General features: G+C 37.3%; 172 protein-coding genes and 1 tRNA gene (1 of these 173 cut by a window edge). 99 read left to right on the forward strand and 74 right to left on the reverse strand.

Features of this window, described 5'->3' with window-relative positions; genetic code table 11:
* The 3 genes from FLEMA_RS0104995 to FLEMA_RS0105005 form a co-directional block, all read right to left on the reverse strand.
* Positions 1-536, reverse strand: partial view of a SusC/RagA family TonB-linked outer membrane protein gene (locus tag FLEMA_RS0104995; RefSeq protein ID WP_144080043.1) — the 5' end (the start) only. It extends 2,578 nt beyond the left edge of the window; 536 of the gene's 3,114 nt are visible here — the first part of the coding sequence; its start codon is at positions 534-536; its stop codon lies beyond the left edge, outside the window.
* A gap of 379 nt (positions 537-915) precedes the next feature.
* Positions 916-2,205 carry a RagB/SusD family nutrient uptake outer membrane protein gene (locus FLEMA_RS0105000; protein ID WP_026994510.1) on the reverse strand — a complete coding sequence of 430 codons (1,290 nt, stop codon included), beginning with the start codon at positions 2,203-2,205 and terminating at the stop codon, positions 916-918.
* An 82-nt stretch (positions 2,206-2,287) separates the two neighbouring features.
* Complete coding sequence (locus tag FLEMA_RS0105005) at positions 2,288-5,416, reverse strand: SusC/RagA family TonB-linked outer membrane protein (RefSeq protein ID WP_044170823.1); 3,129 nt, start codon at positions 5,414-5,416, stop codon at positions 2,288-2,290.
* 264 nt (positions 5,417-5,680) lie between these two features.
* On the opposite strand from FLEMA_RS0105005, the gene FLEMA_RS0105010 reads away from it, so the two are divergent.
* Together FLEMA_RS0105010 and aroB are read left to right on the forward strand one after the other, a co-directional pair.
* Positions 5,681-6,424 carry a DeoR/GlpR family DNA-binding transcription regulator gene (locus FLEMA_RS0105010; RefSeq protein WP_026994512.1) on the forward strand — a complete coding sequence of 248 codons (744 nt, stop codon included), beginning with the start codon at positions 5,681-5,683 and terminating at the stop codon, positions 6,422-6,424.
* A gap of 57 nt (positions 6,425-6,481) precedes the next feature.
* The gene (aroB, locus tag FLEMA_RS0105015) at positions 6,482-7,507 is read left to right on the forward strand and encodes a 3-dehydroquinate synthase (RefSeq protein ID WP_026994513.1); all 1,026 of its coding nucleotides are present in this window, start codon (positions 6,482-6,484) and stop codon (positions 7,505-7,507) included.
* A 64-nt stretch (positions 7,508-7,571) separates the two neighbouring features.
* On the opposite strand, the gene gatC is transcribed toward aroB, so the two are convergent.
* From gatC to FLEMA_RS0105035, 4 genes are all read right to left on the reverse strand, one after another.
* Entirely contained in the window at positions 7,572-7,859 is a 288-nt protein-coding gene (gene gatC / locus FLEMA_RS76730; protein WP_026994514.1) for an Asp-tRNA(Asn)/Glu-tRNA(Gln) amidotransferase subunit GatC, read from the reverse strand.
* A gap of 1 nt (position 7,860) precedes the next feature.
* Positions 7,861-8,049 carry a hypothetical protein gene (locus tag FLEMA_RS76735; RefSeq protein WP_026994515.1) on the reverse strand — a complete coding sequence of 63 codons (189 nt, stop codon included), beginning with the start codon at positions 8,047-8,049 and terminating at the stop codon, positions 7,861-7,863.
* A 62-nt stretch (positions 8,050-8,111) separates the two neighbouring features.
* Positions 8,112-9,611, reverse strand: a complete 1,500-nt coding sequence (gltX, locus tag FLEMA_RS0105030) for a glutamate--tRNA ligase (protein ID WP_026994516.1) — start codon at positions 9,609-9,611, stop codon at positions 8,112-8,114.
* Positions 9,612-9,765: 154 nt separating this feature from the next.
* Positions 9,766-10,137 carry a Rid family detoxifying hydrolase gene (locus tag FLEMA_RS0105035; protein WP_026994517.1) on the reverse strand — a complete coding sequence of 124 codons (372 nt, stop codon included), beginning with the start codon at positions 10,135-10,137 and terminating at the stop codon, positions 9,766-9,768.
* A 107-nt stretch (positions 10,138-10,244) separates the two neighbouring features.
* Between FLEMA_RS0105035 and gloA2 the strand changes: the two genes are divergently transcribed.
* From gloA2 to FLEMA_RS0105095, 12 genes are all read left to right on the forward strand, one after another.
* A complete protein-coding gene (gene gloA2 / locus FLEMA_RS0105040) occupies positions 10,245-10,634 on the forward strand; it encodes an SMU1112c/YaeR family gloxylase I-like metalloprotein (RefSeq protein ID WP_026994518.1) in 390 nt (129 codons plus the stop codon).
* Positions 10,624-11,535 carry a DMT family transporter gene (locus tag FLEMA_RS67565; protein WP_052353961.1) on the forward strand — a complete coding sequence of 304 codons (912 nt, stop codon included), beginning with the start codon at positions 10,624-10,626 and terminating at the stop codon, positions 11,533-11,535. The genes gloA2 and FLEMA_RS67565 overlap by 11 nt, the downstream gene beginning before the upstream one ends.
* Before the next feature lie 38 nt (positions 11,536-11,573).
* Positions 11,574-12,386, forward strand: coding sequence for an RsiV family protein (locus tag FLEMA_RS75910; RefSeq protein ID WP_052353962.1), 813 nt, complete (start codon positions 11,574-11,576; stop codon positions 12,384-12,386).
* A 382-nt stretch (positions 12,387-12,768) separates the two neighbouring features.
* Complete coding sequence (locus tag FLEMA_RS0105055; protein ID WP_026994519.1) at positions 12,769-13,101, forward strand: tRNA-binding protein; 333 nt, start codon at positions 12,769-12,771, stop codon at positions 13,099-13,101.
* Positions 13,102-13,212: 111 nt separating this feature from the next.
* Complete coding sequence (locus FLEMA_RS0105060) at positions 13,213-13,596, forward strand: hypothetical protein (protein ID WP_026994520.1); 384 nt, start codon at positions 13,213-13,215, stop codon at positions 13,594-13,596.
* A gap of 3 nt (positions 13,597-13,599) precedes the next feature.
* Entirely contained in the window at positions 13,600-14,037 is a 438-nt protein-coding gene (locus FLEMA_RS0105065; RefSeq protein ID WP_144080044.1) for an HYC_CC_PP family protein, read from the forward strand.
* Between the two features lie 80 nt (positions 14,038-14,117).
* Positions 14,118-16,376 (forward strand): TonB-dependent receptor plug domain-containing protein, encoded by a 2,259-nt coding sequence (locus FLEMA_RS0105070; protein ID WP_026994522.1) that lies wholly within the window; start codon positions 14,118-14,120, stop codon positions 16,374-16,376.
* A gap of 133 nt (positions 16,377-16,509) precedes the next feature.
* Entirely contained in the window at positions 16,510-16,743 is a 234-nt protein-coding gene (locus tag FLEMA_RS0105075; protein ID WP_026994523.1) for a heavy metal-binding domain-containing protein, read from the forward strand.
* A 37-nt stretch (positions 16,744-16,780) separates the two neighbouring features.
* Complete coding sequence (locus FLEMA_RS0105080) at positions 16,781-17,122, forward strand: heavy-metal-associated domain-containing protein (protein WP_026994524.1); 342 nt, start codon at positions 16,781-16,783, stop codon at positions 17,120-17,122.
* Positions 17,123-17,213: 91 nt separating this feature from the next.
* Positions 17,214-17,687, forward strand: coding sequence for a Dps family protein (locus FLEMA_RS0105085; RefSeq protein ID WP_026994525.1), 474 nt, complete (start codon positions 17,214-17,216; stop codon positions 17,685-17,687).
* A gap of 238 nt (positions 17,688-17,925) precedes the next feature.
* Positions 17,926-18,363: an SRPBCC family protein gene (locus tag FLEMA_RS0105090; protein ID WP_026994526.1), complete on the forward strand. Its 438-nt coding sequence runs from the start codon at positions 17,926-17,928 to the stop codon at positions 18,361-18,363.
* 129 nt (positions 18,364-18,492) lie between these two features.
* The gene (locus FLEMA_RS0105095; protein WP_026994527.1) at positions 18,493-19,722 is read left to right on the forward strand and encodes a dicarboxylate/amino acid:cation symporter; all 1,230 of its coding nucleotides are present in this window, start codon (positions 18,493-18,495) and stop codon (positions 19,720-19,722) included.
* Positions 19,723-20,056: 334 nt separating this feature from the next.
* Here FLEMA_RS0105095 and FLEMA_RS0105100 read toward each other — a convergent pair whose 3' ends face one another.
* Together FLEMA_RS0105100 and rbfA are read right to left on the reverse strand one after the other, a co-directional pair.
* Positions 20,057-21,271: an ABC transporter permease gene (locus FLEMA_RS0105100; RefSeq protein ID WP_026994528.1), complete on the reverse strand. Its 1,215-nt coding sequence runs from the start codon at positions 21,269-21,271 to the stop codon at positions 20,057-20,059.
* Between the two features lie 255 nt (positions 21,272-21,526).
* Positions 21,527-21,907 carry a 30S ribosome-binding factor RbfA gene (gene rbfA, locus FLEMA_RS0105105; protein ID WP_026994529.1) on the reverse strand — a complete coding sequence of 127 codons (381 nt, stop codon included), beginning with the start codon at positions 21,905-21,907 and terminating at the stop codon, positions 21,527-21,529.
* Between the two features lie 337 nt (positions 21,908-22,244).
* Between rbfA and FLEMA_RS0105110 the strand changes: the two genes are divergently transcribed.
* Positions 22,245-23,558, forward strand: coding sequence for a DUF6427 family protein (locus tag FLEMA_RS0105110; RefSeq protein ID WP_310587202.1), 1,314 nt, complete (start codon positions 22,245-22,247; stop codon positions 23,556-23,558).
* A 44-nt stretch (positions 23,559-23,602) separates the two neighbouring features.
* Here the strand turns inward: FLEMA_RS0105110 and rpiB are convergent, their stop codons facing one another.
* Positions 23,603-24,037, reverse strand: a complete 435-nt coding sequence (gene rpiB / locus FLEMA_RS0105115) for a ribose 5-phosphate isomerase B (RefSeq protein WP_026994531.1) — start codon at positions 24,035-24,037, stop codon at positions 23,603-23,605.
* A gap of 134 nt (positions 24,038-24,171) precedes the next feature.
* Between rpiB and FLEMA_RS0105120 the strand changes: the two genes are divergently transcribed.
* A complete protein-coding gene (locus FLEMA_RS0105120) occupies positions 24,172-24,903 on the forward strand; it encodes an LOG family protein (protein ID WP_026994532.1) in 732 nt (243 codons plus the stop codon).
* 66 nt (positions 24,904-24,969) lie between these two features.
* Here the strand turns inward: FLEMA_RS0105120 and FLEMA_RS0105125 are convergent, their stop codons facing one another.
* Positions 24,970-26,655, reverse strand: a complete 1,686-nt coding sequence (locus FLEMA_RS0105125; protein WP_026994533.1) for a DNA polymerase/3'-5' exonuclease PolX — start codon at positions 26,653-26,655, stop codon at positions 24,970-24,972.
* 296 nt (positions 26,656-26,951) lie between these two features.
* The gene (locus tag FLEMA_RS0105130; protein ID WP_026994534.1) at positions 26,952-28,100 is read right to left on the reverse strand and encodes an FAD-dependent oxidoreductase; all 1,149 of its coding nucleotides are present in this window, start codon (positions 28,098-28,100) and stop codon (positions 26,952-26,954) included.
* Between the two features lie 225 nt (positions 28,101-28,325).
* Here FLEMA_RS0105130 and FLEMA_RS0105135 point away from each other — a divergent pair, with 225 nt between their 5' ends.
* On the forward strand, positions 28,326-28,835 hold the full coding sequence (locus FLEMA_RS0105135) for a RidA family protein (protein ID WP_026994535.1): 510 nt from the start codon (positions 28,326-28,328) through the stop codon (positions 28,833-28,835).
* Here FLEMA_RS0105135 and FLEMA_RS0105140 read toward each other — a convergent pair.
* Together FLEMA_RS0105140 and FLEMA_RS0105145 are read right to left on the reverse strand one after the other, a co-directional pair.
* Positions 28,832-29,287: a hypothetical protein gene (locus tag FLEMA_RS0105140; protein WP_026994536.1), complete on the reverse strand. Its 456-nt coding sequence runs from the start codon at positions 29,285-29,287 to the stop codon at positions 28,832-28,834. The two genes, FLEMA_RS0105135 and FLEMA_RS0105140, sit on opposite strands and share 4 nt — an antisense overlap.
* 106 nt (positions 29,288-29,393) lie before the next feature.
* Positions 29,394-29,894 carry a DUF4494 domain-containing protein gene (locus FLEMA_RS0105145; protein WP_026994537.1) on the reverse strand — a complete coding sequence of 167 codons (501 nt, stop codon included), beginning with the start codon at positions 29,892-29,894 and terminating at the stop codon, positions 29,394-29,396.
* Positions 29,895-30,130: 236 nt separating this feature from the next.
* Here FLEMA_RS0105145 and FLEMA_RS0105150 point away from each other — a divergent pair, with 236 nt between their 5' ends.
* Entirely contained in the window at positions 30,131-31,357 is a 1,227-nt protein-coding gene (locus tag FLEMA_RS0105150) for a serine hydrolase domain-containing protein (protein WP_026994538.1), read from the forward strand.
* Positions 31,358-31,455: 98 nt separating this feature from the next.
* On the opposite strand, the gene FLEMA_RS0105155 is transcribed toward FLEMA_RS0105150, so the two are convergent.
* On the reverse strand, positions 31,456-31,971 hold the full coding sequence (locus FLEMA_RS0105155; protein WP_044170835.1) for a methylated-DNA--[protein]-cysteine S-methyltransferase: 516 nt from the start codon (positions 31,969-31,971) through the stop codon (positions 31,456-31,458).
* 314 nt (positions 31,972-32,285) lie between these two features.
* On the opposite strand from FLEMA_RS0105155, the gene FLEMA_RS0105160 reads away from it, so the two are divergent.
* Positions 32,286-33,716: a circularly permuted type 2 ATP-grasp protein gene (locus FLEMA_RS0105160; RefSeq protein WP_026994540.1), complete on the forward strand. Its 1,431-nt coding sequence runs from the start codon at positions 32,286-32,288 to the stop codon at positions 33,714-33,716.
* A 139-nt stretch (positions 33,717-33,855) separates the two neighbouring features.
* Here the strand turns inward: FLEMA_RS0105160 and FLEMA_RS0105165 are convergent, their stop codons facing one another.
* The 3 genes from FLEMA_RS0105165 to asnS all read right to left on the reverse strand — a co-directional run bounded on the left by FLEMA_RS0105165 (position 33,856) and on the right by asnS (position 36,880).
* Positions 33,856-34,227, reverse strand: a complete 372-nt coding sequence (locus FLEMA_RS0105165; protein WP_044170838.1) for a diacylglycerol kinase family protein — start codon at positions 34,225-34,227, stop codon at positions 33,856-33,858.
* A 529-nt stretch (positions 34,228-34,756) separates the two neighbouring features.
* Positions 34,757-35,227, reverse strand: a complete 471-nt coding sequence (locus tag FLEMA_RS0105175) for a nuclear transport factor 2 family protein (RefSeq protein ID WP_026994542.1) — start codon at positions 35,225-35,227, stop codon at positions 34,757-34,759.
* A 222-nt stretch (positions 35,228-35,449) separates the two neighbouring features.
* Positions 35,450-36,880, reverse strand: coding sequence for an asparagine--tRNA ligase (gene asnS / locus FLEMA_RS0105180; RefSeq protein ID WP_026994543.1), 1,431 nt, complete (start codon positions 36,878-36,880; stop codon positions 35,450-35,452).
* 372 nt (positions 36,881-37,252) lie between these two features.
* Between asnS and rpoN the strand changes: the two genes are divergently transcribed.
* From rpoN to FLEMA_RS0105195, 3 genes are all read left to right on the forward strand, one after another.
* Complete coding sequence (gene rpoN / locus FLEMA_RS0105185) at positions 37,253-38,722, forward strand: RNA polymerase factor sigma-54 (protein ID WP_026994544.1); 1,470 nt, start codon at positions 37,253-37,255, stop codon at positions 38,720-38,722.
* Between the two features lie 174 nt (positions 38,723-38,896).
* Positions 38,897-39,496: a hypothetical protein gene (locus tag FLEMA_RS67575; protein ID WP_044170841.1), complete on the forward strand. Its 600-nt coding sequence runs from the start codon at positions 38,897-38,899 to the stop codon at positions 39,494-39,496.
* Positions 39,497-39,731: 235 nt separating this feature from the next.
* Positions 39,732-40,511 (forward strand): enoyl-CoA hydratase/isomerase family protein, encoded by a 780-nt coding sequence (locus tag FLEMA_RS0105195; RefSeq protein ID WP_026994545.1) that lies wholly within the window; start codon positions 39,732-39,734, stop codon positions 40,509-40,511.
* A gap of 520 nt (positions 40,512-41,031) precedes the next feature.
* Here FLEMA_RS0105195 and FLEMA_RS0105200 read toward each other — a convergent pair.
* On the reverse strand, positions 41,032-42,414 hold the full coding sequence (locus tag FLEMA_RS0105200) for a Gfo/Idh/MocA family protein (protein WP_026994546.1): 1,383 nt from the start codon (positions 42,412-42,414) through the stop codon (positions 41,032-41,034).
* A 218-nt stretch (positions 42,415-42,632) separates the two neighbouring features.
* Here FLEMA_RS0105200 and FLEMA_RS0105205 point away from each other — a divergent pair, with 218 nt between their 5' ends.
* The 3 genes from FLEMA_RS0105205 (at position 42,633) to cdaA (ending at position 45,311) form a co-directional block, all read left to right on the forward strand.
* Positions 42,633-43,655 carry an SPASM domain-containing protein gene (locus FLEMA_RS0105205; protein ID WP_026994547.1) on the forward strand — a complete coding sequence of 341 codons (1,023 nt, stop codon included), beginning with the start codon at positions 42,633-42,635 and terminating at the stop codon, positions 43,653-43,655.
* 136 nt (positions 43,656-43,791) lie between these two features.
* Positions 43,792-44,466, forward strand: coding sequence for a peptidoglycan DD-metalloendopeptidase family protein (locus tag FLEMA_RS0105210; protein ID WP_044170844.1), 675 nt, complete (start codon positions 43,792-43,794; stop codon positions 44,464-44,466).
* 62 nt (positions 44,467-44,528) lie between these two features.
* Positions 44,529-45,311, forward strand: coding sequence for a diadenylate cyclase CdaA (cdaA, locus tag FLEMA_RS0105215; protein ID WP_026994549.1), 783 nt, complete (start codon positions 44,529-44,531; stop codon positions 45,309-45,311).
* A 99-nt stretch (positions 45,312-45,410) separates the two neighbouring features.
* Here cdaA and FLEMA_RS0105220 read toward each other — a convergent pair whose 3' ends face one another.
* Positions 45,411-46,334, reverse strand: coding sequence for a polysaccharide deacetylase family protein (locus FLEMA_RS0105220; protein WP_026994550.1), 924 nt, complete (start codon positions 46,332-46,334; stop codon positions 45,411-45,413).
* 1 nt (position 46,335) lies between these two features.
* Entirely contained in the window at positions 46,336-46,728 is a 393-nt protein-coding gene (locus FLEMA_RS0105225; RefSeq protein ID WP_026994551.1) for a MauE/DoxX family redox-associated membrane protein, read from the reverse strand.
* 94 nt (positions 46,729-46,822) lie between these two features.
* Between FLEMA_RS0105225 and FLEMA_RS0105230 the strand changes: the two genes are divergently transcribed.
* The gene (locus FLEMA_RS0105230) at positions 46,823-47,656 is read left to right on the forward strand and encodes a helix-turn-helix domain-containing protein (protein ID WP_026994552.1); all 834 of its coding nucleotides are present in this window, start codon (positions 46,823-46,825) and stop codon (positions 47,654-47,656) included.
* A 53-nt stretch (positions 47,657-47,709) separates the two neighbouring features.
* Here the strand turns inward: FLEMA_RS0105230 and FLEMA_RS0105235 are convergent, their stop codons facing one another.
* The 7 genes from FLEMA_RS0105235 to queA all read right to left on the reverse strand — a co-directional run bounded on the left by FLEMA_RS0105235 (position 47,710) and on the right by queA (position 55,005).
* Entirely contained in the window at positions 47,710-49,335 is a 1,626-nt protein-coding gene (locus tag FLEMA_RS0105235; RefSeq protein WP_026994553.1) for an NADP-dependent glyceraldehyde-3-phosphate dehydrogenase, read from the reverse strand.
* A gap of 338 nt (positions 49,336-49,673) precedes the next feature.
* The gene (locus tag FLEMA_RS0105240; RefSeq protein WP_026994554.1) at positions 49,674-50,081 is read right to left on the reverse strand and encodes a DUF4332 domain-containing protein; all 408 of its coding nucleotides are present in this window, start codon (positions 50,079-50,081) and stop codon (positions 49,674-49,676) included.
* 194 nt (positions 50,082-50,275) lie between these two features.
* On the reverse strand, positions 50,276-50,461 hold the full coding sequence (locus tag FLEMA_RS0105245) for a hypothetical protein (RefSeq protein WP_026994555.1): 186 nt from the start codon (positions 50,459-50,461) through the stop codon (positions 50,276-50,278).
* 110 nt (positions 50,462-50,571) lie between these two features.
* Entirely contained in the window at positions 50,572-51,753 is a 1,182-nt protein-coding gene (locus FLEMA_RS0105250) for an MFS transporter (RefSeq protein WP_026994556.1), read from the reverse strand.
* A 156-nt stretch (positions 51,754-51,909) separates the two neighbouring features.
* Positions 51,910-52,893, reverse strand: coding sequence for a methylmalonyl Co-A mutase-associated GTPase MeaB (gene meaB / locus FLEMA_RS0105255; protein WP_026994557.1), 984 nt, complete (start codon positions 52,891-52,893; stop codon positions 51,910-51,912).
* 282 nt (positions 52,894-53,175) lie between these two features.
* The gene (locus tag FLEMA_RS0105260) at positions 53,176-53,862 is read right to left on the reverse strand and encodes a 2-C-methyl-D-erythritol 4-phosphate cytidylyltransferase (RefSeq protein ID WP_026994558.1); all 687 of its coding nucleotides are present in this window, start codon (positions 53,860-53,862) and stop codon (positions 53,176-53,178) included.
* Positions 53,863-53,952: 90 nt separating this feature from the next.
* Positions 53,953-55,005 (reverse strand): tRNA preQ1(34) S-adenosylmethionine ribosyltransferase-isomerase QueA, encoded by a 1,053-nt coding sequence (gene queA / locus FLEMA_RS0105265; RefSeq protein ID WP_026994559.1) that lies wholly within the window; start codon positions 55,003-55,005, stop codon positions 53,953-53,955.
* Positions 55,006-55,642: 637 nt separating this feature from the next.
* Between queA and FLEMA_RS0105275 the strand changes: the two genes are divergently transcribed.
* Positions 55,643-56,950 carry a cryptochrome/photolyase family protein gene (locus tag FLEMA_RS0105275; RefSeq protein ID WP_026994560.1) on the forward strand — a complete coding sequence of 436 codons (1,308 nt, stop codon included), beginning with the start codon at positions 55,643-55,645 and terminating at the stop codon, positions 56,948-56,950.
* A gap of 73 nt (positions 56,951-57,023) precedes the next feature.
* Here FLEMA_RS0105275 and FLEMA_RS0105280 read toward each other — a convergent pair whose 3' ends face one another.
* The 3 genes from FLEMA_RS0105280 to FLEMA_RS0105290 form a co-directional block, all read right to left on the reverse strand.
* Complete coding sequence (locus FLEMA_RS0105280; protein ID WP_026994561.1) at positions 57,024-58,370, reverse strand: glycoside hydrolase family 140 protein; 1,347 nt, start codon at positions 58,368-58,370, stop codon at positions 57,024-57,026.
* 353 nt (positions 58,371-58,723) lie between these two features.
* Complete coding sequence (locus tag FLEMA_RS0105285; protein ID WP_026994562.1) at positions 58,724-59,527, reverse strand: DUF3108 domain-containing protein; 804 nt, start codon at positions 59,525-59,527, stop codon at positions 58,724-58,726.
* 48 nt (positions 59,528-59,575) lie between these two features.
* Positions 59,576-60,625, reverse strand: a complete 1,050-nt coding sequence (locus FLEMA_RS0105290; RefSeq protein WP_026994563.1) for an aminopeptidase — start codon at positions 60,623-60,625, stop codon at positions 59,576-59,578.
* Between the two features lie 572 nt (positions 60,626-61,197).
* On the opposite strand from FLEMA_RS0105290, the gene recA reads away from it, so the two are divergent.
* Positions 61,198-62,283 carry a recombinase RecA gene (recA, locus tag FLEMA_RS0105295; RefSeq protein ID WP_026994564.1) on the forward strand — a complete coding sequence of 362 codons (1,086 nt, stop codon included), beginning with the start codon at positions 61,198-61,200 and terminating at the stop codon, positions 62,281-62,283.
* A gap of 220 nt (positions 62,284-62,503) precedes the next feature.
* A complete protein-coding gene (locus FLEMA_RS0105300) occupies positions 62,504-64,183 on the forward strand; it encodes a DUF3667 domain-containing protein (protein ID WP_026994565.1) in 1,680 nt (559 codons plus the stop codon).
* 293 nt (positions 64,184-64,476) lie between these two features.
* Here the strand turns inward: FLEMA_RS0105300 and FLEMA_RS0105310 are convergent, their stop codons facing one another.
* Positions 64,477-65,025: a hypothetical protein gene (locus FLEMA_RS0105310; RefSeq protein ID WP_026994566.1), complete on the reverse strand. Its 549-nt coding sequence runs from the start codon at positions 65,023-65,025 to the stop codon at positions 64,477-64,479.
* Positions 65,026-65,349: 324 nt separating this feature from the next.
* Between FLEMA_RS0105310 and FLEMA_RS0105315 the strand changes: the two genes are divergently transcribed.
* Positions 65,350-66,027 carry a VIT1/CCC1 transporter family protein gene (locus FLEMA_RS0105315; RefSeq protein ID WP_044170848.1) on the forward strand — a complete coding sequence of 226 codons (678 nt, stop codon included), beginning with the start codon at positions 65,350-65,352 and terminating at the stop codon, positions 66,025-66,027.
* 100 nt (positions 66,028-66,127) lie between these two features.
* Here the strand turns inward: FLEMA_RS0105315 and ggt are convergent, their stop codons facing one another.
* Together ggt and FLEMA_RS0105325 are read right to left on the reverse strand one after the other, a co-directional pair.
* Complete coding sequence (gene ggt / locus FLEMA_RS0105320; RefSeq protein WP_044170851.1) at positions 66,128-67,930, reverse strand: gamma-glutamyltransferase; 1,803 nt, start codon at positions 67,928-67,930, stop codon at positions 66,128-66,130.
* A 246-nt stretch (positions 67,931-68,176) separates the two neighbouring features.
* Complete coding sequence (locus FLEMA_RS0105325; RefSeq protein WP_144080045.1) at positions 68,177-69,253, reverse strand: hypothetical protein; 1,077 nt, start codon at positions 69,251-69,253, stop codon at positions 68,177-68,179.
* Between the two features lie 689 nt (positions 69,254-69,942).
* Here FLEMA_RS0105325 and FLEMA_RS0105330 point away from each other — a divergent pair.
* From FLEMA_RS0105330 to FLEMA_RS0105375, 10 genes are all read left to right on the forward strand, one after another.
* Positions 69,943-71,721, forward strand: coding sequence for a DEAD/DEAH box helicase (locus FLEMA_RS0105330; RefSeq protein ID WP_044174349.1), 1,779 nt, complete (start codon positions 69,943-69,945; stop codon positions 71,719-71,721).
* A 701-nt stretch (positions 71,722-72,422) separates the two neighbouring features.
* The gene (locus tag FLEMA_RS0105335) at positions 72,423-75,536 is read left to right on the forward strand and encodes a SusC/RagA family TonB-linked outer membrane protein (protein ID WP_026994571.1); all 3,114 of its coding nucleotides are present in this window, start codon (positions 72,423-72,425) and stop codon (positions 75,534-75,536) included.
* Between the two features lie 18 nt (positions 75,537-75,554).
* Positions 75,555-77,051, forward strand: a complete 1,497-nt coding sequence (locus tag FLEMA_RS0105340; RefSeq protein ID WP_044170855.1) for a RagB/SusD family nutrient uptake outer membrane protein — start codon at positions 75,555-75,557, stop codon at positions 77,049-77,051.
* Positions 77,052-77,883: 832 nt separating this feature from the next.
* On the forward strand, positions 77,884-81,048 hold the full coding sequence (locus FLEMA_RS0105345) for a SusC/RagA family TonB-linked outer membrane protein (protein WP_044170858.1): 3,165 nt from the start codon (positions 77,884-77,886) through the stop codon (positions 81,046-81,048).
* A gap of 27 nt (positions 81,049-81,075) precedes the next feature.
* Positions 81,076-82,686: a RagB/SusD family nutrient uptake outer membrane protein gene (locus tag FLEMA_RS0105350; RefSeq protein WP_026994574.1), complete on the forward strand. Its 1,611-nt coding sequence runs from the start codon at positions 81,076-81,078 to the stop codon at positions 82,684-82,686.
* An 868-nt stretch (positions 82,687-83,554) separates the two neighbouring features.
* Positions 83,555-86,746, forward strand: a complete 3,192-nt coding sequence (locus FLEMA_RS0105355) for a SusC/RagA family TonB-linked outer membrane protein (RefSeq protein ID WP_026994575.1) — start codon at positions 83,555-83,557, stop codon at positions 86,744-86,746.
* Between the two features lie 27 nt (positions 86,747-86,773).
* Complete coding sequence (locus FLEMA_RS0105360; protein ID WP_026994576.1) at positions 86,774-88,264, forward strand: RagB/SusD family nutrient uptake outer membrane protein; 1,491 nt, start codon at positions 86,774-86,776, stop codon at positions 88,262-88,264.
* 484 nt (positions 88,265-88,748) lie between these two features.
* Complete coding sequence (locus FLEMA_RS0105365) at positions 88,749-90,929, forward strand: S9 family peptidase (RefSeq protein WP_229359353.1); 2,181 nt, start codon at positions 88,749-88,751, stop codon at positions 90,927-90,929.
* Between the two features lie 412 nt (positions 90,930-91,341).
* Positions 91,342-92,481 carry an FIST signal transduction protein gene (locus FLEMA_RS0105370; RefSeq protein ID WP_026994578.1) on the forward strand — a complete coding sequence of 380 codons (1,140 nt, stop codon included), beginning with the start codon at positions 91,342-91,344 and terminating at the stop codon, positions 92,479-92,481.
* Positions 92,482-92,485: 4 nt separating this feature from the next.
* Positions 92,486-94,006, forward strand: coding sequence for an ATP-binding protein (locus FLEMA_RS0105375; protein ID WP_026994579.1), 1,521 nt, complete (start codon positions 92,486-92,488; stop codon positions 94,004-94,006).
* A gap of 2 nt (positions 94,007-94,008) precedes the next feature.
* On the opposite strand, the gene FLEMA_RS0105380 is transcribed toward FLEMA_RS0105375, so the two are convergent.
* Positions 94,009-94,698: a LytR/AlgR family response regulator transcription factor gene (locus FLEMA_RS0105380; RefSeq protein ID WP_026994580.1), complete on the reverse strand. Its 690-nt coding sequence runs from the start codon at positions 94,696-94,698 to the stop codon at positions 94,009-94,011.
* Positions 94,695-97,583: a PAS domain S-box protein gene (locus FLEMA_RS0105385; RefSeq protein ID WP_026994581.1), complete on the reverse strand. Its 2,889-nt coding sequence runs from the start codon at positions 97,581-97,583 to the stop codon at positions 94,695-94,697. The genes FLEMA_RS0105380 and FLEMA_RS0105385 overlap by 4 nt, the downstream gene beginning before the upstream one ends.
* Before the next feature lie 846 nt (positions 97,584-98,429).
* On the opposite strand from FLEMA_RS0105385, the gene FLEMA_RS0105395 reads away from it, so the two are divergent.
* Positions 98,430-99,566, forward strand: a complete 1,137-nt coding sequence (locus FLEMA_RS0105395) for an MFS transporter (protein ID WP_026994583.1) — start codon at positions 98,430-98,432, stop codon at positions 99,564-99,566.
* 25 nt (positions 99,567-99,591) lie between these two features.
* Here the strand turns inward: FLEMA_RS0105395 and FLEMA_RS0105400 are convergent, their stop codons facing one another.
* Both FLEMA_RS0105400 and apaG read right to left on the reverse strand, forming a co-directional pair.
* Positions 99,592-100,428, reverse strand: coding sequence for an O-methyltransferase (locus FLEMA_RS0105400; protein ID WP_026994584.1), 837 nt, complete (start codon positions 100,426-100,428; stop codon positions 99,592-99,594).
* A 31-nt stretch (positions 100,429-100,459) separates the two neighbouring features.
* The gene (gene apaG / locus FLEMA_RS0105405; RefSeq protein ID WP_026994585.1) at positions 100,460-100,846 is read right to left on the reverse strand and encodes a Co2+/Mg2+ efflux facilitator ApaG/CorD; all 387 of its coding nucleotides are present in this window, start codon (positions 100,844-100,846) and stop codon (positions 100,460-100,462) included.
* Between the two features lie 732 nt (positions 100,847-101,578).
* On the opposite strand from apaG, the gene ung reads away from it, so the two are divergent.
* From ung to FLEMA_RS67580, 3 genes are all read left to right on the forward strand, one after another.
* Positions 101,579-102,244: a uracil-DNA glycosylase gene (gene ung, locus FLEMA_RS0105410; protein ID WP_026994586.1), complete on the forward strand. Its 666-nt coding sequence runs from the start codon at positions 101,579-101,581 to the stop codon at positions 102,242-102,244.
* Positions 102,245-102,415: 171 nt separating this feature from the next.
* The gene (locus tag FLEMA_RS0105415; protein ID WP_044170863.1) at positions 102,416-103,090 is read left to right on the forward strand and encodes a GDSL-type esterase/lipase family protein; all 675 of its coding nucleotides are present in this window, start codon (positions 102,416-102,418) and stop codon (positions 103,088-103,090) included.
* A gap of 69 nt (positions 103,091-103,159) precedes the next feature.
* A complete protein-coding gene (locus tag FLEMA_RS67580; protein ID WP_159102654.1) occupies positions 103,160-104,614 on the forward strand; it encodes a TlpA family protein disulfide reductase in 1,455 nt (484 codons plus the stop codon).
* A gap of 104 nt (positions 104,615-104,718) precedes the next feature.
* Here FLEMA_RS67580 and FLEMA_RS0105425 read toward each other — a convergent pair whose 3' ends face one another.
* The 3 genes from FLEMA_RS0105425 to FLEMA_RS0105435 form a co-directional block, all read right to left on the reverse strand.
* The gene (locus FLEMA_RS0105425) at positions 104,719-105,021 is read right to left on the reverse strand and encodes a DUF4286 family protein (protein ID WP_026994588.1); all 303 of its coding nucleotides are present in this window, start codon (positions 105,019-105,021) and stop codon (positions 104,719-104,721) included.
* 76 nt (positions 105,022-105,097) lie between these two features.
* Positions 105,098-107,248, reverse strand: coding sequence for a WG repeat-containing protein (locus tag FLEMA_RS0105430; protein ID WP_026994589.1), 2,151 nt, complete (start codon positions 107,246-107,248; stop codon positions 105,098-105,100).
* 189 nt (positions 107,249-107,437) lie between these two features.
* Entirely contained in the window at positions 107,438-110,440 is a 3,003-nt protein-coding gene (locus FLEMA_RS0105435) for an FAD-binding and (Fe-S)-binding domain-containing protein (RefSeq protein WP_044170866.1), read from the reverse strand.
* A 304-nt stretch (positions 110,441-110,744) separates the two neighbouring features.
* Here FLEMA_RS0105435 and FLEMA_RS0105440 point away from each other — a divergent pair, with 304 nt between their 5' ends.
* Together FLEMA_RS0105440 and FLEMA_RS67585 are read left to right on the forward strand one after the other, a co-directional pair.
* Entirely contained in the window at positions 110,745-111,986 is a 1,242-nt protein-coding gene (locus FLEMA_RS0105440) for an ABC transporter permease (RefSeq protein WP_026994591.1), read from the forward strand.
* Positions 111,987-112,080: 94 nt separating this feature from the next.
* On the forward strand, positions 112,081-112,500 hold the full coding sequence (locus tag FLEMA_RS67585; protein WP_052353965.1) for a DUF8785 domain-containing protein: 420 nt from the start codon (positions 112,081-112,083) through the stop codon (positions 112,498-112,500).
* A gap of 180 nt (positions 112,501-112,680) precedes the next feature.
* Here FLEMA_RS67585 and mdh read toward each other — a convergent pair whose 3' ends face one another.
* Positions 112,681-113,619, reverse strand: coding sequence for a malate dehydrogenase (gene mdh, locus FLEMA_RS0105450; protein WP_044170869.1), 939 nt, complete (start codon positions 113,617-113,619; stop codon positions 112,681-112,683).
* A gap of 367 nt (positions 113,620-113,986) precedes the next feature.
* On the opposite strand from mdh, the gene FLEMA_RS67590 reads away from it, so the two are divergent.
* The 11 genes from FLEMA_RS67590 to gldF all read left to right on the forward strand — a co-directional run bounded on the left by FLEMA_RS67590 (position 113,987) and on the right by gldF (position 130,647).
* Complete coding sequence (locus tag FLEMA_RS67590) at positions 113,987-114,436, forward strand: YkvA family protein (protein ID WP_044170873.1); 450 nt, start codon at positions 113,987-113,989, stop codon at positions 114,434-114,436.
* 159 nt (positions 114,437-114,595) lie between these two features.
* Positions 114,596-114,799, forward strand: a complete 204-nt coding sequence (locus tag FLEMA_RS0105460) for a Sec-independent protein translocase subunit TatA/TatB (protein ID WP_026994593.1) — start codon at positions 114,596-114,598, stop codon at positions 114,797-114,799.
* Positions 114,800-115,045: 246 nt separating this feature from the next.
* Complete coding sequence (gatA, locus tag FLEMA_RS0105465; protein WP_026994594.1) at positions 115,046-116,470, forward strand: Asp-tRNA(Asn)/Glu-tRNA(Gln) amidotransferase subunit GatA; 1,425 nt, start codon at positions 115,046-115,048, stop codon at positions 116,468-116,470.
* Between the two features lie 369 nt (positions 116,471-116,839).
* The gene (locus FLEMA_RS0105470) at positions 116,840-118,387 is read left to right on the forward strand and encodes a lytic transglycosylase domain-containing protein (protein ID WP_026994595.1); all 1,548 of its coding nucleotides are present in this window, start codon (positions 116,840-116,842) and stop codon (positions 118,385-118,387) included.
* 212 nt (positions 118,388-118,599) lie between these two features.
* Entirely contained in the window at positions 118,600-119,193 is a 594-nt protein-coding gene (gene ruvA / locus FLEMA_RS0105475) for a Holliday junction branch migration protein RuvA (protein WP_026994596.1), read from the forward strand.
* Positions 119,194-119,395: 202 nt separating this feature from the next.
* The gene (sov, locus tag FLEMA_RS0105480; RefSeq protein WP_026994597.1) at positions 119,396-126,700 is read left to right on the forward strand and encodes a T9SS outer membrane translocon Sov/SprA; all 7,305 of its coding nucleotides are present in this window, start codon (positions 119,396-119,398) and stop codon (positions 126,698-126,700) included.
* Positions 126,701-126,876: 176 nt separating this feature from the next.
* The gene (gcvH, locus tag FLEMA_RS0105485) at positions 126,877-127,257 is read left to right on the forward strand and encodes a glycine cleavage system protein GcvH (protein WP_026994598.1); all 381 of its coding nucleotides are present in this window, start codon (positions 126,877-126,879) and stop codon (positions 127,255-127,257) included.
* A gap of 84 nt (positions 127,258-127,341) precedes the next feature.
* Entirely contained in the window at positions 127,342-128,604 is a 1,263-nt protein-coding gene (locus tag FLEMA_RS0105490; protein WP_026994599.1) for a dihydroorotase, read from the forward strand.
* A gap of 60 nt (positions 128,605-128,664) precedes the next feature.
* Entirely contained in the window at positions 128,665-129,192 is a 528-nt protein-coding gene (locus FLEMA_RS0105495) for a DUF4199 domain-containing protein (protein WP_026994600.1), read from the forward strand.
* 150 nt (positions 129,193-129,342) lie between these two features.
* Entirely contained in the window at positions 129,343-129,858 is a 516-nt protein-coding gene (locus tag FLEMA_RS0105500) for a DUF4199 domain-containing protein (RefSeq protein WP_026994601.1), read from the forward strand.
* Positions 129,859-129,927: 69 nt separating this feature from the next.
* The gene (gene gldF / locus FLEMA_RS0105505; protein WP_026994602.1) at positions 129,928-130,647 is read left to right on the forward strand and encodes a gliding motility-associated ABC transporter permease subunit GldF; all 720 of its coding nucleotides are present in this window, start codon (positions 129,928-129,930) and stop codon (positions 130,645-130,647) included.
* Positions 130,648-130,805: 158 nt separating this feature from the next.
* Here gldF and FLEMA_RS0105510 read toward each other — a convergent pair whose 3' ends face one another.
* The 6 genes from FLEMA_RS0105510 to FLEMA_RS0105535 all read right to left on the reverse strand — a co-directional run bounded on the left by FLEMA_RS0105510 (position 130,806) and on the right by FLEMA_RS0105535 (position 137,004).
* Entirely contained in the window at positions 130,806-131,249 is a 444-nt protein-coding gene (locus FLEMA_RS0105510) for a DUF4920 domain-containing protein (RefSeq protein ID WP_026994603.1), read from the reverse strand.
* A 170-nt stretch (positions 131,250-131,419) separates the two neighbouring features.
* Positions 131,420-132,037, reverse strand: a complete 618-nt coding sequence (locus FLEMA_RS0105515; protein WP_026994604.1) for an ABC transporter ATP-binding protein — start codon at positions 132,035-132,037, stop codon at positions 131,420-131,422.
* 212 nt (positions 132,038-132,249) lie between these two features.
* A complete protein-coding gene (gene lpxA / locus FLEMA_RS0105520; RefSeq protein ID WP_026994605.1) occupies positions 132,250-133,032 on the reverse strand; it encodes an acyl-ACP--UDP-N-acetylglucosamine O-acyltransferase in 783 nt (260 codons plus the stop codon).
* A 164-nt stretch (positions 133,033-133,196) separates the two neighbouring features.
* The gene (locus FLEMA_RS0105525) at positions 133,197-134,591 is read right to left on the reverse strand and encodes a bifunctional UDP-3-O-[3-hydroxymyristoyl] N-acetylglucosamine deacetylase/3-hydroxyacyl-ACP dehydratase (RefSeq protein ID WP_026994606.1); all 1,395 of its coding nucleotides are present in this window, start codon (positions 134,589-134,591) and stop codon (positions 133,197-133,199) included.
* 56 nt (positions 134,592-134,647) lie between these two features.
* The gene (lpxD, locus tag FLEMA_RS0105530) at positions 134,648-135,673 is read right to left on the reverse strand and encodes a UDP-3-O-(3-hydroxymyristoyl)glucosamine N-acyltransferase (RefSeq protein WP_026994607.1); all 1,026 of its coding nucleotides are present in this window, start codon (positions 135,671-135,673) and stop codon (positions 134,648-134,650) included.
* A gap of 92 nt (positions 135,674-135,765) precedes the next feature.
* Positions 135,766-137,004 carry an HD domain-containing protein gene (locus tag FLEMA_RS0105535; protein WP_026994608.1) on the reverse strand — a complete coding sequence of 413 codons (1,239 nt, stop codon included), beginning with the start codon at positions 137,002-137,004 and terminating at the stop codon, positions 135,766-135,768.
* A 199-nt stretch (positions 137,005-137,203) separates the two neighbouring features.
* On the opposite strand from FLEMA_RS0105535, the gene FLEMA_RS0105540 reads away from it, so the two are divergent.
* Positions 137,204-137,277 (forward strand) — tRNA-Ile (locus FLEMA_RS0105540).
* Positions 137,278-138,247: 970 nt separating this feature from the next.
* Here the strand turns inward: FLEMA_RS0105540 and FLEMA_RS75915 are convergent.
* From FLEMA_RS75915 to FLEMA_RS0105565, 5 genes are all read right to left on the reverse strand, one after another.
* Positions 138,248-139,561 (reverse strand): DUF4302 domain-containing protein, encoded by a 1,314-nt coding sequence (locus FLEMA_RS75915; RefSeq protein ID WP_026994609.1) that lies wholly within the window; start codon positions 139,559-139,561, stop codon positions 138,248-138,250.
* 94 nt (positions 139,562-139,655) lie between these two features.
* Positions 139,656-140,513, reverse strand: coding sequence for a zinc-binding metallopeptidase (locus FLEMA_RS0105550; RefSeq protein ID WP_026994610.1), 858 nt, complete (start codon positions 140,511-140,513; stop codon positions 139,656-139,658).
* Positions 140,514-140,602: 89 nt separating this feature from the next.
* Positions 140,603-142,048, reverse strand: a complete 1,446-nt coding sequence (locus tag FLEMA_RS0105555; protein ID WP_026994611.1) for a RagB/SusD family nutrient uptake outer membrane protein — start codon at positions 142,046-142,048, stop codon at positions 140,603-140,605.
* A 13-nt stretch (positions 142,049-142,061) separates the two neighbouring features.
* The gene (locus tag FLEMA_RS67600; RefSeq protein ID WP_081681264.1) at positions 142,062-145,517 is read right to left on the reverse strand and encodes a SusC/RagA family TonB-linked outer membrane protein; all 3,456 of its coding nucleotides are present in this window, start codon (positions 145,515-145,517) and stop codon (positions 142,062-142,064) included.
* Between the two features lie 374 nt (positions 145,518-145,891).
* Positions 145,892-146,296 (reverse strand): DUF4890 domain-containing protein, encoded by a 405-nt coding sequence (locus tag FLEMA_RS0105565; RefSeq protein ID WP_026994612.1) that lies wholly within the window; start codon positions 146,294-146,296, stop codon positions 145,892-145,894.
* A gap of 774 nt (positions 146,297-147,070) precedes the next feature.
* Here FLEMA_RS0105565 and FLEMA_RS0105570 point away from each other — a divergent pair.
* Positions 147,071-148,273, forward strand: a complete 1,203-nt coding sequence (locus FLEMA_RS0105570; protein WP_026994613.1) for a helix-turn-helix domain-containing protein — start codon at positions 147,071-147,073, stop codon at positions 148,271-148,273.
* An 814-nt stretch (positions 148,274-149,087) separates the two neighbouring features.
* Entirely contained in the window at positions 149,088-149,510 is a 423-nt protein-coding gene (locus FLEMA_RS67605; RefSeq protein ID WP_159102655.1) for a LytR/AlgR family response regulator transcription factor, read from the forward strand.
* 8 nt (positions 149,511-149,518) lie between these two features.
* On the opposite strand, the gene FLEMA_RS67610 is transcribed toward FLEMA_RS67605, so the two are convergent.
* Positions 149,519-150,520, reverse strand: coding sequence for a DUF6089 family protein (locus tag FLEMA_RS67610; RefSeq protein WP_052353968.1), 1,002 nt, complete (start codon positions 150,518-150,520; stop codon positions 149,519-149,521).
* 923 nt (positions 150,521-151,443) lie between these two features.
* On the opposite strand from FLEMA_RS67610, the gene FLEMA_RS0105585 reads away from it, so the two are divergent.
* The 22 genes from FLEMA_RS0105585 (at position 151,444) to FLEMA_RS0105690 (ending at position 178,311) form a co-directional block, all read left to right on the forward strand.
* Complete coding sequence (locus FLEMA_RS0105585; RefSeq protein WP_044170883.1) at positions 151,444-153,099, forward strand: hypothetical protein; 1,656 nt, start codon at positions 151,444-151,446, stop codon at positions 153,097-153,099.
* Complete coding sequence (locus tag FLEMA_RS0105590; RefSeq protein ID WP_052353969.1) at positions 153,089-153,964, forward strand: polysaccharide biosynthesis/export family protein; 876 nt, start codon at positions 153,089-153,091, stop codon at positions 153,962-153,964. The genes FLEMA_RS0105585 and FLEMA_RS0105590 overlap by 11 nt, the downstream gene beginning before the upstream one ends.
* Before the next feature lie 26 nt (positions 153,965-153,990).
* Positions 153,991-156,324, forward strand: coding sequence for a GumC family protein (locus FLEMA_RS0105595; RefSeq protein ID WP_044170885.1), 2,334 nt, complete (start codon positions 153,991-153,993; stop codon positions 156,322-156,324).
* Between the two features lie 87 nt (positions 156,325-156,411).
* Entirely contained in the window at positions 156,412-157,950 is a 1,539-nt protein-coding gene (locus FLEMA_RS0105600; protein ID WP_044170888.1) for an MATE family efflux transporter, read from the forward strand.
* A 49-nt stretch (positions 157,951-157,999) separates the two neighbouring features.
* Positions 158,000-159,106, forward strand: coding sequence for a polysaccharide pyruvyl transferase family protein (locus tag FLEMA_RS0105605; protein ID WP_026994619.1), 1,107 nt, complete (start codon positions 158,000-158,002; stop codon positions 159,104-159,106).
* Positions 159,107-159,154: 48 nt separating this feature from the next.
* A complete protein-coding gene (locus FLEMA_RS0105610) occupies positions 159,155-160,492 on the forward strand; it encodes an O-antigen ligase family protein (protein WP_026994620.1) in 1,338 nt (445 codons plus the stop codon).
* 9 nt (positions 160,493-160,501) lie between these two features.
* Positions 160,502-161,518 (forward strand): glycosyltransferase, encoded by a 1,017-nt coding sequence (locus tag FLEMA_RS0105615; RefSeq protein ID WP_026994621.1) that lies wholly within the window; start codon positions 160,502-160,504, stop codon positions 161,516-161,518.
* A 5-nt stretch (positions 161,519-161,523) separates the two neighbouring features.
* On the forward strand, positions 161,524-162,582 hold the full coding sequence (locus FLEMA_RS75920) for a glycosyltransferase family 2 protein (protein WP_052353971.1): 1,059 nt from the start codon (positions 161,524-161,526) through the stop codon (positions 162,580-162,582).
* 36 nt (positions 162,583-162,618) lie between these two features.
* The gene (locus FLEMA_RS0105625; RefSeq protein WP_026994622.1) at positions 162,619-163,104 is read left to right on the forward strand and encodes a serine O-acetyltransferase; all 486 of its coding nucleotides are present in this window, start codon (positions 162,619-162,621) and stop codon (positions 163,102-163,104) included.
* Between the two features lie 49 nt (positions 163,105-163,153).
* Entirely contained in the window at positions 163,154-164,212 is a 1,059-nt protein-coding gene (locus FLEMA_RS0105630; protein WP_026994623.1) for a glycosyltransferase family 4 protein, read from the forward strand.
* A 62-nt stretch (positions 164,213-164,274) separates the two neighbouring features.
* Positions 164,275-165,015, forward strand: a complete 741-nt coding sequence (locus tag FLEMA_RS0105635) for a WecB/TagA/CpsF family glycosyltransferase (RefSeq protein WP_026994624.1) — start codon at positions 164,275-164,277, stop codon at positions 165,013-165,015.
* A 213-nt stretch (positions 165,016-165,228) separates the two neighbouring features.
* Positions 165,229-166,542 (forward strand): UDP-glucose dehydrogenase family protein, encoded by a 1,314-nt coding sequence (locus tag FLEMA_RS0105640; protein WP_026994625.1) that lies wholly within the window; start codon positions 165,229-165,231, stop codon positions 166,540-166,542.
* Between the two features lie 59 nt (positions 166,543-166,601).
* Positions 166,602-167,588, forward strand: coding sequence for a UDP-glucuronic acid decarboxylase family protein (locus FLEMA_RS0105645; RefSeq protein ID WP_026994626.1), 987 nt, complete (start codon positions 166,602-166,604; stop codon positions 167,586-167,588).
* Between the two features lie 73 nt (positions 167,589-167,661).
* Positions 167,662-168,426: a methionyl-tRNA formyltransferase gene (locus FLEMA_RS0105650; RefSeq protein ID WP_026994627.1), complete on the forward strand. Its 765-nt coding sequence runs from the start codon at positions 167,662-167,664 to the stop codon at positions 168,424-168,426.
* Positions 168,427-168,449: 23 nt separating this feature from the next.
* Entirely contained in the window at positions 168,450-169,310 is an 861-nt protein-coding gene (rfbD, locus tag FLEMA_RS0105655; RefSeq protein ID WP_026994628.1) for a dTDP-4-dehydrorhamnose reductase, read from the forward strand.
* Between the two features lie 2 nt (positions 169,311-169,312).
* Positions 169,313-170,605, forward strand: a complete 1,293-nt coding sequence (locus tag FLEMA_RS0105660; protein ID WP_026994629.1) for a hypothetical protein — start codon at positions 169,313-169,315, stop codon at positions 170,603-170,605.
* A gap of 151 nt (positions 170,606-170,756) precedes the next feature.
* Complete coding sequence (locus FLEMA_RS75925; protein ID WP_052353972.1) at positions 170,757-171,293, forward strand: hypothetical protein; 537 nt, start codon at positions 170,757-170,759, stop codon at positions 171,291-171,293.
* A gap of 19 nt (positions 171,294-171,312) precedes the next feature.
* Positions 171,313-172,620 (forward strand): hypothetical protein, encoded by a 1,308-nt coding sequence (locus FLEMA_RS67630; protein ID WP_052353973.1) that lies wholly within the window; start codon positions 171,313-171,315, stop codon positions 172,618-172,620.
* A gap of 528 nt (positions 172,621-173,148) precedes the next feature.
* Positions 173,149-173,820 carry a hypothetical protein gene (locus FLEMA_RS75930; RefSeq protein ID WP_052353974.1) on the forward strand — a complete coding sequence of 224 codons (672 nt, stop codon included), beginning with the start codon at positions 173,149-173,151 and terminating at the stop codon, positions 173,818-173,820.
* 100 nt (positions 173,821-173,920) lie between these two features.
* Positions 173,921-175,513: a hypothetical protein gene (locus FLEMA_RS0105680; protein ID WP_026994630.1), complete on the forward strand. Its 1,593-nt coding sequence runs from the start codon at positions 173,921-173,923 to the stop codon at positions 175,511-175,513.
* A 298-nt stretch (positions 175,514-175,811) separates the two neighbouring features.
* Positions 175,812-177,188 (forward strand): undecaprenyl-phosphate glucose phosphotransferase, encoded by a 1,377-nt coding sequence (locus FLEMA_RS67640; RefSeq protein ID WP_052353975.1) that lies wholly within the window; start codon positions 175,812-175,814, stop codon positions 177,186-177,188.
* 55 nt (positions 177,189-177,243) lie between these two features.
* Positions 177,244-178,311 carry a mannose-1-phosphate guanylyltransferase gene (locus FLEMA_RS0105690; RefSeq protein WP_026994631.1) on the forward strand — a complete coding sequence of 356 codons (1,068 nt, stop codon included), beginning with the start codon at positions 177,244-177,246 and terminating at the stop codon, positions 178,309-178,311.
* A 59-nt stretch (positions 178,312-178,370) separates the two neighbouring features.
* Here FLEMA_RS0105690 and FLEMA_RS0105695 read toward each other — a convergent pair whose 3' ends face one another.
* Both FLEMA_RS0105695 and FLEMA_RS0105700 read right to left on the reverse strand, forming a co-directional pair.
* Positions 178,371-178,778, reverse strand: coding sequence for a LytR/AlgR family response regulator transcription factor (locus FLEMA_RS0105695; protein WP_026994632.1), 408 nt, complete (start codon positions 178,776-178,778; stop codon positions 178,371-178,373).
* Positions 178,779-178,991: 213 nt separating this feature from the next.
* Positions 178,992-179,750 (reverse strand): tyrosine-protein phosphatase, encoded by a 759-nt coding sequence (locus tag FLEMA_RS0105700; RefSeq protein WP_026994633.1) that lies wholly within the window; start codon positions 179,748-179,750, stop codon positions 178,992-178,994.
* Between the two features lie 1,631 nt (positions 179,751-181,381).
* Between FLEMA_RS0105700 and FLEMA_RS0105710 the strand changes: the two genes are divergently transcribed.
* Positions 181,382-184,111 carry a PAS domain S-box protein gene (locus FLEMA_RS0105710; RefSeq protein ID WP_026994634.1) on the forward strand — a complete coding sequence of 910 codons (2,730 nt, stop codon included), beginning with the start codon at positions 181,382-181,384 and terminating at the stop codon, positions 184,109-184,111.
* Between the two features lie 199 nt (positions 184,112-184,310).
* Positions 184,311-184,736 (forward strand): response regulator, encoded by a 426-nt coding sequence (locus tag FLEMA_RS0105715; protein ID WP_026994635.1) that lies wholly within the window; start codon positions 184,311-184,313, stop codon positions 184,734-184,736.
* 190 nt (positions 184,737-184,926) lie between these two features.
* Here FLEMA_RS0105715 and FLEMA_RS75935 read toward each other — a convergent pair whose 3' ends face one another.
* The 3 genes from FLEMA_RS75935 to FLEMA_RS0105730 form a co-directional block, all read right to left on the reverse strand.
* The gene (locus FLEMA_RS75935) at positions 184,927-185,958 is read right to left on the reverse strand and encodes a sensor histidine kinase (protein ID WP_052353976.1); all 1,032 of its coding nucleotides are present in this window, start codon (positions 185,956-185,958) and stop codon (positions 184,927-184,929) included.
* A 311-nt stretch (positions 185,959-186,269) separates the two neighbouring features.
* Complete coding sequence (locus tag FLEMA_RS0105725; protein WP_044174386.1) at positions 186,270-186,707, reverse strand: response regulator; 438 nt, start codon at positions 186,705-186,707, stop codon at positions 186,270-186,272.
* Between the two features lie 413 nt (positions 186,708-187,120).
* Positions 187,121-187,960: an MBL fold metallo-hydrolase gene (locus tag FLEMA_RS0105730; RefSeq protein ID WP_026994637.1), complete on the reverse strand. Its 840-nt coding sequence runs from the start codon at positions 187,958-187,960 to the stop codon at positions 187,121-187,123.
* Positions 187,961-188,116: 156 nt separating this feature from the next.
* Between FLEMA_RS0105730 and FLEMA_RS0105735 the strand changes: the two genes are divergently transcribed.
* The 8 genes from FLEMA_RS0105735 to FLEMA_RS0105770 all read left to right on the forward strand — a co-directional run bounded on the left by FLEMA_RS0105735 (position 188,117) and on the right by FLEMA_RS0105770 (position 201,792).
* On the forward strand, positions 188,117-188,872 hold the full coding sequence (locus FLEMA_RS0105735; protein ID WP_026994638.1) for a patatin-like phospholipase family protein: 756 nt from the start codon (positions 188,117-188,119) through the stop codon (positions 188,870-188,872).
* Between the two features lie 424 nt (positions 188,873-189,296).
* Entirely contained in the window at positions 189,297-192,473 is a 3,177-nt protein-coding gene (locus FLEMA_RS0105740; RefSeq protein WP_026994639.1) for a SusC/RagA family TonB-linked outer membrane protein, read from the forward strand.
* 71 nt (positions 192,474-192,544) lie between these two features.
* Positions 192,545-194,176: a RagB/SusD family nutrient uptake outer membrane protein gene (locus FLEMA_RS0105745; RefSeq protein WP_026994640.1), complete on the forward strand. Its 1,632-nt coding sequence runs from the start codon at positions 192,545-192,547 to the stop codon at positions 194,174-194,176.
* Positions 194,177-194,854: 678 nt separating this feature from the next.
* Positions 194,855-198,046: a SusC/RagA family TonB-linked outer membrane protein gene (locus FLEMA_RS0105750; RefSeq protein WP_026994641.1), complete on the forward strand. Its 3,192-nt coding sequence runs from the start codon at positions 194,855-194,857 to the stop codon at positions 198,044-198,046.
* Positions 198,047-198,100: 54 nt separating this feature from the next.
* Positions 198,101-199,738 carry a SusD/RagB family nutrient-binding outer membrane lipoprotein gene (locus FLEMA_RS0105755; protein WP_044170897.1) on the forward strand — a complete coding sequence of 546 codons (1,638 nt, stop codon included), beginning with the start codon at positions 198,101-198,103 and terminating at the stop codon, positions 199,736-199,738.
* A gap of 32 nt (positions 199,739-199,770) precedes the next feature.
* The gene (locus FLEMA_RS0105760) at positions 199,771-200,346 is read left to right on the forward strand and encodes a hypothetical protein (RefSeq protein WP_026994643.1); all 576 of its coding nucleotides are present in this window, start codon (positions 199,771-199,773) and stop codon (positions 200,344-200,346) included.
* A gap of 154 nt (positions 200,347-200,500) precedes the next feature.
* Positions 200,501-201,454, forward strand: coding sequence for an NAD-dependent epimerase/dehydratase family protein (locus FLEMA_RS0105765; RefSeq protein ID WP_044170899.1), 954 nt, complete (start codon positions 200,501-200,503; stop codon positions 201,452-201,454).
* Positions 201,451-201,792: a DUF4260 domain-containing protein gene (locus FLEMA_RS0105770; RefSeq protein WP_310587204.1), complete on the forward strand. Its 342-nt coding sequence runs from the start codon at positions 201,451-201,453 to the stop codon at positions 201,790-201,792. The genes FLEMA_RS0105765 and FLEMA_RS0105770 overlap by 4 nt, the downstream gene beginning before the upstream one ends.
* Here FLEMA_RS0105770 and FLEMA_RS0105775 read toward each other — a convergent pair whose 3' ends face one another.
* The 4 genes from FLEMA_RS0105775 to FLEMA_RS0105795 all read right to left on the reverse strand — a co-directional run bounded on the left by FLEMA_RS0105775 (position 201,793) and on the right by FLEMA_RS0105795 (position 207,731).
* Complete coding sequence (locus tag FLEMA_RS0105775) at positions 201,793-202,800, reverse strand: AraC family transcriptional regulator (RefSeq protein WP_044170902.1); 1,008 nt, start codon at positions 202,798-202,800, stop codon at positions 201,793-201,795.
* A 49-nt stretch (positions 202,801-202,849) separates the two neighbouring features.
* Positions 202,850-203,920, reverse strand: a complete 1,071-nt coding sequence (locus FLEMA_RS0105780) for a M42 family metallopeptidase (RefSeq protein WP_026994647.1) — start codon at positions 203,918-203,920, stop codon at positions 202,850-202,852.
* 714 nt (positions 203,921-204,634) lie between these two features.
* On the reverse strand, positions 204,635-206,191 hold the full coding sequence (locus tag FLEMA_RS0105790; RefSeq protein WP_026994648.1) for an acyl-CoA carboxylase subunit beta: 1,557 nt from the start codon (positions 206,189-206,191) through the stop codon (positions 204,635-204,637).
* A gap of 139 nt (positions 206,192-206,330) precedes the next feature.
* Positions 206,331-207,731 carry a hypothetical protein gene (locus FLEMA_RS0105795; RefSeq protein WP_026994649.1) on the reverse strand — a complete coding sequence of 467 codons (1,401 nt, stop codon included), beginning with the start codon at positions 207,729-207,731 and terminating at the stop codon, positions 206,331-206,333.
* 237 nt (positions 207,732-207,968) lie between these two features.
* On the opposite strand from FLEMA_RS0105795, the gene porQ reads away from it, so the two are divergent.
* Positions 207,969-209,012, forward strand: a complete 1,044-nt coding sequence (porQ, locus tag FLEMA_RS0105800) for a type IX secretion system protein PorQ (protein WP_052353978.1) — start codon at positions 207,969-207,971, stop codon at positions 209,010-209,012.
* Between the two features lie 47 nt (positions 209,013-209,059).
* The gene (gene hslU, locus FLEMA_RS0105805) at positions 209,060-210,457 is read left to right on the forward strand and encodes an ATP-dependent protease ATPase subunit HslU (protein WP_026994651.1); all 1,398 of its coding nucleotides are present in this window, start codon (positions 209,060-209,062) and stop codon (positions 210,455-210,457) included.
* Between the two features lie 251 nt (positions 210,458-210,708).
* On the opposite strand, the gene FLEMA_RS67650 is transcribed toward hslU, so the two are convergent.
* Positions 210,709-212,265, reverse strand: a complete 1,557-nt coding sequence (locus FLEMA_RS67650; RefSeq protein WP_044170905.1) for a DUF5723 family protein — start codon at positions 212,263-212,265, stop codon at positions 210,709-210,711.
* A 749-nt stretch (positions 212,266-213,014) separates the two neighbouring features.
* On the opposite strand from FLEMA_RS67650, the gene pfkA reads away from it, so the two are divergent.
* Positions 213,015-213,989 (forward strand): 6-phosphofructokinase, encoded by a 975-nt coding sequence (gene pfkA, locus FLEMA_RS0105815; RefSeq protein ID WP_026994652.1) that lies wholly within the window; start codon positions 213,015-213,017, stop codon positions 213,987-213,989.
* 71 nt (positions 213,990-214,060) lie between these two features.
* On the opposite strand, the gene FLEMA_RS0105820 is transcribed toward pfkA, so the two are convergent.
* Positions 214,061-214,828, reverse strand: coding sequence for a YdcF family protein (locus FLEMA_RS0105820; RefSeq protein WP_026994653.1), 768 nt, complete (start codon positions 214,826-214,828; stop codon positions 214,061-214,063).
* 172 nt (positions 214,829-215,000) lie between these two features.
* On the opposite strand from FLEMA_RS0105820, the gene FLEMA_RS67655 reads away from it, so the two are divergent.
* Complete coding sequence (locus FLEMA_RS67655; protein WP_044170908.1) at positions 215,001-216,455, forward strand: TlpA family protein disulfide reductase; 1,455 nt, start codon at positions 215,001-215,003, stop codon at positions 216,453-216,455.
* Positions 216,456-216,643: 188 nt separating this feature from the next.
* A complete protein-coding gene (locus FLEMA_RS0105835) occupies positions 216,644-218,014 on the forward strand; it encodes a TlpA family protein disulfide reductase (protein WP_026994654.1) in 1,371 nt (456 codons plus the stop codon).
* A 99-nt stretch (positions 218,015-218,113) separates the two neighbouring features.
* Here the strand turns inward: FLEMA_RS0105835 and FLEMA_RS0105840 are convergent, their stop codons facing one another.
* Both FLEMA_RS0105840 and FLEMA_RS67660 read right to left on the reverse strand, forming a co-directional pair.
* Positions 218,114-219,013 (reverse strand): DUF58 domain-containing protein, encoded by a 900-nt coding sequence (locus FLEMA_RS0105840; RefSeq protein ID WP_044170911.1) that lies wholly within the window; start codon positions 219,011-219,013, stop codon positions 218,114-218,116.
* A 517-nt stretch (positions 219,014-219,530) separates the two neighbouring features.
* Positions 219,531-220,142 carry a septal ring lytic transglycosylase RlpA family protein gene (locus FLEMA_RS67660; RefSeq protein WP_052353981.1) on the reverse strand — a complete coding sequence of 204 codons (612 nt, stop codon included), beginning with the start codon at positions 220,140-220,142 and terminating at the stop codon, positions 219,531-219,533.
* A gap of 247 nt (positions 220,143-220,389) precedes the next feature.
* Here FLEMA_RS67660 and FLEMA_RS0105855 point away from each other — a divergent pair, with 247 nt between their 5' ends.
* Together FLEMA_RS0105855 and ychF are read left to right on the forward strand one after the other, a co-directional pair.
* Entirely contained in the window at positions 220,390-220,707 is a 318-nt protein-coding gene (locus FLEMA_RS0105855) for a DUF3276 family protein (protein ID WP_026994656.1), read from the forward strand.
* Positions 220,708-220,882: 175 nt separating this feature from the next.
* A complete protein-coding gene (gene ychF, locus FLEMA_RS0105860; protein ID WP_026994657.1) occupies positions 220,883-221,989 on the forward strand; it encodes a redox-regulated ATPase YchF in 1,107 nt (368 codons plus the stop codon).
* 170 nt (positions 221,990-222,159) lie between these two features.
* Here ychF and FLEMA_RS0105865 read toward each other — a convergent pair whose 3' ends face one another.
* From FLEMA_RS0105865 to FLEMA_RS0105895, 7 genes are all read right to left on the reverse strand, one after another.
* Positions 222,160-223,488 (reverse strand): OmpA family protein, encoded by a 1,329-nt coding sequence (locus FLEMA_RS0105865; protein WP_026994658.1) that lies wholly within the window; start codon positions 223,486-223,488, stop codon positions 222,160-222,162.
* A 166-nt stretch (positions 223,489-223,654) separates the two neighbouring features.
* The gene (locus FLEMA_RS67665; RefSeq protein WP_052353982.1) at positions 223,655-224,998 is read right to left on the reverse strand and encodes a type IX secretion system plug protein; all 1,344 of its coding nucleotides are present in this window, start codon (positions 224,996-224,998) and stop codon (positions 223,655-223,657) included.
* Positions 224,999-225,033: 35 nt separating this feature from the next.
* Positions 225,034-226,974, reverse strand: a complete 1,941-nt coding sequence (locus FLEMA_RS0105875) for an ABC-F family ATP-binding cassette domain-containing protein (RefSeq protein WP_026994659.1) — start codon at positions 226,972-226,974, stop codon at positions 225,034-225,036.
* Between the two features lie 144 nt (positions 226,975-227,118).
* The gene (locus FLEMA_RS0105880) at positions 227,119-227,703 is read right to left on the reverse strand and encodes a Crp/Fnr family transcriptional regulator (protein ID WP_026994660.1); all 585 of its coding nucleotides are present in this window, start codon (positions 227,701-227,703) and stop codon (positions 227,119-227,121) included.
* Between the two features lie 228 nt (positions 227,704-227,931).
* Positions 227,932-229,473 (reverse strand): FMN-binding glutamate synthase family protein, encoded by a 1,542-nt coding sequence (locus tag FLEMA_RS0105885; protein ID WP_026994661.1) that lies wholly within the window; start codon positions 229,471-229,473, stop codon positions 227,932-227,934.
* A 116-nt stretch (positions 229,474-229,589) separates the two neighbouring features.
* Positions 229,590-230,171, reverse strand: a complete 582-nt coding sequence (locus FLEMA_RS0105890) for a DUF502 domain-containing protein (RefSeq protein WP_026994662.1) — start codon at positions 230,169-230,171, stop codon at positions 229,590-229,592.
* Positions 230,131-230,583 carry a DUF4139 domain-containing protein gene (locus tag FLEMA_RS0105895; protein ID WP_026994663.1) on the reverse strand — a complete coding sequence of 151 codons (453 nt, stop codon included), beginning with the start codon at positions 230,581-230,583 and terminating at the stop codon, positions 230,131-230,133. Before FLEMA_RS0105895 ends, FLEMA_RS0105890 begins: the two co-directional genes overlap by 41 nt.
* Between the last annotated feature and the right edge of the window lie 103 nt (positions 230,584-230,686).

Consider the following 230,686-nt stretch of genomic DNA (forward strand, 5'->3'; position numbering starts at 1 on the left):
AGCGAGGTAATTCCACGAAGAATAATATTAACCCCAGCCCCAGGGGCACCCCCCGAGCCAGTAATAACAGCCCCTGCAATTTTTCCTTGAAGAGCCCCTACAAGGTTTTGTTCGCCTGAGTTTTTGATTTCGTCTGCTTTGACAGCCTGTATAGAATAGCCCACAGCACGCTTTTCTTGTGTTTGTCCCAAGGCTGTAACTACCACTTCATCGAGCTGGTCGGTAGTTTCTTTTAATTGAATGTTGATAACTGATTGAGATGCAACGTTGACTTCTTGTTTGATGTAGCCAATCGAAGAGAATACGAGGATGTTGTTGGCACTAGCTGTAATCTTGTAATTTCCTTTAGAGTCGGTTGTAGTACCTTTGGACGTTCCTTTTATTAGGACATTGACCCCTGGAAGTGCACTGCCATCTGATAGAGCACTAACCTTACCTGTGATTTGAAGATTTTGGGCGTGTACGTCTTGTCCTATCAAAATGAGCGTCAAAGAAGTAACAAGCCAAAAAAATCTAGCGTGTAGCTTTTTTTTCATAATGTATGTATTGTTTAAAATTAAAAATTAGAAAAGACGATGTGTTTGTATAGGTACAAACAGATACAGGAGTACAAATTGATTTCAAAATTTTGTAGCTAAATTTTAAAAAGGGACTAATAGTACGTCTGTGTAAATCTATTGATAATTAGTATAGATCGGCATGTTAAACGAAGTTTTGCAAAGTATGTCACTATACTACTCGGTAAATACTATGTGTATATCGTGCAACTCTGGGTGTTTTTAGTAACAGTCTATTAATCAGATATTTAATAAAAATAATAGTGAATATAATAGACCTGTAGGTTTTATACCTACAGGTCAGATAGTTTAGTTGTGAAGTATAGTAAGTATTTCTTTATACTTTAACTTATACACCTTAATTGCTAGGATTAGCAGGTGTATTAGGGTTGTTCAGACGTTCAGTTGAAGGATACGGGTAGAAATTGCGTGTTCTTTCTGTTGCTGGTCTGTTAAAACGACGACTATCTTCTAGTTCTAATCCGCTCATAAATAGCTCTATACGGCGGTTTTTGTATATTTCATTCAAAAGAGCATCCTGAGTATTAGCACCACCATAAGCTGGCAAATCAGCTCCTATTGTCCAAATATCAGTCTTTTTGGTAAGTACCTTATTCAACTCCGTTGTGGCATTGGTCAAGTCATTTTTACGGGCATAGGCCTCTGCCTTTATCAAGGTAACTTCTCCTGGCAAATACACAGGAATAGAAGCTGCATTAGCAGTAAAAAAGCCTTTGCCTCGTAATGTACCTTGCGACGGCGTTCTTGATACAAAGTAAAAATCAATACGTTTGTCGTCGGTACTTGGGGCTAGTGCTGTTGGTAGCCCCATATTCAAATCGAGTGGCTGATATACGTTGATATTACTCAAAGCTGTTTCATAAATAGGGTTACGGCTTTGTTCATCAAATTTGTATTCTGATTTTTTGGTCAAATCCACTTTATTTGCCAACTCAAGGGCTTTATCGTTATTGCCAAGCATCAAGTAATAACGTGCCGCTAAAGCATTGGCTGTATTTATATAGTCGATACCGCCTGCAATTCTGTTTGAAAAAGTAGTAGGCATATTTACGCCATTCAAGCTGGATGCTGCTGTTTCTAACAAACGTACGGCCTCTTGTAGCACCTCCTGGCGTGTATTGAACTGAGCCGACTCTGCTACAATTATAGGAGCTTTTTCAAAAAATTGAGCCAATGTACCCAGCGATATTGCCTTGAAAATAGAAGCATGAGCCACAATATAAGCACGTAGCGAAGCATCGCTGACTTTATCGGTATTTTTTAGAATTAAATCGGCATTGGCTTTTACTAAGTTTGATTGTTCCCAAAGGTTTCGGATAATACTATTGGTTTCGGTAACATTGGCACCGCCTTTTTCAAGAAAATCTTCGTCGGCATTACCAGCATTTAGTACTTTTAACGATTTTGTAGTAAGTCCTGCTGCTGTAATTGAAGCATAAATGGGGCTACTACGAGTAACGGTATAACGATATTCGAGGCCATTACACAAGGCAATAAGTCCGTTGGCATCGTTTACAGCCTGTGTTTCACTGGCACTACTCGGATTAAGATACTCGCTTTGGCAGGCACCAAGCCCTAATGTCAAAGCTAACCCTAAGATGGATGATTTAATCAAATATTTTTTCATACCTAATTGAAGGTGGTTTTTAATCAATTCAAAAATTTCTTTTCAAGGTTGACCTACAAGAGCATTGCTTTTGCTTGGTTCATTAGAAATTAGCTGTTACGGTTAATTGATACGTTCTTGGAATAGGTACGTTACCAAAGTCTACACCTCTCAACAAACTGCTATTGCCACCAGCATTGGTTTCTGGGTCATAACCATTGTAATTGTCCCATGAAACAAGGTTGCGGCCTACCAAAGAAACATTAAGGTCGTATTTACCAGCCAATAATTTAGGGAAAGAATAGCCTAGTGATAATTCACGAAGTTTTACAAAAGAACCATTGTCTACACGGTATTCTTCGATAGGTACTAAAGCAAATGCTGTTCCTCTTGGTAATGTTCCTTTTAATTCAGCGTCGGCAATATCGCCGATACCTACGTTATTACGAGTACGTTTGTCAGCATTGAATACGTCTACTCCTTGAACGGCATCTAACAAGAATCTGAATGAAAGGCGTTTGTATTGGAAGTTTGAGCTAAATGAGCCTGTCCAGTCTGGATTAGGATTACCGATAATAGTGTTGATAAATGCTCCAGTAGGTTGTCCTTTGTCGTCACGTTGAGGAGTATAAGACAAAATACCGTTTTGTGTACCTCTTTCACGTTGAGGAAAGCCCTGAGCTGTGAGTAAATACGAGCCATCGGCATTGCGGGCATAAGGGTTGCCATAAAATACCGAAGCTGGCTGGCCTTCAATCAAGAATATTGGGGCTCCTGCAACGTTGGTAATAGCTACATTGCCACCTGGCAACTTCGTAATTTTGTTGCGGTTGCTACTAAATACTACATTGGCATCCCATTTGAAATCTTTGGTTTTTACAAGGGATGCACCAAGTGAAATCTCAAAACCTTTGTTTTCCATTTCACCCACGTTGTTGACAATACTAGTACCACCCGACGACGCAGCAAGTACTCGGTTTACAACCAAGTCGCTGATTTTTTGAGCATAGTAGGTTACGCCCAATGAAATTTTGTTTTTTACCAAAGAAAAATCGCCACCAAATTCTAGTTCACGCATACGTTCTGGTTTTACAGAAGGGTTGGCCAATTGGCGACCTGGTAAAATGGTGCTTTTGCCCAAATAAGCGGCTGGCGAAAACTGCCAAAAACGGTCGTAAGTACCCAAGGCTGTTAACCCACCTGCATCGCCAAACGAAGCACGTAACTTTGCTCCATTCAACCAGCCATCTTGTCCTTCCAACAATACATAAGAACCACTGATTTTTGGATATAACTGGTTGGTTTGGTCTGGCGAGAAAATCGTTGAACCATCTCTACGAATCGCACCTGTCAAGAATGCTTTGTTTTTGTAGCCAAAAGTAGCTTGAAAAAACTGACCTGTTACAGCGTAGCGGTCAAGGCCATAAGCCCCCGTAATAGAAGTACTTGATGCACCACTTATTGTAGTAATAAACGGAGCTAAGTTTTGGCCAGTGGTAGTCGTAAAGTCTGTTTGTGAATACTGGTGGTTAAAACCTCCAGTTAAGGTCATGTGAAGGTTGTCAGACAGGTATTTGTCGTAGCCAATGTTAACGTCGGTATTGAACAACATTGTATTGCTTGTAGCAATTGCTGCGAAGCCCAAAGGATATCGTTCTAGTGGTAAACCTGCCTCTGTGGCATAAGGATAAGGTTTAATAGTATTTTTGCCTAATTGTGAAAAAGCATCAATACCTACAATCCAGTCAATCGTTAAGCCTTTCAATGGTGTTAGGTTCAGTTGCAAATCAGCAATAGTACGGTTGGTTGATTGTGTAAAATCCATATCTTCAATAGTAGAAAGTGGATTCACCCGCGAAGGTTCGACAGCCAATAAGTTTCCTGCGGCATCACGCTTTGTAATATCGTAAATATTGTTGGTGATGTTTACCGAGTTGATAGGGCTATAAAATACGTTTCCGTTTGGTTTTTCATTCGAGAAGCTATTGATATAGTTTAAGCCTGCCGATACTTTTGCCCAGTTGGTTAAGTGTTGGTCTACACGTACTTTTAGTCCATATCTTTGAAAATCAGAGCCTTTGATAATACCTTGGTTTTTCATGTAAGAAATAGAAGCCAAGTATTGTGTTTTTTCTGTACCACCTGTAATCGATAAGTAGTTGTCTGTACCTAAGCCCGTTCTATAAATTTGGTCTTGGTAATCATAGCGTGTTACATCTACCAAGTTTGTTGCTAATTGTGTAGTTGCACCATCACGAACTATCCCCACGGTAGTAACACCAGGGTTCGCAGCAATTTGGGCTGCCGAAATACCGCCAATCGTGTGCAAACGCAACCCTGCAAAACCAAATTGTTTGCCATAAGTGCTTACAAATACTTTTTTACGTAGCTCATTTACATTCACACTCGTCGAGAAAGTCACTTTAGGTGCTCCTGATTTTCCTCTTTTTGTAGTAATAATAATGACCCCATTGCTTGCCCGAGAACCATACACAGCGGCCGCCGCAGCTCCATTAAGAACGTTGATGGTTTCGATATCGTTAGGGTTTACATCAGCCATACGGTTTGTTCCTAAGTTAGCAGCTCCAGCTTGGTCGCTCAAGGCTACTTGCGAAACGTTGGTCGATGAGTTGCTCACTACCACACCGTCAATTACATACAATGGGTCAGAACTACCCCGCAACGATTTTGTACCTCTTAGGCGAATAGAAATACCCCCTGAAGGGTCGCCAGAGTTTTGGGTGATTTGAGCACCTGGTACTTTTCCTTGAAGAGCCGAGAAAACGTTGGTTGCACCTGATTTTTGAAGTTCTTCAGCTTTTACCGAATTGATAGTATTTCCCAACTCTCTTTTGTTGGCAGATAGTGTTGAACCCGTAAAAACTACTTCGTCGAGTGCAAAAGCATCGTCGTCGGCAAGGCTGATGTCAAGGTTGAGGTTGGTGCTGCTACCTAAAGTAATAGCCTTCGATAGATTTTTGTAGCCAATTGAGCGAAAAACTAACTCATAATTACCTTCCTTCAGATTCACCCTAAGAGTGTATTCTCCTTTGGCATCGGCAACTGTACCAAGCGTTGTACCTTTTACAAGTACAGATGTTCCTGCAAGTGGCTCGTTACCTGCCTGAGATACAATTTTACCCTTGATGGTATAGTTTTGTGCCAATGTCGTAATTGACAATAGCATAAACCCTAGCAAAGCCAACAAAGGAATTTGGAGATGTTTTTTCATAAGTCAATAAATGGTTAAATTTGAGTGAATGGGAGTGTTTTGCAGGTTTTTGCATTTTTGTCTATTTATCAATTCACACAAACAAGCAAATACCTGCAATGAATGTGCTGATGAAATATTGACAAAAATATTGAATTTATTGAGATTTGTTTAAATTTATATAAATATTTTACCATATATAGGTATAATTCCTTAGCATAGGCTTAATACCTGCTCTTTTCAAATAGGCATAAAAACGCATTTTGCCACTGATATCAATAAACTATGTTAAAAAAAGAACGACAGTCCTTTATTATCAAAGAAATTAATTTGCATAACAAAATTCTTTCTTCCGACCTGAGTATTGCCCTCGATGTTTCTGAAGATACGATCCGAAGGGATTTGAATGAGTTGGCTACCGAAGGGAAAATTATCAAAGTGCATGGTGGAGCTTTATCCAAATCCTATAATGTGTCGGCTCGACAGATTGATACCTATGCTTACGAAAAGAAGGAAGTTATTGCTCAAAAAACAATTAAGCTTATCAAAGATGGTATGGTAATTCTTACCAGTGGGGGCACAACCATGCGTGAAATTGCCAAACGGCTACCTGAGTATTTGCATATAACTTTCTTTACAATTAGCCCGCTGATTGCCCTCGAATTGGTAGAACACCCCAAGGTAAAAGTGATTCTTTTGGGTGGGCAGCTTTCCAACGACTCTAAAGTGGCAATAGGAGCAGAGGTAGTTCAGAAAATAGATGAAATCAAGGCCGATTTATGTATCTTGGGTGTAAATGGTATGGATGTGGAAGGTATCACCGATTCGGATTATGATGTGGTGCAGGTCAAAAAAGCAATGATTAATGCGTCTCGACAAGTAATTGCTCCTACGATTTCCGAAAAACTTAATTCTTCGTTGCGTTATAAAGTTACTGCTATCAACAAAGTAGATTATTTGATTACCGAATTATCGCCAGAAGATAAAACCTTATTGCCGTATCAAGGACAAATAAAACATATCTTGTGATTTGGGTATCGAAGAAAATGGGTAATTTTGAAGACAAAACGTTAATCAAATACTAAGATGTCTTCTGTTGTTATTGCTTCTATTACGGAAAGCTTACCTCAATTTCTTTCTGAAAATACATATTCCAAAATCCATGTAATTGTGGATGAAAAAACCAAACGCCATTGTTATCCTTTGGTAAAACCGCTTTTACCTAAGCATACGCTTACGCAGATCAAATCGGGCGAGGAGGAAAAAAACTTAACAACTTGTGAGAAAATTTGGCAAGGTATGACCGATGCCGAACTGGATAGACATAGCTTGGTGATTAATATTGGGGGTGGTGTAATTGGTGACATGGGCGGCTTTTGTGCTTCTACTTACAAACGAGGGATTGATTTTGTTCAAGTGCCCACCACGCTTTTGTCGCAGGTAGATGCCAGTGTTGGAGGAAAATTGGGTATCGATTTTCATGGATTTAAAAATCATATTGGCGTTTTTAGAATTCCGAATGCTGTATTAATAGATGCAGCTTTCTTGAAAACATTGCCTGAGCGGGAACTTCGTTCTGGTTTTGCCGAAATTGTTAAGCATTGTTTAATTGCTGATGCCCAAAAATGGCAGCAAATCAAGAGAAAGGATTTTGCCGAGCAAGATTTTACAGATTTGATAACCCATTCGGTAGAAATCAAAAAACATGTTGTGGCTCAAGACCCAACAGAAAAAGGGTTGCGTAAAATTCTGAATTTTGGACATACTTTAGGGCATGCTATCGAAACATTTTATTTAGGAAAACCCAAATTACATTTGTTGCATGGCGAGGCTATTGCTGCTGGTATGATTTGCGAAGCCTATATTTCATACCAACGAGGCATGATTGATGAAAAGGCTTTGGCCGAGATAGAAGAGTTTATTTTTGCGGTGTATGGACGAGCTACCATTTATGAGCAAGATATTGACGCAATTATTGCCCTAACAGCTCAAGACAAAAAGAATAAAGGTAAAGAGGTGCGTTTTTCGTTGTTGGGAGGGATTGGCCAATGTGGCTTTGATATAGTTGTGAGTGCCAAAGAAATGAAAGAAGCACTTTTGTATTATATTTAAAAAAAATAGGCGTAAAGTTCTAAATCAGAATTTTACGCCTTTATAATAAATACCCATCAAAGCCCTATTCTATTACTTTGGGTACTCTAAAATACTCGCCATCTTGTTTTGGAGCATTTTTAAGCCCTTGTTCTCTCGAAATATTAGGTACAACAACATCTTCACGCAAGGCATTTACTTCTAAGCTCATGTGAGTAAGTGGTTGTACATTGGCTGTATCTATCTCATTCAATTCTTCCATCCAAGTCAATACCGAATTGAGCGAGCCAATAATTTCGGTTTCTGCCGATTCGGGCATTTCTAAACGTGCCAAATGGGCTATTTTTTGGAGTGCTTCTTTATCAATTTTCATATTATTTCTCAGACTCGTCTCGTCCTCTTAATTTTTTATCGTCCATGTGCTTATTCAGAAATTCATTGATTTTGTCAATGTCGATACTTCTGTTGATTTCGCCAAATGAGTTGATTTTGATGTCGAAACCATCCAATTCATCATGCACTTTGGGTAATTCTTGTTTGGGAGCTTCCTTTTTCTTAGCCATGATTTTACTTAAATTTTAGTTGAAAGTTGAGAAATGGATGTATTTACGATACAACTTTGTGCTTACTGAAGTTTTTCCAATGCTGTTGTCAATCTTGTAATCACTTCATCTTTACCCATAATTTCCATCGATAACATCAAGTCGGGGCCTGCACCTACGCCTGTTACGGCTACTCGTAAAGCCTGCATTACTTTTCCCATTTTGATACCTAGTTTTTCTAACTCAGCTACCAAAGCGTGTTTGATGTCGTTGGCAACGAAGTTTTCTATGGCTGGCAAAGCGTCTTTGAAAGCCGCAATACCCTTTTTGGCATCGTCGTTCCATTTAGAAGCTACTACGGCTTCGTCGTAGCTAGTTGGAGCTGTAAATAATGCTTTGGCCTCTTGGGTTATTTGCTGAGGGAAAGTTACTCTTTCTTTGAAAAGATGTACAATTTTTACGGCTTTATCGGTATCAAAATCAGCCAAATACGTTTGAGCCAAATTTTCATCGCTGCGTTGGCGAAGATACTGCTCATTGTACCATTTGGCTTTATTAATATCAAATTTAGCTCCAGCTTTGTTGATTCTTTCTAAAGAGAAAGCCTCAATCAATTCATCCATGCTAAATATTTCTTGTTCTGTGCCAGGATTCCAGCCTAAAAATGCCAAGAAATTGATAAGTGCTTCTTTCAAATACCCTTCTTCTCTGAAGCCGATAGCTTTTACGCCTTCTGGGCTAATCCATTCTAAAGGAAATACAGGGAAACCACCCAATTCAGCATCTCTTTTCGAGAGTTTGCCATTTCCTTCTGGCTTTAGCAAAAGAGGCAAGTGTGCAAACTGAGGCATTGTATTTTCCCAGCCAAAGGCACGGTACAACAATACGTGTAGAGGGGCCGATGGCAACCATTCTTCGCCACGAATTACGTGCGAGATTTCCATCAAATGGTCATCAACAACATTGGCAAGGTGATAAGTAGGCAGGCCGTCCGACTTCATCAAAACCTTATCGTCGATGGTTGAAGAGTGTACGTGTACCCAGTCACGAATCAAATCTTTAAAACGGATTTCCTCTTTGGCAGGTACTTTCAAACGAATTACATAAGGGTCGCCAGCGGCTATTTTAGCCTGAACGTCTTCGGCCGAAAGGGTCAATGAGTTTTTTAGGCGAGTTCTGGTAACGGCATTGTATTGAAACGCCGACCCCTGACTCTCAAAGGTTTGACGCATAGCATCTAGCTCGTCGGTAGTATCAAAGGCATAATACGCTTTGCCAGCATCAATCAACTGCTGTGCATATTGCTGATAAATAGCCGAACGCTCGGATTGACGATACGGAGCGTGTGGCCCGCCCACGCCTACGCCTTCGTCTATAGTAATGCCAAGCCATTGGAGCGATTCTTGAATGTATTCTTCAGCTCCTTGAACAAAGCGATTTTGGTCGGTATCTTCAATACGGAGCAGCATTTTGCCCCCTAATTTCTTGGCTAATAAATAGTTATATAATGCTGTTCTTACACCGCCAATGTGCAATGCACCTGTTGGACTTGGAGCAAAACGTACTCTTACTTGTTGACTCATTATCTCTTGGTTTTATTCAGGCTACAAAGATAATTTAGATTTGCAGGATAAAAAGCGAAGGGGAAGGATTTTAATCGGATTTGGAACTACGGGTTTGGGATTGTGGATGAATGTATGCTTTTAGGGCCTATTTGTTATCCACAACCCCTGTAACTTATGCTACGGCAATACAAGAAATCTCTACGTTAACATCTTTGGGCAAACGAGCTACCTCTACGGTTTCACGAGCAGGAGGGTTGCTTGTAAAATAACTGCCATATACCTCGTTGATAGCGACAAAGTTGTTCAAGTCTTTTACGAAAATAGACGCTTTTACTACGTTTTCAAAAGTCATATCTGCCGCTTCTAAAATAGCTTTCAGATTTTCCATTACTTGTTTGGTTTCGTCTTGAATGCTAGCCCCTGCTTCGGCCAAAGCAAAGGCAATTTGTCCAGAAATATACAAAGTTCCATTGGCCAATACTGCTTGAGAATAGGGGCCAATGGCAGCAGGAGCTTTTTCAGAGAAAATAATTTGCTTGCTCATTGATAGTTTAATACGTTTGTTGTTAATTATAATATTTGGTGCAAGTTACTAATAAGTGCGTCTTTCTCTATAGATGTTTTGTGTACTTTTGTAAAAAATCAATCATTATGCTTCCTATCAATCATATTCATCATATTGCCATTATCTGTTCGGATTATGCAGTTTCAAAGCAATTTTATACCGAAATCTTAGGTTTTCAGGTTGTACAAGAGGTGTATCGTGCCGAACGAGATTCCTACAAGCTTGACCTCAGTGTAAACGGTTTGTATCAAATAGAGTTATTCTCTTTTCCTAATCCTCCTAAAAGACCCTCACGTCCAGAATCTTGTGGATTGAGGCATCTGGCTTTTGAAGTTGACAGTGTGCCATTGGTGCATGATTTGTTAAACTCAAAAGGGGTTGAATGCGAAGCAATTAGAATAGATGAAACCTCGGGCAAAGAATTCTTTTTTATAGCCGACCCCGATGGCTTACCTATCGAGTTTTATGAAAAATAAAGGTGTTCAGTATATGTTGCTTTCTTCTTTGTGTTTTGCCTTGATGAGTGCTTTGGCAAAAATATTGGGGCGACATTTACCTTCGGTCGAGCTAGTGTTTTTCAGAAATATTATTGGCGTTGTATTTATTGTATCTTCATTTTTAAAGAAACCATTACAACAAACTGGCGGTCGAGCAGGACTTTTGGTGCTTCGGGGCATGATGGGAACAGTATCGTTGTATACGCTTTTTTATTGTATTACCCATATTGGTTTGGCTCAGACAAGTACTTATGGACAGGCCTTTCCGATATTTTTAGCGATATTTTCGTATTTCTTTGTTAAAAATGACCGCCTCAATCGTAAGCAATGGATGGCCATAGGCTTGGGGTTTGTTGGGATTCTCTTGATTTTCAAGCCCGATATACATATTCCATTACGTCATCATTTGGCAGGGCTCAACTATGCTATCTTTACAGCAATGTCTTTTTTATCTATTCGAGAACTCAAAAAGTACTATGATACACGTATTGTGGTGCTTTCGTTTATGATAATAGGTGTTATTGCCAGTAGTATATCTATGATGCTAGGCGAAATCGTTCGTACCAATCAGTGGGATTTTTTTATTGGCAAATTTGTAATGCCTCAAGGTATTCAGTGGCTTTGGGTTTTGTTAATGGGCTTGTTGGCAATGGGTGTACAGATATTCAATACTTTGGCTTTGGGTGCCGAAAAGGCGGGTGTTGTGGGTGTAGTAAGTTATAGCAGTATTGTTTTTGCTCTTATTTTAGGAGCATTACTAGGCGATACACTACCCGACAATGTCACCTTGATGGGAATTGGCTGTATTATTGTCAGTGGTATTATTATTTCACTCAAGCGAGAAAACCCCGAGACCAAGGCTATCGAAGGCACAACATGATTTTTATTATATAACCCTTTTACTCAATGCCATTCTTCATGAAATACCTGCTTCTTTGCCTTTGTAGTATCTGTTTGATAACAAGTTGTAAACAGGCCAACCGATTTGAAACGGCTACCAGCGATACGCTGAGCTATTCGTTTAAAACGTATGAAAAACACAGTAAAAACTGCCTTCGTCCCGACTCGGTATGTGCTACCGTAAAATTTGACCATCCTGTTTTTGAGCAGGTTGCTCTCAATCAAGCTGTAGAAAATGAAATGATGGCTATTTTTCATGACGAGGCCGATAGTACCAAGTCAAAGCCTCATTCTTTTGACGATATTGCTAATCCTTTTGTCGATGAATACGACAAAGTGATTGCAGAAGGTAAGCAGTTTACCGAAGAAATCAACGAGAAAAACCCCGGTGGTTTTTTTGCTATGCCTTGGTATATGGAAGGTAATATGAAGGTATTTCGCCAAACTGACACCTATATTATGTTGCATACCAATACCAACTGGTTTATGGGAGGGCCACATCCCATAAGTATGGAGTATTACTATGTGTTTGACCGTCAGAGTTTTAAAAGAGTTCTTTTAGAAGATTTGTTTATCAAAGGATATGAACGTAAGCTTTTGGAAATAGCTGAAAAGAAATTTAGAGAAAATGAAAAACTCAAACCTGCCGATAAATTAGATGATTTGAATGGATATTTCTTTGAAAACGAGAAGTTTATATTGAACGATAATTTTGTACTAACCGAAAAAGGAATTAAGTTTTTGTATAATGTTTACGAAATAAAAGCCTATGCTGCTGGTATTACCGAGCTGGAGCTGAGTTACGAATCGTTAAAGGGGATATTAAAATAGAAAGGTGACGCAAATTGTATGCATCACCTTCACTTGCGTAAGAGGTAAGTGAGAATTCACTTTCAATGAACTATTAATTTGCAGGGGTAGTTTTATTATGAATAATGCTTGGTGTTAGAGTCTTGAGGGCTGGACGATGTAAAACGCAATAGATTTATTAATAAATATAGCCCTAAACCAAATAGAAAAAGAGCTAAAATAGGAAGTAACAACTGCATGAGATGAGTTTTGTTTGCTTTAAACTTATTGCAAAGCTACGGACTAAATTAATTCAATGATAGGGTATAAATACCTGTTTTTCGGAAAAGTGCTTTTTTTTTATAACAAAATTAAAATTAATTAAATATCTGATTTTTAGCAAATTATAGTGTTTTTGTAAAAAATGATAACTTGGCAAGATTTTGAAAACGTAGAAATACGTGTTGGAACAATCGTAGAAGTACGTGATTTTCTGCAGGCTAAAAAGCCTGCTTATCAACTAATTATTGACTTTGGAGAAGCTTTGGGCTTGAAACGCTCTTCGGCACAAATTACCAAGCTCTATACCCATGACGAATTGCTAGGGAGGCAGGTTGTATGTGTTACTAATTTTCCGCCAAGACAAATTGCTAATTTCTTTTCAGAAGTATTAGTTACAGGATTTGAACGCAACGATGGCGAAATTGTACTGACATCGGTAGAACGACCCGTACCCAATGGCTCAAGACTTTGTTAAGATTTATTAACAAATATTAACGACTCAATCTAACAAGCTATTTATTAGTTTATTAACTTTGCAGAGTTATTTGTTTTAGCTACATACTTGTATAATTAACCTCTGCAAATCATGAAGACGCTCTTTTACAAACGAATCACATATATTCCTTTATCCATTGGTATTTGGGTATTGGCTAGTAGTTTTGGTTTAGTTGAGCCATCAACTGTGTTGCGTACACGCTCAAATTATGCCGTACAAAAGCATGATTCTATAGATGTGGTTGTTCTTACCAAAAAAGAGCTTATTGCTGAAAAAGAAAAAGGTCAAAATATTCATAAAACTCCTCAAGAAAACGAGGAACAAACCCCCAATAATACAGTAGCCAATTCGTTGATACAATGGATTGCCAATGGAGTAAAGGTAGCTGTTGAGCAATTAGTACTTACATTGACCAATCTGGCTAAATTTTTATTGATAACCTTATTGAAATTGTTTTCTACTAGATTGATTTAATAGATGAAATCCTTTATAACTCGCATATTTTGCTTTATTATGGCTTTGCAAGTGCTTTTTTCAAGTACGGGCTTTGCTATGAACGAGCATTATTGCAAAATTAAAGGAGAGAAAGTTTGGTCTTTTACCAAGAAAAATGCCTGTTGTTCTACCAAAGAAAAACAGCAGTTTAACAACCAAAAGCCTAGTTTTAAAAAAACAAAATGCTGTGGCGATAAAGTTGTTTATAATAAAATTTCGGCCGAGTCTACTCATGCTAATAGTGGAGAAAATTTGGCTAAAAATACTCCTTTGGATTGGGAATGCTTTGTTCCTGCTATCGTTAGTCTAAGAAACGAACTATTACCAATAGAGTGTGCTTCTGTAATCTTCTATCATTCTCCTGCACCGCCATTAACAGGCCGACAGGTGCTTTTGTTTATCCAATCTTTTCTTATTTGATATTAGTATAACTTTTGGTACTCAATAAACGTGTTTATTGAGCTATTTTCATTTACCTATATATCAAAATAAGAATTATCATGAATCAAAATAAATATTTTATTGCCAGCAACTTACGAGCTTTTTGGGTTGTTAATATACTTTTGTTAGTAGGGGTACAAGCCCATTTTACTTTGGCTCAAAGTGTAGTAAAAGGAATAGTCCTCGAACGGAAATCTGCTACAACAACCGAGCCTCTTATTGGGGCTAGTGTTCGTTGGTTAAATGCCAAAAATGGTGTTTTGACTGACATTGATGGCAATTTTACTATTGCCAAACAGCCCGAAAATCATCAGTTAGTAGTAAGTTTTGTAGGGTACAGAACAGATACACTGATGGTACATAGTACACAATTCATCCAAGTGTTTTTGGAAAATGCAGGACAACTGCAAGAAGTAACCGTAACTACGTCTCCTTCACAAATAGATAGACTCAACCCCATGCAAACTGAGTTTATCAATACCAAAACCCTCGCTAAGGCCGCTTGTTGTAATTTGTCTGAAAGTTTTGAGACCAATGCCTCGGTTTCGGTAAGTTACGCCGATGCTATTACTGGTTCTAAACAAATTCAAATGCTTGGGCTTTCGGGTAATTATGTACAAACCAATGTTGAAAATATTCCTAGTATTCGAGGATTAGCTACCACTTTTGGGCTCAATTATATTCCTGGGACTTGGATTGCCTCGATTGATGTTGGAAAAGGGGCTAGCTCGGTTATTAACGGCTACGAGTCGATGACAGGAGCGTTGAATATTGAGTTACAAAAACCCGACGATGCTGAAAAGTTGTATGTCAATACCTATTTGAATTCATTTGGACGAGGCGAAATTAATGTCAATACTGCCAAAAAGCTCAATGACAGATGGTCGGTAGGCTTGTTGACACATGGTTCTGGGCAAAGTATTTCAATCGACCAAAATGGCGATAGTTTCAGAGATGTTCCTCTGTTTGGCTTAGCCACTGTGCAAAATCGCTGGAAATACCAATCAGAACGAATGATGGCACAATTTGGCATAAAAGGGCTGTACGAAAATAGAACAGGAGGGCAAGATGCCTCTAAATTGGTAGGCAAGCCTGTATATGAGTTTGGTAATACAACACAACGTATAGAAGTGTTTGGAAAGATAGCTCAGTTATTTCCTCAAAAACCTTACAAAGGTTTAGGCTTAATTGTAAATACCTTAATTCATGATGCTGATGCCTATTTTGGGCTTACTTCAAGGGCATATTCGGGTATGCAAAAAAGTTTTTATAGTAACTTGATATACCAAAATATCATAGACAATACTAATCATACCTACAAAATAGGAGCAAGCTTTTTGCTTGATAATTACAAGGAAAAGTTTTTAGACTCAACCTTTGCTCGTAACGAGGTAGTGCCAGGAGTATTTGGAGAATATACGTTTACAATTCCAGAAAAATTGGTGATAGTAGCTGGTGGAAGGGTTGATTTTCATAATTTGTATGGCACTCGTTTTACGCCTCGTATTCATGCCAAATATGATGTTTCGAGCAATAGCCATTTGCGGGTAAGTGCTGGTAAAGGCTGGAGAATGCCCAATGCTTTTGCCGAAAACTTTGGTATGCTAGTCAATTCTCGACAGGTAAAAGTGGAAGAAGTACTTCGCCCAGAGGAGTCCTGGAACTACGGTGTGAGTTTGAGCAATGATTTTAAAATAGCAGGTAGAAATGCCAATTTTACCGTAGATTATTACCGTACCAATTTCCAAAATCAATTGATTGTAGATATGGAATCCTCAGATTATGTACGGTTTTATAATCAAAGAGGTAGAAGTTTTTCTAATAGTTTTCAGGCAGAACTAAACTACTCGCCTCTTAAACGATTAGAGGTAAAATGGGCTTATCGCCTATTTGATGTACAAAATGATATTAGAACCGAATCGGGAGCTTTGACTTTGTTGCCAAAAATGTTTGTCAATCGTGACAGAATCCTATTTAATGCTGCTTATGCTACTAAGTTTGACAAGTGGAAATTTGATTTTACTTGGCAGTGGAATGGCAAAAGGAGAATTCCCGATGTGTCTGAAAATCATGTGCATACGGTGTCATCGGTGCCTGTGTATGCTCCTGCCTTTTCTAATATCAATGCACAAGTTACCCGAGGATTCTATAAATGGGAACTGTATGTTGGGGGCGAAAACCTAGGTAATTTCAAACAAAAAAATCCTATTTTGGCTGCCAACGACCCTTTTAGTAAGGCTTTTGATGCCTCGATGGTTTGGGGGCCTATTACTGGCCGTATGGTGTATGTTGGGATGCGCTGGAAAATCCCCAAATAAAGAACCCTAAGCATAAAAAATATCAAGAGAGTAACGTATTTCGCTGATTATCAATTTTTAATCACTGATTGGCTCACTTGTTACATTACTTTCGTTTTTCTTCAATTAATAAACAATTTAAAAAAACTACCCAATGAAAAAAATCGTTATAGGTATGCTATTAGCCACAACAATGATGGCTTGTGGAGGCAAAGAAACCGCCAAAGAAGAAACAACAACTGTAAAAGCAGACTCGACATCGAATGTAGCCAGTAGCGACTCGGCCGCTTATCAGTGTCCTATGAAATGCGAAGGCGAAAAAACATATACTCAGGCAGGCAAATGCCCAACTTGTGGTATGGATTTGGCCGAAGTTAGTAAGAAGTAATAACGGTAAGATTTTCTCATTTTAACAAAATAAAGCCATGAAAAAAATCGCATTAATTTGGGCATTCTTAATGATAGGTTTTTACACTTTTGCAGACAATCCTGCTATTGTAAAAATCAAAACCTCTGCTGTTTGTAGTATGTGCAAAGAGCGTATCGAAAAAAAACTAGCCTTTACAAAAGGAGTGAAGGATGTAAACTTAAATTTGGAAGACAAGGTAGTTACCGTAACATATAATGCTAAGAAAACGTCGGTAGATGCTTTGAAGAAAGTTATTGCTGAAACAGGCTATGATGCCGACGATGTGCAGAAAGATGAAACTTCGCACAGTAAATTACCGAGTTGTTGCCAAAAAAGTAGCACAGGGATGAAACATTAGGCCCCATCTTTGTTGTTAGTACTATAGACACTTGCTTCGTTGAAACGAACAGGTGTCTATTATTTTTATTACTCAATAAAACCTTAACATTATGTTTCCAAATATTGGTATCTCACCCGAACACTTAAAGGCCGTATCAACATTGTTGAATGTATTATTGGCCGATGAATATGTCTTGTACACAAAAACTAGAAATTATCATTGGAATGTAACAGGCCCACATTTTAGCGAATATCATAGCTTTTTTGAAGAATTATATACCGCTACAGATACGACTATCGACGATATTGCCGAGCGGGTTCGTGCATTAGGACATTATCCGATTGCGTCTTTAGGTGATTTTTTGGCTGTAACTCGTTTGCTAGAAACCAAGCACCAACAAAGCTCTGCTACCGAAATGTTACAGGAATTACTAAACGACCATGAGTCTTTGATTCGATTGATTAGACAAGATATTGGTAAAACAGGAGACGAGTTTGGAGATGAAGCTACAGCCGATTTCTTGACAGGTTTACTTGCCGATCACGAAAAAATAGCATGGAAACTTAGAGCTTATTTGTCTTAGAGGACTGCTTGAGGCTTAGTAATTACCTGTCAATGAGTTAGTTGATGAGTAATTGCTTTATTAGGGTTTATAAAAAATACACACAAAAAGTATTACGGTTTTATCAGAAATCCCTTTGGGGATGCTTTGTCAATAATAGTGTTTTTCTTGACACCCAACCGCTATCGTGGTTTGGGAAAATACCCAATATACAATTTTTTGCTTATGTACTAAGCAGGCCATAATCAAACTTCAATATATGCACTTTGTTATCAAAACCCTCGTGAATCAATCTCTTCAAAGTGTATGGAATGGATTTGATTTAGACCTATTTAATGTATTGTCACCACCCTTTCCACCTGTCAAGGTACTTCGGTTTGATGGTTGTATGAAAGGCGATATTGTGGCATTAGAGCTCAACTTTATTTTGTTTAAACAAGTCTGGGAATCGGAAATTATAGAGCAAAATAGTGGCTCGACCGAAATTTATTTTATTGACAAAGGCACAAAGTTACCATTCTTCCTCCGTTACTGGCACCATCGCCACAGAATTATATCGGAGCAAAGCCAGACTTATATAATTGATGACATAACCTTCAAAACACCAAATATTCTATTGGATATTGTTTTTTATCCAGTGCTGTATTTACTGTTTTTATACAGAAAACCAATTTATAAGCGAGTATTTAGTAGATAAGTTTTTATAAGAAAAACACCAATGAAAATCCGCCCAATTTGCAAAGGGTGGATTTTTTGCTTTATTTCGTTATAAAATCATCCACGGCATGGTTTAAATCTACCATGTTACAGACTAAACTTTTTTCAAATGAAATTAAACATTACCACCAAAATTCTTTTAGGTTTTGCACTGGGGGTTATTATTGGACAAGTACTCAACACAACGATGAGTCCAGAAGCAGCGGCTGCAATTTCTTCAAAATTTCAAATTCTTAGTAAAGTATTCCTAAAGCTTATCAAAATGATTGTGGGGCCATTGGTGTTTTGTACATTGGTGGTAGGTATTGCTAAATTAGGAGACTTTAAAGTGGTAGGACGAATTGGGGTCAAAACACTTTTATATTTTTATTTTGCAACAATTTTATCATTGATTGTTGGAATGGTTGTTGTAAATGTAACTCGCCCAGGAGAGGTACAGCAATGGCCTCGCCCAGCTTCAGGAACAGATACAGGTATTACAGGAGGCAAAATGAAAAGTATGGAAGACTTTATTCTTCATATTTTTCCAGATAGTCTTTTTAAAGCTCTTGCCGAAAACGAGATATTACAAATTGTAGTATTTTCTATCTTTTTTGGTATTGCTTTAGGTTCTATTGGCGACAAAGGCAAAATAATCATCAAAGCTATTGATGCTTTGGCCGAAGCCGTATTTAAAGTAGTTGGTTATGTAATGGAGCTAGCACCATTTGGTGTGTTAGGGGCTATGACAGCCGTAGTTGCTAGCAAAGGCTTGGGAATCTTGATAAGTTATGCTTATTTGATGTTATGTTTCTTTGGGGGATTACTTTTCTTCATCTTTGTGGTACTTTGGGCTATTTGTGCTGTCATGAAAATTCCATATTGGAAATTGATGGCTGAAATTAAAGATGCTTTGATATTGTCTTTTAGTACGGCAAGTTCGGAGGCATCATTTCCTCAGACTATTGCGGCTCTTGAGCGTTTTGGATGTTCGCAGCGTATAATCGGCTTTGTATTGCCATTGGGATATAGCTTCAACCTTGATGGCTCGATGATGTACATGACTTTTGCTACAGGCTTTATTGCCCAAGCTTACGGTGTACCTTTGTCGTTAGAGCAGCAAATTACGATGTTGCTTACCTTGATGATTACCTCAAAAGGAATTGCAGGTGTACCACGTGCCTCATTAGTAGTAATAGCTGGTACATTGGCCATGTTTGATTTACCTACCGAAGGTATTGCATTGATTTTGGGTGTTGACCCATTCTTAGACATGGGGCGTTCGGCTACTTCAGTGGCGGGCAATGCTGTTGCCACGTGTGTGATTTCAAAGTTTGAAGGTGAACTACAGAATGTTTAGGATAAGTAATAGTGCTGATTTTTGAAAATAAATAACAAGTTGTCAGTTTGTTGTTTTTCTGAAATGGCACTTGATTAAATATTTAGGTAATATTAAAAAACTCACTATTAGGGTTTGTTGAGATTTATAAGGTCGTCAAGAGAACAGGCTTATCAATTGCTCAAATGATAGAAAAATAGTAACTATTCATGCAAAAGGCGTTCGAAAAACTAATTTCGAACGCCTTTTGTATGTTAAATGTTAGGGTAACGCATCTTTAGCCACAAAGCATCTTCCAAAATAATCACCATTCACTAAATTTGAGATGACTCATGTTTGCAGTACTAGTCGTTAATTACTGTTTTTCGACAGCTCGTTGTGCTGGAAAATATGACGCACATAAAGTCATAAAAATAACAACAACAGCCGTAAAGAAAAAGTCGGATGGGTGCATTTTGATAGGGTAAGCGTCTACCAATGAACCAATAATCCCCATTGAAATAAAGCCATAGATTTGTTGTAACCAACAAATCAAAAAACCTAGAATCAAGCCCGTAAATGCTCCACTAAGAGCTACAATAGCTCCTTCATATAGAAAAATCTTCTTGATTGCTCCAGTGGCAGCTCCCATGGCTATCAGCGTTTTTACATCAGGTTTTTTCTCGATAGCCAACATCGACAACGAGAAGAATATATTAAAGCTTGCTATACCGATAATGAACGACAAGGTTAGAAATACAAATAGCTTTTCAATTTTGATAGCTCTGAGTAAGCTCGCGTGTTGTTCGTCCTGATTTTGTACCAAAAAACCTTTTCCAAGTATCTCTTTGAGTTGCTCTTGTACAGATGCAATTTGTGTAGGATTTTTGACTTGGATTTCCAACGAAGTACGTTTATTACCATATTCAAATAGCTCTTGGGCAAACTCTAATGGTACAAAAGCGTAGTTGTTGTCGTAGTCTTGTTCAATAGCAAAAATTCCTGAAGGCAATACATTGAGGCGATTGAAAGCGTCGGTAGAATGAAAATCAAGGGTTTTGGAATGTGTATTGCGTGGATACCACGCTTCGATAGGAACAAAGAATGCATCGAGGTCGATTCCTAAGGTAAAGGCTATGCCTGAGCCAACAATGGCATAGTTGAGTCCTGTGCCTCCAAGCTTTGGCACACCATCAATCAAGCTTTTTTTTAGGCGTTCTTGTTTCAAGAAATTCTCATCGACCCCCTTGAGGGTTACTACCATCTGAGCATCTTTGTACCTAAGCAAGGCGCTTTCCTGAATAACCTGCGTAATGCTGGTAATACCTTCTATTTTTTGTAGTTTCTGTAGAAAAGCTTCGTTACAAGCAAAGTTTTTCCCTTTTACCGCACTTACTTTTAGTTCGGCATCAAAACTTTTGAATAGCCCTTTCTGAAACTCCTCTAAACCATTAAATACTGATAATACAATCACCAAGGCCATAGTTCCGATACAAACGCCTAGCATTGAAATAAAAGAGATAAGGGAAATAAAAGAAGTTTTTTTTCGGGCGAAAAAATATCTTTTGGCAATAAAGAAAGGCAAATTCATGATAAAAGAGTCATTGAGCTAATAGTGAACTAGAGGGTCTATTTAGTAGTTGTACTGAGTTTCGAGAATAAATGCTTGATTTTTAGGTAGTCATCTAATCTTAATATATTTACTCAGGAGAGTATTGGGCATACCCATAATCGTAATGGTATTCAATCAATAATGCTATAAGCTACCTTTAGTATTCCAGCGTTCGAGCAACCTCCTTGGAGGTATTCTTAATCCAATAATTTAGAATACCTCCAAGGAAAATCACTAATCTTCGATTTCTTCACCCTCTTTCAAAGGCGGAATATCTAATTGTGAAATAAGTACATCCATTTTGGCGGCATATTCGGCGGTATCGTCTACGTAAAATTCCAATTCAGGAACGATACGTGCTTGATGGCGAATTTTATGTCCCAAAATCCCCCTAATTTGTTTGGTTTTTACTCGTACATCATGAAGCAACCCCTCTTTATCGTTGGTGAGCATAAAGCTAAGATAAATACGTGCAATGGCTAAGTCAGGTGAAATTTTTACATCTGTAATAGTTATAAAAGCACTCCCGAAGGTACTACGCATATCTTTTTGAAAAATCTCGCTTAAATCTTTTTGAATGAGTCGAGCAAATTTTTGTTGTCTTTTCGAATCCATTTCCGCTGGTCGTTATCTGTTTTTCATAAAAAGCGAGTCATCTTTGACAAGGCTGTTTATGATTGTTTCTCTAATAATAATGCAAATTTCGGGAATTTAATTCGATTAAGCGTAATTTCGTGTCAAATACCTTACGGATATTGACCGAAACAGCCTCGGCGAGTATTATCGGGAGGTATAATGATACTTATTTTTTCTGATTGCTTTGTATCTTTAGGGTTTTATCCCTGCTAATGACTAAAAAGGAGTTCAAATGTTAAGTTTTTTTAGAGTTAATGCCCTATATCAAATTTTCAGTTTGCTTATAATTCTGATAATCTGTAGAATACCAAGCTATATGTTTGGGTTACCAAACTTGATTCCAGAACTGCAATGGATGTTGGTAGGCGAGCAAATCAACAAAGGCTTTGTGATTTATTCAGATATTTGGGATAATACCGCTCCTTTATCGGCAATGGTATACGCTGGCATAGATAGTGTCGTGGGGCGTTCACAATCGAGCTATCAGGCCTTGGCGTTGTTGGTAGCAGCCTTTCAGGTAATATATTTTAATGTTATTATCAACAATCGTGATATTTTCCCCAAACGAACCTATTTGCCAGGCTTATTATATGCTATTTTCTTGAATATTTCCTTTGATTGCTGTACACTTTCGCCAGTACTAATGGGAACTACTTTTGTATTATTGGCATTTGGTACAATCGTCAAGCAAATTAATCGCCTCGAAGCCACCGATGAAGTATTTGAAATTGGCTTTTTAATAGGAATAGCGACACTCTTTTACCCACCAGCGTGTGTATTTATTATTTGGGCAATAGCCTCTTTATTGTTTTTTAGTGGAGCTACACTTCGCCAACATTCTTTGGCTATTTTCGGATTTTTGTTTCCTTTATTTCTAACAGGTCTTTTCTTTTATTTGGATGGTACATACGACGATTTTTCTCGAAACTTTATTTCTTCGGTACTTCAAATTAGACAGTATAACCTCAATGATTTTAGAACATTATTAGTAACCTTATTTTTGCCTTTTACTTTTGGTGTTTTGGGTTTTTTGCGGTTGGTTAATGCAACGGGTTTTGTCAACTTTCAATTACGTTGCCAGCAAGTAATGATGCTTTGGGCCTTGGCGGGCGTATTGTCGGTAGGTTTGATGCCCTTTTTGGCACCCATGCAGTTTATTATATTTGTACCAGCATTGGCTTTTTTTGCTGTTAACTTTTTTAATAGCTTCAAAAAAGGCTGGCTTGCCGAGCTTACTTTTATGGTTTCGTTGGGCATAATGGCCTATTTGTATTATCAAGGTGCGTATGGTGGCGACGAGTCGTTTGCAAAGCTAAATAGCCTGAAACTAAAACGAAAAGAAGATTTGCAGATAAAAAATAAAAAGGTGTTGGTATTGGGCAATGGTATGGAAGAATACCTCGATAATTATGCCGCTACGCCGTATTTGAACTGGAATTTGGCCAAATACGAACTAGAACACCTCGATAATTATGATAATGTAATTAGTATTTTACGCAATTTTGAAAAAGATACTCCCGAGGTGATTATCGACAAAGTCAATCTTGTTCCCAAGCTTTTTAAGCGTATTCCAGCGTTGGCAAGGCGTTATACCGAGCAGTCGAAAGGTGTTTATGTAAGAATTTCTTAGTGAAAAAGGCTATCGAAAACCAGATTTTCGATAGCCTTTTTAGATTAACAAGGAATCTTGTTGACACGCAATTGGTGTCGTCCTCCTTCAAATTCTGTAGTCAAAAATGTATTTACAATCTCGATGGCTTCTTCCAAGCTGACAAATCTTGCAGGAACACAAACCACATTGGCATCGTTGTGAAGGCGTACCAAAGTAGCAACTTCGGTATTCCATGCCAAACCTGCACGTACACCTTGGTGTTTGTTGGCTGTAATAGCAACGCCATTGGCACTACCGCACAGCAATACTCCTAAGTCAAATTCTTTATTTTCTACAGCCAAGGCAACAGGGTGTGCAAAGTCTGGGTAGTCGCAAGAGGCATTACTATATGGACCAAAGTCTTTTACATCATAACCTGCTGATGATAAATACTTTATGATTTCGGCTTTGTATTCAAAACCTGCGTGGTCACCTCCGATGGCAATTTTTTTGGACATTTTTGTAAAAAAAACAGTGAATGTGTAACAAAAAATAAATTTTTTACGTTTAGCTTTTTTGGTGCTTACTTACAAAGGTACAGACCAAATACAATAATCACATTATTTTGCAACGATAAAAACCAGAAAAAGCTATGACAGAAAGAGAAACTGAGAAGCTGTTGAACGAAGAAGAGAAAATTAAAAGAGCTTTTGTAGACCATACTTGGGCTGAAGTACGTTCGGAGGAATCGTGGAGAGTATTCAAAATTATGTCGGAGTTTGTGGAGGGTATCGACAAGATGGCCAAAATTGGCCCATGTGTTTCGATATTCGGGTCGGCTCGTACCAAGCCCGATAACCCTTATTATCAAATGGCCGAAGAAATTGCTGCCAAATTGGTACGTCACGGATACGGTGTGATTACTGGCGGTGGGCCGGGTATTATGGAAGCTGGTAACAAAGGAGCAAAACTACAAGGTGGTAAATCTGTAGGCTTAAATATCGAGCTACCTTTTGAGCAGCATCCTAACCCGTATATAGATAGCGATAAAAGTATCAATTTTGATTTCTTTTTTGTACGAAAAGTAATGTTTGTAAAATACTCGCAAGGCTTTATTATTATGCCTGGGGGCTTTGGTACACTAGACGAAATGTTTGAATCATTGACATTGATTCAGACTCATAAAATAGGCCGTTTTCCTGTTGTATTGGTTGGTAAAGAATACTGGGGGGGCTTGCTCGACTGGATAAAAACGACGATGGTGAACTCGGGAAATATCAAGCCCGACGACCTCGATTTGTTGTCGTTGGTAGACAACCCAACCGACGCAGTACGGGTTATTGATGATTTTTATGCCAAATATCTTTTGAAACCAAATTTCTAAGATAGGTTTGAAAAGTAAAAGAGAAAACAAAAATCCCCAAGTATTTATACACTTGGGGATTTTTGTTTATTTTCTTTTTTCTAAAAAAGCCTCTATTTCGGTTAGGCTTAGGGCGTTGAAGGTCATATTGGTTGTAAGCCCACCTTTTCGGGCATTGGCTACTCCGTAGTGCATATCAAAATAACCTTCTTTTTCATGTGCATCGGGATTGATAGATAGCATCACATTTTTTTCTAAGGCATACTGAATCCATCGCCAATCTAAATCCAAGCGATAAGGGCTTGCATTGATTTCAATTACTACGCCGTTGGCAGCACAAGCATCTATCATTTTGCGGTGGTCGACAGGGTAGCCAGCTCTTGATAAAAGTAGCCGCCCCGTCGGGTGTCCTAATATTGTAGTATAGGGATTTTCGATAGCCTTTAATAAGCGAGACATGGCTTTTTCTTCGGTCATTTTTAGGTTTTGATGTATCGATGCTACAATATAATCAAAGCTTTTCAGTATATCGTCGCTGTAGTCTAGCGAGCCATCCCCCAAAATATCCGACTCAATTCCTTTCAGGATTTTAAAAGGCTTGGGGTTAGTAGAAGCAAACAATACATTTAGTTTGTCTATTTCTGCATGTTGCTCCCAAACACGTTCTTCCGAAAGTCCACGTGCATAAGAGGCTGTTTTGGAGTGGTCGGCTATGCCAAGGTATTCAAAGCCTAATTCCTGACAATAATGAGCCATTTCCGACAGAGTATTCTTGCCGTCGGAATAGGTAGAGTGATTATGCAAAATACCTTTGAGGGCATCCCATGTAACCAAATCGCTATTGCTATGTTGCTGAACCCATTCAAACTCAAAAGTACCTTCACGCATTTCGGGAATAATATAAGGGATATTTACTTGAGCATAAATGGCTTCTTCCGATTCAAACGAGCGTTGTTGTACCTCTTTGTACAGATGGTGCTGTGCCAAATGCTGTGGCGAAGCACTATAAACAAAACACTGATTGATGAATTTTTCGGGGCTACAAATGAGTATTTCGAGGGGAATTTGTTTACCTTCTAAAGTACCTCGCCAAACAAAAGGAGATGAGTTTTTCTCGTTTTGGTGCAATTGTTCATGAGTATTTAGGGCTTGCTGGACTTCCCAAGGGCTATGATGCCCAACTACTAGTTGAATCGTATGAATAACCTCGTTTTTGCGTCGTACATCGCCTACGATAGCAGTTTGTGGAAACTGAGGTTCTAGCAAATCTAGTAGAAATTCGGCTATTTCTTCACCTTTTTCCATGCGTAATTTACCCGAATTAGCTTGGTTGTACAAAATAGACTGTTTGATACTTTCCTGAATTTTGTCGCCAAAACCTTTCAACTTGGCAACTTCGCCATTTTCGCAAGCTAACAACAATTCGCGGGTATCGGTAATACCTAGTTCTGTCCAGATACTACGAATTTTTTTAGGGCCAATACCTTTAATTTGAAACATTTCCAGAATTCCCTCTGGCGTTTTGGTCAAAAGCTCTTGAAATTCCTGTAAATTTCCTGTAGTTCTTATTTCTTCTATTTTGTTGGCAGTACTTTTGCCTACGCCCGAAATAGCTGCAATTGCTGCTACCGAAAGTTGAAGTAAATCTTCGGTGGTTTTGTCTAAAGAACGAACTGCAAAATTGAGATTTTTAATTTTAAATTCATTCTCGTCATGAAGTTCAAGCAACTTGGCCGTGAGCTCTAGTATATCGATAATATCTTGATTGGTCATGCTGATTTTTGTTATATATACAACCTGAATCGACAATATGAGCCATAAAAAGTCATGTTTTATGGATATAGGGCAAGATTCAGCAGGCAAATTTCAGCAATTTGCATCAGCTTTACACAATATTGGAGCGATAATAATTTTGGCAATGCACCTAGTAAGGTCCAGCCACCCAATAAAATTGTGACTGGACCTTATCTTAACATTTTATCAATGAGGCGGTGTTTAAGATAAGATAAATTAGGCAGTTTTATAAATTTTAAGTTGGCAAGTTACTAAATTCCTTGCAGGAATTTGTATTAACCTTTCATCGAATTCATTAAATCTTGCAATATATGCACAACTTTTTCGGTTTGTTCACGGCTAGGAGTGGTATCCCAGTTTCCTAATATTCCGTTGCCCCCTAAGTAAATACCATCTTTGCGGGCAATCAAGTTTGCTCCTTTGGTATTAAGCTTGTAGGTTACTTCGGGCTGAGGTATCAAGCACGAAAGTTGCCCCGAAACAGGCATTAGTTCGTCGTCTTTAAAAATAGCTTTAGTACCTAAACCCATACAATTCATGACCACTTTTTCGGGGAGGGCATCTATATCTTCAAGTTTTTTGATTTCAAGAACTTTGATTTTACCGCCATACATGACAAAATCTTGGGTTTGATGACGAATATAAGAAGGTATATTGAACATCATATTGGCTCGTCGTGTTACAACTTTAGCTTTGAAAGGATGCTCTTTGGCTGTTAATGTCACTTTTTCGGGCAATAGCGGTAGCTCGTATGCTTCACCTCCTGCCATAAAATTGGCTGGAGCTTGTGGTAGTTCGTTGTAGACATTATATTCATCTACCCATGCAACAATATCATTGAGGCCTAATAAAAATTGAAATTGTTTAAATGAAAATAAGGTAGCTTTTTCCCAAAGTGCCTTAAAGTCGGAGCCAACTTTGCTGGGGTCACATACCCGTGAGGCAGGCGACCACGTACCTGTAGCCAAGCTCGATGTAATATTGGGAGGTAAATCTTTGGTATAAATAGTAACCTCGCAGCCTTTTTCTTGGAGCAATCGAGCCGTAGCAATGCCAATAGCACCACAACCCAATACCGCAATTTTTTTCTCGCCTGTAGCAAGAGCTTTTTCACGAGTAATACTGGCTGTACCCCACGATAGCGACCAGCCACTACCGCCATGACCATAATTATGAATAATGGTTTTGTTGCCAAGCATTTCTGTATCCAAACGTGGCCCCGAGGCTCGGAAGGGCCGTAATCCTACGGTTTCTTTCACAATCCGATCCATGGAAAGCTTGAGTTTGGGAAGTTGGTTTACCCCCGAATTAATATGGAAGTGCTTGTCGGAATAACTTGGAAGAGATGAAGTACAGGCATTTAAACCCGCAATGGTAGCCAAACCACCCAAACTGGTGGCTTCAAGAAAATTACGTCTATTCATTGTATCGGTTATCTTTAGTTTGATAAAATGAATTTAGCGATATTTGAAATAAAATACTGTAAAATAGCTATAATTGTGTTTTAATATTTTGTATAAATAAATATTGTTTATATAAAATATTGATAGATTAAAATTTTGCAGAATTTACTTAAATAGCCAATGGGTGTTTTTGCTTATTTGGCTGATTCTAGCAGTTTATTTTATTTAATCAACAATCAGAAAAACATGAAGAAAATTACTTTTTTAGGAATGTTTCTTGTAGCATTTTGTAGCCAGCTGGTTTATTCTCAACAGCTCGAAACAAATGCTCCTAATGGCCTTACTTTTTATGGTACTGCCAGTTCGCCTATTTCGTCGGGAGCGGTTGTACCTGCTGGGAAAAAGTACTTTTGGAGTAGCGGTATTACCTGTGGTGTAGCCGACAGTACCGCCAAAGAAGGTACTTACCAAAGGTATGGCAATACCAAAGTACAAGCCGAAAGTATTTTGAAAAACCTGTTGAGTACCCTCAAAAAACAAGGCTTGAGTTTTAAAGATGTACTTTTTATGCGAGTGTATTTGGCTCCTGATAAATTTATGGGTAAAACCGACTATCAGGGGTGGTTTGATGCCTATGGACAATACTTTGGCACAAAAGAAAACCCTATCAAGCCTTGTCGCTCAACCTTGGGAATAGCAGGCCTCGTTACAGCCGAGAAATTTGTGGAAATAGAGATTGTAGCGGTATATCCTTAGTCTAACACAACTTGTCGATAAACGGTAGTATTTCCTTCTAAAGCAGTGGCAAAGTCTATCATTTTGGTAAAAATACTCCGATAATCTTTGCTTGACCCTAGGCTATAATCAATTCTAAAATGAGCATTGCCTATGCTTCGGTTATAGGCATAAAGGCCACTAATAAATACTTGCTGATTTTCTATGCGGATATTCAGGAAATAAGAGAAAGATGCTTTGGGGGTAATATAACTGGTGGTAGTAATAGTTTGAAAATCTTTGTTGACATTGTCGATAAAGAATCCTTTTTCAATAAGAGTTTTCCCTATTTTCTGGTAAAGTTCTTCATCGGAAAGAGAAGTTGTTACAACAATTTGGTTGCATTTAGGAAATGGATATTTCTTTTCATTGGCTTGTCCGTATGTAAAGGCTTTGAAAAGTACAAAGAATAGGATAATGGCGAAGTTTTTCATAAGTATTATTTTGATATAGATAGCCCTACAACGAAAATGTCGAGATGAATATTTTCTTGAAAAGAAGGTATTCATCTCGACATACTTTGCTATTGCTACTATTGTATTATTGTTGAGCGGCTTCTTGTTCAGCCAAAACCTCTGCTACAGGGCGGAAATTCCCTGTTTTGAGTAACTCATTTTCAGGCTCGTAAGGACAAACCTCCAAGATAGTTGTAATATTAATATCAGTAATTTGGTAGTCGTTGAGGCTGCCCAAATTCTTTTTTAGCAATGCGTAAACTTCGCCTGGGTCGTTGGCATTAATCAGCATAATATGAGCTGTTTTCTTTTCTTTTTGCGATTTTTCGTCAAAAGAAATGTACTGTACTTTTGCCTTGAACCATGTTTCAGCACCATTTTCTTCAAAAAACACTTCACTTAACTTCATTTTGGTTAAGTTCGTTATCTGAAATTCGGGCGTATTACTTGCCACAATTTCAAAAACTCTTGCCTCTGCGTCGGTGTATGATACTGCATCAATCAAATAAGATTCGTTGATGGTTTTTAATGAGCCAGCTTCGTCTTCGCGTTGAAAACGAATTTTAGCTAAATACCAAGTTGCCATATTGTATGCTGTTGTTTTTCTATTGATTTTGGTTTACAAAGCTATCAAGACTTTGTAAGAAAACCATACTCTGTTTGTAGCAAGTTTTGAGGGTATCATAAAGCCGTATTATTATTATGCTCAAAATCAAAGAACTAATGGTTGGCTTATCTGCTTTTTTTGCGTAATGATATATTATAAAGACCGTATTTTGGCATAAGTATGATATATTTGGGTTTACTATTCATCGACTTTCTATGAAAAAACAATTATTACTATTAGGCTTTGTATTGTTGGGTTTTGCAATATGGGCTCAGAAAAAAACAACTTTAGCCAAATCTGTTGCCTATTTTCCAGAGGCACATCATTGGGAAATCAAAGCTCCAGAAACCTTAGGTTTGAAGCCCGACAAAATTCGGGATGCTATTGCTTTTGCTCAGTCGCACGAAATCAAGAATCCTCGCAATATGGAGGTAAATCATTACCAAACTTTTGGCAAAGAGCCTTATGGTATTGGTATAGGGCCTTTTGCCGAGCGTGGTGAACCGACAGGCTTAATTATTTATAAAGGCTATGTGGTTGCATCGTGGGGCGAGCCGCTTCGTTGCGATATGACACATAGTGTTACCAAAAGCTTTTTATCTACGGTGGTTGGGTTGGCAGTTGACAATGGCCTAATAAAAAATGTTAATGATACGGTGTACCATTATGTACCACCTATTGAACTATATGGAAGTGCGGTAGCACGCCCAGCCGAAGACTACGGCAAGCCTGAATTGATACGACCATTTGATACACCCCACAACCGTACAATTACGTGGGAGCATCTTTTGCGTCAAACAAGCGACTGGGAAGGTACACTTTGGGGAAAACCCGAATGGGCCGATCGCCCAAGTGCCAACCCTGCCGAATGGACAACTCGTTCACGCAATACTCCTGGAAGTGTCTACGAATACAACGATGTTCGGGTTAATGCTTTGGCCTTGGCTGCTACAAGCGTTTGGCGACAGCCATTGCCTCAGGTACTAAAAAAATGGGTGATGGACCCTATCGGAGCATCGAATACTTGGCGATGGACTGGGTATCGTAACTCTTGGATTGTATTGGATGGGCAAGCTGTACAATCGGTAAGTGGTGGTGGGCACTGGGGTGGAGGTATGTTTATTAATGCCTATGACATGGCTCGATTTGGCTTGTTGTCGCTCCATAAAGGACGTTGGAAAGACCAACAAATACTTTCTGAAAAATGGGTAAGTCAGGCTCTGACGCCAACTACCGCCGAGCCAACTTATGGATATATGAATTGGTTTTTGAATACCAATCAAAAACTATTGCCTAGTGCCTCAAGTAACGTTTTTTATCATTTGGGCAATGGTACAAATATGGTGTACGTCGACCCCGACCACGATTTGGTAATGGTAGTGCGTTGGCTAGATAACAAGTCGTTGGATGGAATGGTAAAAGCTGTATTAGATGCTTTTTAAACGAATCAACTTATTTTTATTAACAGGTAAGATAACTTGCCTGTTAATAAAAATAAAGTATGGTTTTTGTATAAAGTATTGATAATGAGTGTTTTGTTTTAAAACAAACTCATTTGGTAATTTCCCAAGATTTTGGCTTCGTGGTCGAGCAACCATTTTTTTCGCCACAAATCACCTCCATAGCCCACCAAGCTACCATTTGAGCCAATCACACGATGACAAGGAACTACAATAGTAAACTGATTATTGCCATTGGTAGTGCCTACAGCCCTAATCGCCTTTTCGTTACCAATACGTTTGGAAAGGTCTAAATATGAAATCGTTTTGCCATAAGGAATATTCAGTAGTTCGGCCCATACTTTTTTTTGGAAGTCTGTTCCTTCATGAACAAATACCAAATCAAAAACTTTTCTTGTTCCATCAAAATACTCATTGAGTTGATCAATACAAGCTATCATAACTGGCGAAAGCTCTTGGGTAGCCTGATTTTGTGGGCTAGGTCTTTTTTGAGTATCTACAAATAAAATGGATGTTAGAAAATCGGAAGTAGCCGATATTTCTAAAGCACCTAAAGGGGTTTGTATATAGGTAGTAAATATAGTAGGGGTTTCCATAATGGACAAATCGTAAATTTTAATGAAAATTGAGCAATAAAGATAGGCAATAGGCCTGTAGGTTGAACATTTATTGTTTATTTTCATGTAGGTTTGTATATGACAATACCGAAAAATAGGAGACGGTAGCCTGAAAAATAAATGAGTATAATTACTTATTTTTTTTGGGAATCTTTTTTATTTATAATAGACCATTTAAAAAGTTATATAATTTGCTCAAATCCAAAATATTGTTTGGTGATTCAATTTTGAAACAAAATAAAATTTTATTAAATTAGGTTTTACGTTCTGAACAAAACACTAAAAGATTGCCTATGAACTTTAGCTTCAACAATTACGATACCGAAGGATTTTATGATGAAATGTTTGACCCAGAAGGCAATGTTCGTATGGGTTACGAAGCTTTCAAAGAGCGTGTCGAACAATTAGGGGTAGATGAATTTGTTCGTCGACATCAGGCCGCAGAGCGAGCTTTGATGGCTATGGGTATTACTTTCAATGTATATTCTGAGAACGAAGGTACAGAGCGAATTATGCCTGTTGATATTATTCCGAGAGTGGTGTCGGCCGATGATTGGAACAAAACCGAAAGGGGATTGGTACAACGTATTACGGCTTTGAATCTATTTTTGGATGATATTTATAACGACCAAAAAATTCTGAAAGATGGAATTGTTCCACGAGAGCTGATTGAATCATCGAAAAACTTTCTCAAACCTTGTATTGGTCTGAAACCACCCAAAGGTATTTGGATTCATATTACAGGTACAGACTTGATTCGTGGTGATGATGGGGAATTTATGGTGTTAGAAGATAACCTTCGTTGTCCATCAGGGGTGAGTTATATGCTCGAAAACCGTGAGCTACTAAAACGTACATTCCCTGAAGTGGTGGGCAAAACACGTATTCAGCCTATTTCAGATTATCCAACTCGTTTGCTGCAAATGTTGCAGTATATTACCGACCGTCCTAACCCTACGGTTTGTGTGCTTACCCCAGGGATTTATAATTCGGCTTATTTCGAGCATTCATATTTGGCTCAACAAATGGGCGTAGAGCTTGTAGATACCCGCGATTTGGTGGTTCATGATGGTTATGTAAAAATGCGTACTACCAAAGGCTTTCAGGTAGTTGATGTAATTTATCGTCGTATCGATGATACATTCTTAGACCCCCAAACATTCAATCCGCATTCTTTGATTGGTATTCCGGGCTTGATGGATGTGTACAAAGCGGGTCGTGTGGCATTGGCCAATGCCCCTGGTACGGGTGTTGCCGACGATAAAGTAATTTATGCGTATGTACCTCGTATTATTAAATATTATCTAGGCGAAGACCCTATTATTCCAAACGTACAGACTTATATCTGTGGCGAAGACGATGATTGTAAATATGTGCTAGAAAATATTGAAAAATTGGTGGTAAAAGAAGCCAATGAAGCTGGTGGATATGGGATGTTGATTGGCCCAAAATCAACCAAAGAAGAACAGGAGATTTTCAAAAAACGTATTAAAGAAAACCCTCGTAATTATATTGCTCAGCCAACGATTTCGTTGTCGAGAGTGCCATGTTTGATAGATGACCACGCAGAAGGTCGTCACGTAGATTTACGTCCTTATATTCTTTATGGCAATGGCGTACAGGTAATTCCGGGTGGATTAACCCGTGTTGCATTGAGAAAAGGTTCGTTGGTAGTCAACTCGTCGCAAGGTGGTGGCTCAAAAGACACTTGGGTATTATATTAAGTGCTTGAATCTGTTGGTTTTGAGGATATCAACTAACAATCAGCTAACAGCAATAAAAAAGACAACGTATTGATATTTTAACAAAATTTTAGGAGTTAATAAAACGGAGTAAGATTTTTCCTACTCCGTTTTTTGTTTGTCATAAACCTAGTATCCAATCAATAATTTTGGGAAGGAAGATAATAATATGACAAATCATAGAAGCCATAGCGGTTATCCAAACCGAGCCAGCAGCAATATCTTTTGCTTTTTTGGCCAAAGGATGAAACTCTGGCGAAGCCAAATCTACAATAGCCTCAATGGCAGAGTTAAATCCTTCAGAGGCAATAGCCAATCCATTGCCTAATATCACAAAAAGCCATTCGGTGGTATCTATTTCAAAAAAACAACCAAACAAGATTCCAAAGCCAAATATGAGTAAGTGTATCCGAAAGTTATTTTCTTTTAGCAACATTCCTATGCCCTGAAAGGCATAGCCGAGACTTTTAAAAAATTTGGGAAATTGGATCATGATATTTTGTAATGAAAGGTTATTCAACTACGAAATTACGTTTAGTCGTTTCGTATGCAGTAGGAAATTCATTAATAGGGTTAACCAAACTCTATTGCCTTTATTCTTATTGATATTGCTTCTCTTCGCCAGTCTTTTACATAATTTATCCCTAGATTATCTATCATATCAATTTGTTCTTGACGCAAATCATTTGGGTATTGGCACAAAAAATATATTTTTTATGGTCGTATGCGACTAAACGGTATAGGGCATATCCTTCTCGGTTTGGTTTTAGCATATCATTTACCTTCACTTTTTTGCGATTGATTTTCCTATCAACCATAAATAAATTATCCCAGAGCCATCCTTTTTCTGTTTTTAAGCCTCCATCAAAATGCTCTAATTCGCTAAAGTAGATGGTAAATCAATAGAATATCTGCCTTCTTGAGTCCAATGTTGTTTGTCCAAGTTAAATATTGTGGATTGATGATATAATTATTTGCATGTCTATCACCTTGATAAAATCACTTATCTCCATTATGCAATATTATTTTCCACAATCTTTTCTACGAGTATCGGCTATAGCAATGATTTTCCAACCATTGTCAGTTTTGTAAAATTGAAAAGCATCTACACCACAATGACTAAACTTACCGTCGGCATAGAATTCGTAGGGAGTCCACGCAGTAGCAAGATTGCCATCAATACGAATCTCATAGCTAAGTACACGCTCTTCGATAGCCCTATTGGCTGGAATTGAGCCTATTTGTTTAACAAATCCATCAATACTATCTTCGGTTTCCAACGCTATTTTCTGGGTCTTCCTATTGAATCCTACCGACTGCATACGGGCACTTGGGTGAAATGCTGTACGCACCATCGTAGAGTCGTGTTGTTTCATACCCGTAAATAGCTGGTCGATAACGGCTTTGACAGCTTGTTCTTCAGCCGATTGTTGAGCTTGGGCCATTGGCAAAAACAGGATGCCAATAAAAAGAGAAAGAAAGATTTTTTTCATGGTTGAATAATGATAGAAATAGTATAAGTACAATCGTGTACAATAGAGGCAATTTAATAAAAGTTTTGTAAAAAAGAACAGAAAAAAGAATGGCTTGTCACAATACAAAACAGGTAGTGTATTGTTGGTATTATCCAACAAAATACACTACCTGTTTTGTATCTAGGGGATTCATTCAGCTCAATCAAATATCAAACAAACCCCAGAGCCTAATGAATAATTTTAGAATTCAGCACTTTTTGGTGTACGAGGGAAAGGAATTACGTCACGGATATTGGTCATACCTGTTACAAACATCACCAAACGCTCGAAACCGATACCAAAGCCAGCATGTGGTGCCGACCCAAATTGACGAGTTTCTAGATACCACCAAATAGTATCTTCGTGGATACCTACATCTTTGGTACGTTGTAATAATTTTTCGTAATCATCCTCACGTTGTGAACCACCAATGATTTCACCAATACCAGGGAACAACACGTCCATAGCACGAACTGTCTTACCATCATCATCTAACTTCATATAAAACGCCTTGATGTCTTTTGGATAGTTGGTCAAAATCACAGGTTTTTTGAAGTGTTTTTCCACCAAATAACGCTCATGTTCCGACTGCAAATCGATCCCCCATTCTACAGGATATTGGAATTTTCCTTCTTTATGACGCTTTGAACTTAATAGAATCTGAATAGCCTCGGTATATGTCAATTTGACATAGTCGTTATCAATCACAAACTTTAATTTTTCGATAAGAGAAAGCTCAGAGCGTTCGTCTTGTTTTTTGTTTTTCTCTTCCTCTTTCAATCTATTTTCCAAGAAAACAAGGTCATCGTAGCAGTTTTCCAAAGCATATTTGATAATATATTTGGTAAAATCTTCAGCTAATGCCATATTATCTTCCAATTCAAAGAACGCTACTTCTGGCTCAATCATCCAGAATTCGGCCAAGTGGCGGGTGGTGTTAGAGTTTTCAGCACGGAAAGTAGGGCCAAAAGTATATACTTTTGACAAGGCCAAAGCACCTAATTCGCCTTCCAATTGTCCTGATACCGTTAAGTTGGTTTCACGGCCAAAGAAATCCTCTTTGTAGTTGATAGAACCATCTTCATTCAATGGTGGATTTTTGGGGTCGAGGGTTGATACTCTAAACATTTCGCCTGCTCCTTCGGCATCCGAACCTGTAATAATAGGTGTGTGCAAATAGAAGAAACCGTTATCGTTGAAGTACTTATGAATGGCAAAAGCCAAACTATGACGTACACGGAAAATCGCAGAGAAAGTATTGGTACGAGGACGCAAATGACCGATTTCTCTTAAAAATTCTAAAGAGTGTTTTTTAGGTTGAAGAGGGTATTTTTCAGGGTCGGCAGTACCATATACCAAAGCCGAAGATAGCTGAATTTCAACCTTTTGTCCTGAACCTTGCGATTCGATAAGTGTACCTGTAATAGCGACGCATGACCCCGTTGTGATAAGCTTTAAAGTATCTTCACTCAACACGCCTGCTTCTGCTACAGCTTGAATATTATGAATGACAGAACCATCATTGATATTAATAAACGTTACGTTTTTAGATTCACGTTTGGTTCTTACCCAACCTTTTACCGTAATTGTCGAGCCAATGGCTGCTTCTGCTAAGATTTGTTTGATTTGCATTGCTTATTTCACAAAATATATTTTATATAAATCCAACCTACAATTTTTCATCGTAAGTATATTGAATGCTACGTAGTTGTAATTTCTAGCGTTACTCTTCAAAATTACTTACAATTCTTACAATAACCGAATAGATGTGACTTTTTCCTGATAGACAAGTATTAATAAAGAAATACTTGTTTTTGTTAAATTGTTGTTAAACAGTTATTTATGTAAAATGATTATTCTTGTTTGTAATTTTGTAATTAAACTATTATTTTTAGGCATAACTTTTGGCAAGGTTATTGCTAATGGGACTAAAGAGGCGTTCAACGCAAATCTTGTACCACACTTTGTTAATAATACTACTAATCCTTACTACAAAAGAAAAATATGCAAAAGCTATCCCTAAATCAAGCACTTCAGCAACGGCTTTCGCCGCAACAGATACAGTTTATAAAACTATTACAGATACCTACGTTTGAACTTGCCGCTCGAATTGAAGAAGAGTTAGAAATCAATCCTGCCCTTGAAGAAGGTATGGATCTGGATAATGATATTCAAGAACAAAAAGATGAATTTGACGACGATTATGATGAATATTCAGATGATGAATTTGCAGATTATAACGACCACGATATAGATATTGACAATTACCTCCACGATGATTATAGTGGTTATAAAATGCAAGGCGATGGCTCTGGAGGTGATGAGGACGATAAGGAAATGCCTATAATGATGGTTGATAGCCTAACCGACCATTTGACTACTCAGTTGAGTTTTCTGCGTTTGGGCGAAACCAAAGAAGCTATTGGTAATCAACTTATTGGCTCAATTGAGTCGGATGGGTATATTAGGCGACCAATGCAGGCTATTGTCAATGATTTGGCTTTTACACAAGGTATATACACTACAGTGGAGGAGGTTGAGGAGGTACTAAAGTCGGTACAGACTTTTGACCCTGCGGGTATTGCTGCAAGAGATTTGAAAGAATGCCTTTTGTTGCAGTTGGATAGAAAAGACGTGTCGGACCCCAGAGTACAAAATGCCATTAGAATTGTAGATGAGTATTTTGATGAATTTTCAAAAAAACATTATGAAAAAATTCAACGTCGTCTCAATATTGATGACGAAACAATGAAGCAAACCATTGCTATTATTACCAAACTTAACCCAAAACCTGGGGCTTCGGATGAAGACGGGGCGATTGTTCAATACCTAATGCCCGACTTTATTTTGGTGAATAATAATGGTAAATTGGAGCTAATGTTAAATTCAAAAAATGCTCCTGAGCTACGAGTTAGCAACTCTTTTCATGAAATGTTGGAAACTTATGATAAGAGCGACAAAAACAATAAAGTTATTAAGGAAACCGTAACTTTTATTAAACAAAAACTGGATTCGGCTAAGTGGTTTATAGATGCAATCAAGCAGCGTCAACAAACTTTGCTAAAAACAATGCAGGCAATCGTAGATTATCAAAGGGAGTTTTTCCTGACAGGCGATGAGTCAAAACTCAAACCGATGATTTTGAAAGATATTGCCAACGAAATCGAAATGGATATTTCGACAGTGTCGAGGGTGGCTAGCAGCAAATCGGTTCAAACTGAGTATGGTTTATATTTGTTAAAATACTTCTTCTCTGAGGGAATTTCTACTGAGTCGGGCGAAGATGCTTCGAGTAGAGAAGTCAAAAATATTTTGAAAGAATTAATAGAAAACGAACCTAAAAAGAGCCCACTTTCCGACGATAAACTTGAAAAATACTTGAACGAAAAAGGTTATAATATTGCCAGACGTACCGTAGCCAAGTACCGTGAACAATTGAATATTCCTGTGGCTAGATTAAGGAAACAACTTTAATTGGCCAAATAGTAAGTGTGAATGATGAATAGTTTTAAATTTGCTATAATGTCAAGGTATTCTAAACAATATCGCTGATTAGGCAAAAGAACTATTTATCATTCACTTTTTTATTTTATTACTTTGAATACACGCCTCGCACAGATTCTCTCGGCATTGTTGCACCCACTAATTATGCCCACTATATTGTATAGCATTATTTTTTATGTAGCTCCCGACGCTATCCATAATTTGGAGTTATTCAATGGTGCAGCCAGAGTAGGACTGATGAGTATTAAGGTGGGTTTATTGTTATTGATTTTTCTTCAAACCTTTGTTGTCCCTGTTATTAGTATTTACTTTGTTTATAGATTGGGCTTTATACAGAGTCTTCAGATGCAAACACTCAAAGATAGGCGTTTGCCGTATTTGATTACGGTGATAATTTATACTTTTGTCACAGCTTTTTATACCAAAAATATTACGCAGTTTCCCGAGGTTGCACTGATAATGAGTAGTATTACCTTTTCGCTTGCTACGGTAGCATTCATCAGTTTATACTGGAAAATATCGGCTCATGCCGTAGGCATTAGCGGAGCTGTCGGAGCGTTGTTAGGAATTGCTATTCGCCTTAAAGATAGCCAGTTATTATTTCCTTTGTTATTGCTCATTATTATAGCAGGTTTTTTAATATCGGCTCGATTGCACCTCAATGCACACACCCCTTCACAAGTATTGGCAGGCGTATTGCTTGGTCTTTTCATTAGTATTATGGTTACTATCTTCTTTTTGTAGATACATGAAGTTTTCTGAATTATAAGCTGTTCAACTTATGATAAACCTGAAATTGATTTGGAGAATAGTAAATAATACAAATCAAAAGGATTAATCTGATATGATTGTATGCTTCGCAGTCGAGGATTTCGGTTGTTTATTTTGTGTACTTACTTAAAGGTATGCTTGCATAATAAATTCCTTTTTCAGAACTTCAACTATCTATTGCATGTAAAACCTTTTTAACGAAAAGAATATGTATCAATTGTTGAAATATGAAGTACAGGAAGGTATTTGTACGATTGTTTTGAATAGGCCAGAAGTTTACAACGCTTTGAGTCCAGCCCTAATTCAAGAAATAACCCAAGCGGTAGAAACCGCCGCTGAATCGCTAGAGGTTCGGGTAATTGTGATTACGGGAGCGGGCGAAAAAGCTTTTTGTTCGGGAGCCGATTTGAAGGCAGGCGTAGGTAATGCCGCCAGTTTGGGCGAGTCGCTTCGCAAAAACTATAATCCTATGATTTTGGCTATCCGCAATGCTCCAAAGCCCGTAATTTGTCGATTAAATGGTATTGCAGCAGGGGCGGGCTGTTCGTTGGCTTTGGCTTGTGACAGTATTATAGCGGCCGAAAATGCGTCGATGTCACAAATATTCGTAAATATTGGGTTAATTATGGATGCAGGTTCGTCGTATTTTTTACCTCGTTTGGTAGGTTCACAAAAGGCTTTTGAATTATGCTCGACAGGGCGTATTGTAGCAGCAGAAGAATGTTTGGCATTGGGTCTGGTAAATCAGGTAGTTACCAACGATGCACTCGATGGTGCAGTACAACAGCTGGCCTTACAATATGCCAAAGCCCCAACCAAAGCAATTGGACTAATCAAGAAGGTGTTGAATCATTCGGGTAATTCGTCGTTGGAACAGATGCTAGAATTAGAAGCGGTGTATCAAGATGAAGCTGCCCAAACCCAAGATTTTATGGAAGGCGTTTCGGCTTTTTTACAGAAAAAACGACCCAATTTTAAAGGTATCTAAAATGAGAAAAGTCGTGGGCAATGCCCACGACTTTTTCTGTAACCCGAACCCATAAAAAAATAATCTATAAAAGATTACTTAGTTAGTATTTATATAACGTAGCGTATAGCTATAGTAATATCTATTAGCAGTGCCTTCGACTTGATAAACGTCGTAAGTCAAGGGAAAATTGTTGTCAGAAAATTAGTCAAAAGGAATACCTTTGGAATGAAATGGGACGACATTAAAGCCTGATAATCAGGTTTTAACAATATGAGGCAATTAGCGTTGGATTAAGTAAGGGTATAATTCGCACTAATTATATCATATCGACATCACATCTGGCGGTATGTTTTGAAGACATTTATAACTATAGCAAGTTGCAATAGTTAATCTTAAAAATCAAATTTTTTGCAAAATAAAATCTCTTTACAAGGCTATTTTTATTGGTAAAACTATTGAGTGGTTAATAACCTGAGCCTCAATTGGTTTTTGTAAAGCATTTTATTAGTAAAATATCTTGATTTTTATGTCCCTAATTTTACCCGATTATCTTCATTTTTTCGGCATCCCAAACAATCGGTTTCTTTTGCTCTACACTCATATTGCAGGCAATTGACGGAGCCGCTGCTCGTAAGCCAAACGAGGCATCCTCTACAACAGTCTTGCCAGCCCTAACAGCCTCAAAAAAACCAATGAAATGGTCAAGGCGATCGTCGTAGCCTTGTGGCGATTTGAAAACAATATCGTCATACCTTTTCCATTCTTTATCCTCTTTTGTATAGGTTGCCTCATATTGTTTTTTGGCTTCTATTTGTTGAGCTTCCGAAAAAGTCATAACAGAGTCATATCCACCAAACTCTGGAGCTTTTGGACGTTTGAAATGTTTGATAGTGAGGTCGTTCCAACGCATTTCTATAACCCCTTCAGTACCTACCAAACGAGTGTACGAGCCACCGCTTCCGCCATCGGCCAAATTTACTCTGGTAAAAAGCTGGAATGAAGGATGCGTTTTTCTTTCTGGATAATACATCATACCTGTTACTAAGTCGTAGGCATCTCGACCATCTTTCCAGTAATTGAGGTCGCCAAGGGCAAAAATTTTGCTAGGGCCAATAGAACTTGTTACAACATGTACGCCCGTAAGAATATGGACAAACAAGTCGCCAGCAACCCCTGTCCCAAAATCTTTGTAATTACGCCATCTGAAAAATTTAAGGGCATCGAAGGGTGTTTTGGGGGCATCGCCAATGTATTTGTCCCAATCTACTGTTTGGGGCGAGGCATCTGTTGGTATGGTATATTGCCAAGCTCCATTGGCACTAGTTCGGTCATTGACGGCTTCGATATAAGTAAGCTCGCCAATAATACCTTGTTCATAATATTTTTTGGCTTCCAACACCGAAACCGCACTAGCACGTTGGCTTCCTACCTGAAAAACTTTGCCCGTTTTCTTTTGGGTATCAATAACGGCCTGCCCTTCGTCGATATGATGCACCATAGGTTTTTCGCAATATACGTGTTTTCCTGCCTTCATAGCATCTATAGAAATTTTATCGTGCCAATGGTCGGTAGTACAAATCAGTACAGCGTCTATATCTTTACGAATCAAGATTTCCCGATAATCTTTGGTTGTAAAAATATTTTTTCCCCATTTTTCTTTGGCTCGTTCTAGGCGACCTGTGTATAAATCGCATACTGCAACGAGCTCGACACCCGGTACTTTTAGGGCTGTATCGGTATCGTAGTGGCCAATAATGCCTGAGCCAATCAGAGCAATTCTGATGGTGTCGTTGGAGGAAATACGAGCTTCTGATTGCAGAATAAAGGTTTTTCCGTAGGCTTCCGAAAGACTAACCCCGCCAACAACCATGGCCGAAGTACCGCTTAGTTTTTTGATAAAATCTCTTCTTGAGTTGCTCATGTTATTAGGTTTGGTATTCACTGTTATTACGTTCTTGTACGATATTTTGAACCTATCTCGAAAATAAGTCAATGCCTCGTACGTTGATTGGGTGACTAATAAACTAAAATACCTGTTTTGAGGGAAAAAGATATGCTAACCTGTGATGATTTCGGAAGAATGAACGGGTGTTTTGACAAATATTGAGTAATTTGCAATGTAATAGGCCAGTGACAGAAATGAATAAGAATATTAGCGACGGAATTAACTTTTTATCAAAACTTACAGCGAAGCGTGTATGGAATGCGGTGAAGGTTGTGAGTAGCTTTTATTCGTCTAAACTTACTGGTAAGCCCAATACTTGGGGATTGCCAATTAGTATTTCTTTTGAACCCACTACGTCCTGTAATTTACGTTGCCCCGAATGCCCTAGTGGGCTTCGGTCGTTTACTCGTCCAACGGGTATGTTGTCCTCAGGACTATTCAAGCAGACCATCGATGAACTATCAGATACCCTGTTGTATCTTATTTTTTATTTTCAAGGCGAACCCTACTTGCATCCACAATTTCTTGAATTAGTTGGTTATGCTTCCCAAAAAGGAATCTATACGGCTACTTCTACCAATGCCCATTATTTGTCGGACGAACAAGCTAAAAAAACAGTTGAGTCGGGTTTAGATAGGTTGATTATCTCAATTGATGGTACAAGCCAAGAGGTGTACCAACAGTATCGGGTAGGAGGAAAACTCAATAAAGTAATAGAAGGAACAAAGCATATCGTAAAGTGGAAAAAAGCCTTGAAGTCGAGTACTCCACACATTATTTTTCAGTTTTTAGTTGTAAAGCCTAATCAGCATCAAATTGAGGAGGTAAAGCTATTGGCCAAAGAGTTGGGTGTGGATGAAGTTGGGCTCAAAACGGCTCAGATTTACGATTATGCAAATGGCTCGGAGTTGATACCTACCATCGATAAATACGCTCGTTATGCTCGTCAAAATGATGGAAGTTATACTATCAAAAACAAGTTGGTAAATCACTGTTGGAAAATGTGGCATTCGTGTGTGATTACTTGGGATGGTTTGGTAGTGCCGTGTTGTTTTGACAAAGATGCTCATTTTCGTTTGGGTGATATGAAAACTCAGTCGTTTACCAAGCTTTGGAATGACCAAGCATACAACGATTTTCGGAAAACCCTTATCAAGTCTCGCTCACAGATTGAAATGTGTAAAAATTGTACAGAAGGTACACAGGTTTGGGCGTAGTATTGATAACGATTGAGTATTCAGGTTGTTGTATGATGGTTTTGAATATTATCAAAAGATAAATTCAAAATAGTTTTGTATAAACACTTAATTGACCTATTTAATTTAATCAACATTTTGAGTCTTTTTGCATATTATGATAATAGAAGAAATATTAAAAAAACAAAAATTTGCCAGTGTTGTTCCTTTTAACTTTCAAACAGATACATTACTTCATCTTGATTTAACCGAAGCCAATACTGATTTACATACAATAGATTTAACCAATACCCAAGTATTTTCTGATTATGTATTTCAGAAAATTAATGAAGCTGGTGCAGTTTGTGCGGTAGGAGGGTATCTCGAAAATCGCTTTATCTATCGTCGAAGCCAACATTTTCAACAATCATTCGAGCCACGTTCTATTCATTTGGGTGTAGATATTTGGGCAAAAGCTGGAACACCCGTATTTGCCCCGCTGGCTGGCAATGTACATAGCTTTGCCAATAACGATACTTTTGGAGACTACGGGCCTACCATTATTGTAGCTCACCGATTGCAAGACTGTACCTTTTATACGCTATACGGACACCTAAGCTTGGAGTCGCTGGAAGGCTTGGAAGAAGGACAGGCTATTGAACAAGGACAACAAATTGCTACTTTTGGCGATTTTCCTATTAATGGCAACTGGCCACCACATTTGCATTTTCAAGTAATAACCGATATGCAAGGGCGAAAAGGCGATTATGCGGGTGTTTGTGAACCCTCGCAACAAGACATTTACGCTAAGCTATGTATCAATGCCAATATTGTTTTGGGTATTGAGTTATAATCAAGACTGTGAATTTTACTTACCTTACCATATTATTTTACCAATAAACATTCTTTAAACAAATGCACATAGGTTTCTTAGATATTGATTTTATAGATTTATTTGATATAGTATTTGTTGCGTTTTTACTTTACCAAATATATAGACTTATTCAGGGGAGTATCGCTAATAAAATATTCTTTGGCTATATCATGATATACGTAGTGTATTTGGTAGCAACTGCCTTGGGTATGGAGTTGCTTTCTGCTATTTTGGGGCAGTTTATGAATGTGGGTGTACTGGCTTTACTGATTATTTTCCAACAAGAAATACGTCGTTTTTTGATGATGCTGGGGCGGTCTACTTCAATTCAGGAAAATGCCTTGCTCAAAAGATTTTATACGCCAAAAATTTCTAAAGAAAATGTCTCGACCTTACAAGCTATTGTAGAAGCTACCAAAGTAATGGCCACTACGCATACTGGAGCATTGATTGTAATAGAAAAGGAAGACGACTTAAAAAAGTTTATTGAATCGGGCGATGAAATAGACTCACAGGTTTCAAAAAGGTTGTTGTTAACTATTTTTCATAAAAATTCTCCATTGCACGACGGTGCTGTTATTATTAAAAATGGCCGTTTGGCGGCTGCACGTTGTATGTTACCAGTTTCGGAAAGTGGTACAATTTCGCCAACATTAGGCTTTAGGCATCGTGCTGCTTTTGGTATGAGCGAACAAACTGATGCTGCCATTATTGTAGTTTCGGAAGAAAAAGGAGAGGTATCCTTTGTTAATCACGGAGGAATTTTTAGAAATATGTCGGTTCGAGACCTCGAAAACAAACTCAGTGATTATTTGTTAAGCTAAATTGGATTGAGTGTCCTTCTCGTCAAAAAAAAATTATTGTAGATAAAAAAGCGTCATTCCTGATAGTTAGAAAGGGATGACGCTTTTGGTTAGATATGGTTAGGTTTCTCTAATACTATTTTTATCGCTCAATGTCATTCTGGCAATCTCATCTTTCCGTTTAAAAACTACCCCTTTGTGTTTTTGCATATACGTTAGCATATTTCTAATAGCTGTGGCCATTTGTGGTGTACCACCGATACGGTCATGAAAACTAATAGATAGCATACGGCGTTGTTGTTTAGATTCGAGGTAAAGCTGGTCAAACTCCATTTTTACTTGTTGTAAAAATTGCTCAGCCGAGAAGTTTTTGCCTTCAATCAAAACAATATCGTTACAACGGATAGTATAAGGAACAACCGCAAAATCTTGGTTGTTTACCTGAATAATAAAAGGTTGGTCTCTACTAACATCGTCGATATGATATATAAAGCCTAATTCTTGTAAAATAGCTAATGTATTAGGGCCTCTTCTGAGCCAGTTGGCATTATAACCCAATGCTTTTACTCCAGTAATTTGCTGAATAGCTTCTTGGCCATCTTTAATAAACTTTTTTTCTTCTTCATAACTCATGGTATATTGTGTAGCCCAATTTAGGCCATGTGCAGCGGCTTCATGACCTCTGTCTACAATTTCTTTGGCCAGTTTGGGATTTTTGAGAGCAGCCGTTCCAACAATATGCGATGTTACTTTTATACCAAATTGATCCCAGAGGTCTAACATTCTCGGAATCCCCTCTTTATATCCGTATTCGTACCATGTAGATGCTGGCAAATCAATATAACCTTTTTGAATATTTTGAGGAAAAGGGCTTTCGGCATTGTCGGGCTGGCCTCCTGCCTCAAATTGCATCGAAATAGATACAATAAGCGATGAGCCATCTGCCCATTGGGTTTGACGAGGATGCTCTTGGGGCGTACTCAGAGCCATACCTGATAACCCTAATAAGCCACTTTTTTTTATGAAATTTCGTCTTGAGTTCATGTTATTTTACTAAAAGGTTATCAATTGAATACTGGTTGGCTGAGATAAATTGAAGCAATAAAGCTATTATCATTACATGAATTAACTGAGACGGGAGTGCTTCCCAATTTTCGATTAGGCACGTTCCTAAAATCAAGATAATCATAAGAATAGCCGAAGCTACCAGTGCCTGTTTGGTCAATAAACCTAGTACAAGCATTAGCCCCAATACAAATTCGGCAATAGGGAGTACATAACTAAACGGTAATACTATAGCCGAAGGAAGTATTGATTTGTCGAAAATACCGACCATCCAGTTGCTAAATGTAGTAAGTTTGGGTAAACGAACCAGTCCGTGTCCCAAAAGACTAAAGCCAATGGCTAGCCTGATAAGTAAAAAAGGGAGTGAAGTCATCTGCTGAAATAGTAAAGTTTGTGAATACAAAATTGTTCATAAAAAAGCAAAGAGTACTTGTAAAAAGGCAGGAGTAAATAGTAAAATAAGAGGTATGGAAATCAAAAATTTGTATGCTCCTTTTGAGATGGAGCTGTTGGAAGTAAGTAATTATCAGGCAAAACAACATACAAATACGTTTTTTGAGATGGTATTTGTGCTAAATGGTACAGGTGTTCAACTGATTAACGACCATCAGTTGGCTTATAGTAGCGATAAGCTATTCCTGATTTTTCCACAAGACCGGCATGGTTTTGAGGTACATCAAAGAACGAGTTTGTTTTTTATTCGGTTCAATGACAGTTATTTACAAACTCAAAGCAAAGAATGGTTACAAAAGTTAGAATTTATATTTCATACTCACAATCATTTGCCAGGTTGTATTTTGAAAAATGTAGAAGATAAACCCCTGATACGTGCGTTGGTAGAAGGGTTAGTCCGTGAATACAGACAAGATAAACCACAGCGTAACGAAGTAATACAACAACTCATCAACACAATTATTACAATAGCCGCTCGTAATATTACTTTAATGGAGGTACTTTCGGGGCAGCATTATTATACCAAGCAAGCGGTACATTTACTTAATTATGTTCATCAGAATATTTATGACGCAGACATGCTGAAAGTCGAGAAAATGGCCGATACCTTTCATCTTTCACCTAATTACCTTAGCGAATATTTTAAAAAGCAAGTTGGCGAAAACCTCCAGCATTATATTATACAGTATAAAATTCAATTAGTGGCTACAAGATTGAGGTATACCAGTATGAGAATTAGCGAAATAGCTTTTGAATTAGGTTTTAGCGATGAAAGCCATTTGAATAAGATTTTTAAAAAATACCGAGGGGTCAGTCCGTCTGTATTTAGAAAAAAGTGGGAAGAATAAATAAACGCCTTGCCAAAATAGGTAGTTTTGACAAGGCGTTTGGCAGATTGGTACTATAGGATAAATCTAGTTGACAAGAAGTTAGATTCTTGATTTTCAACGATTTGATTTACTAAAGTTTTGTTTTCAGCCGTTTGTTTAGTAGCTACAACGGTTCTTATTGAGAACGAACGCAAAGCTGCTGTTACCGATAGCGTTCCCTCTGCCGAATCTTTCCGACCTGTGAAAGGGAAGGTGTCTGGGCCACGCTGACATTGGGCGTTGATATTTACACGCGATACTTGGTTGACAGTAGCATCAATCAATTCTGAAATTTGATGAACGTCTGTACCAAAAATCGAAACTTGTTGACCGTGCGATGAAGCCGTAATATAATCGATAGGCTCTTCGATATTGCTAAAAGAAGCCACAGGTACAACAGGGCCAAATTGTTCTTCGTGCCAAACTTTCATTTTGCTATTTACAGGTGAAAGAAGAGCAGGATACACAAACGATTTGAAGCTTTCGCCACCACCTTCATTGATTACTTTTGCCCCATGTAATTTAGCATCTTCAACCAATTCTTTCAAATACGCAGGTTTGTTTGGTTCAGGAAGTGGTGTAATATTTACGCCTTTTTCCCACATTAGGCCGAGCTTGAGTTTTGAAATTTCTTCGGCCATACGGGCATTGAATTTGTCAATCAAAGACTCATGCACAAACATGATTTTCAATGCAGTACAACGTTGGCCATTGAACGACAATGAACCTAACATACATTCTTTTACGGCCAGTTCAAGGTCTGAACTTTCGGTTACGATAGCTGCATTTTTTGCATCCAAGCCCAAGATTGCTCTTAAACGGTTTACTTTAGGGTGCATTTTTTTCAGCTTATCGGCTACTTTCGACGAACCTATCAGGGTTAAAACATCAATTTTTCCAGACTCCATCAAACTAGGAATTACCGAATTGCCACGACCATATACGGTATTGATTACACCCGCTGGGAACGAGTCTTTGAATGCCTCCAACAATGGATAGTGCAATAATGTACCATGTTTTGGTGGTTTAAATAACAAGGTATTACCCATGATAAGGGCAGGAATCAAGGTAGTAAAAGTTTCATTCAATGGGTAGTTGAACGGCCCCATACACAATACTACACCTAGTGGCGAGCGACGAACCTGCCCGATAATTCCTTCTTCAATCAAGAATGTTGACGAATTGCGGTCAATATCTTTCAAAGCATCGATAGTATCGTAAATATACTGAACAGTACGGTCAAACTCTTTTTGGGAATCGCCCAAAGATTTACCAATTTCCCACATCAATAATTTTACGACTTCGTCACGTTTTTGAATCATTTTTTGCGTAAAACGCTCAACACATTCAATACGTTGTGGTACGCTCATCGAAGGCCATTCGCCACGACCGTTGTTGTAGGCTTTTACTGCCGCATACAAAACCTCCATGGCATCGGGTGCGTCGGTAATAGGGTACGAACCAATGCGTTTTTGTTCTAAACCATTTGGCGTTTGTATATATATAGGCGACCACACATCTTGTGTTTTGCCTGCCCATTGACGCATTTCGCCATTGACCAAGTACTCACGTTGCTCGATAGGCTCGGTGATATTGTATTCTGCCGGAATATCTGCTTCCGAAGGAAAGAGATGTTCAAATTTTGTTATATTACTCATAATAGATTTGAATAGATTCTATTGGTTTGAGATTACTTACTATTTTACTAACAAATGAATTTACTTTTAAGTGCTTTTTGTTGCTATGAATTGTACAATTTTAGCGATTTGAATTCTTGGCAAAGTTCAATAAAAACCTAAATGCAAAAATAAACCATCTGTTTTTCTTGAAAAATAACAATATTCAATAAGAAAAAGATAAAAATAAAGTCTACAGCCTCAATAGATTGTTATTTTGGCTAGTATTATACTCAACAACAGCTTGGGCATAAAAAAAGGTTTGAGTATTGCCTTTTAAAGACTAACTCAAACCTTTTTTACTCGTAATATAATACTTATTAATGCGTCACTTTAGGTTCTAATTCTTTTGCAAAATCAATAAATCCTTCTACCTGAGAAAGGCTAGGAACTCGGCCACTCAAGCCTTTTGCATCGTTGACTTCAATTAATTTTGCATGAAGATTGGTAGCATTGCGGGTTGCTAATTCCTTAACTGTGTCTACACCTGCGGCTTCTAACAAATCTGAAAGTTCTTCGGCAACACCTTTAATTCTGAACAAATCAGCCATATTTACCCAACGAAGAATACGACTTTCGTCGATGCCTGTTTTTTCTGCTAATTCTTTACGGCCTTTTTTTGATGCACCTACTTCCAATAACTCTTCAACAGTTTTGATATCTACTGTTCCTAGTTTTTCTGTATAAACTGGACCAATTCCTTCGATGTCTGAAATTTTGTACGCCATTTTTCTAAAGTTTAAATTGGGGCTATGTTGATTGTTTCTATAAATACTTTTACGCTTTGTGGGGTAATAAGCTAATTACAAAGCCTCAAATTGCAATAAATAATTTGAATAGTCAATAGACCACAATAATCTTTAGTAAACGGTTTACTCAAATGATTTTTTTGAGTGCCTAAGCCCAGGCTCAAGTAGTGGGTTTAGGCATATTGCTTGAGCTGATATTTTTTTCGTAACTGGTTGATTAAAAACTTCTTTTGGGCTGTAAAGCTGTCGGGGTGTAGCTCGTTGAATATCTTTTTCAATTCAGCAAAATGCTGAGGATTGTCCCATAAAAAGATTTCAGCATTGATGTTTTTTTGTTCTAAATATTGTTCAAATACCATTGTTATCAATCATTGAAAGGTACGAAATAATTGGATAAACTATATTTAATAAAATCACTATAAATGGAGAATTACCTCTTTGAAACCTATTTTTGCCAATAACTCTATTTTCAGCTATTAGCGGTGTTTGGCTTTTTTCGTAATGTCCATAAATATACCAAGCTGACCAATGCCAAAAATGCAGATAAGAAATAAGGAATAGGAAGGTTATGGGCATTGCCTTGATATATTTTTCCAGCAAAAACCGCCCCAATACCAATTCCTGCTTCTAGGGCAATATACATGGTTGCCATGGCTCGTCCTCTGAATCGTTCGTCGGAAAGGTCGACTGTCCAAGCTGTAAGTGTTGGTGTATTGAAACCCCACGAAAACCCAAATAAAATAGAAGCTAGAATAAAGGTATATAACGATTGGGCAAATCCCAACATAATCATTGATACAATTAATAAGATAGAAGAAATAATCAAAACAGGAATACGGCCATATTTGTCTGAGCTTTTGGCAAAAAACATCCGTACCATAAGCGATGCAATGGTATAAATAGTAAAAAATATACCTTTGTTGCTCATTCCCAATAATTTGGTTTGGTCAGGAATAAGTGTTAGCAATACCCCCGACGAAAACGATACCAATAGCATAACCAAAAATGTAGGCATGACACGTGGCTCAAAAACATCGACCCAGCCAATTTTGAAAAGTGAAAGTGAGAATTTTTGTTTTTGGGTTTTAGGAAGCGTTTCCTCCATATTGGCCAAAATCAAAATAGATAATAAGGCAAATGCCGATGATGTGTAAAACATCGTATTGATAGAAAAAATGTCAGCCAAATATCCTCCAATTGTAGGGCCAAGCGACATCCCCGTTGCCGTAAAAATACCTAACATACCCTGAGCTTCGCCACGCCTATCTTCAGGAATAATATCGGCCACATAAGCTGCCGTAGCTGTGGGTTTTGTACCAGTCGAAAGCCCATGAATAAAACGAAGAAACAAAAAACCTGCCACTGTATGAACAAACGGATAGATACCCCCACACACAAAACAGACAATAGAGCCAAATGCCATAATAGGTACACGACCGATAGAGTCGGTGAGTTTTCCAGAAAATGGTCTTGAAAAACCTGCTGTTAGGGTAAACAATGCAATAATATATCCGATATATTCTTTGCCTCCCATACTAGCCAAGTAGTCGGGTAGTTCAGGAATCATCATTTGAAAACTTGCCGAGAATAAGAAATTACTTAAACATAAAAGCCAGAATTGAAGGGTATAAATTGATTTTTGTTGAGTCATATTATTGGGTTTGCCATGCAAAAATAGTTACTAAATAAAAAACAAAACTTGATATAATCATCAATGATATTTGTAGAGCCAACGAATGGCTAGCTAATAAGACCAGTAGTAAAGTTTAAATAGCTTTTTAATATATATTCGGGCTTTGCTGATGTATTATTTTTCAAAAACGGCTAGTAATTCTAAAGCAGCCTTAATCGGGAGTTTTTGCCCAGCTACTACGTCTTGTTCTATTAGGGGTAATTGGTTTGCTACTTGTGTGTTTTGGTAGAATCTTTCTTCCAATGTTTGCTTGATAAAATCGTGCATCCAAGCCAAATTTTGCTGTTGACGATTACTAATAAAATGTCCATTATTTTGCAAAAGTTCACGATGCCGAACAATACTCTGCCATATATCATCAATTCCTTTGTTTTGTAAAGCCGAACAAGTAAGCACTTGTGGATACCAGCCACTGCTATTGGTTGGGAAAAGATGTAAAGCATTTTCGTAGGCTATTTTGGCCTGTCGGGCTTGTAATTCATTGCCCGAATCGGTTTTAGTAATAGCAATCAAATCGGCCATTTCCATAATTCCTTTTTTGATACCCTGTAGTTCGTCGCCTGCCCCTGCCAACATTAGCAACAAAAAGAAATCTACCATACCATGCACAAAGGTTTCGGATTGTCCTACGCCCACAGTTTCTATAATAATAACCTCAAAGCCTGCGGCTTCGCACAATAGCATAGTTTCACGGGTTTTGTGGGTAACTCCTCCCAGCGAAATACCTGCTGGCGAAGGCCGAATATAGGCCCGTGGCTCGCGTGAAAGCTCTTCCATACGGGTTTTGTCGCCAAGAATACTACCTTTCGATATTTGGCTACTAGGGTCAACAGCCAATACAGCAATTTTTTTGCCTTGATTGGTCAAAAACTTGCCAAAAGATTCGATAAAGGTACTTTTACCAACACCTGGCACTCCTGTAATTCCAATTCTGACTGAGTTGCCTGTATGTGGCAAAACAGCCTCTAATACCTCACGAGCTAATTGTTTGTCTTCATCTAATTGGCTTTCAATCAAGGTTATAGCCCTACTCAATATAACACGGTTACCGTTCAAAACACCCGCGATGTATTCTTCTTTAGTAAGTCTTCTTTTCATGGTTTTGTTTTTGTTATAAGTAAGCGACTTAGTCAATGCGAGCATAGTATCAATTCATTATTTATGTGTAGCGGTATTTTAGATGTAGGCAAAATGCTTGTAAATCGTATTTTAAGAACAATACAACTATTTTAGCTAGCTACCGAAATGCCAAATCTGATATATACATTTGATGATACTTCCTTTTCGTAGTGTAAAAATGATTAATAGTATGATTATTAGACTTTTATTTATGCAAAACTAACGCGCCAGTTGAATCGTATGGTAAAGCCAATATGATCCTCAAGAGGTTTTTTTCTTGAGTAAAATATGAGCCAAGAGTAAATCTTCAGGAGTGGTTATTTTAATATTTTCATAAGTTCCTTCTATCAAGTGAATCTCAAAACCTGCTGCTTCGGCCACGCTTGCGTCGTCGGTAAAAGTGGGTAATTCTTCTGTTTGGAAGGCTTTTTTGAGAAGTCCTACTTGGAACGTCTGAGGCGTTTGAATAAGCCTGACAGTGGAGCGGTCAACAGCCAATCCGTTTACACGAACCGAGTCTTTGGAAGGTACACTTACTACGGCTGTACCATTTTGGGCTGCAGTAATATAGCTATTGTTGATAACCGATGAGCTTACAAATGGCCTTACGCCATCGTGAATAGCTACAAGGCTGCTTTCGTCGGTAATAGTATCTAGGCCGTTTTTGCAAGATTGAAAACGGGAAGCCCCGCCCGAAACCAAACAGTGTGGTACTTGGCTAGCAACAGATTCATGAGTTTGACAAAGCGATTTCCAATAGGCTTGATGAGCTTGAGGTAATACCAAAATTAGCTCGATTGTGGGGTCTGCTTCCTTAAAACGCAGAAGCGTATGAAACAGAATAGGGAGGCCATTTAATTCGATAAATTGTTTGGGCAAATCACTTTGCATTCTACTGCCACTTCCTCCTGCTACGATGATAGCGAATTTTTTGAGAGACAAACTCATCTTCAGTACGAGTGATATATAAAATAAAGAAGTCGTAAGGATTTATACAACTACATAAACCCTTACGACTCACTAACAAAAAAATCAGAATTATATAATTAGCATAGCATCGCCATAGCTGAAAAACTTGTATTTTTCTTTAATAGCAATTTCGTATGCTTCCTTAATCAACTCATAGCCACCAAATGCCGAAGTCATCATAATCAAAATAGATTCAGGCAAGTGGAAGTTTGTTAATAGGGCATTAGGAATACGGAAATCGTAAGGAGGGAAGATAAACTTATCTGTCCAGCCTTCAATTGGTTTTAAGTGGCCATCTGCCGAAACCGACGATTCAAGGGCTTTTAATACCGTAGTACCAATAGCACAAATACGCTTGTTGTTGTCGATACCTGAGTTTACCAAATCACAAGTTTCTGAAGGAATCACAAAATTCTCAGAGTCTGTTTTGTGTTTGGTTAAATCCTCTACGTCTACCTGACGGAAAGTGCCCAAGCCTACGTGCAATGTCAAAGGCGTAAAAGTTACCCCTTTTAGCTCCATACGTTTCATGATGATTTTGTTGAAGTGCAAGCCTGCTGTTGGAGCAGCCACAGCACCTACGTGTTCAGCATAAATGGTTTGGTAGCGGTCTTCATCGCTAGCTTCTACTTTACGTTTGAAGCGAATTTCGTCGGGGAGTGGGGTTTCGCCCAATTCATGAATAGCCTTCATCAAAGCATCGTGGTCGCCATCGTACAAGAAACGAATTGTACGGCCACGAGAAGTAGTATTGTCAATTACCTCGGCAACCAAGTCGCTGTCGCCAAAGTAAAGCTTGTTACCCACACGAATTTTACGAGCAGGGTCTACCAATACGTCCCAAAGGCGGTGTTCTCTGTTCAATTCACGAAGTAAAAAGACCTCAATCTTTGCTCCAGTTTTTTCTTTTTGGCCAAATAAACGAGCCGGAAATACTTTGGTATTGTTAGTAATCAGTACATCGCCATCGTCAAAGTAGCTCAGGATGTCCGAAAACATTTTGTGTTCAATTTGCTTAGTCTTACGATTAACAACCATCAAACGAGATTCGCCGCGGTTCTCAGGTGGATACAAGGCAATCAAGCTTTGGGGAAGGTCAAATCTAAATTCCGAGAGTTTCATTCTGGTAGTTATTGCTGTTTTGTTATCAGTCAAGGTGATATGGGAGTTTAAAAATTTGGAAACTTTATTTATGTCAAAGCCCAATTTCTCAAGACTCTCGACCTTAATGCGATTCTTGCAAATATACAATTTTAATATAGGGCTTGTCAATATGTATTTTTAGTTAATTACGTAATTAATCAAGTATTAGTATGAATTACGAACGAAAAATACAATGTACAGATACTCCAAAAAGTACAAAAAATATGCTTCATGGCTATTTAAAAGCCTTTTTTCTGGGTAGAAAAAAAACTTCAATGCTCTGAAAAAAAAGCTAAGTTTTTTTTAGAAAAAATAAAATATTTTCAAAAAAAGTCCTATTTTATATAATATCGACCCCTAAATCAGCGTGGATAGCTCGTTGTTTTATATAACAAGAATGATGTAGGAATATTACTTATTGTAACATACGTTGGTGGAAAACGAGGGTTTTGGGGAAGGTACTTCAATGGATTATTCATGGATAAATAGTTATTTAGGTTAAAGCAATTATTAAAGTACAATTAATCATTTTTGAAGCCTAAAAACAAATATATATGCCAAGAACTTAAAACAATTTGAGCAAGTGGTTAGTTGACTTTGCATAACTAGTAGAAATATGTCGAAGAATACACTTTTTTGGTTTAGACGAGATTTAAGATTACACGATAATGCTGGCCTTTATCAGGCTTTGAAGGCTGGCAAACCTGTTATTCCTATCTTTATTTTTGATACTAATATTTTGGATAAACTAGCTGAAAAGCAGGATAGGAGGGTCGAGTTTATTCATCGGGCCATTGGGGCTTTGCAAACAGAACTGGTGGCCTTGGGCAGTAGTTTGGTTGTAAAATACGGTACTCCTGAGGCAATTATTCCGCAGTTGTTGGATAAATATGATGTGGAGGCTATTTATACCAATCACGATTATGAACTTTATGGGCAACACCGTGACGCTATGGTACAAGAATACCTTCAGTCGGAAGGAGTGGAATTTTATACTTTCAAAGACCAAGTTATTTTTGAAAAAGACGAGGTGTTATCTAATACCAAAACACCCTATACGGTATTTACACCTTACAGCCGTAAGTGGAAAGAGAAACTAACGGATTTCTATACGAAGCCATATCCTACCGAAAAATACTTTCAACATTTTGCTCAAATCAGTCCAGTGGAGGTTCCGAGTTTGGAAAGTATGGGTTTTGTGGCTACAGGTATTAGTTTTCCTGCCAGAGAGGTTCGTGATAGTATCATCCAAAAATATGCAGAGAATCGTGATTTTCCTGCTATATCGGGTACAAGTCGGCTTTCGGTGCATCTAAGGTTTGGAACACTGAGTATTCGAGCGTTGGTAAAAACAGCACAACGCTTGTCGGAAACATGGCTTAATGAGCTTATTTGGCGAGACTTTTACTTCAATATTCTGCATCATTTTCCCTATATTGGCGAAGGGCATGCTTTCAGAAAAGAATATGATTCGATTACCTGGCGTAATAATCCTGTGGAGTTTGAGGCATGGTGCAAGGGCAAAACGGGGTATCCTATTGTAGATGCTGGTATGCGTGAGCTCAATGCTACGGGGTTTATGCACAACCGAGTACGTATGATTGTGGCGAGTTTTTTGACCAAGCATTTATTGATAGATTGGCGTTGGGGGGAAGCTTATTTTGCTCAAAAGTTACTCGACTTTGACTTTGCTGCCAACAATGGAGGCTGGCAGTGGGCTTCGGGAAGTGGCTGTGATGCCGCTCCGTACTTTAGGGTATTTAATCCTACTTTACAAACACAAAAGTTTGATAAACAGTTGGAATATATCAAAAAATGGGTTTCCGAATTAAATACGCTTAGCTATCCACAACCTATTGTAAATCATGAATTTGCAAGGAAAAGAGTGTTGGATGCGTATCAAAAAGCCTTGAAAAAAGAATAGACAACCAAACGGTTTCTTAGTGCATAGTCTTTTTATGCACTAAGAAACCGTTTTATCGTTAAAGTAGTATCTATTACTTTTGATTAGAAGTATCTTCTAGCACCAACACCCAGTCGTTGCCATAGCCTGTGCTGGGTGGCGACATTTTTTGTTGACCTTGATTTTCAATAACAAAGCTTGGTTTACTAATACCTGTTTTGGGGTCATACCAAAATGCTTTAAGTTGTTTGCCTGAAATTTTGCCTAGTACAAGTGTAAAAGCTTTGCCTGCTGCGGTGTATACCCACGCATAGCTACTTCCACGAGTGGCTTGGATGCGTTCGGCAGCTGCCAAATCGTTTTCTATGATCAATGACTGGTCGGGTATTCGCTCGGTAATAGGATAGCTTTCTATTAATTTTCTCAAAAATTTCATTTGATTAGCCCCAGGCAACAGTAGTGCCTCTTGCCAGTAGATATGAGGGTTATTGACCGCCTCTTGATTGGGGGCATAAAATTGCCAAATATCATGACAACCGTAAGTATGCCCAAAAGCTCCAGCAAAAACATCTAAATAGGCATATTTTCGAACATCGTAGGCACTGGAAACCCCCAAATCGTTGGCATTGAAGCATACAGGGTGGTCTTCATAAATGGGTTCGGCATCTAATACGGGCTTTATGGGCTGATACAAGTAGGCTTGATATATTTTGTTATAAATGGCTTGGTCTCGACAATGTCCATTTTGAAACATATTAAAATCTAACCATTTATCGTCATGAAACCACTCACTTGCCCCTTTTTGGTTAGGTTGAGGATGAAATGTAATAAAAGCTTTATCTGAGCCACCCACGCCATCTTCAATTCCCGATGCCATAGCTCGCCAAATAGCAATATGTTGGTTGTTTTGTGGATTGCGGTCACCGCCTAATATCCAAATAATATGCTGTTTGTTTTTATAGCGTTGCCCTATCCATTTACCGTATATCTTGGCATTTACTTCATTGAAAATTTCGGGGCCTGTTCCCCACGAGCTTTTCCATATTTTGTCACCCCAAGTAGGCAATAGCCCAATCGTGAGGCCATATTCTTCAGCCTTCTGAATAATGTAGTCTACGTGCTCAAAATAACTTTCATTGGGCTGAGTGGGGTCGTCGTTTTTGAGAGGCGTATTACCATAAGGGTTAGGCGTATGTAGGCCGTCAAATTCAGCTAATACAACAGCTTGAATAAGGGTAAAGCCTTGTTCTGCTCGTTTTTTGAGGTATTGGTCGGCTTCTTCACGATTGAGGCGATGAAATAACTCCCATGCTGTATCGCCAATCCAAACAAATGGCTTTTGATTTTTTAAGATAAAATGATGGTTGTCGCTTAGGCTAAATTGAGCTTCTGCGAAGATTGTATTGGCAATAAAGAATAGAAATAGGAAGAGTTTTTTCATCGTAATAAAGATTCATGTAAAATAAGTTGGAAGTTTTAAAATTAATATTTTCCAGAAAATTAACTATTTGCTTTTCAAACGTAACATTCCTATTCAAATTCTTTGGGGGTAGTTGAGGTTATTATTGTGAGGATATTATTCTATTGGCTGTGTCGTTTGCCTCTTCCTAAGGAGTAATACTTTGGGGCAACAGCTTTTCGCGTAATAAATTATTGATTTCTTGAGTGACTATCGTGTCCGAATGGGGTCTTAACAATACTATTTAGGGCGGTTACACCTTCTGTAGCCACTATATAATGTTGTGTAGATTTCAAGAAAGGTGTGGGATAATCTCCCACACCTTCTTTGTTTTGTTAGTTTTTATCAAATTTTAATTCATTTTTCAGGCCGCTAAAGCTGCGAATATCTAATGCCAAAGACCCAATTTTGAGTTCTATTTCTACCCGAATCGGTATTTTGTTGTCATCGTTAGATACCCAAATTTTAACAGATTCTTCATCTTGAAAAAAATTATTTTTGGGCAACATCGGAATAATCATATAGGTTTCTATTTTACCAAATTTGGTTTTAATAGTTTCTTTTCCTTTAAACTTCAATCGCATATTATAAAGTTTGTTATCGAAAAAAAACGTTAGAGGGAGGCTTTCGCCAGGTTTTGTTTTGGCAAAATCCATAGCCCTAACATAATAATAACTACTGACTACGTCTTGTACACCTTCGGGAATAGTGAAGACTTTTTTCTCTTTATTATCGTCCAACTCGTAGGTTCGGGCTTGTTTTTGGGCATGGTCAAAAATCACCCTTTCCTCTGTTCTGTAGCCTCCTTCTTGTTTTTTCATATAAAACTGCTGAGGTATAATCTTCTCGCTGTCGATATGCGAAGCCCAAGTATCACGTACACGAGTTACCCAGTCGGTTACGCCTGTAGTGCGTCCATTTACTACAACTTTATAGCAAGGTCGGCCATTGGCCAGTTGAAACTTGTCGTCTACATCTACAACTGCTTCGGCAGCATTGACAAATCCATAGTGTACACGGTATTCGATGTGTTCGCCTTTTACCAAGCTTGTAGGTTGTTCGATACTATTATCTTGTTGGTTTGCCCTAAATCCCATTATTCCGATTAAGATAGCAAGGCCAAACATGGTTTTTTTCATACTTTTGGTACTGTTTAAAAGTTAACTCGTGGTTCAAGTAGGAAATGCCTATTGATACGTTTTAGACAAATCTTTCATAAAAGTCGAAAAGTTGCTTTTATGTTTTTCTTCAAAAAGTGTTTCAAACTGATTTTGTTGGGCATTATAGGTTTTGAAACCAATAAAATAAGCATTATTGGGCAATTCGGCTAGTGGTATATCGGTTTTGGTATCATACTTTTTTTTGCGAAGCACCACTTGCTGGTAGATACGCTCTTGGTCTTGTACGATATGTTTGATAAACGCGTATTTTAAAGAATCCTTATATTTTTTTGGATATTCTGGTTGAAATGTCTGATAAAGGCTATCCAATGCCAGCGTACTTTTGTTGAGATGTGCCACCAAAAGCTTTTTCCAGACCTTGGATTGGGTATATTTTTTATATATTGGTGACTCCTTGCCGTATTTAGCCAGTAGGTAGCGTTTTGCACCATAATCGCCAATAAAATTGGCGAGGTTTTCACTGGTTTCATGGTCATTTTTAATAAATATAGTGCCATGTACCATTTCATGGATAATCAAACTGGCTAGCTTGCCTTCTGGATAAAAAAGCATACTCGACAAAATAGGCTCGGGAAGCCAGCCCAACGTAGAATATGCCGCTCCTTGACCAAGGTCGGTATCATAACCAGCCTTTTTCCATTTGTTTTCTTCAGCCACCGCCATTGTCGAGTCAAAGAACCCTTTATATGAAAACTTGCCTATAATAGGAAAATCAAAATCTACTCCTTTTACTTGATATGGTTCAGCTACAGTTACTAAATATACGAGCGGTTTACCTTTTTGGTCAAATAAAGTTTGGTACACATCAGGATTATCTTTGAGTCCAAGCGAATCGCTAGCAAAGCGTTTAATTTCGGCAATCAGCCTGATTTTTTCTTTCAGCGAATCCGCTACATTAGGGTCTTCGAGTACCTCTTTTAGTGGGCGAGTATTGAAGGCTACATTGAGCCCGCCTTTGGCCTGTTGGTACAAATAGACCGACCACTGCCATTGCCAGACCACAATGCCCAATAATACTATTAATAGTGTAAGGATAATTCTTTTTTTGGTGAACATCTGAAATATAACCCGTTTAGAAATACGTTATAATAAGTAAGAATGCCGATATTGAGTATCAATAAGTATCTCTACCTTTTGGCTGAATATGCTCTTGAAATCATTTTGTTTATTAATCCTAAATGAATATGTTATTTGGAATAGGGTGTTTCATGATAGCATTGAATTAAACATATATCAGTCACTCAATTATACCAGTTCAACATAGCACTGATATAATACAAAATTAGCCTATTATCTATAGGAAATGATATTTATGAAAAATATTGTGTAATCGGTACAAAGAGCCTTTTAAAGATATTGTTTGTATGTTTTTTATTCAAAAATAAAAAAGCTGTTTATTTTTTGCGGAAAATTTTTCAATAAAAAATACCTTTTTTGGTATAAAACTTGTAATTTCACTTTTGGAATACAAAAAGCCTCCTACAATCTGCCGAGGTGAAAAGGTAATAAAAGGTGTTTTTTTTATTTGAATAAAACTTTATACCTTGCTATTCTAATAGTATCAAGAATCGAAACATTGGCGATAGGAAACTACCCGCTACAAATACAATTAATTATTATAATACAACATGGCAAAGCAACAAGCAGAGGCTACTAACCCAGCAGCCGAGAAATTAAAAGCCTTACAAACTACCCTCGAACGACTAGACAAAACTTACGGAAAGGGAACGGTAATGCGTTTGTCTGATAGCAAAGTATTGGATGTACCTGTTATTTCGACAGGTTCTTTGGGATTGGACTTAGCCCTAGGAATAGGTGGCGTACCACGTGGAAGAATAGTAGAAGTATACGGGCCTGAATCGTCGGGTAAAACTACTTTGGCCATGCACTGTATTGCCGAAGCACAAAAAGGAGGAGGTTTGGCTGCATTTATCGATGCCGAACACGCTTTTGACCGCTCTTATGCCGAAAAATTGGGAATAGATACCAGCCAATTATTGATTTCTCAGCCAGATAATGGTGAACAAGCCTTAGAAATTGCCGAGCAGTTGATTAGCTCAGGTGCTGTAGATATTTGTGTGATTGACTCTGTGGCAGCCCTTGTACCAAAGGCCGAGCTAGAAGGCGATATGGGCGATTCAAAAATGGGTTTACAGGCTCGTTTGATGTCGCAGGCTCTTCGTAAATTGACAGGGGTAATCAATAAAACAGGTTGTTGTTGTATTTTTATCAACCAACTTCGTGATAAGATTGGCGTGATGTTTGGTAGCCCAGAAACAACTACTGGTGGTAATGCCCTTAAATTCTATGCTTCTGTGCGTTTGGATATTAGAAGAATAGGACAAATCAAAGAAGGTGCAGACAATATCATTGGTAACCGTACTAAGGTGAAAGTGGTGAAAAACAAAATGGCTCCCCCTTTCAAAGTTATCGAGTTTGATATTATGTACGGCGAGGGTATTTCTAAAGCTGGGGAGGTACTAGACCTAGCGGTAGAATTAGAAATTGTCAAAAAATCTGGTTCTTGGTTTAGCTACGACGGTAATCGCCTTGGTCAAGGTCGTGATGCTGTAAAAGAAATGATTAAAGATAATCCAGAGTTGTTGGAAGAATTGGAAGCCAAAATCAAAGATAAAGTAAAAGGTGATGAAGCCGCTTTATTAGATCCAGAAGGAGGTGTTGTCGATGCCGACGAGTTGGACGAAAGCTTGTAAAAATAGTTGATTTACGGCAATATGCTTTGAAAAAGGAGAAAATCGAAAGGTTTTCTCCTTTTTTTATGAAAATTATTGTATTTTGAAATTTATAATCTTAACTAATTAAGTAAACTCTAAACGGCTTAACAATCCCTGTATGAAATCATGAAAAGGCTGTGACCTGTTATGCTCAAGCTTTCCATGCACTTTTTCATTAACAACTATAAAATCCTCTAAAATGTCGGTACATAAAAAACGCCGTAAAGTTGAAATTTGTCATAATTGTCATACTATTCTAACGCCCGAAGATAACTTTTGCTCAAACTGTGGGCAAGAAAATCATGATTTGAAAGTTGGTTTAGGACAGCTCCTGTATGATGTATTTGAAGGCATCACCAATTTTGATACCAAGTTTTATAACACAGCCAAATCTATTTTTGCCCAACCTGGCAAAATTACCAAAGATTTTCTGGAAGGGCGTAGAGCTAGATATGTGCCTCCAATTAGGCTATATCTGCTTACTTCGTTTGTGTTCTTTTTGGCTTTTGACGAGCTTATCGACAAGGCTATTGCCGATGGCTCAGATACTACCAAGGGGCTAATAGATGGTTTGACAGGCCGAAGCAGAGGGAATAATGACAATAGCGATGACAATGAGGCTCAAGAAACCCAAAATGCTCAGGCTAATAAAAAACTCGCTAGTATCAAACTAGAGCAGAGGCTTAAGAAATTAGGAAAGAAAAATCAGATAACTAATCTGAAAGCCTTGCTTGATTCGGCAGTGGTTCATGAAGACTCTGCCAAACAGGCAGCGTTGAAGGAAAAAATACAACTTGCTGAAAAGGAGCTTGCCAAAATCAAAAAAGAAGATAATGGTATTAATGCTGCAAGCAAGTTTATTAAATATGTAACAGAATTTAAAGTAAGTTCGTCAGAGATATTAGATGAAATGAATGTTGCCCGAGACGATACCCTTAGGCAGATTATAGATTCGCTTCCTGAGGCACAACATAGACCTTTATTGATTGATATTCAGAAACAGTTGGCTTATGATACCCTCAATGCCGAAGAGATGTTTGAGGTAGATGATGACTTGAAAAAGTACTTTACCGAAAAAATGGGGCGAACAGGTAAGTTTGAATATACCCTGATTTTGCATTCTATTAAAAACAAAGCGGTTGTAAAATTGAATATCAATAATGTAATAATTCCAGTAAAAGGAAGCGATGGCGAGGTAAGAAATACAGCCTATAAAAAGCGTATCTTAACGATGAGCAACGACGAACTCGATAGCTTGATTACAAAAGAGGAGCTAAAAACGAGTCCTTTTATGTTTTTGAAGAGAGGTTTGCTTCGCAATACTACCTATTATGAGCTGGCTTTGAATGAGGATGCCGAAAAGGCTATCTCCGAGATAATTCATTTTGGGGTAGGGGTTATTTCGTTCATGATGTTTATTTTGATGCCTATTGTGGGGCTAATGCTCAAGGTCGTTTATAGCAAGCGAATGCACAGTGCCTTTAGCTATCCGTTTCGTTGGATACGCTATATTATGGACTGGGTATTGTACATTTTGCGGATGAGAAAGCAGAGAAAATATACCAGAATACCTATGTTGGTAGAAGGCCATACACGGTTTTACTATGAGCATTTGATATTTTCAATACATATTCATTCGGTTTTTTTATTAATGGTAATGTTGATTGTAGGTATAGGTGTGTGGTTGGGTTATTGGCAGATGTCGCTAGGTATAGCCATGATAGGATTCATGATTTATTTTATGGTGTCGTTGAAAGTGGTGTATCGACAAGGCTGGTTCAAAACCTTCTTCAAGTCGGTATTATTGCTATTTATGTATAGTTTTACGTTTATTTTAGTACTTACCATTACTGGCAGTATCAAGTTTGCTTTGCAGTAGAGGCTTTTATGATATAAAACACGAGTCGTCCCGAATTTTGGAATAATTTAAAATAGAGAACTCTTGTTTGTTGCTATTAGGTCGTCAAGAAAACATTGAAGAGGCTTATCTTAGAAAAATAGGGGTTATTCATGAAAAGGGCGTTCGAAAAACTAATTTCGAACGCCTTTTTGTATGTTAAATTTCAGAATGACTATTCTTTAGCCGCAAAGCATTGTATCTCTACTGGTGAACAGCATATTCAAAATAATCAATCATTCACTAAATTTGGGATGACTTAGTTCAATAAACAATTAGTTATCTTTCTTGATATATGTTTTGTTACCATTTGCATTGATATAGTAACGTCCACCTTTTGGGCCTTCGTAGATGGTTCTACCTTTATCATCTTTTCCAAAAACCTTATCGTCGCCAGCCGCAGCTTTTTCAACTTTTTTGTCTACCTTTTTAGGTTCAGGTTTTACCGTTGGGTTTTTGTCGTCGGCTTTTTCTTTTTTCTCAGCTTTTTCCTTTTTCTCAGGTTTTTCAGCTTTTTCCTTTTTCTCAGGTTTTTCGGCTTTTTCTTTTTTCTCAGGTTTTTCGGCTTTTTCTTTTTTCTCAGGTTTTTCGGCTTTTTCCTTTTTCTCAGGTTTTTCGGCTTTTTCTTTTTTCTCAGGTTTTTCGGCTTTTTCTTTTTTCTCAGGTTTTTCGGCTTTTTCCTTTTTCTCAGGCTTCTCGGCTTTTTCTTTCTTTTCTTTTTTCTCTTTTTTAGCGTCTTTGGTTTCGTCTTGAGGTTTTTGAGCGGTTACATCAAATACAAATAGACCCGACAGTAACAGTGCGAAAGCAACTATTTTTTTCATGATAGAATGGATGTTGAAATTGTGAAATTTAAGAAACGTTAATTGGATAATCTAAAACTAATTTACACTTTTTTTGATTACTCCTAGTTAAGTTATAAAAAACTTATGTTTTCGACTTGAATAAAAAAAAATAGTCACTTTGTGCATATTAATCATCGTATCTGTCAAACCTACAATAAGCTGTAAAACAAAAGAAAATACTATGATAAAAAACAGTAAAGGTGGTATAAAGTGACTTTTTTATTAACTTACCAACGAAGGGTATTGTCCAATACCTCAGCTATGTTATTACTTAACTATCTTGAATTTATAGTAACATCAATTATGGAAGAACAACATCTTGAAAGCTCAGATTTTCTTAAAGATATCGTTATAGGTATGTCCGATGGGCTAACAGTTCCATTTGCTTTGGCGGCAGGACTTTCGGGGGCTGTCACACAAACCTCCATTATTACCACAGCAGGTATTGCCGAAATTGTAGCGGGTTCTATTGCTATGGGGTTGGGAGGATATTTGGCTGGCCAAACGGAGGTTGAGCATTACGAGTCAGAACTCAAGCGTGAGTTTGAAGAAGTAGAGCGTGTTCCAGAAAGAGAAAAAGAGGAAGTGCGTGAGGTATTTGCCGACTATGGTCTTGACTTAGCAACCCAAAATATTATTGTTGAGGCTTTGGCAAAAGACAAGAAAAAATGGGTTGATTTTATGATGAAATTTGAATTAGGCCTAGAAAAACCTGACATCAATAGGGCCAGAAACTCTGCTTTGACCATTGGGGTATCTTATATAGTAGGGGGGTGTATTCCGTTGTTGCCTTATTTCTTTGTCGAGAACTCTTTGGATGGCCTCAAGCTTTCGGCTATGATCACTTTGCTTGCTCTATTTATTTTTGGGTATTTTAAAAGCAAAGTTACAGGGCAAAATCCTGTAGGTGGGGCTTTAAAAGTAATGACAATCGGAACAGCCGCTGCTGCTGCTGCATTTTTTGTAGCCAAGCTATTTTAAATTAATTTGAAGCTATGATTTGCTCTTAGCAGATAAAAATGGGTTATCTGCTAAGAGAATGATGAGGTTATTTGTACAAAATAAGTAATTCAATATTCCTTTAATAGCCAATGGCGGTATCATCAGCTCTGACATCGGCACCGCCTTCGTATCTGCCATCGGGATGCAATAAAATACAGTCCATACGACCAATAGTATTTTTTTGAGACTCAATTTTGTAACCTTTCCCCAACAGTTTTTGTAAAGTTTGTGGTGAAAAGCCTCCTTCTTCAAACGTGATTTTGTCGGGCAACCATTGGTGGTGGAATCTAAGAGCATCTACAGCCTGTTGCATGCCCATTTTGTGTTCTACAACATTCAGAAATACCTGAAATACAGAAGTAATAATGGTTGAGCCACCTGGCGTACCTAATACCATAAAGAGTTTCCCATCTTTTTCTACAATCGTTGGAGTCATTGACGACAACATACGTTTGTTGGGAGCAATAGCATTGGCTTCGTTTCCGATTAATCCATAAGAGTTGGGATGTCCAGGTTTAATTGAAAAATCATCCATCTCATCATTCATCAAAAAACCTGCTCCGTCTACTACGACTTTGCTACCATACGAGTTGTTGAGCGTAGTCGTGATTGATACAGCATTACCATCTTTGTCGGCAAAAGAAGAGTGAGTAGTTTCCATGCTTTCATAGCCTGGAATAGTACCACCCGATACCTTTTTACTGTCGGTTGCTAAATCAAAAGAGAAGTCGCCCCAGCGTTGTGTTAGAAAATTTGAGCTGAGCAGTTCTTTTTGAGGTACTTTTACAAAATCAGGGTCACCTAGCCATTTGGCACGGTCGGCAAATACCCTACGTTCTGCCTCAATCATAACTTGGGTAGTAGAGTCGGTATGCCAGCCCCATTTAGTAAGTGGGTATTGTTCTACATACTTCAATAACTGCATCAAGGCAATACCACCCGACGATGGCGGAGGCATCGTAATTACTTTATATCCTTTATATTTCTCAACAATAGCCTCACGCCAAACCGCATGATAACTGTCTAAATCTTTTTGGGTAATAATACCGCCACCACGTTTCATTTCATTGATAAGTAGCTGGGCGGTTTCGCCTTCATAAAACCCCTTGCGACCTTCTTGTTGAATTCGTTTAAGGGTTTTTGCCAAATCTTTTTGAATCAGTAAATCGCCTTCTTTCCACTCGCTACCATCTTCCTTTAAAAAGTATTTTTTGGTAGGATTGTATTTTAGTAAATCATCTTTGATACGATTGAGCCCACGGGCTTCACGTGTGGTGAGTCGAACACCATTTTCGGCCAAATCAATGGCAGGCTGTAAAATCTGTTTCCATGATAATTTACCAAAGCGTTTATGAGCTTGTTCGAGGCCATCGACAGCTCCGGGTGTACCACTGGCCAAATGGCCGTACCAGCTTGGCTGTCCAGGTTTTACCTCACCTTTTTCGTCGAGATACATATCACGGCTTGCATGTTCGGGAGCTTTTTCACGGTAATCTAATGTATAGGCATTCCCTTTTTTGTCACGATACACAAGGAATCCGCCGCCGCCGATATTACCTGCTGCAGGGTGTACTACCGCCAATGCAAATTGTGTAGCAATAGCCGCATCAATAGCATTGCCACCTATTTTTAGTATTTCAACTCCTACTTTTGACGCATCGGGGTGTGTAGCGGCCACCATTCCATTCTGTGCAAAAACGGGTTCTTTTTTAGCAACAAATGGAGACGCATTGGGGTCGTCGGTCAGAAACTGATAAAAGCCGAGGTTTTCTTTGGGCTTGTTTGCTACCTGTTGTACCGAAGAACTTGGGGTGATTTTTTTGCATGAAGCCAAAAAGGCCAAAGAAATTGTGGAAAGGATAAGTATATTTTTTATACGCATAACTTGATGAAGGGGTTTGTGAAAAGTCATGGAAATGGGCAATTGCTGCCCCCTAGATACCTGAATTTTGTATGAAAACTTAAATTAAGAAAAAAAAAGGATTGAACCAAAGTATAAAAGTAGTACTAAAGCAAAGGAGGGGGGGATTTGGGGAGAAAGGCTTAGGCATATCAAAAAATAGGCTGCCTATTTCGTCCAATTTGGATAGAACAGGCAGCCCAAGTCAACATACAAAAATGATATTGCTTACAAGATTTTGTAAATATCGACCGAATCAATTTTATCTTTCAATTCCTTGATATTGATACTTGATTTAATAGCGGCATCTTTTTTCTTCTTTTTGGCAGAAAGGTCTTTGATTAGGTCATCATAAACCATCTGTGCCGATTTTTCGCCGATAGGTTCAATGATATTATTGCCCTTGGCAATATTGATAGCCTGCTTTACTTGGTCGAAATAACGTGTTTCTAGGTCAAAATAATTGTCGTGAATACCAATAAAACGATTACATAGCGATTGTAAATAGTCTAGGTTGTTATTTACATGCCTAATATCTAGCTCGGTTTGAAGCATTTCTCCAAGATTCACTTTACCGTCTTTGGTTGGGTATTTCTTTTCGATTTCCGAGATTTTTTTACGCATAAAATCAGGCGTAAACTCGCTCATCATAAAATTGAAATAATCATCGAGGTTTTCATCGTTCTTGATTTCACGAGGGTTGTATCCAATTTTGCTGGCATCCTTTTTGAATTTCTCTAAGACATCCAATTGTAATGCTTCTAACAATGTCACGGTTTGCGAACTAGAAGTTTGGTTCATTAAGTTGGCTTTGTCCAATGAATTATAAAACCCTGTATAGCGTTGAAGCTCTTTTTCAAACTCCTTGATTTTATCGAAGTTCACCTTTTTATCTTGTACACCAGCCGCATAAGCCACATTGACCGCTGCCGTAGAAAGGTTTACAGCCTGCGATGCGTACGGAATAAGACCAACAATAGGGCTATCTTTTAAGCTTTTGAGGACACTAACAAACCGTTCGTTTTTCTCTTTTTTATCGAAAATCGCTTTACTCTGAGCTGTTTTTAGGATAACCTCTTCAAACGAAAAGCCAAGAGGGCCTTTTTCAACACTACTTAATTTTTTGATATACCCCTGATAATCTTGGTTAATTACCTGCGATTTTAGGTCGATAATATCATCGCTAAGAATTTTATAAACTTCAGCACTTTTAACGAGGTTTGTTCTGATTTTTTCCCATTTTGTACGGTCAGTTAAAGATTGATTTTTGGAAATATCATTCAAAGAAATACTTTGAATTTCCAAACGCCCTTTAAGATTTTCATTTTCGTTTTGAAGTTTAAGGAGATTACCTTGGATATTAAGTAAAAGGGAATCTGAAATAATTTGAGATTGTACAGAAAATGAAATGCAAAGAGTGGTCAGTAGAGTGATTGAGAATGTTTTCATCATGAGATACTTCTTAATAATTGCAAATGTTGAAACAAAAACGCCTTAGAAAAAAAATAATTGTTAAAGGTCGTAAATCCTAAGAATTTTTTATCTTGTATTATAGAGTATTCTTTTTTTATTAAAAGGGCAACTTAGAAAAGTTATAATTAGGTAGGTGTTGATATGAAACGAATATGTATAAAATTACTTTGTAGTGCATCAAGCGAGAAAAAGTATTCTAAAAAAAATACAATTAAGTTTGGATACTGAAAAAAACATACTACCTTTGTGAAAGTATTACAAAAACATCCGCACGTCTCTGTGTTCGCTTCGTTGGCATGAAGCAATTTCCAATCTCAAACTGCTTGTCAGTTTAAATCGGTATCTCCAGAGCTTTAACGGATGTTTCGGGCATCATTAAAGCAAACTTTAACAAATCACAATCTTGTCATTTTGACCCAGGCCATATTCGGGAATACAAGCATTCATTTATGTCGGAATGCCCAGTTCTCATGATGCCTTGTAACAAGGCTAAGTCAATAGATGACATTTCGCAAAAAACGATGAGTCAATTATTAAGATTCGATGAACTTTCTCTTTCACAAGAGGTTCAACAAGCGGTAGCAGATATGGGTTTCGAGACAGCGTCTCCAATCCAATCTGAGGCAATTCCTTTCATCCTTGAAGGTCGTGATGTAATCGGCCAAGCACAAACAGGTACAGGTAAAACTGCAGCATTCGGTATTCCAATGATCGAAGGTGTTGTAGGTTTTGAAAAAGTTGTACAAGGTTTGATTCTTTGTCCAACGAGAGAGTTGGCTGTTCAAGTAACGGAAGAAATTAAAAAATTATCAAAACACAAAAAAGGTGTTTGGGTAACAACAGTATATGGTGGTGATTCTATCGACCGCCAAATTAAATCATTAAAAGCGGGTGCAAACATTGTTGTAGGTACGCCAGGTCGTGTAATTGATTTGATTGAACGTCGTGCCCTCAAATTAGAAAATGTGAAAATGGTAGTGTTGGATGAGGCAGACGAAATGTTGGATATGGGATTCCGTGAAGACATTGAAAGTATTTTGCAAGAAACTCCAGACGACCGTCAAACAATTTTCTTCTCGGCAACGATGTCTAAGCCTATTATGGCCTTGACAAGCCGTTACCAAAACGACCCTAAATTGGTGAAAGTAGTGAAAAACGAAATCACTAACGCCAATATCGAACAGTTATATTACGATGTGAAGGGTAGAGCCAAAATGGAAGTAATGACTCGTTTGATGGATTTTTATACAGTAAAATTATCGTTGGTATTCTGTAACCAGAAGAAAAAGGTAGATGAAGTTGTAGAAGAATTACAATTGCGTGGCTATGCAGCCGAAGGTTTACATGGCGATTTGCGTCAAGCTCAACGTACTAATGTAATGGCTAAATTCCGTTCGGGTGTTGTAAATGTATTGGTAGCAACTGACGTAGCCGCTCGTGGACTAGACGTTGACGACGTTGATGCTGTATTCAACTTTGATATTCCATTAGACGAAGAATATTATGTACACCGTATCGGTCGTACAGGTCGTGCAGGCAAATCGGGTAAAGCTTTCACTTTTGTAGTAGGAGCAGAACGCAACCGCTTGCGCGAAATTATGAACTATACCAAAGTAAAAATCGACAAAGGCGTAATTCCTACTTTCTCTGATGTAGTTGGTGTGAAAAAAGGTATGTTTATTGAACGTGTAAGAACTGCCATTGAAGGTGGTGACTTAGAATTGTTTAGCGACGTATTGGAAGGGTTGCATCATGCAGGTCATACTACCGAACAAGTAGTATCGGCTTTGGTAAAAATGAACATGGGTGTTACGAAAAGCGAATTTGCTGACGAAAACCTAAGTGGTGATTCTGACCGCCGTGAACGTGGCAACGACCGTTTTGGCCGTGGTGACCGTGATGGTGGACGCAGAGGTGAAGGTCGTTTTGATAGAGAACGTGGTAGAGGAGGAGATGACCGTCGCTCAAGTGGTCGTTTTGACAGAGATAGCAGAGGAGGACGTGAAGACCGTGGCCCTCGTACCGATAAAGCTGGAAAGCCTTACCGTAAAGATCCTAACATGGTGCGTATGTTTGTTAATATCGGATTCAACGAAAAAATCTCTCCTGCCAATATTGTAGGTGCTTTTGCTGGCGAATCTGGAATTCCAGGTAATGTATTAGGCCAAATTGATATTTTCGATAAATATTCGTTTGTAGATGTACCAAAAGAATTTGCTTCAACTGTACTTAATCGTATGGAAGGTGCATCTATCAAAGGTAAACGTGTGAATGTTGAAATTGCTAAACCAAGCAACTAATCAGGAGCATAATAAAACAAAAAAGCCTTATGGATAAAATCCATAAGGCTTTTTTGTTTTATTGCCTGTTGTCCAAGCTCAACCTTTCAGATTCCCTCTTGTTTTTCTAGCTTTATGGGGCCTTTCTCTAGGACATATTTATGTGTCTCAATTCTTACGGCGTAATATACTTTTAATGATAAAATATGGAGGAATGTATGTGTTATTTTATATTTATTTTTTGATATAAAATATAATAATAATGATTTTTTGTGATAATGGTCATGTTTTTAAAATATTGTGCGGCTCAAAAAAATATAGTTTTATTTTTATTTAGTAGGTGTTTCTGTTATTATTTGGTAAAAATAGGTAGTTATAGAATTTTAAATTGTATAAGTAGTATATGGTAAAATAATATTTTGTGATAAGTATTTATACTTATTTTATTTTTAACTAATTCTTCATGTAGTATATTAAAATAATAGACTATTTGAGTAAAAATAAGTGATAAATTGTAGCTTGATTTGATAAAACTAAAGTATTTTTTTAGACAAAATGAAGTATTAGTTGTATTTTTTTAATTATTTTCAATAAGTGTCACAAAAATTATTGTTAAAGCAATTGTTAATACATAAATTCATGACTTGATTAAAACAAATAAATCACAAATAGTCAGTTTTGGTCAAGTAAAAATCATCAACAAATTAACCCCCCTCTATTGCATGAAAAAGAGACTTCTACTTACCATGCTGTTAGTTTTTTCTGCGAGCATCATTTTTGCTCAAAGCAAAATAACAGGAAAAGTCACAATGGCTGAAAATGGTTCGGAATTGCCCGGAGTTAGTGTTTCAGTGAAAGGTTCAACCCGAGGAACTACTACAAATGGGAACGGTGTATTCACCATCAATGCTTCTGCTAACGAAACTTTGGTATTTACTTTTGTAGGTTTTAAATCTACTTCTGTAAAAGTAGGTAGCCGTAGTGTTATCGATGTTCAATTAGAATCAGATGTTTCTGAATTGAGCGAAGTTGTAGTTGTAGGTTATGGTACTCAAAGCAAGAAAGTTATTACAGGAGCGGTAACATCTGTTTCGGGTAAAGAAATTGCTTCACAGCCAGTACAATCATTTGATCAAGGCTTACAAGGTCGTGTTTCTGGGGTAAATATCACTACGCCAAACGGTGTATTGAATAACGCTCCAATTATTCGTGTACGTGGTACATCTTCTATCAACCAAAGTTCATCTCCATTGATTGTAATTGATGGAATGCCAATTAACTCTGGTGACGTATCTTCAGGTGGTTATACAGTAAACAACCCATTAGGCGATATTAACCCTTCCGATATTGAGTCTGTAGAGATTTTGAAAGATGCTTCGGCTACAGCTATCTATGGTTCAAGAGCTGCTGCAGGTGTAATGTTGATTACTACTAAAAAGGGTAAAGAGGGTAAAGCAAAGTTATCATACGATACTTGGGTAGGTACAACACAAACATTTAGAAAATTCAAAATGTTGGATGCACAACAATTTATGGATTTGAAAAACGAGGCTTCAAGAAATGCAGGTTTGGCTGACCAATTCTTCCCTTCGTACAATGCCGATGGTAGCTTAGTAAATACAAACTGGTATGATTATGTTTACCAAACGGGTGTTTCTCAAAGCCACAACTTGAGCTTGAATGGTGGAAATAAAGACACTAAATACTCGTTTTCGGTAGGATATACAGACCAAGAGGGTATGATTAAAAAGAACACTTTTAGTCGTATGACAGGTCGTATGAACGTTTCACACAGATTGAATGATTATATTTCTATTGGTTCAAACATTACTTATGCCAATAGCTTTAACCAGTCACCAAACACAGGTACAACAGGTGCTTTCTCAACAGGTGGTTTGGGTCGTTTGCCATTGGTATTAGCTCCAAATATTGCTCCTTACAATGCTGACGGTTCTTATAACATTAACAAAGCTGGTAACAACATGGGCTTAGGTAAAAACCTTGTAGGCCCTGGAGGGTATTATAACCCACTTCCAGATTTGGATTTGAGTAAATTTACTTCTGAAAATGCTCACTTAATCGCTAATGTATTTGCAGATGTAAGGTTGTTCAAAGGCTTGGTGTTCAGAACATCTTATGGTATGGACAATACTCAGGTAGAAGATATTGCATTCAGTAACCCTGTACATGGTGAAGGTGGTGGAAGTAATGGTGTAGCAACTAACTACTATACTAATATAAAACAATGGAACTGGCAGAACTATTTGACGTATGACTTCAATATTGAGAAAAGTAACTTTAGCGTAGTATTAGGTACTGAATCTCAGAAGTTCACAATCAACCGTTGGGGGGCTTCTCGTAACAACGTTTCTGACCCATTCTTTACAAGTTTCCAAGGAAGCTTTGTTAATAACGTAGCTGGTACTAGTAACTACCAAACACAAAATGGCTTGGTATCATATTTTGGTCGTGTAAACTACGATTTCGACAAGAAATATATTGCTTCATTCACTTTGCGTAGCGATGGTTATTCGGCTTATGCAGTTGGTAACAAATGGGGTACATTCCCTGGTGCATCATTAGGATGGCGTTTGTCGGAAGAATCTTTCTGGAAAGAGTCGGTTATTGCTAACACCGTAAACGAATTGAAATTGCGTACAAGCTGGGGCCGTGTAGGTAATACAGGTGTAAGTGATTTCGCTTCATTGAGTTTATTTGGTTCTGGTTTGTATGGTTCTTCTCCAACTTGGGCATTTACACAAGCTGGAAACCCTAACTTGAGATGGGAACAAAGTACTAAATTGGATATTGGTGTAAGCTACGGCTTGTTCAAAGACAGAATTACGGGTGAAATTAACTATTACAAAAACGATATTAATGACCTAGTATTGGCAGAGCCACAAGCTCCTTCTCGTGGTGTTCCAAACAACTCTATCAACACAAACGTTGGGTCAATGGTTAACAAAGGTTGGGAATTTACATTGAATGCTTTGGTATTAGAGAAAAAAGATTTCACTTGGAATGCTAACTTCAATATCTCTACTAACTCGAATGAAGTGTTAGCATTGGCAAACAACAACGCTGATATTATTGCATTTACGGGTGGTTTGGAAAGCTCAAACATCGTGCGTGTAGGTTATCCAGTAGGTAGTATTTTTGCTGTAGAAACAAGAGGTGTTAACCCTGCAAATGGACAACGCATTTTTGTGAATGTTAAAGGTGAAGAAGTACAATACTCTCACCCAGGAAAATGGACGTATGTAAAAGATGGCTCAACAGCTCCAGCTATTACAGGTTCTGACCGTGTAGTAATGGGTACAGCTACACCAACATTCTTTGGTGGTTTTGACAATACATTCAAATACAAAGCTTTTGACTTTGGCGTATTCTTGCAATTCTCAGGTGGCAACTATATCTATAATGGTACAAAAGCTGGTTTGCGTGACCAACGTGCTTGGAACAACCACACAGATATTATCAACCGCTGGCAAAAAGCAGGCGATGTAACAAACATCCCTCGTTTGGTATTTGGTGACAACATCTCTAATGGTTCATCAACACCAATTTCTGAAAACGTAGAAAAAGGTGATTTCCTTCGTATGCGTAACATTTCGTTAGGCTATACATTCAAAAAAGGTTTGTTGGAAAAAGCTAAAATCTCAAGTGCAAGATTGTATGCTCAAGTACAAAATGCCTTTATTATCACTGGATATACTGGTGCTGACCCTGAAATCTCAACAAACCGTGGTACTGCTTCAAACATTGCTCCTGGTGTTGACCGTAACTCTACGCCACAAGCGCGTACTTATACTGTGGGTCTTTCAGTTAATTTCTAATTTTAAATTGATTTTACGATGAAAAAATATATCAATGTAACTTTTAAAAATGTAGGAAAGACTATCAAAGTATCGGTGGCTTCCCTCATGATGCTGGCAGTAATGTCGGCCTGCGATGAGAAAAGTTTGTTAGAACCAACTCCAATTACGTCTTTGTCAGATTTGCAAGCGTTTTCTACTCCCGACCGTATTTTGGCTCAGGTGAATGGCTTGTATTCAAGTACAAAAAATGGACAGCTTTTCGGTGGTCGTTATTATGTTTATAACGATGTGCGTGGCGAGGAGTTTTTGAACGTAACCTCTAATGGTGTTACGGCTCTCCAAACTTGGAACCATACCAACAACTCGTCTTCAAACGAACCAACAAACATGTGGAATACAGCCTATTTGGCTATTAACCGTGCCAATTTGTTTATTGAAGGCTTAGACAAAAATCCTAATGTTATTGATGCCACTTTGGCTACACAATATAAGGCCGAAGCTAGATTCTTGAGAGCTTTGGTGTATTATTCTTTGGTAAATACTTATGCTCAGCCATATACTAAAGATAATGGAGCTAGCTTAGGCGTACCTTTGCGTTTGACTGGTGAGGTTGGTAGTGGTAACAACAACCTAAAAAGAAGTACTGTTGCAGAAGTTTATACACAAATCTTAGCAGATTTGAATTTTGCAGAACAAAACTTACCTGCATCTTATGCTTCGGCAGCTTTGAACACAACGCGTGCTCATAAAAACAGTGCGATAGCTTTGAAGGTTCGTATCAATTTGATTACAGGAAAATGGAATGATGTTGTGACTGAAGCTAACAAAATTGTTTCGGCAACTGCCCCTTTCAAAGCAAGTACTGGTGTTGCAAATGCTCTACAAGCTAACGTAGCTTCTGTTTTTGCTGCTCCTTATACCACTGTTGAGTCTATCTTTTCATTCCCAATGGGCGATAACGACTTACCTGGTACACAAAATGGTTTGGCTAGTTATTATTTGCCTTTGATTGGTATTGGCGACTTCTCTTTGAACCCAAGTGGCATTTTGGCTAGCTCGGCGTTTTCAGCTACAGATGCAAGACGTACCAACTTTGTTAGAAATGACTTTGCTAGTGACCAAGGACGTTTCCGTTTAACAAAATTCCCTACAGGACCAGTTCATAAAGATTTTGTACCTGTGCTTCGTTATGCTGAGGTTTTATTGAACCTTGCTGAAGCAAAAGCAAGATTGGCTGGTGCTAGTGTAGATGCCTCGGCTTTGGCCTTGTTAAATGCTGTTAGAAGTCGTTCATCATCAGCTTATACAGCAGCAGATTTTGCTACAGGTTCTGACTTGGTAAGTGCTATCTTGACCGAAAGAAGAATTGAATTCTTAGGTGAAGGCTTGCGTTCTATTGATTTGCAAAGAACAAATCAGCCACTTCCAGCTAAAGCGAATATTGCAGCTATTCCTGTAACATCGCCAGCTTATATTTGGCCGATTCCACAATCTGAAATCAACGTGAATAAGGATTGTGCACCAAATCCATAAGAACAAAACGTTAATATAACAATTGAGTATATAAAGAAGGTTGGCCTTGATTGGTCAACCTTCTTTTATTTTTTACCAATGGAATAACTTAAAAAAATCCTATTAATGTGTATATAGAAGATTTACTCAGGTTTGGCAAAAATAGGAATTGGGAGTAGGAATACTGGCTAATTGATTATTCATTGAAATAATATTTTGTGATAAGTATAAATACTCTATATGCCTTTTGTTGGGAGGTTTCGTAAAAGCGTTTTTAACCATAAAATACTCATATAAGAAATAGAAATTTCGACATGAATTATATTACTTATTGTGGGCTTTATTTGTATTTATCAAATTAAATACTGTACTTTACAATGAATTTGAGATGTATGTCACAAAAATAATTGTTAAAGCAATTGTTAATACATAATTTCATAACACAAAACTATAATAAGTAGCTATTAATCAAGATTTAGAATCAAGTAAAAACCATCATACAACTAAAACTTCTACCACATGAATTACAAAATTATACTTATACTTTTTTCCGTATTTTCTACCAAAGTGCATATTCATAAAGTACAATAACTAAGGAAAATGCACAGAACCCAATATTAGATTGTATATCTATTCTTGGCGTTTATCTCACTATTAATTACCCCCAATATCAGTAGTTTGATTTATCAAGGAATCCCGATTTTTGATAGGGTATTTCTTAACGGCCAATAATCCAAAGTAGGTCGATAGTCATACTAGAATAATCAATAAGAGCTTTGTTATAGCCAATCTTATTACCTGAAAGTGTATTTAAACCAGTATTTTAATAATAAACAAACTAAATAAATAGAACATGAACAAAAAGCTACTAATGAGTTTTGTTTTGGTGTTTTCGCTAGTATTTAGCTTATTCGCACAAGACAGAACTATTACAGGAAAAGTAACGGCTTCAGAAGATGGTTCACCACTTCCAGGGGTAAACGTTACTGTGAAAGGTACATCAAGAGGTACTACAACCAATGGCGATGGTACTTTCAAAATCAATGTTGGAACATCGGCCGCTTTAACTTTCTCTTTTGTTGGTTATAAAAAACAAGATGTACAAGTAGGTGGAAGAAGTGTTGTAAATGTAAGCTTGGTGTCGGATGTGTCTGACCTTGAGGAAGTTGTGGTGATTGGTTATGGTGTTCAGAAAAAATCAAAACTAACATCATCAATTACAAGTGTACAAGGTAAAGATATTGCTGGCTTGACAACACCAAGTTTTGACCAACAGTTGGCTGGTCGTGCTTCGGGGGTACAGGTTACAGTAGGTAGTGGTTTGATCGGACAAGCTCCTCGTATCCGTATTCGTGGTACAAACTCTATTACATCTGGTGGTTCGCCATTAATTGTAATTGATGGTGTGCCGTCTATCGACGGAAACCAAGCTGGTGCTAATGCTCCAACCAACCCATTGGCTGATATTAACCCAAATGATATTGAATCTTTAGAAATTTTGAAAGATGGTGCTGCTACAGCTATCTATGGTTCAAGAGCATCAAATGGCGTTATTTTGATTACTACCAAAAAAGGTAAAAAAGGACAGCCATTGAAAGTATCGCTTGATTTGCAATATGGTCTAACAAATCCTATTAACCGTTTTGATTTGTTGAATGCAAAAGAATTTGTAACAATTGCTAACGAAAAAATCAAGAATGCTAGTTCTTCAGCAGCTCCGCAGGCATTTGAAGACCCTAACGGTACAGATACCGACTGGCAAAAAGTAATCCTTCGTCAGGGTATTGCTCAATCGTACAATGTTAACTTCAATGGTGGTACTGACAAAACTAATTACTATTTCTCATTGGGTCATAGCCGTCAGGAAAGTGCCATTGCTACTAACGGACAGAAACGCTACAACTTTACTGCCAACTTAGACCATAACTTCAACAAGTTTGTTACTATTGGTACTAAAATGCAAATTACTCGTACCGAAAATACTGGTTTGAACTCTGGTACAAACGCATTGTCGGGTAACTTGACTAACGCTGCTCGTTTGTTTCCTAACGTACCAATTTATAGCACTACTCATCCAACGGGCTATAATATTTCACCAGACAATGCTGTTTTGGGTTCAGGTGTCAATACACGTAACATCGACAACAACTACACCAATATTCAGTTTGTATTAGACAACAACAAGTTTAAATCTCAAATTGGACGTGTATTGTCAACTTCGTATTTACAAATCAATCCATTCAGTGGCTTGTCATTGAAATCTACCATTGGTTTAGATTATACAGACGTACGTCGTTTTGAATCGCTAGACCCTCGTCATGGCGATGGCCGTGGTTCAAATGGTATTGTTACACAAGTATCAAGAAACGTAACTCGTTGGAACTGGCAAAATACAGCCAACTATTTGAAAGATTTTGGCAAGCATTCATTCAATGTTACTTTGGGGGTTGAATACCAACAGCAAAAGATTTCTTCTTTTACAGCTAACCCAAGTAACTTCTCAGACCGTTTCTTCCAAGGTGAAAACATTATTTCGGGAAGTTATTCTACTCAAGCCGTATTTGGTGGAGCAGAATCGTCAGGCTTTGATTCATATTTTGGCCGTATTCAGTATGACTATGCTAACAAATATTTCTTGACTTTCTCGGCTCGTAACGATGGTATTTCGGCTTTACCAAGTGCTAGCCGTAGAGGTAATTTCTTTGGTGGTTCGTTAGCATACAAAATCTCGGAAGAAGAATTCTACAAAAACTCAGCGATTGCTTCGGTTATCAATGACTTGAAAGTACGTGGTAGTTATGCACAAGTAGGTAACGTAGATATTGGTGCATTCCCTTACTTAGGTTTGTTTGGTGCAGCACAATATGCTTCTCAGAATGGTGTAGGTTTTACACAAGCGGGTAACTCAGGCTTGAAATGGGAGTCTAGTTCTCAATTCAACGTTGGTATTGATTGGGGTTTGTTAGACAACCGAATCATTTTATCAACGGAGTATTACAATAACGATGTAAGTGATTTGATTTTGGCAGCACCAACAGCTCCTTCTTTGGGTGTACCTAATAACTCTATCTCTAAAAACGTAGGAGCATTGTACAACAGAGGTCTTGAATTTAGTGTAGACATTCAGGCTATCAAAAAACAGGATTTTAGCTGGAATGTTAACTTGAACTACTCTACTTCAAAAAACCAAGTTACAGCTCTAAACAAAGGTATTGACGGTAAAGACCAACCTATTTATCCTTCGGGCAACTACCATATTATTAGAGTAGGAGATGCTGTTGCGTCGTTGTACGGTTATGTATCGGCTGGTGTAAACCCTGCTAATGGTAATCCTTTGTTTGTAAAAGGAGATGGCCGTATTGTACAAAGAAGTGTAAACGGTGGTAACTATTCTTTCTATGACCCAGCTAACCCTGCAGTAACTACTAATACGTCTGGAGCAACTTTGTTAGCGGCCGATGTTGCTGATGGTGGCGATAGAAGAGTATTGGGTAATACCAACCCTACTTGGTTTGGTGGTATTTCAAACTCGTTCAAGTGGAAAGGTTTTGATTTAGATATTTTCTGCCGTTTCTCAGGAGGTAACAAAATTATGAACGTAACACGCCAAGAAACATTGTTGAACCAAGACTTTAATAACAATGGTCGTGAAATCTTGAATCGTTGGACAACAGAAGGACAAATTACAGATGTTCCTAAAGTGGTACTTAACAACGGTAATATTATCAACCTTACGGGTAACTCAGTATCTCGTTTTGTTGAGAATGGCGATTTCTTCCGTATTCAAAACATTGTGTTGGGTTATAATTTACCTAAAACATTGTTATCTAAAGCGGATATTGGTATCAATTCTCTTCGTGTGTATGCACAAGTTCAGAACGCTTTTACTTTCACTGGTTACAAAGGTTTAGATCCTGAATTGAATGCAAACGGTAACGTTAACCAAACTTTCGGTTTAGATTTTAATACAAACCCTCAGTTTAGAGTATTGACATTTGGTTTAAATGTAGGTTTTTAATATCAGCAAACAGAAATAGAAATAGTCATGAAAATATTTAATTATAAAAGAACCCTTGCCTTTGGTGCTATGTTGGCATTACTAACGGCATGTGAGGTAACGGATCTTCAGCCAGCCGATGCCCTTTCTGAATCTACGGCTTTCCAAACTCCTGAAAGAATCGAATTGGCTGTAGCTGGTGTGTACGATGGTGCACAGTCTGGTTTCTATGCCTCAGGACAAGTTCGTGGGTATCCTTTTGGAGCAGCTCACTTACAACAAGGCGATGCTCGTGGCGAGGATATGGTCAGTGTAGCTGCATTTTATGCTGTTACTTACGATGCTACTTACGATGCTACATCATTTAACAACGGATATTTTTGGCAGACAATCTATGCTATGGTAAACCGTGCCAATGTTGTAATTGATGGTATTAAGAAAGCTCCTGTAGGTGGTTCATTGACTCAAGAAGCTAAAAATGCTTATGAAGGTGAAATGCGTTTCTTGAGAGCTTTAGGCCACTTTTATTTGTTGGTGAACTTCTCAAGACCTTACGGTGATAACCCTACGACTGCCAATGGTGGTGTGCCATATCGTGACCAACCTGTAGGAACAAGTACAGGTATTACTGTTGACGAAGCAAGTAAAGTTGGACGTGGTACAGTAGCCGAAGGTTATGAAAAAATCTTAGCAGATTTGGATTTTGCAGAAGCTAACCTTCCTGTAACTCGTACTTCAGGAAAACAAATCACTCGTGCAACAAAAGGTGCTGCTATTGCCTTGAAAACAAGAATCAGATTGCACCAAAACAACTGGGCTAAGGTAATTGAAGAAGCTAATAAGCTTATTCCTACTTCGGGTACACCTGTAAGTTCTATCGGTGGTTATACTTTAACGGCTACTCCAATGGGAGCGTTTGGTGCAGCTAATAAAAGCAATACAGAGTCTATTTTCTCTATAGAAAACAACGACGTTGATAATGCTGGTGTTAACGGTGCTGCTCCTGCAATGTATATTGCATCGATTGCTGGCGGTCGTGGTATTTTGGGTATTAGTCCACTTATCTGGAATCAGCCTTTTTTCCCAGCTAATGACTACAGAAAGTCGGCTGACATGGTTTTGCAAGACGGAGCTAGCTCGCCAGGTCGTGGAGCGTATTTCTCGAAAAAATATGCAGATGCCGTAAACCGTACCGACAACGCACCAATTATTCGTTATGCCGAAGTATTATTGAACGCCGCCGAAGCGATTGCTCGTAGCTCGAATAGTGTAGACCCAAGAGCTTTGGCATTGTTGAATGCTGTTCGTAACAGAGCTGTACCTGAAGGAAGCGGCCGTTATACTGCCGCAAGCTTTGCTAATGGTCAAGAATTAACTCGTGCTATTTTGAACGAGCGTAGAATTGAGTTTTTAGCGGAAGGTATGCGTTGGTTAGATATTCACCGCTTAGGACCAGACCCTGTGTTTACAACAGGTGGTATTCCTGCAAAAGCGAGCCGTACGCTTACTTTTACCAATTTGTATACTAACAACTCTTCTACAACATTTGCTATGTTAGCGGCAATTCCATACTCGAATTTCAAATTCCTATGGCCACTTCCAGTAGAAGAAATCAATAACAACCCAACATTGAAAAATCAGCAAAACCCTGGTTGGTAAGCCCTTTTTTGATATAGGTATAATTAATACTAAGCGGTATCGAATAACTTCGATACCGCTTTTTTATTGGGTAAGATAACGATACGATTTTTCTAAGATAGCTGTTAATGCTTATTTCTTGAAACTTAGAATAGTTCTATTTTATGTATTTCTTAAAATATGCCTATTTGGCAAAAAAAGCTATTGCTAGAATTAGCTTTTGTCATAATAATATATGTTGAAATATTATTTGGCAGATAAGTAAAAATACTCTATTTGTAGGTCTTGAGGCTACACTTCTACAATAATTCAGAAGTGAACGAGATCTGTTTTTTGCTTGAAATAGTTATATAAATTAACCTAAATTTGATTATATAATATAAATAAAAGTACTTTTTGTTGTATTATTGGTTAATATTCATGAATGTTTTTTGAAAAAAATTGCATCATTGGTTGTTAGTGTATAATTTCAAGTCATCATTAAAAAATAACACTTCATTAATAAACACATAAAATTAAGTAGAAACTATTGGTTGCTACTGTCTGAAATGCTATGGAAAATATATTTACTACAACCCCACCACCAGTCTTCATTAGTACCATACATATTTGTAAAGTACAAATAATACAAAATTGTCATTAGGCACAAATAACATTTCTCAGAATTAATTCTCAGGGTTTTGTCTGTATTCATCATTGTTACAAATGATGACATAATACTGTTGTTTTATCTTTTTTGTACCGTTAATAATTTCTACATCAAATAGTTACAAAGCATACAACAAGTAGCGTAATTATCCCTTCAATTTATCTAGTTTCTATTCATCCCGAATAGAACAAAGTATTGCAAAGAGTATTTTCTAACAAACTAAATAAATCTAATACAAACATGAACAAAAAGCTACTAATGAGTTTTGTTTTGGTGTTGTCGCTAGTATTTAGCGTATTTGCACAAGACAAAACGGTTACAGGAAAGGTCACTTCTTCTGAGGATGGTGCTTCACTTCCGGGGGTAAGTATTTTAGTAAAAGGAACAAGTAGAGGTACAGTTACCGACAAAGACGGTAAATTTTCTATTGCTGTAAATGGGGGAGCTGCTACTCTTGTAATTACTTCGGTAGGTTTTATGAAAACTGAAGTACCTGTTAATGGCAAAAGTGTAATCAATATTGCTTTGGCTCAAGACGCACAGATGCTGAACGAAGTAATGATTGTAGGTTACGGAACAGTAAATAAATCAACGCACGTAGGTTCTTCGGCACAAATTAAATCGGCCGATATTGAAAAACGCCCTATTTCAAACGTAATGAGCTCGTTAGTAGGTTCTGCTCCGGGTGTTCAAGCTACATTGGCGGGTGGTGCTCCAGGTTCTGAGCCTGAAATTCGTGTAAGAGGTTTTGGATCTATTACAGGTTCAAACTCGGCTTTGTATGTGGTAGATGGTGTACCATTTAACTCATCGACTTCTACATTGAACCCTGAAGATATCGAATCTATTTCGGTATTGAAAGACGCTTCAACAACAGCCATTTATGGGTCAAGAGGTGCCAATGGTGTAATCATGATTACAACCAAAAAAGGAAAAGAAGGCCGTAATGGCTTTAGCGTTAGTGCTTCGGCAGGTGTTATTTCAAGAGGTTTGCCAGAATATGAAACCGTAACAGCTCAGCAGTATTATCCTTTGATGTGGGAAGTATATCGCAATAGTTTGGCGTATGGTTCATTGAAAGTACCTTTGGCCGATGCAAGTAGCATTGCGTCTGGGCTTACGACTAGTTATGGTGGACGATCTTACACAGGTATTGCTGATTTGTTGGGCTATAATCCCTTTAATGTTGCTAAAAATCAGGTTGTTGATGTAAACGGTGTACTCAATCCAAATGCTAAATTGTTGTATCCTGAAGATTTGAATTGGGCTGATGCAGTACAACGTGGAGGAAAAAGTAGAAGAAACTATACGATTTCTTATGATGGTGGTACTTCTAAATCTGACTATTTTGTATCGTTGGGTTATACCAAAGAAGAAGGGTATTTGTTGAAGTCTGATTTTGAGCGTATTACAGGTCGTATGAGCGTAAATACACAGGCTACAAAATGGTTGAAAACAGGTTTGAATATGAGTGGTACTTATAGCCGTTCTAATGTAGACGCTGGTTCTGATGGTGGTACTTCGTTTATCAACCCATTCTATATTTCTCGTTTTATGGCTCCGATTTACCCAGTTTATAAGCACAATGCTACAACAGGAGAATATATCTTAGATGCCAATGGTAACAAAGTGTACGATATGGGCGATACTAGACCAAACGCTAGTGGCCGTCATACTATTTGGGAAAACGAATTGAATGACCGTAAGCAAATTCGTGGTGTATTGGGTGCTCGTACTTATGCAACTATTACTATTTTGCCAAGCTTGAAAGCTACAACCAACTTGAGCTTTGATTTACAAGATACTCATTACCGTACTTACGATAACCCGATTCTTGGTGATGGTGCTCCTGCTGGACGTGCCAACCACTATTTGTATCGTACAACAAGCTCAACTTGGAACCAATTATTAGAATATGATAAAACATTTGGCAAACACCACCTTAATGTATTAGGAGGTCATGAAAACTATTCATACAAATACAACTACCTAACTGGTGGTCGCTCGGGTATTATTGTTGATGGTATTACTGAATTGCAAAATTTTGCAACAGTATTAAATGTATCATCGTATGAAGATAACTATACTGTAGAAAGTTTCTTTAGCCGTGCCAGCTACGATTTCGATAAAAAATATATTTTGAATGCTTCTCTAAGAAGAGACGGTAACTCTCGTTTTGCTCCAGGTGTTCGTTGGGCTAATTTCTGGTCGTTAGGTGGTGCTTATAATATCGAGAAAGAAGATTTCTTCAATGTACCAGCTATTGACTTACTGAAACTAAGAACTTCTTATGGTGTTGTGGGTAGCGATGGTATTCAAACAAGTAGTGGTGCTTCTAACTACTATCCATACCAAGCATTATATACACTAGGAAGAAACAACAATGCTGAGCCAGGTTTTACTCAATCTACTATTGCTAACGAAGGGCTTACTTGGGAAACAGCCAACAACTTCGACATTGGTATTGATTTTAGCTTATTCAAAGGTAAACTTTCAGGTAGTTTGGAATACTTCAATCGTGAAACTTCTGGTTTGATTTTCAACGTTCCGTTGGCATTGTCAAATGGTGGTACTACCGCAGGTGGATTTACGGTTTACAAAAACATTGGTAACCTTTACAACAGAGGGGTTGAATTACAATTGACAGGTGATATCGTAAGAAAAGGTAATTTTGCTTATACAGCCACTTTGAACTTGACATCGTTCAAAAACCAAATTACTAAAATGCCAGATAATCAGGCATTGATCCAAAATGGTACAAAAGGTTATAGTGTAGGTCATTCTATCTATGATTTTTATATGCGTGAATTCTACGGTGTAGACAAAGAAACGGGTAACGCTCTTTACAGAACAAATACTTTAACTACTAATGCCAAAGTAATTGGTTCAGATACTTTGACCTCTATTATCTCTGAAGCCAACTACCGTTATACTGGTTATTCTTCTATTCCAGATTTCTACGGTTCAATGAATCATAATTTATCGTACAAAAACTTCTCATTGGGTGTTCAATTTACTTTCCAAGTAGGTGGTAAAGTATATGATGGAGCTTATGCTTCATTGATGCACGGTGGTACTTATGGTACAGCAATGCACGTAGATGCCTTTAACCGTTGGCAAGCACCAGGTGATGTTACTTCTGTACCTCGTTTTGACAATGGTAACATTGTTAACCAAACAGGAGCAAGTACTCGCTACTTAACAAACGCATCTTATTTACAATTAAATAATGTTACGCTAAATTATAAGTTACCATCAGCATTAGCTGTAGCCATTGGGGCAAAAGATGCTAGTATTTATTTTGCTGGTGAAAACTTAGCTCTTTTATCTGCTAGAAAAGGTATGAACGTATCGGGTTCATTCAATGGTACTGTAGATAATACTTATAACTTCAACAGAGTATTGTCGATTGGAGCAAAAGTTAAATTTTAATTTGGTAAAGATTCAAATTCAAAAAAGATGAAAAATATTATTAAAAAAGGAATATTCGGACTTTTGGCAGTGGTGTCGCTATCTGCCTGCGAAGCGGATTATCTTGAAACAGCACCAACCAACCAAGTGGCTACGGTAGATGCTTTCAGAACAACCAAAAATGCTTGGGCTGCATTGAATGGTATCCACAGATTGATGTATTCTCAGATTTTTTCTGTTCAGGCTCAAGGTGGTCAATCAGGAAATATGTTATATACCGATATTCTGGGCGAAGACCTCGTGTTTCCTAACGTATCAAATTCATGGCTACGTTCAGAGTACCAGTGGATAACTCATAGAAACCCAACCAGTTCTATTTGTTTTTATAGCTATACATATTATTATGTGATTATTAGTAACGCCAACATGGTTATTGCTAATATCGACAAAGCAGAAGGGCCAGATGCCGACAAGAAAGCTATCAAAGCTGAAGCCTTGACATACAGAGCTTGGGCGTATTTCCAAATGGTACAATTGTTTGGCGAAAGATTTGTCGCAGGTGCTGCAAACAGTTCATTGGGTGTACCATTGGTACTTGAGCCAGGAACTACCGCTCGTGCTCGTAATACTGTAGCAGAGGTATATACACAAGTAAATACCGACTTGAACGATGCTATTTCATTGTTTACTGGATATACTCGCTTAGATAAGTCTCACTTTGACATTAGTGTTGCTAAAGGTATCAAGGCTCGTGTAGCTTTAACACAACAAGATTATGCAACGGCTGCCCAGATGGCCAAAGAAGCAAGGGCTTCATTTAGCTTGATGGCCAACGAAGATTACTTGACAGGATTCAATAATTATAGTAACAAAGAATGGATGTGGGCCTCACGTATTGTAGCAGACCAAACCAACTATTTCTATTCATTCTTTGCTTATATGTCTATCAACTACAACTCAACAGCGATTCGTTCAACGCCAAAAGTAATGTTCTCGGTATTGTACGATAAAATATCTAATACAGATATTCGTAAAAAGCTTTGGGACCCAACAGGAACAAACACTACCGATTTTCCTTTGCCAGCATCAACGTTCCAACGTTACAAATACCTCTCAAAGAAATTCAAAGTAGCTGATGCTTCATTGAGTATAGGAGATGTTCCTTATATGAGAGCAGCCGAGATGTATTTGATTGAGGCAGAAGCTTTGGCACGTCAAGGAAACAATGCCGCCGCCGCAGATGTATTGTACACATTGGCAGTAAACCGTGATTCAAAATATACCAAATCTACTAATACAGGTGCTGCTTTGATTGAAGAAATCATGACACAACGCCGAATCGAGCTTTGGGGTGAAGGTTTCCGCTTTTATGACTTGAAAAGAACAAACAGCCCATTAAATCGTAATGGAGGAAACCACAACGCATCGTATGTAAATGGTGTATTTGATGTTCCTGCAAATGATATCAGATGGCAGTTTTTGATTCCTCAAGATGAGATTAACAACTCAAATGGTTTAGTGAAACAAAACCCTCAATAACTTAGTATAAGTAAAAGATAAAGCTTTTTATATTTGAAAAAAGCCTATCTTCATTGAAAAGTCGGTATCGAATATTTCGATACCGACTTTTTGTTTGATACCAGCAATGATATTGTCTAGGTCTATCCTAATTCTGAAAATACTTTGCTACTAAAGATATTACATTCTAACTTTTTGCATGAATAGCTCCTTAATTGATAAGCCTCATCAAAGTATGTTCACTTGACTACCTTATGAATCACAACATACTTGGAATGACTCATGTTTGATTTTTGTAGTATTCCGCTAAATAGTTTTTAGAAAGACACGTCTATTGATCGCTTATCGAGATACGGGTATGTCAGCGGTTAGCTTTTTATCTATAACACCAAACCCTAATGTACGCTACAACTCCTCTTTGCCTCACAACCTTTTATGTGGTCTGGATTGGGAATCTGTGAAAAAACCAGTATTTTGCCCTATCAATTAAAACAAACTATCATTTATGAAAACAAACATGAAGCATCAGCTTATACCTTTTCTTCTGTATATGCTGATATCCTTTTCACCATTTGCCCAAAAAATTACATGGAATACCGATGGTGGTAGCTACACTACTTTAGAAGCTGGTCAGGTAGTAAGCGTTAATCCGCTTTCAGGTCAAAAAACCGTTTTGGTATCTAAAGAACTTTTAAAACCCTCTAATTCCTCAGAAAGCCTTAAACTAAGAAGTTATTCTTTTTCATCAGACAAAAACCAGGTTTTGCTTTATACCAACACCAAAAAAGTATGGCGTTTAGATACCAAAGGCGACTACTGGGTGCTTAATTTGGCTACCAAACAACTTACCCAATTGGGTAAAAAATTCCCAGCTTCTACCTTAATGTTTGCCAAGCTATCGCCCGATGGCTCAAAAGTGGCTTATGTACAACAAAACAACATTTATGTAGAAGATATTGCTACCAATACTATTATACCTCTTACTACCGATGGCACTACCAAGCTTATTAATGGTACTTTTGATTGGGCTTATGAAGAAGAGTTTTTTTGTAGAGATGGCTTTCGCTGGAGTCCCGACGGGAAGTCTATTGCTTATTGGCAGATAGATGCCAATACAATTAAAGATTTTTATATGATTAATAATACCGATTCGGAATATTCAAAAATTGTACCTGTTGAATATCCTAAAGTTGGACAAACGCCGTCGGCTTGTAGAATTGGCGTAGTAGCTTTGGCTACTCAGCAAACTACTTGGTTGAAAGTTCCGGGAGAAATCAATAATAATTATATTCCTAAAATGGAGTGGATTCCCAATTCAAATGATGTGATTTTGGAACAACTGTCTCGTAAACAAAACGAAGCGAAGCTTTTTGTTTGTCAGGCTCAAACAGGCGAAGCAAAAGTGATTTTTTCGGAAACAGACGAAGCTTGGGTTGAGTTTAATAACAGAGGAGGCGAGGCTATAGGCTGGGACTGGCTCAACAACGGTAAAGAGTTTTTGTGGGTATCTGAAAAAGATGGCTGGAATCATTTGTATCGTATTGGCCTTGATGGAAAAGCGAAATTATTGACCATCGGTAACTACGATGTTATAGATGTTTTGAGCTACAACGAAGCCGAAAATATCGTGTATTTCACCGCTTCGCCCGATAATGCCAGACAGCAATATTTGTACAAAACCACTTTGGACGGCAAAGGTAAATTGGAGAGAGTTACGCCAAAAGAACAAAGCGGAACACATAACTACCAGATTTCGCCAAATCAAAAACTAGCTTTTCATTCGTACAATAGTACCGAAGTAAGCCCTATCAACGAAGTAGTGAGCTTGCCTGCTCATAAGGCTATCAACGAACAGGAAAGTATTGTAGCTAAGCTAACAAAAAACAAACCTTCCAAACGCAAAGTAGAATTTTTTGATATTAAAACAGCCGATAATATTACGCTAAGTGCATGGATGGTAAAGCCCGCCAACTTTGATTCGACCAAGAAATACCCTATCGTATTTTATGTTTATACCGAACCTGCTGGAGCAACAACCAAAGATGAGTTTTATACAGGGTTCAATAATTTGTACTTAGGTGATATGGCCAAAGACGGTTATATCTATGCTTCGATAGACGGACGAGGAACGCCACTACCCAAAGGTAGAGCATGGCGTAAAGCGATTTATCGCAATATTGGTCAAATCAATATTCGTGACCAAGCTATGGGAGCAAAAGAGTTGTTGAAAAAATCATATATAGATACCTCTCGGGTTGCTGTTTGGGGATGGAGCGGAGGAGGCTCAACTACCCTCAATTTATTGTTCCAGTATCCAGAAATATACAAAACAGGAATTGCAATTGCAGCCGTAGGTAACCAGCTTACCTACGACAATATTTATCAAGAAAGATATATGGGACTTCCTCAGGAAAATAAGGAAGATTTTATTAAAGGCTCGCCTGTTACTCATGCCAAAAACTTACAAGGGAATTTGTTGTATATTCATGGTACTGGCGACGACAATGTGCATTACCAAAATGCCGAAATGTTGGTCAACGAGCTTATCAAATACAACAAACAGTTTCAGTTTATGCCTTATCCCAACCGTACACATAGTATCAGCGAAGGTGAAGGTACAGGTTTGCATTTGGCAACATTGTTTACTAATTATTTAAGAAAATATTGCCCACCAGGTGGAAAATAGGTGCTAAGCGTAAAGCAAAATTTTTTATGAAGGTGATAGCTTGTTCAATTAGCGGGCTATTACCTTTGTTTTTACCAAAAAACGATAGAATATTACAGTTCGTCGAAATTTTTACAGCAAGCCATTTTCATTGATTATGTTTGTAAAATGTCAAAGTCTTGGTTTATTGTATAACAAGCCATCAATTCAGTATTACTATGCCCTCAAAAGTTGGATTGATTATTGCGAGGAGAAATAGTAAGGGAAAAAGAATAAATAGTAGAGAAACAATCTAAGTATAGGTTGATATTTTAAGGGAAAGCTATCAATTAGTACAATTATCTCGGTGTTTGTTCTTGCAAGTAGCTTTAGGCCAATTCAAAGCTCATGACCTTGAAGAATTACTGCAAAAAATACACAACTTCGCTGAAAAATGAAAATCCGTCAAATTGCTTATCGCTCGAATAATTGGGAAACCTTGCGGCAGGAAGAAGGTTTTTTACCTGAAAATGCACAAATCGTTCTTGCATTTGGAGAACGAAAATTACTAGAAAGTGTATCCTCTTATGCTTATCTTCGTTCGCAATTTCCGCAGGCTTCCATTGTAATTAATTCAACTTCGGGTGAAATCTTTGACGATGGCGTTTATGATGGTACAATCGTAGCAACAGCAATTGCTTTTGAGGCTACCACTGTAAAAGCTGTACAAGTAGATATTGAAAGCCATGCTCAGAGCTTTGAAGTAGGTAAAAAAATTGCCGAAGCATTGATTGCACCAGATTTGACCAATATCATGATTGTTTCGGATGGTGGGCGGGTCAATGGAAGTGGCTTGGTAGCTGCCCTCAATGAGAAAACACAATATAAAATACCTATTACTGGTGGATTGGCTGGCGACGATGCTCGCTTTGAAAAAACCTTGGTTGGGCTGAACCAAGAGCCACAAGAAGGCAAAATTGTAGGTATTGGCTTTTATGGAACATCGTTACAGATTGGGCACGGTACAATGGGAGGATGGGATGTATTTGGCCCAGAAAGAGAAATTACAGAGTCATCTTATAACATACTGTATTCAATAGGCGACAAACCCGCTCTGGATTTGTATAAAGAATACCTTGGCAAATATGCCAAAGATTTACCGGGGGCAGCCTTGTTATTTCCGCTTTCGATGCGAATAGACACAGATTCTGAGCCTTTGGTAAGAACAATATTATCTATCGACGAAGAGACCAAAAGTATGACTTTTGCGGGCGAAATACCCAAGCATGCTTATATCAGATTTATGAAGGCCAATTTCGATAATTTGATAGATGCTTCGTCGGAAGCAGCCGAAAGCTCGTTGAAAGCTTTGCCTCGTAATCCTGAATTAGCTATTTTGATTAGTTGTGTTGGTCGCAAACTGGTGCTAGGGTATCGTACAGAAGAAGAATTGGAAGTTGCCCGAGAAATTTTTGGCAACGAAACCGTTATTACTGGATTCTATTCTTACGGTGAAATTTCGCCCCTGAAAGCAGAAACCAAATGCGAATTACATAATCAAACTATGACCATAACGACTTTTATTGAGAATTGATTTTATGCAAAACGACAACTTACATAAGCTCCTTGCTAAGCAAGCCAGCAAATTCCTAAACCCCGATTTACTTAGCAATCAGGAGTTACAGAAATTTCTTAGTGTAGTGAGCGATTCCTATTATAATTTTGACAGAGACAAGGAGCTTTTTGAACACTCGTCGGTACTAAATGAAAAGGAGTATGCCGAGATTAATGTCAGACTTAAAGAGGAAATAACCCAAAGAAAACAGTCTATCGAAAAACTTATCGAAGCTATTCATTCGCTAGAGCTGAACGATAATAATCAAGTACCTGATTTCGATGCTGATAATTTGTTATTGTTGGTTGATTTTTTGCAAAAACAAATTGATAACCGAAAGAAGATGGAAGCCGAGCTGCGTCATGCCAAAGATGCCGCCGAAAAAGCAACGCAAGCCAAGTCCGAATTTTTGTCGATGATGAGTCACGAAATCAGAACGCCTTTGAATGCTATCGTTGGAATGACTTATTTGATGCAACAAGAGGAGTGTTCGCCGACAATGGCTGATAACCTTAAAACACTTCAGTTTTCGACCGATAATTTGCATGTACTTATCAACGATATTCTTGATTTTAGTAAAATAGAAGCTGGAAAAGTAGAATTGGAAGCTACTAATTTTGACTTCAAGCAATTAGTTTCTAATATCAAACGTGCAAATCAGGTAAAAGCTGAGGAAAAAGGCAATAGGATTCGCCTCATGGTAGACGACGATATTCCTGATTCGTTGGTAGGCGATCCACTGCGTTTAGGTCAAATTTTATCTAACTTGGTTTCCAATGCCGTGAAATTTACAATGAATGGTAATATTTCATTAGAAATTTCGCTGGTTAGCAAAACCGAAGAAAATGCCGAAATATATGTTTCTGTAAAAGATTCGGGTATTGGTATTGCTGCCAATAAGCAAGATTTAATCTTTGAAAGATTTACACAAGCCAATTCTGAAACTACTCGTAAGTTTGGTGGTACTGGTTTGGGGTTGGTGATTACCAAAAAACTGCTTGAATTACACGGTAGCAAAATACAGCTAGAAAGTGAAGAAGGAAAAGGAGCGAAGTTCTTTTTTATACTAAACCTCAAAATTGGATCGAGTATCAAGAATGTACCTACTCAAATGGAAAGCTTCAACGAAGTTAGCCTAAAAGGGGTAAAATTGTTGTTGGTAGAAGATTACCCTGTCAATGTAAAAGTGGCATCGAAGTTTTTATCGCGTTGGGAGATTGATTTTGATGTAGCCGAAAATGGTTTGGTAGCAATAGAAAAATATAAATCTACCAAATATGAGGTGATATTGATGGACTTACTAATGCCCGAAATGGACGGTTATACTGCTACTCAGAAAATTCGGGAAATGGATAAAGAAATCCCGATTGTGGCTTTGACAGCCTCGGCTACGCTCAACAACCAAGATAGAGCTTTTGAAGTAGGCATGAACGATTATGTAACAAAACCATTTAATCCGAAAGAGCTATTTCAGAAAATTGCAAGATATAGCCATCGTCATTAAGATTATAGCATGTTTAAGCGATTCATTAGCTCTGATTTGTTGGCTCTACTAATAGGAATAACCTTGTTGGCTATAACGAGGTTATTCTCTTCTATATCTACAATCTTTTCGAGGTGAACAATATACGAGCGATGTACTCTTAAAAACTGTTTGCCAAGCTTTTCTTCCAGTGACTTCATGGTAGTATGTATGATATAAGCCTGTTTACTGGTATATATCTTGACATAGTCGCCAATATTTTCGATAAACTGAATATCTGAATAAGGTAGTCGAATATAACGGCCTTCGTGTTTGATATAAATTTCGTTGTGCTGAGCTTGAGTATTTTCTTTCTTTTGGCTTTGTTCCAATACCTTTTCTACAGCCAAATTGAATCTTGGCGAAGTAATAGGTTTTTTCAAATAATCAGTAACTTGGTATTGAAAGGCATCGTAAGCATACTCTGTTTTAGAGCTTGTCAAGATAACCTGTGGCATAGTTGTTATTTTTTCGAGTAAATCAAATCCGCTCAATTCGGGCATTTCAACATCTAGCCAAATCAAATCAATTTCATGTTGTTCTAATACTTTAAGGGCTTGTTCTGCATTTTCACAAGAAGCAATCAATTCTAAAGAGCTATTTTGTTCGCATAATTTTTGTAGAGATTTTCTTGCCATTAATTCATCATCTACAATAATACATTTTAACTTCATCGTTTTTCAAGGTTTTGTAAGCGGAACAACTCTTTTTCTAAGGTTGGTACAATTTGCTGCAAAGATGCAATAAACCTAGAAATTATTGCTTTTAATTCTTCGTATTCTGGCTTTTCTACCGCAATTCTTTCTATTTCTTGTAATTGTTTTTCTAAATAAGTAAGGCCAACCATACCCAAGGTTGGTTTGAGTTTGTGAGCTAACTTTTTTACTTCCATAAAGTGTAGCTGCTCATTGAGGGTAATTAGTTCATCAAATTCGGGCAAAACATCGTTCAGGAAAGTATCGAACATATCGGTTTGGTAGCCAATATCTCCTTCGTACATTTCGTCGAGCCGCTGAAAGTCGATGACGTATTCCTGTGCTGTGGAAGGTTCTTCTTGCGTTTCTTCGGGGATATTTGCCACTTCATCAACAGCTTTGGCATATTTTTGTAACATCTCAAATAGCTGATTTGGGGCAAACGGCTTGGGAAGGAAGTCGTTCATACCAACAGCCAAAGCCTTAACTTTTTGGTCGAGCATAGCCGATGCCGTTAGAGCCACAATCGGAATACTTTGGTTTTGAGATTGGGTACTTCTAATGGCAATGGTAGCCTCGTAGCCGTCCATGTGAGGCATTTGTAAATCCATAAACACAATATCAAACTTATGCTTTTGAATTTGCTCTACTGCTTGTCGCCCGTCGGACACTACGGTAAACTGGCGGTGCCATTTGCTTAATAAGCTAGAGATATACTTTTGGTTCATAAGGTTGTCTTCAACTACCAAAATATGTCCATTTTCAAAATCTTTGCTATTAATAAAATGACTGCTAGCGGGTTGCTGTACAATTGTTGTGTGTCCTTTGCGATATGGCAATACAAACGTAAATACACTTTGTTGGCCTTCTATACTGGTTGCACTAATACTACCGCCTTGTAGTTCGATAAGTTCTTTGGTAATAGCTAGCCCAAGGCCAGTGCCTTTTTGTTTGTGTCCTTGATGATTTACTTGTTTGAATTTCTGAAAAATCAGTCCTAGCTTTTCTTCAGAAATACCAATACCAGTATCGGCTACCTGAAATTCTAGTAATACTTCATCTTCGCTAATAATATCTACCTGTTTGACACTAAGCTCAATACTACCTTTTTCGGTAAATTTGTCGGCATTACCCAGCAAATTCAATAGAATTTGATTTAGCAATAGGTCGTCGCCAATATATGTACCATTGACTTTTGAATCAATTTTTACCTTTACATCAATAGGACGTGTACCTATTTTGATTTCAAATACTTTTTGAACTGTTTTGAGAAGACCCACCAAATCAAACTCTCTATGATGAATTTCGATTTTGCCTGCTTCAATCTTGGCCATATCCAATAAGTCCGAGATAAGTCCATGAAGGAAATCGGCCGAGCTTCTTAGTATTTCGAGGTATTCAAATTGTTGGGCATTGGGATGAGTATCGAACAACAAATGAGCCATACCAATAATGGCATTGAGAGGCGTTCGTATTTCGTGGCTCATATTGGCCAAAAACTGCTTTTCTGCTTGTCGGGCATCTTCTGCAATTTGTTTGGCAAGGCTTAGTTCTTGTTCAAGGAGCTTACGTTCATTAATATCGTAATGAATACCTATCGAACCCGTAGTAATACCATTTTCGTCAATAATAGGAGCACCACTAATGAGCGTCCATAAAATAGAACCATCTTTTTTGATAATAGGTACTTCGTACGAGCTACTACTTCCTTGTTTGCGAAGCTTATCCTGTTCTTCCAAAATTTTCATATAAGCAGGTGGAAGAAAAAGCTGTTGGGCATTTTTACCCAAGAGTTCTTCCTCTTTGTAGCCAACCATTTTACAAAACTTATTATATGCTCGTACAATAGTTTGGTGGTTGTCTACCTCAAGCAAGCCCAGTTCCATGTTGTTCATGATACCTCGGTACTTTTCTTCACTTTTACGGATATTTTCTTGGGCGTGGTACTTTTCGGTAACATCGTTATAACGCCACAAATGCCCCATATAGTGATTATCGATAAAAATCGGAATATAGTCTCGTTCCAGAATCCGCCCATCGGCCATATAGATGGTTTCATTGACCAACATCTGGCGGTTTTTTAGAAGGGTATTTACCTTGGCAATAAACTCTTCGGGTTCTTGAAAATGCTCCTTCAATTCGTTCATTGCTACCGAGCAGTCGATACCAATAATAGATTCAGGTGGAGTTTTGATATGTAAAATATCACAAAGGAATTGATTGATAAGGATAATTTTTCGGTTTTCATCCTCTACCAAAATTCCCGATTGCATATTAGAAATAAGCGTCGATAGCCTAATCTGAGTGCTTTTTAGGGCTTCTTCTGTGACTTTGCGGTTGGTAATATCTCGGGCAACAGCTACTAGTTCAAAAATATCACTTTCTTCAATAAGGCGTACTGTTTGCCCAATCCACACAACGTTACCATTTTTGGTGTATACAGGAAATTCGTTGTAAGTACTTTCCTTGCGAAGTGTTACCATTTCAGCATAGAAGCTGATAAGTGACTCACGGTATTCGGGAAGTACTAGTTCAGCAAAGTGTTTGCCAACAATTTCGGTTTCGGAATAGCCAAGGCATTGCTCTACGACAGGGTTGACAAAAGAAAAATAGCCATCGGGCGACATTTTGTAAATAATATCCTGAACCGACTCAATTAGTTGCTTATATCGACGCTCGCTTTGTCCAAGTTCCGATACCTTTTCGTGTATTTGAGCTTCGAGTTTTTGGTTGAGTTTGATAAGGCTCTGGTTGGACTCAAACAGTTCCAACGCTTTACTCTCAAGCACTAATTCGGCCTGTAAACGGGCTTTTTTTTCTTGTGCTAACTCTAACTTTAGGAGCTCTATTTCGTTCGTGTTCATTTATTTTTTCACTATTTCAAAATCTAACTTTACTACCAGACTCTTTTTTTGGGGGTATTGTGTGAAGGCATTTTATCCTGAACTATGGCTGGATTTTGCAATATTCCTTTGGTAATGTATGGCGGTAATCTGGTGTTGGAATATATCAATAGCCTTCCTTATGGCAGTTGAGTAAAAAGCCTTGGTTGTATATTGGATAAAATCTATATTTTTTGAAGTTACAATAGCCAATAAATAATGATATTTTTTTGGCGATACAATATTCACAAGCTGATTAAATAAGTAATTCAAATTAATTGCAAGTTAGGTTGTTGGACAAAATTAGCTGGTCTTTTCACATATATACTACTAGGTATTTTTTGTGGTTGGTATCTCGAATCAAGGAAGATAAAACCAACAGTTACCAAGTATTTGTTCAATTACTTAGGCTGGGTAAGTGTACAAATAAAGTATATTTTATTGATTGTCAGGTGCTTGTGTATTATTGTGCAATCTGATTTTTAATTTTTTTAAAAGGCTATTGAGGAGGATACCCGTATTTGTACCACAAGTAGTAAATTATTCAAAGAGAATATCGTGCCGTATATAATACATTAAGCAAAAAAAACTTATAATAAAACAATGCTTTTGATGATATTTGAAACCGAATCAGCGATGATTGAATTGCGATAGTAGTACCAATTTATCAATATTTTTCAGAAATACGAAGAAATTCTATTGCTGAATATTTATTAATAGACAAAGTTTTAATGAAAAAGCGTATTTTACGTATTATCCAAAATTAAGGCTACTAAAATACTACTAATCTGTTTTTTCTCAAATGAAGTATAAAATTAATCATATATCATGTATTCTCAGCGAGTAGCTAAATATATTGTTGCATATTCTATGTTGTTGGTTACCTTGGCTGTGAATGTATCAATGCCTTTATTTAGGATTTATGCCCAGCGAGCAGGTTTAGGAAACGGCCAAACTGCCTTGGTTTTGGCTTCTTATATTTCGGGGATGTTGCCTTGTTATATCTTTTTAGGAGGTATTTCGGATAAAGTAGGGCGTAAACCTATTATGTTATTGAGCGTTATTTTTGCTTTTATTGCTACAAGTATTATTACCGCTTTTCCAGATGTTTATGCTTTGATATTTGCCCGATTTTTTCAGGGAATATCTTTGGGGCTGAGTATGGGGACAGGGACAGCATACTTGACCGAGATTTTAAAATCAGAGAAAAATCCTGCTACTCAAGCAGCCAATTTGGCTTCATTTTCTACAGCAATAGGGTTTAGTGGAGGAGCTTTGGCCACTACTTTATTGCTGTTACAAGAGTTTACTCTTGTGCCACTGAGCTATTATATTTTGTTGGTAATTACCTTTGTTGGCCTAGTACTGATGATTAAATTACCCAATTTGCCCCCGATAGGAGGAAAGGTTATGCGTTTGCCTTATTTTCCAGATGGCTCGTTTGCTGTCAATATGGGTATTGGTATTTGTTGGGCTATTACGGGTACTATTATTGCTATTGTACCAGGGCAGTTGGCTCACATGGGGCTTTCTGCTTTTGCGGGCTTTTGTTTGGTACTGATTAATTGGACAGGAGCTTTCTTACAACCTTTTATTCGAGAACTTAACCCGCAAAAATCTGTCAAAATTGGTTTTATATTACTACCAATAGGTTTTGGGCTAATCATTGCTGGATGTGCTTATGAGCAATTCTGGATTATATTATCGGGTACAGCTATGATTGGGATGTCGGCATACGGGTTTAATTATTTGGGTGGTTTGGCTATTATTGCCAACTTGGGTGGGGCCCAACGTGCTAGAGCCGTGGCGGGATATATGTTTTTTGGATATATTGGCTTTGGTATTCCCGTAATTTTGTTGGGTTATTTGTCCGATGCTCTAGGTATTGTAAATGCTTTGTTGTTGTTTGAGGTAGTGATTATAGCATTGGTAGCCTATTTTATTAATAAAATAGGAACTAAATAGGAGTAATTAATGAGGCTTTTCGCACCTAAAATTTGAGTGTAAAATGCTGTTTGGGCTGTTTGTTACGAAAAAATACTAAACCTACAAAAAACAAATCTATTGTTATAAATACCTTGGGATGAGCCTTGATATATTGCCAGGCCTGATACATTTCGCTAGACCAATGAATGTCATCAAAAACAAATAACGACGAAGCTGTAGCCTTATTCAAGCAAGCTTCAAAGTACTGGATAGTGGGTTCGTACCTATGATTGGCATCAAAAAACGCAAAGTCTATCTGAGGTACTTGCTCGATTTGATTTTGTAACGTTTCGTTTAAATTGCCTATTACAAGTGTGATATTATTGGCTTGAAGTTGCTCAAAATGTTTTTGGGCATACGCTGCTGTTTGTGGGCATCCTTCAAAAGTAAAAACCTGAGCCTGTGGGTTGCCATGAGCTTGGTATAACGTAGTAAGCCCAAGTGATGTCCCTAGATCGAAAATAACTTGAGGTTGAAAAAATTTCACCAAGCGATAAAGCAGTTGCCCAAATTTGCTAGGCTTTTGGGCGCTACGGGCAATCTGTCCGATAGTTCTTTGATTATTTTTATAGACTCGCGAGCCTGCCCCAAAATCAGTAATAGTAATACTACTGGTATTGTGAAGAAGGCTTTTACGAAGTTGCTCGATCTGAGCAAACAAGCTTTGATTTCCTTCAATATTACGAGGGGTATTGGCATCGTCAGGAATCATTCTGACGAGTTGGAAATACTTACTTTTACTCGACTTAATAACCCGACAATATAGTTCAAAAACAAATGGAGAGTGTATCGAATGCTCGTCCTTGGCTTTTATAAGGTATTTGAGATAATGCTGAATCAATGGTTATACTTTGTTAACTGAAGGCAGATGCCTAATTGAGACGGTAGGGGGCTGTCATGGTAAAATCAGGAATAACTACATTGAATAGTTTGCCATCAAATACCCTTTCCATTTGGTAAGTACCAGCCATTTTGCCAATAGAAGTATTGAGGTTACAACCACTCGAATACTCGTGCGATTGCCCTGGTTCAAGGGTGGGTTGTTGACCAACTACCCCCTCACCTTCTACTTCACGAATAAGGCCATTGGCATCATAAATATACCAGTGTCTGCGAAGTAGCTTAACTGTAAAATCACTTTCATTTTCAATTTTGATTTTGTAAGAAAATACAAAATGAGCATGATATGGATTAGAATATTCAGCTTGATATTCTGTTACCACACTTACTTTTACACCGTGAGTTATTGCCGATACCATAGATATAATATTCAAAAAGTTCCGAACTTCTTAAGTTTTGTTTACCAACACGACCCCTCAAATCATCCATTGGTAGGGTTGCTAAGCGAGTTGGCTGTTGAGTGATTCACTATTGAGTAGTTAGATAAATCCTATATTTGAAGTAATGATGTCCAAAGAATTTGGGCTTTTGCTTCAGAAATTATAGAATACCCCACTGTTGAATCTCAAAATATTGTACTGATTATTAAGTACTCTGTACTTAATAGCAGCACTACAAAATAAATGGAGTAAATAGTCAAAAACACACACAGAATTAAAAAATCAACCTTCTTTCGTTTTTGTGTTTTCTATATTAACCCTATAAAATTAAAGATAATTCCTTGAAACAGTAACCATCCTCATTTAAAAGTTATTGTGTGCAAAGCTAAAATACGTAGATTTGCTACAAATCTACATGAGGAAATTTGATTTAGAAGAATGGATACTTACAAAAATTAATAAGATAAGAAAACTGTATTTTTGCCAAATCAGATAAACACTACTAAAGATGCCTTATTACCAATAATTTAGGGGTTATTATTTTGGGGTATAAAGCTATACAAACGAAAGAAGAGATTTCAGCTTTAATATTTTATAAGTCAACAAAACACTTTTTTCTACGTATTTTATAATGTAGTCATTTTGTCCAATTCTAGGTTTGTAGTTTCAAGTGTGTGTGCTTTGTCTTAATTTTACAAAATTATCATCTATATGAATGTAAAAATTGCTGAGTCTTGGAAAACAAGGCTTGCTGATGAATTTGAAAAGCCTTATTTCACCAATTTGGTAACATTTGTCAAAAACGAATACGCCAATCATGTGGTGTATCCTCCAGGGAAATTGATTTTTAATGCCTTCGATAAATGTTCTTTTGACGATACCAAAGTAGTTATTTTAGGTCAAGACCCCTATCATGGGCCACGTCAAGCAATGGGTTTGTCGTTTTCGGTAAACGATGGTGTGGCACTACCTCCGTCATTGGTCAATATTTTCAAAGAAATTAAAGATGATTTGGGAATAGATATGCCTACTTCGGGTAATCTCGAACGCTGGGCAACACAAGGCGTTTTGTTGCTCAATGCTACGCTTACGGTACGGGCAAGTACGGCTGGCTCTCACCAAAAACAAGGTTGGGAGCAGTTTACAGATGCTGTTATTAAGCGTATTTCAGACGAAAAAGAAGGGGTAGTATTTATGCTTTGGGGAAAATATGCCCAAGATAAAGGGGCTGTAATCAATACCCAGAAACACCTTGTTTTGAAATCGAAACACCCTTCGCCTATGTCGGCCAACCAAGGTGGATGGTTTGGCAACAAGCATTTTTCGCAGGCCAATGTGTATCTTGAAAAAAATGGGCAAAAAACTATAGAATGGTGATAGAATAGATGAATGGTAAGTTATGTGGATGTAAGTGTTTTTTAAAAGCTATATTTTTTCAAAACCATCATTAATGCTCAATGAATCATTAGATTAGTGTTCACTCCACGAAATAAATACCTCCCAATTCCCTAAATCACACAATTACATTAAAAACACTATTCAACTCAGATGAAAACACACAATCTTATCTCAAAAACACTTTTCATTTTACTATTACTTGTATCATTTGTAGGTTTTACGCAAAATCAATTTGAAAAAGAGATACTCGCTTTTGAAAAGCAAGATTCGCTAAAAATGCCTGTACCTCAAAAAATATTGTTGGTAGGTAGTTCTTCTTTACGGCTTTGGAATACTTGGCAGCAAGATTTGCAAGGTTTTCCTGTTATCAATCGAGGTTTTGGAGGCTCGCAAATGAGCGATGCCAATTATTATTTTGATAGAATTGTGTCAAAATACAAACCCGCTTTAATTCTATTGTATGAAGGTGACAACGATATTAATGCAGGTAAATCTCCTGAAGTAGTATTTGCCGACTTTAAAGAATTTGTAGGAAAAGTAAAAACACAATTGCCCAAAACCAAGGTAGTTTATATTTCTATTCGTCCAAGTTTGGCACGATTGGCGGCATTAGAAAAACAAAAACTGGCCAACCGTTTGATTGATGATTATTGTAAAAAAGAGAAAAAACTCAAATACCTGAATGTTCATGACGATTTCTTTTTACCTTCTGGCGAGCTAATGCCAGATATATTTGTGGCTGATAAGCTTCACCTAAATGCCAAAGGGTATACTATCTGGACCAAAAAAGTACGAGGATACCTAGAGAAAAACTGGAAAAAATAAGTTATAGATACATCTGTTTTAGACAGAGTTACGTATATTATTATGTTGTCTAATAGCTCTGAAAATTATATGAAAAAAATATTAATTACTTGCTTATTATTTGGTATAAGCTTAGTTGCTCAATCACAGCAGGCTGTTATCAATATCAATACAACAAATGCAATTGGTGATACCCTCAGGGTTTTGTACGACCCTCTGTATTTGGGCATAAAACCCCAAACACAACAGTTTGTTATTGATAAAAGCAACCAAGGGAATAGTTTTCAGGTAGGAATAGCCAGCGAGGGAATCGTTGAGATAAGATATAAGCAATATCAACTGCTGATATATTTGACGCATGCCAACCAAACTACGATTGCGTTTGACGGCAAAGATTTTCAAAAATCGTTAGTAATCAAGGGCGATCAAGCTTTAGAAAATCATTTTTTGAATGGATTCTACCAAAAATTTGCTGATAATTTTAGTTCGCCTAAAGTACTGGCCAATGCCCAAAATATACCCATTGATACTTGGGAAATGGAGCTGTTTGATGCCAAAAAAGCTCAATCTGATTACTACAAAAAGTATGTGGATTATCCGAAGTTTTCAGCATCGTTCAAGCGTTATCTCGAAAACCAAATTCGCTGGAATTATTGGTATTATATGGTGGCCTATCCAATTGTCAGAGGCAATGCCAATACGACACAAACCAAAGTGATGTCGTTACCTAGCTCGTTGTTGGAGGGTTTAGATACCAAAAAGATTACCGACGATGCCCTAATCGCGTCTTCTTATCGCAATTTCTTGGTGTATTATGTTACCTATTTCAATTCAAAAAGCCATGATTTTGAGAAATATAAAGATATGAGTAAGGCCATGATAGACAAGCATAAGTTTGCCCGTGAAAATCTACCAATTCAGTCATATCAGTTTTTCTTGGCGTATCTGCTTTATACCCAGTGCGACCAAGTGCTACCTTCGGTGGCTCGAAATACTTTTGAAGCTCTTAGCGTAACCCCCGATGCCGATAGAGTGGCATTGTTGGTAAAGGAAAAATGCAATGATATATTGACGAAGAAAGAAGTAGTGGTACAACCAGCCCCTAAAGGCGATAAAAGTAATTCTTTCAAAGCTATTTCGCTGCAAGGCGATACCATATCGTTGGCGAGTCTAAAAGGGAAAGTAGTATATATAGATTTTTGGGCATCGTGGTGCAAGCCTTGTATTCAGGAGTTTCCTTTCTCTAAGTTGCTCTACGACAAATTCTCTAACAAGCAGAAAAAAGATATAGTATTTTTATATATTTCGATTGATGAATATGAGCAGAATTGGAAAAAAGGTGTTCAAAACTACAATTTACAAAATGGACTAAATTTACATTCGGTAGGAGGCTGGGAGTCGAATGCGGCAAAGGTGTTTAATATTCAGTCTATCCCAAGGTATATTATGATTAATAAAAAGGGTGAAATTGTACAAAAAGAGGCCAAGCGACCAAGCGACCCTCGTATATTCGACGAACTAATACAATTATTGGAAGCCAAATAGAAGCAGGCTTTCAGAACTATTGGGTTGATATAGCCAAAGCTTTTATCTTGTCCGAGATATTCTATTCTTGGACAAGATAAAAGAAGCAACACTTCACAAATTTGCTATAACTCCTGTAGCAAGCTTGCAAAGAATACATATTTTCCTCGATAACGCTCATCTACTTTTTGGATAATATCATCAAAATGAACCGTTTCAAACGTCTCGAAAGTTTCGGGTGTTTCAAAAGAATATTGAAACGAAAAAGTAGAACCTCCATTATTCACTTCTGTTAATAATTTGAGAACTTTGAAACTGGTTGGTAAACCTGTTTGCATAACCGCAGGAACATGGTTTGATTTCATCCATTGAAGAAAATCTAACTCCTCGTTGGTATCGATATTGAAAGTAATATTATGTAATAACATGGCATAAAAATTAAAATCCATTACCTTGAATTAGGTAATGGATTTTGCAAAAATACAACAAAAAAACTGAATCAGTTTATTGGTTGGCAAGTTTTCGGATTTCGTCAAACTTGCCGCAGTTGGTTACACAATCGCCGAGGCTATTGAGAATATATTTACTACCGCTGGTATCAATTAGCTCAAACTGCTTGGTAGCAGGTAAAATATTGATTTCGCTAAAATAACATGGGGCAATTTTGGCATTGAAGCGGTTGATAATACCGAGTTTGCCACCACCTTTAGAAACAATCGCTAAGCCATTGTTGAATGGCCTGATTTCGTCATAATCGAAGGCTATCTGTACTTTCCCTTTTTTGTCGATAAAGCCATACTTATTATTGTCAAACTTTACGCCATATAGCCCCTCTGTTGAATAAAGCATTTCTTTGTAGGCGGGCTTGGCTACGACCTTTCCAGAGGTATCAATAAGCCCCCATTTGCCTTCTTTTTGCACAGGGAATAGCAAGTTGCTATCGTATTTCCGAATAGATTTATAGCCTTGGGTAGTAATACGTTTTACATTGTTTCTTTCTACCAAGTTAAATTCCATTTCGTCATCGCCGTTTTTGGTAGGGGTAAATGTTTTGATGACAATATAGCTACCATTAAAAATAGTATCGGTGGTGGCGTATCTGATACCAATAGGAGCTACTTCGTTGGTTTTGCCAATAATCATTGTACCCGACTTATCAAAAACCATGTCTACTTTACAGTTGCCCGAAGGCATACTACAGTTTTTGGCATTTTCACGAACAACCACCAAACCAAATTTATTGAAATTGGCCACTTCATCAAATGCCAGAGGAATCACCTCTGTACCATCGTGCTTGATATATCCACAACGTAAGGCATTGTTGTTACCATCTTTACAAGCCGAAATAAGGCCATATTGATTGAAAGTACCCAACGAACGATAAATAGGCTCAATAACAACTTGTAGGTCGGTATTGATAAAGCCAAAATACTTGCCATCTTTTACCTGAGCCAATCCATATTTATTAAATTCGCCAATAGCCTGATAGGTTTTGCTGATTCTCAAATCCTTGAAGTCGATAATTTTAAAACCTGTTTCATCTTTGGCCAATCCCAACGAAACTACCGCAATACTTGGGTCAATTTGAATATTGCTGATGCTTTCAAAAGTGGGTTTAAGCCTGATATTGCCATCGGTATCCATCAAGCCCACTTTTTTATTTTGTTCAATAATCATCCATTTGCCTTGTTCGGTAGTCGAATTTAGGTTGTCGTATATTGGGTCGATTTTTACGCTACCGTCTAGTTTAATCAGTCCATAATATTTACCAAGCTTTATACGGAAAAGGTCTTTGTTGAAAATACTAATGTCGTCGTAGTATTCAGAAAGCACTTTTTTACTAACATCGTAGCTATTATCAATAAGGGCAAATTTTCCATTTTTAAACTTTGCAACACTAATTCCATACTTTAAGGCTTTAGCATCTACAATATTTTCGAGGGCTTCGCTTTCGTTGCCATATACATCTATAAAATACCATTCATATTTTTTGACCAAAGCTTTTCCGTCGTTAAAAATATCGGCTTTATCAAATTGGCAAGGAATCACTTCGTCGCCACAATAGTTAAGAAAGCCAAATACTTGGTCTTTTTTAATACGGGCAAAGCCTTGGTGAAAGTTTTCGACAAGGCCATAGCGTGAGTTACCTTTAAAGTTTTCGAGAGGAAAGCCTACGATTTCTTCGCCATCGAGGTCGTTCATTTTAATATAATTACCCTCATTTTTGGATGAAAAACACTGGGCAGAAACCACATGCGAATGTCGACGCTTGATTTCACTTTTTTGTTCAATCTGAAAAATATCTCGGATATTGTCAGTCTCAATCGAGCGAATATCGGCTTTGTATTTTTTGTCGAGCTTGGCTAAATACAGCGAAAAGGTTTCATTGGCTAGGGTTCGTTCGCTATTGGAAGCCGATAGTTCGTTGGACAAGGTACTTTTGTTACCTTTTTCCAAAACTTCTAGGTCTTTTTTGAGCTGAGAAATAGCATATTTGCGAGCAATAGCTACCGATTCAACACGTTCTTTGGCGTGCATATCTCCAATGAAAATGTTGGAAGAATCTTTTTTGGAGGATGCTAGCAACTGATTTTGCTGTCCAAAGCCATGTTGCCAAAAGCTAGAGAGTAGCGAAAGGAGTAATAGTTTTTTCATGATACTTAGTAACTTCTATACTTTGGGGTCGGGTTATACTAAAATTGTATTAAAAGGAATAGTAAATTAAGTCCTATTCTTTATTAAAATCAAGTATTGGGCAAAAATACTTTATTTTGTTCGTACTCCTTAATTATGCAGCTTTCAGAATAACCATCGACAGCGTTATTCTGAAAGCATATTTGCTCTTTAATCGTTCAGGGCATTCCATAAAATTTCTACTGGATGCAGGGCTATACGGTTAGTTCCATCCTTAATTTGGTGGCGGCAGCTTGTACCTGGAGCTGCAATAATTACGTCGTTGCTTTGTTGGCGGATTGTAGGAAACAATACCAGCTCTCCGATTTTCATGGAGGTTTCGTAGTGCTCTTCTTCATAGCCAAACGAGCCTGCCATACCGCAGCACCCCGAAGGAATAAGCTGTACTTCGTAATTTTCGGGCAATGACAATAATTTTTTGGTAGGTATTAGCGACGATAAAGCCTTTTGATGACAATGCCCGTGCAGTTTTATAAGCTTTTTCTCTTTGGTAAATAAGTCTTTGGTAATACGTTTTTTGTCTATTTCCTGTGCCAAAAATTCGTCGATAAGATAAGTGTTGTCGGCTACTAATTCGGCCTGAGCACGGTATTCGGGTGGTACTAAGTCGAGATATTCATCACGCAGTGTCAAAATTGCCGAGGGTTCTATCCCCAAAATAGGACTTTGGTCTTCGAGTGCTTTTGCCAGTAATTGTACATTCTGAATGGCTATTTTCTGGGCATCTCGGACCAAACCTTTCGACAAATAGGTACGTCCACTTTCTAAGTGCATCGGAATATGTACTTCGTAGCCCAAGGCTGTTAACAACAAAATGGTTTTTTGCCCAAGCTCAACGTCGTTATAGTTGGTAAACTCATCACAAAACAAATATACTTTACCTTGCTTGCGTGCTTTGCTAGCCTTAGTTTTGAGTGATGCAATACTATTTTTTTGTCTTTTCTCCTGTGTTTTTAGGCGTTTTATTTGCCAGTCTCGTAGGGTGGTTTTACCCAAAGTAGGCAGTGTTCTTTGTTGTGCAAAGCCAAGCGTTTTTTTGATAAGCTTACTAGTAAAAGTATTGCTAGCAAAGAAATTATAAACCCTTGGCATAAGCATACCCAATGCCTGCGATTGGGTGAAGTTGCCCACCATTTTGGTTCGGAGGGGTATTCCATTGGTATCGTAGTAATGTTGCAAAAACTCAGCTTTCATTTTGGTAATATCTACTTGCGAAGGGCATTCAGATTTACAACCTTTGCAAGAAAGACACAAATCCATCACTTCCTTGATTTCTTCATGAGCAAATCGGTTGGGCTTATCTGAATTGGTCAAAAACTGTCGAAGTACATTGGCTCTTGCTCGGGTAGTGTCTTTTTCTTGGCGGGTGGCCATATAACTTGGACACATAGTACCGCCTGTTACTTGTGTTTTACGGCAGTCGCCCGACCCTGAACATTTTTCGGCCAAGCGTAAAATACTTTCTTGTTTGCTAAAATCAAAAATGGTATCAATTTGTGGTTTTGCTTTGCCTGCTTCAAAACGTAGAAACTCGTTCATCGGCGGAGTATCCACGATTTTATGGGCATTGAAGATATTTTTGGGGTCAAAGATTTTCTTGATTTCTCGGAACAAGCCATATACTTCTGTACCCATCATATATTCAATAAATTCCCCACGAAGTCGACCATCGCCATGTTCGCCACTCAACGAGCCACCGTATTTTTTGACCAATACGGCTGTTTCTTTGAGTACTGTTCTAAAAAGCTCTTTACCTTCGAGGGTTTTGAGGTTAATCATTGGCTCAACGTGCAATTCGCCAGCACCAGCATGGGCATAATAAGAGGCATTGAGCTGATGTTTGGCCAAAAGCTCTTGTAAATCGGCGATATAGTTGGGTAAATCTTCGGGCAAAACGGCACAATCTTCAATCAAATTAACAGGTTGAAGGTCGCCAGGAAGGTTTCGGATAAGCCCCAAACCAGCTTTACGAACATCCCAAGCGGGCTTGGTATCTTGCCCTCTAATAATCGGATAAGCATAACCATACCCCGCAGCCTTCAGCTCGTCAATCATGGTATTGGCGATTTGAGTGATTTCGTCTTGGCTATTGGCCATGAACTCAACCATCAGAATAGCCTTGGGGTCGCCCTCAATAAAAAAGCGATTTTTGTGGTACTCGTGGTGTCCGTTGGTAAAATCTAATATATACTTATCTACCAATTCTGAGGCCATAGGGCGGTATTTTAGGGCAATCAGGTTGGCATGTAGCGAGTCGGCAATAGAGTTGCAGTGGATACACACAAGGGCTGCTTCTTGAGGAGGCAGTGGTAATAAACGAAGCTTGGCTTCCGTAACAAAAGCCAGCGTTCCTTCCGAGCCTGCCAGTAATCGACAAAAATTAAAGGTTTTTCCCGAATTATGTTGAAAAATTTCATTGTCACTGAGGATGTCTAAGGCATAGCCTGTATTTCTTCGTGTCAACGATTTTTTAGGAAAAGCTTTTTCAATAGCGTCTTGGCTAAAAGGATTGTTGAGAGCTTTATGGACTTCTCGATAAATATCGCCTTCTAAGTTTTGTAGTCGGGCTTTTTCATAGAAAGCAGGCTTTTCTATATCTTCAAAAGTCGTTTCAGTACCATCGCTCAATAATACTTTGGCTGCCAAGAGGTGGTCACGGGTGTCGCCCCAAACAATAGAATGTAACCCACACGAATTATTACCAATCATTCCACCAATCATAGCACGGCTTGAAGTAGAGGTTTCGGGGCCAAAAAGTAATCCATAAGGTTTTAGGATAGCATTGAGGTCATCACGGATAACTCCGGGTTGTACACGTACCCAACGCTCGGAGGTATTGATTTCGAGAATTTGGGTGAAATATTTTGAAATATCTACCACAATTCCCTTCCCAACCACCTGCCCTGCCAGCGAAGTACCCGCCGACCTAGGAATAAGTGTTATTTGGAACTGATTGGCTAGCCGAATTAAATGTTGTAAATCGGTGGTATTTTGGGGAATGGCTACAGCAAGCGGTTTTTCTTGATAAACGGAAGCATCTGTAGAATAGATAACTTTTTGGGCTTGGTGAGCCGCAGAATTATCAAAGTATAGCTCTCCTTCAAATTGAGCTTGTAAATTTTTGAAATCGGAAATCGTAATTTTTTTAGACATGCGATTCAGCCATATTAGCCAAGCTTACCTTGACCCAGTGCCGTATTAGTACTTGATGAAAAGAAACCTATGGACTATAAAAATAGACCGTAAATTTAAGATTTAGCAGGGCATTTTGTATCAAAGTTTACAACTTTATTTCCAATCCTAAACTTATATTACCACTCATGCTAAAGAAAATCAAGGTTGGTCATTTCCTGATTTGTTTTCTTTGCTAATGCTTGTAATTTTATCTTGCTAAAATAGCCAGCATACGCCAAAATGCGTAGTGTATTAGATAGCTAGCTTATCCAAATCTGACAATATGAAATTTCTTCGACAAATTTTTGAAAGTCTTCGTTTTGCCCTTCAAGCTTTACGAACCAATTTACTCCGAACAACCCTTTCTTTATTGGGCGTAACAGTAGGGATTTTTTCTATTGTAGCGGTTTTTACGGTCGTAGATTCTATGAATATGAATATCAAAAGCCAGATTGATGCTTTTGGTAAAGGAGTGGTATATGTAGGCAAGTGGCCATGGATTATGAGTAATTCGTACCCTTGGTGGAAATACATCAATCGTCCTAATATGAAATATTCCGAATTTCAGTATTTGCAAGATAACCTTGAAAATGCTCAGGCAGTATCTATTATTGACGGTCGTCAAACTACCTTGAAAAATGGTAACAACAGTATGGAAACCCGCTTGATAGGCGTAAGCTATGATTATAACCAGATTTCGGATGTACCTGTAGAAGATGGCCGTTATTTTATGCCAAGCGAAACCGATAATTCGGCTTTTTCGGTAATTCTAGGAGCAAAAGTAAAAGAGGCTTTATTTCCTAACAGAGCCGAGATAGTAGGCGAAGTAATAAAAATCAATGGTATAAAGTTTAAAGTAATTGGTACAATGAAGCTCAAAGGCGAAGACCTACTCAGTTTGGGGGGCTCGCCCGACGACCGTGCCTATATTCCTTATACAACTTATGCCAGTTTGTTTCAGCGAGACGAACCTGAGCCAGATGTTGCTGTAAAAGCATTTGACTGGGATAATGGGCAGGAGGCTCTCGAAGGTGAAGTAACAGGGCTAATGCGTGGGCGTAGAGGCTTGAAGCCAACCCAAGACGATAACTTTTCGATTAACCGCCTCGATGGAGCTGTTAAGTTTTTTGACTCTATTTTTGCCCAAATGAATGTAGGAGGCTTTTTTATTGCTCTATTCTCGTTGTTGGTAGGGGGCTTTGGTATTGCCAATATCATGTTTGTTTCGGTAAAAGAGCGTACCAATATTATCGGCATCCAAAAATCGCTAGGAGCTAAAAACTACTTTATTTTGTTTCAGTTTTTGTTTGAGTCGGTTTTGTTGAGTTTGATTGGTGGCTTAGTAGGTATTGGAATAGTCTGGCTGATTGCCCAAATACCAATGGGCTCATTGACTTTGGTGCTTACCTTCAAAAATATCTTTTGGGGCCTATTTACATCCACTATTATTGGGATTCTTTCTGGAATTATTCCAGCGTGGTCGGCGGCTCGTATGGACCCCGTTATTGCCATTCGTTCAAAATAGGATAAGATACAAGAGACTGAATTTGTAAACGTTCATAAAGTTTTGCAAATTTGATTGTTCCAAAGTACTTAATAATCCTAAAATATATAACACTATGGCCTTTAACGAACATATAAGCTCTGCAAAACAAGCAACCTATGCTTTTTTTAGAAAACTATTTATTACAATCATTGTATTAATTATACTAGCCGTGGTGGGTTCTTTTGCCCTTACCAAGGTTGCCTATTCAGAAGGCGAAAGAGCTGGGGTTGTCTCAAAATTCTCGAAAAGAGGTGTAATATTCAAAACTTTTGAGGGCGAACTCAATGTGGGGGCTCAGGGGCAGGTAGGCAATATGGTAAATAATATGTGGTCGTTTACTGTAAATGACAACGACCAAAAAGTTGTACAAGCTCTGGAAACTGCCATGTTAACAGGCAAAAGGGTAAGATTGCATTACGAACAGCGATATATGAAGTTTTCGTGGATGGGTGAAACCGAATATTTTGTAACACGTATAGACTTTGCACCTTAGGTGAGGCAGAGTGTTTTTATAATAGAGGCCTTTTGTTTGTATTTATTGGAAAAAAGTACACAACTGTTAGGCATTTATTGATTATTAATCAAACAAGGCGGTCGAAATTAGTTTTTCGACCGCCTTGTTTGTTCTCAATATTGGGGATGACTTATGTTTGATGTATTTATCTAACAAAAACTACAAACTCAATGTAGATAGTACATTGTTCATATTACGAACCGCATCGGCCGATTTGCTGAATAATGCTTGCTCTTCTTCGTTGAGGTTATAGTCAATGATTTTTTCCCATCCAGATTTACCCAAAACCACAGGTACACCTAGGCAAATATCAGATTGGCCGTATTCACCTTCCAATAATACCGAGCAAGGGATAACACGTTTTTCGTCACGGATAATAGATTCTACTACAGCAGCAGAAGCCGCACCAGGAGCATACCATGCCGAAGTACCCAACAAGCCCGTCAAGGTAGCGCCACCTACCATTGTATCGGCAGCTACTTTGTTGAGGGTATCGGTGTCGAGGTAATTAGCCACAGGCGTACCATTCCAAGTAGCAAGGCGTTTTAGAGGAATCATGGTAGTATCGCCGTGTCCACCAATCACAGTAGCATGAAGGTCGTTTGGCGAAACATTCATAGCCAATGACAAATAGCATTTGAAACGAGCCGAGTCCAAAGCACCACCCATACCAATAATACGGTTTTTAGGCAAGCCCGACGCTTTCAATGCCAAATAAGTCATAGTATCCATAGGGTTAGATACAATAACAAAAATAGCGTCAGGAGAATATTGTAAGATATTATCAACTACAGATTTAACGATTCCTGCATTAACCCCAATAAGCTCTTCACGAGTCATACCAGGTTTGCGAGGAAGCCCCGATGTAATTACAACAACATCCGAATTAGCCGTTTTAGCATAATCATTAGTTACGCCTGTTAAAGTAGTGTCCCAACCCAATAATGCGGCAGTTTGAAACATATCCAAAGCTTTACCTTCAGCAAAACCTTGTTTGATATCAAGTAATACTACTTCGTCTGCTAATTCTTTGCGAGCAATATTATCGGCGGTAGTAGCACCTACTGCACCTGCACCTACGACAGTTATTTTAGACATGATGATATTGAATTAATTGTTTTGTAAAATTTTAATGATTCAATTAACACGACCTTCTCATAAATAGCCAAGGCATTGTTAACTGCTCCAGAACTGTTTCTTATAGTACGATAAATCCTGAAAAGTTATTATTCAAGACTCATGCAAATGTAAAGCATTTAGCAATTCACAAAACATTAAAATCTAAATTTATGAAAATTTTATATAGGAAATTTGCTAAATGGTATATTTGCAAAAAAATACCATGATGATATTTATCATGGCTAATACGGAAGTGTTTCTTCTATTCGTTGTCATTCCAAAATAATACTTGGATTGCCAATTTTTAAACCAAACGACACCAATATCATCCAAGTATTATAAAGCAATGACAAAAGAGGATTTAGCAACAAGAGTACTAAAATCTGTGTTTTTTAGACAAGCCACCAAAAAAGCAGGTAAATATGCAGGAGGAGGGCTAGCCTTATTAGAATTACTCAGAGAGGTTTTGACAAAAGCCAAGGAGGTTTCTGCCAAAGAAAATAAAGGTGTTGGGCAATTACTTACCGACAAAATTACTACGCTAGTGCGTATGGTAAAAGCCTATGTATCGGGCAACTATCGCATAGTACCTTGGAATAGTATTCTCAAAATTGTGGCGGTGTTGATTTATTTTGTTTCGCCCATCGACCTAATTCCAGATATATTGCCAGTAATAGGGCTGTCCGACGACCTGGCTCTTATTATGTGGTTGTTTCGCTCGCTCAAAGATGATTTAGAAAATTTTGAAGCATGGGAGAGAGGCGAGTTTATAGATTCATTGAAGGATATAAGCTAAAACTAACCACAAAAAGACGTATATTAGTACATACGTTTGAGTGACTGAAAAGTCTTTTTAAAAGGTCTTGTAGGGGTCGGTCAACAAAAAACCGAAAACGAACAGACCTAATTCGAAAATCATTAAGTATATTTACAGAAAATTAAACTCATTAAGGAAATGGAACTGACTTCAATCTTATTATTTTTGAACGGTTTAGGTGGCGGCGAATTGATGTTGATTGGCTTAGCTATTTTATTGTTTTTTGGTGGAAAAAAATTGCCTGAACTAATGAAAGGATTGGGTAAAGGAATCAAAGAATTTAAAGACGCTCAAAAAGACGTTCAAGAACAAATCACTAAAGGTTTGGACGATACAAAGTAGTTATTCAGTGGCGTGAAACATTGGGCTAGCTTACTGATAAACTAAATAATACGCTAAGTTGTATGATTTGACGTGTTGTTTGTTGATAATCAGAAGTATAGCTAATACAGTATCGTCAACAGCTGTTGCTTAATTGCTGTAATTAACTGCTATCTAACTATCAAAATTGCATAGTCGAGCTTGTTTTTCAATCTTGACTATGCTCTTGTTTTTTATAGTCATTTCAATTATTATTTATCTGTTACCTTGAAGAACTATACAACACTGAAGGATATTCAAACTGACTTGTTTGCAGGTACTATTACCTGTCGTCAGTTGGTAGAATATTACCTTAAAAATATTGAAGAAAAGAATGTTACGCTGAATGCTTTTTTAACGGTTTTTGACCAAGAAGCCCTTGCTAAAGCCGATGAAATAGACCAAAAAATTCAGCAAAATACAGCAGGAAAGCTGGCAGGAATGGTCATTGGTATTAAAGATTTACTTTGCTACAAAGACCATCCGTCATCGGCAGGGAGCAAAATCTTATCAGGTTTTGAATCTCAGTTTTCAGCTACAGCAGTACAAAGGGTTGTTGATGCCGATGCCATTATTATTGGTAGCCAAAACTGTGATGAATTTGGGATGGGGTCTACCAACGAAAACTCGGCTTATGGGCCTTGCCTGAATGCTCTGGGCAACAATCGTGTGGCTGGAGGCTCGTCGGGAGGTTCGGCGGTGGCCGTACAAGCCGATATGTGTTTGGCTTCGTTAGGAACAGATACTGGTGGCTCGGTACGTATGCCAGCGGGTTTTTGTGGATTGGTAGGTTTAAAACCAACTTATACAAGGGTATCACGCTGGGGGTTAATTGCTTATGCGTCTTCGTTCGATTGTATAGGCCCAATCACCAAGTCGGTAGATGATGCCGCTGTATTGTTGGAAGTGATTGCAGGAAAAGACGAACAGGATAGTACCGTTTCAACTTTAGATGTACCAGCATATTCAAATTTTGAGCTATTAAAGGCGAATAAAAAACTCAAAATTGGGTATCTGAAAGAGGCCGTTGAAAGCGAAGGTTTACAGCCAGAAGTAAAGGCTGCAACATGGGCAAAATTAGAAACTCTGAAAGCTCAAGGCCATACCGTCGAAGCGGTAGATTTTCCACTAATAAAATATTTTTTACCAACATACTATATTTTAACTACTGCCGAAGCGAGTTCTAATTTATCTCGTTTTGATGGTGTTAAATTTGGACATCGTAGTAATCAAGCCAACGACCTAATGACGATGTACAAAAAGTCAAGGGCAGAAGGATTTGGCAAAGAGGTACGCCGTCGTATTATGCTAGGTACATTTGTACTAAGTGCTAGTTATTATGACGCTTATTATACCAAAGCACAAAAGGTACGTCGTTTGATTAAGAATTATACCGACGAATTACTACAATCGTACGACTTTTTGGTATGTCCAACTACGCCAACAACTGCTTACAAAATCGGTGAAAAAACCGAAGACCCTATCCAAATGTATTTAGGTGATTTGTTTACCGTGCAGGCCAATGTAGTAGGGTTGCCAGCCATATCTATTCCCAACGGACTCGACAACGAGGGAATGCCAATTGGGTTTCAGGTAATGGCAGGAGCATTCCAAGAAGATGCCCTTCTTTCATTTGCCAAGAGCTTGGTATAGTATAAAAAAACCTAATTGAATAAAAGGTATCCTTTACCTGCATGGGTAAAAGATACCTTTTTATTTGTACTTCAAATAATCCAAATTGACGTGGTCTTAAAATACGAATATACTTGATTAATAACCTATTGGGAACCCTAACAAAAGGCCTTATAATGCCCTTATAGATAGTTGAATACCCTACAGATACTCACAGATTTTTAGTGAAATAAAAGCGATAAATAATAGTAATAGTAATTTTTCTTGTAATAATTCAATAGTTTACTTATCGTGTACAATAAAGTACTGGTTTCCTAAGTTAAAAATCAGTAACTTTGTTTATCGTGAAAATACTATTTTATCAAAAAATTGATTATCAACAGAAATTAGATGACATTAACTACATTCCGCTCCATTTTGGCAGGTTCTCTGTTGTTGGTTAGTGCCGCTACCAATGCACAGATTTCGGCAGCACCCACACCCACCGAAAATCAAGGTGTAGTGGATACCAGTTCGGTAAAAATAGTTTTGCCTCAGCCAGCTACTCCAGTTGTTGTAGAACAAAATTGGTTGATAGACCCCAATATCGTTAAGCCAAGATTAGAGGCACTTCAGAAAGAAATTCCATTGACATACAATGCCGTAACACATCAATTTGTAGAATACTTTGCATTTCGTAAGCCATCTTTTACCAAAACGATGCTTGAACGCAAAGATGTGTATTTTCCTTTGTATGAAAAATATTTAAAGAAATATGGCTTACCCGACGAACTGAAATATTTGTCACTTATTGAGTCGGGCTTAAATCCCCGAGCAATGTCTCGTGTAGGGGCAGGTGGTTTGTGGCAGTTTATGCCCAAAACAGCCAAAATAGATTTTGGTTTACGCATTGATGAATATGTCGACGAACGTTTTGATCCCGAAAGGGCTACCGAATCGGCTTGCCGTTATATGCGTCAGTTATATAATATTTTTGGAGATTGGCATTTGGTGTTGGCTGCTTATAACACAGGACCGGGCAATGTACGTCGGGCTATTCGCCGTTGTAATGGGGGGCAAACCTTTTGGGATATTTATAACTGCTTACCTCGCGAAACACGTGGTTATGTACCTCAGTACATCGGTATTTTGTATATGATGCACCATGCCGAATCGCATGATATTGTAGCAGAAAACTATGAGCAAAGAATTGAACACGATACTATCCAAGTGAATAACTACTTAGATTTAGACAAGCTGGCATCGTTGAGTAATATTAGTTTAGAGAATATCCAAAAACTCAATCCTCATGTATTAACTCATATATTACCAGGGTTTACACGCAATTTTGCTTTGCGACTTCCCAAAGAGGAATTGGCGTATTTTCGAGCTAATCGTGCCATGATTATGGATTCGGCATCAAAATTGCCAACAGGTATTGTAGGAAGTTTACAACAAGATGTACTGGCCGAAACCAAAACGTCAACCTCCGAAGATTCAACACCTAATACCAAAACTATTGTGTTGGCATCTAACCGTACCAAACAAGAGTTGGTCGAAGATGATGTAGAGGATGTGGTTATCAACAAAAAACCCAAAAAGAGTAGCTATAAAGTTAAGAAAGGAGATAATCTCTTTAATATTGCCGATAAGTTTAATGTAGAAGTGTACGACCTAAAGGTTTGGAACAAGCTCAAAAAATCGAATATTCAAGTAGGACAAACGTTGGTGATCTTCAAAGAAGTAGCCGTAACAAGCTCTGAAAAATACGCCAAGTCAAATCGTACTGAAAAAGAAGCAGTTCATAGTGGTAAAGTAAAATTCCATAAAGTAGAACAAGGTGATACCCTCTGGAATATTTCTCAACGATACGGTGGTATTTCGGTAGAAAAGCTTAAAAAAATGAATGGTATAAAAGGAAATGTTGTAAAAGCTGGTATGAAAATCAGGGTTTCGTAATTATCTTTTTCCTATTTGTTGATTTCGTATAAAAGTCCGCATCTATGCCGTTTGGCTTATGCGGACTTTTTATGTATTTTTGAAATTATCATTTCTCAAAACATAAAAAAGAGTATCTTTCTTGAAAAGTAAACGTTATAAGAAATAGCATAGAGCAACGATAGTGTTTACGTTTGCCAATGATTAAACACATATAAATTTTAGCAGTAATTATGATTGCCTATATCGATGGTAAATTGACTTATAAAGACCCCGCATACGTTGTAATAGATGTAAATGGGGTTGGATACGAATTAAAAATTTCTCTTCAAACCTACGCCGCACTCCAAGATGGAGTAGAACGATGTAAACTATTTACCTATCTGAATATCCGTGAAGATGCCCATATTTTGTATGGCTTTAAAGAACCTGACGAAAAATCCCTATTTCTTGATTTGATTAGTGTTTCGGGAATAGGGCCTAATACGGCTTTGATTATGTTGTCGTCGTTGTCGTCGGCCGAGATTCGTAACGCTTTGGTTTCGGAAGATGTAAAAACTATCCAGAGTATTAAAGGAATCGGTGCCAAAACAGCTCAACGGGCTATTATTGAGCTGAAAGATAAGCTCAAAAAAGAACAAATGTTGGCTGGCCCTCAAACCTCATTTTTACCTACTACAGGCTCAAAAGTGCGTAACGAAGCCTTGGCAGCCTTGGTTACTTTGGGTATTCCTAAAAATGTGGCAGAAAAGAGTATAGAGGCTATTGTGAAAAAAGAAGGCGATAACTTGACTGTAGAGCAACTCATCAAATTAGCCTTACGATAATTGACTAGGTGTAAGTAATATGGCTGATTTTGAGACAAATTTGTAAGAAATTTGAGGCTGTCACTAACCGTAATTTTGAGCGTAGGGAAGGAATACTAAGTAGTAAAAAAAGCCAACCCTCAAAAAATATTAAAGAGTTTTGGTCGTTGTGGCATTGTGCCACTTTGACATCACCTCTGTTTTGACTATTAAGCTGTAAACTGTGCAACGGAAAAAGTTTTACATACTTTCAGGTAGTTTTGTATTGTCAGTATTTGCGTCTTTAGCATGGGAGTTCCCTACGCTAGAGGAAAAAACTGTTTATACAACTAATAATACCCAGAATAGCTCTGCGAAAGCCGATACTGTTCGAAAATCTGGTCGTCGTCCTCGATATAGACTAAAAGACCGCTATACCAATCGTTTTTCAGATAAAACCCCATCGTCACCATTTATCATAAAAGATACCAAAACTACCTCTACCGAGTTTAAACTGGATTCGGTGGGTAGAATGGCAGTTTATGAAAAACTCAATAACCTTAACGATAATCCTGACTACAGGCCAGCTCAGCAGCTTTCAATAGCCGAATATGAAAAGGTTCAACAAAATCGTTTTGTTCGAGACTACTGGCGGAAATACGCTGCCGCACAAGATGGTAAAGATGACACCAAAGGGCGAGGACTATTGCCTAAAATTGAATTGCCTCCTGCTATTGATAGAATTTTTGGAGGAACTGAAATCGACTTCAAACCCAATGGTAATATATTACTTGATATAGGATATATTGGTCAGTTTATCGATAACCCAGCGATTCCTGTTCAGCAACGTTATATTGGTAATTTAAACTTTAATGAACAAGCTCAGATTAACTTTCAGGGTAAAATCGGTAATAAACTCAATCTCAATACCAATTTTGATACCAAGGCAAGTTTTAATTTCCAAAACCAATTAAAGCTTAACTGGCGTTCAAACGAAGAGGATATTCTTCAGAATATTGAAGTTGGTAATACTTCTTGGACACTCAATAGCCAGCTTATTCCTGGTGTACAGAATCTTTTTGGGGTAAAAACTCTTATGCGTTTTGGCAAAGTAGACGTAACTGTAGTGGCTGCTCAACAGCGTTCTAAACAAGATTGTATTACTCTGAAAGGTGGTTCGCAAGGCAAAAATTTTGAAATTCGTGCCGACAATTATGATGAAAACCGCAACTTCTTCTTATCGACGTATTTTCGTAACAAATATGAAGGGGCTTTAAAAAGCCTTCCTGTAATTACCTCGGGGGTTACTGTTACAAGGGTAGAGGTGTATGTGACCAACCGCTCTCAAAATACCGAGACACTACGAAATATTGTGGCTTTTTCTGACCTTGGAGAAGCCAGCCCCAATAATCCTTACAACCCCAATAATGGGGTAAGAGCCAATGTTGCCGCTAATTCGCCTGTCAACAACAAAAACAATACTTTATACAATGACATCCTAGACCCTAATACAGGGAATAAAGAGGTACGTCAGGCCGATAAAACTACTACTGTACTAACCTCACAGTATAAGTTTGATAAAGGAACTGACTTTGATGTTTTGAGAGGTGCTAAAAGGCTATCCGACCGAGAGTTTCGCTTTAGTCCAGAACTTGGCTATATCTCATTGATTACGCCATTACGCAACGATGAGGTATTGGCTGTAGCCTATGAATATACCCTCAATGGCCAAAAATACCAAGTTGGTGAGCTAACCGAAGATTATCAGAACCGCCAAGACAATGAGGTATTGGTACTAAAAATGCTGAAATCATCGACTGTCAGAAATGTACTCAATCACCCCATGTGGAATTTGATGATGAAAAACGTTTATTCATTAAATACACAACAGTTGACTAAGCAGGGCTTTCAGTTGCGAGTAATTTATAAAGATGACCAAACAGGAATTGATAACCCCAATTTACAAGAAGGGCGAAATCTAAAAGATGTACCGCTGATTCGAGTGTTTGGGCTAGATAGGCTCAATCAGAATGGTGACCAACAAATAGACGGAAACTTTGACTTTGTAGAAGGCGTAACCATTGATAGCAAGAATGGTAAGGTAATGTTTCCTGTACTAGAACCTTTTGGAAGTACTTTACGGAAAAAATTTGATTCAGATGAAGTTCAATTAATAGATAAATACGTATTTGACAAACTATATACTTCGACATTAACAGACGCTCAGCAAATTGCCAGCAAAAACAAGTTTTTCTTGAAAGGAAGCTACCAGTCGTCATTGGGTGGCGATGTTACCTTACCTTTTGGGGTAGATGGTAGTTCTGTTCAGGTAACAGCAGGAGGTGTGCCTCTTACTGCTGGTATTGATTATATTGTTGAGCCACAGTTAAGTAAAGTACGTATCTTGAATGCCAGTATTTCTAATTCAAGTCGTGAGATTAGAATATGTTATGAAAAACCTGATTTGTTTAACAACCAAATCAGAACATTGCTTGGTTCGCATGTTGATTATATGCTAGGTAAGGATATTCATATAGGCGGAACTATCCAGCACCTAACCGAAAGCCCTCCAGGATTTTGGAGAAGGGTTCAAATCGGTAACGAACCTATCAGTAATACGGTTTTTGGCGTAGATGCTGCTTTTCAGAAAAAATCGCTTTTACTGACTCGTTTGGTAGATGCCTTGCCATTGATTAGTACCAAAGAGGTATCGGCTGTAGATTTTCAAGGAGAGTTTGCCAAAATTATTCCAGCTGTTAATAGCGATGTAAATAGCAATGCCTTTATCGACGACTTTGAGGCAGCACGTAATATCTTTAGTTTGAACAACCAAGCTACAGCGTGGCGGCCGGGTTCGGTGCCTAAAACACTTGTTACCACAGCCAATCCAGCTTCGATAGAAAGTAATTTTAATAGAGCCAAAATTTCGGCCTATACTGTCGACTATAGTTTGTATGGTTCTAGTGGCCTCGAAACTGGTAGTTTAGGAATCAATTCTCAGGAGGTAAATAATTTTGCCTATGAGCGTGTGGTGGCATCTCAGGCACTATTTCCCAATAGGTCAATTGCTAATAATATCAATATACCTATTGGTGTGTTAGATATTTCATACTTTCCAACAGAGCGAGGGATTTATAACTACAATCCTAGGCTAGACAATTTTATTAATAATCCTCGTAAAAACTTTGGGGCAATTACCCGAGCTATTACTTCTGATACCGATTTTGACAATGCCAATATCGAAACATTGGAGTTTTGGATGATGGACCCCTTTGTGGATTTTGACCCAACAGCTACTGAACAGGCTGGTAATAGAAGTGGTATTGTACGAGCAACAGGCAATTTTGATAAAGACAAACAAGCCAGTGCCGTACGAAATAATACAGGTGGAAAGTTGGTCTTTAACTTAGGGGACGTTTCAGAAGATTTTATTCCTGATGGAAGATATAACTTTGAAAATGGTATTCCTGTAGGTAAAAAAGTATTGGATGGCCTTCAGGCCAATGTCGATTCTACAGTATGGGGGCTGGCTCCTCGTCGTCAGTTTGTTACCAATGCTTTTGATTTGCAAAATGGTAGAGAACAACAAGACGTAGGCTTGGATGGCTTACCGAATAATCCTACTGCCGATGATGATATTTGGAATGAAAAAAATAAATTCAGTAGTTATGTAAATGCTATTCAGGGGCTAAATATTGATGCTGATATTAAATCAGAAATTGAAGCTGACCCTTCTGGTGATGATTTTGTCCATTATCTCAACGAACGTTATGCCAATACCTCAAGTATTGTAAAGCGATACAAAAACTATATGGGCTTAGAGAATAACTCGCCCCCATCTACAACCAATACCGCTTCAGGATATACCGAGGCTAACAACCAACAACCCGACCGTGAAGACTTAAATAACGACAATACCATTACCGACACCGATGCGTATTACGAATATGAGTTGGATATGAAGAAAGAGAAAATGGCGGTTGGTCAAAATTATATTGTCGATAAAATTACAGAAGGTGGTGTAAGTTGGTATTTGTTCAGAATTCCTATCAAAAATTACACGGGTAAAGTAGGTAGTATCAACGGCTTCAAGTCGATGCGATTTATCAGGATGTTCCTCACCGACTGGGAAGCACCAGTGGTAATGCGTTTTGCTTCATTTCAATTATCGGGCTATCAGTATCGTAAATATACTGGCGAACTCACCCCAAGAGGTTTGCAAGAAGTACCTGAGCCTTACGATGCACAATTCAAGGTAAGTACTGTCAATATCGAAGAAAATGGCCCTACCGCCCGAACCGACGGTAAATCTAATCAGACTGTTCCCTATGCTGTTCCGCCAGGTTTTGAAAGAGACCGTGATGTAACAACTGTCAATAATATTGCCCTCAACGAGCAATCAATGAGCTTGTGTGTGGATGGCTTGAGAGATGGCGATTCAAGAGCTGTATTCAAAAATACGCTTTTCGATTTCCTGAATTATAAAAATCTCAAAATGTTCGTTCACATGGAAAGTCAAGAAAATGTAGATGGACAAGTAGCGGCTTTTATAAGAGTAGGTACAGACCAAACCGATAACTATTATGAAATAGAAACCAAAGGGTTGCGTCAAACGGCCTTCCGCTCAGGAGGGTACACACCATTAGACGTTTGGCCAACTGAAAATGAAATAGATATTCCTTTCGATGCTTTGAGGGCTGTCAAATTAGCACGAGACAGAGCCAATGTGGCCTTGCTAACGCCTTATTCAAAAGATACGGTGCTAGGAAACAACGGCCAAGTGTACAAAGTAACAGTGGTGGGTCGTCCAGACCTAGGGGCTGTCGTGTCGTTGATGATTGGGATACGAAATCCTAAAACCGCTGATGCTTTACCAAAATCATTCTGTATTTGGGTAGATGAATTACGGGCCAACGGCTTTGACCAAACTTCGGGAAGTGCCGCTATAGGTAAACTAGGCTTAAAATTAGCTGATTTTGCCAATGTAACCATTAATGGAGCTTATAAAGGATATGGATTTGGGGGTGTTCAATCAAAAATTTCAGAACGCTCACGTGAGAATACCTATTCCTATGGAATTGCGGCTAATATTAATTTAGATAAGTTGTTGCCCGAAAGATGGGGACTCAAAATTCCTTTGTACATTAGTTATGACCGTAGTAATGCTACGCCACATTTTAATCCACTCGACCCTGATATACCTTTAGAGGCTTCTTTGAATAATATCAGCGACCCTATCGCAAGAGAACGCTACCGTCGATTGGTAGAAGATAATACCGAAAGACGAGGTATCAACCTTACGAATGTTAGAAAAGTAAAAGTAGGAAATAATAGTAAATCGCACCCTTGGGACATCGAAAACGTTTCTATTTCGTATGCTTTTGCCGAAATGACAAGGCACAACACATTGATTGATGAATACCGTCAGGTATCACATCGTGGAGGTATTACTTATACCTATACAGGTACGAGCCGTCCAATAGAACCCTTCAAAGGGATTAAATCTAATTACCCATTGTTACGCTGGGTCAAAGAATTTAATTTCTCACCATTGCCAAACTCTGTGACAGTGCGTGCAGATATGGATAGGAATTTTGTGAAAACACAGCTTCGCAACTCAGAGTTAACAATCGACGGTGTGCCTCCTATGTTTGAAAAATATTGGATGTTTAACCGACAATATAACTTGGGCTGGAATTTGACCAAATCTGTTATAGTGAATTACAATGCTACAGCTAATGCTATTATCGACGAACCAGAGGGCGACATCAATACTCAGGCCAAAAAAGATTCTGTTTGGCGAAACCTAAAAAGCTTTGGTCGTACCAAGAATTTTGACCAAAACTTTAGTGCTGTTTGGCGTTTGCCACTCAATAAATCACCATTGACCGACTGGATGACGGCCGACTACAGCCATAAATTTGGGTATCAGTATTTGGCTAACTCGTACGATATTCGAGACTCATTGAATCTTCCTTTTGGAAATTTGATTAAAAACACCAGAGAAAGAGGCATTACTGGTAAAATCGACTTTGTGGCTTTGTACAACCGTATTCGTGCGTTAAGATTGGCTAATCAGCCACGAACAGAACGTAAAAATGTTGCCAGAAATCCGGGTGATGATGAAGACATTATCAAGCCACAACCTACTTTTGTTCGTAGTGTAACACGCTTGCTGATGGCAATTCGGGGAATTCAGGTAAACTATAATATTGTAGAATCAACTACGCTACCAGGCTTTATGCCAAGTCCGGGCTTGTTAGGAATGAGTAGCGATGGCTCAGCCCCAGGCTTTGGATTTGTCACAGGAAGTCAGGATTATAGTATTTTGGAAAGGGCAGGAGCTAATGGTTGGCTCACTAAAAGTACCGTACAAAATATACCTTTTGTTCAGACCAAAACCCAAAATCTTACTTATCGAAGTGCTGTAGAACCATTTAGAGATTTCCGTATTCAGATAGAAGGTAAGTGGTCGAGAACCGATAACTATCAAGAATTTTATCGACCAACAACCCCAGGAGGAGCCTTTGAGCACCAAAGTCCTTTGCATTCGGGTAATTATAGCATGACCTTTTTGTCGTTTCTAACAGCATTTGATAGCAATGCTCCAAACGAAACGTCTAAGTTATTCAACCGTTTTAGAGAGTACAGAAATATTATTTTAAAACGTTTTGAAACCGAACGAGGGCCTATTTCGGTGATTGGTGAAAACGGAGAAACTATTATTGGTAAATATGACCAAAATTCGCAAGATGTGCTTATTCCAGCTTTCTTTGCAGCTTATAGTGGTGTATCGCCCAATAAGGTAAGTTTCTCGCCATTTGTGAATATTCCTTTGCCCAACTGGCAATTAGATTACAACGGATTAGCAAATGTAGGTTGGTTTAAAAGGAAGTTTTCGGCTATTTCACTTACACATCGATACACTTCTACTTATAGTGTAGGTAATTTCGTTTCGTCGCTCGACTATACCAATCCTTTTGAACTAAATATCAACAATATGTTATATCCACTTTCATCAAGGATTAACGACCAAGGGTATTTAGTACCTGTTTATGTAATGAGTACCATTAAATTTGAAGAAAAATTTGCTCCATTGGTAGGCTTTAATGCTACTACCAAAAGTAAAATTACACTTCGATTGGAGTACGCACAAGACCGTAGTGTAGGGCTCAATTTGTCAAACTCGTATGTAGCCGAATTGAGTAATAAAGATTTTACGATAGGAATGGGCTTTACCCGTGCTAATATGCTAGTTCCGTTTAGGGTTCAAGGGCGTAGAGTGCGTTTGCCAAATGACCTGAAATTTCAAATGAACTTGACAGTAAGAGATACCCGAACGATTCAACGGAAATTAGATGCAGAAACCGTTGTAACACAAGGTTTTGTGAATTTTCAGTTTAGGCCACAGATTAGTTATAACGTCAGTAAAAAATTGAACTTGAACATGTATTTCGACAAAATGTTTAACAACCCGTTGGTATCTAATTCATATTATCGTTCAACTGTGGCGGCTGGTGTTCAAGTGCGTTTTAGTTTGTCGGATTAAGTAGAAAAATATCAAACGGCCTTATAGCCAATTGTTTAGCTAGCAAGGTATTTGAGGCAAGTAAGCTTTCTATTCAAAACCTTGTTTGAAAGATTGGCAGTTTGGAGTTTTTCCAGTAAATTGCGTCACAATTCTTCAACAAAAATATCAAATTACAAACCGTAAACGCATAAGAAATGAATTTCCCAGCAGAACTTCGCTATACGAAAGAGCATGAATGGATTAAGGTGGATGGAGACGTTGCCATCGTAGGTATTACAGATTTCGCACAGGGCGAACTAGGTGATATTGTTTATGTTGAAATCGAGACCGTTGGCCAGTCTTTAGGTGAGAACGATATTTTCGGAACGGTTGAAGCTGTAAAAACAGTATCAGATTTGTTTTTACCAATTGCTGGAGAAATCGTTGAGGTAAATACTCAAGTAATTGATTCGCCAGAATTAGTAAATTCAGATGCTTATGGCGATGGTTGGTTGATTAAAATGAAGCCTGCAAACTTGGCTGATGTAGACGCATTGATGGATGCCGATACATACAAACAACATATTGGACTTTAATTAAGATTACTTTTTGTATAAAGCCCTGTTTCTCAGGGCTTTTTTTTGACCATATCTCGAAATACGATTCGAGTTTTTACTACAATGAAAATCCTGATTCGCTCCGCAAAAATTATTCAAAAAGGTACTGCCCTCAATGGTCAGCTCAAAGATATTTTTATCGAAAATGGTATTATTCGCCAAATAGGAGAGGGACTAACCCTTGAGGCGGATGAGGTGATAAGTCACCCCAATCTTTGTGTGTCGTTGGGTTGGTTTGATATGCGAGTTCATGCCAAAGACCCAGGCTATGAGCAAAAAGAAAGTCTATATTCTTTAGAAAAAGCCGCTTTAGCTGGTGGTTTTTCTGAAATTGCATTGTTGCCTAATACCAAGCCAACTGTTCAAACACGTGAAAGTGTTCATTATCTCAAAAAGTCTGGAGATTTGATTAAATTTCACCCAATGGCTGCTGTAACCTTGAAATGCGAAGGAAAGGATTTTACAGAGATGATAGATTTGCATCATGCAGGAGCTGTGGCTTTTACCGATGGCGAGCACCCTATCCAGAATCCTGATATTTTACTGAAAACTTTACAATATCTAACGCCATTAGGTGGGGTGCTAATTAATCGCCCAGAAGATATGAATTTGACCCACTTTGGGCAGATGCACGAGGGTTTTGTGAGTACGCTTATTGGCATGAAAGGTATGCCTAGAATGGCCGAAGAAATCAGTGTTATGCGCGATTTGAAGCTTCTGGAATATGTTATGGAAACGCCTTTTGGTACACCCAACACTAGCCAACCTTTATTACACTTCGCTTGTATTTCGACTGCCGAATCGGTTAGTTTAATTCGTGAAGCAAAAGCAAAAGGGTTGCCTGTATCATGCGATGTGGCCGTACATCAATTATGCTTTACTGAAGAGGATTTATTAGGTTTTGATACAAATTATAAAGTAAACCCTCCTTTCAGAACACAAACAGATGTACAGGCTTTATGGGCAGGTTTGGTAGATGGTACTATCGATGCTATTGTTTCTGACCATAATCCTCAGGACGAAGAAGCCAAAAACTTAGAATTTGATATGGCCGATTTTGGTATCATTGGTCTCGAAACGTTGTATGCAGTAGCTAATTCGTACAATATCGGTTTAAGTACCGAAGACTTAATTGAAAAAATTACAGTTAATCCTCGTTATATCTTGCGTTTGCCAATACCCGAAATCAAAGAAGGAAGCAAGGCTAACTTGACGCTATTCAATGAAGATGAAGAATGGGTTTATAAAGATATTGTATCTAATTCTAAAAACTCTCCTTTTGTCGGAAAAACGCTCAGAGGAAAATCCATTGCTGTAATTGTTTAGTAGTTGGCTACTAGGCGGTTAAAGTATAACCAATAATTGTGTAAAAGCACTTAATTGCTGATGTTTAATAAATATTTTCTCAGAACAACCGTTTTGTATGGCAGTGTTGCAGGCATTTTGTGTTTTGTATATTGCCTAGCCCTAAATGCCTTAGGTATTATTCCGTTGTCTGGAAAGCTATTTCCAAGCAATATATTTATCCTTGTGGCTGTTTTTCAGGCTGTAAAAACCTATCGAAAGCATAACCCCGATATGACTATGCACTTTTGGGAAGGGCTTTCGGTAAGTATGCTTACGGCTATTATAGCTTCGGTAGTTATTGCTGTTATTTTATATATATTTTATAGCAGCGATTACGGTCATAACCTTATTGCTCAGTTTGTGGAGCAGGCTTTGAAAGAATATATCGGAGCAAAAGCTCAGATTGTCAAAGAAACAAATCTTGATTATTTTAATAGCCTGATTGCAGGCATCAAGGCAATAGACCCAAGTTCTATTGCATGGACAGAGATTAAACAACGTCCTCTTATTGCTATTTTGCCATCCATCATGATTTCGTTGTATTATAGAAGACAGTATATTAACTAGCAATGAGGTTCACCAATAGTTTGTTTGTATTATAGTAGCTTTGGCGAATCAGTAAAAATTAGTTAAACCAAATTCTAAACGAAGGTAATATTGTGAATATCGTGTCGTTCCTAATACAGGATACGCAGGATTACCTAAAAATCTAAAATTATGGAAAATCAAACAACTACCACAAAAGTAGCTTTGAAATGGGGGGCCATTGTCGGAATTATTAGTATTGTGTACAGTACCATAGTAATGGTGTTGGGCTTAATGGGTAATCAGGCCATAGGCTGGCTTGTTTATTTGATTATTGGAGCAGGGATATTCTTGGCGATGTCTAATTACAAAAAAGAAAATGGTGGGTTTTTATCGTATGGACAAGGGCTTGGCATAGGAAGTATGATGTCGGCTATTAGTGGCTTAATTTCTAGTGCTTATTCTTTTGTTTATATGCGTTTTATTGATGCTACAGTAGTGGATCAGTTACTCAAAAAAGCACAAGAAGATATGGAAAAGCAGGGTTTTTCGGATGAAAAAATCGAACAAGCCTTAGAAATGAGTAAGATATTTATGAGCCCTGGAGCGATGTTTGTTTGGGGAGTGTTGGGTAGTATTATTATAGGGTTTTTATTGTCGTTGATATTGGCAGCTATTGCCAAAAAAGATAAAGCAATATTTGAATAAGCTAAAGTGCGTTTGCTGAGAAGAAAGGCTTTTCAGCAAACGCCAAGCCATATTTTACCACAAAGCAATATGTTTCAAATCTTTCAAAAAGAAGTAAATTCATTTTTAAGTTCCCTAATTGGTTATATCGTAATTGGGGTATTTTTAACAGCCACAGGACTATTTGTTTGGCTTTTCAAAGACAATATTCTTGATTTTGGTTATGCCGACCTAACTTCTTTTTTTCAAGTAGCACCTTTTGTCTTCTTGTTTTTGATTCCTGCTATTACGATGAAAGCCTTTTCGGAGGAAGTAAAAAGCGGAACAATCGAATTGTTATTTACCAAACCTATTTCTCGATGGGAAATAATTTTGGGTAAATACTTGGCCAGTTGTTATTTAATTCTTTTGGCTTTGTTACCTACATTGCTCTATTATTATTCGGTGTACCAGTTAGGAAACCCACAAGGAAATATTGATTCTGCGGCTGTTTTTAGCTCTTATTTGGGGCTATTGTTTTTAGGTTGTGTATTTGCCGCTCTTGGCATATTTTCGTCGTCCTTGACCGACAATCAGGTTACAGCTTTTGTATTGGGTTTTGTATTGTGCTTAGTGTTGTATTATGGAATAGGGCGATTGTCGGAGTTATCTTTTTTGGGGGCATCGGGTTATATTGTAGCTCAATTAGGGCTCGATTACCAATATGATGCTCTTAGCCGTGGCTTGATAGATTCTCGCAATGTTTTGTATTTTTTGTCTGTAATAGCGATTGCCTTATGGGCAACAAAATTGAAAATAAGTGCTATTTAAGAAGAGAGATTCGTCCTCTACGAAAGTGTAGATATAATAAGCGTATGGTTGGCCTTATGCTTTGTGTCGCATAATTGGTACAAGTTCTGATTTTACAATTCTTTATGTTATAAAAAAATAGTGAGCAAGTTTAGTTGCCCACTATCAATACTTTGCTGTTATTTTATAATTACGCCATTGGCAACAAACGATACTGCTTTTTCTGGCTCAGTGATTTGGGCAATTTCATCTTTGCTTTTTCCAGCATCTTCTGCATAATGCTTGAGTTCGTCTACTGGAGTTGTTTTTACTTTAGCAATACCCTCAAATACCACTGTTTTTCCTGCAATATCTTTAGGTACAAAGAAACCATAATCTTTGAAGGTAACACGCATCGTTTGGCCGTCGTCTAGTTTTACTTTCATCCAACAACCTTTTACTTTACAAACAGATTCTACAACACCCGAAACTTTGGCCTTTACTTCTTCTTTCTTATCCATTTTTTGGATAAGTTCAGTAGCTGAGATAGCTCCTTTTTCAGAGATTTTTGCTCCAAATTTATTTTGTGCTTGTACGGTGTGCAACCCCAATGCCAATACCGCTACTAGAAATACTCTTTTCATACTCGGTTTATTTGTTGATTAATAAGTGATTACTTTTGTAAAGATACGGAATAGAGCAAAGAAGGGCAAAGAAGAAATACGTTAAAATAACAATTGGATATTTTGATACAAAGAAATTATAGCCCCAAGGATACAGAAGGGTATTTTTATGAAACACAAAAGAGATACGCTTATTTGAATGATTGAATATTATAGATATTATGGCAAAATTCGTACTCGTTGGGCTGGTTTGAGCAAATGAATAACATTCTGTTTTGGGCGTATTTTTGTACGTTTTCGATATACCAGTTTGTTGCTTTCAAGTCGAGGTTGGATGAAGGCTCATCGAGCATCAAAATAGCGGTATCAGACAAAAATGCCAATCCCAACTTAACACGTTGTTTCATACCCGAAGAAAAGTGTTTGATTGCCTTGTTTTTGGCTTGAGGAAGCTCAATAAAGTCAATAAAGTCGCTAATAGATAAATGATTAATAAGAGGCTTGAATTGTACATGAAATGCCAATAATTCGGACAGCGTAAACTCCTCGATAAGTTCTAAATAAGGAGCTGCAATCACAATGTGTTTGTAAAACTCTTCAGCACTGATAATTACATCGTTTTTTTGGTAAATCAATTTTCCTTCCGACTGCGGTATAAACCCTGAAAGTATTTGTAAAAGAGTAGATTTGCCGCTACCGTTTGCTCCTGTAAAAGTATAGGATACCCCTTGCTGGAATGTTAAATTAACAGCTTTGAAAATCCATTCGTTTCTAAACTTTTTTCCAAGGTTTTCAGTGATGATTTGCATATATAAAAGAAGTAAGACAGAATCGAGTTCTGTCTTACATTAACTTACCAAAATATCTATTATTGACAAAAATTGAGCTGTAAGATAAACTAACGCATTTGTAACAAATTGTACATAAGGGTATTATGGCAGTTTATTGGGTATTCAATAACGCATCTATTTATAAATTATAGTACTTTTTTTGTCAGTTGGCAATACTTTTTGAATGATTGCTAGTTACCTGTAGGGCCTTTAAAAATTCCTCTTTCAGAGGTTCTAATAAAGTTGATGATTTCGTCTCTTTCAGGAGTAGCTTCTAATTCTTGTTCAATTTGTACAAGAGCATCGGAATTGTTGAGGCCACGCAAGAAAATAAAACGATAAGCATCTTGAATAAGAGCAATCTGTTGGTCGTTAAATCCACTTCTACGAAGGCCAATAGAGTTTACACCAACATACGAAAGCGGTTCACGTGCCGATTTGGTATAAGGTGGTACATCTTTACGAATGAGCGAGCCTCCAGAAATCATGACATGCTTACCAATTTTCACAAATTGATGAATAGCACATGCTCCTCCTATTCGGGCAGCTTCTCCGATTTCTACGTGTCCAGCTACTTGTACACTATTGGCAATAATACAATTGTCGCCAATGACACAGTCATGAGCAACGTGTACGTATGCCATTAGAAGGCAGTTTTTGCCAACTTCTGTTTTGTATTTTTCTTTTGTACCACGATTTACGGTTACACATTCACGGATGGTAGTGTTATCGCCAATAATGGTAATGGTGTCTTCACCATCAAATTTGAGGTCTTGCGGAATCGCAGAGATTACAGCTCCAGGGAAAATACGACAGTTTTTACCGATTCTTGCTCCAGGGAAAATAGTCACATTAGAACCAATCCAACTTCCTTCTCCAATTTCGACATCTTGGTAAATCGTCGAGAAAGGTTCTATCACAACATTGTGTGCGAGTTTGGCTTCTGGATGTATATATGCTAACGGTTGTGTCATGGTATTGTTTTCAGATAATTACCTAGCTATGATTTGTGTTTGATTAGGTTTTACGATAATTAAAAATGCCAAACTTTTGACAAATATATAGGCTCAGTAATTATTAAATATTCTTTTCATTGAGAGTAAAAAGAAAGCTAAAGAGAAAATAGATTTGTCTCTGACTAGCTTTTGCGTACAAGACTGGCAGTCATATCAGCTTCACAGACAATTTGACCTGCCACGTATGCTGTTCCGTGCATTTTAGCAATACCTCTTCTAATAGGAGCAAGGAGTGTGCATTTGAATATAACGGTATCTCCAGGGATTACACTTTTGCGGAATCTACAGTTTTCGATAGCCACCAGATAAGGCCAGTAGTTTTCGGGGTCGGGTACTGAGCTAAGTACCAAGATACCACCTGTTTGAGCCATAGCTTCTACTTGCATTACTCCAGGCATTACAGGGTTGTTGGGGAAGTGTCCCATGAAGTAGTTTTCGTTCATGGTAACTTGTTTGATACCAACAACACTTTCATCGTCTAAGTAGATAATTTTATCTACCATTTGGAACGGGTAACGGTGTGGTAGCAATTGGTAAATACGTTCGTGCGTAAAAATAGGAGGTTGTTTTGGGTCGTATTTTGGCACTTGGTTTTTGTCGGCTTCAAGCATCAATTTTTTGATTTTTTTAGCCAGAGCAACGTTGGCTGCGTGTCCTGGGCGTGCTGCCAAGATTTGTGCTTTAATTGGACGGCCTACCAATGCCAAATCGCCTACCATATCCAACAACTTATGGCGAGCCATTTCGTTTTTGTAATGTAAGCTAATATTATTTAGAACACCAATTTCTTTAGAAACGCTTACTTTTGGTTTGCCTAATACCATTGCAAGATGCTCTAATTCCTCTTCGGTATAGTCACGGTCGGCAATAACTACGGCATTTGACAAGTCACCACCTTTGATAAGGCCAGCTTTATAAAGTGCTTCTAGCTCATGTACAAAGCAAAAAGTACGGCATTTGGCAAAATCCTCGTTGAATTGTTCGATATTCGTTAAGTTGGCATGTTGACTACTCAAAAACTTTGAGTTATAATCTACCATTACAGTAAGGCGGTAGTCGCTATGAGGAAGAGCTGCCAATTCAACACCTCTTTCAAGGTCTTTATAACGTACTTCTTCTGTAAGTTCAAAAAATTTGCGGTGAGCTTCTTGCTCTTCCAAGCCTACATCTAACAAAGCTTCTACAAACTTGATAGAGCTACCGTCCATAATAGGAGGCTCGGGGCCATCTAGCTGAATCAAAATATTGTCTATCTGACAGCCTACCATGGCAGCCAGTACGTGTTCGACGGTATTGATTCTAGCACCATTGTGTTCAATAGTTGTACCTCTCGAAATATCAACAACATGATCTACATCGGCATCAGCAATAGGTTGACCAGGTAAATCAACTCTTTGAAATTTGTAACCATGGTTTGGAGGAGCAGGCAAAAAAGTCATGGTTGACTGCACTCCTGTATGTAACCCAACGCCTGACAACGTTACTGACTTTTTGATAGTGTGTTGTTTATTGTTCATGTTTATCTTTGGCGAGCCTATTGCTCATTTTGGAGTTTTGTAAAAAACTCGTCAATCTACTTCAATTTGTTTTCGAGTTCTCTCAAGCGTTGTTCTAAAGCGGGAAGCTTTCTATACACTACCTGAGATCTGAGATTTTCTGTATTTTCCATGGCAGGCGAACCGCTTAGGATAAGCCCTTCTTTTTTGATATTTTTTGAAATACCCGATTGAGCAGTAATAATGGTGCGATTGGTGATGTGAAGGTGTCCTGCAATACCCACTTGGCCGCCAAGCATACAGCTGTCGCCTACTTTACTAGAGCCCGAAATACCCGTCAAAGCAGCGATTACGGTATTTTTGCCAATTTCTACATTGTGGGCAATCTGGACGAGGTTGTCGATTTTGGCCCCGTTTCTAATAATAGTAGAGCCCATTGTGGCACAGTCTACACAGGTGTTTGCCCCAATACTGACATGGTCTTCGACAATAACGTTGCCCAGTTGTGGAATTGTTTTGTAAGTGCCATCGGCCTGCGGAGCAAACCCAAAACCATCCGAGCCAATTACTGCATTGGCATGAATGGTACAGTTACTTCCAATCACACAGTTGGAGTACACCTTTACCCCAGCGTATAGCGTAGTATTATCGCCAACAGTTACATTGTCGCCAAGGCTTACTTGCGGGTAGATTTTAACATTTTTCCCAATCGTACATCCTTTACCGATATAAGCAAATGCTCCTATGTAAATATCGTCGCCCAAAGTAGTGTTTTCGCCAACAAAACTAGGTTGTTCAATCCCTTTTTTGCTATCGGACAAAATCTTTTGGTACTCTTGCAATAATGTAGTGAAAGCTGAATAAGCATTTTCAACCAAAATCAATGCAGGGGAATAGGACTTTTTGGGTTCAAAGGACTTGTCAACAATTACGGCTGATGCCTTTGTTGTGTACAGGTATTGCTCATATTTTAAATTAGCTAAAAATGAGATTGTACCTTCAGTTCCTTCTTCAATTTTGGCTAACTGGCTTACTTTAAGGGTTTTGTCTCCCCTTACTTCGCCATTTAGCATAAAAGCAATTTGTTCAACGGTAAATTCCATGTAATCAGTTATGAGTGGTAAGAAGTAAGTGGAAAATCGTAAGTATAAAACCCCCAAATGGGAAAAGCATGCCTATCAAAAATCACTTACCACTATTTCGACTGCAAATATACATTCTTTGCCCAACATATATAATATTTTTTGACGATGTTGCTCAAGGCTTTTATTGTGGGTAAATCAGAAGCCTCGGCAATATCGAGTACACCTCTGTCTTTTGTTAAAATGTTAATGTTTTGTTTTTCAGATAAGTAGGCTGCATTGGTAATATGCCCCTGAATCATCAAATAGGGGAGGTCTTCGGGGTGTACATTTTCTTTACTTAATAAATCAATTTGAATTTTTTCAAGATAGGATGATGGTATTGGCTCATCTGAGAGGATGATTTTATAAAGTTTTCGATCCAGTAACATTTTACTGATTCCTGAAAGAAGCTTGTCGGGATGTTTTGCCCAAACCTTAATACAGCCCCAAACGTCTGTGTCGTCCATTTCGGTAAATGCTTCTAATATATTTCTGTTGGCTTTGAATTGTTCCAGTGAAATATTTTCTTGTAGAAAAATACCAAAAGCTGGGGTCGAAAAAACATAATGCCCTGCTTTGATAAGCTCTTTGGCTCGTTTAATCACTTGAATAAGCATAGTTTCGGCACAAATACAGGTTTTGTGGAGGTACACTTGCCAATACATAAGCCTACGTGCCGTAAGGAAGTTTTCGATAGAATAAATCCCTTTTTGCTCTACAACGAGCTGATTGTCGACGACATTAAGCATTTTCAAAATACGGTCGGCACCAATAAAGCCTTCTCGAACTCCTGTGAAAAAACTATCTCTGTTAAGGTAATCCATGCGGTCGACATCTAGCTGGCTCGAAATAAGCTGATGAAAAAAATGTCTAGCATAACGCCCCGTAAACATATCAATAGCCAAGCTCAAAGCCCCTTTGAATTGGCGGTTGAGTTCTTCCATCAACAACAATGAAATTTCTTCGTGAGGAACATGGCTCAAAATGGTGTTTTCAAGGACATGTGAAAAAGGCCCATGTCCAATATCATGGAGTAAAATCGCAATTTGCCCTGCCTCAAACTCTTCATCAGATATATCATGTCCTTTGTATTTGAGGGCATTTAGAGCTTCCTGCATAAGGTGCATAGCACCCAAAGCATGATGAAAACGGGTATGTAATGCACCTGGATATACATAATCGGCAGTACCCAGTTGTTTGATTCTACGAAGTCGCTGATAGTAAGGATGTTCTATAAGGTCGAAAATAAGCGGTGTAGTAATATTGATAAATCCATAAACGGGGTCGTTGACGATTTTACGTTTATTCATGGTAAATTTTGGATTAATTGAGTGTTTAAAGCGCGAAAATAGGTTTTTGGTTAGTGCCTGAAAATTACAGTTTTATCTCGTCAAAAACACGTAAAAGCTATATTTTTACCTTAAATTTAAGATAAATGCTTGCAATTTAATAAGCATTTTTGTAATTTTGCACCATTACAAAAAAGCAGTAAAAACTGTTTTGCTGTAGGGACTTGTAGCTCAGCTGGTTAGAGCACCTGACTCATAATCAGGGGGTCCATGGTTCGAGCCCATGCTGGTCCACATAATACAATTTTTAGGTAAAAAGCGGTACTTTCAGTATCGCTTTTTTATTTTATGCCCATGTAATTATTTTTCAATATAATATTTTAGATATTAAGTCGAAAGATTTTGGCTTAGAATATAATGCTACCGCTTATTGAAGCGGTTTTAGCTTGGAAAATATGGTTGGCATTTCTGTAACACCGCTCGGAATCGGTACTTATCTTATGAGTATTTTTTTGTTAGTGGTGGTAGAATTTATTTTATTATCTATCAGGTTTTTAATCAGAGTGCTTTAATAAAAATATAAAAACAATGATACTGATTGATATGGAATCCCTCAAAATGAAGGTCGTCTACTAGTGGGCTTAACAATATCTAAAATAATGTTTTTAGATAAACCTCTTTTAACCAAGATAAGTTACTGAATATTGATGCTATGATAAGAATAGATAAATGCATTCGTGGGACGTTTATTGAATATCGTTAGCTTGAAATCTTGTAGATAAACATATAAATGCTTAAAAATGAGTAAGTTATTGTTAGGTAATATTCGATTGTCGAATAATGGTATATTGGCAGGGTGTAATAGTAGCATTAGGCAATATGGATACGTGTTTATGGCTTGTGAATAAAATGGATATTTCAGGAAAATAAAGTGCTTTGGTGGGTATGGATCAATTGCTGGGAAGCACACGCTAGCTTTTAAATCAGGTATCAGGGTGGAGAATTACTGATAATATGCTGAGATGGTTTTTAAATCACTTAGCTGTTGTTACGTTTTGCCCAAACAAAAACCTCCTAATTACTGTGTTTTCACACCCAATCAGGAGGTTTTGTTTGGTGAAATCAATATTTATTTAGTAATGTACAAAAGTTGAGCTGTTATATTGTATTTAGAAATATGGTTAAAAGATTGTATCTATCATTTATCAATATGGAATAAACCTTATAAAATAAATAGCTGATTTTGTCAATTACTCGTTGATACTTATTCAATAATTCCCTTCATGCTAAAGGCCCTATTAAGGCTTTTAAGAATGGCTAACTGGCCATTGGTTGGGTCATAATCGAAAGTGAAAGTATCGTTTTCTAAAATATTGATTAATGGCTGAGCCCCTTGTTCTACAGCACCATTGATACCATTAGTACCGAGGCGTTGGAAGGTATAGTATCCACGGCTATCACTTGTGATTTGATAATAGATAATGCCTTCAAAGATACTCGTACTGCGTGTATATCGTAGAGCCAAGCCCATCAAAGTACCGTCTGTACCAAAATAGAAACCAACCCTTGATAGTTCACGAGTAGGAGGGGTTGTTGACAATGCCCTAATGCTACTTTGAATATCGTTGTACATTTTGGTGTACACGGGGTCTTGGGTGGCAAGTGTTGGGTCAAAGTTGACTCCCGAAAACAGTGTGCCGATCGATAACCTAAAAGGTAAACTTGGTCGAGTATTTTGTTTAAGATTAATCCTTGTACCGTTTACTGTAAGGTAATATAGCTGCTGGACGCTATCCCAATACATATCTTGGAAAGTGTACCCTAAAATACTCACAGGCGATTTGAAATGAATACCTTGGGTAGTGAATGAATAGGCCGACGTGATGGTATTTAAGAAATTATTATTGACATAATATGCTGAGAAAATCTTACTATTCATATTGATATTAATATCAACTGATTCGCCCTTGGGAAATACAATCGATAAAAACTTTCCACTACCATAGATATATTCGTAAGAACCAGCTAGGATATTGTACAGCTGTCCATTGCCTACACTCACTGTTTCTTCACGTGTCATACGGGTTAATAGCATTTGGGTTTTGTTGACATTTCCGACTAATACTACCGAGTCGGCAGTAGCCGATTTGATAGAAAGCTCTTGGTCGGCATAAAACCCTTTACCCGTTTCGCCTCCCCACACATTGGGGTCGGGGTCTACTAGCAAATGTAAATAAGAGTAGGTATCAAATACCAATGAGGGAGCTTGTTGAGCTTTTACTTGATAGGTTGTTTGAAAATAGTCGGCTGCCGAGAAATAGGCTAGGTCAGAAAACATCAGAACCGTGCCTTGGTCGTCGAAACGTAGATAAAAGCTATAACCACCCTGGGTACCGCCATCGGGGTAGTAGGTGGCTTTCCAGCCAAATTCTGCACCAACAAGGATTTTTTTATACTTGTTGATAATATCGGTAGTTCGCTGATTGGCCGATGCAGGAAATAAAGGATCAACTTCTGATTTTTTGCAAGCAAAAAACATCAGTTGACTTAGGAGTATATATAAGATAAATTTTTTCATTGTATAGTCATTTTGGGTCTTTATAAGTTGGTCAAACGCTCTAATAATCAAGGAGCAAAACCATATTGATAAGGACAACATTACATTAGGCTACTTACTTGACATAATTGGCAATAGCCGCTTGTGTGGTAGTTTGTAAGCTTCTGAAATCGATATTATAGGCTTGTTTGAAATACGTAATAACGATTTGCTCTTTTTGTCGAATAGCAGCTCGCCCTGTGGCACTTGGAATAGCCTCTACAATAGCATCAAAGCCGCTTTTTCCTTCTACCAACATCGTGGCTATCATTTCTACAAAATCTTCGTCTGTTCCTGACATCGAATAGGGAGTAATATACCCTAGTGCATAGGCTTGGGCATCCGAAACATTATACCAGTTAGAGGTATATGTACCTGGTGTAATTTGCTTGAAGGCTACAGGGTAAGCAATATTTTGATGTAAAATATGTCCAAATTCGTGATGAATTACGTGCAGAGTAAATTTTACGCCATCAAGGTTCTGCTGACTAAAATTATTAACTTCAAACAATACTACTTTTCTACCTCCTTCGGCAGTACCAAGGGTTATTGTTCCGTCGCTGTTGTAGTTGGGACTTCCTACTAATACGTATTGTTTTGGACAAAACTTTTTCACAAAGTCGGCACCAGCTTCTTTGACGTACGGCTCGATCCAAATAGACTTTACAGCCTGCATAATCGGCTGTACTTGTGAAATAAAAGGAGGAACAAGCGTTTTTTCGAGAGGTACTTCATAAGGGTCCCAGCGGTATTTTACTTCGATGTTGTAAGGTTGGGTAAAATTGGTATTTAGCCAAGCATCTAAGTTGTTTTTGGGTAAAACTTCGCCACCCAAGCCCTCTACAGGGGCACTCACATCGTCTGATTTGGAGCAACCCAATACAATACTTATGGTGAGTATTGATAATAATAACTTATATATGTGTCTTCTCATCGTTATAATGATTAAAAGTATAAATCAGTTGGAGTAGTAAACTAGGCTGTTGGATACCTAAGAAGTAAGCAACATTGTACTACAAAAGTTTATCTAGGATTGGCCGCCACACCCGATAGCGATGCTTCCTGTGGAATTTGTAAAACTCTTCTTAAATCGTTGGCCGAAAGTGTTTGGCTTGAGCCATCCTGATTGCTATGTGTTACAGGGATTTTATAACGTAAAATATCAAACCACCGTAAGCCTTCGTGCATAAACTCAAGTCGTTTAAAGTTGAGTATTGTTGTTAGCATAGCTGCACGGGTATTGCTTGTACCATAGAAGGCATTGTTTTTGGCTACAGTAAGGTTGTGGAGGCTCGGCGAGTAGCTATCGATTCTCAGGCTTAGGAAAGTATTGAGGTCGGTAATAGCTGCATCGTAATTGCCTTTGAGGGTATTGGCTTCGGCACGGTTGAAAAGGACTTCTTCGGTTGTAAATAAAGGAATCATATTATAACCATTTCCGATATTGGCATTGGCACTTACTCGTACAAAGTGTTCGTTATATTTAGGCAAATAGATGCCTCGTTCGCTTCCAAACAACGAATATGCCCAAAAACCGCCCGAAGGATTTGCCCCAAAGTATAATTGCTGCCCTAGGTCGGAAGGAAGCATATATCTGTTAGCAGCCCAGTAGCGGCCCCAATAAGAGCCTGTTTCGGCCAAAAGTAAATTGGCTTTTTCAGATGCCTGCGAGTAAATAAAGCTAATTTCAGTAAAGCTTTTGGTTGAATAATCGGTATTCCAGTTACGCATATTACTAGCAAAGCCACCTGTGCCTGCTACGTTGCTGGCATGAAGAATTACTTTGTCGTAGTTTTGTTTATACAAATAAAAACGAGAGGCAAACGCATTGGCGGCTGCTTTGGTAAAATGATAAGCAGGAATTTTGTAAGCTTGGTCACTAATCAAAGGTAGGCCTTCGTTGAGGTCTTTTTCTATCATATCATACACGTATGCTACAGTTTTGCGGTCGTATTGCTTAATAACCACTTTTTCGGTTTCGGTTACATACGGAATACCGGCATCGGTACTGGCAGTGGCAGGATCATAGAATTTGGCAAATAAATTGACCAACATAAAATGAGCATAGGCTCTTGCTACCAATGCTTCGCCCTTTTGTGGTGCTAGTTTTTTGGTATCGCCAAGTGCCTTGATAGCCTCCAAGGCCTGATTGGCACTAGCAATAGCCGAATAGCAGGCTGCCCAATAGTACTGGGGCGTGTCGTTATCGTCGAGGAGGATGTCTTCCCAGAAATAAGGTTTAGAATAGATAGGAGGGGAGCTAGTTTGTACGTTGTCTCCTACGTTGTCCGACATTATTTCGCAAAAAGGTGAATAATTGGCTGAAGGATAGGCACTCACCAATAATTCTGAAATTTTTTCGGGCGTATTAATCTCTGTTCTGTTGTCGGGTACTGTATCCAGATAGGACTCACAACTAGAAAGGGACAGTCCACTAAGTATGCTTATATATAAGATGAATTTCTTCATGATTTCAAACCGTTTAGATGCTTAATTTTAATGAAAGAGAAACTTGTCTTGGAATAGGCAAGGCTACCCCTCCCGAAGTGAAAAACTCGGGGTCTTGTCCAAGAAGTTTTTTGTCAGAATACAATAGCATTAAATTGGTTGCCGAAAGTTTTAGAGCAAGATTTCTCACACCAATCGATTTTGCCCAGTTTGCTGGCAATGTATAAGCTACTGAAACGTTTTTCAACCTCACAAATGAACCATCGGCTACACGTGTCGACGATAGGTTATAGTAAGTATAAGGGAATTCTAAACTTTGTAAATTGTTAAATTGACGAGCATCGATAATAGCTGGAATATCGGTAATCTTTTCATCGCCAGGGAACAACCATCTGTTTGAAAATTCTTTTGGCATAGCCGAAAGGTCGGTATAAGATTGGTTGAAGCTAGGGTTGAGTCTGATTTTGTTGCCACCTTGATACGATACAAAGATATTCAACGACCAGTTTTTATAATTAAAGTTGTTTGACCAGCCAGCCGATTGCGTTGGGTCTACCGAACCTTCATATTTTAGGTATTGAGTTTCTTTACTTTGCATATCTACAATGGTACTAACTTCGCCATTTTCATTCACAAAAGTTGGGATACCGTCTGAGTTTAACCCTTTAAATTCTAAAGAAAATAAGCCTCGTACAGCATACCCTTGTTTGGGGCCTCCTTCTGCTTTGGTAAGGTCATAAATCAGTGGAAGGCTATTGAGATTGGTGATTTTGTTTTTGTTGTAGCCAAAAGTTAGGTTGGTTTTCCACTGAAAATCTTTGGCACTTACAATCGTCGAAGCCACCGAAATATCTATCCCTTTTGAATCCATATCGGCATAGTTGGCTAGTTTGTACAACTCGCCGCCAATACCTGAGGTTTTAATCAAACCAATCAAATCAAAGCCTTTTCTTTGGTAGGCATCTACCTCAATACTGATGCGATTGTTGAATAAACCCAAATCAAATCCTACGTTAGTTTCGTATTGTTTTTCCCATGTGAGTTCTGAGTTTTCTAAGTTTTGAATGGCAATAACCGATTCTTTTTCAGACAAATAAGGGCGATTGGTAATAGCATTTTTGAAAATAGCCGTCGAGTTTCGGGCATTTCCCATACTGGCTGTAAGGCCATAAGTACCACGTACCGAAAGGCGACTGATAGGGTCAATATCTTTCAAAAAAGCCTCATCTTTCAAGTTCCATGAACCACTGATATTCCAAGTAGGTAGCCATCTGGCCGAAGCAGCTTTGCCCAGTTGGTTTGAGCCATCCATTCTGACAGTCCCATTTATCGTATATTTTCCTTTGTATGAGTAGCTTCCATTCGAGAAAAACGCCACAAAACGGTCTCTTTTATTTTCTAAACCATAATAATTAAAGTTACTCTCAAGGTTTTGTTTGATAATTCTATAATCTACAAATGGTACGCCACCTTTATCAAACTGATACCCATAGCCATTCAAATACGATTCCTGGCGGTCGGCATATCTGATTTCTTGTCCAAGCAATACATTTACAATATGTGTTTGGTCAAATGTCTTGTTCCAGTTAAACTGGTGTCGTGCATAGTAATTAACCAACTTATCTTCGTTTCTTTTATAAATTCCACCCTGTGGCATTACCACAACAGGTTCAGCTTCTGGGTTGTCGGGGTCACGGTACAAAAACTTATTTCCTGCTCGTACTGTTGAGTTTTCGGCGGCACGGTAGGCATTGGCCATATTCGAGTTTTCGTAGGTATTGTTTTCACGAGTAGATTTTACGTAACGAATTGTACCGAGTACGTCGTAGGTAATATTAAACGGAAACTTATATTGCCCTTCTGCCTGAAACTTTAGGTCTAATTGGTTGAGAGACAAAAAGTTGTTTTTTAGTTCATGGATAATATTGAATGGAGCATAATTTTGTTTAAAAAACTCCAAATTGCCATTTTCGTCGTATGCCGTCAACGCACGACTTGTATTGAGGGCATAGCTAAATGGATTAATGTCAAAATCACGGTCGTAGCGTCCTTGATAGGCATTATTTACCCTGTCTTGCGAACTTGGCGTACGTTGTTCACGAATAGCCCCCACTGTTGTAAAGCCCAAAGAAAGGCGTTTACTCAGTTTATAATTGGCACGCATCGTAGCGGTATATCTGCGTACATTGTCGGCAATAGTCCAGCCATTGTCGTTGTAAACCGAAGTGGAGAAATAATATTGTGAAGCATCTGTTCCTGAGTTGATACTCAAAGAATGCTCTTGTGTAAGAGAGTTTCTAAACAATAAATCAAACCAGTCGGTATTTACTTTGGCATAACGTTGTAAAAATGCCGAGCGAGCTTCTTGGGTATTGGCCAAGCCAAACTGCTTGGTGTCGGGATTGTAGGTACTAATTAAATCGTACATTTTACCATAAACCCCAGTATTGGCACGACGAGAAACATCGCTATAAGTAAGCCAGCCTTTTCTTTCCATTTCGGCATATACGCCCATTTGCTCGTTGGAGTTCATGATATTATAGTCGTTGTAGCTAGGCTTCACCATCATCGAAAAATTGCTTGTATAGCTTACCGTAGGCTTTTGGATACGTCCTCTTTTGGTAGTTACTACCACAACACCATTCATGGCTCTTGCTCCATACAAAGCGGTGGCTGAAGCATCCTTCAAAATCTGGAAACTCTCAATGTCGTCGGAGTTGATACCCGAAACCGCCGAACCCAACAAGGTATTGGCATTACCCGACGACAAATCATCGTTAGATATATTTACGACATCTTCCAGTACAACGCCATCAATAACCCAAAGAGGCTTATTTTCGCCTGTAATAGACGTTGCCCCACGGATTCTGATTTTAGGAGCTGTACCAAAAGTTCCCGAAACGTTTTGTACCGATACCCCGGCCGCTCGGCCTTCAAGCATACGGCCCACATCGACAGTTCCTGCAATTTTAATTTCGTCGGTTTTTAGCTTTACGGCAGCACCCGTAAACATACTTCTATCAATTTTTTGATAACCCGTCACCACAACTTCGTCGAGGCTTTGTGCATCAGCTTCAAGGGTTACATCAATAATGGCTTTTTTGTTAACAATAACCTCTTTGTTTTTATAGCCGATACTAGAGAAAACCAAGGTTGCTCCATCGGCTACTTTAATACGATATTGTCCGTTGCTATCGGTAGCTGTACCATTTTTAGTACCTTTTTCGCGGACTACAGCCCCAACAATAGGCACGGTATTGCCATTGGCATCTACTTCGGTAACTTTTCCCGAAACAGTAATGTCGGCTTCTGTCCTAGCCAAAATACTTCTGTTGGTGGTAGTAGCAAAGGAAGGATTGTTCCACAAAAGAATAGACATTGCCAGAACACACATCAATGGTGCTGGACGGAAAAGTCTAATAAAATGTTGCCTTTGGCAGCATAGGAATACGAAAATTCGGAGACTGAATTTTGTAGTGCTTTTCTTCATAATGAGGTGGTTTGACTGTAAGATGCTTAGGTCACGATTGGAAGACTCTTTTTATACAACAATTATCGAAAATTAAGTTGAGGTTATCAAATTTTTAGAGGTAATTACTCAATTTAGGTTGTTGGCATCAAAATCTTAATATACCAAAGCTTTTAGTATAAATGTACATAAATATACGGCTTGTAGTATTAAATTGTTTGATTTTGTAAAGAGAAATTGATAAGAATGAGGGAGATAATTGAGAATTGGTGGGTTGTGAATTGGTGGGTTGTGAATTGGTGGGTTGTGAATTAATAGGTGAATTGTGAGTTTTTTGATAATGATATAAACAATATTAATTTCATCACTAACTCACAATTCACTCATTGATAACCTTAAAAAGACCTTCTCATTTTGCCTTTAACATTGTCTTTGGCATCTTCTTGTAAGTCTTTAAACTGCGTAAATTGTTCGGGAGTCAAAATACCCTTAATTTTTTCTTCCTGCGAATTAGCCAGCTCACTAAGTTCTTTTAGGGCTGCACGTTTGTTGCTTGCTTGGCGGATAGCCTCTCTTTTTTTCACTCTTTCCAAAACCAAAGGCGTTAATTGAGCCTGTTGGTCGGCAGTAAGGCCTAATTTTTTTGATAGTTGTTTTACTTGATTGCTAGCTCTTTCTTCGGGTGTTTTGTCGGTTCTGTCCATTTGTCGGTCGGTGTCTTGAGCAGAACTTTGGAAAGCTACGCCTCCAGCCAAAATAAGAGATAATGCCAATACGCTAATGCCTTTTGTAATTTTCATGATGTTTTTGGGTTAAAAATGGTGATATAAAATGAGGTATTCCTATGGTGTTGGGTAGGAATATTGTAAAAACTTTTGCTTTGATATTCTTGCCAAAGAAAGGTTTAATATAGCAGTGTATTCCTTTAAAAAAGTACAAAATACCATTAGAAATAATAGAATATTACCAAAAGTAATACTGGAAAAAATTATACTTTTTGTAGATTTATTAACTGAGTTTCAGGTATGGCATAATCCTGATATATGAGTAAAAACTACACAACAGTTCTAAATTCAGTGTTTTGTGTAAAAAAAATTACTGTATAGAAATGATTAAGTGAAAATAAAGAATCTTGGAAAATTAAAACTTTAATTGAATTAATCGTTTTTTTCTTTTTATATTGCATTCGTAATACAAAAAACTATTTTGCTGTCTAAGTTAAAATAATAATTCTTGCCTTATCGTCTAAAATAATACTTGAACATACAAAATAGTATGTTGATAAAATAGCAGCCCAAGTAGTAAGTAATAGAATTTATCTTCAAAGTTTATTTTCACGTTTTCTTGCTCTATTAAAAATACTCAAGCATATCCTTATTGGAGTTGTGTTTGCTTGTTATTATATGAATTTATATCCATTCCTTACTCTGTATTAAAACATCCTTGACATTGCTTACTAAGGCAGTGTGTTTTTTCTATATGGCTTTGTTGCATTGTGAATTTATTCATCTTGATGGATGTGCCTCCAGAGATGAGATAAAACGTATATTGGACCTAATCAAACTAATAAATTTATGATTGTAGTGTTGCACATAGCCATGATAAGCTTTGCTCTTTTTTGGGGTGTAAAGGCTATTTTTTGGCCAAATGCGATTTTTAATAGAATTTTTGGTAGTATATTATTAATCTGGACATGGTTTTTGACAGTAACCTTGTTGATCCAATATGATTGGCTCAACATCTCTGTATTAGCTCAGTTATTTTTGGTCAATAGGCCTTTTTATATAGCTATCCCAATGCTAGTGTACCATTTTGTGGCTGGGTATTTAGGGAAATCTGAACCTTGGAATAAAAGGAAATTACTTCATCTTGTTCCAAGTATTTTAGTCTTCATTAATTATCTACCTTTTTATTTATTAGATGCCTCACAGAAGCGTCAAATTGTAGAAGGTTTTATGCTTAATCGCCATAATTTAATCAGAGAACACTGTGGAATAGTATCAATTATATGGTTAGCTTGGTTTGCTACCTTATTAGGCTTTTGGTATCTCCGAAAAACCACTTTGATACTCAACGACTACTATGTGCATCAACACAAAAGTATCGACTACGTATTTAAGTGGATAGCTCTTTTTAGCATCATGTTTCTCCTACTATTTTTTGTACAGGGGTTTATCATTACGTTTTCATTACAATTGCTTAATAAGTCTAATGCTAAGCCATTTTATGTAGAGATGTCTACAATACATTCTCTAATGATATTATTGTTTCCTATTTATTGGCTATATGGAAAATGGCGTTCGTCAGATGCCATAACGATACATAATAAAGACGAACCCGAAATCCCCGATATTCCCGAGTTGGTTGATATACCAATTGTAGTGTCTAGTCCGCCCCCATACCCCAAGAGTTATAAACGAGATAGTATTTCTTTCGACATTATACAAACATATTTTCTTGAACATAAACCCTATCTACAAAAAAAATTTACCCTTAACGAACTCGCCTTTTCACTTGGGACACAGCCCTATGAAGTTTCGCAGATTATACAATCGGAAACGAAAATGAATTTCAACGATTTTGTTAACTCTTATCGTATAGAAGAAGTAAAAAGGAAGCTGTTATCTCCCGAATTTAAGAATCTGACTATCGAGGGTATTGCCTCCGACTGTGGTTTCAATAGCCGTAGTACATTCTTTTATGTATTTAAGAAGCACACAGGGCTGACTCCAAGTAGTTTTATTGAAGAGTTAAGAAACAAAGGAGATTCAAAATAACTCCTACAGATGTTTAGCAGTAGAGATATGGTTGGGTCGTTATGCTCTGGCTAGATATTAGCTACACAAGTTGAGGCTTGTAGTTAGGGTAATTATTCAAAATAGTACAATATAATGAATACATATACTCTATTGATGAAGTATAAATTATATCACTATTTTTAGGGGTATTGATAGTGTGATGGCTAGAGTATAAATACGATTGATTGGTGACAAAAAATGACAAAAATTTCGTTTAATGTTAATTTTATGCTTTTATAGGTAATTTATTTCGTCTGTTATTTTAGATAGAAGACAATAGATTACCTATATAGTCTGATATTTTTAAAAGTGGACTATCTGTCTATAATTGTACTTTTCTTATAAAAATACTATGCTTTAATTTGTATAAAACTTAGATGATACGAAAGTTGATTTTATTGCCAAGGAGTTTCGTGAAAATAACATTAACACTATTATGGAAACAACTCTATCTATCACGATTGGGGTTATCTTGGTAATTGTATTAACTATAATTTTCTATAGAATACGATTGCGAGCTAGAATAACCGACAAAAATCATTGCCCTGTTTGTCATCAAAATTATGGGCAGCGAGCACACCCACCTTTTACATATGAACTTGCTAGGCTAAACTTAAATACAGAATATAGAACCTACAAGTGTTTATCTTGTAAGTCTTATTTTTTTGTACAAAAAACCGCTATTAAATCCCCTAGGGATATTACAACAACACACTAATTATATAGAAATTACTTGGCAATAAAATTGCTTTTTGCTAATTAAATACAAACCCCTATTTCTACTTGAATGCTTATGGAAAATTATAGAGAGACGCCATCTTTTCGTGAGAAAGAGTCTTTATTTGCTATTAACAAAACGGGTTTTCCGACGATTTTTTTTGTAAAATCAGGAGGTTATTACGTTCGGATCAATCTGAGTGATTTAGTGTATATAGAAAGCGATAACAACTATATTACACTGTTTGTAAATACAGGCAAGCGCTATATGTTAAAGAAGAGCATTAGTGCAGTGCAGGCAGTATTAGATAACAACCTAATGATTAGGGTTCATAGATCATATTTAATTAATGTATTGCATTTAGAGAAATTTAGTTTTGAAGAAGTAACTATTAATGGCATTATCATTCCTATTGGTAAAACCTATCAAAAAGGATTCTTGGATAGAATGTTTTATAGTAACCAAAAAACAGAGACAAAACCCTACAAAATAGCCTAACCTCGTTACTAATATTTAGGACATACAACTTTGTTTGGCAAATGAAAAATTAAATTGATAGAAGTAACCAGATAACCATCTTTCAAGGCAGAACCGCCTCTTGATGTCCCAGCTCGGCCAAAATTACGAATGCTTGTTGAAGTGAAAGGGTCGGTTGCCGGGTTTGCATAAAAAGGTTCTTTTAGTACAACATAACTACGGATTCCCTCGGTACGGTCAATACCCGAAAGGATCGCCACTTTTTCGCCCGATCGATTGGCCATAGCAATGGCTAATGGATCTGTTAAATCGGTGTTGGAGGCATATTTGCCATAAACATCATCTAGGTAATCTGTAAAGGCATAATGAAAACTACTTTCTAAACCTAAATCTAGGTGTGGGCTAAGCTTAATTCTGATGCCTGCTCCAACAGCAGCTCCCATACCCCAGACTTTATAGGGAGTATCATAATTGGGTAATCCTTGTCCTTCTGTATTCAGAGGGCGTAATTTGACCCATGTGCCATCAGGAGTTTTTGCTTCTGGGCTATGTAAAAAGGCTGTAATCCCACCTAATAAATAAGGTGAAAGTAGCTTTCTCTTAGCATAGTAACGAGGAGCATTAACAAAATCATAAGCCATCATTAAAGATAGTTCTTTGACATCATTCCTAAAATGCAAATTTCTTACAAATCTAGCTTCTTTTCCTTTAACGCCCAGCATATTAGCATCATCACCTGCAATACGGATATACTTTAATCCAACTCTTGTACTCCAATGGTTTCCAAAACTATGGATATAATTGGCTGCGATATTCCATCGTATCTCATCGATTGTAGATTGAATAGGTCGACTATATGGTGATAAATCGCCATAGTAACTTGCTGTTCCTGCACCTACGCTCAAAGTATTGTGAGGAACATAGAAAGAATTTTGGGCAAAAAGATATGGGCTATTTTGAATAAAAATAGTAAATATGATAACGCAAGAATAGTTGCAAAAACTTTGCAACCTATTAATAATAATCTTCATGATAATAGCAATGTCTGTAATGGTTCTGTTAAGACTTACGAAATAAAATAAATTTAAGTTGTTTTATTAAAGTCTATAGTCTAAGCTATAATTAGTTATACAAGGTGGTAGAATAATAGTCCTTCAAAATCATAAAATCAAGTTTAGCCTCGTGCTTTTATACCTAAGCCTATTGTACTATTACTACTTATTAAAGAATGACAAAACTAATCAAAAGAAAATTGTTTGATCAGTAATTTTCTTATTTCTTTGTAATTGGCTTTTTTCATGATTGAAGATTTTAGAGGTTGTACTGCTGATTTCTGGATGTCGAATAAAAGTCAGTTATCAAACCAAATTGTTTTTTTGTACAAAACAAACATTAATTATTGTTTTTTACTAAACAAACTACCGTTTAATAAATTAGGGGGTATAACCTTAGAATATTTACAAATGATAGTGTTAAATTTGTTTTCAGAATCGAAATAATATACGGTTTAAGAACACATAAATTATATTTTATTTTGATTTGACTTGCCCATACAAATAATTTATTGTAATATTACAACAGTGATTACTTATGAAAAAAGCTAGTTTCTCTTCCTATTTAGTGCAGAAAAATCGAAATGCCTTCTTGTTGAAAATATAATAAAACCAAGATGTTATAACTTGGACTTCTTCTTGCAATCATCATATAGACACATACTTGTATAAGTACTATCCACTATAAAATATGGTAATAATTATCTAAAAGAGATAATTACATTAATCGTTAAAAATCCTCAGTTGTAGTTATTAAAAAATAACTATCACAATCTCCACTGAAGCTTATGATATGTCAATCATGAATATCTGAGAGAAAATAGACTTTGGATGATTGAATTATTTATAGACTGTAAATACAACCGTAGACTCCTAGAGAGTTGGTATGAATAGACTTAAGTATGCAGATACATAGAAAAATTGCCTTTCTTATAATATTATTAAGTACAAGCTGGTGTGCTTACACGCAAGTTGTGTTTGAGCCAACATACCATACAGTCTATCCATATCTATCTCGTTTGGCACAAAAAGGGGTAATAGACTTAGACGATGTTGTATTGCCTTTGTCCAAAGACTATATCTATGGCAAGTTGGATGAGCTTTCTAGTAAAATGACCGAACTAACACCATTAGAACGAGAAGAGTTAGCCTTTTATCTGAAAGAATATACCCTTTGGTGGCGACAAGACCCCAAATCAGGGTTTGAGGGGGAATATAAAAGTGTATTCCAAACAAAAATTGGGGATAGATTTCGTTGGGCAGCCTATCAAGACAAAGGCTTTGCTGTTAACATACAGCCAATTGTTGGATATGAAAGTAGTTCTTCTGGCAAGTTTTCTACTTCTAACTTCAATAAAGGCTTTTGGGCTTATGGTTATATTGGTAAGCATATAGGTTTTTCGGTGGATTTTAGAGACCATGTTCTTACGGGTGATTTGGACTCAACAGACTATAAACGAGAATTTAGTCCAGAAACAGGCCGAATAGGTATAAGATGGGATAAGAATACCTTTAAGTATAATGAGGTTAATGCACAAATAACGGCTCAATGGAAATGGGGATATGCCTCTTTTGGGAAGACTTACTTACCAATTGGATATGGTACAGCAGGTAAAATTTTTATTTCTGAAAAAGCCCCCTCAAGTCCTAACTTCAAGCTTGTTTTGCATCCTGTAAACTGGTTACAGTTCTCATATACTCATGCTTGGCTCAATTCTGATATAGTAGATTCAACAAGTATTTATCCAACGACTATTCCTAAATGGAATCAGTATAACTATAGAGCCAAATACTTGGCAGCACATACTTTAACTATGAAACCAATGAAAGGTTTGTCGGTCATGATTGGAGAGTCGGTCATTTATAATAACAGTAATTATTCTCCTACATATTTAGTGCCTTTGATGATGTTTATTGGTACAGACCACTACTTAGGAGGAAATCGGAATAACTCAACTTCAAATACCCAGCTGTATTTTCAAGTAAGTTCACGAAATCATATAAAGAAAACACATTTATATTTTAGTTATTTTATTGACGAAATTCGTTTAAGCGGTGTTGCGGGAGATTCTTCTAATACAAGAAACCAAACCGCCTATCAGTTAGGGATGAGTGTTGCCGATTTTCCTGTAAAAAATGTATCAATGACTTTGGAATATGCCAAAATAAGACCATTCGCGTATGAAAATTACGTTCCTGCTCAAACTTATGCTAATGGAGGGTATAATTTAGGGTATTGGACTGGTACCAATTCTGACCAATTATATATGGATATACTGTGGAGAATAAAAAGAGGTTGGAATTTTAAATTTATCTATCAATATGTTAGGAAAGGTGATAAAGGAACAGGCTATCAACAACAGTATGAGCGAGCAACTCCTTTTTTGTTTGGTGATGTAAGAAAATTTGAGGAGTGGGGACTTGAAACTAACTATGAAATTATCCATGATTTATTTGTTAGATTGTCATATAGAGCGAGGAAAAACTCTTCGGATACGATTTTAAAAAATAATTATTATAGGAATACATTTACATTAGGTTTTAATTATGGATTTTAGTTTTGCTATTAACAGAATATTACACAATTCAATTATCTCAATGAAATTAATGAATACATCGGCTCTAAAACGCTTTATTCCACTGATTTTATTGATAGGCTTTGTGAGTCTATCTCTAATGACATCATGTGTACAAACCAAAAAAATCATCTATATGCAGGGAGATACCAGTAAGTATCTATCTTCTTTCGTACCTAAGATGAAGCCTCAAACAATTAATTCTGGAGATTTAGTTTCAATTATGGTTGTTAGTTTAGATGCTGAATCTAATGTGACATTTAATTTCATGAATCTAAGTAATTTATCAATTAGTAATTTTTCAAATTCACAAGGACTAGGGAAAAGCCAACCTCTAGGATATTTAGTAGATTCAGCGGGGTTTGTAAATATGCCACTTATTGGGAAGATTTTATTAAAGGACTTGACTTTAAGTGCAGCATCTGATTCAATTGGATTGAGACTTAAAAATTACTTGAAAGAGCCTACTGTAAGTGTAAGGATATTGAATCACAAGTTTTCTGTGCTTGGAGAAGTGAATCGTCCTGCAGTTTATAATATGGTAGAAGATAGAACTACTATTTTAGAGGCTCTTAGTATGGCAGGAGACTTAACTATATTTGGTAGGCGCGAAAATATACTTCTTATACGAGAAAGTTTGGATGGTAAAAGAGAGATGGTGAGAGTGAATCTGACTAAGAGAGAATTTTTGGATTCTGATTATTACTATATTAGGCCAAATGATGTATTATACGTAGAACCTTTGAAAACCAAGGCTACAGCTACTGACCAAAACTATCAGTTAGTTCCAATTTTTACAGGGATTGTCTCTGCGCTTGGAATTTTGATTCTAAATCTAAGGAATTAAACTTTAAATTTTAACAGTACAATACTATGTCCAATAATTTAAAAGAAAATATTGCTATTGATGATGCTAATGAAAGTGTAGATCTTAGGCTTATTTTAAGCAGATACTATCGATATTGGTATCTCTTTCTAATATTTATATGTATAAGCTTGTTTTGTGCATTCTTCTATTTATGGTATACCAGACCAACATATGAGGCTAAAGCAGTTCTACTTATTAAGGATGAAAAGAAAGGAATTGGTGGAGGTAATGATATCATGAAGGAATTAGAGATGTTTGGGGGGAATAAGTTGGTAGAAAATGAAATAGAAGTATTAAAATCTAGAACATTAATGGAGCGAGTGGTTAAGGATTTAAACTTAACGGTTTCATACTATCAACCTAATACTTATAACCGGGCCACTCAACTTTTTTCAAATACTCCTGTAATAGTTAAAATTGAAAGTTTTAACAAGGCATCGAAAAATGAACCATTGATGATTCAAGTGAAAGATCTTGGCCATTTTATGATGAAATTTACTACTGAAGAGAACTTTAAGACTTATAAGTTTGGAGAAGTAGTGACTATTCCTGCAGGAAAAGTGCGTGTATTTTTGAATAAGACAGTTGCATTATCGAGTGAACTAACAAAAGTTACTTTGTCGGATGTAGATGTGGTTGTCGATATGATGCTTAAAACATTAGATGTCTCATTAGCTAATCAAAAGGCTACTGTGTTAAATATTAGTTATCAAGAAACATCCAAAGAGAAAGGGAAAGCAATTCTTAGTAGGTTATTAGATGTTTATACTGAATCTTCTCTTGAAGACAAAAATAAAGAAGCATCTATGACTCTGCAGTTTATTGAAGATAGGTTAAAGCTAATAACAGGAGAATTAATAGATGTAGAGCGAGATGTTGAAGGATACAAAATGTCAAAAGGATTTACGGATTTAACAGCTGAATCATCACTTTTCTTAGATAAGGTTAAAGAGAATGATACAAAATTAAATGAAGTTAATATTCAACTTAAAGTACTGGATAATATAGAAAATTATATTAGCCAGTCTACACATATTGTAGCCCCAGCATCATCACTTACTTCTGATCCACTATTAGTTGGACTCGTATCTAAGTTGAATGAGCTTGAGCTTCAAAGGGAAAAAATGTCAAGAACTCTACAACCTAATAACCCCACATTTCAAACGATTCTTGCTCAAATTGAAACAACTAAGGAATCTATTCATGAAAATATTCAAAATCAAAAAAATAATTTATTATCGACACTCAATTCTCTTAAGAAAATAAATAATAAAATCGAGAGTTCAATTCAAGGAATACCTAAAAAAGAGAGAGAGTTTTTAGGTATAAAACGTCAGCAGGCAATAAAAGAAAGTCTATATATTTTACTTTTACAAAAACGAGAAGAGACAGCTCTTTCGTATGCTGCCTCAGTATCTGATAGTAGAATTATAGATTCTCCACATGTTAATGGGATACCTGTAAAACCAAAGAAACAGATTGTACTTATTTTAGCATTTATCTTTGGAATTGCTTTTCCTATAGGTCTAATTAACTTAATTTATCTACTCAACAACAAAGTAAAAAGTAGAAGCGACATTGAGGAAAACACGTTGGTTCCTATTTTATCTGAGATAGGAATGAAACCAAAAGGCATTGATTCTGTTGTTGATATGTCTGGTAAAAGTATTATTTCTGAACAGTTTAGAATGTTTAGAACTAATTTACAATTCATGGGAGGAGACGTTAACGAACACAAAGTCGTATTATTAACCTCATCCTCAAGTGGAGAAGGGAAGAGTTTTGTTGGTTTGAATTTAGCATATAGCTTAGCAGTTCAAAATAAAAAAGTAATCATTCTTGAGTTGGATTTAAGGAAACCTAAAATATCAGAATACTTAGGAATTTCGAGGGAAAAAGGGATAACTAACTTTTTAATAAATGAACTTAGTGAGTCTGAAATAATCAAGACAACTGATATTCATCATGGGCTATACGTAATAAGCTGTGGACCAATACCTCCTAATCCCACAGAGTTATTATCTATGCCTAAGTTTAGCCAATTAATAGAGAATCTTAAAAAGCAGTTTGATTATGTAATTCTGGATACACCTCCAATCGGATTAGTTACAGATTCTATAATAATAGGAAGGACGGCTGATATTTCTCTTTATTTGGTGCGTCAGAATTATACTTTTAAAGGACAGTTACAAATAGTTGAAGACTTGCGTAGGAATGATAAGTTAAAAGGCCTAAATATTGTTTTTAATGGCGTTAACTACACTGAAAAAGGTTATGGTTATGGCTATGGCTATGGCTATGGTTACGGCTATGGTTATTATGAAGATGTGAAAAAATAAGAGTAGTGTAGTAGTAGTTTTTATATTTAATATATAAAAACTACTACTATTAAATATACTATATATTATTCTGATACTTAAATTATAATGAATTCTTCTAAATTTTTATTTAAGAATACTATAATAAATTACTCGCGAATGGTATTTACGATGGGAGTTTCTTTGTATTCGACGAGAATTGTTTTGAGCTCTCTTGGTTCCCTTGATTACGGTATTTATAATCTTGTGGCAGGTATAGTCGCTATGTTATCATTTCTTAATTCTGCAATGTCTGTTTCAACACAAAGGTATTTATCATTTTATAAAGGTAATGGAGATATTAAGACCCAATCTGATATCTTTATAAATAGCTTTTTTTTACATATTATAATCGGATTATTGGTTGTTTCGTCACTGGAGTTTATCGGGATATTTCTATTTGAGTTTGTGTTAAAAATTCCAGTAGATAGATTTTTGGTAGCTAAAAGACTGTTTCACTTTATGAGTGCTACCGTTTTTTTTACAATTGTGATTGTTCCTTTTACTGCACTGTTGAATGCCTATGAGAATTTTACGATGATTGCCATTGTAAATGTTTTAGAATCTGTGTTAAAACTTACTATTGCATTTTCTGTAAGTTGGGTAACAATGGATAAGCTAACATATTATGGAATACTTACAGCATCTATTTCGGTAATAAGCTTTTTACTTTATTTTATTTATTGTTTCAAGTCATATACAGAAGCACAGAAGATATTTCACTATTTTAGCGTTAAGACGTCAATTCTAAAATCGCTGACTTCTTTTGCAGGTTGGAACTTATTTGGAGCTTTATGCTTTCTTGGACGTACACAAGGTGTAGCAATTATTTTGAATGTATTTTATGGAACTATTATTAATTCCTCATATGCAATTTCTAATCAGGTCTCAGCACAATTCAATTTCTTTGCATCTACATTTATGCAAGTGATAAATCCTCAGATCATGAAACAAGAAGGTAGTGGAAATAGACGTGAAATGATACAATTAACTTTAGTGTCATGTAAATATAGCTTTCTATTAATGTCAGCAATTTGTTTACCTACAATATTTGAGATGGAGTTTTTATTGAAAACATGGTTGAAAAATATTCCAGAGAATACGGTAGTCTTTTGCCAGCTAATATTAGTACTAGTCTTAGTAAATCAATTAACAACAGGTATTCAATCAGGATTACAGGCGACAGGTAAAATAAAACTTTACCAAATTTTTGTTGGAAGTTTAATACTACTCAATGTACCAATTAGCTTTTGGATTTTAGCAAGTGGCCTTCCTGCTTATAATGTGTTTATAGGCTTTATTATGATTGAAATTATAGCTTGTGGACTAAGGTTGTTTTTTTTCAGACTTTATTCAGGTTCAAATTACAAGGATTATTATGATAAAGTGCTGAAACCATTATCAATTCCATTAATAGTAACCGTACTGATATTATTTCTAATAAATCAATCGGTATTATTGCCTTATAGAGTTTTTACTACGTATATCTTTACAGTTGCTTCCCTTTTAATAGCTGTATATTTCTTTGGACTATCTAAACAAGAAAAAATGTACTTGAGCAATCTCTTTGTTAATTTAAAGAGTAAGTTTTTAAGTAAGAATTTTTAATGATAATAATAGAGATAAATAAATTGGTACGTTTATAATAAATTAAGTTATGAGTAAAAAAGTTGGTATTCTTACATTGCAATTTGCAAATAATTATGGAGGTTTTTTGCAGGTATTTGCATTATCCCAAATGCTAGAGAAGTTAGGCTTCACTCCTGTCATTATAGATCGGGTTCCAACTAAGCATTTGAGCTTATCAAAAAGAATAAAGATTTTTTTAACGAGCTCAATACATTCGTATTTGAATACCTCTTTTTCTGATTTTAAAAAAAAATATATTCATAACAGAACACAGGTTATTAGAACTCATGATGAGATACTGAAATACAAAGATGAATTCTTTGCAGTAATCGTAGGGAGTGATCAGGTGTGGCGGCTTGCATATACTAAAGAAGAAGGTTTAGGATTTAATATGTTTCTTGATTTTGTGGGTGAAAAAACATTGAAGGTTTCTTATGCAGCAAGTTTTGGTACAGATCAATTTGAAGGCTCTGATGCTGACGTTACTCGAGTAAAAGAGTTATTAAAGACTTTTAGTGCAGTGTCGGTAAGAGAAGATTCTGCAGTAGATATTTGTAGTACAGTTTTTAATATTGAAGCTCAACATGTATTAGACCCTACATTATTATTAAAAGGGAGTGATTATGTCAAGCTTTTTAAGCTACCAGAACAACTTGCAGACTCACCTTTTTTAGCATATTATTTGTTAGATTTTGATAGCAACAAAATAGGTTTTATTAATACATTAAGTAAGACCCTACAACTAGAAAAAGTTAACATATATCGAGAAAGTGAAAAAGTTTTTAACTTATCAAGTGACTTTATTCCAACATCAAAATTTCGTTATCCTTCTTTTTATCATTGGTTATCAAGTATATACAATTCTCAGTTTGTTGTAGCAGACTCATTTCATGGAGTCGTTTTTTCAATCATATTTAATAAGCAGTTTATCTGTATTGCTAATAGAAAGCGTGGGGTAGCTAGGATGGAAAGCTTATTGAGAAAGTTTGGATTACTCGATAGGTTGTTATTTGAGGGTGAGGAATTTAATGGTAAAGAAATAGATTATCAAGCTGTCAATGCGATATTAGAATCAGAAAGATATAAATCAATGAAATTTTTACAAGAGGCATTACTATTTAGGCTAGATGATTAAGCATCTATAGGGGGACTTAAATAAAATGCTGTAATTTAAAAGAATGAAATGAATAAATTAATTTTTATAATACTTATATTTCTTTTACTCGCTATTAAGATAACTCATCAGCGTGATAGAGATTTTAAACCATTACTTGTGAGTTTATTTATTATTTCTGTTCCTCTGGTTATATCATTTGAATTGTATAAGGTAAAATCAGAGAGTCCTAGTGGAACTCTTTCTACTGTATTTTTTTTGAATACACCTCTAATTTTATATTTCACTTCACTTTTATTTTTTAAAAGACGAAGTATCAGTTTTAATTATCAAGATAATAAGCTAGAGTTAGCAATTATACTTCTTGCTATAATATCGCTAATAAATCCAGAGAATCAGTTAAGAGGGGCAACTTTAGTTTTTGTATACTTTATTTTTTCATATTTTGTTTTATTCAAGCTCATCATTGATAATCTTTCTGCGAACCAAATTTTTAAAGGTATATATGATGGAATTGCACTGTTATCAATCCTTCAATTCTTTCTTGCCATAATGTTTCCCCTATTGAATATAAAGGAGGTTACAGATATTTTTCATAATGAAGGGGGGATTTGGTCTACAAGAGATGGAACGAGGCCCGGTGCTGTTGGAATTTTTAGTCACCCAGGGAATTTAGCTCTTTATACAATGATGACAAGTACATTTTTACTTTCATGTTATTGTTGTGGCTTAAAAAAACGGATGAGTGTATTTTTTATTTTAATAAATACGGGAACTCTTTTTTTAACTTATTCAAGGACTTCTTATTTGACTTATATCGTAGCCATGTTTACAGTTTATTTCATAGGCTCAAATAGACGTTTTAACCTCTTTTCCTTGAAGAATCTTTTACGATTTGTTTTACCATTGGTTCTTGTTTTAGTATGGGTTGTCTATTATTCACCATTAAGTGATATATTCTTAAAAAGTGATAGTAATGAAATGTTTGATGCAAGGCTAATTCACTGGACTCTTGGATTTAAACTATTTACATTACATCCTTTGATTGGAGTGGGGATAAATTCTCATTTAGAGTACATAGCAAAAAATATGCTACTTTTTGATAATGGAAGTATTCCTAGTTTTTTCTGGCAAAATCCAATACATAATATTCATCTCATAATATTAGTAGAACAAGGATTGCTCGGTTTCCTTGTATGGATAATATATGTAGTGCTAAATATTGTCAATGCACAAAGAGCTGTTAATGCTGGGAAGAATATGTTATTCCCACTTTGGACTATAGGGGTTGTTATTTCATTTTTTTTATATGGATTAACAGGATGGGCTCCGCTGTCACCAAGTATATTACCTTTATTTCTATTTGTAATATATTTTTCCTCAAAGTTAAAAAATAAAATTCTATAAAATATTAATATGGAACGAGTGTATATAATATACTATGATTTTAAAAACACATCAGGAAATCATGCCGGAATGGCTTATTTGTCCAGATATATTAATAGTAAAAATGAAAGAGTAAGGCTTATCAAAAACCCTAATCAAGAATTTAAGTTTGGACGGTTACTTGCTAGGCTCTTTGCATTTTTCTTACCTTTTTATTTATTTATTATTTTAAGAAAGACGGATAAGGTGTTCTTTTTTGAGTATCTGAGTAAAGGCTTTGCCTATCAAGATTTATCACTGAAAATCATGAGGATTCTGGGGTTAAGTAATCATGTCAGCGTGCTTGTTCATTTATCTGGCGATAATTTACTAGAGCTTTATAATAGTGAAACAGTCATTTTACAGAAACTAACACTGGCTGATCAAGTTTACACATTAGGTTCTAGCTTGAGTAACTTTATTAAAAGAATAGGCTATTCTAACGAAATAGTTACAACATTTCATTACGTTGATACAGACTATTATAGAAGCGTTGATATAGGAAAATCGGAAGACTCTATGTCGAGACTCAAGGTAATTTGTATGGGAAGTTTAAAGCGTAATTTTAAAACGTTAGTAGATATCATAAAACATTGCCCAGATGTTGACTTTTATGTTTGTATGGGTAAGTCAAATAATAGCCAATTATTTGCTGATTTTGATAATGTTAGGGTGTTTGGATTTCTTGAAGAGGAGGAATTACTTCGCTTAATGCAAAGCTCTCAAGTAGGATTATCAGTGTTACATGATACAATTGGAAGTAATGTTATTACAACGAGTTTAGCTGTTGGATTAGTTCAAGTGGTATCAGATGTGGGATCTATTCGTGATTATTGTTCTGAAAATGATAGTTTCTTTTGTAATGATGTTTCGAGTTTTGTCAATGCGATTAGAAAGCTTGATGGCGATAGACATCTATTGGAGTCTATGCAACACAATGCTTCAAATAAAGCTAGACATTTTTCAAAAGAGTCTTTCCTTGAATTCTTTAATAAATCAATTAATTAGCTTAGATGAACCGAACTTTTCCATTAATTTCTGTTATTATTCCGTGTTATAATGCTGAGCATTTTGTGGAATCTGCCGTCAATTCTATTCGGTCGCAATCTTATTCTAATCTTCAGATCATTTGTATTAATGATTGTTCTAATGATAAAACAGGTCTCATTCTTGATAGGTTGAGTGAAGTTGATCCTAGAATTATGGTTATCCATAATAAATCAAATCTAAAGCTAATAAAAACATTAAATGTTGGCATTGCCAATGCTACAGGAGAGTATATTGCTAGAATGGATTCTGATGACTTATCTCTGAGTAGCAGAATACATATGCAAGCTACGTTATTAATTGATAATCCAAATTTAGATGTCATAGGTGTCAATCCTTATCTAATTAATCACAAAGGCGTTGAACTTGGGTCTATTTCAGACGTAATATATACTAGTCATTTAGTTGCAAAGTTCATTTCTATGTTTAACCCGCCAATTTGTCACCCGTCTGCAATGTTTCGCTCATCAGTTCTGAAAAAATATATGTTTCGTGATGAACCTGAAAGCCTACATGTTGAAGATTATGATTTATGGATAAGAATGCTTAAGGAAGAAGTTAAAATGAGGAGCATTGATGAGCGGTTATTCCTTTATCGATTAAATCCAGAAGGTGTTTCATCATCTAATCGAGATTTGCAAGCAAAAAATCATGCGATTTTGTCAAAAGAAATGATATATTATTTGACCTCAATAGATATTCCTATCTCTTATTTGAGTATTCTTAATCGAAATTTTATAGACATAGATATTTTAGAATTGAAAAAAACAATACAAATTTTTGAAAATATTAAAGTTGCGTTTTTTTCAAAATATAATGTATACAATGAAATGTCAGCCTTTAAAGAAATTACTGAGTGGTATAATCAACGTATAATTTTGATTATGGGAAACTATTTGTTTAAAGGTTCTATATCTCAAAGGATGTATTGTTTATATTTTTTTACTAAACATTTTAGAATTTTATTATCAAAATTCACAATTCGTAACATCAGAGCAAGGTTTCTTAAAATATTATTGAAATAATGAATTGATTTATAATAATTCATAAAAAAAAAATCAATGTTATATAAAGAGGATTTACTCGTCAACAAAGGCAACTTTAAAGGTGCATTTTTTATTATTTGTTTTAGAATATCCAATGCGATTCAAAGCAAAGGTAAGTTTTTTAGATATCTGGGATTTCCTTTTAGAGCTTTTTATAAAATTTGCTTTAGATGGCTCTTAGGAACAGATATACCCGATACAACTAAAATTGGAAAGGGGTGTGCTGTTTATCATGGGCATTCTTTAATTATTCATGATGATTGTATTATTGGAGACTATTTTACCGTGAGGCATAACACAACAATAGGGCAGGCACGAAAAGGAGGAGGTGCTCCTATCATTGGCGATTATGTTGAAGTTGGAGCAAATGCTGTCATTATTGGAGATATACATATTGGAAGCTATTCTATTATCGCTGCTGGTGCTGTTGTTATAAAGGATGTGCCTGAAAAAGTTATCGTTGCTGGAAACCCTGCACGAGTGGTGAAGGTCTTGGAGTAATCTTTGACCATATATTTTTGAAGATTTTGATACAATCTAATAATAATCAATGGTGGTAAATTTATCAACTCAATCCATAGCGTTAATTATTCCTGACTTTGATTTTGGAGGGGAAGAGAAGCGTGTACTCTTTTTTGCTAATAGCTATGTGAACCATTTTAAAGAGGTTTTCTTATTTGCACCTAATGGTAAAAGTGCGGCCTTATTGGATAAAAGAGTGAAGCATATTATTGTTGAGACGCGTAAGTATAAAAATATATTTAGCATATTAAAGTCTCTAAAACAAAATAATATTACTTTTTTACAGGGACACAAAAGAGCTACGTTACCTTATTTAGTGGCAGCTGAGAAGTTATTGGGAATAAAGAGTTGTTTTAATTTTGATAATATATACCTTGATAATGGGATTAGCAATTTCTTGATGCCTAAAACTATTATTTATCTATCTGAGGTTTTAAAGGCTCATTATCTTCCATTTTTTCCAAAGCATGATAATAAAGTTATCAATATGGGAGGTGACTTTTTAAGTCGAATTGAAGAATATGAAGTTAGTAATATAAAAAAGTCATTGAGGATTACAGATAAATTTACAATACTAAGTTTGGGGCGTTTATCTTCTCAAAAAAATCAAAAATTGCTAATAGAGGCATTAGCAACTATTTCAGATATTGATTTTACAGTTTTATTTGTAGGAGAAGGCCCATTGGAAAATGAATTGAAAGACTTGTGTATTGCAAATAATATTATAAATAAGGTTCAATTTTTGGGGCATCGCACAGATGTGAATGCTTTATTGAGTGTTGCAGATGTGTTGGTTCAATCCTCTATATTTGAAGGATTTCCTAATGTATTTATAGAAGCAGCCTCTTTGGGCGTTCCGATTATTGCTACTAATGTAGGGTCGTCAATGACACTTGTACAAGATAATGGTATCTTGATTGAGTCAGGGGATATATCTGGTTTAGCTAAAGCCATTCGACAGATAGCTCAAAATATATCGACTTATAGAGTAAATGCTGAATTATTAAAAAATAGTGTTTTCTTTCAGCAGTTTCATAAGGCTGAAATGTTAAAGGGCTATCTCAAACACTATGAATCGTATGTTTGAGATATAGGTGTGTTTTTGTAAATTATACTGAATGTATTTTATAAGCTAGTTAAACTAGAGAAATGAGAACTATACAAATTTTAAAAGCAAAGGTTAATCTTTTAACAGTAGATGAACTTCACCGAGAAATTAAAAGACTGATCGAAACAAAGCAAAAAGCTGTTGTAGATTATTTAAACATTTATTCAGCTAATATTGCTTATGAAGAGGAGTGGTTTGCCAAATTTCTAAATTCATGTTCTATCGTATTATGCGATGGGAAAGGGGTGCAAATGGGTGCCTATTTTCTTGGACAAGAAATCCCTCCACAGATTGCTTATAATAGATGGTTATGGGAGTTTTTTTCTTTTTGTCAAACTGAACATTATTCTATTTTTTTATTAGGAGCGAAGCCTGGAGTTGTTGAAAAATCAATAGAAGTGATTGAAGAAAAAGGATATAAATTATCTATTGATGGTTATCACGGGTATTTTAATAAAACGAATGAAGAGAATGAGGAAGTTGTGAAAATTATTAATACATTTTGTCCTGATATATTACTTGTAGGGTTTGGGATGCCAATTCAAGAAAAGTGGGTTATTGAAAATAGAGAAAAGCTTAACGCAAAGGTTATTATATTAGGCGGTGCATTTCTTGACTGGATTAGCGGCTCTGTAAAGCTCCCTCCTAGATTCGTTACAAAATTTGGTTTAGAATGGTTATATCGTCTTATATTAGAGCCAAGAAGATTAGCCCATAGATACTTGATTGGTATTCCTCAATTCTTCATGAGAATTTTCTGGTGTCGCCTTTTTGGGAATTGATTTTATTCAAATTGCTATAAATCTCCAATTATTTAGATTTAGTAATAAGTTGTTCTAAATCTAATACCCATCTTGCTATCAATCATAGAACTTACACAGGTAATACGTATATAGGTTGTTATCACAAATACAGTATTAAAACATTACTGTATTTTGTAAGAATCTTATCTAAAAAGAGCGGATAAAATATTTATAATAAAATCTTAATATTATATGAAAATTGCTGTAATCGGAACTGGCTATGTGGGCCTTGTAACAGGGACATGTTTTGCCGAGACAGGAAATCAAGTCACCTGTGTTGACATCGACGAAAAGAAGGTCGAAAAGATGAAGAATGGTATCATTCCAATTTATGAGCCAGGTCTTGATGTATTATTTAACCGAAATACCGCCGAAGGAAGATTAAAATTTACGACCAATTTAGCTGAGGGAATCCAAGATGCCAAGGTGATTTTCTTGGCATTGCCAACACCTCCAGGTGAAGATGGCTCAGCAGACTTAAAATATATATTGAAGGTTGCTAATGACTTGGGGCCTATTTTGGACCAATACGTGGTGGTTATCGACAAGAGTACCGTACCTGTGGGTACAGCCGAAAAAGTACATGCTGCTATTGCCAAAAATGCTTCAGTGGAGTTGTTTGATGTGGTATCGAACCCCGAGTTTTTGCGTGAGGGTGTAGCCGTAGAGGACTTTATGAAGCCCGACCGTGTGGTGATTGGTACAACTTCAGAGAAAGCCAAGGCTGTGATGAACAAGCTATATGCTCCGTTGGTGCGTCAGGGCAACCCTATTATCTTTATGGATGAGCGTTCGGCCGAAATGACCAAATATGCTGCCAATGCGTTTTTGGCTACCAAAATCACCTTTATGAACGAGATTGCTAACCTTTGTGAAAAGGTTGGAGCCAATGTAGACGATATTCGTCGTGGTATAGGTACAGATTCTCGTATCGGAAAGCGTTTCTTGTTTGCGGGTATTGGTTATGGTGGTAGTTGTTTTCCCAAAGATGTTCAGGCGTTAGAAAAAACCTCTCAGGATTCAGGCTACGACTTTCAGATATTGAAGGCGGTTATGAATGTCAACGAAGACCAAAAGACCAAGCTTATTCCACGTATCAAAGAGCATTTCGGAGGCGATTTGCAAGGGAAAGTCTTTGCTATGTGGGGGTTGGCCTTTAAGCCCTATACCGACGATATTCGTGAGGCACCTGCTTTGTACAATATCAAAGAACTTTTGGCAGAAGGTGCAATCATCAAGGCATTTGACCCTGAGGCTATGGAAAATGTCAAGGGAGTAATCGGCGATAGCATTACTTATACCAAAGGCCCTTACGAGGCTATTAAAGATGCCGATGCGTTGTTGATTATGACCGAATGGCCACAATTCCGTACACCAGAGTTTGAGGTTATGGATGTATTGTTGAAAAATAAGGTAATTTTCGATGGTCGCAATTTGTACGAACTAGAGCAAGTGAAAGAGTTGGGTTATACCTACTATTCAATTGGACGAGATACCGTAAAATAATCGTGAATGAGAGAATGAGGGATAGATAAACATCGCTCATTCTCTAAATCTAAATAAATATGAAACGAGTATTAATTACAGGTGGAGCAGGTTTTTTGGGCTCTCACCTTTGCGATAGATTTATCAAAGAAGGTTATCATGTGATAGCCATGGACAACTTGATTACGGGTGATTTAAAGAATATCGAACACCTTTTTAAATTACCTAATTTTGAATTTTACCATCACGATGTCTCAAAATTCATCCATGTACCTGGCGAGTTAGACTATATCCTCCATTTTGCATCACCTGCATCGCCCATCGACTATTTGAAGATACCCATTCAAACCCTGAAAGTAGGTTCTTTGGGTATTCATAACTGTTTGGGCTTGGCAAGGGTAAAGAATGCCCGAGTATTGATAGCATCGACCTCGGAAGTGTACGGCGACCCCAATGTACACCCACAAACAGAAGAATACTGGGGAAATGTAAATCCAGTAGGGCCACGAGGCGTGTATGACGAAGCCAAGCGTTTTCAGGAGGCAATGACAATGGCCTACCATACTTATCATGGTTTGGCAACACGCATTGTACGTATCTTTAACACTTATGGCCCAAGGATGCGTCTGAACGACGGTCGTGTATTGCCAGCTTTTATTGGTCAGGCATTGCGAGGCGAAGACCTAACGATGTTTGGCGATGGTTCGCAGACACGTTCATTCTGTTATGTAGACGACTTGGTAGAAGGGATTTATCGTTTGTTGTTGAGCGACTACGCCTATCCAGTCAACATTGGTAATCCAGATGAAATCACCATCAAGGAATTTGGCGAAGAAATCATCAAACTGACAGGTACAAACCAAAAACTGATTTCGTTACCTTTGCCAACCGACGACCCCAAACAACGTCGTCCAGATATTACCAAAGCAAGAGAGATTTTGGGATGGGAACCAAAAGTAAGCAGAGCCGAAGGTTTAAAGATTACTTACGAGTATTTTAAATCATTACCCAAGGAAGAGCTATTCAAAATGGCAAATCATAGAGATTTTCAGAGAAAGATATTTTAGCGAAACATTTACATTATCATTATAAATTTCTCATTTTAATGAGATAATTAGTAAATTTGGGAAAAGAAAATATATGCGAATTGTACTATTAACTCAAAATGACCCATTTTATTTAGGTCGTAATATTGATTATCTCATTAAAAACCTTCCAGAACATTCGGAAATCGTTGCTACTGTTCTCTTTGAAGTATCACCATTTGGTAAAAGAGAGTCTTTCCTTCAAAAAATGAAAAAGACATATGATATTTTTGGTCTAAAATTTTTCGTTTATTATGGAATTAAATTTACATTATCTAAATTTAATTCTATTAACTCAGTAGCAAGAGTCTTAGCTAAGCATAGTGTTCCGTTAGTTGAAATTGAAGGAAATATTAATAGAGCTGAGAATTTGGCTAAAATTAAATCATACAATCCTGATTTGTTAGTTTCGATTGGAGGAAATCAGATTTTTAAAAGACCCTTATTAGATTTGGCTCCACATGGTTGTCTTAATTTACACACAGCATTACTTCCTAAATACAGAGGATTAATGCCCTCTTTTTGGGTATTAAGATACAATGAGAAATATACAGGTGTGTCGGTATTCTTTGTAGATGAGGGTATCGATTCTGGTGATATATTGGTTCAGAAAAAAGTAGAAATAGGGAATCGTTCACAAGAACAATTGATTTCAGATACCAAGCAGATAGGCATGGATAGTATTATTGAATGCGTAGAGAAGATTCATTCAGGAGGCTATGAACTTATTCCTAACCCTGATGAAGAACAAACCTATTTTAGCTTTCCTACCAAAGAAGATGTCAAGGCCTTTTTAGCAGCAGGTAAGCGATTTTATTAGTGCATATACGATTACTATAATTTATGAATATATTAGTATTTGGAGGGACAGGCCAGTTAGGACAATGTCTTAGAAAGGTAGCAAATAGCCTAGGAGTTGAAGGTCTAATTTATTTAGATAAACACCAGGGGAATATTTTAGATATAGTGTCTTTAGATTCTTTATTTAAGACATATCAACCAAGCTATATAATTAATTGTGCTGCTTATACCGCTGTAGACAAGGCAGAAGATGAAATAACCTCATCAAGGGAATTAAATAATCATGGTGTTGCTAATTTGGCTCATGTTTGTAAGCAATTTGGTACTATCTTGATTCATATTTCTACAGATTTTGTTTTTAAAGGCAATGTACCTACTTTGTTAAATGAGACAGATTTAACTGAGCCAATTAATGTATATGGTCTTACTAAATTGGAGGGAGAGCATGCTATTGCTACAATCATAGAGCATCATTTTATTTTGCGTACAAGTTGGTTGTACTCTGAGTTTGCTAGTAATTTCGTGAAGACTATGATTCGTTTGAGTAATGAACGCAAGGAGTTAGGGGTAATCATAGACCAAATTGGTTCTCCGACATATGCTATAGATTTAGCAGAAGTAATACTCAATATTGTTGTTAATCAAAGTAAAGAGTATGGCTTATATCATTATAGTAATGAAGGGGTTGCATCATGGTTTGATTTTGCAAAAGCAATTTTTGAACTAAGCAGTAAAGAAGTGTACTTGAAACCGTTAAAAACATGTGAATATCCTACTAAAGCACTGCGTCCAGCATATTCGGTATTAGATAAATCAAAAATAAAAGAGAAGTTGCATATTAAAATTCCTTACTGGCGTGATAGTTTAGCTAGATGTATTGAAAATTTAAAACAAAATATATAGATATGTGGGCAAAGAGTTTGTTAAGATCTTTACTTTTGTTCCTAGGATTTATTGTTATTTCTTGTAAGCAAGGAGTTTTGTTAGCTGAGAAAACTCCAATTATACAAGCTGTAGAGAATGCTCATAGTCAGATATGGAATCGTTATGTTAATAAGTTTGGCTTATTAATTGATTTTACTTCCTTATCAGGTGAAGTCTATTGGCCTACACCTGAAGAATGTTTAGAGTCTAAACCAAATGCTTTAGGTTGGTGGTCTCCAATCGAAAATGGAGCAATGTTTAATGGACTTTATATGGATGGAGTTATTCAAAGATGGGAGAACTCTAAAAGTGAAAAAGATGCTGAAAAAGTAAGAACAATAGCTAGGGGATTGATGTTAACCGCATCTTTAAGTAATGTTGTTGGCTTTATAGGTAGAGGGGTAACATCGGATGGAGTTTCACACTATCCACTAGGTTCTAATGACCAAACTGGAGGATGGTATTATGGTGTTTGGCGTTATCTTGAAACAGATTTACCAACACCAAGTGAGCGAAAGGCATTTGAATCGAAAATATTAACGGTATCACAAGCGATTATTGATAATAAATATAACCTACCAGCAGAACCTCCTTTTAACTTCAGAGGTAGTTTTGGTACCTTTGACCATAACTGTTCTAGGTTGATTTTTTCTGTTAGAGCGGCGTATTTGATTACAAAAGATGCTTATTGGCAAGATTTGTATATAAAACTTCTTTTCCAAAGAGGCGGAACACTTAATAAAAGTAGAGCGGAAGTAATCGAAGAAGGATTAGAATATGATCCTTCTGGTAAGTTTTCAACTTGGGATGAAAGTCCTTCTATGGGGTGTTTAAGGCTTCTTTGGGAAAATGAAGATAATCCAGAAATAAAAGAAATATTTCGTAAAGGTTTAGAAAACAGTGCGACTAAATCACTGAAAAGTTTGGAGATTGCTTATAATTACTATCCGAACGACCCAACTATTTATGATATAGATTGGCGAAAAATGAATAAATTTTGGGAAGTGCAAACGACATCAGATTTTGCTGTAAGCATAGGAATGAAACAATTAGATTTTTTACATACCTCCGTTCGAAGAAGAGTACTTGAAGAACGATATGTTAGAGAGCCTATATTTGCAGCTTGGGTTGTTTCGCTTGATCCTAATGTAGCTACATTGAAAAAAAGAAAACCTGAGCTAGAGAGGTTGATACAGCATTATGATTATGCCAATTTATATGAAGTTTGGTTTTTCCCAATAGAGGCTACTTGGTGGAGAATTCATAATCTATAAAGAAGAGTATTGAAAAGACTAAACTTATAAATAGGATAATAGCTAATACAATAGCTTTTAGAAGTACTATTTGAAAAATATAGGCTTTATTTTTCAAATAGACTTTTTTTCGTAGTCTATTGGTGTTATTAGACTTAAATGTAATATCAAAATGCAAAAAACAATATACTTATTGATCTTTTATTTAAGCATTAGTTTGTATTCAGCTAATAAGGTATATGCGCAAGCATTTTCAGATGAGAATATTTATATAAGTACCACAATAGGTTTAAATTCTTATTATAGAAGTATTCCTATTAGTTTTTCTTATGAATGGCCTGTAAGTTCAAAAGAGAGTCTTTCCTTTCTTTTGGATACAAACTTTGGTAAATATCCTTCATCTTTTCTTCCCGGAGATAATTGGGATTATAAAGCCTTCAATATGTCAATCAGATACTCCTATCATTTAAGTGAACTTCTTCATCAAAAGAATGAAAATATAGATCATTATGTAGGTGGAGGTCTTGGTTTCCAGCATTTTAAGTGGAATAATGAGTTGCAAGGATATAGATATAATTTTAGGAATGGAATTTCACTAGATTATTATTTAGGGACAAGATATTTTTTTTCTGAGCGGGTTGGTTTTTGTTTAGAAGTAGGAAGTATAGGTATTTCTAATATCCGTATTGGTACAACATTTCGATTATAATAATTTTTGAATATTTACTATGTATAAAAAATGTTTTTCTGTTAAAAAACATATGTATATCGCACAACTCCTAATAATTGTATCAATCTATTTTAGTTGTAAGAATGACGGTGTAGTTAAAAAAGATGATAGTATGTACTCTATAAAAGTAGAGACTGCTCATCTTAATATTTGGTCTAGATATGTGAATCAATATAATATTCTAAATGATTTTACGGGGCTTGATGGAGAGGTATCTTTACCAACTCCCGAGGAATGTCATGATGGTAAAATCAATGCTCTTGGTTGGTGGACGCCAATCGAAAATGGTGCTTTTTTCAATGGTATATATATGGATGGCTTGATAAAAAGATGGAAGCATACAAAATCTGAAGATGACCTTCAGAAGATTAAAAGAATAGCCAGTGGACTAATTTATTTGTCTTCGATTAGTAAAACTCCTGGTTTCGTTGCCCGAGGAGTCGCAAGGGATGGTTTTTCTCATTATGCAATGAGTTCGAATGATCAAGTTGGGGGGTGGTTCTATGGTCTATGGTTATACCTGAAATCAGGATTAGCCTCTGAGTCTGAAAGAAGAATTATTGAAACTAAAATGCAAGAAGTTGTTCGGGAGATTGTCCGATTAAAATATTTTGTACCAGCAGAGCCTCCATTTTTAACACGTGGCTCATTGGGTTGGTTCGATCATAATTCAGCAAGGCTTCTCTTTATGTTCAAAGCATTATATTCACTAACTTCTGATAAATACTGGTCAGATCTCTATTCTAAAAGTTTATCCGAAAAGGGAGGTTTCTCTAAGAAAACGAGATTAGAAATAATTGAAGATGGTATTATTACAGATAAACAAAATATTAATTCAACATGGGATAAAAGCCCTTCAATTGGTTGTTTGAGAGAGCTGTGGGAGCTAGAGCAAGATACATTGATTCGCAATAGTTATAAAAAAGGATTGACTATATCTGCAGTAAACGTAATGAAAAATATCGGAAAGGCATATCTTTGGAATCCAAATGATTCTACTAAACTAGAATTAGATTGGAGAAAGCTTAATATGTTTTGGGTACCACAAAAAACAGATAAGGAAGCAGAAGAGTTAGCCGAAAAACAATTACGAATACTTTATAAAACTGTTCAAAGAAGGGTTTTTGAAGATGTCAATTTGCGTGATCCTATTTTTTCAGCATGGGTTATAACTCAGAGTCCTGACGTTCAAATGCTAAAAGAAAAACGAAAAGATCTTCTAAAGCTAATCGACTATTATGATTACTCAAATATATACCATGTTTGGTTTTTTCCTGTGGAGTCAATTTGGTGGACTCTTAACTAGTGTTACTATTATTAATTAACTTGCTAAGGATAACCTTCTAGGTTGGATATTTTAGTTAAATATATAAAATAATATCATATACCCGTATGAGTTATAGATATATAAAGTATATAGATATTTTAACTGCAATAAAAATATAAAATTTCTAATATTTAATATTCATTGAAAGTGTTGATATATACGTAGGGTAGAGTATTATATGCAAAAAATCATACATTTATCATGCTTTTGCAAGTATTTTCCTCTAATCTTACGTTCCAAAATCTACTTCACTGTAATTTCCGGAAAAATATTATTGTATTTTTCCTAGTTTATGCTATCTTTGAGCAGTTGATTAATATAAAGAATGCCCTATTATCAACGCCAACAAGATTTAATAGATTGGTAAATACACTTCTTCTTGCTACATTATATAAAACAACCGCTAATTATTGCTGAAAATTATATCCGTTGTTATGCTTTGGCATAATACAAAACGATTTCATTCAAATGCTTTCAGGATTTACTAAAAGCAATAATTAGAATATTATGCTTCGTTCGCTCTTAATAATTATAATGCTGTTTTTGCCATGTAGTTTGTATAGTCAAAGTTTTATACAAGGTGGAGGCGTAAGCCTATTGGCATCGAGCTCAGGCTTGGGATTAGAGTTTTCTTGGCAAAAGCCTAGTAGTCCAAATCTAAGATACCGTTTGGGCTATACGTATTTTGAGTTTTTGAAAACGCAACGAATCAATATGGAAAAACAGAAAAATATTGATTTGACTCCGCAGTTACGCAAACAGGTGCTGTATGGTGTTGTTGATTATTTTCCATTTAAGAAAAAACGTTGGCATGTCTCGGCAGGTTTGGCTTATAATATCAAAGACCAATATCAGTTTAAGGCGAGTACCGAAACAGGCGTAATATTTGGGGGAATAGAGATTTATGCCGAAGACTTCGGTACAATAGAAGGAGATATTCGTTGGAGCAAACTAATGCCATATTTGGGTATTGGTTATGTGGCTAATCTTTATAAAGATAAAGTATTATTGGGTATAGATATTGGCTCATATTATATGGGTAGCCCTAAGCTAAATTTAAGCTATGAAGGCTTTTTGGAAACAACCACCTTGGACGAAGAAATCCCAAAAATAGAGCATAATCTAAGAGGTTATTCGTACTATCCCAATATAGCATTTACATTAGGCTATCGTTTTTAAGATAGTCACTGTGTAATTGTTCTTTATAAACTACGCCGTGTTAATGGACAATTCACAGAAAGTTATCCAATTAACAAACTACCAATAAATACAACCGAAGATGAAAAAAATAATTGGGTTATTAATACTGATAGGTTTTATCGTTTGGGCCTGTGAAAATCCATTGGAAGGTTTTACACTAAGATTCAAAGAGCCTATCGAAAAGGCAAAACTTGATATACGGGTTTATAATGTATCTGGGGCATTGCCACAAAACATCAAAGTAAGTTTTGTAGGGCCCGATTCAAGCTTGGTGGTTACTAATTTGAATACGAAAAAATTCAAACTGAATGCAGAAGGAGTAATGATAGTGGCTGTTAACCCTGAAATTATTCCGTCGACTGAGCGACCTGTGCGATTTTCGGTAATTGTAGACGCCCCAGGTTATACTCGTGCTATAAAGAGCTTTATATACACAAGTCAAGCCAACAAAAGTGCAAGCTTTCCTTTGTTTAATGAGTCGACGCCGCCATCGGGAGTATCGTCTTTTGAAACAACCATCAATACCGACGTTACTACTGAACAAAAATTTACCAGTGTTCAAAGCAGCAAATCAGAGCAAAGTACGGTCTTCTTTAGAGCAGGTACAACGCTAAAAGATATAGAACAAAATACAGTTTTGGGGCCTTTGAATTTGGTGATGCTTCATTTTGACAACAGGGGGAGTACAAGAGGTTTTTTGCCAGTAGGAGGAGTCGCCACGAATCCATTAGATACACAAGGGAAAGCTTTGGCCGACCCATTTGATTTACCCAATATTGCAGGATTTGTATCGATAGAATTAAGCAATGCGTTAGGACAAATTGTCAAGACGCTATCCAAGCCATTAGGAATAAAAATTGAACTGAATTCTTCAACGATCAATCCTACCACTGGTAAGGCTATACAAGTAGGAGAGTCGATTCCTATTTGTAGCTACGATGGCGATAAAGGCGAGTGGCGAGTAGAGGGTTCGGCAACGATTGCCAAGTATGCTTCTAATGGAAAATTGTATGTACAGTTTGATGCCAGTCATTTGAGTTATTGGATTGTTTGCTGGCCACGTTCGATTTGTAGAAAAGGGCCAACATTTACTTTCAAAAGCCAGTTGAAAAATGTAGATTTAACCTATTATTGTCAATTGGTAGATGCCAGTAACAATAAATTGTTCCGTGAATATTATTTAACGGTAAATGACGGTTCAAGTTTTACACTTACTTTTGTACCAAAAGATATTAGCAATCTTAAAATGCGTGTATTTGCCGCTAATAATATTATGGGCGGTGATCGTACCAAAATTATAGCCGAATCGGCAGTAGTAGGGCTTTGTGAGGACAAGAGATTACAAGTAGATGTAAGTAGTTTACCCGTCCCACCTTCAGTTTCTGTAGCTTTTGATATTGTATGTCCAACTGGAAAAGTAATGGACGAACAGGCCTTACCTTCTCAATTTAGGATTCAGTTTAGTACACCAGATGCTAATAGTTGGAGGGAGTTACTCACATTGACAAGGACATCGCTAAAGGCTACAACCTATAAAGTGTTACAAAAAGGAACGTATGATTTTAGAGCCAGTACCGATGGAGGCGTAACATGGCCTTATAAGGAGAACAAAAAGTATTTAAACAGTGCATTAATAACCTACAAAATTGAGGATAAAAGCTTTTGTAAATAGTTTTATCTGGATAAATATCCAAACAAACGTTTGAACCTGCTTCGTCAGCGGGATAAAGTATTTTATGTGTTTTGGTATTATAATGAAATTTATGAGATTGTTAAAGATATATATTCTTTGACATCTTTCTTAATCTATATTTAGCTAGATTTATACTAGATATAGATAAAATAAAACTCTTGCTTCTCTCTTTGCTACCTAGCCTAAGTATTAAAAATATTAAAGTTATCAACCTGCTATAGGTATTGATACTGGATTGCTTTACATAAAGAAACTTGATACTACTATGTATAACTCTATGAAAGGATTGGGCTATTATCGCCTATTATCAGACTTTATTTTCATTTTTGTGTCTTTTGAAATGGCCTCAACCATGAGTGGAAGAGAGCTGTCTCGATTGGATTGGGGAATGCTCCTCTTCCTAATGGTTGCGTGGTATTTTTCTAGCAAAGCTACCAACCTATACGACGATTTCCGAACGGTAAAATTTATTGATGAGTTTTTGTTGCTGATACCAAATTTAATGATTCAAATGATGGTATTGGTAACAGCTTTTTTTATGTTAGATGACAGAGTACATGCTCGTAAATTTGTTTTCTTGTATGTAGGGGTAAGTTTAGTGATATTGACGGTTAAGAAATATATAGCAAAAAAAATAGCTCAATTAAGACGTTTAAAAGGGAAAAGCTTAAGGAAAGTTTTAATTGTGGGAACTAGTGAAGTTGGAATGTCTTTTTATGAAATGATTAATAATTCTCATCATTACGGGTATAAAGTTGTAGGATTTGTTGACGCCTTCAAACCTGTTCACTTAAATGGGATGTACAAAGGAAATATTAGTGAAATAGAGGAGATTGTGAATAGGATGGAAGTAGATGAGGTGATAGTTGCACTTGATAAGTTTGAAGATGGTCAATTAGATGAAATAATTCGAGTAAATGAGAAGTTAGCTGTAAGAACACGCATTATTCCTGATTATTTTAGATTCAACTCAAGTCGTTTTAGTATTGAGATGTTTGGGAAATATCCTGTAGTAACAGTTCGTCATGAACCATTAGAGTATTTCCACTGGCGTGTGCTCAAAAGAGCATTCGATATAGTATTTAGCTTACTGGTATGTGTATTTATATTTTCATGGCTGTTTCCTATTATTGCAATTCTGATTAAGTTAGATTCAAAAGGACCAGTTTTATTTGTGCAAGAACGATGGGGTAGAGGTAGCAAACCTATTAAGTGTTTCAAATTTCGTTCAATGCGTACCAATGCTCCAGATATTGACAAAACAGGTAAGTTTATGCAGGCAGGACAAGATGACCCACGGATTACTAAAGTAGGGAAGTTTTTACGTAAAACAAATCTTGATGAGTTTCCTCAGTTTCTTAATGTGATTTTAGGAGATATGTCTGTTGTAGGCCCAAGACCTCATGCTGTAAAACATAATATTGAGACAATGGGTAAAATTGATAATTATTTAGTTAGACACTGGGTTAAACCAGGAATTACAGGCCTAGCTCAGGCTAATGGTTATCGTGGAGAAACAACCGATTTTAATTTGATGCGAAAAAGAGTACATTTTGATATTTGGTATATCGAAAATTGGACATTCTGGTTAGATATAAAAATTATCTTTATGACTGCCTATAACATGATAAAGGGCGAACCAACCGCTTATTAATTACTTGCTATTGGTACAAAAAGCAGTGGTAAAAATGTCACAAACATAGCAAAATATGAATAATAATTACGTGATTATCATGGCAGGTGGGGTTGGAACTAGATTTTGGCCATTTAGTAGGGTTACTAATCCGAAGCAGTTTCATGATGTTTTAGGAACAGGCAGAAGTTTGTTGCAGCAAACCGCCGACCGTTTTGAAAACATTTGTCCGCAAGAACATATTTATGTAGTTACCAATGAAGACTACGTCGGTTTGGTGCTGGAACAATTACCTTTTTTGAAGCCAGAACAAGTATTGTCAGAGCCTGTGCGACGTAATACCGCACCTTGCGTAGCTTATGCTTCATACAAAATTGCTCAACAAAACCCTTTGGCCAATATTGTAGTAGCTCCTGCCGACCATATTATTTTGAAGGAAAAAGCTTTTGAAGATAAAATAAAGATTGCCCTAGAGGCCTCGGCTCAAGGTGATGTGTTGGTTACTTTGGGCATTAGCCCTAGTCGCCCCGATACAGGTTATGGTTATATTCAGTACGGAGCTGCGGAGGGTGAAGTGAAGAAAGTGAAGTCATTCCGAGAAAAACCCAATTTGGCTTTAGCGCAAGAGTTTTTGGCTAGTGGTGAGTATGTTTGGAATGCAGGTATTTTTATCTGGACAGCCCAAAGTATTATCAACGCTTTTGCTAAACATGCTCCTGCTATTCATCAAATCTTTGCAGAAGGAGCGTCGGTATATTATACGCCCGATGAAGAAACCTTTATTCAGGGGGCTTATAAAACCTGCGAGAGTATCTCTATCGATTATGCCATTCTAGAAAAATCAGATAATGTGTATGTGGTTTTGGGTGATATTGGCTGGTCAGATTTAGGTACATGGAAGTCTTTGTACGAAATATCGGAAAAAGACCAAGCCGAAAATGTGCTAGATGGCCAAACGATGTTATATGATGTAAAAAATTGTATCATCAAAACCCCACAAGGTAAATTAGTGGTAGTACAAGGGCTAGAAGATTATATCGTAGCCGAATACGACAATGTATTGATGATATGTCAAAAAAGTCAAGAACAAAAAGTAAAAGACTTTGTAGCTCATGCTGGCGATATAGATAATTGTTTTGTTTAAAATATACTGTTATTTACGCAAAAACCTCCTGAAAATTTTATTTCAGGAGGTTTTTGTATTTAATCAATAAAGGAAATATGTTTTTCTGTCAAAAATACACTTACTTCTTTCCACCTTCTTTTAGAAATAGGGATATTTTTGCCTGATTTGAGCGTTAAGCTTTTGGAATTATAATGGCCAATACAATTGATATTGACAATAAATGCCTTATGTACTCTAAGAAAATGAGAAGACTTTTCAGCCAGACGAGGGAGTAGGTTTTTCAAAGTAATCGAAAATACCCTCGGAGGTTTATGACGCTGATGAATTACTGAATAATTTACTTGGGCTTCTATAAATATAATATCTTCGATATGAATAGTAATATTATATTTAGGTCTGTCCAATAGTTCGGGAGGGCATTTGTCTAGCAAGTAAGGATACGCAATTTTTACGTCCTTTTTCATAACTGTTAATGATGTTTCCATAAGCGAGATTTTATGATTGAATATCAGTTGATTCGTTTAAGTTTTTTGAAATAGTAACATTAATACTAGATGTTGAGCGAAAGTTGATGGCATTCGTTACTGTATTAAGATTGTTTTCAAAGAAATCATAAAGCGAACTTGTTGATAAATAGGGTATAGTTTGATAACTAATGGGCTGGCAATATAGCCATATCGTTGGTCGATAAGGCTATATTATGCAAAGAGTTTTTTATTCAAAAAAGGGTAGTTTTCTAATAGTTTCATTTCCTTACTCATCTCAGAGAGTTTTTTTATTCTATTGAGATGACGCTCGTGGTGCAAATCTGTACCAATAACATCATACAGATTATTTTTCATAAGCTGTAAGGCACATTTTTTAATATCGGGGCCATAATATCCTTCTACCGACAAAATATTAAGCTGTAACAGGCAGCCTAAATCCTTTAAGCGTTGAAAAACTTCAGGCTGAGCATGCCAGTATCTGTAACGTTCGGGGTGAGCAATGATTGGCGTAAAACCACGCTTGGTCATTTCAAAAACCCTTTGTTCAAAATTCATCAGAGGGGCAATCATTGGGTATTCGGCCAATAAATATTTGTTGCCAGGAAATGGAATCGTATTCTCTGACTGAAGAATTTCGGAAAAATTGTCGTCGATATAATACTCGGCCGAGCCTTGAATAGTCATATTGATATTTTGCTGAGCAAGGGCGGCATTTACTTCATCTACTTTTCCTTTAATAATACTTGGCGTGTTGGGGTATACCTCCATGCGAATGTGAGGTGTCGTAATGATGTTATGAAAACCCAACTGTGACAGCTCACTAATTAGATTAACAGAGGTCTCCATATCGGGCGAGCCATCGTCAATACCGGGCAATACATGTGAGTGAATGTCTGTTAGAATTGCATGATTAATAAAATCATAAATTCTTGCGTTATTAGGCTTTTTACTCTTAAAAAATGAAAACATACTTGATTTAATTGCGATTAAAATAGCTAAAACAGTAATTTTAAAACCGTTATTGAGCCTATTTCCTCAAAGTATCGAGGAATCTATTGCCTGTTGAGTGTTGTAATTTTTGAAAAGGAATAGGCGAAGATACAATAAAACGCTCAAAAATAGTAGAGAATATAGATTAGAAGCTCCTTAGAAAGTAAATGTATTTATTAAATGGTTATATGAAGCGGAGGAGACACTCATATACGCCTTATTATATTGTACTTTTTTAGAAAAAATATAATATAATTAATATCTGTAATTCTTTACTAATCAAAAAATATCATCATTCAAGTATGAAAATTAGGCATTTAACAAATAAAAATACCGAATACTAAATAATTTCTTCGTCCATCGTAATAAATATTGCGAATATCAAAAACATGATAATATTCAATCATTTTTTAATATGATATTATTTATTTTTTGTAATATTGTGTGAAAATATTGTATTTAAGGAGTTCAAGAATAAGTAAAAATAAATTACAAAATATTTTATGATATTATTCGTTGTATAAATACAATTTAATCTTGAGTTAGTCTAAAACAAATATCACTAAATAAAATGACCACTATAATTGTTGTACTGTCAGCTGTTGTTGCTTCTTCGTGCATTGAAGCAATTATTGAGACTAGCGATTTGTTTTCAAGTCGTAGAAGCCGATAAGATAAAGTGGGTTTAGTAAACCAAACAGGTTTATTATATCGCTTAATCCACAGATTCAGAAAGCCAGTCGGGAGAGAATGGTGAGGTATGATATGAGATTTTGACGGTTAAAATTAAGCATAAATGTCAAATAGCTTCTTGCAGAGTAAAAATGATTGCTATCGCTAATACTGTCTGTATTTCATTATGCACTTCAAAGAGCAACCAAATATCAAGAATTTTCTTCATGTTTGGTTGCTCTTTTTATTTTTGAGCGATATTGCTAGGCTAAAATATATGACTTATTAGAGAAAATTATGTAATTTTGTACATAGTATTGTGCCTGAAAATATAAAATTTTAGGTGGTTTAAATACCCCTCTAAACGCTTCTCATAAAACTATATTATTTAAGTAAATTCTAGGGTTTGGCCGCTATATAGGCTTTTAGATTTCTCTATTTGTGTTGCTTAGATATAACGTATGCTTGATATATTACTTTTAGAAATCCAACTATCATTGGTATAAAGTAAGCGATTACCTGATTTTTAGCAGATATTCTTGTAGGGAATAGACCAAACAAAAGGACGTTTAATGGATTGATGTATTATAAAAATAAAGTGATTGTACAAAATAAATTTTACTTTTGAATTGAATCATTATCGGGTAATTAATTATTTAGTTTTAAAACTTAGAGTTTCTTCTTATGTGTTGATTATTAATTAATTATATTGAAGGTAGTTCGCCGTTATTTATCTCAAAATACTCAGCACGTCAATATTTTACCTCTCTATTTAATGTTAATTATTATGTTTCTTGTTATCACTGGATATGATAGCAAGATAATACCCTGTTGATAAAAAAACCGCTGTTGTTAATGGCTTATCGTTGAACTTTTACTTGTAGGCGATTGGCTAACTTTATAACTTTTTGCTACCATAATAATATACCAAGCATAGAATGCTAGATACTACCAAAGGCTTAAATATTCTGATTATTGAAGACCAACAAAATGAGTATAGTCTTTTGTTAGACTGTATTACAAATTCTGGAATTTATACAGCATCTATTGCACAGGCTCTGAACATGGAAGAGGCAAAGGATTATTTGTTGGGCGAAATACCATTTGACCTCATTTTTATTGATTTAATGCTAAATGCTTGTCAGGGAGCTGATTGTTTTTTGAGGGTAATCGATATGGCCGACAACAAGTTGCCTATTATTGCTCTTTGTGAAGTAGCATCGCCCGAAACAACGTTGTTGGCGCTTATCAATGGAGCTAAACATTACCTTATCAAAGGTTCTTATGATGAGCTCAGTGTCAAGAAAGTCATAGATGATTGCTTGGTGTTGATCGGGAAAAAAGCCAATTTATTTGAAAGTAAGCAGATTCAAGGTGAGGGCGACAGCTTGGGGGCTATTTGGGATATTGATTTGGTTGGGCAAAAGGTGAAGCGTTCGGGGCATAAGTTTTATCATTTATTAGGGTACAATACTGAAGAGTATTATGAAGATTATTTTTTTTGGGATAAATCTGTACACCCCGACGATAAAGCTCATGTAAATCAGGTAATTGAATCGTCGCTGGCCGATAATACTAGGCGGTATTGGGAGGTAGAATACCGCTTTAGAAAGAAAGACCAAACCTATATTTGGGTAAACGACCGAGGGTATATTTTGTATGATGCACAAGGTAAGGCTATCAGAGTCATTGGGGTTATTGTAGATATCGACGATAGAAAGAAAAATGAAAGCCTTATTGTTATGTCCGACCAACAACAACGTGCATTCTTTTTCCATAGCCCTTATCCGATGTGGATTTATGACGAAGAATCTAAGCGAATTTTGGAGGTTAACTGGGCGGCTATTCGGTTATATGGGTATAGTCGTAATGAATTTTTGCAGCTTTCTATTTGGGATATTCGACCAGAAAATGAAAAAAAATATTTCTTGAATGGTAGTGGCGATAACACCGTAGATTCGCCGATAAGGCATTGGCAGGTAAAGCATAAAAAAAAGAACGGGGAGTTACTTTTTGTAGAAGTAACAGCTTTGAGTATGTTGTTTGCTGGGAAAAATGCCGTACAGGTGATGATGGTAGATATTACCGAAAAAGTGAATGTTCAGAATGAACGAATGTTTGTATTAGAGGTTGTCGAAAAACTTAGACGCGAAATAAGCCTTGTCGATGGCCTAAAGGCTATTCTACAGTATGTTCGAGAATATATAGGCTGGCAATTTGGTGAAATATGGCTTTCTGATTTTCACAAAGAAACCATTAAACTGATAGCGTATGATTTTGACGAAATAGAAAACCCTAACTGTATCAAATTGGTAGAGGAGGCACGAGACAAGATTTATCCGATTGAAAAAACGGTATTCAAACGAAAGTCTAAGCATTATAACCCTTATTGGATTGAGAATCTGCAAGACGAAGAGTTGTTTGTACGAAAAACCATAGCCCAAAATATTGGCCTAAAATCAGGGTTTTCGGTACCAATTCCCTACAAAGGAAATTATGTGGCATGGGTTATTTTTTTTAATAATAAACCTGTCAAAAAAGATGTAGCTCTGCTTAATTTAATGGATAGTATTTGTAAGCAACTTGGCTCGGAAATAGAACGTCGTAATTCGGAAGAACACCTGAATTATATGTTTAAATTGAGTCGAGATTTGTTAGGAATGGCTAATTTTAAAGGCAAATTTACACAAGTTAACACTGCTTTTAGAAAAATTCTGGGTTATGACGAGGAGGCACTCTTGCATACATCTATCCGCAAACTTGTACATCCCGACGATTGGGGTATTTTGACTAAGGCTTTTAATGAATTAAAAATAAAACCAACAACTCCTCCGTTTGAGTTGCGTTGTATTGCCAAAGACAAAAGTATCAAATGGTTGTTGTGGACTATTACGCAGTTGCCAACAGAGGAAATTATTTTTGCCTCAGGACGAGATATTACTTCCAGAAAACAGCATGAAGCAGAACGAGAGGTGCTTATCAATGAATTGATAGAGAGTAATAAAGACTTAAAACAGTTTTCTTATATTACATCGCACAACCTCCGAGCTCCCTTGTCTAATTTATTGGGTATCTTGGACTTAATCAATCCTGCCAATATCAAAGATGAAATGACACTTTTTCTGTTTGAAAAATTCAAAGAATCATCTTTAGCCTTGAACCAGACCATCAATGACTTGCTGGATATCCTTGTCATTAAAAATAATGTCAATATAGAGCAACAATTAATTGATGTTGAATATGAGGTAACGAAGGGGATTAATGCGTTGGCCTATTTACAACAGGATGTCGATATGACCATTGAAACGGATTTTTCTGCAGCCCCGCAACTTAGGTTTAATATTACCTATTTTGAGAGTATCTTGCAGAACTTATTGACCAATGCTTTCAAATACCGTTCGCCCAATCGAGCGTTGCATCTGAAAATATACACAAAAGATACCAAAGATTATGTTCAGTTGTTTTTTTGCGACAATGGTTTGGGGATTAATTTAGAACGACATAAAGATAAAGTATTTGGCCTATATCAACGATTTCATCATTTGCCCGATAGCAAAGGATTGGGACTATATATCATTAATTCGCAAGTAAGAGCACTCGGAGGTACAATCGAGGTACAAAGCAAAGTAGAAGTAGGAACGACCTTTATCGTTTCTTTTAAAAAATAGCTTTATTGTGCAGGCAAACAGGTATTATTTATTGCAATACCTGTATGTGGTTATACGTTGATATACAGTTGGTTATAGATTATTGCCTTACTTTCATTATATCATATTACTTATTAAAATAAAATTATAGTTATATTAGCAAAATAGGAATGTTTAGAATAAAAAATAGATGAGTCTATTTTAGTTGAACGAAAAAGCGATGATAGAAAGCGTATTAGTTGTAGATGATGATTTAATAGCGCTCTCACTTTGTGAGTTTGCTATCAAAAACAGTAATTTTTCTAAGCAAGTGCAAACTGCAAAGAATGGGAGGGAAGCCTTAGAGATTTTTTTTAATTTAGAAGAATCGAAAGATGAAAATTTAGTAATTCCAACTTTGATATTTTTAGATTTGAACATGCCAATCATGGATGGCTGGGATTTCTTAAAAGCATATTTACAAAAGTTTGCAACCAAATATCCCGAAACAAAGGTCTGTATTTTGTCGTCGACCATAGACCCCGAGGATTTTGTTAAAGCTGGAAAATACAAAATTGTTTTGGAGTTTATCAGTAAACCTCTCACCATGGAGATTCTGCATGAACTTAAGAAAAGTAGTCAGTTGAAGAAATATTTTGAAAACTGACAGATGAGTTATCCTGAATTTTGAAACGAGGATTATCCTCCAACTGTTTATCAAAAAAGCGGTCGAAAAACAATTTTCGACCGCTTTTTTGATATTAATCTACTCGATGACTCATTTTTGGTACATCATATTACGTCTCTATTGCAATAAGCTAGACATAAAGAATAATCACTTATTCACACAATGTTTGTTAGGAAATAATTCCATTGAAGTCTAAAGGAATAGCCAGTATAGCAATTACCATATTCTCTTCTTCGGTAACACGAAGGCTTGCTTTGCCTGCGTACATTACCTGAAGCCTTTTGGCAAGATTGTTGAGACTTGTACCGAAAAAGTGTTCTTTCTTTTCTAATCCTCCTGTATTTCTTACAATAATAAACAAGCTATTGCCATCGATTCGTGTATGGATAAATAGCTCGCCTCCTTTGCGTAACTTGCTGATACCGTGTTTGATAGCGTTTTCTACCAATAGATAGAGCGACATCGAAGGAATTCTACAGTTTAAGGATTGGTTTTCTATCTTGAAATGATATGTAAGTCTTTTATCAAACCTGATTTTCTCTAAATCTAAGTATTGTTGCATCATCGACAACTCTTCTATTAAATTGACCATAGGTATTTCGCTGATTGTCAATGACTTGCGAAGTATGTCGGAGAGTTGGATAATTGACTTTTGTGCCAGCGGTGGGTCTATTCTTACTAAAGCCTTGATAGAATTGAGCGAATTAAAGAGAAAATGTGGGTTGAGCTGGCTTTTTAGGTTATCTAGTTCGGTGGTTCTGATAAGGTTCTGAACGGTAGCTTCAGTTCTGAGGTCTCGATAAAATTGTTTGATACTACGAATAGTAATATATAGCGATAACCAGATACCTATTCCCAAAAAGCTAATCAAAAAGGCATTGAGCCAAGTGATTTGAGTATTGGAAGGAAATAGTATGGTGGTAAAGCCTTTTAAACAAAAAGCCAATACAAGGACACAGCAAAACGACGCTCCAATACATTCTTGTAAGTTGGATTTAAGATATGGTAAACTAAAGTTATTTTTTGAAAAATAAACAAAGAGCCCCTGAGATATAAGTACTCCTAAGCTCGTGTTGGCTAGAATTAGAAGGAGAAGCTCAACAAAAGATGCAGTAGGACCAATCGTAATTAGTATTATACAAATACTAAAGCACAACCAACCCAACAATTGAGCACTCCAGTAAAGGCGGTTTTTATTCATTTATTCAAAAATTATATGCACTCATATTGGCCTTGAAGTATTTGCAGCGATTAGGCTGGGTATTCTTCAAAATACCTCGAATGAGTATGTGTGTTAGGGAAACATCACGCTTATACAAACGTGAATCATCCTATTGATTTTTGTTTAATTGTTGTTGATAGGTTTGTATAAGGCCACGAGGTAAGTGGAAAAAATAAAATAGCTTTTCGTTAGTGGCGTGCTAAGGGAAAGACAATTTTGCAACAATTATACTCATATAATCAATAGTAGTGCAAAAATAGGAGAACTAAGGAGATTAAAATAGATAAATATCAGTTTTCTATGAAATGAGACAACAAATACTGGTGTTGTTTGATTTCCTTGATAACCTTTACGGTAAGGGGTTTGCTAATAAACTGGATGATGATGTCGTAATTATTGGCTTTTTGTATATCATTTGGATCAATACTCGACGAAAGAATGATGATGCGAGTATCAGGAAAGGTTTTATGGAAGTCATTTTGAACAAACTCATCTAAAAAGTCCCAACCATTCATCACTGGCATATTTAGGTCGAGAAAGATAATAGAGGGGGCTACTGATTTTATTGCGTCGGTGGTACGGTTGAGCAGGTTGGAAAAATAATCCATTGCTTCTTTTCCATTTTGAGCCATGTCTACCTGTTCGGCAAAGGTAAAACGTTTGATAACCATATCGCAAAGCGATAGGGTGACAGTATCATCATCAACGAGTAAGACTTTTTTTAACATATTCATCATCATACAAATTGAAATGCTCGGGAGAAGCAGTATTAAGTTAGCGGGTTGGGTTCAAATAATATTAGCAGTACTGTACTTTAAGCCTTCCTAATGAATTGATGATATCTAGAATATGTATGTTCATGCTTTCAAGAACGTTTTCATAGTGAGATACAACAGCTCGCCAAGTTATAAAGTATTTTACAAGTTAACGGTAAAATCGACAATCTTGTTTTGTTTAGTGTGCTAATTGAGTAAACGGTACTGCTAAAATCGAGCCGAAATATGCTATTTTGGCTTTTTCTTTACCAAAAATATTTTTTTTTATTGAATATATATCCTTTTCGCTAATAAAATAGGGCTTTTAATCAATAGGTTATCAAAAATGAAGCCATTAATTGGTATTTTATAAAAACTGATATTTATCATATTTCATAAAGCTGATGTAGATTTTGGACTTTAAAGCCCTTTTCAGTTTCAATAACGGTTGCACAATCATACAGTGGGTCGTGGTCAAAGAACAACGACCACTCTTGGGCAGCAGCTTTTTGGAGAATACTTTGTTTTTCTTCCATTGTTTGCAAAGGACGAATATCATAGCCCATTACATAAGGTACAGGTATGTGTGCGTGTGAAGGAATAGTATCGGCTACAAAAAGCAGTGTTTTTTCTTGATAGGTAATTTTGGGCATTATCATTTTTTCGGTGTGGCCATCGGCAAGTAAAAAATCGATGTCTTCAAATTGATGAGCATCTTTATCAATAAAATAAAGCTGGCCAGCTTCTTGAATAGGCAATATATTTTCTTTGAAAAAAGTAGCTTTTTCTCGCAAATTTGGCTGAATTGCCCAGTCAAAATGAGTAGAGTGAGTCCAATAACGGGCGTTTTTGAACGTAGTTTTATAATATGTTTTGGTATTGTTCCACTCAACAGCCCCGCCACAATGGTCAAAGTGCAGGTGGCTCAAAATAACATCCGTAATATCGTCTTCAGAAAACCCTACATTCCTGATGCCCTGAATCAAGTCGCCTGAGCCATGGCGATAATAGTACGACTGCCATTTGGGGTCTTGTTTATTGCCCATACCCGTATCTACTAAGGTAAGGCGTTTGCCTTGTTCAATTAGCAAACAACGCATTTTCCAAGAGCAGAGGTTGTTTTCGTCTGCGGGCATCCATTTTTGCCAAAAAGATTTTGGAACAACCCCAAACATAGCCCCACCGTCGAGTTTGAAATTTCCTGTGTCAATACTGTAAAGTTTCATGTGTTCTTGTGTTTTGTTCTGTTTAATTTTTGCAAGATAGGAGAAGTTAAGTAAATTAGAAAATACATACTATAGCAGGCCCTAAGCAAAGGGTTGGATTACAGATGGAATACAGAGTTTCATACAAAGCTAAAAACTCAATAAAGAAGAACAATTATGAAAATAGGCCTAGTGTTATCAGGAGGAGGTGCTCGTGGAATTGCTCATTTGGGAGTTTTGAAGGCATTACAAGAACAGCAAGTACCAATACACCAAATTTCGGGATGTAGTGCTGGTTCTATTGCTGGTACAATGTTTTCGGCTGGGTATTCGCCCGAGCATATCTTTGAAATTGTGGTATCGACCAATACCCTAAAGGCATTCAGGCCTGCTTTTAGTAGGCTAGGTTTGCTAAAAATGCAAAAAGCCGAAGATATATATATGAAATATTTGCCCCACAATTCTTTTGAAAACCTAAAAATTCCGATGGTGGTGAATGCCACCGATATTCAGCTTGGCGAAAGTGTCTTTTTTTCAACAGGCGAACTCATCAAACCTGTATTGGCATCGTGTTGTATTCCAGGCTTGTTTGAACCCGTCAATTTTGCCAATAAAGTACTGGTAGATGGCGGTGTGCTGAATAATATGCCTATCGAGCCACTCGAATCTTCATGTGATTTTATTATAGGAAGTCATTGTAACCCTTTTGGACGTAACCCCAACCTTCGATCGATGCAGACGATTTTGCAGAAAAGCTTGTATTTGGCAATCAATAATAACTCAAAGCCCCGAATAGCTCGATGCAATTTTTTAATAGAACCACCAGCCCTCAAAGAATATGACCCCCAAGATGTGCGAAAAGCCAAAGAAATATTCAAGATTGGATATGATTATGCTATGTCGTTAGATATAAAAGGAAGCCTCGATACATAATAATATGAATGCAGAGTATTGAGTAAAACGTTTCTATGAAAAGTTCAATTTATTACGTAAATATCAGGAGAATGTATCTTCCTGATATTTTTTTTTATATAGCTGCTCATCACTAAATAAGATTATTTAATATAAAAATAAAATTTTACTATTGAGCCTAAAAGCCTAGTGTTTTAGTATATTATTTGGGGGTTAATACTTATAATAGAATTAAATGGAGGTATATAAGGTAAAAAATATAAGTAGTTATTACAGGATATTTTTTATATAAAAAATGGTCAAATCTCGTATTGGAAGAATATTTTACCATTTGTAAAGTCAATTTGCCAAATATCATTTTTAATTTGATTTGCTAGTTTCTTTAAAATTTTATAATTTGGTGTCGAATCATCTTAACAAATTTTAACCTTAACTAAATTAGTAAATGAAAAAAAGTCTATTATTGACTTGCCTCTTTGCTATGCTCTCTTGTGTAAGTTTATTAGCTCAAGACCGCAAAGTAACAGGGAAAGTGACATCGGCTGAGGACGGGTCGAGTCTTCCAGGAGTTACTGTTCAACTTAAAGGAACAGCCAAGGGTACACAAACTGATGGTAATGGTAGTTATTCTATTACAATCCCCTCATCAGGCACATTAATCTTCTCATTTGTAGGTATGGCCACTCAAGAGGTATCTGTTGCAGGTAAAACTGTGTTAGATATAAAACTTGACGTGGATGCTCGTCAGTTATCGGAGGTTGTAGTAACAGGTACAGGTTCGGCGGTTGACAAACGTAAGTTGGCGATTGATGTACAATCGGTAAGTGCCAAAAATTTACCATCTGTTCCGTCGGCATCAATCGACCAAGCTTTGGTAGGTAAAATTGCAGGTGCTCAGATTAGTTCAGGAAATGGTATGCCTGGCCAGCCCGTAAATATTTTGTTGCGTGGTATCAACACAATCAACCGCGGTACTTCGCCAATGATTTTGTTGGATGGTATTCAATTAGGCTCAACCGACTTGAACTCTATCGACCTAAACACCATCGAAAGAGTTGAGGTTGTTCAAGGTGCTGCGGCAGCTACTATTTATGGTGCACAAGGTGCCAATGGTGTAATTCAATTGTTTACAAAGAAAGGAAAAAATGGTCAATTGAATATTGATATTTCTTCTAGTGTGATTCAAAGTGAATACTTGAATATTGGTGGTGTGAAAAAAGCTAACCTTCATGGTTTTGAAACTAACGCTAATGGCGAAGTTATTGGAGGTACAGGAAAGCCTTTAACACTAGACCCTGTATATGGTTCGTATAGTGAGAACGTAATCTGGAATAGTACAGACCCAAATGTACAAATTAACAAGCCTTACGGAAAAAACCTGTTGTACTATGACCACTTTAACATGTTCTTTAAGCCATCGACCAACTACAATAACTCGATTGCAATATCTGGAGGTACAGGTAAAAGTGATTTTAGTATTTCTTTGTCAAACAATCAGCAAGAAACTAACTTTAAAAATTTGGGAGGCTTAGGAAGAACCAACTTCTCGGCTAATATTGGTGCTGAATTGGCAAAAGGCCTGAAATTACGTTCTATTACGCAGTTGATTTATACCAAAAATACTATCAACGATGCTACAGGTAGAAGTATTATTTACTCTGTATTCAACTCACGCCCATTTGCTAACTATGATTTTAAAGATGCAGACGGTAACTACCCCGTATATTTTGGGGATGCAGTAGGGGTGAACGGTGCCAACCCGAACTACGTAAACCAATATACCTCTTCATTGATTCATAAGGTTGATGTTGTACAAAACTTGTCATTGAACTATCAATTCCCTCGTTTTGTAGAATTGGATGCAAAATATGGTATCAACTACCAGCACCAAGAAGATACCTATACGTATTTGAACCAAGAGGGTAATAAAAATGCTGTTGACCAACAGTCATTTTACAGTAATTATGGTTCTGATGGTAAAGGTGAGTTAGACCAATATAATTATAATACGACCTTCCAAAACTTGATGGCATCTGCTTTTTTCAAAACAGACTTCCAAAAAGACTTTAACTTGAGCTTGCCAATTCGTACATCTACGCAGGTATCGTTCGACTGGAGAGATAGATATTATAAAGAATACAAAACTTATGGCTTAGGTTTACCAAATTATACGCCATTCAACGCATCTCAAACGCCTAACAACCGTATTGCTAGTGATTACAAAGAGCCATTTGTAACGTATGGTTATTTGGTCAACCAACGTGTTGATTATGGCGATGTTGCGGGTATCTCTGGGGGCTTCCGTACAGACTACTCTTCTGCATTTGGTGCAGCGTCAACACCATTTACTTTCCCTCGTGGAGATGGTTATGTACGTCTTTCTGCTTTGGATTTCTGGAAAAATGCTAAAATTTCGAGTACTATTGAAGAGTTCAAAATCAGAGCTGCCTATGGTGAAGCGGGTATTCAACCAAAACCATTCGACCGTTATGTAACTTTGAACACTAAAACGATTGGCTCTAGCAACAGTTTTTACTTCCCATTGGCACAGTCAAATCCTGGCTTGAACGTGGAGGTATCTAAAGAGCTAGAAATTGGTACTGATATTGGTTTGTCATTGGCCAAAGGAACACCTTGGCTGAACGATGTGTCTTTCTCGGGTAGCTATTGGAAAAGAAATACAGACAATGCCATTTATAAGATTGATGCTGCCCCTTCAACAGGTGTAGGTACATTATTGGATAATGCGTTCTCTTTGGCTTCACATGGTATTCAGTTCTCAATCAATGCCAATGTATTCAAAAACAATGATTTTTCATGGAACTTTACCACCAACTTTGGTAAGCAAACATCAGAAATTACGTCAGTGCGTGGTGGTGGCGAAGTAGTAGTAACTTCGGCTGCTGGTAGTACTGGATATGTATTGAGAGCAGGCGAAAAAATCGGTCAGTTGTATGGATTCTTTGGTGTACATAGCCTAGACGCTAAACTACCAGATGGTACCGATGCTATTGCTGCCGATAAACGTGCAAACTATGAAGTAGCAAGTAATGGCTGGGTAGTCAACAAAACTACAAAAGCTCCTTATTTCTCTACAAAACAATATAGCTTTGGCGACCCGAACCCTAAGTTTAATATGTCGTTTATCAATGATTTCTCATGGAAAAACATTGTAAACTTTAGTTTCCAAATTGACTGGGTAAATGGCTCTCACTTGTACAACCAAACCAAAGAATGGATGTATCGTGACGGTATTCACTACGATTATCAAGTACCTATTACTATCAATGGTCAAACAGGTGCTTGGTCGGCGTTCTATCGTGGTGTGTATGCTGAGGTATCACGTAACGGTACTAAAAACTATTTCTACGAAGATGCTTCATTTGCTCGTTTGCGTAATATCTCATTGGCGGTTGACTTAGTAAAAGCATTTAAGGTGAAAGGGTTTAGAAAGTTACAACTTGTATTTACGGGTCGTAACTTGGCTACTATTACCAACTATACTGGTTTAGACCCAGAAATTTCTTCTGGTACAAACAACTCTGCTTGGGATAGAGGTACAGACCACAACTCGATGCCAAACTTACGTTCATACCAAGTTGGCTTGAATATTGGTTTCTAGTCCGTACTAATTTTGGTCGGGAAACAATTTCCCGAAATAGAAAAAATTATTCAGTTTAAATGATTCAACGAATGAAAAAGATAAAAATAACTGCACTATCATTGCTACTTATGGGTGGCATGCTAACATCGTGCAAAGATCAACTCGATATTCAGAACCCCAACCAACCAACACCCGCTAGTGCTGCTACAGAAACAGGTGTAGTTGGCCTTGCTCAAGGAGCTATCTATGTCAATGGATTTACGTCGTCGGGCGATAAATACTATGACGGTGTAGTAGGTGCATTCTATAATGGTGTTGTAGGGTTTCATGAAATGATGGGTGATGTAGTAGCTGCCGAAGCTGCCAACACTTATATGAACAACCTTTCAGCTCCTAATGAAGTAATCCTAGACGATGGTACAAAGGTGGCAAACCCTAACTCGCCAAGTGCTCAGATTACCTTGTTGCGTGCTATCAACGTAAATGCTCAGCAAGGCGGAAACCCAGGTTTTCATGAGTGGGCAATGATGTATGGCTTGAATAATGCTGCCAATTCGGTATTAGAGGTGGTTGGAAAAACTACTTTTTCGGGCGATGCTGCTACCAAACAAAATACGTTGAAAGCTTGGGCTTATTTCTGGAAAGGTTTTGCATACTCTCGTATTGGCTCGATGTACTATGCAGGTTTGATTAACAATACCTCGGGTTCAACAAACGGTAACTATGTTTCAAAAGAAAAAGTTATCGAAGAAGCTAATGCTAATTTTGACAAAGCCGCTGCGTTGCTAAATGGCATTACCAATACGGCTGAATATACTACTATATTAACGGCATTGATTCCAAGCTATTTCCAAACTGGTAAAGGGGCTGTACCAACACCTGCTCAATGGATCAAAAACTTGAATACCCTAAAAGCTCGTAATATTGTGGTAAATACTCCTGCCGCTTCTATAACAGCCGCTCAATGGGGTACAGTATTGACATTGACCAATGCTGGTGTAGGTTCGTCAGACCCTGTATTTGCAGGAAATACCAACTCAACAGGTGATATTTTCTCTCCATTGTCGTACAGTGTAGCAGCTCGTTGTGTAGGTGCCAATGCTGCAGGGGGTACGTACAAAATCTCGGAACGTCTGATTCAGGATTTTAATGCTGGTGATAAACGCTTGGCTAATAACTTCAATCAATTTGCTGTTTGGGTTGGTAACTCTGACCGTGGCAATGCTTTTAATACTCGTTGGGCATTAAAAGATGGAGGTAATGGATTGGCAGGTGTAATGGTTTATACAAACCGTACTGCGGGTCAAGCTGAGTTGTATATGGTAGGTAGCTACGAAGAAAACGAACTGATGAAGGCTGAAGCAAAATTATATACTGGCGATATTGCTGGTGCGGCTGCTAGTATCGACAATGTTCGTAAATACCAAGGAGCTGGCTTAGCTGCTATTACAGCTACAGACTTAGCTACAGTAAAAGAAGAACTTCGCAAAGAAAGACGTGTAGCTTTGGCTTTCCGAGGTTTAGCATTTTATGATGCTCGTCGTTGGGGTGTACTTGACAGTGGCCGTAAAAATGCGGTAGTTATTTCTAAAGATGGAAAGACTATCAATACTAAAGCTACTATCAACTATGGCTATCTTGATTATTGGGATGTTCCAGACAACGAATTGGCGTACAATCCTGCAGCTGCTGGTAGTGCTGCTATCAAGAATCCGAAATAATACGATTGTATATGAAGGTATAAAAAGAGGCTTTCCTGAAAAGGAAGGTCTCTTTTTTTTGTATAGCAATAAACGTTTGCCATGAAGTTGTTCACCCAATAACAAAAAAAAATAATACTATGATGCTAACGTCTTCTACTTGTATTTTCTTACGGGTTGGCGGGTACTTTTGGGCTAATAGAAAAATGATAAAAGCTTCAATAGCCAATACCTTAATTTATATAGGAATTGGGACAGAATAAGTACTAAAAAAGAAAAATAGCCACCGATACAGAAACTAAAAATTCTAAGAATAGTTCAATATTGTGCTTTTGAGAGATAACAGAAAAATTATTTTATTTTTTTTGAAAGTATTTCAAGGAGAATTAATAAATTTTTTTAATAAAAATATAAAATTTTATCATAATTAATTTTAACCTACTAAAATAGTATATTATTTGGGTGTTAATACTTAAAATAGAATTAAATTAGGGATTGGCTAATAAAAATAATAAGTAGTTATAATCTATTTTTGAGATATAAAAAATGGCTAATTTTCCTATTTGAAGAATTTTTTACCAATTAAATAGATAAAAGACAAAATTTTGTATTTAAAATTATTTGTATGTTTCTTGATAATTTCATAAGTTTAGAATAGTAAATCACATAACTAATTTTTAACCTAAACTAAATCAGTTCATGAAGAAAAGTCTACTAATGACTTGCCTTTTTGCTATGCTCTCTTGTGTAGGATTACTTGCCCAAGATCGTAAAGTAACGGGGAAAGTGACTTCGGCCGAAGATGGGTCGGGTCTTCCTGGAGTATCGGTTTCTATAAAAGGTACTACCAAGGGAACACAAACAGATGCCAGTGGTAATTTCTCGATACCCATTGGTGGCGAAGGTGGAACATTAAGATTCTCATTTGTTGGATTTGCCTCCAAAGAAGTAGTTATCGGCAGCCAAGGAGTTATCAATGTTCAGCTCGTTAGCGATAACCAACAATTATCTGAAGTTGTAGTAACAGCTCAAGGGATTGTTCGAGAGAAAAAAGCCTTAGGTTATTCAGTTACTTCTTTAGACAAGAAAAGTGTTGAAGACCGCCCACAAGCCGACGTGGCAAGGGTATTGCAAGGCAAAATACCGGGTGTCAATGTTACATCTACATCGGGGGTATCGGGTACTGGTACCAACATCACCATTCGTGGTTATTCTTCTATTACAGGTTCTGTTCAGCCGCTTTTTGTTGTAGACGGCGTTCCTTTCAACTCAAATACTAATACTCGTGGTGGATTTACTGGTGGTGGGCAATCGTCGTCAAGTCGTTTCTTGGACATTGACCCCAACAATATTGAAAATATCACTGTACTGAAGGGACTTGCTGCAACGGTTACTTATGGTGATCAAGGTCGAAATGGTGTAATTTTGGTAACAACTAAAAATGGTACGAAAAAAGCCAGAAAAACAGAATACTCTGTTACGCAGTCGGTGTTTACCAATACGGCACACCTACCTAAATACCAAAATTCGTATGTAGGTGGTTTTCAACAAAACTTAGGGTATTTCTTTAGTAACTGGGGGCCAACCTTAGAAGAAGCCAAAATTTACCCTTCACAAAATACCAACACAGCATTAACCACTCACCCTTATGCTTTTTTGACCAATACTGCAGCAAGAGATGCTTTGGCTGATTATGTGGCTTCGGTAAGCCCTTACAAAATGGAGTTTTTTCCCAATAACGTAAAAGACTTTTTTCGTACAGGTTTGATCTCAAATACCTCGATGAACATATCGGGTGGTAGCGAAAAAGTAAGCTTTAATGTGTCGGCAGGTTATAATAAGGAACAAGGTTATATTCCTAATAACGGCTTAACCAGAATAAATCTGGGATTGGGTTTGAATGCTCAGCTTTCTAAGAAATTATCAATCAATACATCAATCAACTTTAATAATACCGACCAAACATCGCCTCCTTTGAGTGCAGGACAAGGAAATAATGCCTTAGATTTCCCTTCGGTATTGGCAAACGTGATGTTTACTCCTCGTCAAGTGGATTTGATGGGCTGGCCTTACGCCAATCCTGTAGATGGTAGCTCGGTGTATTTCCGTAGTGGCAATGATATTCCGAACCCAAGATGGATTTTGGAAAATTACAAAACAACAGGTGTCGTAAATCGTTTCTTCTCGGCTACTTCTTTTAACTTGGAGCTAGCCAAAGACCTTGCTTTTTTGTATAAAGTAGGTTTGGATACATACGATGAAACCCAAGAGTTTATGTTGAACAAAGGGGGTGTTTCGTTTGTGAATGGCCTTTATAATACGCTTAATTTCAAAAATACCATTTGGGATAACTCTGCTATATTCTCATATACCAAAACGTTGTCTGATAAGTTGACAGTAGCCGCCAAAGTAGGTGGAAACTTGCGTAATGATAGATTTTCATTATATAATATCAATAGCCAAAACCAGTTGGCTCGTGGCTTATTTCGTCATTCCAACTTTATTGATAACGTAGCAAGTAACCTTACTACCGAACAAACTCGTATGGGGGTATTTGGTGAAATTACGGCCGACTATGAAAACTATTTGTATTTGAATGTAGCAGGTAGAAATGACTGGACTTCGACAGTAGAAAAAGAAAACCGTCAGATATTTTACCCTTCTGCCAGTATATCGTTTGTACCAACCTCTGCGTTCAAAGACTTGGCCTCAAATACCATCAGCTTCCTAAAGATCAGAGGAGGGGTAGGTACGTCGGCTGGTTTCCCGAACCCATATCAGACACGTAATATTTTGAATCAGAATGCCAGAGGTTGGTTTACAACTGGAGCGATTCAAACACACTCTGTAGATAACGTTTTGGGTAATCCCAACCTAAAGCCTGAGCTTCATACCGAAACAGAGTTTGGTATAGAAGGTAGATTCTTCAAAAACAAACTAAGTGTAGATTTGACACTCTATCGCCGCGATACTCGTAACCTAATTACATCGGCACCACTCGATGCTTCTACAGGGTATACCAGTACTACTATCAACGTAGGTAAAATTCGCAACCAAGGTATCGAATTTAGTCTGTCGGGTACTCCTGTAGTACAAGGGCCATTTTCTTGGGATGTAGCCTTGACGTACTCTCGCAATACCCCCGAAGTGCTAGACTTGGGAGGTACTATTCAAGAAGTACAAATCAGTGGTTTTGGTTCAGCATTGGGCAACTATGCTATTGTGGGTAAGCCATTCAATATTATTAAAGGAACAGGTTTCCGTCGTGATGCCCAAGGCCGTTTATTGATTGATGGCTCTGGTAACTTACAGGCTACGGCTTCACCAGTAGTTTTAGGCGACCCTAACCCTGCATTTTTGAGTAGCATGACCAATACGTTTAATTACAAAAACTTTTCATTGAATGTAATGGTTTCGTATCGTCATGGCGGTGTAATTTATTCTACTACTGCAGGTGCATTGTTGGGTAGAGGCTTGACAATCGAGTCGGGTTCTGAAACAGGCTATGACCGTGCCCAAACCTATATTTTCCCAGGCGTAAAAGCGGATGGCTCACCAAATGATATTCAGATTACAGCTTCTGACATCAACTTCAATAACGTTTATTTCTTTGGTGATGAAGGTCGTATTTATGATGGCTCAACGGTACGTTTGCAAGAGGTATCACTTTCGTATAGCTTACCAAAAAACTTGCTATCTAAATTTGGTATCAAAGGCGCAAGCCTTACATTCTCGGGTAACAACCTTTGGTATAAAGCTCTTCATATTCCAAAAGGACTTAACCTTGATACAGACAACCTAGGTTTGGGTGTAGGTAATGGCCTTGGTTTTGAGTTTTTGACAGGCCCAAGCTCAAGAAGACTAGGAGGAACACTTAAATTAACATTCTAAGCTGTCATACATTGAAGAAGATGTGCTAACATTTATTTCAAAAATAATATCGATATGATCAAGAAAATAAAAATAGGTCTGTTTGTGTTGTCTGCCCTAATAGTCAGTTCTTGTAAACTAGACTTGCTCGACAACCCAAACGCTGTGACTACCAACAATACGGATATTAACTATTTGGCTAGTCAAATACAAGTTACTTATGCGGGGCATTTTAACCAAGTTAGCGACCCCGGAATGCGTCTTACACGTGTTTTACATGCTGGTGCGGCTATTTATGATAATGCCGTAACCCCAGGAGGGTTGGATAATACTTGGACAAATGCTTATGCTGGTATTTTGAATGACATCAAAACACTTATTCCTCTTGCAGAGAAAGGTGAGTTTTTTGTACATGCAGGTGTAGCCCGAGTATTACGAGCATCGGTTTTGGTAAATTTTGTGGATGTATTTGGTGACGTGCCTTATACAGAAGCTTTAGACCCTGCAAACTTTAACCCTAAAGTAGATGCTGGAGCTACCATTTATACCGTTGCATTGGCCGATATTGATAAGGCGATTGAAAACTTCAACGCTAAATCTAAATCTGGGCTAACAACCGACCTATACTATGGCGGTACTATAGATAACTGGATTAGAATGGCCAATACTCTGAAGCTGAAAATATTATTGAACCGCCGACTAATAGACCCAAGTGGTTCTCGTACAGCTATTAATGCTTTGATTACGGGCAATAAGTTGATTTCTTCAACAGCTCAAAACTTTGTATTCAAATATGGTACAAACCAAGTAAACCCCGATAACCGCCATCCAAGATATGCAGGACAATACTCTCCAACAGGTGGCGGCGACTATCAGTCAAATGCTTATATGGGTGGAATGTACGATAAAAAAGACCCACGTATTCGTGCTTATTTCTATCGTCAGGTAGTAGTTAACTCCAAAGATGTTAATGAAATTCGTTGTATAACCAACCAAAAGCCTAACCACTATGCTGCCACAGATTACTACTGCTTGCCAACCAATGTAGGGTACTGGGGGCGTGACCATCTTAGCAACGAAGGTATTCCACCAGATGGCTTGAAAAGAACAGCTTGGGGGCTTTATCCTGCGGGTGGTTTGTACGATGATAACGCTGGTAAGCCTGTATCGTTGGTAGCAGGTGCAGCAGGTGCAGGTATTCATCCAATCTTGATGTCTGGATTTACGGATTTTATGCTTGCTGAATCGGCTTTGACATTAGAAACTGCGGGCGATGCCAAGGCTTTACTAGAGTCGGCCGTTAGAAAGTCAATGAATGATGTAAGAACGTTTATGTTGGCTTCGGCCGAGGCTGGGAAAATTGCAACATTTGAAGCAGCGAACAATATTGTATGGGCCAACGAAGTAAATGCCTATGTAAAAGCAGTATTAGATGCTTATGCTGCAGCTCCTACCACTGCCGACAAACTCAATATTGTTGCAACAGAATACTGGTATAGTTTGTTTGGCAATGGTATCGAAGCTTATAACTTGTATCGTCGTACAGGTATGCCTCGCAACCTACAGCCTGCACTCGACGCAAACCCTGGTGCTTTTATTCGTTCGTTCTATTATCCAACTTCGTTTATCAGCAGAAATGTCAATGCTAAGCAAAAAGCCAATATGACAACGCCGGTATTCTGGGATAATAATCCAGCTAACTTGTTTAAATAAATACCTTCGTTGTATTTCAAAAAATGATATTTATGAAAAAATATAAAATACTTTCGATGTTACTGGCTTTAGGCTTTTTTGTAGGTGCCTGTAAGACTGAAATGATAGAGCCGATAGACTTAGATGCCCTCGAAACAGGTGGGTATGTTCGTACCGTTACTCCGTATCCTGTGGGGGCTTCAACCTTCAATTATAGTGCCGCCGATATGGCAGGTACTAAAATGGAATTTTTAGCGGAGGCTGTAACGCCAAATAAAGGAGCTGATTTTGCTTCGTATGAATTGGTTATCAAATTTGTAGATGCAACTCCTGCCAACGGAACCAAAACTACCGCTGCGTTGCCATTGAAGGTGCTCCAAGCATCGTCTTTTACCAAAGATGCCACAACAGGCTATCCTAGAGCAACTATCACGGTAACAGGTACTGAGGCGTTGACAGCCACCAAACTTACAACTAGCGATATTGCAGTAGGAGATAGATTTGAAATAACTGGTACAATGAAATTGACCAACGGAAAATCATTTTCTATTAGTAATACAGGGGCTAATATTACGGGTGGGGCTTTTTATAGCTCGCCATTCTTTTATCGTGTCAATGTGATAAAATAGGGTATTAGTAGTTGTTTAAGAATATCTCAGAGCCGAGCAAGTTCATCTTGTTCGGCTTTATCTTTTTCGTGTTTAGTCATATACAATTGCATAATTGGTCAGTAAGCAGGTGGCTAATTGGTAGCAACTTTGTATCAGCTAAAACGCAATAAAAATGAAATCAGATATTCTTATTTTAGGGGGTACAGGTAGTATTGGATATGCTTTTACCCAAAATCTGCTGGCAAAAAATAGGCCAGTAACTTTGTTGGTTCGTAATGTGGCAAAAGCTCAGGGCATATTTGAACCAAACCCACTGCTAGAAATAATAGAGGGCGATGCCCAAAACGGAGCGTTATTAAAGGAATTGGCTCAAGACAAAAAGGTGATTTTTCATGGCATTAATTATCCGTATCACGAATGGAAAGTAAATATGATGTCGGTAACTCAGCGTATTATTGAGGCCGCTAGTATTAATAATGCTCAAATTATTTTTCCTGGCAATGTCTATAATTATGGTAATATGGCTACGCCAATTGTAGAAAATAGCCCCGAAAAACCGTGTTCCATAAAAGGACAACTTCGTGTTGAGCTGGAAACAACTTTGAGAGAAGCTGCTCGGCAAGGAAAATGTAATGTTTTGATAGTAAGGCTCCCCGATTTTTGGGGCGAAAATGTTCAAAACGAAGGAGTAAAGCCTATTTTTATGAATGCCTTAAAAGGTAAAGCCATGCCATGGCTTATTAGGATAGATATTCCTCATCAAGCGGTTTATACGCCCGATGCCGCTGAAATAATGGTAAGGCTGATGCTGGCAACAGCTAATAGTACTTTTGAACTTTATAATTATGGTGGGCAAATCCATGACAATATCCAGACACTTTTTGAGCAAATTGCTAAGCAGGCTCATGTAAAGCCCAAATTTATGGTATATCCCAAATGGATGGTAGCCATTTTGGCTTGGTTTATTCCTGTGCTGAAGGAAATACAAGAAATGTATTATCTCTATGAGAATACAGTAGTGCTAAATGATGATAAGCTAAGAAATTTGTTTCCCGACTTTCATGAAACATCTTTGGAGGAAGCTATTCAAAATACTTTACGTTGGTTTAAACAATATTCAAAATGATGAAAACTTTATTGAAATTAGAAGAATTGGCTCAGTTTGTAGCAGGAATAATACTTTTCAACTATTTGCCTTATGCTTGGTGGTATTTTTTGGTATTGATTTTACTGCCAGATATTGGAATGTTGGGTTACTTGATTAATACCAAAACAGGAGCATGGATATACAACCTATTTCACCACAAAGCAGTTGCCCTTACGATATTAACAATAGGATATTATCAGCACAACCATATTTTACTTTTGGTAGGAGTGATATTGTGGAGTCATGCGGCAATGGATAGATTGATGGGCTATGGCCTAAAATACGAGGATTCCTTTAAGCATACTTCGCTGAGTTAGCTATACCAAGAGTCTGTTTCTAAACATGGTGGGTGTTTGACCTGTCCATTTTTTGAAAGACCGAAAAAATACACTTGGGTCGGAATAGCCAAGCAAATACGCAATGTCGGTGGTACTAGAATGAACCTGCTGAAGATGTTTTATGGCTAGTTCTTTCCGAGATTGCTCTAAAAGTTGCTGAAAAGTAATACCTTCTGCTTTGAGCTTTTGCTGGATACTTCTAATGCCAATGCCCAGTTGTTTGGCAATATTACCAAGTGAAGGTTCTTCTCCTTTGAGGCTTTTTACAATTTCGACCCTAATAATATCGCTAAACGCTTCTTTGGGCTGGAGCTGTGCCAGTAAATCCTGAGCGTGTTGTTCAAAGATATTGAATAAATGAGGATTGGCATTGATAATACGCCTTTCTAGTAGACTTTTTGAAAATATCATCTTGTTTTCTGAACTATTAAAATAGACAGGACATCCAAAAACACGTTGATATTCTGCTACATCGGCAGTGGGTGGGTACATAAGATAGATGGCATCGAGGGGAAAATCAGACTGCGATAAGGCCCTAAATGCACTAATATATACCGACATTTCTGACTCTACGGCATAATGAGGATAAATAATGTCGGTCGAATTTACTTCAAATTTAAGAATAACTTGTTGTTCGGTATGTTCTTGAATGGTCATTACTGCATTACAAGCAATATCTTGATACTGACAAAGTTTGTCGATGGCCTTGCCCATAGTGGGCGAGTGCATCATGATATATGCCAGAATACCTACCGAGACAGGATTGATGATTTCGCCCATACACACAGGAATATTAGGCATTTGAGAATACGCTATGACTTCTTGCCAAATAGCCTGTACTGTTTTGATAGCAAGCCTATTATCGGGGTTGTTTAGAATGACTGGGTCTATTCCAACAGCATCAATAATGGCTTGTTGTGGAACGCCTTTGCACTGAGCAGCCCATAAAATCATATTGACCGACCCAACCGAGAGTGTTTTGTTCATAGGTATTGGGCATAGAGATTGGGCCCCAAAGCCCAATCTCTACCTTAACTTATTTGATGTATCTCCAATCTTCATTGCCTTGTAGTGCTAGCAACGAATCATAAATCAATTGAATTACTGCACTAACATCGTCTTTATGAACCGTTTCTACGGTTGTGTGCATATATTTCAATGGCAATGAAATCAAGGCCGATGCTACGCCCTCTGTTGCATACGCAAATGAGTCGGTGTCTGTACCAGTAGAACGTGATACCGCTTGGCGTTGAAACGGAATATTTTTTTGAGTAGCCACATCAATAATAAAATCACGAAGGTTGTTTTGTACCGCAGGGCCATAGCAAATAACGGGGCCTTTGCCACATTTTAGGTCACCTTGTTCTTTTTTATTGTACATAGGAGCTTGCGTATCGTGGGTTACATCGGTAACAATTGCTACATCGGGCTTGAGGCGACGTACTATCATTTCGGCACCACGCAAACCAATTTCTTCCTGTACGGCATTAACAACATATAAAGTAAATGGAAGCGTAACATTGTTTTCTTTCAGCATACGAGCCACCTCTGCAATCATAAAACCTCCAACACGGTTGTCGAGAGCACGACCCACATAGTAACGATTGTTGAGTTCGGTTAGGCCGTCTTCAAAAGTCACAACAGTGCCTACATGAATTCCCATTTCTTCAACTTCTTTTTTATTGGCAGCACCAAGGTCGATAAAAATGTCGTTTACCGTTGGTGCTTTGTCTTTGGCAAGGTCACGCACGTGAATAGCAGGGTAGCCAAATACACCTTTTACTACGCCATTTTTGGTATGCAAATTACAACGCATCGACGGAGCAATTACGGCATCAGAACCACCATTGCGACGTACAAAAACATAACCGTTGTCGTCGATATAGTTGACAAACCATGAAATTTCGTCGGCATGAGCCTCGATAACTACTTTGTAAGGCTGTCCAGGGTTAATAACTCCTACAGCAGTACCATAAACATCAATAATTGTTTCATCGATGTAAGGCTTCAAATAATCAAGCCAAATTTGTTGTCCAGAAGCTTCAAAGCCTGTTGGAGAGGCATTGTTGAGGTATTCGTAAAGGAATTTTTTTGCGTTTTCAGTCATAATTTATTCTATAAAAAATTTATCTAAAAAAGTTTTTAATTGAAAAGGGCAGGAGTGTCAAGATTCCAGTGATTAGGTTCTAGGAAATCTCGTTCTGCTTCTTTTATTTTTTCTTTTGGGTTTTACTACTTCCTAAAAGTGCTTCTAAATAAGCATAATTTTTTGTTTTACGGGCAGATATGGTATAATTCTTATCAGGATATTTTTGGGAGTATCCCTCATAACTTTCCCAACAATCAAAAATTTCTTTGTGTTCAAGATGGATAATTTGTTCAAGCCATATTTCTAAATCCTATCTCCAAATCTTGTAAAAGGGTATAAATCTTATTGTCGTTAAATAGCACAATACCAATACTTTCTGTATTGAAGTAGGTATGTGGACGAGTTTCTTATAGGTTAAGAGTTGAATGATACTATCAAATGTTTTTCGAGTAATTTTGTCTGGATTGGCATGTTGCATGTATTTTTTACAAGTTGGCCTAAGTATCCAGTATTATTAGCAAGCAGATTAAAATTTTTTTAGCTTGAGCACGAGGTTGAATTGACCAAGGTTTTGCATTTCAAACGACTCAAATTGTTTGAAATTTTCTATTTTGAAGTATGCTAAATGATTTTTACCCATTGAATACTCCTTTTCAACAAAAATACAAAACCCCAAAGGTTTTAAAAGCCTTTGGGGTTAACAAATATAAAAACATCTTTATAAAAGAACGACTACAATGGAATATTGCCATGTTTTTTACGAGGCAGTGTAGCTACTTTATTTTCTAACATACCAAAAGCACGAATCAGTTTTTGGCGTGTTTCGGACGGCAAGATAACTTCGTCGATATACCCTCTGTGAGCTGCACGATAAGGATTTGCAAATTTTTCGGTATACTCATCCACTTTTTCCTGTAACTTCTCTTCAGGATTTTCGGCCTCAGCAATTTCCTTTTTAAAGATAATTTCGGCAGCACCTTTGGCACCCATTACAGCGATTTCGGCTGTTGGCCAAGCATAGTTCATATCAGCACCGATATGCTTTGAGTTCATTACGTCGTATGCTCCACCATAAGCTTTACGGGTAATTACGGTAATTCGGGGTACTGTAGCTTCACAGAAAGCATACAATAATTTTGCTCCGTGAGTAATAATGCCACCCCATTCTTGGTTGGTGCCTGGCATAAAGCCCGGTACATCTTCCAATACCAATAACGGAATGTTGAAGCAATCGCAGAAACGTACAAAGCGGGCAGCTTTCATACTAGCGTGGATGTCTAATACACCTGCCATAACCGCTGGCTGATTGGCTACAATACCGATACTTTTTCCAGCTAATCGAGCAAAACCTACTACAATATTTTCAGCATAATTTTTATGAACTTCAAAGAAAGAATCGCTATCGGCGATATGCTCAATAACCTCTTTGATGTCGTAAGGCTGATTGGGATTTTCTGGAATAATTTTATCTAAGTCAAGACGAACCTCATCGCCAGTTTCGTAAGGGAGGGCAGGAGCTGAGTCTTCGCAGTTTTGAGGAACATACGATAATAGTTTTTTGATATCATTGATACATGCCACCTCGTTGGCACATGAAAAATGAGTAACGCCCGATTTGGTTGAATGCGTAGAGGCTCCCCCTAGCTCTTCGGATGTAACAATTTCGTGAGTAACGGTTTTTACGACATTGGGGCCAGTAACAAACATATACGAGGTATTTTCAACCATCAAAATGAAGTCGGTAATAGCAGGAGAATACACTGCTCCGCCTGCACATGGACCCATTACGGCTGAAATTTGAGGAATAACGCCCGATGCTAAGGTATTCTTATAAAAAATATCGGCATAGCCAGCCAGCGACATTACGCCCTCTTGAATACGAGCCCCCCCCGAATCGTTTAGACCAATGATTGGTGCTCCATTTTTCATGGCTAAGTCCATTACTTTACAGATTTTTTCTGCAAAAGTTTCGGATAAAGCTCCACCAAAAACTGTAAAATCTTGGGCAAATACATAAACAAGCCGCCCATGGACAGTACCGTATCCTGTAACAACTCCATCGCCCAAATAATATTCTTTATCTAGGCCAAAATCTTTACAACGGTGCATGACAAATTTGCCAATCTCTTCAAAAGAGCCTTCGTCCAACAAAAGAGCTATACGCTCACGAGCGGTAAGCTTGCCTTTTTTGTGTTGTGCTTCAATACGCTTTTCTCCGCCTCCAAGTAGGGCTTCTGCATTTTTACGAGCTAAAATTTCAAATTTCTCTTGGTTTGTCTTTACCTTCATGGTATCCTATGGTATTTGTTTTGTATAGAGTACCAAATATAAAGGGCAAAAATTAGATAACGTGTAAAATTGATATAGTTTCTTGAAAATTGTATATTTCATAGGAATGCTTTTGAATTATTCTTAGATAATTATTTTCCTAAAAGGAAATGATAGCATCTTTGGCAATATACAAGCCTCCATCTATTTTAATTTGAACAGGTCTAAGTACTTTATTATCAATATTGATAATATGCGAGTTGGTTACTCGCATTGAGTGGTAGTTTTGGGGAAAACAATTGCAAGACCAGTTTTGAGGGGTGTTCCAATACCCCGACTGCAAAGAGTTAATCCATAAGGGTTGAGGACCCGTTGGTGCAATTTTGACCAATAGTTGATTTTCCATTAAATTGTTTGTCCACATATTAGCAGCGGCTATGATTCCCCTTGCCGAAAAGTGAAGACCATCGGGGCGGTCGCTTCCATCCATACCTTCATGATTATCGATAATACTGTTGAGGTCGGGGCCTCTGTAGGCATAAGGGGTATGGGCAATAGTATGTAATTGGGCTTCCAAAGGATTGGGATATACCCACCCTAGGTAGCTGTCGAGGGCTATTACCCAGCTTAGATTGGGTATTTTGCTATCTTCTCGGCTTTTGACAATATAGCCATTCATCCATCTTTTGATATCATCGGCAGGGGCTTCTCGTTCGTTGACACCGTGCAGCGTAAGCACAGTTCTAACACCAGTTAGTGGCACATACAGTTGTAGAATGTTTTTTAGGTTGATATAAGGCATTCCTATATTGGCATTTACAAATGAATGATAAAAATAAATGTTATAGGCCGCTTTGTACCAGTATTCGCTAGTAGTACCACCAAAAGCAGCATTATAAATGAGTATAGGAACGTTGAGCTGGCGACTCAAAGAATCGCCTAAAATACTCCAAAACCAAGGAATATCGCTAAAGGGGCTCATTCCTGAGTTATTGGTAATTTGCTTGAACCTAAGTATAGGTAATACGTTGGCATCGCCAGTAGCTAGGTAATTACACCAAGTAGAATCGGTATTACTAGCGGGTTGGTATCTGGGGTAACGTCCTTCACAACTGGGTACTTTACCCATTTCTATGCAATTGACACGGTCGTCGGTAGCATCGGGGCCTGTTACACCGTACGAGCCCCCTTGAGCATTTGAATGCCCCACACTGATGAGTACCTCGCCTACACCAATGCGTTCAATCGTGATAGAGTCTTGGATTGTATTGTTGACCAATGTTCTGATTTTGAGGTTATACCAACCTCCTTTGGCATTGATTTTACCTACAAAAGCATTTAGAATATTTCCCTGACTTACAGTTTGCCAAGTACTAGCCACAATAGTATCTAAGCGGCTTTGTTCTGTTCTTGGTATTAATTGGGCTTCTATTTTGTCGCAGGGCTTGTCGACATGCCCTGTAATATAGAGGTCTGCCTTGTTGGAAACATCTCGCTGAATTACAGCACGTGGTACAGGAAACCGAATGTTTAACTGAGCAATACTTACAATTGGTAACATTAATAGCAATGCAACATAGTATAGTTTGGGTGTGTATGTTATTGATACACGGAGGATTGAAGTTGGTTTTAACGTGAATGGTATATATTTCATGGCTAAATGGTTCTTAGAAAGATTTGTTTAAATAAATTCGTCCGAGGTGTAGGAGATAAAGGCTATCTTTGTCAACGTATGAGATAATACCTGCCTATAGAGAGTGATTGATTGAAGCCGAAATTTTTATAAAAAGTGTTGATTATGCAATTATTGAAAAGTAAAATAATCCAATATTTATTTTACGGAATAATCATATTAAATAACCAAGTTTTGATTGGACAAATAAGGGATAATACATCTTATACTTTTTTGAATATACCTTCCAATCCAACAGTAGCGGCTTTGGGTGGGTATCGGGTAAGCCAAAGCAAAACTACGGTAAATAGCTTTTTACAAAACCCAGCCTTGTTAGACTCTACACATCAGAATGTGCTAAGCCTCAATTATATGCCATATTTTCAAGCAGGGCAATTGGCTTCGGTAGCGTATGCTCCAACAATATTAGGACATACCTGGGGAATAGGTGTGCAATACCTCGACTATGGCAAACTACAACGAACCGATGCCGTCGGTAATGTTCTTGGCGAGTTTTCGGCCAATGATTATGCTATTACAATTGCCACATCACAACGGCAGGGAAATATTACATTTGGTGGAAGCTTAAAATATGTGGGTTCGGTAATTGAGCAGTTGGGCTCATCAGCAGTGATGCTCGATGTAGGAGGGTATTTTAAGCATCCCGTTTATGACTTAACCTATGGAATAGCAGTAAAAAATATCGGTTTTGTACTCAAAGAGTTTTCTCCGACTAGTACCAGTAATTTGCCTTTTGATGTACAAATGGGTGTATCTTTCAAACCTCAATACATGCCTGCTCGTTTTTCGCTCAATGCTCATCATCTTTATCAATTTGATATTGCCTATGCCAACCCCAGTGTTGTTGTAAAAGACCTTAATGGCAATACCGTATCGACAAAAGTGAGTTGGCCAGATAAAATTGCTCGTCATTTGTCTTTTGGTGCCGAATTATTATTAAGCAAGCATGTTAACCTATTATTGGGCTATAATCATTTGTTAAATAGAGAATTAAGCCTAAGTTCAGCGGCTGGCCTCAGTGGTTTTTCGGGTGGAATCGTTATTAGAAGTAAAATATTTGAACTGTACTATAGCTATTCAGGTTATCATGCTAGCGGAAACTTGAGTAGTTTTGGGATAATTTTAGATTTAAAACGTTTGATAAAATAGTTAAGTCTGTAACAGCATTTTGCTATTACAGTATCCAATCACAGAATATGGTAAATTTAGATTCTTTAACTCCTAAACAAATCGTCGAGCAACTCGATAAGTATATCATTGGGCAGCACGAAGCCAAGAAAAATGTAGCTATAGCCTTGCGTAATCGCTGGAGAAGAATGAATGCTCCTGCCGATATGCAGAAAGAAATTACACCTAATAATATTTTGATGATAGGCTCTACGGGTGTTGGTAAAACCGAAATTGCTCGTCGTTTGGCCAAATTGGCCGATGCCCCATTTACAAAGGTAGAAGCATCTAAGTTTACTGAAGTGGGGTATGTAGGGCGTGATGTCGAATCTATGGTACGTGACTTGGTGGAGTCGTCGGTACATCTTGTACAGCTTGCCAAAAAAGAGGCTGTCAAAGAAAAAGCTGAGGAGGCTGTTGAGGAGGCTATTTTAGAAGCCTTGATTCCTGCTGTAAATAAGTCGACCAAAAAGCCCTCAAAAGAATTAGCTCTTTCACAAGATATTGCCAACGAACCCGTTTCGGACGAAGAACTCAATCATAAAACAAGAGAGCTTTTTCGTGAAAAACTCAGACGTGGCGAACTAGAACACCGCAAAATTGAGATTGAAATGAAGGCAACCAGCTCGCCCAATATTGGGGTAATGGGTGGCCCAATCGATGAGATGTCGATGATGAATCTGCAAGAAATGATTGGGGGAATGATGCCTAAAAAGCAGAAAAAAAGAAAATTGACTATTGCCGAGGCTAGAAAGATATTGTTGGAGGAAGAATCGGCCAAGTTGATAGACATGGACGAGGTAAAAGAGGAGGCTATTCGTAAAGCCGAAAATTTAGGTATTATATTTATTGATGAAATCGACAAAATCGCATCGAGCAGAAGTGGTGGAAACGGCCCCGATGTAAGCCGTGAAGGTGTACAGCGTGATTTGTTGCCTATTGTTGAAGGCTCAACGGTTAATACCAAATACGGTGTTATCAATACCGACCACGTTTTATTTATAGCCGCAGGGGCATTTCATGTAGCCAAACCAAGCGATTTGATTCCTGAATTGCAAGGACGTTTTCCTATCAGAGTAGAACTTCAAAGCTTAAAAGAGGAAGATTTTTATCGTATTCTCAAAGAACCTAAAAGTGCATTGACCAAGCAATATGAAGCATTGTTAGCTTCAGAAGGGGTTGAGCTACAATTTAATGATGATGCCTTGTCGGAAATCGCTAAAATAGCTTTTGCGGTAAATGCCGAGGTCGAAAATATTGGAGCAAGAAGGTTACAAACGGTGATGTCACATTTACTCAATGATTTGATGTTTGATATTCCCGATGTAATTTCAGCCAATGCCAAGATTATTATTACCAAAGAACTGGTTGCTGAGCGATTGGGGGGCTTAGTAAAAAACAGAGATTTGAGTCAATATATTTTGTAAAATACACAGGTGTTTTGGCTAGAAAAATGAGTCATCCCTAATTTTTAGATAACAAGGCGGTCGAAAAACAATTTTCGACCGCCTTGTTTATGAATAGCCACTAAATTTCTACCATTGGAGCAATTGATAAGCCTCATCAAAGTTCACTTGACGACTTCATGAACTACAACAAATACAAATAGGAGGGCTTTTAATATATACCTAATATTGGGGAGGACTCATATTTTTGAGGATAATAATATACCTAACATTTATTGTCTTTTCCAAAACATCAACTTTTCTTTCAAGGTTTTTTTTGCTGGCTGCTCGTACCAGCAAGCATTCGGTGTTTCGGGAGGCTTTCTGAAAATAGGAATATTCAAGCCAAAATAAAAATCAAATCCTTTAGGTTTGCCAATATTGAGCAAACTTCCCAAATTGTCTGTGCCAAGAAAAAGAGGCCCCAATCTACCAGCCAAACCAAACGCCACTTTGCTATAATTATCAAATAACACCAAAGGCATTGCTACGTCTATCCACTTGGTTTCGTAGCGAGGAATAACCCCCAACAACGACGGTGATTTTAAGCCCAAAGCATTGGTAGAAGTTAGGTTTTGAACCAATAATGCCCCCACATATATATGGGGTTTTATCAGATAATCGGCATTGATTTGTAAAGTACTTGGCAAAACAGTTGAGAAATTATCGCTGAAATCAGCACGAGTAACACCTAATTGGGTATTAAGTTGTGTAAAAAGATTATCAAAACCTTTGGCATTGATAAAGTCGTTTTTCGAAAAATCAATATTACTAGCTCTTACTTTCCACTGATTGGCATAGAACGTATTGTTGTAATTGATATAGCCTATATCATGCAACGATACCCCTATTTTGAATAGATATTTGTTTTTGCTGGCATCAAATTTTCTAACTCCTTTTTCACGATAAGCAAATTTATTGATATTGGGGCGATATTCGTACACAACCCCTATATCAAGCCCCCAGCCACCACCAGCAGCATCGCCCCCCAAAAGCCAAGGAAATGAAGGAGAAGACGCTTTAATAGATTCCTCTTTGGTATAGCCATACTCAGCAACAATATTATTAACTCTTAATATTTGGTTAGTGGGGTCGTTAGGGTCAGGAACTAATTGATAACTAGCTTTGTTGATATAAGAGTAAGCCGAGTAAATACCCGCCAATCTTTTGGCTGTAATACCCAATTTGATAAACTCTTCTTCATTGTTTGTTATTATCTGGCCATAACTTACTCCAACTTCTGCGTAACTATTGATATTGAGTAGGGCATTGGACAAATCGCCACTGCTTGTAGAAATAATAGGCGAATTGATACCAAAATACATTAATTCTGCAAAAGAAGCCGAAATACCAGTAGCACTGGCTCCCGTCCGAACCCGAGTAGTAAGGGCTACAGCACGCTTGTCGTTGATGGTATAAAGTACCGAAGGCCCACGGCTATCAGCTAAAGAATATCCCGACTTTGAGCTACTGTTGGAACTAGCGTTCAGGTAGGTATCCCTAAATACAGTAACACCTTGGCTATTTCTGTATTCTGGAGCTACCGAATTGGTAAGTAACGAGGTATAAGAATAAGGGGCATCCCAGCCTAAGTAATTATTGGTAGCAAAAATATCGTTGCTAACGAGGTTGACATATACTTTATACCTAGAATCTACGACATTTGCAGGGTTTTGATAAAGGGCATTTGTACCAGCATAATTACTTCCAGCCATACCTAGCCAATGCTGGGCTGTTGTTTTATGAAGGAAAGACAATAATATAGTTGTGGTTATGATGTATTTAAACATGTATTATAAAGCCTATTAGAGTTGTTTTTGTAATTAGTGCAGTCTGTTTTTATAAAGAAAAAGTGGATTCGTGATTTTTGGTGTGCAAGTTGTATAAATCAAAGAATAAATCCAAAAATAAGGTAATGGTTAGTGTGCTTTTCATTAACAGAAAATGAAAGTTTTTATTGTATAAAATCATTTTAAGTAGCTACGCCTTAAAACTTTAATGAACGCTTAACCAATAGTTCATGATAAAAGATTTTCTTTGTCGGAATATCTTCAACCTTGTAAGCGGTACCTGGTGTTATGATTGTTATCAAAACAAAACGTAGCTTATTGATACATAGGCCTATGAAGTTTAGTGTATCAACTTAATCGGTTTAGCAAATTGTTTTGAATCCATACTTATTTTGCAAAGTTATGCGTTTGGTAATCAACCCACAAAGCCACGGAATATGAATTAGTCAAGATAATAAAATGCTATTTACAAGAAAAAATGGCAGGTAAATTGAAAAAAAACTCGCTACTTTGTTGTATATTTTTAAGTAGAGTCTTGTATATTTCCAAGTAGGAAAACATTTAATAGAATAAGTTAAATTAAATATTATAAAAGTTATATTTTTGTAAAAAGTGTTATTTCTCATACTATTTTTTTAAGAAAATGATTAGAAACCTCATTTTTAAGCAATAAATTTGCAGGGTTTTGCAGAAAAAGCGAATAAAATTTGGGAAATAGCTTAACCGACTAAAAATAATAAATTGTCTATATGAAAAGAGTCGCAGTATTAACTTCAGGAGGTGATGCTCCGGGCATGAACGCTTGTATTAGAGCTGTTGTTCGTGGAGGGTTGCATTACGGATTAGAGGTTTTCGGAATTATCCGAGGGTACAACGGGATGATCAAAGGTGATATCATTCCCCTAAATTCACAGTCTGTTAGTAACATCATTCAGCGTGGTGGTACTATCTTAAAATCTGCCCGTAGTAAAGAATTTATGACACCAGAAGGTCGTAAAAAAGCATACGACCAATTGAAAGCACATGGTATCGAAGGGTTGGTAGCAATTGGTGGTAATGGTACTTTTACTGGAGCTGAGATTTTTTATAATGAATTCCAAATCCCAACGGTAGGCGCTCCAGGTACAATCGACAACGATTTGTATGGAACAGATTGCACGATTGGTTATGATACAGCCGTAAATACAGCCTTGGATGCTATCGACAAAATTCGTGATACCGCCGATTCACATGACCGTATCTTCTTTATTGAAGTAATGGGGCGTGACTCTGGCTATATTGCTGTTCAGTCGGGTATTTCGGGTGGTGCCGAATCTATTTTGATTCCAGAAGAAAGACAAACCATCGACGATGTAGTAACAACATTGAAAGCGGGTTTTGATAGAAAAAAATCATCTTCTATTGTGATTGTAGCTGAAGGCGATGAAGAAGGCCATGCTGCCGAAGTTGCCGACAAAATCAAAACTACGATCGACGTTCCTGTCGATATTCGTGTTACCAACCTTGGCCATATTCAGCGTGGTGGTAGCCCAACTGCTTTTGACCGCATCCTTGCAAGCCGTTTGGGTTTGGGGGCTTTAGAGGGTCTTTTGAAAGGTGAGAAAAATGTAATGGCTGGTATTATCAACGACCAATTGGTGTACACTCCATTTCATGATACTATTACTAAGAAAAAAGTGATTAACAATGATTTATTGAGAATGTCAACGATTCTAAATCGTTAGTTATTCTTGATTTTGAGTGAAGAGTGGTAGTGGAATGTTCACTATATACTTTTCACTCGAACAATGCTTCATCAACAATACCCCACCATTCTGTACACGATATATCCCAATATTTCGTGTATTAATTGATAAGTATCTGCCAAAGCGGTTTCGCTTGGTAATAGCAGAATATCCAAAGCCCATTGTCTTTTTACCGATTTGAAAGAACAGCTAAAGAGTGTAGTCGATACGCCTGCTTTAGCAAAACAACCTTGTGCCCTTCGGCCATGAAATGCTGACGTAAACAAAATAACTTTTGTGCCTAATTGAGGCATTTGCTGTAGAAGTTTGGCACAATATTGGGCATTTTCATGGGTGTTACGTGCTTGTGTTTCCAAAATAATATCTGAAGGGTTTACACCCAATTCCTCTAAAATTTGTGCCGTTTTGTAGGTTTCGTTGTCGCCTTCAAGCTGCTGGGGTAATACGGTAGAAACACCTCCCGAAATCATGATTTTTTTAATTTGCCCCTTTTTATATAACCTCAAAGCTTGTATAAACCTATCTGCTGTTTTTCCAACAAAAATCTGATTAGCTTCGCTATCTTTTTGAGTCATCATTCCACCCGTAAGGATTATCCCGAGGTCGTAGTGTTGGGTAGTTACTGGCTGAGGAATTTCCCAAAGCAAATAAGCTTCATTAATTAAAAAAGAGTTGCCTAAAAGCATCAAAAAACTTATTGAAGCTATAATCCACTGTTTGCGGTATTTGACCGAAAAATAAGCTCCTAACAGTGCTATGAGTATCAATGAAATAGGCATTAGCAAGTAAAAAAGGATTTTGGATAGTATAAAAAACATAATTGTTGCAAGTAAAATGGGATTGGAGTGATTTTTGAATGCTTTATTACGACAAAAAACAATATATTTTGTCAATTAAAGTAAGTCAGACTAACTTTGAAAATGAAACGTTAGTATTTTGCCCAAACTCTATAGTAGTTGGTTCTCATAATTCAAGTTAAATAAAGATAAAATGAAACAGTATTTTAAAAGAATAATTTTATTATTTGCTCTTGTTTCTTGGTTCAATACCCTTCAGGCTCAAACCAAAGAAGGTTTTTCAATAAAAGGAAAAATAGCGGGGCTTAAAGATACAACCGTATTTTTGGCTCATTATTTTGGATACAACCAACAGGTTATCAAAGATACCGCTATTGTGGATGCCGAGGGTAAGTTTCATTTTCAGGGCAATAAAGCTTTGCCAGAAGGGCTGTATTTGGTGGCTTTGCCTAAAGGACGCTATTTAGACATTGTTATTGGTAATCCCGAATTTTCTTTTGAAACAGATACCATCAATTTGATTAACAAAATGAAGGTTGTTGGCTCAAAAGAGAACCAGTTGTTTTTTCAGTTTCAGCAAGATATGTCGGCTAAATTTGAAAAAATCAAACAGCTAGATGCTGCCCGAAAAAATAAAAAAGACCCCAATGTCGAGGCTGCTTTTAAAAAGGCTCAAGACGATATAACGCAGTTTCAAAAAACGTGGTTTACCCAAAACGAAGGTACACTAGTAGCCAAATTAATCAAAGCGGCTCAAGAACCCGATATTCCACCATTCAGCAAGCCCTTGGTTACCAAAGCCGACTCTATGGCGTTTTATCAGTACCAATTTACCTATTACAAAAGCCATTATTGGGATAATTTCGACTTGACCGACGACCGTTTGATGCGTTCGCCATTTTTTCAAAAGAAATTAGAACGTTATTTTGAAGACCTGACCGCTCAGCAAGCCGATTCTATCTCGTTGGAAGCCGATAAGATTTTGGCAAAAACCAAGTCGAGAGATATGCGTAGATATGCTATTTACAAAATCGCAAGTCAGTACGAAAACCCTAAAATATTGGGTACTGACGGGGCTTTTGTACACATGGCCGAAAAATATTATATCGGCGAGCCTGCCCTTTGGGATACCAGTACGGTTCGTAAGATGAAGGAGCGTGTGGCTATATTGAAGCCACTATTGCTGGGCAAGCCGTTTCCCGATATGTATTTGACCGATACTTTAGGCCGAGAAATTGATATAAAAAGAATCCCTGGCGATTATACAGTTGTCTTTATTTATGACCCCGAATGTGGGCATTGCCGTGAGTCGGCTCCAAAAGTACAGAAAATGTACCAGTCGCTCAAAAGCAAGAATGTAAGATTGATTGCAGCATCGATTGAGCGAACACCATCAAAATGGAAAAGCTTTATCAAGGAATTTAAGTTTGGCGATTTAATCAATGGAATAGATATTCACAAAAACCCACAAACAGGAAAAGAAGAATACTATACCGATTTTAAAAATGCCTTTGATGTTTATGCAACGCCTGTAGTATATGTGTTGGATAAAGATAAGAAAATTTTGGCCAAACGCTTGCCTGTTGAACAAATCGAAGATTTTATAGATTTTCATAGAAAACAACATGCCAATCGCATTGGCAAATAAATAGCTATTTCATGAAGCAAAAAGGCAATATACTGTTGATTTCCCTTTGGGTAATTTCAATAGTATATTGCCTTTTTGCGGTTGAGTATAATAAATATATATGTCTTGATTTGTATTTTATTGATTATCAGTTGTTTGTATTGTTTCTCAAAAATGACCACTTAATTAAATTTTATTAACTGCCTAGTATGAACAAACTATTTATTGCCTTTATAGCTCTGAGCATATTGTTCTGCTCTGAACATATCTTTTCGCAAGGTTATAGAATCGATGCCAAACTGAAAGGGCTCAAAGATTCTGTATGCTACCTGACCTATTATTACGAAAATCTCAATTATATTCAAGATTCGGCCAAGATAAATGCCAATGGAGAGCTAGTTTTTCAAGGGAAAAAAGCTCTTGAACAAGGTTTGTACAACCTTATGATTGGACATTGGCAAAGTATAGATTTATTAGTTGTGGAACAACACTTTTCTATTGAAGCCGATGCCAAAGATTTATTTAATACACTCAAATTTAAGGGTTCGCGTGAAAATGATTTGTTTTATAGCTACCAACAAAAAATAATAAAAGATGCCCAACGGATAGCCAGTATAGGGGCGGTATCAGATTCGTTGTTGCTCAATAAACAATATGCTTTGCAGTATGAATTAGAATTGTACAAAAAGAAATTTATCAAGGCTTTTGAAGGAACGTATGCTGCTAAGCTTATTAAGGCTACTATGCCCATGGATTTGCCTGTAGCCCCCAAGCTTGACAACGGTAGCGAAGACCCACTATGGGCTAATCAGTTTTTTGTAGAGCATTATTTTGATAACTATGACCTAAGCGACCCACGGATGATTAGAACGCCCTATTTGTATCAGGCGGTGGGGGCTTATTTTGAACAATTATATTTTTTACCAACTGATTCGCTTAATCATTTGGTAGATAAAATCCTTGCCAAAACCCAGTCGAAAACCGAAATTCGGAAATATTTGGTTACTAAAATGGCTAATTTCTTTGAGAATAGTAAAACCATGGGGCATGATGCCGTTTTTGTATACATCATGCAAAATTACTATTTGAAAGAACCTCAGATGTGGGACGAAACTACTATCAAGTTAGTAAAAGAGCGAGTATATTATCTTGATAAACTACTGATTGGCCGTAAAATTCCGAATGTAACCCTAAGTGATTTTTCGGGAAAAGAACTGCAACTACACCAAATAAATGCCAAATGTACGATTGTTTATATCTATTCGGCAGATTGTGGGCATTGTCAGCAATTTACGCCCCAATTGGTAGAATTAGCCCAAAAATACGCTAACAAAGGATTGAAGGTTTTTGCTCCTATTTTTGGTAATGACCTCGAAACATGGCAAAATTTTGTAAAACAATATAAGATGGAGTCTTTTATAAATACAATAGACCGCACTGGAGATATAAGCTTTTTTCAGGAATTTGATGCTCAATATACACCAACGATTTATATTATAGATGCACAAAAAAAGATTGTAGGAAAAGGTAATATTACTATCAAAAATATGGAGGAGATTGTAAGAAAGATACTTCTATAAATAAAAATATTATTGGATGATAGAGTTTTGAGATTCAGTGTAAAAATTAGTGAAATAGTATAATAAAGGGGTGTAGCTTGGCTATACCCCTTTATTATACTATTTCATTTTGGTTCTTTTGACCAGATATGATGATAGAATTTGGTCAAAACCTTCTGCAATATCGGCTTCTATAAAGTCGATTTTATATTGTCCACAGCGTAGTTTAAGGTCTTGGTAAAATGCTTTTAGTACTTTTTGGTAGTCGTCTTTTACCTGAGCGGGGTTTAATTTGATTCTTTCGTTGGTTTCGAGGTCGATAAACTCATAAGGACGGTCTTCAAAAGCAAAGTCTGATTCTGTTTTTTTGTCGGTTACATGAAAAATAAGCACCTCGTGCATATTGTGTTTGAGGTGTTGTAATGCCGAAAACAGAATTTCAGCTTCTACGATATTATCGAACATATCGCTAAACAAAATAACCAACGAGCGTTTATGAATTTTCTCCGCAATTTCGTGGATAACAGATGCTACAGCGGTTGATTTGCTGGCTAGAGGCTTTTGCATTAAGCTTTGCAAATCCAATAAAATTTTATGGATATGCGTCGGTGTCGATTTCATCGGTGTTTGTATTTCGATGCTATCTGAAAAAGTAGTAAGGCTTACGGCATCTTTTTGCTTTTGTAACATAAAAGCTAGTGCCGCCGCCGCCATACACGAAAAAGTGATTTTGCCTTGTGTATTTTCGGGGTAGTACATCGACGAAGAGGTGTCAATCAGTAAATGACAACGCAGATTGGTTTCTTCTTCGTATCGCTTGGTGTAAATGCGGTCTGTTTTGGCGTATACTTTCCAGTCGATATGGCGGGTACTTTCGCCTGTATTGTACAAACGATGTTCTGCAAACTCGACCGAAAAACCATGAAAAGGTGATTTGTGAAGTCCTGTAATAAAACCTTCGACCATTTGCTTGGCCAAAAATTCAATATTGCCGTATTCTCGTATTTTTGCTAAATCCATAATATATTTTTATCTGCTTGGCAAATCGACCAATATCGTGCCAATTTACAAACTTTCTTCACACAAATTAAGCACATCAAGCAGGATTTTAGGATTAAAGGATTGCCGTAGGGCTTCTGATGGGTTCAATTAGGTAAGTATTGAAATACTCCTTTGCACTAAAGAAGTACCATAATTTGTTAAATTTAGCCATAAAATATGGCCAAAATAAAGGCTTTTATGAGGCAATGTACAAACAAAAAAATAGTAAACGGCTATCAAAGGGGTATTTTGTTGAATTACAGAGATGAATACTAGAAAACACAGTACTTGTAATAGGCTTTCTATAAGATAGTTCTAAAAATAGTTTAATTAGTAAAAATGGTTAAATCTTGAAAATCTACAATTTTGTGTACCCACATACCTACTCAAATCTTGAGAAATAAGTACTGTGAATCAAGAAAAAAGCAATATAATAGGCCAATATGCCTATATGGGGTTATCGAGAGGATTAATAAGAGTTGTGTTTGGGTCTTAATTACTTTTTTTTCTGGGCTTGTATTTGTGCATTTTTGCGTTGGCGAGAAAGCTTTCGGAGATACGAGTTTACTTTCAAGCGGCGGTATTTGAGGTGAGGATATTTGCGTTTATGCCAGTTTTTGCGGAGGCGATAGTATTTATTATGTTGAATAATAGGTTTTTGATAATATTTGGTTTCGAGTTTTGGCGAAGCAACAATACTCAATGAATCGTAGGATTCTAGCATAATGTCGCCATCAAAACCCACTACTTTGAGTCTTACTTTAGTAAGTCCTTCTTTGCTCATTTTGAGCCATTTAGCGGGGTTTTCGGTAAGGTCGATAATACGGCCAGGTTTGTAGGGCCCACGGTCGTTGATTCTAATAATCACAAATCTTTTATTGGCCAAATTGGTTACTTCGAGCATCGTGCCGAAGGGGAGGGTCATGTGAGCGGCGGTATATTGGTTTTTCTTGAGAATTTCGCCTGTAGAAGTAGGCTGATTATAAAAGTTGTTAGCATAAAAAGAGGCGATTCCATAAGATTCGTCACCTAACTTTTGAGCATTTGAGGGCTTTAGGTTAACGACTAATAGCGAAATGGTAAGTATTCCAAGATGTCGTTTTTTCATGGGTAGTGATTAGATTATTGACGAAGTTACTAAAAAAAAATAAGGTATAAAAATGTAAAAGTACTAAATGCAAATCTATGCTTTTTGGAATCAAAATAAAAATATTTATTGGTTTTGTTATATTTTTATTGGTGAAAATTTAGTTTAAAAGTCCAAAAAACAAATTTTATTTTATTGCATTTTTTTTGTTAGAATCAATAAAATTTTTACTTTTACCAATCCATAAACCCTAAATTTTAATAGTACAGTGGAAGAAAGAGAAAGAGAAGAATTGTTTTCAAAACGCATTAGAGCGGGGAAAAGGACTTATTTCTTCGATGTGAAATCAACTCGCTCAAACGACTATTACATCACTATCACAGAGAGTCGTCGTTATCAAAAAGATGATGGCTTCGCTTACGAGAAACATAAGATGTTCCTTTATAAAGAGGACTTCGATAAATTCTTGGAAGGATTGAAGGAAGCTGTAGAACATGTAAAGCATGAATTATTACCTGATGTTGATTTTTCACAATTTAACCGTGAAGAGGACGAAGGGTTTGGTAGCGACCTGAAGTGGGAGTAACACATGATTTTGAATGGGAAAGGGTGGTCTAGGAAATTCTAATATATCCTGCTCATTACAAATCCGGAAAGACATAGCCTCTGATTTTTCAGAGGCTTTTTGTTGTTGAAGGAATATTAGCGTAACTTTGTTACTTTATGATTCTTAGGACGTGTCGAAAATTAATAAACAATAAATGGGTTTACAATGTGGTATTGTAGGTTTACCAAACGTAGGAAAATCTACTCTTTTTAGTGCAATCTCTTCTAATAAGGCCGAAGCGGCCAATTATCCTTTCTGTACAATCGAGCCTAATGTGGGTGTTGTAACAGTGCCTGACGAACGCTTAACGATACTTGAGCAATTGGTGAATCCTCAACGAGTATTGCCTACGGTGATTGAGTTTGTTGATATTGCTGGTTTAGTAAAAGGGGCTTCGCAAGGAGCTGGCTTGGGCAATAAGTTCTTGGCCAATATTCGTGAAGTTGATGCTATTATTCATGTCGTGCGTTGTTTTTCTGACGACAATATCGTTCACGTTGAAGGGAGGGTTAATCCTGTTTCTGATAAAGAAATTATTGATTTTGAATTGCAGTTGAAAGATTTAGAGTCGGTAGAAAAGAAACTCCAAAAGTTTGAAAGAGCTGCCAAAGCTGGCGATGCCAAGTCTAAACAAATGGTAGGTGTGTTGGGTCAATATAAAGCTGCTTTGGAAGCTGGTAAGTCTGCTAGAACAGTGCAAGGGCTAGACCCCGACATCAAGCACGAAGCTGTAGGTGATTTGTTTTTGTTGACCGACAAGCCCGTAATTTATGTGGCCAATGTTGACGAAAATTCTATCCAAGCTGGTACAAACGAATACGTAGAGCAACTACGTGTAGCTATTGCTGAGGAAGGTGCTCAGATCATTGTTATTTGTGCTTCTGTAGAATCGCAAATTGCTGAAATTGAGGATTTAGACGACCGTCAGATGTTCTTGGAAGAATATGGCTTGAAAGAATCGGGCTTGGCTCAATTGATTCGTGCTTCTTATGCTTTACTAAATTTGATTACCTATTTTACGGCAGGGGTCAAAGAAGTACGTGCATGGACTATCCAAAAAGGATGGAAAGCCCCTGCGGCGGCTGGTGTAATTCACTCAGATTTTGAACGTGGATTTATTCGTGCTGAGGTGATTAAAATTGCTGATTATCAGCAGTATAAATCTGAAGCAGGATGCCGTGAAGCTGGTAAGATTAGTGTTGAAGGTAAAGAGTATGTCGTACAAGATGGCGATATTATGCACTTCCGTTTCAATGTGTAAGAATAGATTATAAACATGAGTCTTCCCAAGTTTTGGGATAATTTAAAGTAAAAACCTCTTGTTTGTATATTGGGATTCACGAGGTATTCCATCGTGACTATTAATCAAAAAAGGCGGTCGAAAAACTAATTTCGACCGCCTTTTATCTGAAAAATCGGGATTACTTATGTTTATAGTTTCAAAATAACAAACTCTACGCGTCGGTTTACTTTACGTTCTTCGTCTGTACCTTTTTTGATAATAGGCTTTGTGCTTCCATAACCTACTGCTTGAATTCTATTGGCCGAGATACCTTTTTTAATCAAATATTCTTTGCAGTTAATAACCCTTTCTTCCGACAATTCTTGGTTTGCTTCGGGGTCGCCCACAATATCAGTATGGCCTTCTAGTCTGATTTCTAAGTTCTGGTTTTCGTCCATCATACTTACCAGTTTGTTCAATTCAGCAAATGAAGCAGGTAATAGGTCGGATTTTGATACTTCAAAATAGATATTCTTCAAGGTGATTTTGTCACCTACCTGAATCGGATTTAGTAAAATATCTTTGGTAAGCTTGTTATTTACTACGCTTTTGCTCAAATCAATAAAATCATTGGCTGCCAAATAGCCCTTTGCATGAGCTACATAGGTATATACTTGCCCTTGTTTAAGGTTCATTCTGTAAATCCCCGTGCTAGCAAAGCTTTGGGTTGAATCAATTTTTTTGTTACTACCCGAAACCGTAAAATCAATGGTAGCACTAATGGGGCGATTGGTTTTGGCATCACGCACAATACCTACCACTAATACACTCGACGGCTCAGTACTTTGTTGTTGTGGTGTAGTGTCTACTTCTCCTACTTTTCCAGACTTAGGCTTTTTGGTAGGCGTATTGGGCTGGTTGGTAGGGGCTGGAATCGACGGTGTCTGACTTGGATAATTAGGGCTTTGATTAGGTACTTGTTGGGTAGGCACTTGGGCAGAGCTAGGATTCTTGACATACAGCCCGTATACATTCCAGCAGGTTAGGTGGTCATAATCGTTGCATTCAAATAAGTCGAATGATTCGATACCGGGGTCGAGGCGTTCAAAATACACAACAAAATTGGTGCGTGTACCTGCGTATGTCTTTTTGCGTTGAGGCTCAACAGGAATACCTTCAGCTTTAACAAATCGAAACTCTCTAGCACCGTTTGCTCCAACCAAGCGAGCACTCGGGTGAAAAGCAATTTCTTGTGAGCCGTCATCAACAACACGTCCAGACTGGTCGCGGCGTGCCGAATTATTATTGATAAAGGATACATACAAAACGGTATATTGCCCCGACAAGCGAATGTCTTCGACACTAATATTGGGGTCGGCCGAGCGGCCACTACCCGATGGTGCAGGTGTTTGCTGGCTAGGATATTGGCTTCCATTTCCTGAATTAGTATCCGACGAATTGCCGTAGCCCCCCGAAGGTAATGGCATACAACTTTGCAAAAGCGGCCATGATAAAAGTATAAAGAGTAATTTTTTCATAAAATAATCAAAAGTTGAATTCTTCTTAAAACGGACTTGGGTATGAATAGTAACGGTATTGTAAGTGTTCTGTTTGCCCTAATTGTGCATTTCAGATTAAAATAGATTATATAAATTTCAAAAAGCTTTGGTATTGGAGTAAGAAGATTTAAACAAAAAAAGCTAATTAACGGCTTTTGATAAGAGCATAGCCAACGAGGGCATCGGCACGCCCACCAATAGGACGATGGTAAACCAAAATTTCGTAAACATTTTCGGTTTGAGAATGGCTTCCTTCCAATTCTCGTTCGCTGATTATCCCTTGAGGATCTACCGTAACGTACTGATAATTATAAATGCCTTGCTTGAGCTGAATAAATGCCTCATAGGCTTGGTTTTCGGGTACGTAGTGCATCAGGTTGTTTTCGTTGAGTTGCCAATCATTAAACGAACTGTTAATATACACCTTTTTATTGGCTAGCGAGTCGGTTCTAAGCTGAAAGCTAACCCTTACATAATCGGCTTCGGTAGCTCCTTGGTTGGTTTCGTAATTGTCAATCACATATCGGCCATCCAAATCCTTGGTATCTACATAAGCCAATCCGTTTTGGGGCTTATCATAGCTAAGTTCTATCACCGTTTCTTTTTCGCCTTGAAAGATATGTGAAATATTGACTAATTTCTGTTGGGTGCTTCGTATATCAAACATCCTAAATTCATTGCCTCCTTCAATACTATTTTCGCCATCAAAAAACTGGTATTCAAGCTTTCGGTTGAAATTGTCTACCATAAAAGGAGGGAGGTTGGTAAGGGATTTGTTATCTCGGAAGTTTTGACGAATCACCACTTTTAAATCATTTTTAGGGTCGATTATCTCGTAGCCTGTGTAATTAATAGCAAAATTGATTTGCTGATGAGTTCGGCGTTTATCGGCTATATTGGCAAAAACGATTTGTCCTCCTACACCAATCTTGTTTTGGAAAACCATAAACCTACGTGATAGCACAAGGTCTTTTTCGTTGCGACCTTTATACACTACCACTAGATAATTGCCCGACATTTTTACTTTGGGTAGTTCTATACCAAAGTGATAATAGGGGATTTTGGTGGCAAAAGATGTACGGTAATCATAAATCGGGAAATCGTTGTATTCGGGAAGATATTCTATTTCGCTAAGAGCCGAGGGTGTCCAATCAGAATTACAATGATAAATTTTGACCCGAAAGTTTTGAACAGCAGGATTTAAGCAGTCAAATTCTAACCTTAACGTAGCATTTTCTTGTAAACTTATTATTGGCGGGTTTAGGGTAGCTTGTACACTGCTAGTGCCATCGTAAGGGTACAAAAGAGGCGTTTTGATATAGGGTTCATAGATTTTATCTTCATAAAGAAGTGTTTTTTCTACCACTTGCTCTTTAGCTCTTTTTTGGGCAAAAGCTACAAGGCTAATACAAAGAAAAAAGCCTGTTTTCCAAAACGAATTCCAGAAAACAGACTTTTTTACCAATGATAATAATGATTGTTTTTTCATAGAGTAAAGCAATAATAGAGCAAAACCAAGTAATCCTACCTGATACTTGTTTCTAACTCTTCTATTTCTAACATCGCCATTTCCCAGTTGTCGTTGGCTTGTTGTAATTGTTCTTGTACCTTTTTGTAGTCGGCATTTACTTGTTTCAACGCTCCATTATCATTGAAAATTGTTGGGTCGGCAAGCTGTTTTTCAGTTTCAGCTTTCAGTGCTTCCAGCCTAGTAATAGTATCTTCTAGCTCGCTTATTTTTTGGTTAAGCTTTTTGATATTTTTCTGAGCTTCTTTTTTGGCAAAATCACTTACTGTAGGCTTTTCGACTACTGCTGCTTTAGGACTTTCTTGCTTTTTAGGAGTAGCTTTTTCTTCTATCTCGTTGGCCTCACGTTCTTCTTGCCAAGCTTCGTATTCTTCGTAAGTACCAGGATATACCTTGATTTGCTCGTCTTCGATATACCAGATTTTGTTGGCCACTTCCGATACAAAGAAACGGTCGTGCGAAACTACCACATAACTACCTTCGTATTGTTGTAAAGCTTGAATCAAGATATTCACCGACATCATGTCGAGGTGGTTGGTAGGTTCATCTAGGAGCAAAAAGTTGGCCTCCGAAATCAGTACTTTTGCAAGGGCTACTCTTGACTTTTCACCACCCGAAAGAACTTTGATTTTTTTGAAAACATCTTCTCCCGAAAACAGGAAACAGCCCAAAATACTTCTTAATTCTGTTTCAAGCTTGGCCGTACCAGCCATTTTGAGTTCTTCGAGCAAGGTATTTTCTACATCCAAGCTTTCGAGTTGGTGTTGGGCAAAAAACGAGTCGATAACGTTATGGCCAAGCTTACGGTCGCCATTGACTTGTTCTGTGCCTGCAATAATTCTTAGCAAAGTAGACTTACCCTTACCGTTGGCACCAATGAGGGCAATTTTGTCACCACGTTCAATAATAGCATTGGTATGAGTCAAAATACGCTTGTCGCCATAAGCCTTTGTTACGTCTTCGAGGTGCATAATAAAACGCCCAGGTTGAGTACCAAAGTTGAATTTGAAATTTACTTTGGCAGTTTCGTCAATTACATCGTCGATAATATCGAGGCGTGCAAGCGACTTTACCCTTGATTGTACCTGACGAGCCTTAGTAGCCTTAGCCTTAAAGCGTTGGATAAATCGTTCTGTTTGACGAATCTGAGCCTGTTGGTTTTCGTAAGCACCTTTTTGTATTTCATTGCGAAGGGCTTTTTCTTCTATATAAAACGAGTAATTACCCGAATAAGGCGTAAGCTTAGCCCCCGAAACTTCTACAATAGTATTGACAGTGTTGTCGAGGAAATAGCGGTCGTGCGAAACTACAATAATAGCTCCTTCATAATTATTGATATAATTTTCGACCCACTGAATAGAAGGTAAGTCAAGGTGGTTGGTTGGTTCATCGAGCATCAAAAGGGATGGCCTTTGTAACAACAACTTGGCCAACATTACACGCATCCGCCAGCCTCCCGAAAAAGTTTTTAGGGGTCTTGACAGGTCGTCGGTAGTAAAGCCTAGCCCTTCCAAAATAGCTTCTGATTCAGATTGCATCGTATAGCCACCCAAAGCATCGAATTCGTCTTGGAGGCGAGCCAATATATTTACATCGTTGTCTTCATAATTGGTATCCATTTTGTGCAGAATTCTATCAATTTCTTTTTGCAAGAAATTTTGGCGTTCAAAGGCCTGCATAGCTACCGACAAGATGGAGTCTTCTGATTGATAGGACAGTAAATCTTGATTGAGAAAACCAATCGAGCAATCTCCTGATTTAGAGATATTGCCACCATCGGGCTGGTATTCGCCCGAGATAAGCCTCAATAACGTAGATTTTCCTGTACCATTAGCACCAATAAGCCCAATTTTATCTTTGGGTTTGATATGTAAATTGGCCCCATCATATAGGGGGCGACTTCCGAAATAGAAAGAAAGATTATTAATAGATAACATACTACAAAGATAGTAGTTTTTGTGGTAAGCGTAGATACCCACCCTTGGCAATCACAAAAAAAGAGAAGCCAAACTGACTTCTCTGGGTTATAATACTGTTTTGGGGGTTGATTGAGTAGGGGCAAAAAGGGTATTATAGTAGCCTTATTGATTTTTTTGGCTTCTTGAACGTAACCTGCTCAACGATTCGGGGGTTATTCCCAAATAAGAGGCAATATGATACTGTTGAACTCTTTGCAATAAATGAGGATAATTTTGCGAAAATTTTTCGTAGCGTTCTTGAGCAGATTGTTCAATAAACCACCTGAGTCTAAAATCTTGCTCTATAAGAATAGACTCTACAAATAAGCGACCTAACTTTTCCCAATTATGATATTGGTTGTAAAGCTGCTGAAGGCTGTCGTATTGGATGGCTAATATTTTACAAGGTTCGATAGCCTGAATAGCCTCAAATGACGGGTTTCGAGTAAAAAAGCTAACGGATGAAGTATTAAACATGTTTTCTTCGGCAAAATAGTTAGTGATTTGGCCTTTATTGGGAACAGGAACATAATTCCTCATGATTCCTTTATTAATAAAAACAACTTCATTGGCTACCTCCCCAACCTTCAATAGGTACTCATGTTTTTTGAGTGATTTATGATAAAAATTTTTCTCAATAGCGTTTAACTCCTCTTCCGTAAAATCTGGCACGTATTGTAAAACTACTTCTCTAATGTGGGTGTACATAAATTATCAATTACTGGTTTTAATAACAAAGCATAAAGTGGAGATTTACTTAGGGTCGCTAATTTCGTATCTAGCGATGAAAAAAAGCAATAGGAGTGTAAAATACGTAAAAAAACCTAGATTCTTCAATAAATAAGCGGGAGTTTTTTGGGAGAATTATGATGAATGCAGAACAGAGAGCGAGTAGAGACCTCACTCTCTGAGCTATAGGGTATGATTGTCTTTATGTTAGTGCTTACCGCCTAAAAATTCACTTTTTAGAAGCGTTTCTACGTTGTTGAAGGGTACTGGCGTTTTATCATAACCAAAGGTTGTCGATAGCGATTGTGTTTTGTTGTTATCGCCCATAGCCATGTCTACGTCTCGCATGGTCATTTGCGACGGATGCTCATAGCCACACGCATGAGTAATCTCTAAAATTTCTTTATTAAGGGTTTTTAAATAGTTATAAAAACGCTCGCTTTTTAAAGTAGGGTCAATACCTCCTTGTAGCCATTTGTTGGAAGTAGCAATACCTGTTGGGCAGCGGTTGGTATGGCATACCTGAGCTTGGATACAGCCAATAGCCATCATCGACTCACGGCCTACGTTAATCAAGTCGCAACCCATCGCAAACGCCATCATAGCTTTTTCAGGGAAGCCTAATTTGCCCGAACCGATAAATACGATCTTGTCGGTGAGGCCATGTTTTTGGAAAATTTTGTAAATCTTGGTAAAAGCAAAATTAAAAGGTAACGATACGTGGTCGGCAAAAGCATGAGGAGCTGCTCCTGTACCACCTTCGCCACCATCGATAGTAATAAAATCTGGGCCTTTACCTGTTTTTACCATATATTGAGCCAATTCTTCCCACATTTCTAATTTACCAACAGCCGACTTGATACCCACAGGAATACCTGTGCTATTGGCCATCAGTTCAATAAATTCAACCATTTCGGGAATAGTAGAGAAGGCCGAGTGGAATGCTGGCGAAATAACATCTTTTCCCATCGGAATATGACGGATGTCAGCGATCTCTTGTGTGATTTTTGAAGCAGGCAATACGCCTCCTTTCCCAGGCTTTGCTCCTTGTGAAAGCTTTAATTCTAAGGCTCTTACAAAAGGATTATCCTGTGTCATTTTTATCAGCTTTTCCAGAGAAAAGTTGCCGTCGTCGTCTCTTACGCCAAAATACGCAGTACCAATATTGACAACTACGTCTGCTCCAAATTTATGATAGGGCGAAAGCGAACCTTCGCCTGTATTATGGTAGCATCCAAACTTTTGAGCACCACGGTTGAGCGACTCAATAGCTTTGGCCGATAACGAGCCGTAGCTCATCCCCGAAATATTAACTACAGAAGAGGGTTTGTAAGGTCTTTTGCGTTTGTGGTATTCACCGATAGTTTTGGCACAAGGTACTGCACTTGGGTCTTTGAGGTTGGGGTGATTGTTGGGCAGTTTGTAGCCAAGCATGGCATGTTTAATAAAAATATAACCTACAGCCGAAAAATCTTGGTCAGAACCAAACCCTTGTAAGTTATTTTCCTTTTTAGAAGAAGCATAAATCCATGCTCTTTCACCACGATTAAAGGGTAATTCTTCACGGTTGTTGGCTACAATATATTGGCGAAGTTCAGGGCCAATTTTTTCGAGCATGTACCTGATGTGTCCAATTACAGGAAAATTGTGTTGAATCGTGTGTCTTTTTTGTAAGATGTCTCGTAGAGCAAGAATGAAAAGGGGTAAAGCAACCCAAACCCAAATGCTCACATTTGAAAGGAATTCCATAGTGAAAAGATTAAAAATAAAAAATATTACCTGTTGTTTGATTTGGAATATGAGTATATATGAAGTTTGTGTTGTGATGATCAACCGTTTGAGATAAATACCCCTTGTTCAGAAAATTATTTTCCGACTTCCTGTGTCAACGATACCCCACCCGAAATAATCATTTTCATGACATCTGACGAAGGTAGGTCAAGAAAAGTAACATTGGCTTTGGGTACTACCAACATTTCGCCCGAAAAAGCATAAGAATGTGGACAATACACCATCACATATCCTTCTAACGACAAAAAGCCCAAATCTGTTTGAGTAATAAACCCAATTTTTCGTACATCGCTTTCTTTATTAAGGACAAAAAGTACTGGCTGATTGAATTTTTTCTTGTCGCCAACAAAAGCCTGAACCAAATCTTTGAGCGAAAAATAAATAAGCCTTACCAAAGGTAGGTGCGATAATCCTTCCTCAAAAATTTTGAAAACAGGAATCATGATAAAAGTAGAACCCAAAAAGCCTACCGTCATGATAATGGCTACAATAACCGCCAAGCCTGCACCCCTAAAATAGAAATAGAAATGTTCGTCGAGCGACGCCAAAAGATTGAAAATGATGTAGCCTGTAATATATACAGGAGCTAATAATAATAAACCCTTTACAAAATAGCTAAAGAGTTTTGCGCTTATACGTTTGAATTTGAAGGACATTTTGTATTCCGATTATTTGTTTCCCTTGTGGATACACAACTTTGTATTTTACCTCAAGGTTCCTGATTTCTTTGGGTTTTAGCTCTAAATTCCAAATAAGTCGATTACTATTGAAGTCAATATCGGCATCTGAGTTTTCGAACAATTCGAGCTGTACTTTGGGGTCTTTGCTATTAGGAATCATTTCTTCGACAATCAACCTAATGTTTTTTTTCCAAGGGTTTGATAGTTTGATATTGATTGTACGAGTATCATAAATCGTTTTGCCATTGGTGTATACATTATGAAAAACAATGCTTCTATTAATCCCCACCTTTATGTTACGCTCTACACTCAGATATAGCGTGTCCATCAACTCAGAAGTTTTGGTTTTTTTTATATTTTGAGCTTGGGCATAACAATAAATGCTCACAAAACGAGGTTGGAAAACAACACACACGAATACTAGGCTTGTGTAGAGAAGAATTATAGGGTTTTTCAAAATGTTTATTTATCTAAAGTGGTTAAATAATAGC

The organism is Flectobacillus major DSM 103 (assembly GCF_000427405.1).
Taxonomy (GTDB): domain Bacteria; phylum Bacteroidota; class Bacteroidia; order Cytophagales; family Spirosomataceae; genus Flectobacillus; species Flectobacillus major.

Coding starts and splice junctions, on each gene's coding strand:
- FLEMA_RS0105000 (WP_026994510.1), bottom strand. CDS start 2,205: ATGAAAAAATATTTGATTAAATCATCCATCTTAGGGTTAGCTTTGACA.
- FLEMA_RS0105005 (WP_044170823.1), bottom strand. CDS start 5,416: ATGAAAAAACATCTCCAAATTCCTTTGTTGGCTTTGCTAGGGTTTATG.
- FLEMA_RS0105010 (WP_026994512.1), top strand. CDS start 5,681: ATGTTAAAAAAAGAACGACAGTCCTTTATTATCAAAGAAATTAATTTG.
- aroB (WP_026994513.1), top strand. CDS start 6,482: ATGTCTTCTGTTGTTATTGCTTCTATTACGGAAAGCTTACCTCAATTT.
- gatC (WP_026994514.1), bottom strand. CDS start 7,859: ATGAAAATTGATAAAGAAGCACTCCAAAAAATAGCCCATTTGGCACGT.
- FLEMA_RS76735 (WP_026994515.1), bottom strand. CDS start 8,049: ATGGCTAAGAAAAAGGAAGCTCCCAAACAAGAATTACCCAAAGTGCAT.
- gltX (WP_026994516.1), bottom strand. CDS start 9,611: ATGAGTCAACAAGTAAGAGTACGTTTTGCTCCAAGTCCAACAGGTGCA.
- FLEMA_RS0105035 (WP_026994517.1), bottom strand. CDS start 10,137: ATGAGCAAGCAAATTATTTTCTCTGAAAAAGCTCCTGCTGCCATTGGC.
- gloA2 (WP_026994518.1), top strand. CDS start 10,245: ATGCTTCCTATCAATCATATTCATCATATTGCCATTATCTGTTCGGAT.
- FLEMA_RS67565 (WP_052353961.1), top strand. CDS start 10,624: ATGAAAAATAAAGGTGTTCAGTATATGTTGCTTTCTTCTTTGTGTTTT.
- FLEMA_RS75910 (WP_052353962.1), top strand. CDS start 11,574: ATGAAATACCTGCTTCTTTGCCTTTGTAGTATCTGTTTGATAACAAGT.
- FLEMA_RS0105055 (WP_026994519.1), top strand. CDS start 12,769: ATGATAACTTGGCAAGATTTTGAAAACGTAGAAATACGTGTTGGAACA.
- FLEMA_RS0105060 (WP_026994520.1), top strand. CDS start 13,213: ATGAAGACGCTCTTTTACAAACGAATCACATATATTCCTTTATCCATT.
- FLEMA_RS0105065 (WP_144080044.1), top strand. CDS start 13,600: ATGAAATCCTTTATAACTCGCATATTTTGCTTTATTATGGCTTTGCAA.
- FLEMA_RS0105070 (WP_026994522.1), top strand. CDS start 14,118: ATGAATCAAAATAAATATTTTATTGCCAGCAACTTACGAGCTTTTTGG.
- FLEMA_RS0105075 (WP_026994523.1), top strand. CDS start 16,510: ATGAAAAAAATCGTTATAGGTATGCTATTAGCCACAACAATGATGGCT.
- FLEMA_RS0105080 (WP_026994524.1), top strand. CDS start 16,781: ATGAAAAAAATCGCATTAATTTGGGCATTCTTAATGATAGGTTTTTAC.
- FLEMA_RS0105085 (WP_026994525.1), top strand. CDS start 17,214: ATGTTTCCAAATATTGGTATCTCACCCGAACACTTAAAGGCCGTATCA.
- FLEMA_RS0105090 (WP_026994526.1), top strand. CDS start 17,926: ATGCACTTTGTTATCAAAACCCTCGTGAATCAATCTCTTCAAAGTGTA.
- FLEMA_RS0105095 (WP_026994527.1), top strand. CDS start 18,493: ATGAAATTAAACATTACCACCAAAATTCTTTTAGGTTTTGCACTGGGG.
- FLEMA_RS0105100 (WP_026994528.1), bottom strand. CDS start 21,271: ATGAATTTGCCTTTCTTTATTGCCAAAAGATATTTTTTCGCCCGAAAA.
- rbfA (WP_026994529.1), bottom strand. CDS start 21,907: ATGGATTCGAAAAGACAACAAAAATTTGCTCGACTCATTCAAAAAGAT.
- FLEMA_RS0105110 (WP_310587202.1), top strand. CDS start 22,245: ATGTTTGGGTTACCAAACTTGATTCCAGAACTGCAATGGATGTTGGTA.
- rpiB (WP_026994531.1), bottom strand. CDS start 24,037: ATGTCCAAAAAAATTGCCATCGGAGGTGACCACGCAGGTTTTGAATAC.
- FLEMA_RS0105120 (WP_026994532.1), top strand. CDS start 24,172: ATGACAGAAAGAGAAACTGAGAAGCTGTTGAACGAAGAAGAGAAAATT.
- FLEMA_RS0105125 (WP_026994533.1), bottom strand. CDS start 26,655: ATGACCAATCAAGATATTATCGATATACTAGAGCTCACGGCCAAGTTG.
- FLEMA_RS0105130 (WP_026994534.1), bottom strand. CDS start 28,100: ATGAATAGACGTAATTTTCTTGAAGCCACCAGTTTGGGTGGTTTGGCT.
- FLEMA_RS0105135 (WP_026994535.1), top strand. CDS start 28,326: ATGAAGAAAATTACTTTTTTAGGAATGTTTCTTGTAGCATTTTGTAGC.
- FLEMA_RS0105140 (WP_026994536.1), bottom strand. CDS start 29,287: ATGAAAAACTTCGCCATTATCCTATTCTTTGTACTTTTCAAAGCCTTT.
- FLEMA_RS0105145 (WP_026994537.1), bottom strand. CDS start 29,894: ATGGCAACTTGGTATTTAGCTAAAATTCGTTTTCAACGCGAAGACGAA.
- FLEMA_RS0105150 (WP_026994538.1), top strand. CDS start 30,131: ATGAAAAAACAATTATTACTATTAGGCTTTGTATTGTTGGGTTTTGCA.
- FLEMA_RS0105155 (WP_044170835.1), bottom strand. CDS start 31,971: ATGGAAACCCCTACTATATTTACTACCTATATACAAACCCCTTTAGGT.
- FLEMA_RS0105160 (WP_026994540.1), top strand. CDS start 32,286: ATGAACTTTAGCTTCAACAATTACGATACCGAAGGATTTTATGATGAA.
- FLEMA_RS0105165 (WP_044170838.1), bottom strand. CDS start 34,227: ATGATCCAATTTCCCAAATTTTTTAAAAGTCTCGGCTATGCCTTTCAG.
- FLEMA_RS0105175 (WP_026994542.1), bottom strand. CDS start 35,227: ATGAAAAAAATCTTTCTTTCTCTTTTTATTGGCATCCTGTTTTTGCCA.
- asnS (WP_026994543.1), bottom strand. CDS start 36,880: ATGCAAATCAAACAAATCTTAGCAGAAGCAGCCATTGGCTCGACAATT.
- rpoN (WP_026994544.1), top strand. CDS start 37,253: ATGCAAAAGCTATCCCTAAATCAAGCACTTCAGCAACGGCTTTCGCCG.
- FLEMA_RS67575 (WP_044170841.1), top strand. CDS start 38,897: ATGCCCACTATATTGTATAGCATTATTTTTTATGTAGCTCCCGACGCT.
- FLEMA_RS0105195 (WP_026994545.1), top strand. CDS start 39,732: ATGTATCAATTGTTGAAATATGAAGTACAGGAAGGTATTTGTACGATT.
- FLEMA_RS0105200 (WP_026994546.1), bottom strand. CDS start 42,414: ATGAGCAACTCAAGAAGAGATTTTATCAAAAAACTAAGCGGTACTTCG.
- FLEMA_RS0105205 (WP_026994547.1), top strand. CDS start 42,633: ATGAATAAGAATATTAGCGACGGAATTAACTTTTTATCAAAACTTACA.
- FLEMA_RS0105210 (WP_044170844.1), top strand. CDS start 43,792: ATGATAATAGAAGAAATATTAAAAAAACAAAAATTTGCCAGTGTTGTT.
- cdaA (WP_026994549.1), top strand. CDS start 44,529: ATGCACATAGGTTTCTTAGATATTGATTTTATAGATTTATTTGATATA.
- FLEMA_RS0105220 (WP_026994550.1), bottom strand. CDS start 46,334: ATGAACTCAAGACGAAATTTCATAAAAAAAAGTGGCTTATTAGGGTTA.
- FLEMA_RS0105225 (WP_026994551.1), bottom strand. CDS start 46,728: ATGACTTCACTCCCTTTTTTACTTATCAGGCTAGCCATTGGCTTTAGT.
- FLEMA_RS0105230 (WP_026994552.1), top strand. CDS start 46,823: ATGGAAATCAAAAATTTGTATGCTCCTTTTGAGATGGAGCTGTTGGAA.
- FLEMA_RS0105235 (WP_026994553.1), bottom strand. CDS start 49,335: ATGAGTAATATAACAAAATTTGAACATCTCTTTCCTTCGGAAGCAGAT.
- FLEMA_RS0105240 (WP_026994554.1), bottom strand. CDS start 50,081: ATGGCGTACAAAATTTCAGACATCGAAGGAATTGGTCCAGTTTATACA.
- FLEMA_RS0105245 (WP_026994555.1), bottom strand. CDS start 50,461: ATGGTATTTGAACAATATTTAGAACAAAAAAACATCAATGCTGAAATC.
- FLEMA_RS0105250 (WP_026994556.1), bottom strand. CDS start 51,753: ATGACTCAACAAAAATCAATTTATACCCTTCAATTCTGGCTTTTATGT.
- meaB (WP_026994557.1), bottom strand. CDS start 52,893: ATGAAAAGAAGACTTACTAAAGAAGAATACATCGCGGGTGTTTTGAAC.
- FLEMA_RS0105260 (WP_026994558.1), bottom strand. CDS start 53,862: ATGAGTTTGTCTCTCAAAAAATTCGCTATCATCGTAGCAGGAGGAAGT.
- queA (WP_026994559.1), bottom strand. CDS start 55,005: ATGAAACTCTCGGAATTTAGATTTGACCTTCCCCAAAGCTTGATTGCC.
- FLEMA_RS0105275 (WP_026994560.1), top strand. CDS start 55,643: ATGTCGAAGAATACACTTTTTTGGTTTAGACGAGATTTAAGATTACAC.
- FLEMA_RS0105280 (WP_026994561.1), bottom strand. CDS start 58,370: ATGAAAAAACTCTTCCTATTTCTATTCTTTATTGCCAATACAATCTTC.
- FLEMA_RS0105285 (WP_026994562.1), bottom strand. CDS start 59,527: ATGAAAAAAACCATGTTTGGCCTTGCTATCTTAATCGGAATAATGGGA.
- FLEMA_RS0105290 (WP_026994563.1), bottom strand. CDS start 60,625: ATGTTCACCAAAAAAAGAATTATCCTTACACTATTAATAGTATTATTG.
- recA (WP_026994564.1), top strand. CDS start 61,198: ATGGCAAAGCAACAAGCAGAGGCTACTAACCCAGCAGCCGAGAAATTA.
- FLEMA_RS0105300 (WP_026994565.1), top strand. CDS start 62,504: ATGTCGGTACATAAAAAACGCCGTAAAGTTGAAATTTGTCATAATTGT.
- FLEMA_RS0105310 (WP_026994566.1), bottom strand. CDS start 65,025: ATGAAAAAAATAGTTGCTTTCGCACTGTTACTGTCGGGTCTATTTGTA.
- FLEMA_RS0105315 (WP_044170848.1), top strand. CDS start 65,350: ATGGAAGAACAACATCTTGAAAGCTCAGATTTTCTTAAAGATATCGTT.
- ggt (WP_044170851.1), bottom strand. CDS start 67,930: ATGCGTATAAAAAATATACTTATCCTTTCCACAATTTCTTTGGCCTTT.
- FLEMA_RS0105330 (WP_044174349.1), top strand. CDS start 69,943: ATGAGTCAATTATTAAGATTCGATGAACTTTCTCTTTCACAAGAGGTT.
- FLEMA_RS0105335 (WP_026994571.1), top strand. CDS start 72,423: ATGAAAAAGAGACTTCTACTTACCATGCTGTTAGTTTTTTCTGCGAGC.
- FLEMA_RS0105340 (WP_044170855.1), top strand. CDS start 75,555: ATGAAAAAATATATCAATGTAACTTTTAAAAATGTAGGAAAGACTATC.
- FLEMA_RS0105345 (WP_044170858.1), top strand. CDS start 77,884: ATGAACAAAAAGCTACTAATGAGTTTTGTTTTGGTGTTTTCGCTAGTA.
- FLEMA_RS0105350 (WP_026994574.1), top strand. CDS start 81,076: ATGAAAATATTTAATTATAAAAGAACCCTTGCCTTTGGTGCTATGTTG.
- FLEMA_RS0105355 (WP_026994575.1), top strand. CDS start 83,555: ATGAACAAAAAGCTACTAATGAGTTTTGTTTTGGTGTTGTCGCTAGTA.
- FLEMA_RS0105360 (WP_026994576.1), top strand. CDS start 86,774: ATGAAAAATATTATTAAAAAAGGAATATTCGGACTTTTGGCAGTGGTG.
- FLEMA_RS0105365 (WP_229359353.1), top strand. CDS start 88,749: ATGAAAACAAACATGAAGCATCAGCTTATACCTTTTCTTCTGTATATG.
- FLEMA_RS0105370 (WP_026994578.1), top strand. CDS start 91,342: ATGAAAATCCGTCAAATTGCTTATCGCTCGAATAATTGGGAAACCTTG.
- FLEMA_RS0105375 (WP_026994579.1), top strand. CDS start 92,486: ATGCAAAACGACAACTTACATAAGCTCCTTGCTAAGCAAGCCAGCAAA.
- FLEMA_RS0105380 (WP_026994580.1), bottom strand. CDS start 94,698: ATGAAGTTAAAATGTATTATTGTAGATGATGAATTAATGGCAAGAAAA.
- FLEMA_RS0105385 (WP_026994581.1), bottom strand. CDS start 97,583: ATGAACACGAACGAAATAGAGCTCCTAAAGTTAGAGTTAGCACAAGAA.
- FLEMA_RS0105395 (WP_026994583.1), top strand. CDS start 98,430: ATGTATTCTCAGCGAGTAGCTAAATATATTGTTGCATATTCTATGTTG.
- apaG (WP_026994585.1), bottom strand. CDS start 100,846: ATGGTATCGGCAATAACTCACGGTGTAAAAGTAAGTGTGGTAACAGAA.
- ung (WP_026994586.1), top strand. CDS start 101,579: ATGAATGTAAAAATTGCTGAGTCTTGGAAAACAAGGCTTGCTGATGAA.
- FLEMA_RS0105415 (WP_044170863.1), top strand. CDS start 102,416: ATGAAAACACACAATCTTATCTCAAAAACACTTTTCATTTTACTATTA.
- FLEMA_RS67580 (WP_159102654.1), top strand. CDS start 103,160: ATGAAAAAAATATTAATTACTTGCTTATTATTTGGTATAAGCTTAGTT.
- FLEMA_RS0105425 (WP_026994588.1), bottom strand. CDS start 105,021: ATGTTATTACATAATATTACTTTCAATATCGATACCAACGAGGAGTTA.
- FLEMA_RS0105430 (WP_026994589.1), bottom strand. CDS start 107,248: ATGAAAAAACTATTACTCCTTTCGCTACTCTCTAGCTTTTGGCAACAT.
- FLEMA_RS0105435 (WP_044170866.1), bottom strand. CDS start 110,440: ATGTCTAAAAAAATTACGATTTCCGATTTCAAAAATTTACAAGCTCAA.
- FLEMA_RS0105440 (WP_026994591.1), top strand. CDS start 110,745: ATGAAATTTCTTCGACAAATTTTTGAAAGTCTTCGTTTTGCCCTTCAA.
- FLEMA_RS67585 (WP_052353965.1), top strand. CDS start 112,081: ATGGCCTTTAACGAACATATAAGCTCTGCAAAACAAGCAACCTATGCT.
- mdh (WP_044170869.1), bottom strand. CDS start 113,619: ATGTCTAAAATAACTGTCGTAGGTGCAGGTGCAGTAGGTGCTACTACC.
- FLEMA_RS67590 (WP_044170873.1), top strand. CDS start 113,987: ATGACAAAAGAGGATTTAGCAACAAGAGTACTAAAATCTGTGTTTTTT.
- FLEMA_RS0105460 (WP_026994593.1), top strand. CDS start 114,596: ATGGAACTGACTTCAATCTTATTATTTTTGAACGGTTTAGGTGGCGGC.
- FLEMA_RS0105470 (WP_026994595.1), top strand. CDS start 116,840: ATGACATTAACTACATTCCGCTCCATTTTGGCAGGTTCTCTGTTGTTG.
- ruvA (WP_026994596.1), top strand. CDS start 118,600: ATGATTGCCTATATCGATGGTAAATTGACTTATAAAGACCCCGCATAC.
- gcvH (WP_026994598.1), top strand. CDS start 126,877: ATGAATTTCCCAGCAGAACTTCGCTATACGAAAGAGCATGAATGGATT.
- FLEMA_RS0105490 (WP_026994599.1), top strand. CDS start 127,342: ATGAAAATCCTGATTCGCTCCGCAAAAATTATTCAAAAAGGTACTGCC.
- FLEMA_RS0105495 (WP_026994600.1), top strand. CDS start 128,665: ATGTTTAATAAATATTTTCTCAGAACAACCGTTTTGTATGGCAGTGTT.
- FLEMA_RS0105500 (WP_026994601.1), top strand. CDS start 129,343: ATGGAAAATCAAACAACTACCACAAAAGTAGCTTTGAAATGGGGGGCC.
- gldF (WP_026994602.1), top strand. CDS start 129,928: ATGTTTCAAATCTTTCAAAAAGAAGTAAATTCATTTTTAAGTTCCCTA.
- FLEMA_RS0105510 (WP_026994603.1), bottom strand. CDS start 131,249: ATGAAAAGAGTATTTCTAGTAGCGGTATTGGCATTGGGGTTGCACACC.
- FLEMA_RS0105515 (WP_026994604.1), bottom strand. CDS start 132,037: ATGCAAATCATCACTGAAAACCTTGGAAAAAAGTTTAGAAACGAATGG.
- lpxA (WP_026994605.1), bottom strand. CDS start 133,032: ATGACACAACCGTTAGCATATATACATCCAGAAGCCAAACTCGCACAC.
- FLEMA_RS0105525 (WP_026994606.1), bottom strand. CDS start 134,591: ATGAACAATAAACAACACACTATCAAAAAGTCAGTAACGTTGTCAGGC.
- lpxD (WP_026994607.1), bottom strand. CDS start 135,673: ATGGAATTTACCGTTGAACAAATTGCTTTTATGCTAAATGGCGAAGTA.
- FLEMA_RS0105535 (WP_026994608.1), bottom strand. CDS start 137,004: ATGAATAAACGTAAAATCGTCAACGACCCCGTTTATGGATTTATCAAT.
- FLEMA_RS75915 (WP_026994609.1), bottom strand. CDS start 139,561: ATGAAAAAATTTATCTTATATATACTCCTAAGTCAACTGATGTTTTTT.
- FLEMA_RS0105550 (WP_026994610.1), bottom strand. CDS start 140,513: ATGAGAAGACACATATATAAGTTATTATTATCAATACTCACCATAAGT.
- FLEMA_RS0105555 (WP_026994611.1), bottom strand. CDS start 142,048: ATGAAGAAATTCATCTTATATATAAGCATACTTAGTGGACTGTCCCTT.
- FLEMA_RS67600 (WP_081681264.1), bottom strand. CDS start 145,517: ATGAAGAAAAGCACTACAAAATTCAGTCTCCGAATTTTCGTATTCCTA.
- FLEMA_RS0105565 (WP_026994612.1), bottom strand. CDS start 146,296: ATGAAAATTACAAAAGGCATTAGCGTATTGGCATTATCTCTTATTTTG.
- FLEMA_RS0105570 (WP_026994613.1), top strand. CDS start 147,071: ATGATTGTAGTGTTGCACATAGCCATGATAAGCTTTGCTCTTTTTTGG.
- FLEMA_RS67605 (WP_159102655.1), top strand. CDS start 149,088: ATGGAAAATTATAGAGAGACGCCATCTTTTCGTGAGAAAGAGTCTTTA.
- FLEMA_RS67610 (WP_052353968.1), bottom strand. CDS start 150,520: ATGAAGATTATTATTAATAGGTTGCAAAGTTTTTGCAACTATTCTTGC.
- FLEMA_RS0105585 (WP_044170883.1), top strand. CDS start 151,444: ATGCAGATACATAGAAAAATTGCCTTTCTTATAATATTATTAAGTACA.
- FLEMA_RS0105590 (WP_052353969.1), top strand. CDS start 153,089: ATGGATTTTAGTTTTGCTATTAACAGAATATTACACAATTCAATTATC.
- FLEMA_RS0105595 (WP_044170885.1), top strand. CDS start 153,991: ATGTCCAATAATTTAAAAGAAAATATTGCTATTGATGATGCTAATGAA.
- FLEMA_RS0105600 (WP_044170888.1), top strand. CDS start 156,412: ATGAATTCTTCTAAATTTTTATTTAAGAATACTATAATAAATTACTCG.
- FLEMA_RS0105605 (WP_026994619.1), top strand. CDS start 158,000: ATGAGTAAAAAAGTTGGTATTCTTACATTGCAATTTGCAAATAATTAT.
- FLEMA_RS0105610 (WP_026994620.1), top strand. CDS start 159,155: ATGAATAAATTAATTTTTATAATACTTATATTTCTTTTACTCGCTATT.
- FLEMA_RS0105615 (WP_026994621.1), top strand. CDS start 160,502: ATGGAACGAGTGTATATAATATACTATGATTTTAAAAACACATCAGGA.
- FLEMA_RS75920 (WP_052353971.1), top strand. CDS start 161,524: ATGAACCGAACTTTTCCATTAATTTCTGTTATTATTCCGTGTTATAAT.
- FLEMA_RS0105625 (WP_026994622.1), top strand. CDS start 162,619: ATGTTATATAAAGAGGATTTACTCGTCAACAAAGGCAACTTTAAAGGT.
- FLEMA_RS0105630 (WP_026994623.1), top strand. CDS start 163,154: ATGGTGGTAAATTTATCAACTCAATCCATAGCGTTAATTATTCCTGAC.
- FLEMA_RS0105635 (WP_026994624.1), top strand. CDS start 164,275: ATGAGAACTATACAAATTTTAAAAGCAAAGGTTAATCTTTTAACAGTA.
- FLEMA_RS0105640 (WP_026994625.1), top strand. CDS start 165,229: ATGAAAATTGCTGTAATCGGAACTGGCTATGTGGGCCTTGTAACAGGG.
- FLEMA_RS0105645 (WP_026994626.1), top strand. CDS start 166,602: ATGAAACGAGTATTAATTACAGGTGGAGCAGGTTTTTTGGGCTCTCAC.
- FLEMA_RS0105650 (WP_026994627.1), top strand. CDS start 167,662: ATGCGAATTGTACTATTAACTCAAAATGACCCATTTTATTTAGGTCGT.
- rfbD (WP_026994628.1), top strand. CDS start 168,450: ATGAATATATTAGTATTTGGAGGGACAGGCCAGTTAGGACAATGTCTT.
- FLEMA_RS0105660 (WP_026994629.1), top strand. CDS start 169,313: ATGTGGGCAAAGAGTTTGTTAAGATCTTTACTTTTGTTCCTAGGATTT.
- FLEMA_RS75925 (WP_052353972.1), top strand. CDS start 170,757: ATGCAAAAAACAATATACTTATTGATCTTTTATTTAAGCATTAGTTTG.
- FLEMA_RS67630 (WP_052353973.1), top strand. CDS start 171,313: ATGTATAAAAAATGTTTTTCTGTTAAAAAACATATGTATATCGCACAA.
- FLEMA_RS75930 (WP_052353974.1), top strand. CDS start 173,149: ATGCTTCGTTCGCTCTTAATAATTATAATGCTGTTTTTGCCATGTAGT.
- FLEMA_RS0105680 (WP_026994630.1), top strand. CDS start 173,921: ATGAAAAAAATAATTGGGTTATTAATACTGATAGGTTTTATCGTTTGG.
- FLEMA_RS67640 (WP_052353975.1), top strand. CDS start 175,812: ATGAAAGGATTGGGCTATTATCGCCTATTATCAGACTTTATTTTCATT.
- FLEMA_RS0105690 (WP_026994631.1), top strand. CDS start 177,244: ATGAATAATAATTACGTGATTATCATGGCAGGTGGGGTTGGAACTAGA.
- FLEMA_RS0105695 (WP_026994632.1), bottom strand. CDS start 178,778: ATGGAAACATCATTAACAGTTATGAAAAAGGACGTAAAAATTGCGTAT.
- FLEMA_RS0105700 (WP_026994633.1), bottom strand. CDS start 179,750: ATGTTTTCATTTTTTAAGAGTAAAAAGCCTAATAACGCAAGAATTTAT.
- FLEMA_RS0105710 (WP_026994634.1), top strand. CDS start 181,382: ATGCTAGATACTACCAAAGGCTTAAATATTCTGATTATTGAAGACCAA.
- FLEMA_RS0105715 (WP_026994635.1), top strand. CDS start 184,311: ATGATAGAAAGCGTATTAGTTGTAGATGATGATTTAATAGCGCTCTCA.
- FLEMA_RS75935 (WP_052353976.1), bottom strand. CDS start 185,958: ATGAATAAAAACCGCCTTTACTGGAGTGCTCAATTGTTGGGTTGGTTG.
- FLEMA_RS0105725 (WP_044174386.1), bottom strand. CDS start 186,707: ATGTTAAAAAAAGTCTTACTCGTTGATGATGATACTGTCACCCTATCG.
- FLEMA_RS0105730 (WP_026994637.1), bottom strand. CDS start 187,960: ATGAAACTTTACAGTATTGACACAGGAAATTTCAAACTCGACGGTGGG.
- FLEMA_RS0105735 (WP_026994638.1), top strand. CDS start 188,117: ATGAAAATAGGCCTAGTGTTATCAGGAGGAGGTGCTCGTGGAATTGCT.
- FLEMA_RS0105740 (WP_026994639.1), top strand. CDS start 189,297: ATGAAAAAAAGTCTATTATTGACTTGCCTCTTTGCTATGCTCTCTTGT.
- FLEMA_RS0105745 (WP_026994640.1), top strand. CDS start 192,545: ATGAAAAAGATAAAAATAACTGCACTATCATTGCTACTTATGGGTGGC.
- FLEMA_RS0105750 (WP_026994641.1), top strand. CDS start 194,855: ATGAAGAAAAGTCTACTAATGACTTGCCTTTTTGCTATGCTCTCTTGT.
- FLEMA_RS0105755 (WP_044170897.1), top strand. CDS start 198,101: ATGATCAAGAAAATAAAAATAGGTCTGTTTGTGTTGTCTGCCCTAATA.
- FLEMA_RS0105760 (WP_026994643.1), top strand. CDS start 199,771: ATGAAAAAATATAAAATACTTTCGATGTTACTGGCTTTAGGCTTTTTT.
- FLEMA_RS0105765 (WP_044170899.1), top strand. CDS start 200,501: ATGAAATCAGATATTCTTATTTTAGGGGGTACAGGTAGTATTGGATAT.
- FLEMA_RS0105770 (WP_310587204.1), top strand. CDS start 201,451: ATGATGAAAACTTTATTGAAATTAGAAGAATTGGCTCAGTTTGTAGCA.
- FLEMA_RS0105775 (WP_044170902.1), bottom strand. CDS start 202,800: ATGAACAAAACACTCTCGGTTGGGTCGGTCAATATGATTTTATGGGCT.
- FLEMA_RS0105780 (WP_026994647.1), bottom strand. CDS start 203,920: ATGACTGAAAACGCAAAAAAATTCCTTTACGAATACCTCAACAATGCC.
- FLEMA_RS0105790 (WP_026994648.1), bottom strand. CDS start 206,191: ATGAAGGTAAAGACAAACCAAGAGAAATTTGAAATTTTAGCTCGTAAA.
- FLEMA_RS0105795 (WP_026994649.1), bottom strand. CDS start 207,731: ATGTTACCAATTGTAAGTATTGCTCAGTTAAACATTCGGTTTCCTGTA.
- porQ (WP_052353978.1), top strand. CDS start 207,969: ATGCAATTATTGAAAAGTAAAATAATCCAATATTTATTTTACGGAATA.
- hslU (WP_026994651.1), top strand. CDS start 209,060: ATGGTAAATTTAGATTCTTTAACTCCTAAACAAATCGTCGAGCAACTC.
- FLEMA_RS67650 (WP_044170905.1), bottom strand. CDS start 212,265: ATGTTTAAATACATCATAACCACAACTATATTATTGTCTTTCCTTCAT.
- pfkA (WP_026994652.1), top strand. CDS start 213,015: ATGAAAAGAGTCGCAGTATTAACTTCAGGAGGTGATGCTCCGGGCATG.
- FLEMA_RS0105820 (WP_026994653.1), bottom strand. CDS start 214,828: ATGTTTTTTATACTATCCAAAATCCTTTTTTACTTGCTAATGCCTATT.
- FLEMA_RS67655 (WP_044170908.1), top strand. CDS start 215,001: ATGAAACAGTATTTTAAAAGAATAATTTTATTATTTGCTCTTGTTTCT.
- FLEMA_RS0105835 (WP_026994654.1), top strand. CDS start 216,644: ATGAACAAACTATTTATTGCCTTTATAGCTCTGAGCATATTGTTCTGC.
- FLEMA_RS0105840 (WP_044170911.1), bottom strand. CDS start 219,013: ATGGATTTAGCAAAAATACGAGAATACGGCAATATTGAATTTTTGGCC.
- FLEMA_RS67660 (WP_052353981.1), bottom strand. CDS start 220,142: ATGAAAAAACGACATCTTGGAATACTTACCATTTCGCTATTAGTCGTT.
- ychF (WP_026994657.1), top strand. CDS start 220,883: ATGGGTTTACAATGTGGTATTGTAGGTTTACCAAACGTAGGAAAATCT.
- FLEMA_RS0105865 (WP_026994658.1), bottom strand. CDS start 223,488: ATGAAAAAATTACTCTTTATACTTTTATCATGGCCGCTTTTGCAAAGT.
- FLEMA_RS67665 (WP_052353982.1), bottom strand. CDS start 224,998: ATGAAAAAACAATCATTATTATCATTGGTAAAAAAGTCTGTTTTCTGG.
- FLEMA_RS0105875 (WP_026994659.1), bottom strand. CDS start 226,974: ATGTTATCTATTAATAATCTTTCTTTCTATTTCGGAAGTCGCCCCCTA.
- FLEMA_RS0105880 (WP_026994660.1), bottom strand. CDS start 227,703: ATGTACACCCACATTAGAGAAGTAGTTTTACAATACGTGCCAGATTTT.
- FLEMA_RS0105885 (WP_026994661.1), bottom strand. CDS start 229,473: ATGGAATTCCTTTCAAATGTGAGCATTTGGGTTTGGGTTGCTTTACCC.
- FLEMA_RS0105890 (WP_026994662.1), bottom strand. CDS start 230,171: ATGTCCTTCAAATTCAAACGTATAAGCGCAAAACTCTTTAGCTATTTT.